The sequence below is a fragment of the Klebsiella sp. P1954 genome (assembly GCF_018199955.1).
GTDB lineage: Bacteria > Pseudomonadota > Gammaproteobacteria > Enterobacterales > Enterobacteriaceae > Klebsiella > Klebsiella pneumoniae.
Genome location: NZ_CP073373.1, coordinates 1,133,001 through 1,363,686 on the forward strand (window position 1 = coordinate 1,133,001; position 230,686 = coordinate 1,363,686).

A 230,686-nucleotide genomic window follows, 5' to 3' on the forward strand; every position below is an offset into this window, starting at 1 on the left:
CTTCGTCCAGACGTTCCTGGATCTCGTCCACGCGGTCGGCCAGCGTATCATCCGCCAGCAGGTTCAGGCGCGGCAGCAGGCGGTTGAGCGCCGACACGCCCTCTTTCGCCTGCTCGTACTGCACACGGTTCTGTTGGTTATCGCTTTCATGGGCGCTCAGCGCACGCTCCAGCTCGCCGCGGCGGCTGTTGAGTTTGCGGATCTCTTCTTCCGGATCGTCCTCGAAAGCCACCGCCAGATGGCTGCCGATAAAGCGGCTGAAGGCCTGGTGCAGGCGCTGGGTTTTCTGCACATCGAACGACAGGGTCGCAAAACGCTCTGACAGCGATTCACGCTCGGCATGCAGGGTTTCAATGCGGTTTTCACGTGCCGCGCGGCCAAACAGCGGCAGCGACGGGAAGCGCGAATAACGCCACTGGCGATCGGCAATCTTCACCACCACCGCTTTTTCCAGCTCGTCGACGCTGAATACGCTGTCATCGAAGGACTGCGGATCGCCTTCGATCAGATAGAGATCTTCCGGGCAATCTTCCAGCCCCTCAAGCTGCTCGGCTACCCGCGACAGATCCGGCACCACGATCGCATGGCGCGACGGACCGTACAGCGCGGAGAAGTACGGCGCATCGTCGAGGCTAACGTCGTCATAGATTTCCGACAACAGCACGCCGCCAAAGCGCTCCGCCAGCGCGTTCAGACGCGGGTCTTCAGAGCCGCCCGGCTGGCTGAGACGCTCAATTTCTTCGTCAATGGCGCGCTTGCGGGCGCCGACCTCGTCACGTTCAACGATAGCCTCTCGTTCACGCTCCAGCAGCTGCTGCAGGTATTCGGTGACCTCCTGGCCGGACGCAAACTGCTCGCCGCTTTGCTCGCACAGCTGGTTAAGGCTGTTCTGCGCCGCCAGCCAGACCGGCGCCCGACGCATCAGCGTCTGGGTACGCGACTGCAGTTGCTCCAGCTCCTGACGCAGCGCCATGCGTTGCTCCTGAGCATTGGAGACGCTGTCGGCCAGCGACGCGATGCGCGCTTCCAGCTCCTGATGCAGCGTTTCCAGATCGTCGATATCGTAACGTTTACCCTGGCGTTTGCAGAACTCGGCCAGCTGACGCTCAGCGTCCTGCTGCTCGCGCAGGCGCTGTTCAAGCTCGTTGAGGCGGCTGCGCAGCCCCTGCGCCTGCTCGGCCTGGTGGCGCTGGTTCACGCCGTCGCGCAGCAATTCGCGCGCCACGTCCCAGGCTTCATTGCGCGCCAGCGGGCCGTTAATCGCCGCCACCAACTGGTAAGCCTGTTCAAACTGGCTGTGCGCGGTTTGCGCCACGCTCATTTTCTGTTCCAGCGACAGCATTTTCTCCGTCGCTTCCTGCTCTTTCGCCTGGAAGGTTTCCAGCCACTCGTCGGCGCTCTCCGGGGTCAGATCCGGCAGATGGCACAGCGCCTTCGCGCGCTCCAGCGCCTGCAGCGCCTGGTTATACTGAATGGCGCGGGTCTGCTGCACATCGAGCGCCTGCTGATAGTCGGCGAGCTGGCTTTTCAGCTCATCCACTTCCAGCTCGGCGGCCTCAGCGCGGGCTTCGTTCTCTTCCTGACGATCGACGGCTTCCGCCACCACTTCATTCTGCTCTTCCAGACGGATCTGCAGCTCGTCGAGATCCGCTTCGTAGCGCTCGATTTTTTCCTGCTGACGCAGCGCAGTCTGCACCAGGTTCAGGTGATCGCTGGCGGCCTGGTAATCGGCTTCCAGATCGCCCTCCGCGCCGTTATGCTCCTGCAGTTCGCGCGCCATGTCGACGTGCTTATACTGCTCAGCCGCCAGCTGCGAACGCGAGGTGAAGAGATCGCGGCGATACTCCAGCGCCTTATCCAGGTGAATGCGCCTCTCGTTGGCGTGACGCATATAGTCCGCCGCCACGTAGTTGGTGGCTTCGCTGATCAGGTGTTTAAACAGATCGCGGTCGGACTGGGTAACGCGAATGGCTTCCAGCGTCATGCGGTTTTCCCGCAGCGCCGCTTCCATATCCTGGAACGCTTTACGCACGCCGCTGTTTTCCGGCAGCAGGTAGTCGCGCAGCGAGCGGGTAATGGTGCTGGAGATCCCGCCGTACAGCGAGGCCTCAATCAGGCGGTAGTACTTGCTACGATCGGAGGCGGAACGCAGGCGACGCGCCACCACGCCCAGATCGAACATTAGCGAGTGATATTCGGTGATCGAATTGAACTGTTTAAACTGGACCCCTTCCATCGCCTCGAGTTTATCTTTCAGCTCGTTGAGGCTCACGACGCGCGCCTGGCGATCGTTCAGCGTTTCGGTCAACAGCTGGGTCGGCAGGATAGAGGTCGGCAGTCCCTGAATGGCGAAAGGTTTAATATCGACTTTACGATCGCGCCCGGCGACCTGCTGCAGGCGCACGCCGACCACCACGCGCTGGTGGCGGGAGTTGATCACATCGAGTACCGAGTAACACACCCCGGCGCGCAGCTTACCGTGCAGGCCTTTATCGCGTGAGCCGCTGGTGGCCCCCGCTTCGGTGGTGTTACGGAAGTGCAGCAGGGTTAAATCCGGGATCAGCGCCGTGACGAAGGCCGCCATGGTCGTGGACTTACCCGCGCCGTTCCCCCCGGAGAGGGTGGTCACCAGTTCATCAAGATCAAAGGTCCGGGCAAAGAAGCCGTTCCAGTTAACCAGCGTTAGCGAGCGAAACTTACCGCGTTCAATCATTACTCTTCCTCCCCGCTATCCGGCTGGTTTTCTTCATTCTCATCATTGAGCTGCAGGTGATTTTCCAGGGCCATCGCTTCCCCGTCGCGGATCAGGCGGCGCTGCGCTTCGCGCGGGTCGTCGCCGGCGCGCACATCGGCGCCAAAGCGGAATACCGATTCGGTAATGCGAAACTTGCTGCTATCGTGGCCCATAAACCACACCATCCCCAGACGACGTAAGCGGTTAAGCGAGGCCCGCATTTTTTCCTGCAGCTTCTGGCGGTCCAGATCCGAACCGGTGGAACGGTTGTTCACCAGCTTCAGCAGCCTGGATTCATCGGCCAGGGTCAGCAGCTCGTCATAGAGCTCCTGCTGGGTAAAAATCCCTTCGTTCGCCAGGCGCTCCGGGCTGAGATAGAGATAGCAAAGAATTTTGCCCACCATCATATCCAGCTCGGACAGTACCGAGCGCGAAATCAGCGTGGTGGACCGCGGGCGCAGGTAGAAGAATCCCTCCGGCGCGCGGATCAGCTCGACGTTATAGCGAGCGTAAAACTCTTCCAGGTAATCCTGAAAATCCATCAAAAATGCGTGATTATCCAGCTCGTCGAGACCGATATGACGGCCCGCGCGCAGGGCGCTGTCCAGCGCCGGAAATAACGGATTGGCCAACGCCTGCGCCAGCTTAACCGGCATCACTTGTTCAATATTTGTCAATGACATGCGCCTGTACCTTGGCTCCGTAATCATTAATCGGCTGCCATTTTGCCGGCAGTCCGGTGAAATCTGCCTGGGCGACGCCCAGCTGTACCGCCTGATCCACGACGATCCGCGCCACGTCGAAGTGACGCCCGCGCGGATACTGCGCCAGGAACTCCCGCGCCACCAGGCCGAGATCCAGCGGTATTCCTTTCTCTTTATAGACCGCCAGCTGCGCTTCGATCAGCGCCGCCAGCTGCTCGCGAATTTCGTTAAACTCTTCAAATTCGAGGTCCGCCGGCAGCTCGCCGGTGACCTCTTCATCGCGCAGAGCCATCTCTTCATCGCGCATATCCAGCAGGCGGTCGGCGTTGGCGTAAGTTAGCGCCCACGGTTCATCAAAATAGGTCTGTACCGACTGGCGCAGACGCTGGGCGAAGACGCGGTTCTTATCCATATCGATAGCGGTACGGATAAACTTGTGCACATGGCGGTCGTAGCCGATCCACAGGTCAATCGCCTGCTGACCCCAGCTGACGATGCGGTCGAGCTTGCTTTGCAGATCGAACACCAGCCGATCGACAAAATGGAGATCGTCGCGCGCCATGGTCGAGTCCTGAATGCGCAGCAGGTTCGCCTGCAGCTTATCCCCTGCCGCATCCAGCGTATCCTGCAGTTCGCGCAGGGTGCCGGAGGTTTCCGACAGCAGCAGTTCACAGCTGGAAATCGCCGCGCGCCAATCTTTATTCAACAACTGCGCGATATCGTCTTTCACCAGCTGCTGCTGCTCATCCATAATGCGCTGCGTCAGGTCGATGCTGTCGAAAATTTCCGCTACGGAATACTTCAGCGGCGCAAAAACGTTGCGATGCCAGTGGAATTCATCACCGCCCTCTTCCGCGGCGTCCGCCGCGCGCTTCAGCTCGCCGGCGACGATCGACAGCTGCATCGAGAGACGCAGCGTCGAGAATTCGCGCTGACGGATATAATAATCGGTGATCCCAATCCCCAACGGCGTCAGGCGATAGATCGCATTGCCTTCGGTAATTTCGCTGGTAAAGCGGTTCAGCAGACGCTGGCGCACCAAATCGTTGATCGCGTTATTGGCGCGCTGGCTGATGGTTTCGCTGGTCTGCTCAAACGCATCACTGACGTGGCGGAACGCATCCACCAGTTCACCCTCGCTCATTTCCCCTTCCAGTCGTTCACCATTCAGAGTGGCGATCGCCAGCAGGAAAGAGAGTCTGTCGACCGGTAGCGAGATTGAAAAATCATTTTTTCTGGCCCAGGCAACCAGTTCGGGGACTGTCTGGGAAAATTCACTCATACTTTATCCTTGCATCTGCGGCTATGAGCCTGGCTCTTAAGCGCGGTGACATGAATATAACGGCCCAGGCTGAGATACGGCTCCTGACGACAGTAGCGCGTCTCCAGCGCCAGCAGCGCCGCATAGCTGTCATGCTGTTGGCGTTTTTCACGCAGATAATCATGAAACACCCGCACGCCGGTTTTGCTGACGATCTGCCAGCCAATCTCTTCCAGCCAGTGATAAACCTGCTGTGGTTCACGCGGATAATCCGGCGACAGCGTGCGTTTTTTCTTTTTTGGCATGCCCAGTTGAACGTAATCAAAATTACCGGCAACCATATTGTGCATCAACAGGCCGTTAGCATTGTAGAACATCAATGACAGTCCACCGCCAGCACGCAGCGTCGACCACAGGGTATGCAGTATTTCCTGGGGCTCCGCCACCCACTCCAGCACCGCATGAAACAGTACCAGATCGACCGGGCTTTCCAAATGCTGCGCAATATCCTGAGCCGCGCATTGTACAAAATGCATGTTGTCGATCACACCTTTATCGGCGGCCGCCTGGCGGGCGCGAGCCACCATCTCAGCGGAGAGATCGCACAGCGTCACGTGATGGCCCAGTTGCGCGACTTTGATGGCCGTTTGCCCTTCGCCGCCGCCGGCATCCAGCACCCTCAGCGGTCCCGGCCCCAGCTGCGCCAACAGCGATTCCAGATCCTGCCAGAGGATCGCCTGACGCAACTGGCCTTTTGTGGTGCCGTAAATATTGCGCGAAAACTTTTCAGCAATGTCATCGAAATTGCGATCCTGCACGAGTGACTCCACAAGCCAACACAAAACCGCTATTTTGTCATACCCGCGCCGAGAATGAAGCGATCTGTTATAAGATCCGAACATAACTTTGGTTATATGGTTAAAAAAGGAACCATCTGGCATGCTTTTCACGCTAAAAAAGATCGTCGGCGGCCTGCTGTTGCCGCTACCCGCCTTACTGTTGTTGATCGGTATCGGGATCGCGCTGTTATGGTTCAGCCGCTTTCAGCGTACCGGGAAGCTATGCGTGAGCCTCGGCTGGCTGCTGCTGACGCTGCTGAGCCTGCAGCCCGTGGCCGACAGCCTGCTGAAACCGATTGAAGATACCTACCCCACCTGGCGCGGCGAGCAGCCGGTGAACTACGTGGTGGTGCTGGGCGGCGGCTATACCTGGAATCCGGAGTGGGCGCCAAGCTCTAATCTTATCAATAACAGCCTGCCGCGCCTGACGGAGGGCATCCGCCTGTGGCAGGCGAATCCCGGTTCGAAAATGATCTTTACCGGCGCGGCGGCGAAAACGAATCCCGTCAGCACGGCGGAAGCCGGGGCGAGAGTGGCGGAGAGCCTTGGCGTACCTCGCAGCGATATCATTGTGCTCGATCGGCCGAAAGATACAGAAGAGGAAGCGCTGGCGGTGAAGCGCGCCATCGGCGACGCGCCCTTCCTGCTGGTCACCTCGGCGTCACACCTTCCGCGGGCGATGATATTCTTTCGCCATGCCGGCCTGGATCCGCTTCCCGCGCCGGCCAATCAGCTGGCGGTGACCTCGCCGCTCAATCCGTGGGAGCGGGCCATTCCTTCTCCAGTGTGGCTGATGCACAGCGACCGGGTCGGCTATGAAACCCTTGGTCGCGTCTGGCAATGGCTGAAAGGCAGCTCAGGCAAGCCAGGGCAGGAGTGATTTTGCAGCGAGGTCAAAACGGGCGCGATCAAAGCGCCCGGTGTTGACCAGACTATCCACCTCATCCCACAGCAGATAAAGCCAGCGCCGCCAGACAAAGGCCTCGGAAACTGGCGCCTGCTGCAGGTAGCGCCACAGCAGCTGTTCCGCCTGGCCGCCTTCAGCAAGGCGGAACAGTTCATACTCGCGTGGCGCCCACAGCATCATCCCCGGCCCCACCATCGCCAGCAGCTGATCGCTGCGCGGATCTTTTAGCATGCTGCGCAGAGTGAAGTTGCCATGCACCAGCACAGCATTATCATTGAAATCGCGGAACAGCTCCGGAAGGCACTCGCGGGAGCGGAACAAAAGGCGCTTATCCTGCATGGTGAGACCGGTGTCCTGATACAGGTTCAGGGTGCTCCACAATATCTCTACCCGCTGGCGGTACCAGTTCGGCCAAAGGTTTTCCTGGGTATTGTCGACCATTCCCACGCAGCCGCCACTGTCCTGCCGATGCCATGCCAGCAGCGCCTCGACGATTTGCTCCTGCAGTTGCTCCCAGCGCGCCGGGGTGCGCGTCGGCGCCTCCACCGGTACGCCGCGCAGGCGCTCAAGCAGCAGCACATCTGGTCCGGGATGTTCTTCGTGCGTCATGACGCCATAAACCACCGGCATACGCACCGTACCATTACGCGCCAGGGTCGAGATCTTCCATGCCAGCTGCCGCGCCACGCCGGGCGTGGTGAAACTTCGCGCCAGCAGCGGCATCGGGTTTCCCTGCGCATCGTACAGGAACCACAGCGCCGTAGCGGCTTGTTCACTGACACACTCCACCCGGCTTAGCTTTTCGCCAAGAAGATGACTGAGTTCGGTTCGCAACTGTTCCATTGTCGATTACCCCTATGAACACTACTGGTTTCATAATGAGCGCCCGCACCTGGCTTGTCATCGGATAAGATCAAAAAGGGGTAAAAAAAGCGAAAAACCGACGGGATATCCCCTCCAGCAAGGAGGGGACAGAGGACTAACGCAGCTCAGCGCGGACGCGCTCCAGATCTTCCGGGGTATCCACGCCGGTGCCGGGCACTTCCGCCGCCACGGCGACATGGATTTTCTCGCCATACCACAGCACTCGCAGCTGCTCGAGCATTTCAATCTGCTCCAGCGGGCTCGGCGCCCAGCTGACATAGCGGCGGATAAAGCCGGCGCGATAGCCATAGATGCCGATGTGACGCAGCAGGGAGTCACCGATGGTCTCGCGGGATTGGGCAAAGCGATCGCGATCCCAGGGAATAGTCGCGCGGGAGAAATAGAGCGCGTAACCCTTGGCATCCATCACCACTTTGACCGCATTCGGGTTAAACGCCTCTTCCGCATCATGGATCGGTACCGCCAGGGTCGCCATTCCGCTGCTGCTGGCAGCCAGATTCTCCGCCACCTGGCGGACAATCGCCGGGGGGATCATCGGCTCATCGCCCTGAATATTGACGATAATGGTGTCATCGCTGAACGCACACTTTTCCACCACTTCCGCCAGCCGTTCGGTGCCGGACTGATGGTCGGCGCGGGTCATACAGACCTCGCCGCCGGCGGCTTCAACCGCCCGGGCGACATCTTCGTGATCGGTGGCGACAATAATGCGATCCGCGCCGGATTCGCGAGCGCGCTCCAGCACATGGACAATCATCGGCTTACCATTAATGTCCTGCAGTGGTTTTCCCGGCAGGCGCGTGGAGGCGAAACGCGCAGGAATAATGACCACGAAACTCATGAGTGACTCTCTTCTAGCGCCAGCGGACGCGCCTCTGTCTCCAGCAGCACCGGGATACCGTCGCGCAGCGGAAACGCCAGGCTATCAAGTTTGCAAATAAGTTCTTGCTTATCCTGACTGTAATACAGCTTGCCGTTACAGACCGGGCAGGCGATGATTTCAAGTAAACGGTGATCCATGTTTCCTCCTGATGGACCGGATAGATTTCTCAGCAGCATATCACAGGAAGGCAGGCGCCGGGATCAATCGGCGTCGATTTCCCACCCCTGCTCCTGGCCGACAAACAGCCCTTCCGGCAGGCGTCGGCAAAGGATCCGCTCTGCCGATTGCCAGTGTGCGAAGTCGTTAATCGCCCGGCGCAGCCCCTGCTCCAGACCACGGGTGATCTTCGCCCCCTCCTCCAGCCACAGGGCGAAGATCTCCAGCTCCCGGCTTTTGCGATGTATTTTACTGTCCATCCGCCCGACCAGTTTTCCCTGGTGCAGCAGAGGCAGTACGAAGTAGCCATACTGACGCTTCGGCGCCGGGGTATAACACTCCAGGCGATAGCTGAAGTTGAACAGCTGCTCAGCGCGTTTCCGATCCCAGACCACCGGGTCGAAGGGCGAGAGCACGGCGCTATGGCTGGCGGTCAGCTTACCGCCGGGCGCGGTCTCCAGCTGCGCCAGCGCCTTGTGATGCAGCCACATCTCGCCGAGTGCTTCCACGTTAACCGGCACCACCAGCCCCTCTTCCTGCCAGGCCGCCAGCAGACCCGGTAGCGCCGGCTGGCGCAAGCGATAGTAATCGGCCAGCCACTGGGCGCGGAAGATGCCGAGGCTACGGGCGCTATTGCGCAACATAATGGCCTCTGCGTCTTCGCGGGAGAGCGCGTCGCGCTCGTCGTCCCAGTCCGGCATCACCCGCCGGGTTAGATCATACACGCGGTGAAAATTGCGCCGCTCCACCACCATCACTTCGCCGGCGGTAAACAGCCCTTCCAGGTGGCGCTTATGCGGTTTCCACTCCCACCAGCCGCTGGCGCCTTTGCGCGGGTGGGTAAAATCCGCCGAGCGAACCGGGCCGTTTTGTCCGATATGCGCCACCAGCTCGGCAATACTCCCGGCATGCTCCTCCATCCACGCGCGATGGTATTTCCAGCCCATATTGTCGGGATTCAACATGCGATGGCGCACCAGGGCGAAATCGCTGCGCGGCAGAAAGCAGGCTTCATGCGCCCAGTATTCCATTAGCTCGCCGTTGCGCAGCGACTCATCCAGCCAGTGCTGCGGATAGCTGCCAAGACGGCTGAACAGCACCAGGTAGGGGCTGCGGGCCACCACGTTGATGGTATCGATTTGCAGCAGCGACATCTGCTGGATGGTGGAAAGAATGTCTTTCGGGCGAGCGCGACGTCGGGGCTTCTTTAACAACCCCTGCGCCGCGAGATGGAGGTGGCGCGCCTCGTTAAGCGATAGTTGCAATACCGACATGCAGGTTCTCCGTCAGGAATTCCAGCACAGCGGCGAGCAAAGCCGGCGCGTCAGTTAACGTTGCGCCAACGTCGCTAAGTCCGCAAGCAACCGCTGTGCGCGTTCATCGGCCATTATGGCGTCGACCGGTAAATACCACCAGTTTGCAGCGGCGAAATCGCGACATTTCACGGCATCTTTCTCGGTCATCAGCAGCGTCTGATCGGCGGTCACCAGGGCGGCGACATCATCCTGGCTCAGCGCCTGATGGTCCGCCAGCGCCACGGTTTTGACCGGCTGGACGCCGCAGCTTTCGAGGGTGGCGAAGAAGCGCGGCGGATGGCCGATGCCGGCCATCGCCACCACGTTCGTAAAGGTGGAGACATCGCGACGTTCGCCGGTAAGCAGGTTAACCGCCATCCCTGGGCGCAGCCGCATCGGGATCTCACCCGGACGCGCCACGCCGCCGTTAACGATAACCGCATCAACGCTTTGCAAGCGCGACGCCCGCTCGCGCATCGGCCCGGCAGGCAGCCACCAGCCGTTGCCAAAGCGGCGCACGCCGTCAATAACGACAATTTCTCTGTCCCGCGCGAGCTTATAGTGCTGCAACCCGTCGTCGGTCACAATCATCTGCAGATCGTGCGCGCTGAGCAATGCTTTTACCGCGTCGCTGCGTAGCGGAGCGACAGCGACCGGGGCACCGGTACGCTGATGGATCAACACCGGTTCATCACCCGCCAGCGCCGTACTGGTTCTGTCGTCCAACACCAGCGGATAGCGTTCAGCTTTACCGCCGTAGCCGCGAGACACGACGCCAACGCGAATACCGCGCTGCTGCAGCTGCTCCACCAGCCAGATCACCACCGGCGTTTTGCCATTGCCGCCGGCGGTCAGGTTACCAACCACCACCACCGGCACCGGCGCGCGCCAGGCTTTTTGCCACCCCAGCTGATAGCTGAGGCGAATCACCCCGCTCACCAGGCCATACAGCCAGGAGAGCGGCAGCAGCAGGCGCCACAGCGGCGATTCCCCGGACCAGATGCGCGCGATCATTCGCCGAATTGCATCTTATGCAGCTGGGCGTACACGCCCTTATGCTCCAGCAGGTCATGGTGCGTTCCGCGCTCCACGATCCGCCCGTCTTCAACCACCACGATTTCATCAGCCTGCTCAATGGTCGACAGACGGTGAGCGATAACCAGCGAGGTACGGTTTTTCTGCAGCTCATCCAGCGCCGCCTGAATGGCACGCTCGGACTCGGTATCCAGCGCCGAGGTAGCTTCATCGAGGATCAGGATCGGGCTGTTACGCAGCAGCGCGCGGGCAATAGCAATACGCTGGCGCTGGCCGCCGGACAGCATCACGCCATTCTCGCCGATGACGGTATCCAGACCATTATCCATCTTGTTGATGAAATCCATGGCGTAGGCCATGCGCGCGGCCTCTTCAATCTGCTCGCGGCTGTACTCTTCGGTACGGGCATAGGCGATATTGTTGGCGACGGTATCGTTGAACAGATGCACGTTTTGTGAAACCAGCGCCACCTGGTCGCGCAGCGAGCTCAGCTTGTACTCGCGCAGGTCGTGGCCATCCAGCAGGATCTGGCCGTCGTCGACATCGTAGAAGCGGGTGATCAGGCTGGCAATGGTCGATTTACCCGACCCTGAGCGCCCCACCAGCGCCACGGTTTTCCCTTCCGGGATATCGAGATTGATATTGCGCAGCGCGGCCACTTCGCGACCCGGGTAGGTAAAGGTGACGTTCTCGAACTTGAGATTGCCTTTCGCCCGCTCAATGACCCGCGTACCTTCGTCTTTTTCCTGCTCGGAATCGAGGATCGCAAACAGCGTCTGGCACGCCGCCATCCCACGCTGGAACTGGGCATTGACGTTGGTCAGCGACTTCAGCGGACGCATCAGCGCAATCATCGAGGAGAAGACCACGGTAATGGTCCCGGCGGTCAGGGTGTCCATCACGCTCGGGAAGCTGGCGGCATACAGGACAAAGGCCAGCGCCAGGGAGGCGATAAGCTGAATGATCGGGTCGGAGATAGACGAGGCGGAAACCATCTTCATCCCCTGCAGACGCATTTTATTGCTGACTTTATCAAAACGTTTGGTTTCCACTTCCTGGCCGCCAAACATCAGCACCTCTTTGTGCCCTTTCAGCATCTGCTCGGCGCTGGTGGTGACCTGCCCCATCGTGTTCTGCATATTCTTACTGATATTGCGAAAACGCTTGGAGACCACGCGGATCGCCACCGACACAATCGGCGCCAGTACGATCAGGATCAGCGACAGCTGCCAGCTGTAATAGAACATCATCACGAACAGACCGATAATCGATGCCCCTTCGCGGACCACGGTGATCAGCGCGCTGGAAGAGGAGGAGGCGACCTGCTCAGAATCATAGGTGATGCGTGACAGCAGCGTTCCGGTAGACTGCTTGTCAAAGAAGGCCACCGGCATACCCATCATGTGGCCGAACAGGCGACGACGCATGGTCATCACCACTTTGCCGGAAACCCAGGAAATACAATAGCTCGAGATGTAGCTGGTGATCCCACGCAGCACCATCAGGCCGATAACCACCAGCGGCATCCATAGCAGCACTGAGCGATCCGTTTTACCAAAACCATCATCCAATAACGGTTTAAGAAGCGATAACATGAAGGTGTCACTGCCCGCGTTAAGCACCAACGCCACCGCCGCTACGATTAGCCCGGCTTTAAACGGCGCGATAATCGGCCAAAGTCGGCGGAAGGTCTGCCACGTGGAGAGATCTTTATCGTTCTGCATTCAATAAACCAGCTTGTGTTGAAATAGCCGCATATTCTACCCGTTATCGGCGGGCGCGCCAAACCACTGATGATACCAACGCGGTAAAACTTGATCCCGTAAGCTATGGATTTGCCACCCTTCTGCGGAAAAAACCACCGTTATCTGCCCCTGCTGCTGCGTGGCGAACCAGCGATAACCCCGCTGGCGGTAGCGCTGAACCACCTTGTACGAGGGCATCCGCCACGCATTGTAGCGCGAAGCGGAGGCCAGCGCGGCCGCGCCATCCACCCGGCGGATCAGCAGCGCGCTGGAGGAGGTATTGCTGCCGTGGTGGGGAACCTGAATAAGTGTAGACGTCAGATGCCGCCAGTAACGGCTGATCATCGCCTGCTCCGCCTGACGTTCTATATCGCCGGTGAGCAGGATGCTGGAGCGACCATCATCGATCCGCACCACACAGGAATGATTGTTACCCTTTGCCGTGCTGCCCGGTAGCGGCCACAGGGCCTGGAAGTTGAGTCCCTGCCATTGCCAGCGCTCACCGCGATGACATGGCAGATGATGCGCCCAGCCTAACGGGCTGCGCACCCAGGCCTGCGGCCATGCCTGCAGCACTGAATCAAGGCCGCCGCGATGATCCAGATGTTCATGGCTCAGCATAATCCCTTGCAGCTGCAGATGGTGCCAGCGCAGCCACGGGATAATCACCTGTTGACCGCTATCACCCTGCGGCCAAGCCGGCCCGGTATCGTAAAGCAATGCCTTACCGTGACGCTCGATCACCATCGCCAGCCCCTGTCCGACATCCAGCATCGTCACCCGCCATTCGTCCGCAGGCGGTTGTCGGCTGAATGGCCGCGTCAGTAAAAACAGCACGCTGAGACACAGCGCCGGTGAATGCCGCCAGCTCTGAAAACGCCAGCCCATCACCAACAGCCACGGCAGGCTACTGATCCACAGCCAGCGAGCATCCAGCGTCAACCAGCCGTCCGGTAAACGTCTTAATCCCCAGAACAATACGGCCAGCACGCGATCGGCCGCCAGCCAGAGTAGCGACTCCACTATCTCCGGCCCCGAGAGATGCACCAGCATCGCGGTCAGAATAAGCGGCACCGCCAACAGGGTGACTAACGGTACCGCCAGCAAATTAGCCGCCATCGACGTCAGGCTTATGCCATGGAATAGCAACAACTGCAGCGGCAGCAGCAGCAGCGTCACGCCAGCCTGCAAATGAACAAGAGCAATTATGGGCTTCCACGGCCAGCGCCAGCGGCCGGCAGGCAGCGGGAGCCACTGGAACCAGAAGATCAGCCCCGCCACGGCGAAGGCAGATAGCCACAGGCTTTGCGACAGGACCGCCAGCGGGTCGGCAACCAGTATCGCTCCCAGACAGCAGAGCCACACCTGCCACGCCGTCCAGCGTTGACCCGACAAACGTAAAGCACAACAGACCGCAAGCCCTAAGCAAGTGCGCAGGGCCGGCGGCTGCATACCGGTCAGCCAGGCATAGCCGACGGCGCCGGCCAGCCCGGCCAGCAGCGGCAACCGCCAGCCAATCCAGCGGCCCGGGAGAATATACTGCACGCCGCGCAGCAACAGCATGATAAGAGAAGCCGCGAGAGCGATATGCAGACCCGAGATAGCCATCAGATGGGAAGTGCCCGTGTTCTGCATCAGGACCTTTATCTCCGTCGGCAGAGACAGCCGCTCCCCCATTCCTAATCCCAACATCACCGCGCGCCAGGGATAAGTCTGCAGTCGCCGGGTCAGCGACGTCAGATAGCGGGCGCGCAGACTGCAGCGGGCATCCAGCGCGGAAGCGGCGACGATCCCTCCGCTCAGCGGTCGGTGCTGCGCCAGCGCATAGCGCTGGCTGTCGAAGCCCCCGTCATTGAGCTGCCCGTGCACCGGGCGCAGGCGCAGCGTCATCAGCCAGTGTTGACCCGCACAGGCTGGCGCAGGTGCAAGTTCCCCGTACAGCGTTACGCCTACCGGGGGAAACAGATAGCGGCCCCGCAGGCGCACCATTTGTCCACGGTGCAAGGTCTGGCCATCCGTCTCGCTAAGGATCACTTCCGCTTGCCGGATGGCGCCGGTAAGGTGCCGGGTCGGCCACAGCGCCTGATGCGCGCTCAATACTCCCCAGACCACCAGCAGAAGCGTCATCGCCACTCCGGCGACGGCCCTTCCATGCAGACGAATCAGCGCCAGCGCCAGTGCGCTCGCGCCCGCCAGACTGTACGGGCCCGGCAAGACGGGTAGCCAGAGAAGCGGCAGCATTGCAATGATGGCGCATCCGGCAAGCCATGGTAGACGCATAAACACCTCCCTGTGAGTGGACAGTGTTACGCAAAGCGGTGCTGGCGTCCTGGAGGCGAATTCAGGCTTGCGCGGCGCATTCCAGACAATCGCCTCGCTTGCAGCCGGGCACGCTTTTTTTGTGAGGATGGCCGTAAATGGCGGGCACAAAAAAAGCACCCGAAGGTGCTTTCTTTATCGTCAGGCAGGCTGCACGTCGTGCAACTCACCCTTCATAAATATTGGCGCGGTCACGTAATTCTTTCCCGGGCTTAAAGTGCGGAACGTACTTACCTTCCAGTTCGACTTTATCACCAGTTTTCGGGTTACGTCCGGTGCGAGGTGCTCGATAGTGCAGAGAAAAGCTGCCGAAACCGCGGATTTCAATGCGCTCACCTTGAGCAAGCGTTGAGGCCATATGTTCCAGCATTTCTTTAACAGCATCTTCCACCGCTTTCGCCGGAATGTGAGATTGCTGGCTGGCAAGTCTTTCAATCAATTCTGACTTGGTCATTATTCCTCCGGTTTCCTTCAAGGCAAAAATTAGCTAACAGCTTAAACAAGGGCGGCCGTAGCCGCCCTTTGTGCTTGATTACAGGACGAATCCTGCAATCTGTCAAGTAAACTCGTCGCTATTCAGGTTGTTATTACCTGAATGACAAAGATTACTCGCCTTTCGCTGCTTTGAACGCTTCAGCCATAGCGTTGTTGGAGAAGTTCGCGTCTTCCTGCTTGTTCACGGTAGCGATAGCGTCTTTTTCTTCCGCTTCGTCTTTCGCACGTACAGACAGGCTCACTACGCGGTTCTTACGATCCACGCCGGTGAATTTCGCTTCAACTTCGTCGCCAACGCTCAGAACCAGAGTTGCGTCTTCAACGCGGTCACGGGATGCTTCAGAAGCACGCAGGTAACCTTCTACGCCGTCAGCCAGTTCTACGGTTGCGCCTTTAGCGTCAACTGCAGTCACTTTACCAACAACGATAGCGCCTTTCTTGTTCAGAGCAACGTAGTTGTTGAACGGATCTTCCGCGAGCTGTTTAACGCCCAGGGAGATACGCTCACGCTCTGCGTCAACCTGCAGAACAACTGCTGCGATTTCGTCGCCTTTTTTGTATTCACGAACTGCTTCTTCGCCTGCAACGTTCCAGGAGATGTCAGACAGGTGAACCAGGCCGTCGATGCCGCCGTCCAGGCCGATGAAGATACCGAAGTCAGTGATAGACTTGATTTTACCTTCAACACGGTCGCCCTTGTTGTGGGTTTCCGCGAACTGCTGCCATGGGTTAGATTTGCACTGCTTCAGACCCAGGGAGATACGACGACGCTCTTCGTCGATATCCAGAACCATTACTTCCACAACGTCGCCAACGTTAACAACTTTGGACGGGTGGATGTTTTTGTTGGTCCAATCCATTTCGGAAACGTGAACCAGGCCTTCAACGCCCTCTTCGATTTCAACGAAGCAGCCGTAGTCGGTCAGGTTGGTCACGCGACCGGTCAGTTTGGTACCTTCCGGATAACGTTTAGCGATAGCTACCCACGGATCTTCGCCCAGCTGTTTCAGGCCCAGGGATACACGGGTACGCTCGCGGTCGAACTTCAGCACTTTAACAGTGATTTCGTCGCCAACGTTTACGATTTCGCTCGGATGCTTAACGCGTTTCCAGGCCATATCGGTGATGTGCAGCAGGCCGTCAACGCCGCCCAGATCAACGAATGCACCGTAGTCAGTGAGGTTCTTAACGATACCTTTGACTTCCATGCCTTCCTGCAGGTTTTCCAGCAGCTGATCGCGCTCTGCGCTGTTTTCGGATTCGATAACGGCACGACGAGAAACAACAACGTTGTTACGCTTCTGGTCCAGCTTGATGACTTTGAACTCAAGCTCTTTGCCTTCCAGGTGCAGCGTGTCGCGCACCGGACGAACGTCTACCAGGGAACCCGGCAGGAACGCACGAATACCGTTCAGCTCAACAGTGAAGCCACCTTTAACTTTGCCGTTGATAACACCGGTAACAGTTTCAGCGTCTTCGTAAGCTTTCTCCAGCGTGATCCAAGCTTCGTGACGTTTAGCTTTCTCACGGGACAGCAGAGTTTCACCGAAGCCGTCTTCTACTGCATCCAGAGCAACGTCAACTTCGTCACCAACCTGGATTTCCAGCTCGCCCTGGGCGTTTTTGAACTGCTCAGCCGGGATGGCGGACTCAGATTTCAGACCGGCGTCAACCAGTACTACGTCTTTGTCGATAGCAACAACAACACCACGAACGATGGAACCCGGGCGGGTTTCGATTTCTTTTAAGGATTCTTCAAACAGTTGAGCAAAAGATTCAGTCATGTTTAATCTTCAGGTTAATATTAACGTCCACCTGGCTCCGTGCCGGATGGGGTTGTTTCACATACCCGCTGACCATCCATTGCCGCGGGGTACTGCTATAATTCGGAGGCTTCGGCGCGTTACCGGTTAAGGCCTACGCAACGGCCAATTTTTCGCGCGCATATTGTAGCGCTTTTTCAATCACTTGCTCAATGTTTAGTTCGGTTGAATCGAGAACTAATGCATCGGCAGCCGGGACAAGCGGCGCCACGGCGCGATTTCGGTCGCGATCGTCACGCTCTTTTATCTCGGACAAAAGACGTTCAAAGTTAACATCAAAGCCCTTTTCCTGCAACTGCCGCATGCGGCGATGCGCCCGCTCGTCGGCCGAGGCATCGAGGAAAATTTTCACCGGCGCGTCCGGGAAAACTACCGTTCCCATATCGCGACCGTCGGCGATAAGCCCCGGCAGTTCGCGGAAGGCGCGCTGGCGGCGCAGCAGCGCTTCGCGAACGCGCGGAAAAGCCGCCACTTTCGAGGCCGCGTTCGCGACCTCCTGAGTGCGAATTTCGCTACTGACATCTTCCCCTTCCAGCACCACTTCCAGGTTGCCGTCAGTAGAAATAAAACGCACGTCAAGATGGGCAGCCAGGGGCACCAGCGCCTCTTCGGACTCCACGTCGACATGATGATGCAGCGCCGCCAGCGCCAGAACGCGGTAGATCGCGCCTGAATCTAACAGATGCCAGCCCAGCGCTTCCGCCATTGCCTTGCACAACGTACCTTTACCCGCACCGCCAGGCCCATCAATGGTGATTACCGGAATATTCGCCGTCATCTTTTTCTCCTTCAGCAAGGCGCATGGAATATAAACGCCGCGCATTATACGCATCAATACGCCGGAAAGTGAGCATTGCTTGTAAATTACGGACTACAGGAAATGAAAAGCAGAAGTTTTGCGCAATTATAGCGGGCTGACAGGACATCAGCCCGCGGGATGACAAAGTTTTACTCAGGCGAGGGTACTGATCCGCGCCAGCTGCTCAAAGTAGTCAGGGAACGTTTTGGCCGTACATTTGGGATCAAGGATGGTCACCGGCGTATCAGACAGCGCTACCAGCGAGAAGCACATCGCCATCCGGTGGTCGTTATAGGTGCCGATTTCTGCGTACTTCAACTTTGCCGGCGGGGTGATGCGGATATAATCTTCCCCCTCTTCCACCTCGGCGCCCACTTTACGCAGCTCGGTCGCCATGGCGAACAGACGGTCCGTCTCCTTGACCCGCCAGTTGTAGATATTGCGCAGGGTAGTGGTCCCTTGCGCGAACAGCGCGGCGGTGGCGATGGTCATCGCGGCGTCCGGGATATGGTTCATATCCATATCGACCGCCTTGAGTTCGCCGTGGGTGCAGGCGATGAAATCGTCGCCCCAGGTGACGGTGGCGCCCATTTTCTCCAGTACGTCGGCGAAACGAATGTCGCCCTGTACGCTGTTGCGGCCGATACCGGTGACTTTTACCGTGCCGCCCTTAATGGCGCCAGCGGCGAGGAAATACGAGGCCGAGGAAGCATCGCCTTCCACCAGGTAATCTCCCGGCGACTGATACTGCTGCTTGCCGCGCACCACAAATCGCTGATAAGACTGATTGTCCACCTCAACGCCGAAGGTTTTCATCAGGTGCAGCGTAATGTCGATATAGGGTTTCGACACCAGATCGCCCTTAATGACGATGACGGTATCCTGCGGCGCCAGCGGCGCGGTCATCAGCAGCGCGGTCAGGAACTGGCTGGAGACGCTGCCGTCAACCTCGACGTTGCCGCCCTGAAAACCGCCGCGCAGGCGCAGCGGTGGATAATTTTCCTGCTCCAGATAGTCGATCTGAGCGCCGCCCTGACGCAGGGCATCCACCAGATGGCCGATCGGACGCTCTTTCATCCGCGGTTCGCCGGTCAGCACGATATCGTTGCTGCCAAGGCACAGGGCCGCCGCCAGCGGACGCATCGCGGTACCGGCGTTGCCAAGGAACAGCTCCAGCGCCGCGGCAGAGCGCAACGGGCCGCCGTTGCCGGTCACTTCGCAGCGGGTGCGGTCGGCAGACAGGGTATATTGAACCCCCAGCGCACTCAGGGCATTCAGCATATGGCGCACATCGTCGCTGTCCAGCAGGTTGGTCAGCACCGTCGTGCCGCGGGCCAGGGCAGCCAGCAGCAGCGCGCGGTTGGAGACGCTTTTCGAACCTGGCAGGTTCACGGTGCCCTCTACGCGTGCGATGGGTTGTAACGTCAGGGATTCCATCAAACTTCACTCTCAAACAAACAGAATAAAAACCCCGCAGACAGGCCGCGGGGAGGAAGAAAGAAACAGGCGATTAACCGTGGCGGCGTTCGAAGTCCAGCATAAAGTCGGTTAACGCCTTCACGCCGTCCAGCGGCATGGCGTTGTAGATGGAAGCACGCATGCCGCCCACCACCCGGTGGCCCTTCAGCGCGTGCAGCCCGGCAGCAAACGACTCTTCGAGGAACAGTTTGTCCAGGGCGCTGTCCGCCAGCTGGAACGGTACGTTCATACGCGAACGGTTGGCCTGCGCCACATCGTTACGATAGAAGCCGCTGTTATCGATCACGCCGTAGAGCAGTTCGGCTTTCTGCTGGTTGATTTTATCCATCGCGGCAACCCCGCCCTGCTGTTTCAGCCACTTAAACACCAGTCCAGCCAGATACCATGCGAACGTCGGCGGTGTGTTAAACATCGAGTCATTCTCGCTTAACACGGTGTAGTCAAGAATTGATGGGCAGGCCACGCTGGCTTTGCCCAGCAGATCTTCACGCACGATGACCAGCGTCAGCCCAGCCGGACCGATATTCTTCTGCGCGCCGGCGTAGATTACGCCGAAGCGGTTGACGTCAATTTCGCGGGAAAGAATGGTGGAGGAGAAATCGGCGGTCACGATGACGTCTTCGCCGAAGTTCGGCGTCTCATCAATCGCGATACCATCAATGGTTTCGTTCGGGCAGTAGTGCAGATAGGCCGCCCCCGGGGTCAGCTGCCACTCGCTCATCGGCTTCACAGCGCGCTTGCCGTCGACGGTGATTTTCGCGTCGATAACGTTCGGCGTGCAGTATTTCTTCGCCTCTTTGACCGCGCTGGCCGCCCAGTAGCCGGCGTCCACATAGTCAGCGACCTTTTTATCGCCGAGGATGTTCAGCGGGATCCCGGCGAACTGGCCGCGGCCGCCGCCGTGGCAGAATAAAACTTTATAGTTGGAAGGGATGTTCAGCAGAGCGCGGAAGTCCTGTTCTGCCTCTTCTGCCACCTGGATAAACTCCTTACCACGGTGACTGATCTCCATGACCGACGTCCCCAGACCGTGCCAGTCGCACAGTTCCTGCTGCGCCAGTTTGAGTACTTCCGCCGGCAGCATTGCCGGGCCCGAACTGAAGTTATAGACCTGAGCCATTTCCCCTCACCACGTTGCTATGTTGTTTTGCCCGCGAACCGCCGCGGGCATAAGTTATTCCTGTGGCTATCGGTTTTATCATTCAGTGACACGGTCCGCAATGGCTAAAACTCGCCGACGGTAAAACGCGGCCGCCGTCACACAACAGAATCTATCGGCTTGACGTAATAAAACCGACATATTTGCTGTCAGGTAAGTCGTTTCGCCCGGCTGGCCTTCGACCATTCTGCATTTGCGCAGCGCGGACATATTCGTTTTTCTCCCGCCTGCATCGCCATTACGATGCTGCAGCGCACGCAGGCATAGATCCCCTCTTGCGGAATGGTGGTATAGCGTGTGGTACAATGCGCTGGAAGGATCGATAATCCGGCCCTCACCTCTTCATCGGGATAATAAAACACGCTGATCTGCCCGTTGGTTTCGAGGATTGCCAGCCGAACCTGGCCAAGCTGCTCGACGCTGTTGACCCGCAGCTCCATAAAAAATTCGAATTCGGTCATGTTTTCCGCATGCAGCTTCTCCCAGGCCAACTGCCCCTCTTCCACCACTACGATAGGTTTCCCCTCCAGTAGATCCTCCAGCTTTTCGCTATGCCCCATCAGCCACATAATGCCGCGATACAGTAGCGCCAGCGTAACGAAGACCACCAGCACCGGCAGCAGCGGCACATCGTCATAAAACGCCACGTCACCCGCCGCCGAGCCGAGGGTCAAAATAATCAGCACCTCGAACAGCGACATCTGCCGCACGCCGCGCCGTCCGGTAATCTTGAGGAAAATAAAGACCAGAACGAAGGTATAGAGGCTGCGCAACGCCACCTCCGCCAGGAATTCCACCGGTACTTTATCGAGCGCCATCCGCTGCCAGTCAAAGGCTTTCATTTTCCATCTCCCTGTGTATTAAAGATGCCTCTAAGCATAGCCAGATGATGGAGATAGCACCTGTCAGATAAAAGCCGTATCATTGCGCGCTTTCCGTACGACAAAAGTGATCGCCATGACCCAAACGTTTATTCCCGGCAAAGATGCCGCCCTGGAAGATTCCATCGCTCGCTTCCAGCAGAAATTGCTCGACCTCGGATTTGATATCGAAGAGGCCTCGTGGCTGAACCCGGTGCCGCACGTGTGGTCCGTTCACATTCGCGATAAAGCGTGCGCGCTGTGCTTTACCAATGGTAAAGGCGCCACCAAAAAGGCAGCCCTGGCCTCCGCGCTGGGCGAATATTTCGAACGTCTGTCCACTAACTATTTCTTCGCCGACTTCTGGTTAGGCGACACTATCGCTAACGGCCCGTTTGTTCACTACCCGAACGAAAAGTGGTTCCCGCTGACTGAGGATGATGAAGTCCCGGAAGGTCTGCTGGATGCCCGCCTGCGCGCGTTCTACGATCCTGACGATCAGTTAACGGCCAGTATGCTGGTGGATCTGCAGTCGGGTAACGATGAGCGCGGCGTGTGCGGTCTGCCTTTTACCCGCCAGTCCGACGGCGAAACCGTCTATATTCCGATGAATATTGTCGGTAACCTGTACGTCTCCAACGGCATGTCCGCCGGTAACACCCGCAACGAAGCGCGGGTACAGGGTCTGTCAGAGGTCTTTGAACGTCACATTAAAAACCGCATCATCGCTGAAAGCATCAGCCTGCCGGAGATCCCGGCGGAAGTCATGGCGCGCTATCCGGGCGTCGTGGAGTCGATCGCCAAACTGGAAGCTGAAGGTTTCCCGATCTTTGCCTATGATGGCTCGCTGGGCGGCAAATATCCGGTTATCTGCGTCGTGCTGTTTAACCCGGCTAACGGCACCTGCTTCGCCTCCTTCGGCGCCCACCCGGACTTTGGCGTGGCGCTGGAGCGAACCGTCACCGAACTGCTGCAGGGCCGCAGCCTGAAAGACCTCGACGTCTTCACGCCGCCAACCTTCGATGACGAAGAGGTCGCCGAGCACGCGAACCTCGAAACCCACTTTATCGACTCCAGCGGCCTGATCTCCTGGGATATGTTCAAGCAGGACGCCGACTATCCATTCGTTGACTGGAGCTTCTCTGGTACTACCGAAGAAGAGTTCGCCACCCTGATGGCCATCTTCAAGGCCGAAGATAAAGAAGTGTACATCGCCGACTACGAGCACCTGGGCGTTTACGCCTGCCGTATCATCGTCCCGGGGATGTCGGACATATACCCGGCGGAAGACCTGTGGCTGGCGAACAACAGCATGGGCGCTCATCTGCGGGACACCATTCTGTCCCTGCCGGGCAGCGAGTGGGATAAAGAAGATTACCTGGCGCTGATCGAGCAGATGGACGATGAAGGTCTGGATGATTTCACCCGCGTTCGCGAACTGCTGGGGCTCGCCACCGGAAAAGACAACGGCTGGTATACCCTGCGCGTCGGCGAGCTGAAAGCGATGCTGGCCCTGGCCGGCGGCGATCTGGAACAGGCGCTGATCTGGACCGAGTGGACCATGGAATTCAATGCTTCGGTCTTCAGCGCGGAGCGCGCGAACTACTATCGCTGTCTGCAAACCCTGCTGCTGCTGAGCCAGGAAGAAGAGCGTCAGCCGCTGCAGTACCTGAACGCCTTCATCCGTATGTACGGCGCCGACGCGGTCGAAGCCGCCAGCGCGGCGCTGAGCGGGGAAGCGCCGTTCTATGGTCTCCAGGCGGTCGATAGCGATCTGCAGGCCTTCCCGGCCCATCAGTCGCTGCTGAAAGCCTATGAAAAACTGCAGCGGGCGAAAGCGGCGTTTTGGGCAAAATAAGCCCAGCTTGCGCCATCGTTCATGCTTACAACGGAGCCCTCAGCGGCTCCGTTATTTAACCCTGAGAAAGCGCCTCCTATAATTTGTAGTTGTAAAGTTAATTAATGTTAAATAACGCCATTTCATCATTTATCAATTGTTAAATTTAATAAAAATACTCCATTTTAATTAACTCAAAAATGGGGGTAAAAAAGAAAAAATTCAACATTATTTATAAAATTTAAAAATTATTTTCTCTATACATTTCATGCAGTTATAGATAATCTCAATAAAAACCACACACTAAAAAGGCATATAGTTCCGGTGAGATATGATCTATATCAATTTCCCTTCTATAATGCTTTGTTAGTATCTCACCGCCAACTTATATAAAGAGAGAGTTAGTGTGAAAGCTGACAACCCTTTTGATCTTTTGCTCCCTGCCGCGATGGCGAAAGTCGCCGAAGAAGCAGGTGTCTATAAAGCAACGAAGCATCCGATGAAGACGTTTTATCTGGCGATCACCGCTGGCGTTTTCATCTCCATCGCTTTCGTATTCTATATCACCGCGACCACCGGCACTGCCGCGATGCCTTATGGGATTGCCAAACTTATCGGTGGGATCTGTTTTTCTCTGGGTCTGATTCTGTGCGTTATCTGCGGCGCTGACCTCTTTACCTCTACGGTACTGATCGTGGTGGCCAAAGCCAGCGGTCGAATTACCTGGGGGCAACTGGCAAAAAACTGGCTCAACGTCTATTTTGGTAACCTGGTGGGCGCGCTGCTGTTTGTGCTGCTGATGTGGTTATCAGGCGAATATATGACTGCCAACGGCGGCTGGGGGCTAAACGTTCTGCAGACCGCCGACCACAAAATGCACCATACTTTTGTGGAGGCCGTGAGCCTGGGTATCCTCGCTAACCTGATGGTTTGTCTCGCCGTATGGATGAGCTATTCCGGTCGTAGCCTGATGGATAAAGCGATGATCATGGTCCTGCCGGTAGCGATGTTCGTTGCCAGCGGCTTTGAGCACAGCATCGCCAACATGTTTATGATCCCGATGGGTATCGTAATCCGCAACTTTGCAAGCCCGGAATTCTGGACCGCCATCGGTTCGACTCCGGAAAGTTTCTCTCACTTGACCGTTATGAACTTCATCACTGATAACCTGATTCCGGTAACTATCGGGAACATTATCGGCGGAGGTCTGCTGGTCGGGTTGACATACTGGGTCATTTACCTGCGTGGCAACGACCATCACTAAGGGTTGTTTCAGGCAGTAAATAAAAAATCCACTTAAGAAGGTAGGTGTTACATGTCCGAGCTTAATGAAAAGTTAGCCACAGCCTGGGAAGGTTTTGCGAAAGGTGACTGGCAGAATGAAGTCAACGTCCGTGACTTTATTCAGAAAAACTACACCCCATATGAAGGCGACGAATCCTTCCTGGCTGGCGCGACTGAAGCGACCACCAAGCTGTGGGACACCGTAATGGAAGGTGTAAAACAGGAAAACCGCACTCACGCGCCTGTTGATTTTGACACTGCCCTGGCTTCCACCATCACCTCTCACGACGCGGGCTATATCGAGAAAGGTCTGGAAAAAATCGTTGGTCTGCAGACCGAAGCGCCGCTGAAACGTGCGATCATCCCGTTCGGTGGTATCAAAATGGTTGAAGGTTCCTGCAAAGCGTATAATCGCGAGCTGGACCCGATGCTGAAAAAAATCTTCACAGAGTACCGTAAAACTCACAACCAGGGCGTTTTCGACGTCTATACCCCGGACATCCTGCGCTGCCGTAAATCCGGCGTGCTGACGGGTCTGCCGGATGCTTACGGTCGTGGTCGTATCATCGGTGACTACCGTCGCGTTGCGCTGTACGGTATCGACTTCCTGATGAAAGACAAATTCGCCCAGTTCAACTCTCTGCAAGCGAAACTGGAAAGCGGCGAAGACCTGGAAGCGACCATCCGTCTGCGTGAAGAAATCGCTGAACAACACCGCGCACTGGGCCAGATCAAAGAGATGGCCGCTAAATATGGCTATGACATCTCTGGTCCGGCGACCACCGCTCAGGAAGCGATTCAGTGGACCTACTTCGGTTACCTGGCTGCCGTGAAATCTCAGAACGGCGCGGCAATGTCCTTCGGTCGTACCTCCAGCTTCCTGGATATCTACATCGAGCGTGACCTGCAGGCGGGTAAAATCACCGAGCAAGACGCGCAGGAAATGGTTGACCACCTGGTCATGAAACTGCGTATGGTTCGCTTCCTGCGTACCCCGGAATATGATGAACTGTTCTCCGGCGACCCGATTTGGGCAACGGAATCCATCGGCGGTATGGGCGTTGACGGCCGTACTCTGGTGACCAAAAACAGCTTCCGCTTCCTGAACACCCTGTACACCATGGGGCCGTCTCCGGAGCCGAACATTACTATCCTGTGGTCTGAAAAACTGCCGCTGAGCTTCAAGAAATTCGCCGCTAAAGTGTCCATCGATACCTCTTCTCTGCAGTATGAGAACGATGACCTGATGCGTCCGGACTTCAACAACGACGACTACGCTATCGCATGCTGCGTAAGCCCGATGGTTGTTGGTAAGCAAATGCAGTTCTTCGGCGCTCGCGCTAACCTCGCGAAAACCATGCTGTACGCTATCAACGGCGGCGTGGATGAAAAACTGAAAATGCAGGTTGGTCCGAAATCTGAACCGATCAAAGGCGACGTCCTGAACTTCGACGAAGTAATGGATCGCATGGATCACTTCATGGACTGGCTGGCTAAACAGTACGTCACCGCGCTGAACATCATCCACTACATGCACGACAAGTACAGCTACGAAGCCTCTCTGATGGCGCTGCACGACCGTGACGTTATCCGCACCATGGCGTGTGGTATCGCTGGTCTGTCCGTTGCTGCTGACTCCCTGTCTGCTATCAAATATGCGAAAGTTAAACCGATTCGTGACGAAGACGGTCTGGCTGTTGACTTCGAAATCGAAGGCGAATACCCGCAGTTTGGTAACAACGACCCTCGCGTCGATGACATGGCCGTTGACCTGGTTGAACGTTTCATGAAGAAAATTCAGAAACTGCACACCTACCGCAACGCTATCCCGACTCAGTCTGTTCTGACCATCACCTCTAACGTGGTGTACGGTAAGAAAACCGGTAACACCCCAGACGGTCGTCGCGCTGGCGCGCCGTTCGGTCCAGGTGCTAACCCGATGCACGGCCGTGACCAGAAAGGCGCAGTAGCCTCTCTGACCTCCGTCGCTAAACTGCCGTTTGCTTACGCGAAAGATGGTATCTCTTATACCTTCTCTATCGTGCCGAACGCGCTGGGTAAAGACGACGAAGTTCGTAAGACCAACCTGGCGGGTCTGATGGATGGTTACTTCCATCACGAAGCGTCCATCGAAGGTGGTCAGCACCTGAACGTGAACGTCATGAACCGCGAAATGCTGCTCGACGCGATGGAAAACCCGGAAAAATATCCGCAGCTGACCATCCGTGTCTCTGGCTACGCCGTACGTTTTAACTCCCTGACCAAAGAACAGCAGCAGGATGTTATTACCCGTACCTTCACTCAGACCATGTAATTCCCTGTCTGACTGAAAAGGCGTACAATAAAGGCCCCACATCAGTGGGGCCTTTTTAACAAGCATTCCCCGCCCCAGCCTGCTTTGCCAGTTATCTATACTTTGGGTACCTGTCAAAACAGACTCGACGCAGCCGCTGAGCTGCGCACCAACACGGCCCCGGATGGGCCACATCTGGAGAAAACACCGCAATGTCAGTTATTGGTCGCATTCACTCCTTTGAATCCTGTGGCACCGTTGATGGCCCGGGCATCCGCTTTATTACCTTTTTCCAGGGCTGCCTGATGCGCTGCCTGTACTGCCATAACCGTGACACCTGGGATACCCACGGCGGCAAAGAAATCACCGTTGAAGAATTAATGAAAGAGGTGGTGACCTATCGTCACTTTATGAATGCTTCCGGCGGCGGCGTCACCGCCTCGGGCGGTGAGGCGATCCTGCAGGCGGAGTTTGTTCGCGACTGGTTCCGCGCGTGTAAGAAAGAAGGCATCCACACCTGCCTGGATACCAACGGCTTCGTACGTCGCTACGATCCGGTTATCGACGAGCTGCTGGAGGTAACAGACCTGGTGATGCTGGATCTCAAGCAGATGAACGATGAGATTCACCAGAACCTGGTCGGCGTCTCTAACCATCGTACGCTGGAATTCGCCCAGTATCTGGCGAAGAAGAATATCAATGTCTGGATCCGCTACGTGGTGGTTCCCGGCTGGTCAGACGATGATGATTCCGCGCACCGCCTGGGCGAATTTACCCGCGATATGGGCAATGTCGAAAAAATCGAGCTGCTGCCCTACCATGAGCTGGGTAAACACAAATGGGTAGCGATGGGCGAAGAGTACAAGCTGGACGGCGTCCATCCGCCGAAGAAAGAGACCATGGAGCGGGTAAAAGGCATCCTTGAGCAGTATGGTCACAAAGTAATGTACTAATCCCGCCCGGGCCGGTGATGCGCTTATGCCGGCCTGCAACGGCGTGGGAAGCTGTGTCCGCCCCGCCGTTTCATTCTCATGAAAAACGACTTGTCCTCTCTGCGGCAGTAAGCCTATGCGATTGCAGCAGATGACGCGCAGCATGCGCTGCGCGTTGCAGGGTCAGGCGTGCGCCACCGGCGTCGGATGATGCCCGGCTTTGCGCAGCAGGGTCAGCAGATAGATAAACGACACGCTGGCGATCATGATAAACAGCAGGTTGTCTGAGAAGTTCTGCATCAGCATCGCCGTCAGGGTCGGGCCCAGCAGGCTGCCGATGGTATAGCTCATCAGCAGCGCCTGATTCATCGCCACCAGCTGATGGTGCTCCACTTTTTCACAGGCCCAGGCCATCGCCACCGGATACAGCGTGAAACCAGATGCCCCAAGCACAAACAGCGCCGGAGCCATTGCCGCCTGACTAAGCATCGCCAGACATCCCAGAATGACCACAAAGACCTGTACCCGCAGCACCAGCAGGCGACCGTAGCGGTCTGCCAGGCGCCCTACCGGCCACTGGCCGAGGATCCCCGCACTCACCATCACCGCCATCCAGAAGCCGATGCCGGAGTCGCTGACGCCCTGATGGTTCAGCCACAGCGGCATCAGGCCATACAGCGAGCCGAGGACAATCCCCGAAATAATACAGCCATTGACCCCGTGGCGCGCCTGGCGTAGCTTCAGCATCGGCCAGATACGTACCGTTTCATGCGGCTCTTCTGCCTGCCCCATAATGCGGGTAAACAGCAACGGCAGGATCGCCGCCAGCGCCAGGCCGGTCACCCACGGCAGGACGCTCATTAAATCGGTGGGTAATTTACTGACCATCAGCTGGCCCAGTACGGTACCGACGTAATAGACCATCATGTACGCCGCCAGCAGACGACCGCGACTGCGGGAAGTGCCGCTGCAAACCAGCGCGCTTTCCACCACCACCCAGATCATCGCGCAACCTACGCCGGCGATAAAACGCCAGCTCAGCCATGTCCAGAAGCCAACGGTGATCCCCAGCCCTACGCAGCCGACGGCGAAAATTAACGATGCGAGATAATAGCTACGGTTAAACCCCAGGCGCTTGATCACCCAGCCGGCCAGCAACGTACCGGCCAGGTTGCCGGTAAAATAGGATGACCCCACCATGCCGACCTGCCAGGTTGGCATGTTTTCATGGGCGAGCCAGAGCGGGACGAGCGTATTCAGCACCGCTATCGCCAGGGTCAATAAAAGCAGGCCACAGAGCAGCATTTGCACTGGCCGGGTGTAGATGGTCATGGGTAAAAACCGTGAGGAATGTTCAGATCGCGAGCGCATCATGCCACTGCTAAAAACATTGTCAATCCACCTGAAATCAGGCGTGACGCGGTTTTGTCGGCTACGATAGAAGTTTTTTATCCAGAGGATGGAAAAAGGTGAGACAACAGATAATACGCTATTGTTTTTGCTGGTTTATTAATAAATGCCGAAGTTAATTTCAGTTGAAAAATTTCATCTATCGACAGCACGTTTTCATCATGCCGGTGGTTAGGCACCGGCATGATGGAGGTAGTTAACTGGCGACAGCCATCCCAACGGTCATATGCAGGCCATAGAATACGCCGCGGCCGATCATCTCTCCCGCCAGTATCAGAACAAAGGCCAGGCCGAGCAGCGAGACCGCCGGTTTGCGGCCGCGAATCTGCGGCACGCACCAGCAGGCCAGGGCCAGGGCCAGCAGCACCACGCGCCAGGCCATAAGCAACCCGTAATCCGGCACCAGGGCGGAGGCCTGCTGAACTGAGCTGCGGATGGTGGCAAGTTCACTTCCCTGCATCACGACCACCATAATACTGACCAGCAGCGCCAGCAAACTAACCACCGGCAGCAGGCGCAGCGCCCAACCATCGACGCCTGCGACGCGCAGCAGCAGGTAGCCCAGCAGTGGACCGCCGATAAACAGCGTCAGGAAGAAGCTCAGCGGCGTCCAAACGGTGTACCAGGTCGGCACCGTGTCGATGGTGTTGTATACCCGCACCATCATCCACACGAAAATCACGCCCAGCACCATGGTCACCACCAGCCACAGGCTCCGCAGGCCGGCAGGCAGCTTTTTGCACACGGCCAGCAGCCAGCCAATTCCGCCGACGGCGAAGAAGATCGCCCCGCTGGCTATTTCATTACTCAGCGACGAGGCTCCCATGCGATTCAGCGAATTAAAGGCCCGCAGCGGCGAGCCAAGGTGCATCGTCGAGGCAATAAACCCGATCCCCATCAATACCCACAGTCCGAACATGCTGCCCACCACGCGCAGCTCCTGCTCACGGGAAAGCTTGCCTGTCATCAGCGCCAGCGCCAGAACAATAAAGCCGCCTACGACGCACTGGCCGAAGACCGTAAAGACCATCAGCGGCCATTCATGCCATCCGTTTCCCATCTCACACCTCCTTCGGGTTCGCCAGGTAACCGGTGGTATCGCCACACGGCCGGGCATTGGCGTTAGGTTTGATAACGATACTCGGCCGGGTAAAGTGCGCCGACGGCAGCGGCGCTACCGCGGCCAGCTGGCCGTGCTTAGCGCGCAGTTCGGCAATCGGCCCGAAATCCAACGCCCGCAGCGGGCAGGACTCGACGCAGATCGGCTTTTTCCCCTCGGCGACGCGCTCGTGACAGCCATCGCACTTGGTCATATGGCCTTTGTCGGCATTATACTGTGGGGCGCCGTACGGGCAGGCCATATGGCAGTAGCGGCAGCCAATGCATACCTCTTCGTTGACCACCACAAAACCGTCTTCGCGCTTATGCATCGCGCCGCTCGGACAGACCTTGGTGCAGGCCGGATCTTCACAGTGGTTACAGGCGATGGAGAGGTAATAGGCAAACACGTTCTGCTGCCAGACGCCGTTGTCCTCCTGCCAGTCGCCGCCGGCATATTCATAGATGCGGCGGAAGCTGACCTCCGGGGTCAGGTTCTTGTAGTCCTTACAGGCCAGTTCGCAGGTTTTGCAACCGGTGCAACGGGCGGAATCAATAAAAAATCCATACTGAGTTGTCATCGGTTACTCCTTACAGCTTCTCAACCTGAACGAGGTTGGTATGCGACGGGTTTCCCTTCGCCAGCGGCGACGGACGCTGGGTGGTCAGCACGTTGATGCTGCCCGCCTGATCCACACGCGAGGCGTCCGGGTTGTACCAGGCCCCTTCCCCCAGCGCGACGACGCCCGGCATCATGCGCGGCGTCACCTTCGCTTCGATATGCACTTCACCCCGATCGTTGAAGATGCGAATACGATCGCCGTTGGCAATGCCGCGCTTGCGGGCATCGATCGGGTTAATCCACATCTCCTGCCGACAGGCGGCCTTCAGCACATCGACGTTGCCGTAGGTCGAGTGGACGCGAGATTTATAGTGGAAGCCGGTGAGCTGTAGCGGGTATTTCGCTGTCAGCGGATCGTTGTAGTTTTCGAAACCCGGGGTGTAGATCGGCAGCGGATCGATAACATCCCCTTCCGGCAGCTCCCAGGTGGCCGCGATTTTCGCCAGATCCTGCGAGTAAATTTCGATCTTGCCCGAAGGCGTTGTCAGCGGATTAGCCTGCGGATCCTCACGGAAGGCTTTGTAGGCCACATGATGACCTTGCGGATCGCGCTGCTTATAGATGCCCTGCTGACGGAAGGTGTCGAAATCCGGCAGGTCGGGAATCGCTTTGCGCGACTGCTCATACAAATAGCGCATCCAGCCTTCCTGGGTACGGCCTTCGGTAAACTGCTCTTCGACGCCCAGACGCTTTGCCAGTTCGCTGGTCATCTCATAGATGGTTTTGCATTCAAAGCGCGGCTTGATGGCCTGATCGGCAAAGATAACGTAGGACATGTTGCCGCAGGAGGCATCCAGCGCGAAATCCATCTGCTCGGAGGCGGTACAGTCAGGCAGCAGAATATCGGCGTATTTCGCCGAGGAGGTCATATGGCAGTCAATGACCACAATCATCTCGCATTTCTTGTCGTCCTGCAGGATTTCGTGGGTCCGGTTGATCTCAGAATGCTGGTTAATCAGACAGTTGCCCGCATAGTTCCAGATCATTTTGATCGGCACGTCGAGCTTATCTTTACCGCGTACGCCGTCGCGCAGAGCGGTCATTTCCGGGCCGCGCTCAATCGCATCGGTCCACATAAACATCGAGATACTGGTCTCAACAGGATTCTCCAGCGTCGGCATACGCTCAAAAGGCAGACTATACGAGCCCTCGCGCGCCCCGCTATTGCCGCCGTTGATCCCGACGTTACCCGTCAGAATGGCGAGCATTGAGATGGCGCGGGTGGCGATCTCTCCGTTGGCGTGACGCTGCGGACCCCAGCCCTGGCTAATATAGGCCGGTTTGGCGGTGGCAATTTCGCGCGCCAGTTTAACAATGCGTTCGCGCGGAATACCGGTAATTGTCGAGGCCCACTCCGGCGTTTTGGCGATACCGTCAGTGCCCTGGCCAAGAATGTAAGCTTTGTAATGACCATTGGCTGGCGCACCGGCGGGCAGCGTTTTCTCGTCGTATCCCACGCAGTATTTATCGAGGAACGGCTGATCGACCAGATTCTCGGTGATCATCACCCACGCGAGGCCCGAAACCAGTGCCGCATCGGTCCCCGGACGAATCGGGATCCATTCATCTTCACGCCCGGCGCCGGTGTCGGTATAGCGCGGATCGATGATTATCATCCGGGCATTGGATTTCTGCCGCGCCTGTTCAAGGTAGTACGTTACCCCGCCGCCGCTCATCCGCGTTTCGCCGGGGTTATTGCCGAACAGCACCACCAGCTGACTGTTTTCAATATCCGATGGGCTGTTGCCGTCCGCCCAGCCGCCGTAGGTGTAATTCAGACCGGCAGCAATCTGCGCTGATGAATAGTCGCCATAATGATTGAGATAGCCACCGCAGCAGTTCATCAGACGGGCAATCAGCGTTTTCCCCGGCGGCCAGGAGCGGGTCAGCGTCCCGCCGAGCGTGCCGGTGCCGTAGTTCAGATAGATGGATTCATTGCCGTACTCTTTAATCAGCCGCTGCATATTGCTGGCGATGGTATCCAACGCCTCTTCCCAGCTGATTTGCTCGAACTTGCCCTCACCGCGTTTACCAACGCGCTTCATCGGGTACTTCAGACGGTCCGGATTATAGACTCGGCGGCGCATTGAACGCCCACGCAGGCAGGCGCGGACCTGGTGCAAACCGTCATAGTTATCGTCACCGGTATTATCGGTTTCGACGTATTTAATCGCGCCATCCACCACGTGCATGCGCAGCGGGCAACGGCTACCGCAGTTGACGGTGCAGGCGCTCCAGACCACCTTCTCACTGGCGGGCGCCGGCGTATCGGCAGCATGCGACAGTCGGGTAAAGGGTAACGTTAGTGCGTTGCTGGCCAGCGCCAGGCCGCCTATTGCCGTGGTTTTCATCAGACCACGGCGGCTTACCTCAGCAGCCAGTAAAGCATCAGGGGCTTTAATTTTCATGGATACTCGCTTTGGTTGCTCACAATAAACTGACAAGCGTTATATAGACATATATATAATGCTTTGCGATATTATTGGTTTTTTATGCTGGTTTAATCCAAAGGGAGTATCACTGCATTCGCGGCAAGGATTATTGCCCGGTATCAATAAGGGCGTAAAAAAAGCGCCCGCAGGCGCTTTTAAAAGAAGGAGTGAGAAGTTTAGCCGATATATTCGAGGCCGCGCATATACGGGCGCAGCACTTCCGGGATCTCGATACGGCCATCAGCCTGCTGATAGTTTTCCATCAGCGCCACCAGGGTACGACCTACTGCCAGGCCAGAACCATTCAGGGTATGAACGAGACGGGTCTTCTTATCGGACTTGCTGCGGCAGCGAGCCTGCATACGACGCGCCTGGAAATCCCAGACGTTGGAGCAGGAGGAGATCTCACGATAAGTGTTTTGCGCCGGAACCCATACTTCGAGGTCATAGGTTTTGCAGGCGCTGAAGCCCATATCGCCGGTGCACAGCGCGACCTTACGGTACGGCAGGCCCAGCAGCTGCAGCACTTTCTCGGCGTGACCGGTCATCTCTTCCAGCGCGGCCATAGAGTCTTCCGGGCGGACGATCTGCACCATTTCAACTTTATCGAACTGGTGCATACGGATCAGACCGCGGGTGTCGCGGCCATAGGAACCGGCTTCAGAGCGGAAGCACGGCGTATGGGCGGTCATTTTGATCGGCAGATCGTCTTCGTCGATGATTTCATCGCGCACCAGGTTGGTCAGCGGCACTTCCGCCGTCGGGATCAGCGCGTAGTTGCTGCTGTCAGCCTCTTCTTCCAGCGGACGGGTATGGAACAGGTCGCCGGCGAATTTCGGCAGCTGGCCAGTGCCATACAGGGTGTCCTGGTTTACCAGGTACGGGACATAGTTTTCGCTGTAGCCATGCTGTTCGGTGTGCAGATCCAGCATGAACTGCGCCAGGGCGCGGTGCAGACGGGCCAGCTGCCCTTTCATCACCACGAAGCGCGAGCCGGTGAGCTTAACGGCGGCGGCAAAATCCAGCCCCCCGTGCATTTCACCCAGCGTCACATGATCGCGCACCTCAAAATCGAACTGACGCGGCGTACCCCAGCGGCTAACTTCAACGTTGTCGTTTTCGTCGCGGCCAACCGGCACATCATCATGAGGAATATTCGGGATCGCCAGCGCGATATCGCGAATTTCCGCCAGCAGCGTTTCCAGCTCGGATTTTGCAGCATCCAGTTGTTCGCCAAGCTTGTTAACTTCCAGGCGTAATGGCTCGATGTCTTCCCCGCGCGCTTTCGCCTGGCCAATGGATTTCGATCGGGAGTTACGCTCCGCCTGCAGGTTTTCCGTTTGCACCTGCAGAACTTTACGACGCTCTTCAAGCGCGCGAAGTTTATCTACATCCAGCTTAAAGCCCCGGCGTGCCAGTTTTTCTGCGACTGCGTCTGGCTCGGTACGCAGCAGATTGGGATCGAGCATGCTTATCCTGTGCTTATCGAATTAAAAAAGAAAAGTGGCCGCAGACTACGACCACGGAAATAGTGTAATAACCTTACCGCAACGCCTCAATTAGCGGTAGCGTTTTATCGGGCTATTTTGATCCTGTTCAGCGAGCCAGGCGAGCTTTTCGCCAATTTTGCCCTCAAGCCCCCGGTTTGTCGGGTGATAATAGCGCGTTTGCGCCATTTCCTGCGGGAAGTACTGCTCGCCGGCGGCGTAGGCGTTGGGTTCGTCATGAGCGTAACGATACTCCTGGCCGTAGCCCATCTCTTTCATCAGCTTCGTCGGCGCATTGCGCAGATGCACCGGAACGTCGTAGTCAGGACGATCCCGCGCGTCGGCCAGCGCCGCTTTGAAGGCGGTGTACACCGCGTTGCTTTTCGGCGCGCAGGCCAGATAGACGATGGCCTGGGCAATCGCCCGTTCGCCTTCCGCCGGCCCGACGCGGGTAAAGCAGTCCCACGCCGAAATGGCGACCTGCATCGCCCGCGGGTCGGCGTTGCCGACATCTTCCGAGGCAATCGCCAGACAGCGGCGGGCAACGTACAGCGGATCGCCGCCGGCGGTGATGATCCGCGCGTACCAGTAAAGTGCCGCATCCGGCGCGCTACCGCGCACCGACTTATGCAGGGCGGAAATCAAATCGTAGAACCGGTCGCCTTTATTATCAAAGCGCGCGCTTCGCTCGCCGGCGATCTCGGTCAGCAGTTCCGCCTTCAGCACCCGCTTGCCCGAGTCATCGCTTTCGGCCATATCGGCCATCATTTCCAGGGTATTCAGCGCTCGCCGCGCGTCGCCGTTCACTAGCTCGGCAATGGCCCTGCGGGTCTCATCCGGCAAAACGATATCCTGGCCGCCGTAGCCGCGGGTTTTATCGTTCATCGCCTGGTCAAGCACCTGCTCGATATCGTCGGTGGTCAGCGATTTCAGTAAGTAGACGCGGGCGCGGGAGAGCAGCGCCGAGTTAAGCTCAAAGGAGGGGTTTTCGGTGGTCGCGCCAATAAAAGTAATGGTGCCGTCTTCAATATGCGGCAGAAAGGCATCCTGCTGGCTTTTATTAAAGCGATGCACTTCGTCAACAAACAGGATGGTTCGCCGGCCGGCGTTGCGATTTTGCCGCGCGCGCTCAATAGCCTCGCGAATCTCTTTCACCCCGGAGGTTACCGCTGAGATCCGTTCGACATCGGCGCTGGCGTAGCGGGCAATCACTTCCGCCAGAGTGGTCTTGCCGGTACCCGGCGGCCCCCAGAGGATCATCGAATGCAGGTGCCCGGCCTCAATGGCCCGCGGCAGGGGTTTACCCGGCGCCAGCAGGTGCTGCTGGCCAATATACTGCGCTAAATTTTCTGGCCGCATGCGAGCGGCCAGAGGTTGAAACGCGTTGTCGGAAAAATCGAGCGACAGATTGCTCACTTTCGCCTCTACTTACGTTGATCGTCCACCGTCACCCCTTTCGGCGGCGTAAAGGTGAACTTAGCTGCGTCGACGGCGCCGTTCTGCTGCGATTTCAGCTGATAGCTGCTGCGCTGATCATCCTGCTCGACGGCGCTGAACTGATGGATAGTGCCGTCCCGACCGACGTTGATCGTGAACTGCTTGAGGTTGCCGCTGCCGCTTTTTGGCGTCAGCACAAAATCATCGCCATTTTGCTTGATATTATATTGCTGCCAGTCGCTGGACTGGTTGCGGGCAATCAGCATAAACGGCGTGTTGCTGGTAGCGTCTTTCAGCCAGGTCGCCGTGGCCTGCTCGACGAACGGGTTATAGAACCACAGCGTTTTACCATCCGAAACGAGGACGCTCTCATCCGGCTGGGTCATATGCCAGTTAAACAGGTTCGGGCGTTTCACCCACAGGTCTCCCTGCCCGTCCTGCACGGCGTTACCGCTGCCGTCGGTGACTTTTTGCGTGAAGCTGGCATGGAAGCTGCTCACTTTATCAAGACGGCTTTTTAAGTCGCTGGCCGCATCTGCCCAGACCTGGCTGACGACCATACCAGACAGTAATGCACAGGTGATTGCGAGTTTTTTCATTGTTCTTCCTTAATGTGCGTCACTCCCGACGCGGGAGCCTCTTCTGCCCCTACTGTAGGACCGCCGGCGGCGGCGGGACAGAAGAATTGGCTGATTTTGCGCTTATTTACCCAACTTTGCACTCATTCAAAGGGCGGCGGCGCCAGCACTTCGCGGTTACCGTTATGGCCCTGCTCGCTGACGATACCCTGCGCTTCCATCTGTTCGATAATACGCGCGGCACGGTTATAGCCGATGCGGAACTGACGCTGAACCCCGGAAATCGACGCTTTGCGCTTCTCGGTCACAAAGTTGACTGCCTGATCGAACAACGGATCCAGCTCTTCCCCGCCATCGAAGCCGCCACCGCCGCCTTCGCTTTCGCTGTCGGAGGTAATGCCATCCACATATTGCGGGCGACCGCGGGCTTTCCAGTCCTGAACCACGGCGTGGACTTCCTGGTCGCGCACAAACGCCCCGTGGACACGCACCGGCGTGGTAGAGTTCGGCCCGGAGTAAAGCATATCCCCCATACCCAGCAGCGATTCCGCGCCGCCCTGATCGAGAATGGTACGTGAGTCAATTTTACTCGACACGGTAAAGGCGATGCGCGTCGGGATGTTGGCCTTAATCAGGCCGGTAATAACATCTACCGACGGACGCTGTGTCGCCAGCACCAGGTGGATCCCCGCCGCGCGCGCTTTCTGCGCCAGGCGAGCGATCAGCTCTTCCACCTTTTTGCCGACGGTCATCATCAGATCGGCGAATTCATCCACCAGCACCACGATGTACGGCAGTTTTTCCAGCACCGGATGTACGGCGTCCATGCTGTCGCCAGGCTTCCAGTACGGATCCGGGATCGGACGTCCCATGCGCGCGGCTTCGGCGATCTTCTCGTTGTAGCCCGCGAGGTTACGCACGCCCAGCGCCGACATCAGCTTGTAGCGGCGCTCCATCTCATTGACGCTCCAGCGCAGCGCATTGGCGGCGTCTTTCATGTCGGTGACCACTTCCGTCAGCAGGTGTGGAATTCCTTCGTAGACCGACAGCTCGAGCATTTTCGGGTCGATCATAATGAAACGCACATCTTCCGGCTGCGCCTTGTAGAGCATGCTGAGGATCATGGCGTTGACGCCAACAGACTTACCGGAACCGGTGGTACCGGCCACCAGCAGATGCGGCATTTTCGCCAGATCGGCTACTACCGGATCGCCAGCGATGTCTTTGCCCAGCACCACGGTGAGCGGAGATGGGTTATCACGGAACTTGGCGTTGTCGAGCACTTCACGCAGGTAGACGGTCTGGCGTTTTTTATTCGGCAGCTCAAGCCCGACATACGGTTTGCCCGGGATCACCTCCACCACGCGCACGGCGACCGTTGACAGCGATCGCGCCAGGTCCCGTGACAGGTTAGAGATCCGTGCGGCCTTAACGCCAGGCGCCAGATTCAGTTCGAAGCGGGTGATCACCGGCCCCGGTGAGTAGTTCACCACATCCGCTTTAATGCGGAAATCGGCGAGTCGCGCTTCCACCAGGCGTGCCATCTGCTCGAGAGCAAAGGTATCCACCGGCTCGACTTCACTCGGCGGCGGGGTAAGCAGATCCAGCGACGGCAGTGGCGTGGTCGGCTTTTGCAGCGGTCGACTATCGCCATTGCGCATCAGCAGCGGGTGGATCAGGCTCTCCTGCGGCGCAGGGGCGGCAGGCTGATGCCCCTGAGGGGCAACCGGTTGTTGCGGCTGTACGGGCTGCGACGCAGTCGGATAGGACTGCGGCTGCGGCGGCACAGGCTGATGGTGTATCGGCTGATGCTGCGCAGGTTGATAACCCTGCTGCGGAGCGGCCGCCGGTTGTTGATAGCGCTGGGCCGGCTGCTGCGGCTGGACTTCCGGCGTCGGCGTAAACAGCGGTTCGCTTGGGCCGTCATTGACCAACGTTTTCATCGGCGAGAATTCATAATCTGCCGGCGAGAACGGGTTGGCGCCCGGCGGCTGCTCGGTAGCGTACCGCTGCTGCTGGGTAGCGGCAAACTGACGCGCCAGCTCCGCTTCCGCCGCGGCGTCGGCCTCATCGTCATCAGTCGCGTTATCGTCTTCCCAGCGATGACCGTAGCGCTGCTGCTGGGTGGCGGCGAACTGGCGAGCCAGTTCATCCTGCTCCATAGCATCCGCTTCCTCATCCGAGAGCAGCTCATCATCATAATGCGGATCGCGCTCCGCCTGCCGCGCGCGCTGTTCCGCCTCCCGCTGTGACGGTAGCTTGATGCCGTAGGAGGCCAGTTCCCGACGCGTAGGAACACGCACACGATTGGGCCGCGGTAGTTTTGGACCGATGCCCTCTTTCACCTGAACCCGTGGGCCGCTGGACGCCGGGCTGAACAATGGCGTAGCCGCAGCGGATGCGGCAGTGGACGAGGTTGCTGCCGCCGCGCCGCCGCTGGCGGCGGTAGCCTGATGCACCCCAGCCGCTACCGCAGAGACTACGGTTGTCTCCACTGGCGGTTTGGACGCAGTGGTCGGCGGCGTCAGCGGTTTAGTGGCAATCGGACTTTCCGGCTCAGGAATTGGCTGATACCAGGAGGCCAACAGCTCGCGTTCGCGCGCCCGCTTCTCTTCCACTTCCTCGAAATAATAGAGCGGCGGACGTTTCACTTCCTCCTGCACGACCTCGGGCTCTGGCTCCGGTGGGGGAACTGGCGCGCTTTGCGGCTGATACGCCGCTGGCTCCGGCTGATACGGCTGCGGCGCGGGCTGGCCGGCATGCGGATCGTAAGCCGGCTGCTGGTAGGTCTGCGGCGCGGGCTGACCGGCATTCGGATCGTAAGCCGGCTGCTGATAGGTCTGAGGCGCAGGCTGACCGGCATAGGGATCGTAAGTCGGCTGCTGATACGGCGCTGGCTCAGGCTGATATGCCTGCGGCGCAGGTTGACCGGCATGCGGATCGTAAGCCGGCTGCTGATACGGCGCTGGCTCAGGCTGATAGGCCTGCGGCGCAGGTTGACCGGCATGCGGATCGTAAGCCGGCTGCTGATACGGCGCTGGCTCAGGCTGATAGGCCTGCGGCGCAGGTTGACCGGCATACGGATCGTAAGCCGGCTGCTGATACGGCGCTGGCTCAGGCTGATAGGCCTGCGGCGCAGGTTGACCGGCACGCGGATCGTAAACCGGCTGTTGATACGGCGCTGGCTCAGGCTGATACGCCTGCGGTGCGGTTTGCCCCGCTGGCGGCTGATAAGCAGCCTGCTGGAACGGAGCGGGTTCAGGCTGATAGGCCTGCTGCGGCGGATAGCTGGCTTCCGGCTGATAAGCTGGCGCAGCGCCGTGATGGACCACCGGTGATTCTGCCCACGCCTGCGGCGCGGCAGTAGCCGCCGCCGCTGCGCTTACCGGCTCAGCGATACTGTGGCCATTCAACAACGGATCGTAAGGGTCGAAATCGCCCGGGCGCACGGCGCTGGCGCCGGAGAACAGCACATCATCCTCTGCGGGACGCGCGGCGCTGGCGCCGGAAAACAGTACATCGTCGGCGGCAACAGGCGCCCCGCTGGCGCTGTATTGCACCACCTCTTCGCCGTCATCCATGCGTTTGCCGGAGAAAAGCGCAGCGTCGGTTTTACGCCCCATAGGGTTGGTAAACTTCTCGGCCAGACGCTTACGCCGCGCCAGCGCGCTGCGTAAGATACGGGCGCGACGCGATTCCTGCGGCCTGGCCGCCTCTTCGTCGTCGTACTCTTCCTCGTCGTCTTCGTATTCGCCTTCATCGACCCAGGTATCATCCCGACGGGTACGGTTGCTGGCAAAGGTGAGAACGGACAGGATGCCGCCGCCCAGCTTTTCCGCAATGCTGACCCACGACCAGCCGGTGAACAGCGTCAGCCCGGCCGCCCAGATACACAACAGGGCGATGGTGCCGCCGCTGCTGTGCAGCAGGGGTTGCAGCGTGGTGCTCAGCAGGCTGCCGATCACCCCGCCGGAAGCGAAGTACCAGATATCATCGGCGTTAATCGCCGCCAGACCACAGGAGGTCAGGATCAGGGCTAACGCACCGATGAGGCGAAGGGAAACGGCAAAATAATCAATGTATTCGTCGTTTTCCTGATGCCGCCAGGCAAACCAGCATCCGCCGATGATGATCACCGGGATGGTGTAGGCCATGACGCCAAAAATGAAAAAGAGGGTATCGGCAAGCCACGCGCCGGGGGCGCCGCCTAAATTATGAATAGGCTCATGCCATGCCGTTTGCGACCAGCTGGGGTCCGAGGGGTTAAAGCTCAGTAGTGCCGCCATCAGCCAGATGGCGAAGAGGGAGCAAAGGATGAGCATCGCCTCAAGGAGTCGGCGCCCGCTGCTGAGTTTGGTTAGTTTGACTTCTTTGTCTTCGGTGTATTCCTGGCTCAAGAAAGGCTCTCCAGGTATCAGGCTGTTTCCTGCCTGCTGCTAAAACGGACAACAGCGCCGGGTCTCCCCGGCACTGTTGCTGTATGGATTAACAGGAGTGTAATCAAACTACGTCGAGTTTGCACCTGTTCCGTGTTAGCGCGTCTTAATAACCAGACGATTACTTTGCTTGACTTCTTCCATTACCACGTAGGTACGGGTGTCGTTAACGCCCGGCAGGCGCAGCAAGGTCTCGCCCAGTAATTTACGATACGCTGACATATCCGGTACACGGGTTTTCAACAGATAGTCGAAATCACCGGAAACCAGATGACACTCTTGAATTTCTTCAAGTTTTTGTACTGCGGCGTTAAATTGCTCAAACACATCCGGTGCGCCACGATTCAGAGTAATCTCAACAAATACCAGAAGTGATGCATCCAGATAATGCGGGTTGAGCAGCGCCGTATAGCCCTGAATAAAACCCTGTCTTTCAAGACGACGCACACGCTCAAGGCAAGGCGTCGGAGAAAGTCCCACCCGTTTAGAAAGCTCGACGTTAGAAATTCGCCCATCTTTTTGCAATTCATTCAGGATGTTACGATCAATGCGGTCGAGATCTTTGCCAGGGCGCTTCTTGCTATCTACCATTATTATTGTCTCTCTGTATTCCTTCCCTACTCCTGTTCCGGCTCTGAGCCTTCACTGCCAGAGCCCATCCTGTTATCACCCGTACGACATTGGGTAACCCAGGGGTACGTGAGAAGCCCGTTGCCTGACGGCAGTCACCGACATCACGCATGGCGTCTGTCCACACCATGCGTAGATTTCGTTAACCCGGATAAAAATGGCATTTGCGTGCATGAAAATTCGCCGCACGCTAAATACTGCTTTTCTTCTTCCTTGAATGTTTTCGCAAAAGCACAGGTGATTGTCAAAGCAAAACATCGATTTTTAGTACAAGATGCCAGATATTCATCATCCGCCCTGGTTGATTCTCATTTTTTCGTCTTATAATTGTCCCGCCGACAGTAGAAATAGTTATATTCCTTGCCGGGAAAATCACCAATTCATTGGCAGCTTCTATTGCACACATCGTTAACAAAATCGCTGTGCTCTTTTTTTACGACAACAAATTCCCTACAATCCCAGCCCAATGTATGCCAATTATTATGGGGATCTCATGGGCACAGCCAAACACAGTAAACTGCTTATCCTTGGTTCTGGACCTGCGGGATACACCGCGGCGGTCTATGCCGCACGCGCCAACCTGCAGCCGGTGCTGATCACCGGGATGGAAAAAGGCGGTCAGCTGACCACCACGACGGAAGTGGAAAACTGGCCAGGCGATCCGAACGATCTCACCGGTCCGCTGCTGATGGAGCGCATGCACGAGCATGCCGCAAAATTTGAAACCGAGATCATTTTCGACCATATCAGCCGCGTCGATTTGCAAAACCGCCCGTTCCGTCTGACAGGCGACAGCGGCGAGTACACCTGTGACGCGCTGATCATCGCCACCGGCGCTTCCGCCCGTTACCTGGGCCTGCCTTCCGAAGAAGCCTTCAAAGGCCGCGGCGTTTCCGCGTGCGCTACCTGCGACGGATTCTTCTATCGCAACCAGAAAGTGGCGGTGATCGGCGGCGGCAACACCGCAGTGGAAGAGGCTCTGTATCTGTCGAATATCGCCTCTGAGGTACACCTGATCCACCGTCGCGATTCCTTCCGTGCGGAAAAAATCCTCATTAAACGCCTGATGGATAAAGTGGCAAGCGGCAACATCGTGCTGCATACCGATCGTACCCTCGAAGAGGTGACCGGCGACCAGATGGGCGTCAGCGGCCTGCGCCTGCGCGATACCAAAAACAGCGACAATGTCGAGTCCCTGGAAGTGGCTGGTTTATTTGTCGCCATCGGCCACAGCCCGAACACCGCCATCTTTGAGGGCCAGCTGGAGCTGGAGAACGGCTACATCAAAGTGCAGTCCGGTATCCACGGCAATGCGACCCAGACCAGCATCCCGGGCGTGTTCGCCGCCGGCGATGTCATGGACCATATCTATCGTCAGGCCATCACTTCTGCGGGCACCGGCTGCATGGCGGCGCTGGATGCGGAGCGTTACCTCGACGGTTTGGCTGACGCTTGCAAATAATCTTTACAAGTCAGTAACAAAGGTAAAGAAGGCGACGAAAAGTCGCCTTTATTTTTGCTGCGATGTAACATTGCCGTGCCCAATACTCCGATAACGACACCTGCAAAGCGCGCAATGAATAAAACCCGTCAACAAGAGTTAACCCGCTGGTTAAAACAGCAAAGCATTATCTCCCGTCGCTGGTTGATGATTTCCCGCCTGCTTGGCGTGGCGAGCGGTCTGCTGATCGTGGCGCAGGCCTGGTTCCTGGCGCGGATCCTGCATCGGATGGTAATGGAGAATATTCCAGCGACCGCCCTGCTGCTGCCGCTCACGCTGCTGGTGCTGATCTTTGTACTACGCGCCTGGGTGGTCTGGCTGCGTGAGCGGGTCGGCTTTCAGGCCGGGCAGCATATTCGCTATGAAATTCGCCGCCAGGTTCTTGACCGCCTCCAGCAGGCAGGCCCGGCGTGGATCCAGGGCAAACCGGCCGGCAGCTGGGCAACGCTTATTCTTGAGCAAATCGACGACATGCACGACTATTATGCCCGCTACCTGCCCCAGATGACGCTGGCGGCCTGCGTACCGCTGCTGATCGTTATTACTATTTTTCCGATTAACTGGGCCGCCGCGCTGATCCTTCTCGGCACCGCCCCGCTGATCCCGCTTTTCATGGCGCTGGTCGGGATGGGCGCCGCCGACGCCAACCGGCGTAACTTCCAGGCGCTGGCCCGCCTCAGCGGCCACTTCCTCGACCGCCTGCGCGGCATGGAAACCCTGCGTATTTTTCATCGCGGTCAGGCAGAAACCGATAATATTCGCTACGCCTCGCAGGATTTTCGCCAACGCACCATGGAAGTCCTGCGTCTGGCCTTCCTCTCCTCCGGGGTTCTGGAGTTTTTCACCTCCCTCTCCATTGCGCTGGTAGCGGTGTATTTTGGCTTTTCTTACCTTGGCGAGCTGAACTTCGGCCACTATGGCGCGGGCGTCACGCTGATGGCGGGATTCCTGACGCTGATCCTCGCCCCGGAATTTTTCCAGCCGTTACGTGACCTGGGTACCTTCTACCATGCCAAAGCTCAGGCCGTGGGCGCCGCAGACAGCCTGAAAACGTTTATGGAAACGCCGCTGACCCAGGTAGAGCGTGGCGAGAAAACGTTAAATGACAACGATCTGATTAGCGTGGAAGCGCGCGACCTGGTGATCAAATCTCCGGAAGGTAAAGTTCTGGCGGGACCGCTTAATTTTGCGCTGCCCGCCGGCGCTCGCGTGGTGCTGGTCGGCCAGAGCGGATCCGGGAAAAGCTCTTTGCTGAATACACTGCTCGGCTTTCTGCCCTATGAGGGGTCGCTGATGGTCAACGGCGTAGAGCTGCGCGAGCTGGACGCTGAGCGCTGGCGCCGCCTGCTGAGCTGGGTAGGACAGAATCCGCAGTTACCTGCCGCCACGCTGCGGGAAAACGTGCTGCTGGCGTGGCCCGAAGCTAGCGAAGCACAGCTTAGGCTGGCGCTGGACAAGGCCTGGGTCAGCGAGTTTATCGCCCTGCTGCCGCAGGGGATCCATACCGCCGTAGGCGATCAGGCGGGGCGTCTGTCGGTAGGCCAGGCGCAGCGTATCGCGGTCGCCCGCGCGCTGTTGGTGCCGTGCCGCCTGCTGCTGCTGGATGAACCTGCCGCCAGCCTTGACGCCCATAGCGAACAGCGAGTCATGCAGGCCCTGACCCACGCCTCCAGTGAGCAAACCACGCTGCTGGTCACCCACCAGCTCGAGGGGCTGGCCGACTGGGACGACGTCTGGGTGATGCAGGACGGACAGATTATCGAACAAGGCGACTACGCCACGCTGGCCCGTGCTGGTGGGGTCTTCTCGGCGCTGCTGGCCCATCGTCAGGAGGAGATTTAAATGCGTGCACTTTTACCCTATCTGGCGCTCTATAAACGCCATAAATGGATGCTGCTGCTTGGCGTCGTGCTGGCCATTGTGACCCTGCTGGCCAGCATCGGCCTGCTGACGCTCTCCGGCTGGTTCCTCTCCGCCTCAGCGGTGGTGGGCGTCGCCGGGATCTACAGTTTTAACTATATGCTGCCTGCCGCGGGCGTTCGCGGCGCGGCAATTATCCGTACCGCCGGGCGCTACTTTGAGCGCCTGGTCAGCCACGACGCTACCTTTCGCGTGCTGCAGCACCTGCGCGTTTTCACCTTCAGCAAACTGCTCCCCCTCTCTCCGGCGGGGCTGGCGCGCTTTCGCCAGGGTGAGCTGCTCAACCGGGTGGTAGCCGACGTTGACACCCTGGATCATCTCTACCTGCGGGTCATTTCGCCGCTGGTCGGCGCGCTGGTGGTGATTGTGGTCGTCACCTGCGGATTAAGTCTGCTCGACGTCACCCTCGCGCTGACGCTCGGCGGTATCATGCTGGCGACCCTGCTGGTTATGCCGCCGCTGTTCTATCGCGCAGGTAAGCCAGCCGGCGAAAGTATGACGCAGCTGCGCGGCCAGTATCGCCAACAGCTCACCGCCTGGCTGCAGGGTCAGGCGGAGCTGATGGTATTTAACGCCAGCGACCGCTACCGCGCACAAATGGAAAAGACCGAGCTGAGCTGGCAGGATGCACAGCGGCGCCAGGCCGAGCTGACCGCGCTTTCGCAGGCGGTAATGCTGTTAATCGGTGGCATCGCCGTGGTGGCCATGCTCTGGCTGGCCTCAGACGGCGTCGGCGGCAATAGTCAGCCCGGGGCGCTGATCGCGCTATTCGTATTCTGCGCGCTGGCGGCTTTTGAAGCCCTGGCGCCGGTTACTGGCGCTTTCCAGCATTTAGGCCAGGTGATCGCCTCCGCGCGGCGGATCTCGCAGATTACCGACCAGCAGCCGGAGGTCACCTTTGTCGAAGATGAAGCCAGTTCGCCAGCGCAGGTGGCCCTAACGCTTCAGGAGGTCACCTTCCGCTATCCTCAGCAGCCCTCCCCTGCCCTGGAGAATATTTCCCTGCAGATTGCCGCCGGAGAGCACATCGCCATTCTTGGCCGGACCGGCTGCGGAAAATCGACGCTGCTGCAGTTGCTTACCCGCGCCTGGGACCCGTCACAGGGAGAGATTCTGCTCAACAATCAGCCGCTCTCCGGCCTCAGCGAAGCCACTCTGCGGCAGGCAATGAGCGTAGTGCCGCAGCGCGTGCACCTGTTCTGCGCCACCCTGCGCGACAACCTGCTGCTGGCGGCGCCTGAAGCGGATGACGCTCATCTCAGCGCTACCCTTGAGAAGGTGGGCCTCGAAAAACTGCTGCAAGATGGTGGTCTTAACGGCTGGCTGGGCGAAGGCGGGCGTCAGCTCTCCGGCGGCGAACTGCGCCGACTGGCCATTGCCCGCGCGCTGCTCCACGATGCGCCGCTGATGCTGCTCGATGAACCGACAGAAGGTCTGGATGCGGCCACCGAAAGCCAGATCCTGCATCTGCTGGCAGATGTCATGCGCGACAAAACCGTGCTGATGGTGACCCATCGCCTGCGGGGCCTGGCGGGTTTTAATCAGATAATAGTCATGGACAACGGCCAGATAATTGAGCAAGGTAGTCACGCGGAGCTGCTCGCTAAACAGGGCCGGTACTTCCAGTTTAAACAGCGTCTGTAGGCTATTCTATTATCTAATTTTTGCTGATGCGTATTGAGGTTAAAATGCGTCTGGTTCAGCTCTCCCGGCACTCTATCGCCTTCCCCTCTCCGGAAGGCGCCTTGCGAGAACCTAATGGCCTGCTGGCGCTCGGCGGCGATCTGAGCCCCGCGCGGCTGCTGATGGCCTATCAGCGTGGTATTTTCCCTTGGTTTTCCCCTGGCGACCCGATCCTCTGGTGGTCGCCCGACCCCCGGGCGGTACTTTGGCCAGAGCAATTCCATCTCAGCCGCAGCATGAAGCGCTTTCATCAGCGTTCGCCCTACCGGGTCACGCTCAACCACGCCTTTGGCGAAGTGATTGAGGGCTGCGCCAGCGATCGTGACGAAGGCACCTGGATAACCAGCAGTATCGTTCGCGCCTATCACCAGCTGCATGAGCTGGGTCATGCCCACTCCATTGAAGTCTGGCAGGAGAATACCCTGGTGGGAGGAATGTACGGCGTAGCGCAGGGAGCGCTGTTTTGCGGCGAATCGATGTTTAGCCGGGCAGAAAATGCCTCCAAAACCGCGCTGCTGGTATTTTGCCAGGACTTTGCGCACAGCGGCGGTAAATTAATTGACTGCCAGGTACTGAACAACCATACCGCGTCATTAGGCGCAGTGGATATTCCCCGCCGCGATTATCTGGACTATCTGTCGGTATTACGCGGCTACCGACTGCCCGAGCGATTTTGGGTGCCGCGGGTGCTATTTCCTGGCGGATAATAAAATGTTTTCAGCACATTTTGCGTCAGGATGGTATAATTGCGCGGTAGAGTAGCTTCTGCCTGTTGCCCCGCCGCCGTTTGGGAATAATAAGAGTCAGATAACGCCCATCGTTCTGTCACTCCCCTTTACGTTTGCGCCTGTCACGCGGCATGGCCGTGTGTGTCCCGGGCAATGCGCCAAAACTACTTCGGCGATTCATACCCGTCATATTTCCGTAGCCGCTGTGCTGACTATGCGCCTTGCGGCAAGGTGAATGATTCAGGGTAGATACGTAAAACTTTACTTACATGATGAACTTCGGCATTATCTTGCCGGTTCAAAACTACGGTAGTGATACCCCAGAGGACTAGATGGCCAAAGAAGACAATATTGAAATGCAGGGCACCGTACTTGAAACGTTGCCTAACACTATGTTCCGCGTAGAACTGGAAAACGGTCACGTGGTAACCGCGCATATCTCCGGTAAAATGCGTAAAAACTACATCCGCATTCTGACGGGCGACAAAGTGACTGTTGAGCTGACCCCGTACGACCTGAGCAAAGGCCGCATTGTCTTCCGTAGTCGCTGATTGTTTTCGCCCCTAAGGCGTCAGATGCTGAAGGCCGGGATAATTCCCGGTCTTTTCATTTCTGCCGTCAGCAAAAAAAAACCGGCCCTTAGCCGGTTTTTTACATTGAAGATATCGCCTTAGTGGGCCGCTTCCGGTTTGTGCTTCGGAGCGCTCTGGAAGTCGTAAGTCAGCGTATTTTTGTCGCTGTCCAGAGAGACAGTGACCTGACCACCGTCGACCAGCGAGCCAAACAGCAGCTCGTTCGCCAGCGGTTTTTTCAGGTTGTCCTGAATGACGCGTCCCATTGGACGTGCCCCCATCGCCCGATCGTAGCCTTTCGTCGCCAGCCAGTCGCGCGCTTCCTGACTCACTTCCAGGGAGACGCCTTTCTGGTCCAGCTGGACCTGCAGCTCGACGATAAACTTGTCGACAACCTGATGGATCACCGTGGTAGACAAATGATCGAACCAGATGATGTTGTCGAGGCGGTTACGGAACTCCGGCGTAAAGATCTTTTTGATCTCATCCATCGCATCCGGACTGTTGTCCTGCTGAATAAGGCCAATCGATTTACGCTCGGTTTCCCGCACCCCGGCGTTGGTGGTCATCACCAGCACCACGTTGCGGAAGTCCGCTTTACGGCCGTTATTATCGGTCAGCGTCCCGTTATCCATCACCTGCAGCAGCAGGTTGAACACGTCCGGATGCGCTTTTTCGATCTCATCAAGCAGCAATACCGCGTGCGGATGTTTAATCACCGCATCGGTCAGCAGCCCGCCCTGATCGAAGCCGACGTAGCCCGGAGGCGCCCCGATCAAACGGCTGACGGTATGACGTTCCATATATTCGGACATGTCAAAGCGCAGCAGCTCAATCCCTAACGCCTTCGCCAGCTGGACGGTCACTTCGGTTTTCCCGACCCCGGTCGGCCCGGCGAACAGGAACGATCCCACCGGCTTGTGCTCATGGCCCAGCCCGGCGCGCGCCATTTTAATAGCCTCGGTCAGCGCCTCGATGGCTTTATCCTGTCCAAAGACCAGCATTTTCAGACGGTCGCCCAGGTTTTTCAGCGTGTCGCGATCGCTGCGGGAGACGCTCTTCTCAGGGATCCGCGCAATGCGCGCCACCACTGATTCGATATCCGCCACGTTAACCGTTTTCTTACGCTTGCTGACCGGCATTAAGCGCGCCCGCGCGCCCGCTTCGTCAATGACGTCAATCGCCTTATCCGGCAGATGACGATCGTTAATGTATTTCACCGCCAGTTCTACCGCCGCACGCACCGCTTTGGCGGTATAACGCACATCATGGTGCGCTTCGTACTTCGGCTTCAGGCCGTTGATAATCTGGACCGTCTCTTCCACCGACGGTTCGGTAATATCGATCTTCTGGAAACGGCGGGCCAGCGCACGATCTTTTTCAAAGATGTTGCTGAACTCCTGGTAAGTGGTGGAGCCGATCACCCGGATCTTGCCGCTGGAAAGCAGCGGTTTGATCAGGTTAGCCGCATCGACCTGGCCGCCAGACGCCGCCCCCGCACCGATAATGGTGTGGATTTCATCAATAAACAGGATGCTGTTGGTATCCTGCTCCAGCTGTTTGAGCAACGCTTTGAAGCGTTTTTCAAAATCGCCACGATATTTGGTCCCTGCCAGCAAAGAGCCAATGTCGAGCGAGTAGATAGTGCAGTCGGCCATCACTTCCGGCACATCGCCCTGCACAATACGCCAGGCAAGGCCTTCGGCGATCGCGGTTTTACCGACGCCGGATTCCCCCACCAGCAGCGGGTTATTTTTCCGCCGACGGCACAGGACCTGAATCGCGCGCTCCAGCTCTTTTTCACGGCCGATCAGGGGATCAATGCCGCCGACGCGAGCAAGCTGATTGAGGTTGGTGGTGAAGTTTTCCATACGTTCCTCCCCGCCGGCTTGCTCTTCATTGCCAGGCTGGCTTCCGCTGTTATCGGAAGACTGGCTCGGCTCGTCTTTGCGTGTACCATGAGAAATGAAGTTCACCACATCAAGACGGCTCACTTCATGTTTACGCAGCAGGTAGGCGGCCTGCGACTCCTGCTCGCTGAAAATCGCCACCAGCACGTTGGCGCCGGTCACTTCGCTGCGGCCAGAAGATTGTACGTGGAAGACGGCGCGCTGCAGCACACGCTGGAAGCTTAGCGTCGGCTGGGTGTCGCGCTCTTCTTCCGTGGCTGGCAGAACGGGTGTGGTTTGTTCGATGAAGGCTTCAAGTTCCTGACGCAATGCCACCAGGTCCACTGAACACGCTTCCAGGGCCTCACGGGCCGAGGGGTTGCTTAGCAGAGCCAGCAGCAAGTGCTCGACGGTCATAAACTCATGACGGTGCTCGCGCGCTCTGGCGAAAGCCATATTTAAACTGAGTTCCAGTTCTTGATTGAGCATAGGCACCTCCCCCAATTTTCATGCCTGTATTCAGGCTTTTTCCAGCGTACACAGCAATGGATGCTCGTTCTCCCTCGCGTACTGATTCACCATAGCGACTTTGGTCTCCGCCACTTCCGCGGTAAACACGCCACAAATCGCCTTACCTTCATAGTGAACCGTGAGCATCAGTTGCGTTGCACGTTCAACATCATAAGAAAAGAATTTTTGTAACACGTCAATAACAAACTCCATCGGAGTGTAGTCATCATTGACCAATATCACTTTATACATAGATGGCGGTTTAATCGCATCACGAACTTCGTCGTCAACCAGGTGCTCGAAGTCCAGCCAATCTCTCTTACTCATCGTCAGTGTTCATCATCGGTTGCTGTTGCCAACAGGCGGAGGCCTGTCGATGACCAGAGGTTATGCTCATCACAAATCTACAATAGATCATAGATAACTATCATCTATCGCTTCTATCCGCGACGGCTGTCACATTCCCCGGCAATAGCGTTAACTGCTTCAAATTTTGACGCATTTTTCGCCGTTCCCCCTCCTCAATCGCTTGACGCGTTTTCGTATTTCTCTAAATTGTAGTGGCGAGAGTTGGCGAGCAATTGAACAACTCGTCACTCCACCACCGGTTCATTCCATCTTACTAATAAAGATTTACGAAGGATGTCGAAGTATGGAAATGGGTACTGTTAAGTGGTTCAACAATGCCAAAGGGTTCGGTTTTATCTGCCCTGAGGGCGGCGGCGAAGACATTTTCGCCCATTACTCCACCATCCAGATGGATGGTTACAGAACGCTAAAAGCCGGACAAGCCGTTCGGTTTGATGTTCACCAGGGGCCAAAAGGCAATCACGCCAGCGTGATCGTCCCTGTGGAAGCGGAAACGGCTGCATAACTCTTTTGCTTCATTGTGTACATCCTGCTAATAAAATGCCAGTCCTTCTGACTGGCATTTTTATTTCTCGCCCCGCCTATTCTCGCGCCAGGGCATCCACCGGATCGAGCCGCGCCGCGTTGCGCGCAGGCAGCCAACCAAACAGCACCCCGGTCAGCGTCGAACAGAGAAACGCCGTCAGCAGCGCCAGCGGAGAAAAACCAATCTCCCAGCCGGGGAGAAACAGCTGTAAAATAAAGGCGATCATCAGCGACAATGCTACGCCCAGCGCGCCACCGACCAGGCAAACCAGCACCGCTTCAATGAGAAACTGCTGCAGCACATCGCTGGCCCGGGCGCCAACCGCCATGCGGATGCCGATCTCCCGGGTTCGTTCGGTCACCGACACCAGCATAATATTCATTACGCCAATCCCGCCGACCACCAGGGCAATCACCGCCACCAATGTCAGGAACAGCTGTAAGGTATGTGTGGTCCTTTCGGCGGTTTTCAAGACGCTGTCCATATTCCAGGTGAATACATCTTTTTTACCATGCCGCAGCTCCAGCAGACGCAGCAGCTGTTTCTCTGCGGTTTCACTGTCGTAGCCTTCATGAACGCGCACAGTGATGGAGTTCAGCCACGACTGGCCCATTACTCTTCCCGCCATGGTGGTGTAGGGCAACCAGACGCGGAGAATTTTGCTGCTGCCGAACATCGACTGTTTTTCATCCGCAACGCCAATCACCGTGGCCGGCATATTGCCCACCAGAATCACCTCTCCCACCACTTTCGCTTTATTGGGAAACAGCTGCCGACGGGTATTGCTGTCGAGCACTACCACCTGTGCCCGACTGTTGAGCTGCAGTTCATTGAAGGTATTGCCTTCGCTAAAGGTCATGCCGTAGACATTAAAATACTGTGGACCGACCCCCTCCGCGCTGGCGGCAACGTCAATATTGTTGGCGCGCAGGCGCAGGCTTTTTGAAACCGCCGGCGTGGCGGAGCGCACCCACGGCTGCTTCTGGATCGCCAGCAAATCGTCATACTTCAGCGCCTGCTGATAGCGCGGGTCGTCGTCGCCAAAATCCTTACCAGGATATACATCAATGGTATTGGTGCCGATGGCGCGAATATCTGCCAGCACCATCTGCTTGGCGGCATCCCCCACCACCACGATCGACACCACCGAGGCAATACCGATAATAATCCCAAGCATGGTAAGCAGGGTACGCATTTTATTCGCCGCCATCGCTCGCCAGGCCATCACCAGCGCTTCGCGAAAGCCGCTGGTAAACTGACGCCACGCCGAAGGCTCCGCCTGCGGACGGGCGCGGAGTCCGCCGCCCTGGCGGCTGGCGGGCGGGTTGCGGACGATCTCGCCATCGCGGATCTCGACGATCCGCTCCGCCTGAGCGGCGACCTGCGGATCGTGGGTCACAATGATGACCGTGTGCCCCTGCGCTTTTAGCTGGTGCAGGATCGCCATTACCTCTTCGCCGGAATGGCTGTCCAGCGCGCCGGTCGGTTCATCAGCGAGGATCACCTCCCCGCCATTCATCAGGGCGCGGGCGATACTGACCCGCTGCTGCTGACCGCCAGACAACTGTGACGGTTGATAGTCGGCGCGCTCGCCCAGCCCCAGCCGCACCAGCAGCTCATGAGCGCGCGCCAGGCGCGCGCGCCGTTCACTGCCGGCATACACCGCCGGCACTTCGACATTCTGCGCGGCGGTCAGATGGGACAGCAGATGGTAGCGTTGAAAGATAAAGCCAAAGTGTTCCCGCCGCAGACGGGCCAGCGCATCGCCATCCAGCTGCGCGATATCGGTTCCCGCTACCCGATAGGTGCCGCTGGTGGGTTTGTCGAGGCAGCCAAGGATATTCATCAGCGTCGATTTTCCCGAGCCGGAGGCCCCGACGATCGCCACCATCTCACCCGCATGGATGCTGAGGGTGATCCCCTTCAGGACCTCAACGCTGCCGTCGCCGGAAGGATAGCTGCGACGTATATCTCGCAGCTCAAGCAGCGCCGTCATTTTGCCGCCCCGCTCGCGCTCTCGCCGACGATCACTTCGTCGCCCTCTTCCAGACCTTGCACCACTGCGACGTCGGTATCATTGCGGGCGCCAATGATAACCTCACGCTCTTTGACCTCACCGGTGCGCAACAGTCGAACGTGGTAGCGGTTATCGCCTACCGCGTCGCCCAGGGCGCTCAGCGGGATAGTAATCACGTTCTTCACCTCAGCCAGCTGAATGTGCACTTGCGCGGTCATGTCGAGGCGCAGGATCCCCTGCGGGTTCGGTACCTCGAAGCGGGCATAATAGAAGATGGCGTCATTCACTTTTTCCGGCGTCGGCAGAATGTCTTTCAGTTTACCTTCATAACGGGTAAGCGGGTCGCCCAGCACGGTAAACCACGCTTTTTGCCCAGGTCTGAGGTGGATGACATCCGCCTCAGAGACCTGCGCTTTAACCAGCATGGTGCTGAGATCCGCCAGCGTCAGAATGTTAGGCGCCTGCTGGGCGGCGATCACTGTCTGTCCCTGCAGGGTGGTAATTTGCGTCACTTCGCCGGCCATCGGCGCCAGGATCCGCGTGTAATCGAGGTTGGTCTTCGCCGTATCGAGCGTTGCCTGGTTACGCTTTATTTGCGCTTCAATAGTGCCGATCTGCGCCTGTTTCACCGCCAAATCGGTGGCCGCGGTATCAAGGTCCTGCCGCGAGACCAGCTGGCGCTGCGCCAGCTGCTGCTGACGGGCCAGAGTCACTTGCGCCAGTTTGCTCTCCGCGCGCGCCTGATTGAGCTGGGCGCGCAGCTCCATGAGCGTCGCTTCCACCTCTTTAATCTGGTTTTGCGCCTGCTCCGGATCGATAACCCCCAGCAACTGATCCTTTTTAACCTTATCGCCAATATTGACGTGCAGCGTTTTCAGCTGTCCGCTGACCTGGGCGCCGACGTCAACTTTTCGCAGGGCATCCAGTTTGCCGGTGGCCAGCACGCTCTGCTGGAGATCCCCTTTGCGAACTACCAGCGTCTGGTAGTTCGGCAGCGGCGCATTGAGGATCCGCCATCCCCAGATAGCCAGCCCCAGCACAACGATCGCCAACAGCCACCAGACGGTCCTGCGTTTTCCCTTCACTTTCATATTCCGATTCCTGCTGTTTCCCTGCCGCTCCAGGCGGTGATTCTATCGAAACCCGTTGGCAACAGGACACCCATTTTTCGCGTCAATGAGGTTTTGTTTAGCTGCCGGAGAGCTTTGTGCCGCCGTAAATGACGACGGCGGTGAGATTAATCGGCACGACCGCGGGCTAGCCACAGCACCCGTGAGAACATTTTCTTCAGCAGCGTCGGCACAGCGTCCACGCCACGGCGGCCGGCCTCCATCGCCACCTCAATCGCCAGGTCCGGCTTGGATGAGCGATGGATGGCTTTGGTGATCACCCGCCGCATATTCATCGGGACATTATCCGGGATCTGCGCCACCCGATGATAAACGTCATCAAATCCCTGACGATACATAAAGTGTTCCATATCCAGCGCCGGCAGACTGGTCAGATGGTCGCGCTCCAGCTCGCGATCGTTATTAAGCAGACCTCGTACCGTCGCGGCATATTTTTTCCCCGCCTCATCGCCGTCCACCAGCACGTGCCACTGGATCCCCATCCGGCGGGCAAACTTGATCAATGGCTTCAGGCCGGACTGGGCGAATTCGATCACCTTAACCCCTTCAGCATCAAAATGATGACCGCACTGCCGGGCCAGTTCATTGATAACCCAGGTTTCCGTCTCTCCCTCCACCAGCAGCCAGCAGCGGGCGAAGAGCGATGAGGCGCGATTGAAGCGAATGTGAAAAGCAATGCGCCGGCTCTCTTCGGCATTCATTCCGCCCGGCCCCAACCGCCACGCCGATACCCGCGTCGACTCACGCACCAGCCGGCAGACCTGCTCTACCGGCGTCAGGGACAGCAGCTCTCCGGAGTTGGTGGTGGTCACACGCTGCAGCGGCAACAAATTCAGCAGGTGCCAGGCGACGGAAAGCATGATCGGATGCAGACGGGTCTCGGGATCTTCAATCAACAGCAGCGGTCGCGCGTCGCGATCGAGGCGCACCGTCCCTTTCGCCTGCAGGAGGGTGGCAAACAGCCCCAGCAGGATCACCCGATGGCTGCGCCCGCCGGGCTTGTCGATCATCCGGTTGATAATATCCAGATAACGCCAACTGCGCTGTTCATCATGGGAGCGCCGCCGCATCAGGCGATGCCGCGTCTGAGCGCTGCTTTGCTCGGCAAAGTAATGCTCAAGCAGTTGCACCATGGCCGATAGCCCCTGACGGATCTGACCGTCCGATAAATTTTGCGGATGGCTGACCAGTTCACGGGAGAGAAAATCCAGCTGACGGGCGGTGATCTCTATCTGCGGCGAGTGCGGTACCGTCCCGTTATGGATGCGGCGCATAAAGCGCGCATCGCGCAGGCGCAGCACCGGCATCAAACGCACCAGGTGTCGGGCCAGCTCATCAATCTCCTCCAGCACCAACGCTTCGCCTTCACCATCGATAAAGCTCCGCAGGGTCATCACGCTGTCATCTTCGGCGAGCTCGCCCTCCAGGCGATAGAACACCCGGTGATACCCGTCATCGCAAGGCACCCAGCAGCGCTGAAGCGGACGGAAACGCCGGACCCGATGGCGGCCTGGCTCCGTTTCGCGGAAGGTCAGGATAATATGCAAATGGTGTTCGCGCCCCTGGATGTCGCCCGGGGGAAACCAGAAATCATCGCGAACAAAGTGATAAAGATCGAACTCCGGCGACAAAAGCAGGGTCAGCGCATCAAGCAGACTGGACTTCCCCCACGCGTTCTCCCCGATCAGGACGTTATTTTGCTCCAGCATCAACGACAAACGATTGATACCGCGAAAACCGACGATTTCTACGCGCTCAAGAAGCATATCCCCTCCGCTACACCACCACTCTCCTTCAGTAATCAACAGTATAGCGAGGGCGGAGGCAAGATGACACTCTGCTTAATCGCATCCGTGGCTCATATTCAGCGGATTAAATATATTCATAAAATTACTCACTTATCGCCTATTACCGACTGTTGATTATTCATCAAGCAAAATAGTTTTATTTCAGGCGTTATGATCTACACTATTGATAATCTTCCATGGATAAAGGAAAGGCTAAACTGGCAAAAGGAATCCACTCACCTTGCCCTAAATCAAATAATATCAATATATTTAACTGGCTCCGGGATGGCGATTATCTCTAGAATAACGCCGCTTTATTTTTATCGTCATCCCTTATCACGATAAATAAAGACCGGCACGGTCCGCCCGTGCGCGTAAACAATTTAATTGAGGTGGTTATGTTCAGAAAATTAGCAGCCGAATGCTTCGGCACCTTCTGGCTTGTATTTGGCGGCTGCGGTAGCGCCGTGCTCGCCGCGGCTTTCCCCGAGCTGGGTATTGGTTTTGCCGGCGTCGCGCTGGCATTTGGCTTAACGGTATTAACCATGGCGTTTGCGGTCGGCCATATTTCCGGGGGGCATTTCAACCCGGCGGTCACCTTAGGCCTGTGGGCCGGCGGCCGTTTTCCGGCAAAAGAGGTCATTGGCTATATTATCGCTCAGGTGGTCGGCGGAATTATTGCCGCGGCGGTGCTGTACGTGGTTGCCAGCGGTAAAGCCGGCTTTGATGCCGCCGCCAGCGGCTTTGCCTCCAACGGCTATGGCGAACACTCCCCGGGCGGCTTCTCTATGCTGTCGGCTATCGTCATTGAAATTGTCCTGACCTGCGGCTTCCTGCTGGTTATTCATGGCGCGACCGATAAACATGCGCCGGCGGGCTTTGCCCCCATCGCCATCGGCCTGGCGCTGACCCTCATCCATTTGATCAGCATTCCAGTCACCAATACCTCGGTCAACCCGGCGCGCAGCACCGCGGTGGCAATTTTCCAGGGCGGCTGGGCGCTGCAGCAGCTGTGGCTGTTCTGGTCATGCCAATCGTCGGCGGGATCCTCGGCGGCGTGCTGTATCGCACCCTGCTGGAAAAACGCGATTAACGCTTTTCAAAGCCCGGGTCTCCGGGCTTTTTCTTTCTGGCGACAGCTTTACTCGGCCCGGTGATTTGGGTAGTGTCATGGGCGCTATTCTCATCATGCAAGGGCTGCATCGTTCATGTTTTCGGGACTCTTTATTATTCTGTTGCCGCTGGTCGTCGGCTATTTACTGCCTCTTCGTCACTCCTCCGCGCTAAAGCTGATAAACCGCATGCTCAGCTGGATTGTCTATGTAATCCTTTTTTTTATGGGTATCAGCCTGGCGTTCCTCGACAATCTGGCCAGCAACCTGCTGGCAATATTGCATTACGCCGCGGTGAGTGTGGTTATCATTTTACTGTGTAATATCGCCGCCCTGCTGTGGCTGGAAAGTAAAATGCCATGGCGCAGTCAGCATCGTCAGGAGAAATTACCCTCGCGCCTGGCCATGGCCCTGGAATCGCTGCAGCTGTGCGGTGTGGTCGTGCTCGGTTTTCTGCTCGGTCTGACCAGACTGCCTTTTTTACAGCACGCGACAGAAGCCAGCGAATATACGTTGATTTTTCTCCTGTTCCTCGTCGGTATCCAATTACGCAATAATGGAATGAGTCTGCGACAAATAGTCCTTAACCGCCGGGGAATGATCGTCGCCGTGGTGGTTACGGCCAGTTCATTACTCGGCGGGATACTTAACGCCTTTATTCTCGGTCTGCCGTTAAAGACCGGTCTGGCAATGGCGAGCGGTTTCGGCTGGTATTCGCTCTCCGGTATTTTACTCACCGAATCCTTTGGCCCGGTGATCGGTAGCGCGGCGTTCTTTAACGATCTCTGTCGCGAGCTGCTGGCCATCATGTTAATTCCGGGCCTTGTTCGCCGCAGCCGCTCCACGGCGCTGGGGCTGTGCGGCGCCACCTCGATGGACTTCACCTTACCGGTACTGCAGCGTTCCGGCGGCGTCGAAATCGTCCCTGCCGCCATCGTGCACGGTTTTCTGCTTAGTTTGCTGGTCCCGATCCTGATCGCCTTTTTTACCGCCTGAGCACCCGCTGGCGGCAGCCCTCCTGCCGCCAAATTTGCGCTAAATCAATCTCCCTTTAAGTTGTCTGAGAAATACCTTTTCACCCGTTGCCGCGCGGCATAACCTTAAACATGTATATCAAATATAACTTTAAAGGTGTGACCATGTTTTGTGTGCAATGTGAACAAACCATTCGTACCCCAGCCGGCAACGGCTGCTCTTACGCGCAGGGGATGTGCGGTAAAACAGCGGAAACCTCGGACCTGCAGGATCTGCTGATTGCGTCACTGCAAGGCCTGTCCGCCTGGGCGCTTAAAGCGCGCGAATATGGCATTATCGATCATCAGGTCGACAGCTTTGCCCCCCGCGCCTTCTTCTCCACCCTGACTAACGTTAACTTCGATTCCCCGCGCATCGTCGGCTACGCCCGCCAGGCAATTGCCTTGCGTGAGGCGCTGAAAGCGCAATGCCTGGCGATCGATGCCAGCGCCGCGGTCGACAGCCCGGTCGCCGACCTGCAGCTGGTCAGCGACGATCTGGGCGACCTGCAGCGTCAGGCGGCGGACTATACCCCGAATAAAGATAAAGCCGCCATCGGCGAAAATATTCTCGGTCTGCGCCTGCTGTGCCTGTACGGTCTGAAGGGTGCGGCGGCCTATATGGAGCACGCCCACGTGCTCGGCCAGTACGACAACGCTATCTATGCCCAGTACCATAAAATCATGGCATGGCTGGGCACCTGGCCTGCGGATATGAATGCGCTGCTCGAATGTTCGATGGAAATCGGCCAGATGAACTTCAAAGTGATGAGCATCCTCGACGCCGGTGAAACGACCAAATACGGCCATCCGACGCCGACTCAGGTCAACGTTAAAGCCACCGAAGGGAAGTGCATCCTGATCTCCGGCCACGATCTGAAGGATCTGTATAACCTGCTGGAGCAGACGGAAGGCACCGGCGTCAACGTCTATACTCATGGCGAAATGCTGCCGGCTCACGGCTATCCGGAGCTGCGTAAATTCAAACATCTGATTGGCAACTACGGCAGCGGCTGGCAAAACCAGCAGGTGGAGTTCGCCCGCTTCCCGGGCCCCATCGTGATGACCTCTAACTGCATCATCGACCCGACCGTCGGCGCCTACGACGATCGCATCTGGACTCGCAGCATCGTCGGCTGGCCGGGTGTGAACCATCTGGAAGGTGAAGACTTCTCCCCGGTCATTGCCCAGGCGCAGCAGATGGCGGGCTTCCCGTACAGCGAAATCCCGCATCTGATCACCGTCGGCTTTGGCCGTCAGACCCTGCTTGGCGCGGCGGATACGCTGATCGATCTGGTCAGTCGTGAAAAACTGCGCCATATCTTCCTCGTCGGCGGCTGCGACGGCGCCCGCGGGGAGCGTAACTACTTCACCGATTTCGCCACCAGCGTGCCGGATGACTGCCTGATCCTGACCCTGGCCTGTGGTAAATACCGCTTCAACAAACTGGACTTTGGCGATATCGAAGGGCTGCCGCGCCTGGTCGACGCCGGGCAGTGTAATGACGCTTACTCGGCGATTATTCTGGCGGTCACGCTGGCGGAGAAACTGGGCTGTGGCGTCAACGATCTGCCACTGTCGCTGGTGCTCTCCTGGTTCGAACAGAAAGCGATCGTCATCCTGCTGACGCTGCTGTCGCTGGGTGTGAAAAACATCGTCACCGGTCCGACGGCGCCTGGTTTCTTCACCCCGGATCTGCTGGCGGTCCTCAATGAGAAGTTTGGTCTGCGTTCCGTGACCACCGTGGAACAAGATATGCAGCAGCTGCTGAGCGCTTAAGGAGTCCCTGATGACTATGCCAACCTCCCAGTGCCCGTGGCGGATGCAGGTTCACCACATTCACCAGGAAACCCCGGACGTGTGGACCCTTTCGCTGCTGTGCCACGATTACTATCCGTACCGCGCTGGCCAGTACGCTCTGGTTAGCGTGCGTAACTCGGCGGAAACGCTGCGCGCCTATACCCTCTCCTCGACGCCGGGGGTCAGCGAATACATTACGCTGACCGTTCGCCGTATTGACGAGGGTACGGGTTCGCAGTGGTTGACCCGCGAGGTCAAACGCGGCGATTACCTTTGGCTGTCCGATGCGATGGGCGAGTTTACCTGCGACGATAAAGCGGAAGATAAATTCCTGCTGCTGGCCGCCGGTTGCGGCGTGACACCGATCATGGCGATGCGCCGCTGGCTGGCTAAGTATCGACCGCAGGCCGACGTACAGGTGATTTATAACGTGCGTTCGCCGGAAGATGTAATCTTTGCCGAAGAGTGGCGCAACTACCCGGTCACCCTGGTAGCGGAGCACAATGCGACGCACGGTTTTGTCGCCGGCCGTCTGACCCGGGAGCTGCTGCAGAGCGTGCCGGATTTAGCCAGCCGCACCGTGATGACCTGCGGCCCGGCGCCTTATATGGAGAAGGTCGAGCAGGATGTTGCCGCCCTGGGCGTCACCCGCTTCTTTAAGGAAAAATTCTTCACCCCGGTGGCTGAGGCCGCCACCAGCGGGCTGAAATTCACTAAACTGCAGCCGGCGCGCGAGTTTTACGCGCCGGTGGGCACCACGCTGCTCGACGCGCTGGAGAGCAATAAAGTGCCGGTGACCGTCGCCTGCCGCGCCGGCGTCTGCGGCTGCTGCAAAACCAAAGTGGTTTCCGGGAAGTACAGCGTCACCAGCACCATGACGCTGACCGACGCCGAAATCGCCGACGGCTATGTGCTGGCCTGCTCCTGTCATCCGCAGAGCGATCTGGTTCTCGCCTGAGGTCAAAATCCCCGGTGGCGCTACCGCTTACCGGGGCTACAGCGCTGTGCGATTTGGTAGCCCGGAGAAGGCGCAATGCGCCGCCTCCGGGAAAATCCCTGGCGACAATAAACGCTCAGGCGACATGAGATAAACGCTTTCCCGGACTGAAAAAATTGCAAATCGCCAACAGTATCGACTTTACGCCCCAGGACGAATGAGGCATTTTTACCGCCAGGCCGACTGACCGGCCAGCGAATAACGCCCCGCGCCGAGTAGCGCAATCGCCAGTGCGCCAACAAAGAAATAGACCAGATTCTCAATGGCCCACGCTCCCACCGTATCAAGCGCAAACGTCTTATCTAAGCCGACCATCAGCCACGCCACCACCATGGTGAACGCCAGCACCAACGCCGCCGGGCGGGTCAGGACGCCGAGAATTAACAAGCAGGGAGCGACCACTTCCCCCACCAGCACACCGTAGGCGATAAACCCGGGCAATCCCTGCGCCGCCAGCATCCCGCTAATGCCATCCACACCATCTATCAGCTTATGGATTCCATGGAAAAGCATTAAGCCGCCGACGGCAAGTCGTAACAAGAGTTTACCGGCGTCATCATGCGACAGCCTGCGATTTACTGTGTTTAACAATCCTTTAACCATTTGATGTGCATCCTTTTTTGCATCCTGTGTACTTCCAGAGTATGCGCAGCCGGAGAGGAATAAAACCAGCAAAAAATCAGGGGTAATCGGTTACATTGCGGTCAGTTTCATCTAAGCTTGAAGGCGTTATCAAAAAAAGGAGATGGAGATCATGAAACAGACCGTGGCGGCATACATTGCCAAAACGCTGGAACAGGCCGGCGTGAAACGTATCTGGGGCGTCACCGGAGATTCCCTCAATGGATTGAGCGATAGCCTTAACCGCATGGGCACCATCGACTGGATGCCCACCCGGCACGAAGAGGTCGCCGCTTTCGCCGCTGGCGCGGAAGCGCAGCTGACCGGCGAGCTGGCGGTCTGCGCCGGCTCCTGCGGACCGGGCAACCTGCACCTGATTAACGGTTTGTTTGACTGTCATCGCAACCATGTCCCGGTGCTGGCCATCGCCGCCCACATCCCATCCAGCGAAATCGGCAGCGGCTATTTTCAGGAAACCCATCCTCAGGAGCTGTTCCGCGAGTGCAGCCATTACTGCGAACTGGTCTCCACGCCGGAGCAGATCCCGCAGGTGCTGGCAGTGGCGATGCGTAAGGCAGTGATTAACCGCGGCGTCTCGGTGGTGGTGTTGCCCGGCGATGTGGCGCTGAAGGCCGCCCCGGAAAGCGCCAGCAGCCACTGGTATCATGCGCCGCTGCCGACGGTCACCCCGGCGGAAGAAGAGCTGCGCAAGCTGGCGCAGCTTATTCGCTACTCCAGCAATATCGCGCTCATGTGCGGCAGCGGTTGCGCCGGCGCCCACCAGGAACTGGTGGAGTTCGCAGCCAAAATTAAAGCCCCCATCGTCCACGCCCTGCGCGGCAAAGAGCACGTGGAGTACGACAACCCGTACGATGTGGGCATGACCGGGCTGATTGGCTTCTCTTCTGGCTTCCACACCATGATGAACGCCGATACCCTGATCCTGCTGGGCACCCAGTTCCCCTATCGCGCCTTCTACCCAACCGACGCGAAAATTATCCAGATCGACATCAACCCCGGCAGCATCGGCGCACACAGTAAGGTCGACATGGCGCTGGTGGGCGATATTAAATCGACGCTGAAGGCGCTGCTGCCGCTGCTGGAAGAGAAAACCGATCGCCACTTCCTCGATAAGGCGCTGGAGCACTATCGCGACGCGCGAAAAGGGCTCGACGATCTGGCTAAACCCAGCGATAAAGCCATTCACCCGCAATATCTGGCGCAGCAGATCAGTCATTTTGCCGATGAAGATGCCATTTTCACCTGTGATGTCGGCACCCCGACCGTCTGGGCGGCACGCTATCTCAAAATGAATGGTAAACGCCGCCTGCTGGGCTCGTTCAACCACGGCTCAATGGCCAACGCCATGCCGCAGGCCATCGGCGCCAAGGCCACTGCGCCGGAGCGGCAGGTAGTGGCCATGTGTGGCGACGGCGGGTTCAGCATGCTGATGGGCGATTTTCTGTCGCTGGCGCAGATGAAGCTGCCGGTGAAGATTGTCATCTTTAACAACAGCGTGCTGGGCTTCGTGGCGATGGAAATGAAGGCCGGGGGCTATCTCACCGACGGTACGGAGCTCCACGATACCAACTTCGCCCGCATCGCTGAGGCCTGCGGTATCAAAGGTATACGCGTTGAAAAAGCCTCCGAGGTGGATGAAGCGCTGCAGACCGCCTTCCGCACCGACGGTCCGGTGCTGGTCGACGTCGTCGTCGCCAAAGAGGAACTGGCGATCCCGCCGCAGATCAAGCTGGAGCAGGCCAAAGGCTTTAGCCTGTATATGCTGCGGGCGATCATCAGCGGGCGCGGCGATGAGGTCATCGAACTGGCGAAAACCAACTGGCTCAGGTAAAACAGAAGCAATACGTTGAACCAGACCAAGGAAAAGCCGTGATCGATTTACGCAGTGATACCGTTACCCGTCCCGGGCGCGCCATGCTGGAGGCCATGATGGCCGCCCCGGTCGGGGACGATGTGTATGGCGACGACCCTACCGTCAATGAACTGCAGCGCTATGCCGCCGACCTGGCCGGCAAAGAAGCGGCGCTATTTCTACCCACCGGCACCCAGGCCAACCTCGTTGGCCTGCTCAGCCATTGCCAGCGCGGCGAAGAGTATATCGTCGGCCAGGGGGCGCATAACTATCTGTACGAAGCCGGCGGCGCGGCGGTCCTCGGCAGTATTCAGCCGCAGCCGATCGACGCCGCGGCGGATGGTTCGCTGCCGCTGGATAAAGTGGCGGCGAAAATCAAACCCGACGATATCCATTTTGCCCCCACCCGCCTGCTGAGCCTGGAAAACACCCATAACGGTAAGGTGGTGCCGCGCGACTATCTGCAGGAAGCCTGGGCGTTTACCCGCCAGCGCAATCTGGCGCTGCACGTCGACGGCGCACGCATCTTTAACGCCGTGGTGGCCTACGGCTGCGAGTTACGCGATATCGCCCAATACTGCGACTCCTTCACCATCTGCCTGTCAAAGGGGCTTGGCGCTCCGGTAGGCTCGTTGCTGCTCGGCAGCGAGGCGTACATTCGCCGCGCCGTCCGCTGGCGGAAAATGGTCGGCGGCGGGATGCGCCAGGCGGGCATCCTGGCCGCCGCCGGGCTGTACGCGCTGAAAAATAACGTGCAGCGCCTGCAGGAGGATCATGACAACGCCGCGTGGATGGCGGAGCAGCTGCGCGCTATCGGCGCCGACGTCACCCGTCACGATACCAACATGCTGTTCGTTCGCGTCGGCGAAGAGCAGGCCCCGGCGCTCGGCAAGTTTATGCAGGCGCAGGGGGTATTGATCAACGCCTCGCCTGTTGTCCGTCTGGTCACTCACCTGGATGTCAACCGTCAGCAGCTGAGCGAGGTGGTCGCCCACTGGCAGGCTTTTTTACAACGCTAAGGAGTCAGGCGTGTCGCAATCAGTTCTGGTGCTCGGCGCCAGCGGCTATATTGGCCAGCATTTAGTGCGCGAGTTAAGCGCGCGGGGCTATCCGGTGCTGGCGGCGGCACGCCATATCGACCGATTGCAAAAACTCGCTTTGCCCGGCGTTACCTGCCGGTCAGTCGATCTCAATCAGCCGCAGGACCTGCCTGCGCTACTCACCGGTATCGATACCCTTTATTATCTGGTCCACGGCATGGGCGAAGGCGGTGATTTTATCGCCCATGAGCGGCGGGTGGCGACGTATGTGCGCGATGCCCTGCGTCAGTCATCAGTGCGCCAGGTGATATTTCTCAGTTCGCTGCAGGCCCCGGCGCAGGAGCAGTCCGACCATCTGCGCGCTCGTCAGATTACCGGCGATCTCCTGCGTGAGTCGGGCGTGCCGGTGACCGAGCTGCGGGCCGGGATTATCGTCGGCGCCGGCTCCGCCGCCTTCGAGGTGATGCGCGACATGGTTTATAACCTGCCGGTGCTAACCCCTCCGCGCTGGGTACGTTCGCGTACCACCCCTGTCGCGCTGGAAAACCTGCTCGTTGACCTGGTTGAGCTGCTGAATCATCCCTCCGACATGCACCGCGTCTTCGAAGCCGCCGGTCCGGAGGTGTTAAGCTATCAGCAGCAGTTCATTCGCTTTATGGCCGTCAGCGGTAAACATCGCCCGCTCATTCCCATTCCCCTGCCGACGCGCTGGATCTCGGTGTGGTTCCTCAATGTCATCACCTCGGTGCCGCCGACCATCGCCAAGGCGCTGATTCAGGGGCTGAAGCACGATCTAATCGCTGACGATCGGGCGCTGCGGGCGCTGATCCCGCAAACGCTGATCCCCTTCGATCAGGCGGTTCGCCGCACGCTGAAAGAAGAAGAGCAGTTAGCAAACTCCAGCGACTGGGGCTACGACGATCAGGCTTTCGCCCGCTGGCGACCGGAGTACGGCTACTATCCGAAGCAGGCAGGTTGCACCGTCGCCACTCAGGCAAGCCGCCAGGCCCTGTGGCAGGTCGTTAACCAAATCGGCGGTAAAGAGGGGTATTTTTTCGGCAATCTGCTGTGGAAAACCCGCGGCGCGATGGATCTGCTGGTCGGCCACCGGCTGGCCAAAGGGCGGCCGCAGCGCGCTTATCTGCAAACCGGCGATACGGTCGACAGCTGGAAGGTAATTATCGTGGAGGAAGAAAAACAGCTCACCCTGCTATTCGGTATGAAAGCGCCCGGGCTGGGCCGATTAAGCTTTACCATTAACGATAAAGGCGATCGTCGTGAACTGGACGTGCGCGCCTGGTGGCACCCGCACGGTATGCCTGGCCTGATCTACTGGCTGCTGATGATCCCGGCGCACCTGTTTATTTTCCGCGGTATGGCGCAACGCATCGCCCGGCTGGCCGAACAAATCTCAGGCAGAGTCGAAGGATAAGCGTTATTCTTTCATGATTCTCATTGCATAGTCGGGAGAATCACGGAAAAATGCGCACGAAATTCTTTTCTGGGACAGTAGAGTGATATGAAGGTACTGGTTACCGGTGCGACCAGCGGATTAGGCCGCAACGCAGTGGAATATCTGCGCAACAAGGGCATCAGCGTGCGAGCGACCGGGCGCAACGAAGCGATGGGCAAGCTTCTGAGCAAAATGGGGGCGGAATTCATCCCGGCAGATTTAACCGAGCTGGTCTCTTCGCAGGCTAAAGTGATGCTCGCCGGTATCGATACCCTATGGCACTGCTCCAGCTTTACCTCGCCATGGGGCACTCAGCAGGCTTTCGATCTCGCTAACGTCCGCGCCACCCGTCGTCTGGGCGAATGGTCAGTGGCATGGGGAGTGCGCAATTTCGTCCATATCTCTTCGCCATCGCTCTATTTTGATTATCACCATCATCGTGATATCCAGGAAGATTTCCGTCCACACCGCTTCGCCAACGAGTTTGCCCGCAGCAAGGCGGCCAGCGAGGAGGTGATCAACCTGCTGGCGCAGGCTAACCCGCATACCCGTTTTACCATTCTGCGGCCGCAGAGCCTGTTTGGGCCGCACGACAAAGTCTTTATCCCCCGGCTGGCGCAAATGATGCAGCATTATGGCAGCGTCCTGCTCCCGCGCGGCGGCAGCGCGCTGGTCGACATGACCTATTATGAAAACGCCGTACATGCGATGTGGCTGGCGAGCCAGCCGGCCTGCGATCATCTTCCCTCCGCCCGCGCGTGGAATATCAGCAACGGCGAACCGCGCACCTTGCGGAGCATCGTGCAGAAATTGATCGACGAGCTCGGTATCAAATGCCGGATCCGCTCTGTTCCCTATCCGATGCTGGATATTATCGCCCGCAGCATGGAGCGCTTTGGCGATAAAACCGCCAAAGAACCCGCGTTTACCCACTACGGCGTCTCCAAGCTTAACTTTGATTTTACGCTCGATATCACCCGCGCGCAGGACGAGCTGGGCTATCAGCCGGTGGTGACGCTTGACGACGGCATCGTGCGCACCGCCGCCTGGCTTCGCGACCACGGTAAACTACACCGCTAACCCTGGCCATATTTTTCTAACAGCGCCTCGGCTATCGCTTCGGTTTGCGCATCCGCTACCCCATCCCAGCGCTGCGGACGGAAGTGCATCTGGAAGGCGATAATCACCCGCTTCTTCTGCGCGGGGGTCATCTCCGGCGTCACCTGATAGCCATAGCGCGAGAGCAAATCCAGTACGATTTCGGGGTCCACTGGCTCGCTGGCCGGCCGCCCGTTGAGATAAAAGGCCACCCGCTGCTCGTCAGGCCAGGCGCCGATCCCCTGCTGCGCCAGCTGTTGCCAGGGGAATAACGGCCCCGGATCGTCTTTGCGCTGCGGGGCGATATCCGCATGGGCGACCACATTCTGCGGCGCGATGTGGTAGCGGGCGATGATATCGCGCGCCAGCGGGATCAGAGCCGCAATCTGTTCCGGATGAAAGGGGGTAAAACTTTTGACGCCCGCCGTCTTCTGCCAGCCGCGGTTCTCCAGCTCAATGCCAATGGAGGTATCGTTAATGCGCGTACTGCCGCGCCAGTAGCTTACCCCGGCGTGCCAGGCTAAATCCTCTTCCGGCACCAGCTGCCAGATCCGCGGTTTATGCTGATAACGCGGGGGCTGTTCAGGAATTAAATAGTGGGAGCTGACCTCTTTATCGGTCAACGTGGCCAGCGAGACATCAAAATTGTCAGCCGTATAGTGGATCACTAACACCTTTATTCGCGGATAGGCAGCCTGCGCCGGATGACGGGTGTCCAGCTGGTATCCGTCGCGATCGATAATGCCCTTTTCCCCAGCGCAGCCGGTCAGCAGCAGCGCCAGCAGCACGATCCGCATCATCCGTTTCATCCCTTCTCCCTTGCCCGGCAGCGTCTCCGGGTTAATAAGACCATTGATTACGTCCTTTATTTTTCGCCTGATACAGCGCACTGTCCGCCCGGGCGATCAGCGTCTCTATCGGGACCGTGCCATCGGAGGCGACGATCCCGATACTCACGGTGACCTCCGACGCCACCGCCGAAGCGGCGTGCGGTAGGCCTGCCTCGCGGATCTTCTGCTGAATGCGCTCGGCAATAGCGGTGGCATGCGCTAAGGACACCCCGGGCAACACGACGACAAACTCTTCGCCGCCGTAGCGAGCCACCAGATCGCCCTCCGCCCGGACCGCCATTTTAAGCACCTGCGCGACAGAAGATAAGCACTCATCACCAGCCTGATGGCCATAGCGATCGTTATAGCGCTTAAAATAATCGACATCGATCATCATCAGCGCCAGCGGCGTTTTTTGCTGCCAGATCGCCGCCAGGTAAGCATTGAGCGCCCGACGGTTAGCGGTTCCGGTTAAGGCATCCTGGTTGGCGATACTTTCCAGCCGCTGAATAAGCTGCATATTCTCCTGGTGGGTATCCCAGGCTTCGTCATACCAGCGCTGCAAAATACGTCGGCCATACAGCAAAATCGCGGTAAAAATGGCCCAGAGGATCAAAAAGCGGATCTCGGTGTGATAGTGGAGCTGTATTCCCGCCAGCAAGGCGGTCACCCATAGCGGCAGCATAAAAGCGGTAATGCCGGGCCAATGGTGATACAGCGCGGTGAGGCCGGTAGTCATTAATATCACCAGCAGCGGCCAGGCAAAGGGCAAGGTCCAGAAAAAAATAAAACAATAATTACTCAGGGACCAGCACAGACTGAGCGCCAGCAGCAGCCCGGTGATGATATTCAACGTATATCGTCCCTGCGCCAGTCGCGGCGTGAGGGCAATAATCACTAAAATGGCCGAAATGATAATAACCGCAATCAACGCCGCTTCGATATAAGGAATAACCGCCCGATGCGTCAGTAGCCTCTTATCAAAATAGGTAAAGATAAAATTGCGGAAGAAAATCATTAACGCAAAAGCGATATTGACAAAGGCGAGCCAGGGCATACTCATGGACAGCGCATGGCGCTGGACATTATCTCTGGTGGCCCACAACGCGGCTCGCTGCTGCCGGGCGCGCTCTCGCTTATTTGTTAACATCTTATCTCCCTGGTGACCTGCATGACCATGGGCGCAGCCCCTGCTTTTCTATATGATAAACCATGTTACCGGGAATGTCTGTCAGCGCCCTATCCCTTCAGCTCCGGCCTCTCAGGGTGATTTTCAGCTAACGACCGGAGAAAATAGCCTGGTCCGCTCCCGATGGGTAACCGGCTCAAAAAACAAGCATCAGCACTGCGAAATACGTCATCTTTTCGCTAAAAAGCGTTAACTAACCGTCATTAAATTGCAGCATTTTGCTTACAAAAAGCAGTGTGAGTTCAATCTGAATCATTCATTGGTGAATGCAAACAAGAGCATGATGATAGCGAGATAAACAATAGGGGCTAAGAATATTAAATATGCAGCTTTAGTGGCAGGTACAGCATTGTTTTAAGCGGCCAATGCCGTCTCCGCAGAAATTTTAACAAAACAGCTTTTGATAAAGTCCATACGCAATATACCAAAATCGGCGCCATTTCCTCTACTGGTCAAACCGCATCCAACGATGCCCGTGAAGAGCTGATTAAAAAAACAAATGAACAAGGGGGGCGTCATTGTCCCCTCCTCCGGTAATACGGATAAAAAAATGCACGTCGCCACTCGCATCTATAAGAAGAAATAATTACCCTTATCTTTCAAGAGCCATTTCCCTATTTTACGGGGCAATATTTCTTGTTCACGGGAAAATTAAGTTTATTTTTATACTGCCCTGCCTTTTAGCGCCTGACGGAATTCTGTCATCCCCGTGCCGATTTCCCGCCCTAAGGCTGTAGCCACATCAAGGTCTTAGCTCTTTGCGTCAAGTACAATCCGCACGCTATACGCTATGCTTTAACGGAAACTGAAAACGTAGTTCGCTTATAAGGAAATCATCATGCGCTACAAACTTTTTGCTGTACTTCTCCCTTGCGCGCTGGCGCTCAGCGCCTGTACGACCGTCACCCCGGCCTATAAAGATAATGGCACCCGCAGCGGCCCCTGCGTCGAAGGCGGCCCTGACGACGTAGCGCAAAAATTCTACGACACCCAGATCCAGAATCGTACTCAGGATCCGGCGGCGCTGCGCCCCTATCTGAGCGACGGCCTGGCGCAGTTACTCAATGACGCCCGCCAGGATCCCGCCAACAGCAAATTACTGCAGGCTAATCCGTTCTCCAGCAGCAGCACCCCGGCAGACAGCGCCGTGGTCGCCAGCGCCTCCACCATCCCGAACCGCGATGCGCGCAATATTCCGCTGCGCGTCGATCTGAAACAGGGCACCCAGAGCTGGAAAGATGAAGTGCTGATGATCCAGGAAGGCCAGTGTTGGGCCGTCGATGACGTTCGCTATCTCGGCAACAACAGCCATGCGCCAGCCGGGACGCTGCGACAGAGTCTGGAGAAACGCTAATTCCGGAGTTGAAGCGACGCCGCTGAAACGATAACCCCGGTAAAATGTCGGTATTCGCCCCAGGAATGCCGACATTTGCGCCCCCCTCACCCACCAGGCCATATTTTGTGCTAACTTTAAAGCTAAACGTGGTTTAGATTTAACTTTTAACGCATAAATATTGCATAACTATTCTGCCAAAGGTAGTATTTGCGGCCTCAATAGCTATTCGTATCAGACTGCCCAGATGAGTATTAAACTAAACGGCATTAATTGCTTCTACGGCGCACACCAGGCGCTGTTCGACATCACGCTGGATTGCCCGCAGGGGGAAACGCTGGTGCTGCTCGGCCCCAGCGGTGCCGGGAAGAGCTCGCTGCTGCGCGTACTCAACCTGCTGGAGATGCCGCGGTCCGGTTCGTTATCCATCGCCGGTAACCAATTCGACTTCACCAGAGCGCCGTCCGATAAAGCGATTCGCGAGCTGCGTCAGAACGTCGGCATGGTCTTTCAGCAATACAACCTGTGGCCGCACCTGACGGTACAGCAGAACCTGATCGAGGCCCCCTGCCGCGTACTGGGGTTAAGCAAGGATCAGGCGCTGGCTCGCGCAGAGAAGCTGCTGGAGCGCCTGCGTCTGAAGCCGTACAGCGATCGTTACCCGCTGCATTTATCCGGCGGCCAGCAGCAGCGGGTGGCCATCGCCCGCGCGCTGATGATGGAGCCGCAGGTTCTGCTGTTCGATGAGCCTACCGCGGCGCTCGACCCGGAAATCACTGCCCAGATCGTCAGCATCATCCGCGAGCTGGCTGAAACCGGCATTACCCAGGTTATCGTCACCCACGAAGTTGAAGTGGCGCGCAAGACGGCCAGCCGGGTGGTGTATATGGAAAATGGCCATATCGTCGAGCAAGGGGATGCCTCCTGCTTCACGCATCCGCAAACTGACGCGTTTAAAAACTATCTTTCACATTGATGTTTTTCGGGGAAATGACGATGAAAAAAGTACTGATTGCCGCCCTGCTCGCAGGCATGAGCCTCTCCGCTTCCGCCGCGCAGACCATTCGTTTCGCCACCGAGGCCTCTTACCCTCCGTTTGAGCTGGTGGACGCCAACAACCAGATCGTCGGTTTCGATGTCGATCTGGCGAACGCGTTGTGTAAAGAGATCGACGCCACCTGTACCTTCACCAACCAGGCCTTTGACAGCCTGATCCCGGGACTGAAATTCCGCCGTTTCGACGCGGTCATGGCCGGGATGGACATCACGCCGGAGCGTGAAAAGCAGGTGCTGTTCTCTACCCCGTATTATGACAACTCGGCGCTGTTCGTCGGCCAGCAGGGTAAGTTCACCAGCATTGACCAGCTGAAGGGCAAAAAAGTGGGCGTGCAGAACGGCACCACCCACCAGAAATTCATCACCGATAAACATCCGGAAATCACTACCGTGCCTTACGACAGCTACCAGAATGCGAAGCTGGACCTGCAGAACGGTCGTATCGACGCGGTCTTTGGTGACACCGCCGTGGTGACCGAATGGCTGAAGAGCAATCCGAAGCTGGCGGCCGTGGGCGATAAAGTGACCGACAAAGCCTATTTCGGCACCGGGCTGGGCATTGCCGTACGTCAGGGCAACACCGACCTGCAGCAGAAATTTAACGCTGCGCTGGAAAAAGTGAAGAAAGACGGCACTTACCAGACCATCTATAACAAATGGTTCCAGAAGTAAGACTGAATGAACGAAATTTTTCCATTAGCAAGCGCCGCCGGGATGACCGTCGGCCTTGCCGTTTGCGCGCTCGTCATCGGCCTGGTCCTGGCGATGCTCTTTGCGGTACTGGAGTCAGTGAAATGGCGCCCGGTAGCCTGGCTTGCAACCGGCATAGTGACCATCCTGCGCGGGCTACCGGAAATTCTGGTGGTGCTGTTTATCTATTTCGGCTCTTCCCAGCTGCTGCTGACGCTCTCTGACGGTTTCACCATCCCGCTCGGGTTCACGCAGATCCCGGTGCAGATGCAGATTGAGAACTTTGACGTCAGCCCGTTCCTCTGCGGGGCGATCGCCCTGTCGCTGCTGTATGCCGCTTACGCCTCGCAAACGCTGCGCGGCGCGCTGAAAGCGGTTCCGCAGGGCCAGTGGGAGTCCGGCCAGGCGCTGGGGCTGTCGAAAGCGGCCATATTCTTCCGTCTGGTGATGCCGCAGATGTGGCGCCATGCCCTGCCCGGCCTCGGTAACCAGTGGCTGGTGCTGCTGAAGGACACCGCGCTGGTGAGCCTGATCAGCGTCAACGATCTGATGCTGCAGACCAAAAGCATCGCCACCCGCACTCAGGAACCCTTTAACTGGTATATCATTGCGGCGGCAATCTATCTCGTCATCACCCTGTTGAGTCAATACATCCTTAAGCGGATTGACCAGCGTGCGACGCGCTTCGAACGGAGACCAGGCTGATGCTCGACTATTTACCCGAACTGCTGAAAGGACTGCATACCAGCCTGACGCTGACCGTGGCGTCGATTATCGTGGCGCTGATCCTGTCGCTGATCTTCACCATTATCCTGACCCTGAAGACGCCGGGGCTGGTATGGATAGTGCGCGGCTATATCACCTTGTTTACCGGTACGCCGCTGCTGGTGCAGATCTTCCTGATCTACTACGGCCCGGGACAGTTTCCTTCGCTGCAGGATTATCCGTGGCTGTGGCATCTTATCTCCGAGCCGTGGCTGTGCGCCCTGATCGCTCTGTCGCTCAACAGCGCCGCCTACACCACTCAGCTATTTTATGGCGCCATCCGGGCGATCCCCGACGGGCAATGGCAGTCCTGCAGCGCGCTGGGGATGAGTAAAAAGGATACTCTGGCGATCCTGCTGCCGTACGCCTTTAAGCGTGCGCTATCGTCCTATTCCAACGAAGTGGTGCTGGTTTTCAAGAGTACCTCTCTGGCCTACACCATCACGCTGATGGAAGTGATGGGCCACGGCCAGCTGCTGTATGGACGCACCTACGACGTGATGGTGTTCGGCGCCGCCGGGATTATCTATCTCATCGTTAATGGACTGCTGACGCTGCTGATGCGCCTGGTGGAACGCAAAGCGCTGGCCTTCGAGCGACGTAGCTAGCACCTGAGCATATTGCATAAAAAGCAAACAGCAAGGCGGACAAGTCAAACACCTGTCCGTCTTTTTTTATGACGATAGAAATACTTAATCATTTTTATTGCATATAAATTCATTTAATGGCATTGTCACTCTATGCCGCAGACACGGCGAATAATCATAAGATAGACAGAAGGGAGTTCCACGATGAAAAAGTTAGTTCTGGCTGCACTGCTCACCTCTTTCGCGTTCGGCGCCGCTGCCGCGGAAAAAATCAGCTTTGGCGTCTCCGCAACCTATCCGCCGTTTGAATCGATGGACGCTAATAACCAGATTGTCGGCTTTGATATCGATCTGGCCCACGCGCTGTGCAAACAAATGCAGGCAGAATGTACCTTTACCAACCACGCGTTTGACAGCCTGATCCCGGCGCTGAAGTTCAAGAAATATGATGCGGTGATTTCCGGAATGGATATTACGCCGGAGCGGAGCAAGCAGGTGGCCTTCACCGACCCGTACTACGCCAACTCGGCGCTGGTGATCGCCAAAAAAGATGCGTTCCATTCTTTCGATGACCTGAAAGGCAAACGGATCGGCATGGAAAACGGCACCACCCACCAGAAATATCTGCAGGATAAGCATCCTGAGGTGAAGACCGTCGCCTATGACAGCTACCAGAATGCGATTATCGATTTGAAAAATGGCCGTATCGACGGCGTGTTCGGCGACACCGCGGTGGTCAACGAATGGCTGAAAACTAACCCGCAGCTGGGGGCAGCCACGCCGAAAGTGACCGACCCGCAATACTTCGGCACCGGACTCGGCATTGCCGTGCGCCCGGATAACAAGGCGCTGCTGGAGAAACTGAACGCCGCGCTGAAAGCGATTAAGGCCGACGGTACCTACCAGAAAATTAGCAACCAGTGGTTCCCGGAGTAACTTTTTTCGCCGGGTGGCGCTGCGCTTACCCGGCCACCGCTCTTCCCCGTTGGCCGGGTAAGGCGTAGCCGCCACCCGGCGATTTCTCAAAGTGGCACGAAGAACCTGAACCGCGCCCCGCTTACCGACTCCACCAGTCTGATATCGCCCCCGTGCAGCTCCAGCATTCGTTTTACAATCAGCAACCCTAACCCACCGCGATCCTCCCGCGATGCCTGGGTAGACAACGCCGACGGCCGCTGGAACAGATCGTCGCGCAGCGCGGCATCGACGCCCGCTCCGTTGTCTGCCACTTCGACCTGAAGCTGTTGATTCTCCTGCCAGACCGCCAGACGGATCTCCCCGCCGACGGGAGTATGCCGCATCGCGTTATCGAGCAGGTTGGTCACCACCCTCTCAATCATCGACACATCGGCGTTAATCAGCGGCAGCGGTCCCGGTACATCAATATGCAGGTTCACCTCGCGCGTGCGGGCAGTTAATTCAAACTTCTGCGCCACGTCGGAAATCAGCTCCCCCATCGCGAAACGCTCGCGCTGCGGCTTAATGCCTCCATGCTCCAGTCGCGCCAGCTCAAACAGCTGCTGCGAGAGATGGCGCACTTTGTTCCCCTGGCGCAGGGCGATGGTGAGATACTGCCTGCGCTCCTCGGCGGTCAGCCATTCATCCTTCAGGGTCAGCGTTTCCAGATACCCCAGCAGCGAAGTCAGCGGCGTGCGCAAATCGTGAGAGATATTGGCCACAAATTCACGGCGCTGGCGATCGCTGTCGGCCAGCCGATCCCACTGATCGGCAATCTGCCGGGCAAGGTCAATAAAGCGGTTCTCGAGCACCGCCACCTCGTTACCAGGCCGGGGCTCCGGCCTGCGGGCCGCCAGGGTTTTGATGGCGCTGATGCTGTCCTGGCCGCTCGCCGCCACCTGGGCGGTGAGCAGGCGGACCGGCCGGGTGACCCAGAACCATGCCAGCCCCCCTGCCAGCAGGCCAAACAGGGCCACCAGCAGCAGCGTCCACAGAACAATGCTCCACAGCGTTTTTTGCCAGGCGTCGGCCGCCAGCTGATTAAACGTCTCCCCCTGCAAAATGATATACAGGTAGCCGCGCAGTTGGCCGTCGACGCGCAGCGGGGCGGCGCTGAAGACTTTTCGTCCGTCGGGACTGCGCGGATCGTCGCCATACACCGGCGACGCACTGCCGGTGAGAAAAGCCTGCACCGGCGCCATGTCGATACGCTGGCGCTGGATATGGCCCGGCGGCGCCGCATCGGCCAGCAGGTCGCCATCCGGCGACAGCAGATAGAGCTCCACGCTGGGATTAAAGGTCATCAGTCGGTCAAACAGCGACTTCAGGGTTTGCCGGTTGACCTCGCCGTGGGCGTCCAGCAACGGCTCGCGGGCGACAATCTGTTGAGCCAGCCCGGACGACAGACGCTGCACCATGGCGTTGCCATACTGCGCGCTGCTGTGTAACTGGACGGCGCATACCGCCACCGCGCATAGCATCAGCAGGGAAACCACCACCAGCGCCAGCCGCTGGCTGAGGCTCAGGCGGCGGATCACGGGGCGGCCTCTTGCGTCACCGGGGCGAACTTATAGCCTTTTCCCCAGACGGTAAGAATGATGTCCGGCTCGGCCGGGTCACGTTCGATTTTACTGCGCAGGCGGTTGATATGGGTATTGACGGTATGCTCATAGCCCTCGTGCTGATATCCCCAGACCTGCTCCAGCAGCGCCAGCCGGGAAAACACTTCCCCGGGGTGGCGGGCGAAGTAATACAGCAGGTCGAATTCACGCGGCGTGAGGTCCACCGTCTCGCCGCGCAGCTTCACTTCGCGCGACAGCGGGTCGATGCTCAGGCCATGGCAGGACAGGCGCCCGGCGTCCATCAGCAGATTCTGCCCCATCGCCTCCTGGCGACGAAACAGCGCTTTGACGCGGGCGATAAGCTCCAGCAATGAAAAGGGCTTCGCCAGATAGTCGTCGGCGCCCATCTCCAGGCCCAGCACGCGGTGCATTTCGCTGGTGCGAGCGCTGATGATAATCACCGGCAGGTAGCGGGTCATCTGGCGGATACGCCGGCAGATCTCCAGACCATCGACGCCGGGCAGCATCAAATCGAGGATCACCGCATCCCAGACCTGCGTCTCCAGCCGGGCGAGGGCCTGGCCGCCGTCGGCTTCATGGACGATCTGATAGCCCTCATCCTGAAGATTGAGCCGCAGCAGCGTGGCTATATCCTCGTCATCTTCCACCAGCAGAATGGTTTTGGCCATTAGATTCCCCCCACCAATAACAAAACATGCTGCGTCAAGCTTACCCGATTTCAGCGGCGCAAAGCCTTCACATTTTGTTTAAACTTCGCGGACCAGCAGGGTCAGCACTTCGTAGTGGGCGGTGTGAGGGAACATATCAAACAGCTGGACCCGCTCAACGCGATAGCCGCTAAGACGAGCGATATCGGTCGCCATGGTGCGGGCGTTACAGCTGGAATAGATAATATAGGGCGGCGCCATGCGGCTTAAATAGTCGCATAGTTCAGCGCCAATACCGCGGCGCGGCGGGTTAACCAGCACCAGCTGCGGGGCATCCGCTTCGTGAGTGGCGAACTGCGTGGAGTCCAGCGCCTGAAAATGCAGATTGCTGAGCCCCAGCTGCGCGGCTGACTGTCTGGCGCAGGCGATGGCTTCCGGGGCGATCTCGATACCGGTCAGGCGCATCGTCGGCGTCGCGCAGTGCAGGCCAAATCCCCCAACGCCGCAAAACAGATCCCACATATGCTGGACCGGCAGCGCGCGCACCCAGTCGCGGGCCGTGGCGTACAGCCGGCTGGCTACCGCCGGATTGGTCTGAAAGAAGCTTTGCGGGCGGATCCACAGCGGCACCCCATTAAAGACCTCCCCCAGCGCCTGCTGTTCGGTGAAGAAGATCTCCTGCTCACCTTCCATGATTGCCATATGCACCGGCTGGATATTCGCCGTGATCACGCTGAGCTGCGGCAGCTGTGCCTGTAGCCACGGCAGCGCGGCGCGCAGCTGAGCCACCTTGGCCTCTGAGCGCAGCACGAAGCGCAGCATCATCTCCCCCTGCTGGCTGGCGGTCAGCAGCAGGTATTTCAGCTCCCCGCGTTTGCGCGCGACGTTGTAAGGTGTTAACCCGGCGCGGGCGATAAAGGGCTTCAGGGCAGCAAAAACCGGGGCAAACTCGGCGGGATAGAGCGGGCAGTCGGTGAGGTCCACCGGAGTGCCATCGCGGTGCAGCATCCCCAGCAGCGGACGCTCAACGCTGCCGCTGACCACCATTTTAGCCTTGTTACGGAAAGCCGCCTCCGGCCCGCTGACCGGCTCGCCCCAGGCTGCGACCGGGATCGCCGCCAGCAGCGTGCGCAGATCGGCCATTTTATCGGCGAGCTGTTGCGGGACCGGCCGCTCCAGCCATTGACAGGAGCGGCAACGGCCGGCGTCGTAGAGTGCGCAATGCATAATTGACCTTCAAAAATCCAGGGGCGGGGATTGTATCACCGTTATTGCAGGCGGAAAAAGCGACGGCAGTTCGCCGGCACGAACAGCAGCGTCAGAACCAGCAGATCCGGCAGTTTTTGCATCACCAGCGAGTGGAAAATTTCTCGTTTTGATTCCCCGGGAATGCTGAACAGCTCCGGATACCCGTAGCCCAGCGATGCCGCCCACAGGTAGCCGGCAGCGATAATCTGCGTCAGCAGATAGATCCAGCGCGCCCAGTTGCGCCCTTTCACCAGCGAGAAGGCGCACCAGATTTCGATAAACACCAGCGCCAGGCTGCCGAGGAAGACCAGCGTCAGGTTCCAGGTCTGAACGCTGCGGTGTATGAATTCGTTCAGCCCCTGCAGGCCCAACAGATTAAGGATCATCAGCAGATCCAGGCCACGAATCAAAATAATAGCAAAGGCCGCCACCTGCACCAGCGCAGGGACGTTAAGGCGGGCATGCGATGAGCGAGTTTTCGTAAACAATCCCAACGTAATGTCTTCCATGAAAACGGCGCCACAGGGTGGCGCCGACCGGAGGCTGCTGTACCGATTTTAGGTGGTTCAGCCTTGTCTTGCACGCTGGATATCGCGCACTCGCTGCTTTTCTGCGCGGGCCATCAAATACCAGGCGATAAAACCAACAATACCGACCACGCCGAGGATGAGCGTCGCCAGGGCGTTGATCTCCGGGTTGACTCCCATGCGCACGCTGGAGAAGACCAGCATCGGCAAGGTCGTGGCCCCGGGACCGGAGACAAAGCTGGCGATCACCAGGTCATCCAGCGACAGCGTGAAGGCCAGCAGCCAGCCGGAGATCACCGCCGGCATAATCATCGGCAGCGTGATGACGAAGAAGACCTTCAGCGGCGCGGCGCCAAGATCCATCGCCGCCTCTTCAATAGAGTGGTCCAGCTCGCGCAGGCGCGAGGAGATCACCACCGCCACGTAGGCGGTACAGAAGGTGACATGCGCCAGCCAGATGGTCAACATGCCGCGGTCCGACGGCCAGCCGATGGCATGTCCCAGCGCCACGAACAGCAGCAGCAGCGAGAGACCGGTGATCACGTCCGGCATGACCAGCGGCGCGGTGATCATAAACGCGAAGCCGTTGGAGCCGCGAAAACGCCCAAAGCGCACCATCACCACCGCGGCGATGGTACCGAGGATCGCCGCCGCCGTCGCCGCGCAGGCGGCGATGGTCAGGCTCAATCCTACCGCGCTCATCATCGCATCATCGTGGAACAGTTCGCTATACCAGCGCGTCGACCATCCGGCCCAGACCGTTACCAGCTTCGAGCTGTTGAACGAGTAGATCACCAGCATCAGCATCGGGGCGTAGAGGAAGGTGAATCCGAGCACGAGGATCAGAATGCGCCACGGCGAGCGTACTACCGGCAAGTCGTTCATCCCTGCTCTCCCATCTGTTTTTGCTGGTGCTTGTGGAACCACATGATCGGCACGATCAGCAACAGCAGCATGACAATCGCCACCGCCGAGGCGACCGGCCAGTCGCGGTTGTTAAAGAACTCCTGCCACAGCACGCGGCCAATCATGATGCTGTCCGGCCCGCCCAGCAGTTCCGGGATCACGAACTCGCCGACCGCCGGGATAAACACCAGCATGGAGCCGGCGATAATGCCGCCTTTGGTGAGCGGGACGATCACCTGGAAGAAGGTCTTCAGCGGCCGGGCGCCGAGATCCAGCGAGGCCTCCACCAGCGAATAGTCGATGCGGGTCAGCGCGGTGTAGATAGGCAGCACCATAAACGGCAGATAGGCATACACGATACCGATGTACACCGCCAGGTTGGTGTGCAGGATCTCCAGCGGCTGATCGATAACCCCTAACCACAGCAGGAAGTTATTCAACACCCCGTTGCTCTTCAGCAGCCCCATCCAGGCATAGACGCGGATCAAAAACGAGGTCCACGACGGGAGGATCACCAACAGCAGCAGAATATTACGCGTCGACGGCTTGCTGTGCGCCACCGCCCAGGCCAGCGGATAGCCCAGCAGCAGGCAGCAGATCGTCGAGATACCCGCCACCTGCAGCGACTGGAGATAAGCTTCAAAATAGAGCGGATCGTCAGTCAACTGTAGGAAGTTGGCAAAGTTAAGCGTCAGCGTCAGCTGGCCGTCCGCCCACTCCATCAGCTCGGTGTAGGGAGGGATCGCCCGCGCCATCTCGGCAAGACTTATCTTGAACACGATCAGGAACGGTAGCATAAACAACAGGATCAGCCACAGATAGGGCAGCGCAATCACCAGCTTGCGGCCATGCGCCATCTGCAGGCGCGCCGCCCAGAGCGCGAAGCCGCCCGGTTTTTTCGCCCCTGACGGGGATTCAACGGTATTCATCGCCCTCTCCTCACACCGTCAGCACAACGCAGCTGTCAGCATCCCAGCATAAACGCACCTCATCGCCCCAGGTGGGCGTCCCTTTCCGATGGCGGTGTTCATTCTGCAGCTGGGCGCTGATCATCTGCCCGCTTTGCAGGCGCACATGATAGATAGAGAGATCCCCCAGATAGGCGATATGAATCACCTCGCCGACGGCAAAATTGTAGCCGTCCGCCGGCGGTTCATCGCACAGCATGATCTTCTCCGGACGCAGCGCCACCCAGACCGGCACGTTGTCCACCACCGAGGCGTCGGGGTCGACCTTCAGCGGATGCATCAGTCCCGGCGAGCTTAGCACCAGACCGTCTTCCAGCCGCTCCTTCACCAGCCCTTCAAAGACGTTCACCGAGCCGATAAACTCGGCGCTGTAGCGGGTGGTCGGGTGCTCGTAAATCTCTTCCGGTTCGCCAATCTGCACAAACTTGCCGCGATTCATGATGGCGATACGGCCCGCCATGGTCATCGCTTCTTCCTGATCGTGGGTCACCATCACGCAGGTCACGCCAACGCGCTCAAGAATATCCACCACCTCGAGCTGCATGCGATCGCGCAGCTTTTTATCCAGCGCCCCCATCGGTTCATCAAGCAGCAGCAGCTTGGGCCGTTTCGCCAGGCTGCGCGCCAACGCGACGCGCTGCCGCTGGCCGCCTGAGAGTTGGTGCGGCTTACGTTTGGCAAACTCCTGCATATGTACCAGGGCCAGCATCTCCTGCACCCGGGCGGTGATTTCCGCCTTAGGCAGGCGGTCCTGCTTCAGGCCGAAGGCAATATTCTGCTCAACGGTCATATGGGGAAACAGGGCATAGGACTGGAACATCATATTAATAGGCCGCTGATAGGGCGGCACGCGCGCCAGATCCACGCCGTCGAGCATAATCTGCCCGGCGGTCGGTTGTTCAAAGCCCGCCAGCATGCGTAGCAGCGTCGATTTCCCGCAGCCTGACGCGCCCAGCAGAGCAAAAATTTCGCCTTTGTAGATAGTGAGACTGACGTCGTCGACCGCATGCTGGCCATCAAACGACTTGGTTAAGTTACGGATTTCCAGTAGCGGGGTCAGCGCTTTGGGGGCTTTCGCCTGTGGGCGGGGCATTACGTCGTTCAATCGGGTGCTCTCCGGCAAAAAAACGATCACCATATGGTCCGGTGCCATACTTCGTGCTTAACAGTGCATTTGCACCATCCTGGTGCTTCTGCTCGCCGGGCGCGCTGCTATTTCCCGGCGAGTGCAGATCTGATTTGGCCCGTATTCGACGGGCCGTCAGGAATTATTTGCCGCTCTTCACTTTGGTCCACGCGCGGGTGCGCACGCGGTCAATCTTCGGATCCTGCACCTTCAGCGTGAACAGTTTGGCGAACACATCCGCTGGCGGATAAATCGCCGGGTTGTTACGGATAGTCTCGCTGACCAGCGGCGTGGAAGCCTTGTTGCCGTTGGCGTAGAACACCTGGTCGCTGATTTTGGCGATGACGTCCGGACGCATCAGATAGTTAAGGAACTGATAGGCTTCATCTTTATTCTTCGCGTCGGCCGGCATGGCAAAGACGTCAAAGAACGCCAGCGCGCCTTCCTTCGGAATAAAGTAGGAGACATTGACGCCGTTCTTCGCCTCTTTCGCGCGGTTGGCCGCCTGCCAGACGTCCCCTGCCCAGCCGATCGCCACGCAGATGTCGCCATTGGCAAGGTCGTTAATATATTGCGAAGAGTGGAAGTAGCGAATGTTCGGCCGCAGCTTCAGCAGCAGATCGGTCGCCGGGCCGGTGTAATCATCCGCTTTGCTGCTGTTCGGATCTTTGCCGAGGTAGTTCAGCACGGTGGCGAAAATCTCTTCCGGCGCGTCGAGGAAGGAGACGCCGCAGCTTTTCAGTTTTTCGAGGTTCTCCGGCTTCAGCACCAGATCCCAGCTGTCCACCGGCGCATCTTTGCCGAGAACGGCTTTCACCTTATCCACGTTGTAGCCAATGCCCGTCGTCGCCCACAGGTAAGGCATGGCGTATTTATTCTCCGGGTCATGCTTGGCGACCAGCTTCAGCACTTCGGGGTCAAGGTTCTTCCAGTTGGGCAGCTTACTTTTATCCAGCGGCTGGAACACGCCCGCCGCCAGCTGGCGTTCGAGGAAGCTTGCCGACGGCACCACCAGGTCGAAACCGGTGCTACCCGCCATTAATTTGCCTTCCAGCACTTCGTTGGAATCAAAAACGTCATACACCACTTTAATCCCGGTCTCTTTTTCGAAATTCGCTACCGTGTCCGGCGCGATATAATCAGACCAGTTATAAACATGCAGGGTTTTTTGTTCGGCGGCGAGCGAACCGGCAGAGACGGCCATCAGCGCACCCGTAACCAGACCTGTTAACCATTTTTTACCAAAGGCGGTCATATCTCTTTTCCTTCTCAACGCCCGTTAACTTACGGGCTCAAATATACGCATTTCTACGCATGCAAAAATCATGCATATTTTTTCATTGCCTGAGAAAAGGAGAGCGGATCTCTCCCGGAGTGGTTGCTCGCAACTGGAAGCATCGCCAGAATAACTGTAGCCAGAATAAGAGGCTATAGCCCAGGTAAAAAAACGCCTTTTATCAAATTTTTATGCAATAACGGTCTACGTGATAAGCCAAAACGGCCTGAATGGCGGTGAATAATGCTTTAAAGAAAGGTTAAATGCAGAATAAAAGCGGGTAATACGCAGCCGCTGCGGTAGTGGCTGCGCTAATTTTAGGCAGGTTTAGTGAAGAAAATGGTATTGTACGTTTTCCGCCGCAGGCTCTTCTTCTTCGCCTTTGTACAGCAGCTGATTTGCGCCGGCTTCGAGGATTACCATCGAGATCTGCTCTTCGCTTTGGCGGAAGAACCAGGCGAACTGCTCCATGGTCACCCCTGGGCCGATAGACAGCGACTGGCAAACCACCAGCTTGGGCAAATTATCGTCCTGAATGTCGATAAACGCCTTCACGGTTAACGAGCTGGCGTTGATGGCCGAGAGATCCGCCGACAGCGCCAGCAGGGCAGACGGCTTCACCTCCGCCAGGGCGGAAAAGAGCACCACGTTGTCCACCAGGTCAATTTTGGCATCAAAAATACCGTCGAAATTCTGCATATGCGGCAGGTGCAATGCCTGACAGGAATCGCACTCAAAAAAGCTGATGCCGATTTCGTCCAGCCAGCGACGTAGCGTATCCAGACCTGGAACGACCAGTGAATCCATAGTGCCTGTGACCTCTTACAGTGGAAAAACGACGCCATAGCTTACGCAAAAAAAGCGCCGCATACCATGGCCGTCTTGCATCCGGCGGTTAGCCGCCTATTTTCAAACAGAATTCCGGCGTCGCCTGGCGCTCGATCCAGGCGATCATCTTGCCGGCGACATCCACGCCGGTGGTGGTTTCCACCCCTTCCAGCCCCGGCGAGGCATTCACCTCCATCACCAGCGGCCCGCGGGCGGCGCGTAAAATATCGACACCGGCGGCGTCCAGCCCGAGAGTTTGCGTTGCCTTGATGGCAATGGCCCGCTCCTCGTCGCTAATCTGCGCCACCGTGGCCATGCCGCCGCGGTGCAGGTTAGAGCGGAAATCCCCCTCTTTCGCCCGCCGCTCGATCGCCGCCACCACCTCATTGCCGACCACCAGGCAGCGGATATCGCACCCTTTCGCTTCGGCAATGTATTCCTGCACCAGAATATGAGCGTTCAGTCCGCGAAAGGCGTCGATCACGCTCTCCGCCGCCTGGCGGGTCTCCGCCAGCACCACGCCGATCCCCTGGGTGCCTTCCACCAGCTTCACCACCAGCGGCGCGCCGCCCACCATGGCGATCAGATCGCTGGTGTCATCGGGGGAGTGAGCGATGCCGGTCAATGGCAGATCGATGCCCTGGCGCGCCAGCAGCTGCAGCGAGCGCAGCTTATCGCGAGCGCGGGTAATAGCGACCGATTCGTTCAGCGGATAGCTTCCCAGGAGCTCAAACTGGCGCAGGGCCGCGGTGCCATAGTAGGTGATCGCCGAGCCAATGCGCGGGATCACCGCATCAAAGTGCGGCAGCTGACGCCCTTTGTAGTGGATCGACGAGGCCACCGGGCTGACGTTCATATAACAGGAAAGCGGATCGAGGATCTCGATCTGATGACCGCGCTGTTGCGCTGCTTCGCGCAGGCGCCGACATGAATAAAGCGTTCCATCCCGGGATAATATGGCAATTTTCATCCTGCACCTCTGCGAAAAGACCCGCTCTGGCGGGCCTCAGCTATCGAACACACTTTCACCTTTCCTGCGGCCGGCGGCGGATATCACCTGGCCGGAGCAGCAGTGTACACGTAATCAGCGCGTTGCCCACCCCTGCTTATGCAGATAGTCAAGAATAAACGGACGACTCTCTTTCACGATAGTGCGCCGGATATGGTCGCTCCAGGTATCGCGGCGGGCGTTGCTGCCGCGCGACAGATAATAGTGCGCCAGCTGTTCGTCATACTCCGCCAGCAGCGCGTTATCCAGCGGCTGATAGCGGTTCTCATGCACCAGCATGGCCGCCGGCATCCGCGGCTTGATGTCCGGGTTATCCGCCGGCCAGCCAAGGCAAAGACCGAACAGCGGCAGGACGTGCTGCGGCAGCTCCAGCAGCTCTGTGACGGCCTCAATGCTGTTGCGCAACCCGCCGATATAGACGCCCCCTAGTCCGAGGGACTCGGCGGCGGTCAGCGCGTTTTGCGCCAGCAGCGCCGTATCGACAACGCCGATCAGCAGCTGTTCCGCCAGCCCCAGCTGCGCCTGCGGGCAGATCTGCAGGTGGCGATTAAAGTCGGCGCAGAAGACCCAAAACTCCGCCGCCTGGGCGACGTGCTGCTGGCCGCCGGTCAGCGGGACCAGACGTTCACGCAGCGCCGGGTCAGTAATACGGATGATGGAGGTGCATTGTAAAAAACTCGAGGTAGATGCCGCTTGCGCGCTGGCGATAATCTCTGCGCGCTGTTCGTCGCTCACGGGGGCATCGGTGAAGTGGCGGATGGAACGGTGGCTGCGCAGCAGCTCAATGGTCGGCGTCATTACGTTTTTCTCTGTCAGACAAGGATTCAGGCTTTGGAGAGTGCGTTAACTGCGGGGCCACGATCTGCGCCATCCGCCACATCACGACGATGGCGGCGGGGATCATCAGCACGATCCCGGCAAAGAGCATCACCAGCGCCGCGGTCGGGCTGGCAATGGGCGCAGGCAGCTGGACATACTGGTTAAGGGAGAGCCAGGCGAGGGTTAACAGCCCCATCCCGAGGATCTCAACCAGCAGAATGCTTTTCGGCAATGGGGCAAATTTTCGCATCACGCCTCTCCGGTTGATAAACGCGGCGCGCCAGCCAATTCCACCGCGCCGTCGGGCCAGTATACGGGTTTTGACAGTCCGACATTTATCAAACATAGCCGTAAACCATCGAAGTAAAAGGCAGAACCTTCTTTCCCTCCCCGCCCGTTGCAGGCATCATAAGCGCCATTCGCCATCCGGCTGAGGTTTAAGGAGAGAAGCAATGTTTACCGTTATTTTTGGTCGTCCAGGCTGCCCTTACTGCGTTCGCGCTAAAGAACTGGCAGAAAAACTGACCAACGAGCGTGATGATTTCAACTACCGCTACGTGGATATTCATGCCGAAGGCATCAGCAAAGCTGACCTGGAAAAAACCGTTGGCAAACCGGTTGAAACCGTGCCGCAGATTTTCGTCGACCAGAAACACATCGGCGGCTGCACCGATTTTGAAGCCTGGGCAAAAGAGAATCTCGGCCTGTTTGCCTGAGTCAATTTATTTGCTCGATGAATGACTGCGCCAGGTATCAAGCCAGGCGCAGATAAACAAAAAGCACAATGCCCCAAGCGCGCACCAGAACACGGCGCTCAACACCCACGCCATCTCCTGCCAGAACGTCCGGTGGGTCACGAAGAACAGCCGCATCGTCACCATGCAGACCGGCGCCGCCAGTATCGCGCCGAGCAAAGGACGCAGCACCCGCCGTCCGGGAGAGAGACAGCTCGCCGCCGCCCCTGGCAGCAAAAAGAAGAGCAGGCCCAGCTCCGGGTTGCCGCTGGCGCGAAATGCCCCTTTCATATGTAACAACAACGATAAGCACACCACAATGAACAGAACGAAGCCACAGATAATGCCGGCCCAACTACGCTCAGATTTCACCGTATCCTCCTGATGTTGCCTCTAACTCACGTCCACGTCGCCCAGTCAGATAAAGCATTTCGGCAATCCATGCCAATAACTCCCCTACCAGCCTAAAAACGATTGTCACTAGCCGCCGCATCCAGGAAGGATTAAACTAGCGGTATATTTTTGCTGGTTATAACAGGGTGCCAGAATAGGTTCGCGACAACGCGAACGCCTGAGCAACCTTAGACCAAATAACCATTTCCTTCAACAACTTACTAGTAAATGAGAAGTTGGCTTTCGTGAATATAAACGTCGCAGATTTGTTAAACGGGAATTACATCCTGTTATTATTCGTTGTACTTGCATTAGGACTATGCCTGGGAAAACTGCGTCTCGGCTCAGTACAACTTGGTAATTCCATTGGCGTTTTAGTCGTTTCTCTATTATTAGGCCAGCAGCATTTCGCGATTAACACCGATGCCCTTAATCTCGGCTTTATGCTGTTTATTTTTTGCGTTGGCGTAGAAGCCGGGCCCAACTTTTTTTCTATTTTTTTCCGCGACGGGAAAAACTACCTGATGCTGGCGCTGGTGATGGTCGGCAGCGCGATGCTGATCGCCATGATGCTGGGTAAAGTGTTCGGCTGGGATATCGGGCTCACCGCCGGTATGCTGGCAGGCGCCATGACCTCCACCCCGGTGCTGGTGGGCGCGGGCGACACCCTGCGCCATTTCGGCCTGCCCAGCGATCAGCTGGCGCAGTCGCTTGACCATCTGAGCCTCGGCTATGCCCTGACCTATCTGGTTGGTCTGGTGAGCCTGATCGTCGGCGCCCGCTATATGCCCAAGCTGCAGCATCAGGATCTGCAGACCAGCGCCCAGCAAATCGCCCGCGAGCGCGGCCTCGATACCGATTCCAAACGTAAAGTCTACCTGCCGGTGATCCGCGCCTACCGCGTCGGCCCGGAGCTGGTGGCCTGGGCGGATGGCAAAAATCTGCGCGAACTGGGTATTTACCGCCAGACCGGCTGCTATATTGAACGCATTCGTCGCAACGGTATTCTGGCCAACCCGGACGGCGACGCGGTGCTGCAGATGGGTGACGATATTGCGCTGGTGGGCTACCCGGACGCCCACGCCCGCCTCGACCCGAGCTTCCGCAACGGTAAAGAGGTGTTCGACCGCGATCTGCTCGACATGCGCATCGTCACTGAAGAGATAGTGGTCAAAAACCACAACGCCGTCGGCCGCCGCCTGGCGCAGCTCAAGCTTACCGACCACGGCTGCTTCTTAAACCGGGTTATTCGCAGCCAGATCGAGATGCCTATCGACGATAACGTCGTACTGAACAAAGGCGACGTGCTGCAGGTCAGCGGCGACGCCCGCCGCGTAAAAACCGTGGCCGACCGCATCGGCTTTATCTCCATTCACAGCCAGGTGACCGATCTGCTGGCCTTCTGCGCCTTCTTTATCGTTGGCCTGATGATCGGCATGATCACCTTCCAGTTCAGCTCCTTCAGCTTCGGCATCGGCAACGCCGCCGGCCTGCTGTTCGCCGGTATCATGCTTGGCTTCCTCCGCGCCAACCACCCAACCTTCGGCTATATCCCGCAGGGGGCGCTGAACATGGTGAAAGAGTTTGGTCTGATGGTGTTTATGGCCGGGGTCGGTCTCAGCGCCGGGGCCGGGATCAATAACGGGCTGGGCGCCGTCGGCGGCCAGATGCTGGCGGCAGGGCTTATCGTCAGCCTGGTGCCGGTGGTGATCTGCTTCCTGTTCGGCGCCTACGTGCTGCGCATGAACCGGGCGATGCTGTTCGGCGCCATGATGGGAGCCCGCACCTGCGCCCCGGCGATGGAGATCATCAGCGATACCGCGCGCAGCAATATTCCAGCGCTCGGCTACGCAGGCACCTACGCCATCGCCAACGTGCTGCTTACCCTTGCCGGGACGCTCATCGTGATCATCTGGCCAGGGCTACAATAATTTTTTGAGAAAAAAGCCGTCACAGGCAGAACTTTTTCTCAGGGCATCAGTCATAAGTAATGCCACTGCTTTTCTTTGATGTCCCCATTTTGTGGAGCCCATCAACCCCGCCACTTCGGTTCAAGGTTGATGGGTTTTTTGTTGCCTGCGTTTAGCCATTCCGGGTGAAACGCCGCTTCAGCGCCCCTCTTCCTGCGCCCTCTCCCCCGCCAGCTGCCCGACCATCATGCGGATTGCCGCCTTCGACAGCGGCGCGCGGTCGGTGACAAAGTGCAAGGTCATCCCTTCAATAAAGGCGTCGAGACCGCGGGCGGTATCGGGGGCGAACCATTGCTCCAGCGTCTGCTGGCTGCGCCGCATCCAGTTCTGCATCACCGCCTTCAGCGCCGGCTGACTGCTGCAGAACGCGTACAGCTGGTACATCAGCTCCATATTGCGAGCCGTGGTCACCTGGGCGCTGAAGATCAGATCCGCGATGGCATCGCAGGCTTGTTCCCGGTTCGTTACCCCGACGAAGCCTTGCTGATACTGCGCCGACATCTCGGCGGTAAACAGGCTGAACGCCTCCTCAATTAACGCCTCAATGCCGCTGAAATAGTAGGTCAGCGATCCCAGCGGCACATTCGCGCAGGTGGCGATTTTACGGTGCGTCACCGCATGGATGCCGTGCGCCGCGATGGTATCCAGCGTCGCCTGCAGGATGCGCTCGCGGCGCTGCGGATCGTTTGGTCTACGGGCCATGATTTTCCTCTTCCGGTTTATGTACAAATGTACACATACTTGCTACTGTTGTCTTCACTCTTCTCCTTTAAGGCGTTTACGGATGACGACGCAATCCTCGCGCAGAGCGCTGCAGCTTCGGCTATGGGCGCTGTTTATGTTCTTTTTCATCCCCGGCTTGTTAATGGCCTCCTGGGCCACCCGCACGCCGGCGATCCGCGATCTGTTGGCGCTATCCACCGCAGAGATGGGCGTGGTGCTGTTTGGTCTGTCGGTGGGGTCGATGAGCGGTATTCTCTGCTCGGCGTGGCTGGTGAAGCGCTTTGGTACCCGCAAGGTCATCCGCACCACCATGTCCTTCGCCGTGCTTGGCATGCTGGTGCTCAGCCTGGCGCTGTGGGTCACTTCCGCCCCGCTGTTCGCCTTCGGTCTGGCTATCTTCGGCGCCAGCTTCGGCTCCGCAGAGGTCGCTATTAACGTCGAAGGCGCGGCCATCGAGCGGGAGATGAATAAAACGGTGCTGCCGATGATGCATGGCTTCTACAGCTTTGGCACCCTGTTCGGCGCCGGGGTGGGCATGGCAGTGACCGGATTCGGTCTGCCGGCCGCCCCGCACATTCTGGCGGCTGCGCTGGTGGCTATCCTGCCCATCGCCATTGCTATCCGCGCCATTCCCGACGGCACCGGTAAAAATGCCGCCGAAGTCGCCCACGGTGAGGCGAAAGGTCTGCCGGTGTGGCGCGACGCGCAGCTGCTGCTGATCGGCGTCATTGTCCTGGCGATGGCCTTTGCCGAAGGCTCGGCCAACGACTGGCTGCCGCTGCTGATGGTGGATGGCCACGGCTTTAGCCCCACCTCCGGCTCCCTGATTTATGCCGGTTTCACCCTCGGCATGACGCTGGGCCGCTTTACCGGCGGCTGGTTTATCGATCGCTACAGCCGGGTGGCGGTGGTCCGCGGCAGCGCAGTGATGGGCGCCCTCGGCATAGGCCTGATCATCTTCGTCGATAACCCCTGGGTGGCGGGCATCTCGGTGCTGCTGTGGGGCATTGGCGCCTCGCTCGGCTTCCCGCTGACCATCTCCGCCGCCAGCGATACCGGGCCGGACGCGCCCAAGCGCGTCAGCGTGGTGGCGATCACCGGCTATCTCGCTTTCCTCGTCGGGCCGCCACTGCTGGGTTTCCTCGGCGAACACTTCGGCCTGCGCAGCGCCATGATGGTGGTGCTGGGTCTGGTGATGGTGGCGGCGCTGGTCGCCCGCGCGGTGGCTAAGCCACAATCTGAACCCGTTATGGAGAACAGCTAATGAGCATCAAACTGATTGCGGTGGATATGGACGGCACCTTTTTAAGCGATGCCAAAACTTACAATCGGCCGCGCTTCCTCGCCCAGTACCAGCGAATGCGCGAACAGAATATTCGCTTCGTGGTCGCCAGCGGCAACCAATATTATCAGCTGATCTCCTTTTTCCCGGAGATCGCCCATCAGATCGCCTTCGTGGCGGAAAACGGCGGCTGGGTGGTGAGCGGCAATGAAGACGTCTTCAACTGCCAACTGCCGGTTCACCACTTCAACGCCGTGGTCGACCATCTGCAGACGTTGCCGAATATCGAAATCATCGCCTGCGGGAAGCGCAGCGCCTACACCCTCAATCGCTACAACGACGCGCTGAAGACGGTGGCGGCGAAGTATTATCACCGCCTAGAACTGGTGGATGATTTTAACCATCTCGATGACACCATCCTCAAATTTGGTCTCAACGTGCCAGACAGCCTGATCCCGGAAATTCAGCCGAAGCTGCACGCGGCACTGGGGGACATGGTCACCGCGGTGGCCACCGGCTACGGCAGCATCGACTTAATTATCCCGGGTGTGCACAAAGCCAACGGGCTGCGCATTTTGCAGCAGCGCTGGGGCATTGAGGATCACGAGGTAGTGGCGTTCGGCGACAGCGGCAACGATATCGAAATGCTGCAGCACGCCGGGTTTGGCTTTGCCATGGCCAACGCCCGGGAAGACGTCAAAGCCGTCGCCCGCTATCAGGCGCCGCATAACAACGAAGAAGGTGTCCTGCAGATTATTGATAAGGTGTTGGATCGCGAAGTGCCGTTCGCCTGATAAGACCCGGATGCGAGCGCATCCGGGTTGAAAACAACTACCCCTGCTGCGAATTGCCGACGCTTTTATCTTTCAGAAAGTAAATCATCAGCCCCAGCCATAGTACCCCACCCAGCAGGTTAAACAGGCTGAACAGCCCGTTGCCGCCCAGCTCGTAAGCATGTTTGCTGAGCTCGATGCCGACGGTGAAGATCAGCATCTGCAGCATTCCCATCGCCGCCGAGACCGTGCCTTTACTCATCTCGCTGGCGAACAGGGTTAAACGCACCAGGCCGGCGTTCGCGAGGCCAATCCCGAAGGCGTAGAAGCTCAGACCGGCCGTCATCCACAGATAAGCGTGGGAAGAGACCACGGTCGCCGCCGCAGAGAGGATCAGGCCAAACATGATCGGCCAACCGCCCATGATAATCAGCGAGCGCACGGTCCGGCGCGCAGTCAGGCGCGCCAGCACCAGGTTGCCGGCAATCAGCGCCCCGAAAATCGGCACCTGCAGCATGCCGTACTCATAGCTGGTGGCCTGTTCGCCGCTGATAATAATCACCGGCGACTGGGCAATCCACGCCAGCAGCGGCAGGCTGACAAAGCCGGTGGCCAGCGCGCCGGCGACGAAGCGCAGGTTCTTCAGCACCAGCCGATAGTCGCGGCCCAGCTCTTTCACCGACAGCTTTTCGCCCAGCCGCGTCGCGGTCTCCGGCATCGCCCGCTGCAGGCCGAAGAACGAGATGGCCGCCAGCACGGCGAACAGGACAAACATCATCTCCCACGGCAGGATATGCACCCAGGCGGCGCCCACCAGCGGCCCCAGCAGCGGGGCTATCAGCGCCACGTTAGCCATCAGGGCGGTGATTTTGATACACACCGCCTCCTCAAAGGACTCCTGTATCGCCGCATAGCCCACCGCGCCGATAAAGCACAGGCTGATCCCCTGCAGGAAGCGCAGCAGGGTAAACTGCTCAATGGTCTGCGCCAGCAGCGTCGCCAGGCAGGTAACGATGAACCATACTACGCCGGTCAACATCACTGGACGGCGGCCAATACGATCCGACAGCGGCCCCAGCAGCCACTGTAAAAACATGCCGCCTGCCAGATAGGCAGTCATTGAGGTAGGTACCCATTCGTTACCCACCTGAAATTCCTGCACCACGGCTAACATGCCCGGCTGAATCATATCGTTGCCGATATAAGTGGAAAATTCGTACAGCACCAGACATAACGGGAACAACAGCGCCTGCCTTCCGAGGCGGCGGCCTGAAAGCGAATAATTTTGCATGAAATCTCTTATCTATCAAAAATCGCGCAAAGTGTAATGAAACTCCCGGCGCGGAGATAGTGAATTGTGGGTGACACCGCACAATATTACGAGCTGTGCGCCATCGTCCTGCCTCTCCCCTGTTATTCAGCCTGTGTATATATTCCGTTTATGTTTCAGCAATGTGACAAACGATATACTGACGTTTTTCAGGCTGTTAGCCGTAGACTTTATGGTAGTGGATTTCATAACAACCTGATCTTTAAGACAATGCCGCCTTTATCTCCGCACCGCTTTTATTTAGGGTAGGCGGCTTAATTGCTATCGGACCAACGAGCCTGGAAGTCTATGCTGGAAAATATTAACTATGCGCTGTTCGCCCTGCTCAACGCGACGCCTGCCTCGCCGCAGTGGGCCATTGAGATGGCGATCTTCATCGCTAAAGATCTGATTCTGATCGTACCTCTGCTGGTGGTGACATTGTGGCTGTGGGGGCCTGCCCAGCGGCAGATGGTGTTTAAGCTGATGCTGGCGCTGACGATCAGCCTGACCGTGTCGTGGGCGATCGGCCACCTCTATCCGCACGATCGGCCGTTTGTCGCCGGCGTAGGCTATAACTTCCTGCACCACGCGGCGGACGACTCCTTCCCCAGCGACCATGGCACCGTCAGCTTTACCTTTGCCCTGGCCTTCCTGTTCTGGCATCGCCCGTGGTCCGGCGCCCTGCTGATGGCCATTGCCGCCGCCATCGCCTGGTCCCGTGTCTATCTCGGCGTGCACTGGCCGCTGGATATGGTCGGCGGGCTGCTGGCCGGGATGTGCGGCTGCCTTGGCGCGGCGCTGATCTGGCATACGTTCGGCCCGGCGCTATACCATCAGCTGCAGCGGCTGTATCGTCTCTGCTTCTCCTTGCCAATCCGCAAAGGTTGGGTGCGCGGCTAAACGCCGCCGTCGCTGCGGCCACCGCGTGACTAACCCGCAAGCGACAGGTAAAATCCCGCTAACGCCCTGCCCCCGCAGGGCGATTTTAGCGCAGAGGGAATATGGAAACTCGCCGTGACGAACGTATCAGTCAGCTCATTCAGGCACTTAAACGCAGCGATAAGCTGCATCTGAAAGAAGCCGCTTCCCTGCTTGGGGTGTCGGAAATGACCATTCGTCGCGACCTCAATGGCCACAGCGGCCCGGTTGTGCTGCTCGGCGGATACATTGTGCTGGAGCCGCGCAGCGCCACCCATTATCTGCTCAGCGATCAAAAAACCCGGCTGGTCGAGGAAAAACGCCGTGCCGCTCGCCATGCGGCCGCGCTGCTGGAGGCCCATCAGATGGCCTTCTTCGACTGCGGGACCACCACGCCGTGGATTATTGACGCCATTGACGATGCCCTGCCCTTCACCGGCGTCTGCTACTCCCTGAACACCTTTCTGGCCCTGCAGGAAAAACCCCAGTGCCGCGCGGTCCTGTGCGGTGGGGAGTTTCATGCCAGCAACGCGATTTTTATGCCGCTGAGCCTTGAGGATACCCTCAGCCATCTGAGCCCTGATATCGCCTTTTACTCGGCGGCGGGGATCGACTGCGAGCAGGGGGCGACCTGCTATAACCTGGAAGAGCTGCCGGTTAAGCACTGGGCGATGCGTCACGCGCGCTATCACGTGCTGGTGGTCGACCACAGCAAGTTTGGCAAAGTGCGTCCGGCGCGCATGGGGGCGTTAGCGAAATTTGACGTGATCGCCAGCGATATCTGCCCGGATGATGAGCTGGTCGCGCTGGCGAAGGCGCAGCAGATTTCCCTACTGTATTGAAGCGTCGCTGCCCGCGCCCCGCAGGGCGCGGGCAGGCATCAGGAGAACCAGCTGCCGAACCAGCCGTGCAGTTTCATCAGCACGAAGTCGATCATCCGGCTGAAGAAGCCGCCCTCTTTTACCGACTCCATGACAATCAGCGGACGCTGTTCAATGGTTTTATCATTTAGCTTAAAGTCGATAGTCCCGACCACCTGCCCCTTCTCCAGCGGCGCGGTAAGCTGCGGCTGATTTAAGGTATAGCTGGCTTTCAGGTTTTTCAGCTGGCCCTTCGGCAAAGTGATAGAGCCCGCCTCGCCAGCCCCCAGTTTCGCTTCATTGCTATCGCCAAACCACACGCGCTGGGTAACGAAGGTGGCATCTGGTTTAATCGGCGTCACGGTTTCAAAGAAGCGGAAGCCCCAGGTCAGCAGTTTTTCTGACTCGTTAAAGCGAATGCGGTCGGTTTTGGTCCCCAGCACCACGGCGATCAAACGCATATCACCCTGAGTGGCCGAGGAGACGAGGTTATAGCCGGCCCCGGCGGTGGTCCCGGTTTTCACGCCATCGGCGTTGAGGTTGCTGCTCCACAGCAGGCGGTTGCGGTTCGGCTGGCGAATTTTATTGAAAGTGAACTCTTTCTCTTTATGTACCGCGTACTCTTCCGGTACGTCGTGGATCATCGCTTTGGTCAGCAGCGCCATATCGCGGGCGGTGCTGAACTGCCCCGGCGCGTCAAGGCCGTGGACGGTCATAAAGGTGGTGTTGGTCAGCCCCATCTTTTTGGCGTAGCCGTTCATCAGGCTAACGAAAGCGTCCTGGCTGCCCGCTACGTAGTCAGCAATCGCAATGCTGGCGTCGTTACCGGACTGAATGATGACCCCTTTGTTCAGATCTTCTACGGAAACCTGCATGCCAGGCTTGAGGAACATCACCGATGAGCCGCGCAGCGCCGGGTTGCCGGTCGCCCAGGCATCGCGCCCAACGGTCACCATATCGGTCAGTTTGATTTTTCCCGCTTTTATTGCCTGCCCTACCACGTAGCTGGTCATGATCTTCGTCAGACTGGCCGGGTCGAGTTTTTCATCGGCATTGCCTTCGCTGAGCACCTTCCCGCTGGCATAGTCCATCAGGATCCAGGCGCGAGCGTCAATTGAAGGGGCGTCGGGGAGTTGTTCCGCAGCCTGCACCGCAGGTGCGACAAGAAATAACAGCGCGCAACCTGCCGCGAGGCCGCGAAGGGAAAAAGCGTCATGCATCATAAGAGCCACCCAAGTATCCTTTCCAAACAAAATATGCCGCGCCACTCTGACCGCGCCGCAGCAACCGGTGAGTAAAGCGTACAAATGACCTTAAAGAAACAGCGAGTTGGTAAAGTTTTTAAAGTTTACGCAATAACATGCCGCTGTGCTTTAATCAGAACAATTTTTTTGATCGTAATCGCCTTAATGTTAACTTTATTATGGCAAGAAAAAAAACGCCTTTCAAAACCAATTAGTCACCGAAATTTCAATGACATAGCTAACTTGTCTTCGGGAAAAATGCTACTAAAGAGACGTCGCGAGCGTGTCTTTCATCGTGGTTTGCCTGGTCATAGATTCACATTATGGCGGGGCCGTGTGGGGTAAGCGAAAGCCTGGCCAGTGATATCCAGTCGCCTCGCCCCTCCCCCCTTCACCTGAGAACCGGGGATGGTTGTTACTGCTGATACCCTTCACAAAACTCAAAATGTCGGCCCGGTTGCATTCCATGAGGCCCAGTTCAACTTCCGAACTCACAATAACCACATCTGGCTTGCTGCTGTAGAAGTCTCAGACGCTTAAATATAAACCTGAAGGTTCTGTAGGCCGTATTTACGCCTGAAATGCAGTTGAGAACTCCCGGGCTATGCTTGAGACGGTCATTACGCCCGTCTCAGGAAATTAGCAACAACGCCCGCACTTTTCTCTCCATCGGGCCTGCCTGATCGCCATGTTCAGCAGGGCTTCGATTGCCATAGCATTCCGCCGATGGAGGCGCAATCTCCTTGATAAAGGATATCAATCAGCTATCCCCTCTATACGCCACCATCAGGAATTGAGGTCAGGAAGGGAGAGCCTCCCGCTAATGATATGAATTATTCGCCCACTGGATAAACAGGCAGACGGCTTCCCTGTTTTAGTCGGCATATCGGTAAAAGATAGTTTATCGGGCTATTTTCCCTTTTCGTATTACACAAGTAAGAAAAATAGCACATCGATAAGGATGGATTCCTGGTCATTAAATACAGTATAGTTTCCCCTGCAATCTTTATGGAAGCGGGTAGCTCACCCGCAGTTATTCCATAAATTAAGATTCGCATATTGTGTTGAAAATGGCATATCCCTTTATGCGTGTAATTACACCCCAGCCTGTCGCTGGGCTTTTTTTTTCAAGGCGACTCTGGATGGTGATAAATTTTACAAATACATTCATAACAGCGCATCCACAGCCGTAGCCTATACAGAAGTATTGCTCTCAAAACCCCGGGCCGCTCTGATTCTGTTGCCCGTTATTAATCACGCCGGTTTGATGAAAAGGTTAACATCTCTTCCCGGGTAATCTCCTACCCTTCTCGTCCGATGCCATATCGAGCTCTACGACTCGCTCTTCCAGACTGCAGTTCGCCAGTGCTTCTTTTATCCCTATTTCGTTTTGCAGGGATGTTTTGATAGCACCGCGATAGTATGCTGGCCATCCTTATCAGTCATTCATTTTAACCGCCTTTTTCAAATCCTTCCGGGGAAAGTAAAGTCCTCTACCAGGCTCTGCTCGTTTAACGCTATAGATTCAAATACTGATTATTGTATTATATACCACTTACCCCCCGCAGTGATTACCCAGGTAAGATAAATAGCACAAAAGTAAGGGTGGATTCCTGGTTATTTAATACAGTATATTTCCCATGTAGTCTGTATGGAAGTTGATGGTTACCTTTGGTTAACCCATACTTCGAGACTCGAATATTATCTTGAGAACAGCATGCAACCCTGAGTAAATTTACTCCCCAGTGCCAGTCACTGGGTTTTTTTTGCTATTTTTCAGAATATCTTCCAGCCAGTCGGCGCCTCTCATGGTCTATTTTTTCTGGGTGGGATGAAAAAGATGTATATCCGATCGATAAAAACAACAGTTCATCCCTGTAAAAAAATAATTCTTTCACCGACTTTCTATTTATTAATATTAACCTGTGTTCCTCAGATGATTGCGATGCAATAATCAGCATCAAATTATACCCTCAGGCGACATTGAGATTTTAACCGAGACGGAGAGGGAGCGTTTTTATAGATGCGCGCATGATTTAAAGCTTTAATTATCAATAAGATATACCATGATCACGCCCTTTCCTTCGTAGCGTAACACCCTATAGATATTACTCCTGTAAAATAGTAAAAACACTTTCCGGGCCCTGTGACCCAGGAGTGCCCCTGGCTGAAGGGAGTAAGCATAAAAACCTTTAATAACAGCCAAATAAAAAAGCTTGCCGGATTTTTAACTTTATCCCAACATGATCGCCGATCGCGCTGCAACGGCAGTGAAACAAACTCAGGAGCGAAAATGATTACACTGTGGGGACGTAATAACTCGACCAACGTGAAGAAAGTACGCTGGGTGCTGGAGGAGCTGGATCTGCCTTATCAGCAGATCCTCGCCGGGCTGGAGTTTGGTCTCAATCATGACCCGGAATATCTGGCGATGAACCCGAACGGGCTGGTGCCGTTGTTAAAGGACGATGCCACCGGGGTAGTATTGTGGGAATCAAATACGATTATTCGCTACCTTGCGGCCCAGTATGGCGTTGACCGTCTGTGGCTTGCCGCGCCGGCGCAGCGCGCGCAAGGGGAAAAGTGGATGGATTGGTCCAACGGCACCCTCTCACCCGCCCATCGCCCGGTATTAATGGGCCTGGTGAGAACGCCACCGGAGCAGCGCGACTCGGCGGCCATCGCCGCGGGGATCAGCGCCTGCGAAGCGCTGTTCGCCATGCTGGATGACGAACTGGCCAAAACGCCGTGGCTCTCCGGCGAGCAGTTCGGCCTTGGCGATATTGCCGTCGCTCCCTTCGTCTACAATCTGTTGTCGATCCTCGACAGCTGGCAACCGCGGCCCCATCTGCAGCGCTGGTATCAGCAGATTAGCCAACGTCCTGCCTGGCGCGAAGTAGTGCAGATCCCGGTGACCTGAGGCTAAGCCTCGGGACTCAACCGCAATAGCTCGCCGTTAGACTCGTCGGTTAAAACGTACAGATAGCCGTCGGGTCCCACGCGAACATCGCGGATGCGTTTTCCGCGCGCCTCCAGTAATCTCCCCTCCTCGCGGACCTGATTACCGTCCACCGCCAGGACAATCAGCGATGTCTCCTTCAGCGCGCCGATAAACAGCTTATGCTGCCACTGGGGAAAGGTCGGCGCCGAATAAAAGGCCATCCCGCTCACCCCGGGAGAGACCGGCCAGACATACAGGGGAGGTTCGGTCCCCGGAACCGTTTTGCCTTTTGCTTCCGGAATGGGCAGGCCGCTGTAGTTAATACCGTGCGTCGCCAGCGGCCAGCCGTAATTTTTCCCCGCCTGCGGAATATTAATTTCATCTCCGCCGCGCGGGCCATGCTCGTTCAGCCACAGCGCCTCGCTCCAGGGATTCATCGCCATGCCCTGCGGATTACGGATGCCGTAAGCCCAGATCTCCGGCCTGGCGTCAGCCCGGCCGACAAAAGGGTTATCCGGCGGTACACCTCCGGTCTCCGTCAGGCGGACCACTTTCCCCTGCAGCTTGCTGAGATCCTGGGCGGTGGCGCGCTGATTATTTTCGCCCAGCCCGATAAACAAATATCCTTTGCCGTCGAACACCAGCCTGCCGCCAAAATGATTGCCGACGGAGAGCTTCGGCTGCTGGCGAAAGACCACGGTAAAGTTCGTCAGCTGCGTGGCATCCTCGCTCAACCGCCCATAGCCCACCGCGGTGCCCGCCTTACCGCTGGCGTCGCTTTCCGCATAGCTCAGCCACACCCGCCGCGACTGGGCGAAATCCGGGGCCAGCGCCACGTCCAGTAGGCCACCCTGGCCGTTGGCCCATACCTGCGGCACGCCGGCTATCGGCGCCGACAGACCTTTGCCCGGCTGCCAGCGCTTGAGCTCGCCGCCGCGCAGGGTGATCAGTATGCCCTGATCGTCAGGCAGAAAGGCCATGCCCCACGGCTGGGCCAGCCGGTTTTGCAATACCTCCACCCGCACCGCGGCCTGGCTCAGGGCTGGTAGCGCTAAGGCGCTCAATATCAACAGCAGTGGGATCGGACGCATGGCATTCTCCTTTCGTCAGCTCTGGGCTAAAGGGTAGCCAGCGGGGAAATTTGCGCGGGGATTTTTACATAACCTTTAACAGGGGAAGCGTTCACTTCCCCTGGGTTTCAGCCGATCAGGCATGAGTGATTGGCGCCAATTTATTCAATTTATGAATATTTGAGGTCAATCCTGTCAGACAGCGTTCTAGCTTCTCTACGTTAACAGCGATGTATAGCGGACAATCATGATGCCCGCTCATCAGGCATAGTGCAGCGGCGGCGACCGATTCGCCGGCCAGGCGAAGGACATCCCTCTCCTCCGGTGAAATGGCATTCTGCAGGCGCGGCGCCTGCGCATGCATTTCACGGCAAAGCTCAAACAAGTTATCACGCAGATGGTCATTTTCGCTGACTGACATGTAGCCTTTGGCCTTTCGCAGTTGCAGATAGGCGTCAATATCGATATTGGCGTTAATAAGCTTCTGCAGAAGGTGGCGGTATAGTCTGTCAACGGTCATCACGGTTCCTCCTCTGTCGTCCTTTACCCTTTCCATAATACGGTTATTTTTTGTGCAAAATGATGCGCCAGGTCAATAATCCCCAGTTCTTTAACATCATTTACAATGTGGCAACTTTAACGCATTGTAGGGTGTATAACAAAAACAATGTTATACGATCACAATTAATTTCAATCTGAAATTAATAAACAGAAAATGGCAATAAGAGACAAAATTAGTGCAGCAATGATCACAATACCTCATATGACCTGTTGCACCATCGTCAATTAGGATGTCATAACAAATAATTAATGTAATACGTATAACATGTCAGGAAAACAGCGAACGCGGCCCGCGGATCGCTGAAATTCTCTCTGCCCATTTGCAAGGAACTGAAACATGACGTCCGGTAAAAGAAACTACCTTCTGTTGAGTCTTTTCGATTTCCTCTACCTGTTCGCCTGGTCGTCGACCATGGCTTTCTTCGTTATCTGGACCACCCAGCATCTTGGCATCAGCGCCACGAAGACCGGGCTGCTTTACTCGGTCAACGCCTTTATCGCCCTGCTGATGCAGCCTTTCTTCGGCTTTATCTCTGACAAGTTCGGCCTGAAAAAACGGCTTATCTGGCTGCTGGTCGCCCTGCTCCTGCCGGTGGGCCCCTTCTTTATCTACGTTTACGCGCCGCTGCTGGTGCACAACTTTTGGTTTGGCGCCTTGCTGGGAGGGATCTATCTGGGGATCATCTTTAACTCCGGCTGCGGAGTAATCGACTCTTATATCGATAAGATTTCCCGGCGCTATCAGTTCGAATATGGTCGTGTGCGGATGTGGGGCTCGTTAGGCTGGGCAGCGGCGGCCTGGATTGTGGGTAAATATATCGACAGCAATCCTAATCTGGCCTTCTGGCTCGCCAGCCTCGCCATTGTCATCGCCGCCATCTGCTTTATGCTAACCAAAATTGAATTAACCGACGCCGATGTGGCGCGAAGCGAATCGCTGAAGGTCTCTCATGCCCTTGAGCTGGCGAAGAATGGTCAGTTCTGGATGCTGCTGCTCTTTACCCTGTTCGTCACGCAGATTTACGACACCTACGATCAGCAGTTTGCCCAGTACTTCTCGCTACAGTTCCCGACGCCGGAGGAAGGCAACCGCTGGTACGGGATCCTCGCGTCTATTCAGGTCTGCGGTGAAACCCTGTTCCTCTGCCTGATGCCATGGTTTGTTAACCGGACCGGCGCCAAATGGGCGCTGATCATCGCCGGGCTGATCATGTCGGTACGTATTGTCGGCTCAGCCGTGCCCCTCGGCCCGGTGTGGATTGGTGCGGTGAAAATGATGCATGCTCTGGAGAAGCCGTTGATTCTGGTATCGGTCTTTAAATTCATCGCCGCCAACTTCGACCACAAGCTCTCTTCGACGGTCTATTTGCTGGTGCTGTTCGTCGCCTCGATCGCCACCGCTATTTACTCTCCGCTGGCAGGCTATCTGTACGATACCATTGGCTTCGCCAACACCTATCTGATTCTCGGCAGCGTCGCCGGGCTCTTTACCCTGATCTCTATTTTCACGCTGCAGGATAAGCGCGAGCCGAAAAAACCCGGCGCCACCCCCTCTGCAGCCATTAACCCGGCGCAATAAGTCTCTGCCCGGCAGCCACGCCGGGCTTGAGTCGCCTGTGCGCACGGCTTGTCAGAAGCGTGTCCCGCCCCTCTGCTCCGGGGCGTGTGGGATCCGCTTTGGCGGTGGGGGGCGTAAAAGACAGGTCGGGGGCGCTTTTTCACCATTAACCGCGACAGAGCTATACTCTTTTTCGCAAAGATCTGTAGAATTCCTGCCCTGACCATTCCAATAATTGAACACTTTTTAAGCTATGAGCAATGTCACGCATCAGCCGAAAATCGGCTTCGTCTCCCTGGGCTGCCCGAAAAACCTCGTGGACTCAGAGCGTATCCTGACCGAACTGCGCACCGAAGGTTATGACGTCGTACCGACCTACGACAACGCCGATATGGTGATCGTTAACACCTGCGGCTTTATTGATAGCGCTGTGCAGGAATCGCTGGAAGCGATCGGCGAAGCGTTGAAAGAGAACGGCAAGGTAATCGTCACCGGCTGTCTCGGCGCGAAAGAGGATCAGATCCGCGAAGTGCATCCGAAGGTGCTGGAGATCACCGGTCCGCACAGCTATGAGCAGGTGCTGGAGCATGTCCATCATTATACGCCGAAGCCGAAGCACAACCCGTTCCTGAGCCTGGTGCCGGAACAGGGGGTTAAGCTGACGCCGCGCCACTACGCCTACTTAAAAATTTCTGAAGGCTGCAACCATCGCTGCACCTTCTGCATCATCCCGTCCATGCGTGGCGATCTGGTGAGCCGTCCGATTGGCGAAGTGCTGGCCGAAGCCAAACGCCTCGCTGACGCCGGCGTGAAAGAGCTGCTGGTGATTTCGCAGGACACCTCCGCCTACGGCGTCGACGTCAAGCACCGCACCGGCTTCCACAACGGTATGCCGGTGAAGACCAGCATGGTCAGTTTGTGCGAAGAGCTGGCGAAGCTCGGCATCTGGGTACGCCTGCACTATGTCTACCCGTACCCGCACGTTGACGATGTGATCCCGCTGATGGCGGAAGGCAAGATTCTGCCGTACCTCGATATTCCGCTGCAGCACGCCAGCCCGCGTATTCTGAAGCTGATGAAGCGTCCTGGTTCTGCGGACCGTCAGCTGGCGCGCATTAAGCAGTGGCGTGAAATTTGCCCGGATCTGACCCTGCGCTCCACTTTTATTGTGGGCTTCCCGGGCGAAACGGAAGAAGATTTCCAGATGCTGCTCGACTTCCTGAAAGAGGCGCGTCTCGACCGCGTCGGCTGCTTCAAGTACAGCCCGGTTGAAGGCGCTACCGCCAACGAGCTGGCGGACCAGGTGCCGGAAGAGGTGAAAGAAGAGCGCTGGAACCGCTTTATGCAGCTGCAGCAGCAGATCTCTGCCGAGCGTCTGCAGGAAAAAGTGGGGCGCGAAATCCTGGTGCTGGTAGATGAAGTTGATGAAGAAGGCGCCATTGGCCGCAGCATGGCCGACGCTCCGGAAATCGACGGCGCGGTGTACCTGAACGGCGAAACCCGCGTTAAGCCGGGCGACGTGGTGCGGGTGAAAGTCGAGCACGCCGACGAATACGACCTCTGGGGTACCCGGGTCTAGTCCAGCTTCCCGGATAGCGGCTTAGCGCATTCCCCAGCCTACGGGGTCCTCCCGTAGGCTCCCCCCAGGTCCGCGCAAGCGCAGCGCCGCCGGGTAATTTATCAGTCATCATGCCTTCATATTGCCGGGTGGCGGCTAACGCCTTACCCGGCCTACAGTTCGTGCGGCCTGCCGTTAATTTATTCACCATTGTTGCTGAAACAGCCGATGCTGGCGGCCTCAACATCGCTGAGACATTCCCGAAAGGCCGGGGCAGGCCGCATGGATGCGGGCTGAGGGCCGTGTTTTGCACGGACGCTGCCTCGGCCCAACCCGAAGCCTGCAGGGAAAAGTCGAAGGCACCACGCAGTGGCGATGTTGCTGGCCGGAGCCCGGGGGTACAGGGGGCGGCGGCGACTGGCCGCCCCCTGTGCGCTCCCTGCGCCATAAGAGACATAACGCAGACGATTAACCGGGAGCGCAAACTACGCTGAAGCCACAGATAACATAAAGGACTTTCCAGCGATGCTTCGCCTCACCCTGGCCCTCTCCCGGGAGGAGAGGGAACCGTCCGGCGGTCGTTTCCGCCTCACACCGCTCCCTGCGCCATGAGAGACCTAACGCAGAAAATTATCCGGAAGCGCAATGTGCGCTGAAGCCGCAGATAACATAAAGGACTCCCGGCGGAGCTTTCCCTCATCCTACCCCTTTAACTTCGGATCCAGCGCATCGCGCAGGCCATCTCCCAGCAGATTAAACGCCAGCACGGTCACGAAAATCGCCACCGCCGGAAAGAGCGCCACGTGCGGAGACATCACCATATCCGCCCGCGCTTCGTTGAGCATCGCGCCCCACTCCGGGGTGGGCGGCTGCGCGCCGAGGCCGAGAAACGACAGACTGGCCGCCGAAATAATCGATACCCCAATGCGCATGGTGAAATAAACCACGATCGATGACACCGTCCCCGGCAGAATATGGTTGAACAGAATGGTGGCGTCGCTGGCGCCGATGCTGCGCGCCGATTCAATAAAGGTCTGCTGCTTCAGAACCAGCGTATTGCCGCGCACCAGACGAGCAAACGCCGGGATCGAGAAGATCGCCACGGCGATGATCACGTTGGCCATCCCGCTGCCCATGACGGCGACCACCGCGATCGCCAGCAGGATCCCCGGAAAGGCGAACAACACGTCGCAAAGTCGCATAATGAGCCGGTCCCACCAGCCCTCATAGTAGCCAGCCAGCAGCCCAAGCACCGTGCCGATGGCCGCGCCAATCAGCACCGCCAGTACCCCGGCGGCCAGCGAGATCTGCGCCCCGACCAGCACCCGGCTGAAAATATCCCGTCCCAGGGAGTCGACTCCGAACCAGTGCACCAGCGAAGGTCCCTCGTTCAGACGGTCGTAGTCGAAATAATTTTCCGCATCGTACGGCGCTATCCATGGGGCAACGATGGCTACCGCAATCAGCAACAGCACGAAAATACCAGCGCCCATCGCCACCGGCTGGCGACGAAAGCGCCGCCAGAACTCATGCCAGGGGGTATGGATCTCGCCGGGTCTGATGCCCGGCATGGCGTTCAGCGCCGCCTGCCTTCTCCAGTTAAGCAATCGCACCTTACTTATACCTGATAGCCGGGTTTATGGCCGCGTACAGCACATCCACCACTAAATTGATAAGAATAAACTCCAGCGAAAAGAGCAGCACTTCCGCCTGAATCACCGGGTAATCGCGCATCTCCACCGAATCGACCAGCAAGCGCCCAAGCCCCGGCCAGTTAAACACCTTCTCCACAACGATCGACCCGCCGAGCAGAAAGCCGAACTGCAGCCCCATCATGGTCACCACCGGGATCATCGCATTGCGCAGACCATGCTTGAGCACCACCCGCGTTTCGCTCACCCCCTTCGCCCGGGCGGTACGCATATAGTCTTCATGCAGCACATCGACGAATGACGCGCGGGTAAAGCGCGCCATGACCGCCGCCACCGCCGCGCCAAGGGTCAACGACGGCAAAATATAGTGCCGCCAGCTGTCGGCCCCCACCGTCGGCAGCCAGCCCAGCTCAACCGAAAACACCTGCATCAGCAGCATACCAAGGGCAAAAGCCGGAAACGAAATACCGCTCACCGCCAGCGCCATTCCCAGACGGTCGGGCCAGCGATTGCGCCACACCGCGGCCGCAATCCCCGCCGCCATCCCGAACAGTACCGCCCAGCTCATGCTGGCCAGCGTCAGCCACAGCGTGGGCATAAAGCGACTGGCAATCTCACTGGCAACGGGACGCCGCGAGGCCATGGAAATGCCAAAATCGCCGCGCAGCACGTTGGTGATGTAGTGCCAGAACTGGACATGCAGCGGCTGGTCAAGCCCCAGCTGCTGGCGCACCATCGCCACCACCTGGGCATCGGCCTCAGGTCCGGCAATCAGCCGCGCCGGGTCACCGGGCAGCATATGGACGAACAGAAACACCAGCACCGCGACGATAAGCAGAGTAGGGATCAGGCCCAGCAGGCGCTTAATCACATAATTCAGCATCGCTCCCTCCCATTCCGGGAGAGAGGACGCATGAAGATGAACATGATCACGGCGTCAGGTCCGCCTGTTCGAAGCTAAAGCCGGTATCCGGCTGGATATAGAAACCGGTGAGATTCTTGCTGTGGGCGGAGACCAGTTTCTCGACCACCAGCGGCACCCACGGCGACTCTTTCCAGATAATATCCTGCGCCTCTTTATAGAGTTTGGTTTTCTGTTGCGGATCGGTGGTTTTCAGCGCCTCGCTCAGCGCGTTATCCACCTGCGGGTTGCTGTAAAACGCGGTATTAAACAGCGTCGGCGGCCAGTTTTGCGAGGCGAACAGCGGCGACAGCGCCCAGTCGGCTTCACCGGTGGAGGCGGACCAGCCGGTATAGAACATCCGTACCCCGCTCTCTTTCTGCCCTTTACCTTCCACTTCCGCCGCCCGCTGACCAGCGTCCATCGCCGTCACCTGCGCCTTAATCCCCACCTGCGCCAGCTGCTGCTGGGTGAACTGCAGTACTTTCTGCGCGGTGCTGTGATTATGTGATGACCACAGCGTGGTGCTGAAACCGTTAGGGTAGCCCGCCTCTTTCAGCAGCTGGCGCGCTTTCGCCGGATCGTATGGCCAGGCGGTGTAGGTCTGGGCATAGGCGATCGACGGCGGCACCACTCCGGTCGCCGGGGTGGCGTAGCCGGCGAACGCTACCTTCACCAGCGCCTGACGGTTAATCGCATAGTTGATGGCTTCCCGTACCTTCGGATTATCGAACGGCTTCTGCGTCACGTTCATGCTGATGTAGCGCTGCATGATCGACGGGCTGGCCACCAGCTCCAGTTTGCTGTTTTTCGCCAGCAGCGGCGCCTGTTCGTAAGGGATCGGGAAGGCGAACTGCGCCTCGCCGGTCTGCAGCATCGCCGCCCGGGTATTGTTATCCACCACCGGACGCCAGGTGATAGAATCCAGCTTTGGCAGCCCCGGCTGCCAGTACCCATCGAACTTGCTGACCTTCACAAAATCCGTCTGGTTCCAGGTGTCGAGCTTATACGGCCCGGTGCCCACCGGGTGGAAGCCGATATCCTTACCATATTTTTTCAGCGCCGCCGGCGAAATCATCGCTGTCGCCGGATGGGCGAGAATGTTAATAAACGCCGAGAAGGGCTGCTTCAGGGTAATTTTGACCGTAGTCGGATCGACCGCCTCGGTACTGGCAATATTTTTATACAGGTTATAGCGCTTGAGATGGTTATCCGGGTTACTCGCGCGATCGAGGTTAGCCTTTACCGCCTCGGCGTTAAAGTCAGTGCCATCCTGGAATTTCACCCCGCTGTGCAGCTTAATGGTGTACACCAGGCCGTCCGGTGACACGGTATAGCTCTCAGCAAGAACGTTTTGCAGCTTCATCTCTTTATCAAGGCCGAACAGGCCTTGATAAAAGGACTTCGCCACCGCCTGCGACAGGGTATCGTTGGCATCATAGGGATCGAGGGTCGTGAAGTTAGACCCGACCGCCACCACCACATCTTTGGCGGCAAAGGCGGGAGCGCTCGCCAGGGCTGCCGCGATACTCAGCGCCAGCCACCATTTGCGTGAAACAGGTTGTGTCATCGTGTTCTCCTGAAAAGATGCGTTATGTGTTGTTATGTTCTGCCCAGCACATCGGCGGATTCGCGGGCGACGAAGTGGCCCGGCCCGACCTGCTGCAACGGCACGCTGGCGATCTCCTCGCCCCGCTTATAAATATTGCCCGGGACGTCATCAGACAGCAGAACCCGCTGCGGATGACGGTGGCCCGGGTCGGCCACCGGTACGGCGGCCATGAGCTTACGGGTATAGGGGTGCTGCGGGTTTTCAAACACCGCGCGGCGCGGGCCTATTTCGACAATGCGACCGCGATACATCACCGCCACGCGGTGGCTGATGCGCTCCACCACCGCCATATCATGGGAAATAAACAGAAACGCGATGCCCATCTCGCGCTGCAGGTCGAGCATCAGATTGATAATCTGCGCCCGAATGGAGACATCCAGGGCCGACACCGACTCGTCGGCTATCACCACCTTCGGATTCAGCGCCAGCGCGCGGGCAATGCAGATCCGCTGCCGCTGGCCGCCGGAAAAGGCATGGGGATAGCGCCAGGCATGCTCCGGCTGCAACCCCACGCGCTTCAGCAGCCAGGCGACCCGCTCACGCGCTGCTTCCCCACGCAGCAGGCCATGCACCCGCAGCGGCTCCATAATCGAATCGCCGACCGTCTGACGCGGATCAAGCGAGGCGTAAGGATCCTGAAAAATAAACTGAATATTGCGCCGCAGAGCCTGCAGCTTGCCGCCGGCGAGGGTATCGATCCGCTGACCGTCGAAGGTAATGGTGCCTCCCTGGGTCTCTACCAGCCTCAGCAGCGCCCGGCCGGTGGTCGACTTGCCGCAGCCGGACTCGCCCACCAGCGACAGGGTCTCTCCCGGCCAGAGATCAAAACTGACCTTCTCCACCGCATGCACTTCGCGCGTCACGCGATTGAGCAGCCCGCCGCGCACCGGAAAACGGGCCACCAGGTCCCGCACCTGCAGGATCGGCTCGCCGGCGACTACCGTATCGGGCGTTTCGCTCTCCGCCAGCGGCTGGCCCGGCAGCGGAAAACGGCGCGGCAGATCCTGGCCACGCATCTCCCCCAGCCGCGGGACCGCCGCCAGCAGCGACTGCGTATACGGGTGCTGCGGCGAACGAAAGATCTCCTCAACGCTGCCGGTCTCTACCGTCTCACCGCGATACATCACCAGCACCCGATCGGCGATATCGGCCACGACGCCCATATCGTGGGTGATAAAGATCACCCCCATCGCCATCTCCTTTTGCAGGACGGCAATGAGTTGCAGAATTTGCGCCTGGATGGTGACATCCAGCGCCGTGGTTGGCTCATCGGCTATCAACACCGCCGGCCGACAGGAGAGCGCCATGGCGATCATCACCCTCTGGCGCATGCCGCCGGAGAGCTGGTGCGGATAGCGCGAGAGCATCTCTTCCGCCTGGGGAATACGCACCTGATCGAGCATCTTTTTCGCCGCGCGCAGCGCCTCTTCGCGCCCCAGCCCCTGGTGCAGGCGCAGGGATTCGGCAATCTGCTCGCCGATGGTAAAAACCGGATTCAGCGAGGTCATCGGCTCCTGAAAAATCATGGCCAGATCCGCGCCGCGCACCCGGCGCATCTCAGCGTCCGTTTGCTCATTGAGCGCGATCACCTGCCGGTTACGCCGCCGCAACCACAGCCCCTCGCTGTTCACCTCGCTGCTGGCCGCGTCTAGCAGACGCATCAGCGCCAGCGCGGTCACCGATTTTCCCGAACCGGACTCACCCACTATCGCCAGCGTCTCGCCGCGGCGCAGGCTGAAGGAAAGCTGACGCACGGCCTGCACCTCCGGCGCATCCTGCTGGCGGAACGCCACGTTCAGGTTGCGCACCACCAGCACTTCGCAGGTATCGGTTTCGTGAGTTTGCGACACTCGCCCTCTCCCTTGTTCTATTCGCGATAAATGCCAATGGTCGGCGTATCGCCGGCATAGCACCAGGCGCGGTACATGCCTTCACTGTTAAACGGTAAAACGACGTTGCCTTCGCGATCGACGGCTATCAGCCCGCCGCTGCCGCCGAGAGCCGGCAGTTTCTCCATCACCACCCGCTCGCAGGCGGAATAGAGACTGAGCTGCCCATACTCCATCAGGGCGGCGATATCGTAGGCCGCCAGGGTGCGCATAAAGACTTCGCCGGTGCCGGTACAGGAGACCGCCACGCTGGCATTATTGGCATAACACCCCGCGCCCGGCAGCGGGCTGTCGCCGACGCGTCCGGGCAGTTTGTTGGTCATGCCGCCGGTGGAGGTCGCCGCCGCCAGATTGCCGGCCAGATCGAGCGCCACCGCGCCGACGGTACCCATTTTCTGGCGTTCGTCGAGGGGAGCGGCGTGGTGGTCGAGGATAATCTCCCCGCCCGCTTTCGCCTCCTGCAGCTGCAGCAGCCTTTCAGGAGTGGAAAAGAGATCGTTATCCACGCGCGCCATCCCGTGGGAGATGGCAAAATTTTCCGCCCCCTCGCCGATCAGTAATACGTGCGGACTCTTCTCCAGCACCAGACGCGCCGCCAGCACCGGATTACGCAAATGTTTGACCCCGGCTACCGCGCCCGCCTGCAGGCTGTAGCCGTCCATTACGCAGGCGTCCAGCTCGTGGGTTTGATCGCGGGTAAATACCGCGCCCATTCCGGCGTTGAACAACGGACACTCCTCCAGCAGCCGAACGGCCTCGGTCACGGCATCCAGCGCGCTGGCGCCCGCGGCCAACATTTTCTGCCCGCTTTCGACGATAGTCGACAGCGCCGCCACATACTCTCGCTCCCGCTCCGGCGTCATTTGCGCGCGAGAAATCGCCCCTGCGCCGCCGTGAATTGCTATAACCGCCTTGCCCATTTCGCCAGTCCTTAACGATGAAGTGGATCGCCCCTGCCCTGTCGTACCGCGGCGCGGCGCCGGTCACGTCATGAATAAGGGTATTGATATCATTATATTGCTGAATGTCTTATACAATTTTTGAATATAGAAAGAGCGGCGGGCGATGTAAAGCCTCGTACCCAGGTGGCATACAGCCCGCGCCGCTTTTCTGCCATAATAGGCGTTTTCGCTGTTTTGCCCGCAGGAGTGACCCATGGATTTTACCGCCGGACTGATGCCGCTCGACACAGCCCTCGCCCAGATGCTCGATCGTATTACGCCGCTGAACGCGACGGAAACTGTACCGCTGTTGCAGGCCTTCTCGCGTGTGACCGCCCATGACATCGTCTCCCCGCTGGATGTGCCCGGCTTTGATAACGCGGCGATGGATGGCTATGCCGTCCGGCTGAACGACCTTCGCGACGGCGCGGCGCTGCCGGTCGCCGGTAAGGCCTTCGCCGGCCAGCCGTTCAACGACGCCTGGCCGTCGGGCACCTGTATCCGCATCATGACCGGCGCGCCGGTGCCGGAAGGCTGCGATGCGGTGGTGATGCAGGAAGAGACTGAACAGACCGAGGCCGGCGTGCGCTTTATCGCGCCGGTAAAAGCCGGGCAGCATATTCGCCGCCGCGGAGAAGATATTGCCCACGGCGCGGTGGTCTTCCCGGCGGGGACACCCCTGACGGTGGCCGAGCTGCCGGTGCTGGCCTCGCTGGGCATTGCCGAGGTCGAGGTGGTGCGCAAGGTACGCGTCGCGGTCTTCTCAACCGGCGATGAGCTGCAGCTGCCGGGTCAACCGCTCGGCGACGGCCAGATTTACGATACCAACCGCCTGGCAGTGCACCTGATGCTGCAGCAGTTGGGCTACGAGGTCATTAACCTCGGCATTATTCCTGACGACCCGGCGAAGCTGCGCGACGCCTTTATCGCCGCCGACCAGCAGGCCGATGTGGTCATTAGCTCAGGCGGCGTCTCAGTGGGTGAAGCCGATTACACCAAAACTATCCTCGAAGAGCTGGGGGAGATCGGCTTCTGGAAGCTGGCGATTAAGCCGGGGAAACCTTTCGCCTTCGGCAAGCTCAGCAGCAGCTGGTTCTGCGGCCTGCCGGGTAACCCGGTGTCCGCCACCGTCACCTTCTGTCAGCTGGTGCAACCCCTGCTGGCGAAACTCTCGGGCAAGCACGGCCCGCTTCAGGCGCCCCGCCTGCGGGTCCGCGCCGCCACGCGCCTGAAAAAGTCGCCTGGCCGCCTCGATTTTCAGCGCGGTATTCTGCAGCGCAACCCGGACGGCGAACTGGTGGTGAACACCACCGGCCATCAGGGCTCGCACATTTTCAGCTCCTTCAGCCTCGGCAACTGCTTTATCGTGCTGGAGCGTGAGCGCGGCCATGTTGAAGCAGGCGAATGGGTCGAGGTCGAACCCTTCAGTCACCTGTTTGGGGGGCTGTAATGACCGTTGAGCTGAGCGATGAAGAGATGCTGCGCTATAACCGGCAGATCGTCTTGCGCGGTTTTGATTTTGACGGCCAGGAGCGGTTAAAAGCCGCTCGCGTGCTGGTGGTCGGCCTCGGCGGGCTCGGCTGCGCCGCCGCGCAGTATCTGGCCGCCGCCGGGGTCGGGCAGCTCACCCTGCTCGATTTCGACACTGTCTCGCTCTCCAACCTGCAGCGCCAGACGCTGCACAGCGACGCCACCCTCGGCCAGCCGAAGGTGGATTCCGCCCGCGAGGCGCTGGCGCGCATTAACCCGCACGTTCGTCTGGTCCCGCTCAATGCCTTGCTGGATGAGACCGCGCTGGCGGCGCAGATTGCCGATCACGATCTGGTGCTCGACTGCACCGACAACGTCGCCATTCGCAACCAGCTTAACGTCGGCTGCTTTCAGCACAAAACCCCACTGGTCTCCGGAGCGGCGATCCGTATGGAGGGGCAAATCAGCGTCTTTACCTATCAGGATGGCGAACCCTGCTACCGCTGCCTGAGCCGTCTGTTCGGCGAAAATGCCCTCACCTGCGTCGAAGCCGGGGTAATGGCCCCGCTGGTGGGCACCATCGGTTCGCTGCAGGCGATGGAGGCGATTAAGCTGCTGAGCGGCTACGGCACCCCTGCCAGCGGAAAAATCGTCATCTACGATGCCATGACCTGCCAGTTTCGCGAAATGAGGCTGATGCGTCACCCGCAGTGCGAGGTATGCGGCTCGCACTGACCCTCACACCGGCGACGAGAGTCGCCGGTGGTTTTGTGACCGCTCTCGTTATTTTCTCCTCTCTGACTTATCCCCATCCCGCTTGTTGATTTGCGTCAACATTACTTTCATTCGAAAGTGTTTTTATATTCATACGCAAACAAGAGAATAAGCCATGATCTTCAACATCCAGCGCTATTCCACCCATGACGGCCCAGGGATCCGCACCGTCGTCTTCCTGAAAGGCTGCTCGCTGGGCTGCCGCTGGTGCCAGAACCCGGAGAGCCGCGCCCGTAGCGAAGATCTGCTGTATGACTCGCGGCTGTGCCTGGCCGGCTGCGAGCTGTGCCAGCAGGCGGCGCCGGCGGTTATCACCCGCACCCTCGATGGCCTGATCATTCACCGGCAAAACGTTAACGACAGCCATATCGCCGCGCTGCGCGACTGCTGCCCCACCACCGCGCTCACGGTGTGCGGCGAGGAGAAGAGCGTCGAGGAGATCATGGCGACGGTGCTGCGTGATAAACCATTCTACGATCGCAGCGGCGGCGGCATCACTCTTTCCGGCGGCGAACCCTTTATGAACCCAACGCTGGCGCAAGCGCTGTTCGAAGCCAGTCATCAGGCAGGCATTCACACCGCCGTGGAAACCTGCCTGCACGTGCCGTGGAAATACATTGAACCGTCTTTACCCTTTGTCGACCTGTTTCTCGCCGATCTGAAGCACGTTGACGAGGCCGTTTTTCAGCAGTGGACCGACGGCAGCGCCCGCCGGGTGCTGGATAACCTGCAGCGTCTGGCGCAGGCGGGGAAAAAAATGATTATTCGCGTGCCGTTGATCCAGGGATTCAACGCCAGCGAAGCCGACATTGCCGCGATCACCGATTTTGCCGCCGATCGCCTGCAGGTCAGCGAGATCCATTACCTGCCGTACCACACGCTGGGAATGAACAAATACCAGTTACTCAGTCAGCCCTACACCGCACCGGACAAACCGCTGGACGCTCCTGAGCTGCTCGCCTTCGCGCAGGATTATGCGCAAAGCAAGGGGCTAACGGCGATATTACGAGGATAACCCTATGACTACCCTGAAGCTCAACACCCTCAGCGCCCGTATCCAGGCCCATAAAATGGCGCTGGTGCATATCGTCAAGCCGCCGGTCTGTACCGAGCGCGCCCGCCACTATACGGAGATGTATCAGCGGCATCTCGATAAACCGATCCCGGTGCGCCGCGCGCTGGCGCTGGCTCACCACCTGGCGGAGCGCACCATCTGGATCAAGCACGATGAGCTGATCGTCGGTAACCAGGCCAGCGAAGTGCGCGCCGCGCCTATTTTCCCGGAATACACCGTCAGCTGGATTGAGAAAGAGATCGACGATCTCGCCGACCGCCCCGGCGCCGGCTTCTCGGTCAGCGAGGAGAATAAACGCGTATTGCATGAAGTGTGCCCATGGTGGCGCGGCCAGACCGTACAAGACCGCTGCTACGGTATGTTCACCGATGAGCAAAAGGCGCTGCTCGCCACCGGCATTATTAAGGCGGAAGGCAATATGACCTCCGGGGATGCTCACCTCGCGGTCAACTACCCCTTGCTGCTGGAGAAAGGGCTCGACGGAATGCGTGCGAAAGTCGCCGAACGCCGCTCGCGTATCAATTTGACGGTACTGGAAGACCTGCATGGCGAGCAGTTCCTGAAAGCGATTGATATCGTGCTGGAAGCGGTCAGCGATCACAGCAAACGCTTCGCCGCGCTGGCGCGCGAGATGGCGACAGCAGAATCCCGCGAATCACGCCGCCACGAACTGCTGACGATTGCCGAAAACTGCGACGTCATCGCCCATGAGCCGCCGAAAACCTTCTGGCAGGCGCTGCAGCTATGCTACTTCATTCAACTTATCCTGCAGATTGAATCCAATGGCCATTCGGTATCCTTCGGCCGTATGGACCAGTACCTCTACCCGTACTACCGCCGCGACGTTGAGTTGCAACAGTCGCTGGATCGCGAACAGGCCATTGAGCTGCTGCACAGCTGCTGGCTGAAGCTGCTGGAGGTCAATAAGATCCGTTCCGGCTCGCACTCCAAAGCCTCTGCCGGCAGCCCGCTATACCAGAACGTCACCATCGGCGGCCAGAATCTGGTGGATGGTAAGCCGCAGGACGCGGTCAACCCGCTGTCGTATGCGATCCTCGAATCCTGTGGTCGCCTGCGTTCTACCCAGCCGAACCTCAGCGTGCGCTACCACGCCGGGATGAGCAACGACTTCCTCGACGCCTGCGTCCAGGTGATACGCTGCGGTTTCGGCATGCCGGCGTTTAACAACGATGAAATCGTCATCCCGGAATTCATTAAGCTGGGCATTGAGCCGCAGGACGCCTACGATTACGCGGCTATCGGCTGTATCGAAACCGCGGTCGGCGGTAAGTGGGGCTACCGCTGCACCGGCATGAGCTTTATTAACTTCGCGCGGGTGATGCTGGCGACGCTGGAAGGCGGCCGCGATGCCACCAGCGGTCAGGTGTTCCTGCCGCAGGAGCACGCCCTGTCGAAAGGCAACTTCGCTAACTTCGATCAGGTGCTGGCCGACTGGGACCGCCAGATTCGTTACTACACCCGTAAATCCATCGAGATTGAGTACGTGGTCGATACCATGCTGGAAGAGAACGTCCACGATATTCTCTGCTCGGCGCTGGTCGATGACTGCATCGAACGGGCGAAAAGCATTAAGCAAGGCGGCGCGAAGTATGACTGGGTTTCCGGCCTGCAGGTGGGTATCGCCAACCTCGGCAACAGCCTCGCGGCGGTGAAAAAACTGGTCTTCGATCAGGGCGCCATCGGCCAGCAGGAGCTGGCGAAGGCGCTGGCGGAAGATTTCGACGGTCTGACCCACGAGCAGCTGCGCCAGCGGTTGATCAACGGCGCGCCGAAGTATGGTAACGATGATGACAGCGTCGACGAGTTGCTGGCGCGGGCCTACCAGACCTATATCGACGAGCTGAAGCAGTATCACAACCCGCGCTATGGCCGCGGCCCGATTGGCGGCAATTATTACGCTGGCACCTCCTCTATTTCCGCTAACGTCCCGTTCGGCGCGCAGACCATGGCGACGCCGGATGGCCGTAAAGCGCATACCCCGCTGGCGGAGGGGGCCAGCCCGGCCTCCGGTACCGATCATCTGGGGCCGACGGCGGTTATCAGTTCGGTGGGCAAGCTGCCGACCGGGGCGATCCTCGGCGGCGTGCTGCTTAATCAGAAGCTGAATCCGTCAACGCTGGAGAACGAGTCCGATAAGCAGAAGCTGATGGTGCTGCTGCGCACTTTCTTCGAGGTGCACAAAGGCTGGCATATCCAGTACAACATCGTGTCGCGCGACACGCTGCTGGAAGCCAAGAAACATCCTGACCAGTACCGCGATTTAGTGGTCCGCGTCGCTGGATACTCGGCGTTCTTCACCGCCCTGTCGCCGGATACCCAGGACGATATTATCGCCCGTACCGAACATACGCTGTAATCCTTCGTGCCCGCTGGCGCTATGCTTAGCGGGCCAACCCTGTTCTGCAGGCCGGAAAAGACATGCCCTTCCGGCATTTTCTGAATGCGCGAACTTTCATTCGAAATAAATTTGTGCTCCTCATCACATTGTAATTAGAATGTTACTGGTCGAAGTTAAGCCAGGAGCACTCTCTTATGACCGTTAAAGTTATCGTCACCGATATGGACGGAACTTTTCTCAATGACGCCAAGCAGTACGACCGCCCGCGTTTCCTCGCCCAGTTTGCGCAGCTCAGGCAGCAAGGTATTGAATTCGTTGTCGCCAGCGGCAACCAGTACTATCAGTTGATTTCCTTCTTCCCGGAGATCCGCGAGCAGATTTCGTTCGTCGCAGAAAACGGCGCTCTGGTTTATGAACATGGCAAGCAGCTGTTCCACGGCGAACTGACCCGCCACGAATCACAAGTGGTGATTGGCGAATTGCTCAAAGATCCGCAGCTCAACTTTGTCGCCTGCGGCCTGCAGAGCGCCTACGTCAGCGATAAAGCTCCGGACGCCTTTGTTGAGCTAATGTCGAAGCACTACCATCGCCTACAGCGGGTGAGCGACTATCACGCCATCGACGATACGCTGTTTAAATTCTCTCTCAACCTGCCGGACAGCGAGATCCCACAGCTGATTGATAAACTGCACGTGTCGCTCGACGGCATCATGAAGCCGGTCACCAGCGGCTTTGGCTTTGTCGATTTGATTATCCCTGGCCTGCATAAAGCCAACGGCATCAGCCGTTTGCTCAAGCGCTGGGATCTTTCGCCGCAGCAATGCGTCGCCATCGGCGACAGCGGCAATGACGCCGAAATGCTGAAGCTGGTGAAATACGCTTTCGCCATGGGTAACGCTGCCGACAGCATCAAGGCCATCGCCGGCTACGCTACCGACGATAATAACCATGACGGCGCGCTGAACGTTATCCAGGCCGTCCTCGATAACACCCCGCCCTTCAACGCCTGACCCTTCGCCGGGGCATCGCGCCCCGGTTTTCCATTTTGTGCGCCGCAGCAAGATTTTAAACTTGCATTAACTCCATTTTAACTTAAATTAACGTGTGTAAGATTTGATACTTTCGAATGAAAGATACAGCGAGGTTATTATGGCTGCTCTCCCGACCCACGAAACACTTCCCGCCGATCACAAAGCGGCGATTCGCCAGATGAAACAGGCCCTGCGGGCGCAAATTGGCGACGTCCAGGCGGTGTTCGATAAGCTCTCGGCGCGCATCAGCGAGCGGCTGCAGGAGATTGAGACACTGAAAGCCGCAGGCCAGGAGGTTTGGCCAACCGTTCCGTTCCGCGATATCGCCGAAGGAACAGTGAGCGATGAGCAGCGCGCGGCCATTAAGCGCCGGGGCTGCGCGGTGATTAAAGGCCACTTCCCACGCGAACAGGCGCTGGCGTGGGATACCGCGATGCTGGAATATCTGGATCGCAATCATTTCGATGATGTTTACAAAGGGCCTGGCGACAGCTTCTTCGGTTCGCTGGAGGCTTCGCGCCCGGAGATCTACCCGATCTACTGGTCGCCCTCGCAAATGCAGGCGCGGCAGAGCGATGAAATGGCGGCAGTGCAATCTTTCCTCAACCGCCTGTGGCGTTTTGAACAGAATGGCAAACGCTGGTTCGATCCGGACGTCAGCGTGATCTATCCCGACCGCATCCGCCGCCGCCCGCCGGGAACCACTTCGAAGGGGCTGGGGGCGCATACCGATTCCGGCGCGCTGGAGCGCTGGCTGCTTCCCGCCTATCAGCAGGTTTTCGCCAACGTTTTTAATGGCAATATCGACGCCTACGACCCGTGGGACGCCGCGCACCGTACCGAAGTGGAAGAGTATACCGTCGACAACACCACCAAATGCTCGGTGTTCCGCACCTTCCAGGGCTGGACCGCGCTGTCGGACATGATCCCGGGTCAGGGGCTGCTGCACGTGGTGCCAATCCCGGAGGCGATGGCTTATGTGCTACTGCGCCCCCTGCTCGACGATGTGCCGGAAGATGAGCTGTGCGGCGTCGCGCCGGGCAGAGTGCTGCCGATCTCTGAGCAGTGGCACCCGCTCTTGATTAAAGCGTTAAGCTCGATTCCAGCGCTGAATGCCGGGGACTCCGTCTGGTGGCACTGCGACATCATTCACTCGGTGGCGCCGGTGGAAAATCAGCAGGGCTGGGGAAATGTGATGTACATTCCGGCCGCGCCGATGTGCGAGAAGAACCTCGCCTACGCGCAGAAAGTGAAAATCGCCCTGGAAAAAGGCGCCTCGCCGGGGGATTTCCCGCGCGAGGACTATGAAGCCAGCTGGCAGGGGCGCTTCACCCTGGAGGATCTGAATATCCACGGCAAACGGGCGCTGGGTATGCCGGTCTAATCGTCATACAGCCCCTGCGGCTCGACGGCGGTATGGCCTTTGCCCGGCCGGATCCGCCGTACCGAATCGCGTACCACCAGCGTGCCATGCAGCAGTAGCGAGCCGTGCGGCGCCTCCGGGCGCAGCAGGCGCTGCTGCAGGAGATGCACCGCCTCGCTGCCCAGCTCATCCCGCGGCACATGCACCGCGGTCAGCGGCACCTCCTGAATCGCCGCCAGATTAAATCCGTCAATGCTCATCACCGAGACATCCTGCGGCACCCGCAGGCCACGCTTTTGCAATGCGCTGACGGTGCCGGCGGCCATAAAATCGCCGCCCACCAGGAAGGCGGTGGGCAACGGCCTGCCCTGTAAGCCGTCAAGCCAGGCGCCCACCTGCTCTTCCGTCTCTCTGGCGCTAAAGTTGGCGACGCTGATAAGATCCCGGCTGGCGGTAAAGCGCAGATTACGCGCGCGCCACGCCTCCTGAATCCCCCCCAGCCGCAGCTCCATGGTATAGCGGCGCAGGCACATCACGTTCATCACCGCCCGATGCCCCATATCAAACAGATAGCGGGCCGCGCACTGGCCGATCAGCCGATGATCGGGAGCGATGGACGGCAGCCGCATCCCTTCATCCCGACAGTTGATCAATACGCAGGGTTTGCCCAGATCCGCCGCCAGGCCATGAATATGCGGATCGTCGATCCCCAGCAGCACCGCGGCCTGGGTCTCAGGTTCATTCATGCGGGCAAGAAACAGGTTGGCGTCGCTGTCGTTCTCATCCAGCGCGCAGTAGCGCAGGCGCACTTCATGCGCCGCCAGCGCGTTATTGATACTCTGGATCACCCGGTAGTAGAAGATATCCGATCGCTCATCGAATGCGCGCTGCGGGGCAAACACCAGCAGATGATTGAGCAGCAGACGCCCGGCGGCCAACCCCTGCATGACACCCAGCTCGCGGGCGCAGTCCAGCACCGCCCGGCGCGCCTTGTCGCTGGTATTCGCTTTCCCGGCCAGGACGCGTGAAACGGTGCTGGGCGATAGCCCGGTGCGGGCGGCAATTTCGGCGACGCGCAGCTTTTTATCCATTTTGTGATCCAGCTCCGATTGAAAAATGAAAGAATTTTCATAATCGCCAAAGCACACGTTACAAGCAAATTCCGCTGTCAAATATGCGATCTCGCTCATTTCATGAAAAAAGTTGCATAAATAGCGCTTTGCCAGACGATTTTTCTGCCCTAGCCTGAATTGGTCCAACATCTCCCATACTAGTTATACCAATGATGTTGAGATTAAAAATAGACTATTCAAATAGTTAAAAAAAACCATGTGACCACTCAGGGAAAGAGGTCGTCACTTTCCCCCTACAAACGTCTTGTGGAGTGTGCTATGAGTCAAGGCCTCAACAATGATATCGCCGTCAGCAAAACGCGCCGGGTAGTGAAAAACCTGCGCTGGTGGGTGCTGGTCCTGTTTTTACTTGGCGTTACCGTCAACTACATCACACGCAACTCGCTGGGAATTATCGCGCCGGAACTAAAAGCGACCCTCGGCATTACTACCGAACAATACTCGTGGATCGTCGGCGCGTTTCAGCTGGCTTACACGATTTTCCAGCCGCTGTGCGGCTGGCTTATCGACGTCATCGGCCTGAAGCTTGGCTTTATGATCTGCGCCACCCTGTGGGCGCTGGCCTGTATCGCCCACGCCGGGGCCGGTAGCTGGCTGCACCTGGCTATGTTGCGCTTCTTTATGGGTGGGGCCGAGGCGGCCGCTACTCCGGCCAACGCCAAAACCATCGGCGAATGGTTTCCGAAATCTGAACGCCCGATTGCCGCCGGCTGGGCTGGCGTTGGGTTCTCCATCGGCGCGATGCTGGCCCCGCCGATCATCTACTTCGCCCACGCCTCCTTCGGCTGGCAAGGGGCGTTTATGTTTACCGGCGCGCTGGCGCTACTGTGGGTAATACTATGGTGGGCCTTCTATCAGACCCCGGAAAAGCACCCCAATCTCAGCAAAAGCGAGCTGGAGTACATCAAACAGGATAACGAAGCCCCGCCGGTAAAACAGCCCTTCTTTACCGCGCTCAAAACCGTCTCGAAAAATAAATGTTTCTACGGGATCGCCATTCCCGCCTTTATGGCCGAGCCCGCCTGGGCGGTGCTGAGTTTCTGGGTGCCGCTGTACCTGGCGAAAGAGCACGGCATGGATTTGAAGCAGATCGCCATGTTCGCCTGGCTGCCGTTTCTCGCCGCCGATCTCGGCAGCGTGGTCAGCGGCTACCTCACCCGCCTGTATGTTCGCTGGTTCGGCTGTACGCGAGTGAACTCGGTGATCGCCAGCTCGGTAACCGGCGCGTTCCTGATGCTCTCCCTGGCCCTCGTCGCCATCACCCGCGATCCCTATATCACCATCATCCTGATCTCCATTGGCGGCTTCGGCCATCAGATCATCTCCTGCATGCTCAGCGCGCTGGTGGTGGAGTCTTTCGACAAGGGACAAATGGCGACGGTCAACGGTATGCGCGGCTCCGCAGCGTGGATCGCCAGCTTCTTGTTCTCGTTATTAATCGGGGTGACCGCCGACAAAATCGGCTTCAACCCGCTATTTATCGCCATGGGTTTCTTTGACCTGATTGGCGCCGTTTTCCTGGTGGCATTTATTGCTGAACGTCGCGCCAAGCGCGCCTGAGAGTGGATGTAAGATATGAAGACGCTGAAACACTGGAGTTTGCATCAACAGCTGGAGCATCACGTTGAACTGACGGTCGATGGCCAGCACACCCTGTGCCTGTACGTACTGGAAGAGAATTTGTTCCGCGTCCTGCTAAAACGCCAGGGCCAGCTGGCGCTGGATCGCACCTGGAGCATCGCTCCGCAGCAGGATGTGCCGTGGGAAGGCCGCGCCCGGGATGACCTCAGCGGTTTTAGTCTCCCGGCCTGGCAGCTGACCCGGGAGGGCGATACGCTGACTATCGCCACCCGCCAGCTGCGCGTCACCGTTCACCAGCCGCTGTGGCTGGAGTGGAGCTATCGCGACGAGGCCGGCGAATGGCAGCCGCTTGCCAATGACCGTCCGACCAGCGCCTATCTGGCGAATGCCCACGGAGACGGCGTCGCCCATTATCTGAGCCGCCGCAAAGATGAGCGTTTTTACGGCCTGGGCGAAAAGGCCGGCGACCTGCAGCGCACCGGTAAACGCTATGAGATGCGTAACCTCGATGCCATGGGCTACAACGCCGTCAGCACTGACCCGCTGTATAAACATATTCCGTTCACCATCACCCAGCGCAGCGATATCAGCTACGGCCTGTTCTATGACAACCTGAGCAGCTGCTGGCTGGATCTGGGGAACGAGATCGACAACTACCACACCGCCTATCGCCGCTGGCAGGCGGAAGCCGGCGACATCGATTATTACCTGTTTACCGGTAAGCAGGTGCTGGATGTGACCAAAGCCTTCGTTCGCCTGACCGGTAAAACGCTGTTTGGACCCAAATGGAGCCTCGGCTACAGCGGCTCCACCATGCACTATACCGACGCGCCGGATGCGCAAAATCAGCTGATGAACTTTATCCGCCTGTGCGAGCAGCACGCGATCCCCTGCGATTCGTTCCAGCTCTCTTCCGGCTATACCTCAATCAACGGCAAGCGCTACGTCTTTAACTGGAACTACGACAAGGTGCCGCAGCCCAAAGTGATGAGCCAGTCGTTTCACGATGCCGGGCTGAAGCTGGCCGCCAATATCAAACCGTGCCTGCTGCAGGATCACCCGCGCTACGGCGAGGTGGCGGAGCGCGGTCTCTTCATTCGCGATTCGCAAACTGACGCTCCGGAGCGTTCCAGCTTCTGGGATGATGAAGGGTCGCATCTCGATTTCACCAATCCGCAAACCGTGGCCTGGTGGCAGGAAGGCGTGACCACCCAGCTACTGGAGATGGGCATCGATTCGACCTGGAACGATAATAACGAATACGAAGTATGGGACGGCGAAGCCCGCTGCTACGGCTTTGGCCGCGAAATCGCCATCAAACATATTCGCCCGGTGATGCCGCTGTTGATGATGCGCGCCTCGCTGGAAGCCCAGCAGCGCTTTGCGCCGCAAAAGCGCCCATATCTGATCTCCCGCTCCGGCTGCGCCGGGATGCAGCGCTACGTCCAGACCTGGAGCGGCGACAACCGCACCAACTGGGATACGCTGCGCTATAACATCCGCATGGGCCTGGGGATGAGCCTTTCCGGGCTGTTTAACGTCGGCCACGACGTCGGCGGTTTCTCCGGCGATAAACCCGAGCCGGAACTGTTTGTGCGCTGGGTACAAAATGGCGTCATGCATCCGCGCTTTACTATTCACTCGTGGAATGACGACCAGACGGTAAACGAAGCATGGATGTATCCGGCCATCACTCCGGCGATCCGCTCAGCCATTGAGCTGCGCTACCGCCTGCTGCCCTATCTGTACACTCTGCTATGGCAGGCGCATGCTGATGATGAGCCGATGCTCCGCCCGACCTTCCTCGATCACCAGCACGATGCGCAGACCTTCGCCGAATGCGATGACTTCCTGCTGGGCCGCGACCTGCTGGTGGCCAGCGTGGTCGAGCCGGGCGCCCGCCAGCGTGAAGTATGGCTGCCGGATAATCAGGCCGGTTGGTACGATTTCTACAGCCATCAGTGGTTCGCCGGCGGCCAGTGGGTGATGCTGGACGCGCCGCTGGAAAAACTGCCGCTGTTGGTCCGCGCCGGCGCTGGTCTGCCGCTTAGTGAACGTATCAGCCATGTCGATGCGCAAAAAGACGATAGTCGCGAACTGCAGCTGTTCCCGCTGAAAGGTACCGGCTCAACCCGCGGTCTGCTGTTTGAAGACGACGGCGAAAGCTGGGGCTATAAACAGGGGGATGCGCTATGGCTGGAGTGGGAAATGACCTGCAGCGCCAGCAGCATAAACCTGGATATCAACGCCCGCGGCAACTATCGCCCGGCGTGGAAAGCGCTGAAGCTGTCATTACCGGTAGGAGAAAAGCGTAAGCTGCTGGTGAATGGCGTTGAAGGAACGGAGTGGAGGTTCTGACCATAGGCCGGTAGTTTCAGCCAGCATGGTAAATAAATTAAAAGCAGGCCGTACGGACCTTGGTTACTGTTCTCGGTTTGCAACGGTTTTGGTCCGGGAAAAACAGTTGTTTTTTATTATTTCAGAGCAGATTGCGCTCCCGATATTTCTTCTGCGTTATGTCTCTCATGGCGCCGGGAGCGCACAGGGGGCGGCCAGTCGCCGCCGCCCCCTGTACCCCCAGGCTCTGGCCGCCAAAATCGCCACTTCGTGGTACCTTCGACTTATCCCTGCAGGCTTCGGGTCGGGCCGAGGCAGCGTCCGTGCAAAACACGGCCCTCAGCCCGCATCCATGCGGGCTGCCCCGGCCTTCCGGGAACGTCTCAGCGATTTTGAGGCCACCAACACCGGCAGTTTCAGCCAGCGCGGTGAAGACATTAAAGGCAGGTCGCAAGAACCATAGGTCGGGTAAGGCGTTAGCCGCCACCCGACAAAAAAACGGCACCGCGTGTCGCCCGGGTAAGGCGTAGCCGCTACCCGGGTAACGGACAGGGATTACTCGATACCTTTGCTGCGCAGGTAGTCTTCGTAGTTGCCGCTGAAGTCGATCACGCGGTCCGGAGTGATCTCCAGGACGCGGGTCGCCAGCGAGCTGACAAACTCACGGTCGTGGGAGACAAAGATCAGGGTGCCCTGATACATCTCCAGCGCCATGTTCAGCGATTCAATCGACTCCATATCCAGGTGGTTGGTCGGTTCGTCCATCACCAGGATGTTTGGCTTCTGCATCATCAGCTTACCGAACAGCATGCGCCCTTTCTCGCCACCGGAAAGCACCTTCGCCGGCTTTTTGATATCGTCCTGGCTAAACAGCAGACGGCCGAGGATGCTGCGTACTGCCTGCTCGTCATCGCCTTCCTGCTTCCACTGGCTCATCCATTCGAAGACCGTTAGGTCGTTTTCGAACTCGTACTCATGGTCCTGCGCGTAGTAGCCGATTTGCGCGTTTTCAGACCATTTCACGCTGCCGTTGTCCGGCTGCAGTTCGCCTACCAGGGTTTTCAGCATGGTGGATTTACCCACGCCGTTGGCGCCCAGAATGGCGATCTTTTCGCCCACTTCCAGCAGCAGGTTGACGTTTTTGAACAGCGGACCTTCATCAAAGCCTTTGGTAAGGGCTTCCACTTCCAGCGCGTTACGGAACAGTTTCTTATCCTGCTCGAAGCGGATAAATGGGTTCTGACGGCTGGAGGCTTTAACCTCTTCCAGCTTGATTTTGTCAATCTGGCGCGCGCGCGAGGTGGCCTGACGCGATTTAGAGGCGTTGGCGCTGAAGCGGCTAACGAACGACTGCAGGTCCGCAATCTGCGCTTTTTTCTTGGCGTTGTCCGCCAGCAGACGCTCACGCGCCTGGGTGGCCGCGGTCATGTATTCGTCGTAGTTGCCCGGATACACGCGCAGCTCGCCGTAGTCGAGATCCGCCATGTGGGTGCAGACCATGTTCAGGAAGTGACGGTCGTGCGAAATGATAATCATGGTGCTGTCGCGATCGTTCAGCGTCTGCTCCAGCCAGCGAATGGTGTCGATGTCCAGGTTGTTGGTCGGTTCATCGAGCAGCAGGATATCCGGATTGGAAAACAGCGCCTGCGCCAGCAGGACGCGCAGCTTCCAGCCCGGCGCGACTTCGCTCATCGGGCCATAATGCTGTTCAACCGGAATGCCGACGCCGAGCAGCAGTTCGCCGGCGCGCGCTTCCGCCGAGTAGCCGTCCATTTCGCCATATTTGACTTCCAGGTCGGCCACTTTGTAGCCATCTTCTTCGCTCATCTCAGCGAGGGCGTAGATGCGATCGCGCTCCTGCTTCACTTCCCACAGCTCGCCGTGGCCCATGATGACCGTATCCAGCACGGTGAACGCTTCAAAGGCAAACTGATCCTGACGCAGCTTACCGATGCGCTCGTTCGGGTCGAGAGAAACGTTGCCCAGCGTCGGTTCGAGATCGCCGCCGAGGATCTTCATAAAGGTCGATTTACCGCTGCCGTTGGCGCCGATCAGACCATAACGGTTGCCGCCGCCAAATTTAACGGAGATATTTTCGAACAGCGGCTTACTGCCAAACTGCATGGTAACGTTGCTGGATACTAGCACGGGGATATCCTGAAAAAAGAGTATGAGGGGTGTGATACAGCAGACATTATGCCAGCAAATGACACACTTTTCACGGCCTGCGGTAAATTCCACCGCGGCGCTTGTGCTAAGGTCTTTGTCAGATGAGCCGGAAACCCGCGCTCAAACGGTTATTCTGTACGTATTTATAAGGAGTCCCATGACCAGCAGCCTATCGCGACACCCGGCTTTTTTATCCCTGCAGGGCGGCATCAATTTTCGCGACCTGGGCGGCCAGCTTGCCGCCGACGGACGCCGCGTCCGCAGCGGCAAGCTATTGCGATCCGGCGCGCTAAACCGGTTAACGGCGGAGGATCTCAACCACCTCGATACTTTGCCGCTCAGCCGGGTGCTCGACTATCGCGACCCCGGAGAGGTAGCCCGTACTCCGGACAAGCTTAGCCCGCTTACCCATTATCTTAACGCGCCGGCCAATCCGCCGGTGAGCGAGGTAAATGCGAAGGTCACCGAGCTGAATGCCGCCACCCTTAACGCGCTGAACGGCGAGCAGTTTATGCTGCAACTCTACCGCCAGCTGCCGTTTAACAACCCGGCCTATCGCCAGCTCGCCGCCTGGCTGACCACGCCTTTTGAAGGCGCTTTACTGCAACACTGCGCGGTCGGCAAAGATCGCACCGGCGTCGGCTGCGCGTTAACGCTGTTCGCCGTCGGCTGCGACAGCGAAACGGTGATGGAGGAGTATCTCCTTACCCACGGCATGCTGACGCAGGTGGAGGCCTGGATGTTGGAGCTGCTCGGCAACGACCTCACTGCCCAGGGGCGCCAAAGCCTGGCGGATATTCTGACGGTAAAAGAGTCCTATCTCGCCGCCGCGCTGTCGGCTATTCACCAGCGCTATGGCACCGTCGACGCCTGGCTGGCGGCAGAGTACCAGCTTACCGCGCCGGTTCGCGCCGCGCTGCAGGCCCGGCTGCTGGAAGAGTAACCGCCCGTTACCCGCGCGGCGAGCGATGCTTCGGCCGCCTGCCGGACCGCGGCAGCCGAGGCGACAGGGAAAAAAATGTGATTTCGTACACATCTGATTTACCTGTTCAGCGGAATGCACATATAATGCGCTCCCATCTACTGTCTCAATCATTAACAAAGGCCTGTGTGGCGTTGATTTCGCACACGACATTAAAGACTATGAAATTATCTACACTCTTAGCGGCAGCCTTCGCCATCGTAGGCTTTTGCAATACAGCGTCTGCTGTCACCTATCCTTTGCCAACCGATGGCAGCCGTTTGGTTGGTCAGAATCAGGTCATTACCATTCCGGATGATAACAAACAGCCGCTGGAATACTTCGCGGCGAAATATCAGATGGGGCTTTCCAACATGCTGGAAGCCAACCCGGGGGTGGATACTTACCTGCCGAAGGGCGGTAGCGTCCTGAACATCCCTCAGCAGCTGATTCTGCCGGATACCGTGCATGAAGGGATCATTATCAACAGCGCGGAAATGCGTCTGTATTACTACCCGAAAGGCACCAATACCGTGATCGTTCTGCCGATCGGCATCGGCCAGTTAGGTAAAGATACGCCGATCAACTGGACCACCAAAGTCGAACGCAAGAAGGCCGGCCCGACCTGGACACCGACCGCCAAAATGCATGCTGAATACGCCGCCGCCGGCAACCCGCTGCCCGCCGTCGTACCGGCCGGTCCGGATAACCCGATGGGGCTGTACGCGCTGTATATCGGCCGTCTGTACGCCATCCACGGCACCAACGCTAACTTCGGTATCGGCCTGCGCGTGAGCCACGGCTGCGTGCGTCTGCGTAACGATGACATCAAATTCCTGTTTGAGAACGTGCCGGTCGGCACCCGCGTACAGTTTATCGATGAGCCGGTAAAAGCGACCACCGAGCCGGACGGCAGCCGTTACATCGAGGTGCACAACCCGCTGTCGACCACCGAAGCGCAGTTCCAGGGCGGCGAGATCGTGCCGATCACCCTGACTCAGCCGGTACAGGCAGTTACCAGCCAGTCTGATGTCGATCAGAACGTGGTTGAGCAGGCTATCCAGAACCGCTCCGGTATGCCGGTGCGTCTGAACTAAGTTGTGCTGACAAGAAAAACGGCGGGCCTGATGCCCGCCGTTTTTTTATCGGCATTTTCCCTCGAGGCGGCTAACGCTCGCCCGGGCTACCAAACCCTACCACGCCGTAACCCCGCTATGCGCAGCCGCCAGCAGGAGCCCCGGCCTAGCCGTTATTCACCAGAATAATCCCGCCGTGATCGTAGCGATAATGGCAGTGGGCGTACTCCAGCGGCGTGCCATCCTCCAGATAGATAACCTGCTCCACCTCCAGCACCGGATCGGTCGGTTCGCAGTGAAGATGCTGTTTATCCAGTTCCCCGGGCTTCATCGCCCGCACCACGCGGTAAGATCCCATCAGCTTCAGCCCCAGCGTCTCCTGCACATAGCGAAACACGGAACCTTCCAGATGGCTTTTGGTTAACCCCGGCACCAGCCCCACCGGCATGACCGTCAGATCCAGCGATACCGGCTCGCCGTTGAGCAGCCGCAGGCGAACAAAGTCATACACCGGGGCATCGGCGTCGATAAGCAGCGAACTTTGCTCCTTGTCGCTGGGAAAGCGCACCGCAAAGCGCACCACTTCGCTTTGCACCTCGCCAAGATGCTCCCAGGTTTTGGTGGCGCCGAAATAGTCGCTGCCGGGCAGCTCCCACTGCGACAGCTGAAGGAAATTTTTCCGCACAAAGGTGCCCTGCCCTTTACGGGTATAGATCAGCCCTTCGACGATTAACTGGCGCATCGCCTGCTGGATGGTCATCCGGCTGGTGCTGAACTCCGCCGCCAGCGCAAACTGGTCGGGTAGCGGCGCGCTGGCAGGATACTGCTGGCTGATGATGCGTTTTTTTATTTCCCGCGCGATTTGCAGATACTTCGCCGTCATTTCCCGGTCCTTATCCATTCAGTGAGTGGCTGGCGGGCTGGATACACCATCTGACCGCCAGGGCAGCGTTACATCGCTTCGCCGTTGCTGCGGAACACCTGCTTCAACCATGCATAGCTCTTCTTCGGCACCCGCCGCAGGTCCTTGAGGTCATGGTTTTCGCGATTGACGTACACCACGCCGTAGCGCTTACGCATATCGCCCTGTGAGCTCAGGATATCGATTAATCCCCAGCCGAGATAGCCGATCACCTGCGCCCCATCCTCAAAGATGGCCGCTTTCATGGCGTTGATATGGTCGCGATGGTAAGCGATGCGGTAATCATCGGCAATGGGATGTTCGCCGTCCCAGGACTCAATCACCCCGATGCCGTTTTCAATCGGGAACACCGGCAGGCGCCAATCGTTATAGTAACGAGTGATGATCGTCCGGAAGCCCAGCGGATCAATCTGCCAGTTCCATTCCGTCGCTTTCAGGAACGGGTTATCCTGGTTGCCAAACAGCATATAGTTGTTGACCGCCGTTCCCGGCGGGATCGCGTCGCTGTTCAATGTGCGGCTGGCGTAATAGCTGAACGCCAGATAATCGACCTTCACCGTCGCCATCAGGGCGAGATCCTCCGGACGATAGATATCATCGAACCCTTCCGCGGCGACAAAATGCATCACCTCCGGGCTATAACCCTCACCCGCGTAGGCGCGCAGCAGGTTCTGGTTTAAGAACTCATCCAGCTGCTGGGCGCAGAGGATATCGCGTGGTTTGCAGGTAGCCGGATAGACCAGAGCGTGAGCCAGCATTCCGCCCATCTGACACTGCGGCTTCGTCTGGTGCAGATAGTGAGTCAGATGGACGTGCGCCATCATCACATGATGCTGGATCAGATACAGTTCGCGCAGGGTCTTCTCCCCCTGCAGATAGCCGGAAATCAGAAACGCTTCCGGCGAATGGTACAGATTCTGCTCATTAAAGGTGAGCCAGTATTTAACCTTGTCGCCATAGCAGGCGATCATCTTCTGGCCGTAGCGGATAAAAGCGTCCATCACCCGGCGGTCGGTAAAACCGTTGTAGCGCTCCGCCAGCGACAGCGGCATATCGAAGTGGTACAGGCAGATCATCGGCTCAATGCCGCGGGCGATCAGTTCATCTATAAATTGATGGTAGAAGGCGATCCCCTGTTCATTGAATTCGCCATCTCCGTCAGGGCACACCCGGCTCCAGGCGATCTGAAAACGGTAGCAGTTCATGCCCAGATCCTGCATCAAATCGAAATCTTCCCGATAACGATGATAAGAGTCGGTCGCCACCTTCCAGTCGGAGGCGAACTCCGCCGGTTGACGGATATCATACACCGACATCCCCTTGCCACCCTCGTTCCACGCCCCCTCCGTCTGCATGCTGGAGACGGAGTTTCCCCATAAAAAATCTGCCGGTAGTCTGTTCTTCATGCTGCGCCTCGATATATGACTAGTCATTTAAAGATAATGACTAGTCATATACCGGAAAGTGAAAAGGTAAGCAAAGGCCGGGATCGGTTTCTGTGAGCCGGACAAAAAAAGATCGCCCTGAAAGGCGATCCTGGCGATCGATGTGAATGATGGCGCGATTCTGTTGAGATCAGGCGCAGAGTTTGAAGAGCCAGTAGCCGCTGAGTGCCGCCCATAGCAGCATTGGAATGGAGTAGAGATGGAAGCGCCACCAGATGCGCCGATCGCTGGCCATACGCAGGGCGATAATATTGGCCAGCGAGCCCGGCAGCAGGCCAAAGCCGCCCACGTTAACCGCCCAGGCGAGCAGTATCGACGGCGGGACATAGTTGAGCAGCAGAATAGTCGAGGGCACATTACTGATCACCTGCGACAGGCCAATAGCGGTCAGCCACAGTCCACCGCCGGAGAGGGTCCCCACCCCGCTCAGCACCTGGTGCAGCGCCGGAAGCTGGGTCAGCAGATGGACGTCAATAAACATCACCATAAACACCAGCAACAGCGACCAGTCGACATGGACGATCACCGCCCGGGCCAGCACCAGGAAGCCCAGCAGCACCAGCGCCAGCCCCCACAGGGCCTGATTCATCTCCAGCGCCGTCAGAAACACCACATACAGTCCCAGACAGCTCCAGACGAGCTTAGGTTGCCATGACGGCGCCCTGTCGCTGCTCTGGTAACTGAGCCGCTTCGCCGGAAAACAGAACCAGCACAGCGCCAGCAGGGTCAGCATCATCGCCGCTGCCAGAGGCAGCATCTGACCGATAAACCCGAAGAAAGAGAGGCCGGATCGTCCCCACAGCAAAATATTCTGCGGGTTGCCGATCGGCGTCAGCAGCGAACCGGCGTTCACCGCCAACGCTTCGAAAATAATCAGCCGGTTCACCGGGATGGCGCACCATTTTTTTAGCGTCAGCGTCAACGGCACCACAATAAACAGCGCAACGTCGTTGGTAAGAAAGGTAGACAGCAGCGCCGCCGCCAGCACCATAAAGATGGCCAGCTGGCGCTCAGTCACAAAGCGGCGGGCCATTTTTCGGCCCAGCACGTCAAAATAGCCGCTCAGTTCGATCCCCTTAGTCAACAACATCAGGCCGCTAAGCGTGACGATGGTATGCCAGTCAATGGCCGCCGGCCAGCTTGCCGGGACAAACGGCACGATGGCGCTGAGCACGCAGGCGATAATCAGCAGCAAATGGAGAAAACGATCGCGCAGCAGCGACTGGACGAAGGGAAGAGTCATGCTTCCTGAGATCCCTGTGTTTGGGTAAATTTCAGGAACATCGCCAGCGTCTCTTCGCTCACGTGATGCTCCATCCCTTCCGCATCACGTCGGGCAATCTCCGGGCTGACGCCGATCGCCAGCAGGAAGTTCTCCACGATTTGATGGCGCTCGCGGCTCTCCTGGGCTAGCTTCTCACCTTCCGGGGTTAAGAAGATCCCGCGCCAGGGGATCTGTTCAATAAGACCGACGCTGGCCAGGCGTTTGAGCATTTTAGCGACCGTCGGTTGCGAAACGCCAAGACGCGCGGCCATATCCACCTGGCGCGCCTCGCCCACTTCGTTGATCAGATCGGAGATCAGCTCCACATAGTCATCGATCAGCTCGCGGCGATGCGCTTCCCGCACCTGGCGAAACCCTTCCACGTGCTCTTCAACATTCACTAACTGCGTCACTTTTTTTGTTATTGGCTTACCTGCGCGACGGTTCATTGTGCTTCCTCATTCGTGTGACGCGTCAAGCATCGTATAAAAAGATCCACATTGTAATGGATTGCGCCAAGAGCACAAAAAATTAACGTTTTAGCCATAGCTATAAAATATAGCCTGTGCTATATCTGTATATAATGCAAACATCCATCAGGGAATGACGGAGCGAACTGGCAGGAGGAGAGCAGATGAATGAATTCAAGAGGTGCATAAACGTGTTTAGCCATTCCCCCTTTAAAGTACGATTAATGCTGATCGGTATGCTGTGCGAGATGATCAACGGTAAACCGCAGCAGGGCAAACCCAATTCCTAAGGCGGCGTCGCGGTACGCCGCTTCATTTTTCTGTCATTTTCTGCCGGTAAAATGACCGGTTCCCCCCGTTTCCCTGACCTTTTTTCAAGTTTTGTAAGCGCCCTCGCAAAACAATCTGTTATGTCTGGTTGACCTTACCATTTACAAGCCCTATCTTTGCACAGCCCTGCCACATTCGCGGCTCGCAGAGACCCTCTTCACGCACTGTCCAGCAGGTTTTACCCCTTGACGCCAGGGGATGCGCATGGCCTCTTTTTGATTGTTTACTATGAATGTCACCACCCTGAAAGATACGCTGGTCGCCCGCCGACTGGCACTGAACCCATGGACGGGATTCTACTTTTTACAGTCGCTGTTAATTAACCTGGCGCTGGGCTATGAATTTAGCCTGCTTTATACCGTGGCATTTACCTGCGTGTTACATCTGCTGTGGCGCGCCTTTCCGCGCGTCCAGAAAGCGGTGGTCGGCGCCTATTCCCTGCTGGCGGCTCTGTACTATCCCTTTGGCCAGGCCTACGGTGCCCCCAACTTCAACACTCTGCTGGCGCTGCACGCCACCAACGTGGAAGAGTCTACGGAAATCCTGACCATCTTCCCGTGGTACAACTATCTGCTGGCGGTCTTCATCTTCGCTCTCGGGGTCATTGCGGTTCGTCGTAGGATCGTTGAGCCATCACGCTGGGGAAAAATGGATACGCTGGGCCTGTTGTTCAGCATCGGGATCTTCTTTCTCCAACCGGTGCAAAACCTTGCCTGGGGCGGTGTATTCAAGGTGATTGACACCGGTTATCCGGCCTTTCGTTTTGTCAAAGACGTGGTGGTGAATAACAACGAGGTGCTGGACGAACAGGCGCGGATGGCGCAGCTGGCTGGCATGAAAGACAGCTGGCACGTGCTGGCGGTAAAGCCAAAATACCATCTCTATGTGGTGGTGATCGGTGAAAGCGCGCGCCGCGATGCCCTCGGCGCTTTCGGTGGCCATTGGGACAACACGCCGTTTGCCAGCTCGGTAAACGGTTATCTGTTTAACAACTACATCGCCGCCAGCGGCTCAACGCAGAAATCGCTCGGCCTGACGCTTAACCGGGTGGTCGATGGCAAACCACAGTATCAGGATAACTTTGTCACCCTCGCCAACCGCGCCGGTTTCCAGACCTGGTGGTTCTCCAACCAGGGGCAAATTGGCGAGTACGACACCGCTATCGCCAGCATCGCCAAACGGGCGGATGAAGTACAGTTCCTGAAAAACGGCGATTTCGAAGCCAATAAAAACACCCAGGACGAGCAGTTGCTGAAGCTGACCGAGCAGGTGCTCTCAACCCAGCGTACCCAGCCGCAGCTGATTGTCCTGCACCTGATGGGCTCTCACCCACAGGCCTGCGATCGGACCAAGGGCAAATACACGGTTTTCGTTCAGTCGAAAGAGACCTCATGCTACCTCTACAGCATGACGCAGACCGATTCGCTGCTGGCTAAGCTTTATCATCAGTTGCAAAATTCCGGTGACACTTTTTCCCTGACCTATTTTTCCGATCATGGTCTGGCGTTCAAGGAACGGGGCAAAGAGGTGCAGTATCTGGCGCATGATGATAAGTTCCAGCAGAACTTCCAGGTGCCGTTTATGGTGCTATCCAGCGATGACAAAGCGCATAAAGTGATTAAGGCGCAGCGTTCGGCGAATGATTTCCTCAGTTTCTTCTCCCAGTGGACCGGGATCCAGGCGGCGGAAATTACCCCACGCTATCGGTTTATCTCTGAGCAAAAGGCCGGTCCGGTGTACATCACCAACTTCCAGCTGCAGAAGGTGGACTACGATCACCTCGGTACCGATGAGTTCACAGTCAATTAATCGCGCCGGCCCGGCCAGTCGCCCGGGCCGGCCGTCAGCAGGCAAAAAAAATCCGCCCCGAGAGGCGGATTTTTCATATCACCGGAGTGATTAGAAGCGGTAACCCACGCCAGCAATCCAGGTGCCGACGTCAACGTTACGAATACGAGACTGCTCGTAGGAGAAGTCCAGAGCAACGTTTTCGATCGGGTTGAACTGCAGACCAGCACCGTAGGAGAAACCGTAGTCGCTCATATCGGATTTATGAGGGTAGTTGTTGTTCTGGAATTTACCGTAACCAACACCCACTACGCCGTAGATGCTTGCCCAGTCGTTCAGACGGTAAGCCGGACCAGCGGTGATGCCGTAGTACTGACCTTTGTTGTAAGTACCGTTGCTGTTGTTATCCTTCTCGGTGTAGGTGAAGGAACCGATAACGCCCAGCGGGTTGTTATCTTGCTCGTAACGGTATTTCAGGTTGAAACCGCCAGCTTTGTTCGCTTTACCCTGCATGTCGCTCTGCGCGTAACCGCCGGTTACGGTAGAAGTTGCAGCAAATGCAGTGGTACCTACGGATGCAGCCAGAACAACGGCCAGTGCTGAAAGACGTGCAATTTTATTCATAACCACCTCAAATGTGTTTCTAATAAGTCCTAAGCCTTAAATATATCAAAAACTTTTGGGAAACTCTTTGGAGTTTACATTGTCTAACATACTTTTTCATGTAACCAAAAGTTTCCATATTTCTGTAACAATATGGAAAACAACAATTTTTGGCGTTAACTTACATCTTAACGCTCATTAAGAAATTCGCAAGCATCCAGATTAATCCTAACCGCCTGGTGAATTTCTCAGCAGTTTTCGCCATTGTACTGTTTTTGCCCCTGTTTTTTTCAACATTAGCTCAACCGCCGGCAGGTAATTCCAGTACACTGGAACTTTTACCCCTTTTGACAAAACCTGACAGGAGAAAGGATGCCCGGTCCATCCAGAAAAGCGGCGGCATGGTTGCCGATACTGGTGATTTTAGTCGCCATGACCTCGATTCAAAGCGGCGCATCGCTTGCTAAATCGCTGTTCCCGGTGGTCGGCGCCCCGGGCGTCACCGCCCTGCGTCTGGCGCTGGGAACGCTGATTCTGGTGGTGGTGTTCAAGCCATGGCGGCTACGTTTCTCCCCCGCGCAGCGCGTGCCGCTGCTACTGTACGGCCTGGCGCTCGGGGCGATGAACTATCTCTTTTATTTATCCCTGCAGCGTATTCCGCTCGGCGTGGCGGTGGCCCTGGAGTTTACCGGCCCGCTGGCGGTGGCGCTGTTTGGTTCGCGCCGCCCGCTGGATTTTGTCTGGGTGGCGCTGGCGATCCTCGGACTATGGTATCTTCTGCCGCTGGGGCAGAACGTGGCGCAGGTCGATTTAACCGGCGCGCTGTTCGCCCTCGGCGCCGGGGCATGCTGGGCGGTCTATATTCTGACCGGACAGCGTGCCGGTGAAGAGCATGGTCCAGCCACGGTAGCGATGGGGTCGCTCATCGCCTCGCTGGTGTTTGTGCCGTTAGGCATGGCGCAGGCCACCGATACGCTGTGGCAGTGGTCGCTGCTGCCGCTGGGTTTGGGGATCGCGATTCTCTCTACCGCGCTGCCCTACTCCCTCGAGATGATGGCCCTGACGCGCTTGCCGACGCGCACCTTCGGCACGCTGATGAGCCTTGAGCCAGCGTTAGCCGCCCTCTCCGGTATGATCTTCCTCGGTGAAACGCTGAAGCTCTCCCAGACCCTGGCGCTCGGCGCGATCATTATCGCCTCGATGGGCGCCACGCTGACGATGCAACGGCAGAGTAAAGTCGAGCAGGTCGATATCAATTAACATTCTGTTACGGCGCCGGCCCGAGAGAAATCCGAGCCGTTCAGCCAAATATAAATAGCTGATATTTAAATGTTTTTAAAATAACCAACCACTTTGCGCTATCGGAGTGATATAGCCTGCCGATGCCTCACTCTTGAAAACCCTTGCTATACTTATTTCCGAAGTCATTTGGGACAACGCTCCACATCATTCAGATCTGAAGTGTGATGAGCATCAATATCAAGAGGATATGAAACGATGAGTACCGCAAAACTGGTTAAATCAAAAGCGTCTAATCTGGTCTATACCCGCAACGATGTCGCTGACAGCGAAAAGAAAGCGACCATTGAGCTGTTGAATCGCCAGGTGATCCAGTTCATTGACCTGTCACTTATCACCAAGCAGGCACACTGGAATATGCGCGGTGCGAACTTTATCGCCGTGCACGAAATGCTGGATGGCTTCCGTACCGCGCTGACCGAACATCTGGACACCATGGCCGAGCGCGCGGTGCAGCTGGGCGGCGTCGCCCTGGGTACCACTCAGGTCATTAACAGCAAAACCCCGCTGCAGAGCTACCCGCTGGACATCCATCACGTTCAGGATCACCTGAAAGCCCTGGCTGACCGCTACGCGGTAGTGGCGAACGATGTGCGTAAGGCGATCGACGAAGCAAAAGACGAAGACACTGCAGATATCTTCACCGCGGCTTCCCGCGATCTGGATAAATTCCTGTGGTTCATTGAAGCCAACATCGAGTAAGGCTTTGCCGCCGGCCCAGCGCGGTCGGCGGCGCCTCAGCGTTTCTCCCTGCCCTATATTCCATCCTTTGCTTTTCATCCTCCACTGGCCTTGCACCGTTTCAGGGCACCAGATTGATGAAAATGCGCGCAAAAGTAAAAAGATTGTAATAATCACCTCACACAATCGTTACGTCGAGATTGTTTTCCCATCAGGGTTTGCGCTAAAAATGGGCTGGTAATTCAGCACCCTTATGACGCACCAAAATGACGCCCCATCATGGTGCAGTCACTGCCTGAAATGATCGTTCTTGTGCAACGACTTACGCTTCGTTTGTTGAAAAACAACAGCTTGTAAAAGTGGCACGATTTTTTCATTAGGCTAGTCGTTCTCGCAGGGGATCGTCCCGTGGATATAAAAGGAAATGCTATGAAGTCTGTATTTAAAGTTTCACTGGCTGCACTGACCCTGGCTTTTGCGGTTTCTTCCCATGCCGCCAATAAGACCCTGGTTGTCGCCACCGATACGGCGTTCGTCCCGTTCGAATTTAAGCAAGGCGATAAGTATGTGGGTTTTGACGTTGACCTGTGGGCGGCTATCGCCAAAGAGCTGAAGCTCGACTACACCCTGAAGCCAATGGACTTCAGCGGCATTATCCCGGCGCTGCAAACCAAAAATATCGATCTGGCGCTGGCGGGGATCACCATTACCGACGAGCGTAAAAAAGCGATCGACTTCTCCGACGGCTACTATAAAAGCGGCCTGCTGGTGATGGTCAACGCTAATAATAACGACATCAAAGATGTCAAAGATCTGAACGGTAAAGTGGTCGCGGTGAAGAGCGGCACCGGCTCCGTTGACTACGCGAAAGCCAATATCAAAACCAAAGATCTGCGTCAGTTCCCGAACATCGATAACGCCTATATGGAGCTGGGAACCGGTCGCGCGGATGCCGTGCTGCACGATACGCCGAATATTCTGTACTTCATCAAAACCGCGGGCAACGGTAAGTTCAAAGCGGTAGGCGAATCACTGGAAGCGCAAAACTACGGTATCGCCTTCCCGAAAGGCAGCGACGAGCTGCGTGAGAAAGTGAACGGTGCGCTGAAAACGCTGCGCGACAATGGTACCTATAACGAAATTTATAAAAAATGGTTCGGCACTGAACCCAAATAATAAAAACGTACTTCGCCGGACCGAGGTCCGGCGACCCCACAACGGTCTTCCGGCACAGGCTCGGCGGGAGACGGTATTTTGGCGGAGGCTTTCCTCTGCTCTCGACACGGTAACAGGAACGTATTATGCAGTTTGACTGGAGTGCCATCTGGCCTGCCATTCCGATTTTGCTGGAAGGCGCCAAAATGACGCTGTGGATTTCCGTCCTCGGCCTGGCCGGCGGTCTGATAATTGGTCTGGTGGCCGGTTTCGCCCGCTGCTTCGGCGGCTGGATCGCCAACCACATCGCGCTGGTCTTTATTGAAATCATTCGCGGCACCCCGATTGTGGTGCAGGTTATGTTCATCTACTTTGCGCTGCCGATGGCCTTTAGCGATCTGCGCATCGACCCCTTCTCCGCGGCGGTAGTGACCATCATGATAAACTCGGGCGCCTATATCGCGGAAATCACCCGCGGCGCGGTGCTCTCCATACATAAAGGCTTCCGCGAAGCGGGCCTGGCGCTTGGCCTGTCGCGTCGCGAAACCATTCGCCACGTGATCCTGCCGCTGGCGCTGCGCCGCATGCTGCCGCCGCTGGGCAACCAGTGGATCATCAGCATCAAGGATACCTCGCTGTTCATCGTCATCGGCGTCGCCGAACTGACCCGTCAGGGACAGGAGATCATCGCGGGCAACTTCCGCGCGCTGGAAATCTGGAGCGCCGTAGCCGTGATCTACCTGATTATCACCCTGGTCCTGAGCTTTATTCTGCGTCGTCTTGAAAGAAGGATGAAAATCCTGTGATTGAATTTAAAAACGTCTCCAAGCACTTTGGTCCGACCCAGGTGCTACACGATATCTCTCTGAAAATTAATCAGGGTGAAGTGGTGGTCATTATCGGCCCTTCCGGTTCCGGTAAATCAACGATGCTGCGCTGCATCAATAAGCTGGAAGAGATCACCAGCGGCGATCTGATTGTCGATGGTCTGAAGGTCAACGACCCGAAGGTGGACGAACGTCTGATTCGTCAGGAAGCCGGGATGGTTTTCCAGCAGTTTTATCTGTTCCCGCACCTCACGGCGCTGGAAAACGTGATGTTTGGCCCGCTGCGGGTACGCGGCGCCAGCAAGCAGGCGGCAGAGAAGCAGGCGAAAGAGCTGCTGGCGAAAGTCGGTCTGGCTGAGCGCGCGCATCACTATCCGTCCGAACTCTCCGGCGGCCAGCAACAGCGTGTGGCCATCGCCCGCGCGCTGGCGGTGAAGCCGAAGATGATGCTGTTTGATGAACCGACCTCCGCGCTCGACCCGGAGCTGCGCCATGAAGTGCTCAAGGTGATGCAGGACCTGGCGGAAGAGGGCATGACGATGGTGATTGTGACCCACGAAATCGGCTTTGCCGAAAAAGTGGCCTCGCGACTAATCTTTATCGACAAAGGACGAATTGCTGAAGACGGCAATCCCCAGGAGCTGGTGAAGAACCCGCCCAGCCCGCGCCTGCGTGAATTCCTGCAACACGTCGCCTGACCCGCAACGGCTCTCTCTCCCACGATGAGAGCCGCTTTTCCAGAATCCTCTTCCCTCCCCTTCCGCCAGCGGCTTCTATACTTACCCGTTTACGTTGCAACGGAGGTGCCCATGCCGTGGATCCTGCTTTTGCTCGCTGCACTGTTTACTGCCCCGCTTTCCGCCGCCACCCTGCCCGGCGTGCCGACGGCTAACACTGATAAAAACAGCGCCAGCGAACCCGATGTGGAACAGAAAAGAGCGGCTTATGCCGCACTGGCCGATGTGCTGGCCAACGACTCCGCCCGTCAGGAGCTCATTGACCAGCTGCGTAAAGCAGCCGCCACGCCGCCGCCCGACAGCACCCCGACGCTGACGCCACCGGCGGTGAAAGAAGAGACCACGGTACTGGAGAACGTCACCCAGATAAGCCGGGAATATGGCGAACAGCTCTCATCACGCTTTTCCCAGCTGTGGCGCAATATCACCGGCTCACCGCATAAGCCCTTTAATCCGCAAACCTTTACCAGCGCGGCCTGGCATTTTTTACTGCTGGCCGGGCTGGTGTTTGCCTTCTGGTGGCTGGTACGCCTCGCGGCGCTGCCGCTGTATCGCAAAATGGGCGAATGGGGACGGCATAAAAACCGCGATCGCGGTAACTGGCTCCAGCTGCCCCTGACCATCGCCGGGGCGTTTATCATCGACCTGCTGCTGCTGGCGCTAACCCTGTTTGTCGGTCAGCTGCTAAGCGATCGCCTGAATGGGAATAACCCTACCATCGCCTTCCAGCAGAGCCTTTTCCTCAACGCCTTCGCGCTGATCGAGTTTTTTAAAGCTATTCTGCGGCTCATTTTCTGCCCGCGCATTCCTGCCCTGCGGCCCTTTAACCTCAGCGACGAGGCCGCGTCATACTGGAGCCTGCGCCTGAGCGCGCTCAGCAGCCTGATTGGTTACGGTCTGATCGTCGCGGTGCCGATTATTTCCAATCAGGTGAATGTTCAGGTTGGCGCGCTGGCTAACGTCGTCATCATGCTGTGCATTACGCTGTGGGCGCTGTACCTGATTTTTCATAACAAAGCGGTGATTACTCAAGGGTTGATCCACCTGGCCGACCACTCACTCGCTTTCTTTAGCCTGTTTATCCGCGCCTTCGCGCTGGTCTGGCACTGGCTGGCCTGCGCCTACTTTGTGGTGCTTTTTTTCTTTTCCCTGTTCGACCCGGGCAACAGCCTGAAATTCATGATGGGCGCCACCCTGCAAAGCCTGGCGATTATCGGCGGCGCGGCGCTGGTGTCTGGCATCCTGTCGCGCTGGATAGCCAAAACCATCACCCTGTCGCCCGCCACTCAGCGCAACTATCCTGAACTGCAAAAGCGGCTGAATGGCTGGATCTCCGCCTCGCTGAAGGCGGCGCGCATTCTCACCGTCTGTGTCGCCATCATGCTGCTGTTGAGCGCCTGGGGCCTGTTTGACTTCCGGGAATGGCTGCACAACGATGCCGGGCAAAAAACGGTGGATGTGCTGATCCGCATCGCCCTGATCCTCTTCTTCTCCGCCATCGGCTGGACGGTTCTGGCCAGCCTGATTGAAAACCGGCTGGCATCGGATATTCATGGCCGTCCGCTGCCCAGCGCGCGGGCCCGGACGCTGCTGACGCTGTTTCGCAACGCGCTGGCGGTGGTGATCAGCACCATCACGGTGATGATCCTGCTCTCGGAAATTGGGGTAAACATTGCGCCGCTGCTGGCGGGCGCCGGGGCGTTAGGGCTGGCCATTTCGTTTGGTGCGCAAACCCTGGTCAAAGACATTATCACTGGCATATTTATCCAGTTTGAGAACGGGATGAACACCGGCGACCTGGTCACCATCGGTCCTTTGACCGGCACCGTGGAACGAATGTCGATTCGCTCCGTGGGGGTACGTCAGGATACCGGCGCCTATCACATTATTCCCTGGTCCTCGATCACCACCTTTGCCAACTTCGTGCGCGGCATTGGCTCGGTTGTGGCTAACTATGACGTTGACCGCCATGAGGATCTGGATAAAGCCAGCCAGGCGCTGAAGGCGGCGGTGGACGATCTGCTGGCCCAGGAGGAGATCCGCGGTCTGATCATTGGCGAACCGTCGTTCGCCGGGCTGGTGGGGCTGAGCAATACCGCCTTTACGCTACGCGTCAGCTTCACTACCCTGCCGCTGAAGCAGTGGACGGTGCGTTTTGCCCTCGACACCCAGGTGAAAAAGCACTTCGATCGCGCCGGGGTTCGCGCGCCGGTACAGACCTGGCAGCAGCTGCCGATGCCGGGCGCCGACAGCCCGGCCGCCGAGTAGCGTTAGAATGGACGACGGCGTTTGGCGTCGTCCATAAAGCTCCAGGCGATAAAGCGACTTTGCTTTTGCCCCTGGGCCATCTCCTTTTTCACCACTTTCACTGCGCCGACCTCGGTCAGCAGGCGGTAGAGCGGCGGCAGATTATCGCCGCGCGACACCAGCGAGGTAAACCATTTCACCTGGCGGGCGAAGGCCTGGCTTTCGCGGATCATCTGCGAGATAAAGGCTACTTCGCCCCCTTCGCACCACAGCTCCTGCTGCTGACCGCCAAAATTGAGGCCACTTTCGGCGCCGAGTCCGAGGTTGCGGCGCTTGCGCTCGCCCCCCGCCCGGGCGCTCTCTGCGGAGTCATGGAACGGCGGATTACACAGCGTGGCGTCGTAGGTCTCGTTTTTATGGATCACGCCGTGAAAGATAGCCTGGCTCTCTTTTTGCCGGCGCAGGCGGATCTGCCGAGTCAAGCCCGGGTTGCCATTGATAATCGCCTGCGCGCTGGCGAACGCCTGCGGGTTGATTTCACTGCCGGTAAAGCGCCAGCCATACTCGTGAGCGCCGATCAGGGGATAGATGAGGTTGGCGCCGGTGCCAATATCAAGGATCGTGGCATCCTTCGGCACCTCGCCGCTATCCCCGGCCAGCAGATCCGCCAGATGATGAATATAGTCGGCCCGCCCAGGCACCGGCGGACAGAGAAAGCCGTCAGGAATGTCCCAGTGTTTGACCGCGTAGAAATGCGCCAGCAGCGCTTTATTCAACGCTTTCACCGCCTGCGGATTGGCAAAATCAATGGTCTGCTCACCCAGCGGATTGAGCGTAATGTAGCCCTGCAGGTCAGGATGGGCCTGGCAGAGCGCGGGCAGGTCGTAGCGTTGATGGTGGCGGTTACGCGGGTGTAACCCCGGTTTCTGGGCTTTCATGACAATCTCCTTTGAACAGCCGCGTAAGATACCCGTTGACGGCGGCGCGGTAAATAAGGGAGTCTGGATATCTCCATTATCCGTGACAGGTGCAGCATGTACTTTTATCAACCTTCGCAGGGCCACGGCCTGCCGCATGACCCGCTGAACGCGATAATCGGGCCTCGCCCGATAGGCTGGATCGCCTCCCAGGACGCCGAGGGCCAGCGTAATCTGGCGCCATACAGCTTTTTTAACTGCTTTAACTATCGGCCGCCAATCATTGGTTTCGCCAGCAGCGGCTGGAAAGACAGCGTGCGAAATATCGTCGAAACAAAGGAGTTCGTCTGGAACCTGGCGACGCGACCGCTGGCCATGGCGATGAATGAAACGTCAGCCTCGATTCCGCACCATGAGGACGAATTCGTGCGCGCCGGCCTCACCGCCGCCGCCAGCCGCCTGGTCAGCGCTCCCCGGGTCGCGGAGAGTCCGGTGAACTTTGAGTGCCGTCTGTCGCAGTGTATTCAACTCACCACCGCCGACGGCAACCCTGTCGATACGTGGCTGGTGCTCGGTGAAGTGGTCGCCGTGCATATCGATGAATCACTGCTGGACAACGGTATCTATCAAACCGCCCGGGCCCAGCCGATCCTGCGCGCCGGTGGCCCGAGCGCCTATTACGGTATTGATGACAGCCTGCGCTTTGACATGATCCGCCCTGACGCCCGCTAAATAATCTACCGGCCAGAGTAGCGCTCCCCTGCGCCGGTAGCATGCAAAACGCACTGTTTTGCATTAAACATTCCCTGTCGCGCGGTCTGGAAAGACCTACACTTAAGCTATGTCCCATGCTGTTTATGAGGATATGCTGATGAAAATCACCTCGCTGCTGTTCGCCGCGGCGCTCACCGCTCATGCCACTGCGGCCTCTCCCCTGCCACCGCCACCCGTACTGCCCTATGCCGGGCCGCTCCGCCCTGTCGGCACCGTCTCCGCCTTCGGCGCCAGCACCCTGGACGACCTGGCGGCCGCCCTCGCGGATAAGGCCCACCGTCAGGGGGCGATAGCCTGGCGGATCAATGCCGCCAGCAGCGGTAACCGGCTGTACGGTTCAGCTATAATTTATCAATAACCTTTTACAGGAGGCAGACGATGGCATCAGGTTGGGCAGGCGACGGCGCCGTACAGGATCAGATCGACAGCACTATTGACGATGCGGTGGCTCGCGCCCGCCGCGAGCTTCCGCGCGGCGAAAGCAACAAATTTTGTGATGAATGCGGAGAGCCGATTCCGGAGGCCCGGCGACAGGCCATCCCAGGGGTCAGATACTGCGTGAAGTGCCAGCAGGAGAAAGATTTACATAACAATACATTTTCAGGATATAATCGTCGCTGTTCCAAGGATAGCCAGCTACGCTGACTTTCCTTTACCGTTTATGACAGCCTTTCGCATTATCTTTTCGCGCACATTTTTTGGCGGAAAAAGTCGCAATATGTGCCCTTAAACGCGTCGGTCTTCCTCGCTACGCTTCGTGACGAAAAGAATAAGAAATAATTTATTAATAATCAGTAAATTATTAATCATTCAAAAAATTCGATGAAGACTGTGAATTTCCTTCGATTTTATCTCCCGCAAAAAAGCGTGATACTTATCACATCGACGGAACATCGTCCCCTGAACAGAACAACCTGCGAGAGATTAACTATGAAAAACATCAAATATGCTGCCGCTGCCATCGCTCTGACCGCTCTTTCCTTCGGCGCCTTTGCCGCCGAACCGGTTACCCCCGCTCAGGCTGAAAGCATGAATAAGATCGGCGTGGTGTCTGCGCAAGGCGCAACCACTTTAGATGGTCTGGAAGCAAAACTGGCTGCTAAAGCCGAAGCCGCTGGCGCGACCGGCTACAGCATTACTTCCGCTAACACCAACAACAAACTGAGCGGTACTGCGGTTATCTATAAATAATCGCTGCACCCATCTGTAAGCCACTGAATTAACCCTGAAAAGACCTTTAATACCCTTGCCTTGCCCGTCCGAGCCACCGGACGGGCTTTTTTTTATCCTGCAGATCCGATCACCAGCAGTCGTTGACGCGGCTGAGGCCCTGCTCCAGCGAGGTCACTTCCCCGCAGGCCAGCAGACAGCAGGCAAGCTGGATCTTCAACGAGTTGGGCACCGGTTCGACGCCAGCGACGCAGCGTTCAATCCAGCGCGCGGTGACCTCAGGGTCTTTCGAGGTCGGCAGGACCACCGCCTCCGCTGCCATCTCAGTCTGGCGTTCGTACAGCACCCGCACGCCCTGCTCATCAATCAGGCTGATCTGCGGACAGCGCTGCGGGTTGGCGTACACTTCGCCCTCGGTACCATGCATCAGCAGCGCGCGGCCACCGGTCTCGCGAAAGAAGTTCGCCACCCGGGGAACATATTCCGGATGCGACACGCTGGAGAGACGCAATGCCTCCCCTTCGCCAAACGGCGTGGCCAGCTTGGCCAGGGTATGGGCGCTGTTGCGTACGCCCATCCGCCAGCGCATCGCCAGCTGTTTCTCCAGCGGCGGACAGAAGGCCCCCACCGGGATATACACCGGTTCATGGCCCTCCAGCTGCGCCTGAGCCTGTCCGGCGTGCAGGGTGGCCGGAATGTCCAGCAGGGAAAAAATGGTTTCGGTCAGCACCCGGGTGGGATCGTGACTGACGCCGTGAACCACCACCGGAAATCCCAGCTTGTGCAGGAGCATCGCCAGCAGCGGCGTGAGGTTCGCCTGCTTGCGCGCGCCGTTGTAGCTGGGGATAACGATCGGCATCGGCTTGCCGGCCGGCGGGGTCAGGCGCAGCGTATGCTGCTGCATCGCGGCGTAAAAACCTTTCATCTCCGCTTCGCCTTCGCCTTTAATGCGCAGGGCAATTAATATTCCCCCCAGCTCCAGCTCCGGCACCTCGCCGTTCAGCATCCGCGCGTAGAGCGCACGGGCGGTCTCTTCATCGAGATCGCGGGCATGATTCTTACCGCGACCCACCTCTTTTATAATTTTGCTGTACTCCATGGCTCCCCCTGGTGCATCACGCGCCGGCGTCAGCGACGTTTGCGGCCCGTCTGTTTTGCTGTCTGTTTTGCTTTCCGTTTTACTATAACCTCCGGAACGCCCGGCTGCTCTATGGGAAAAACAGGTAACGCGTTCAGTAGACGCGCGCCGTAGTTTTTGGTCAACAGACGCTTATCGTAAATCACCACCTCTCCCCAGCAGTTATGGCTACGGATCAAACGCCCCACCTGCTGAATAAGATTAAAGGAGGCGCTGGGCAAACTCTGTACCTCGAAGGGATAACGATTGAGGCTTTTCAGCCATTCGCCTTCGGTGATCACTACCGGGCTGTCGATGGGCGGAAAAGCGATTTTATGGATATGCACCTGGCTTAGCAGATCGCCTTTTAAATCGAGACCTTCGGCAAAGGACTGCAGACCCACCAGCACGCTGCGCTCGCCGCTTTCCACCCGTTTGCGATGCAGCTCCACCAGCCGGTAGCGCGGCTGGTCGCCCTGCACCAACAGCATCAGGCGCAGATCGGTCACATGCTCGAGGAAGCGGTTCATCGCCCGCCCGCTGGCAAACAGCACCAGCATCCCGAGATGTTTTTTGCTCTCCACCTGCTGGCGAAAATAGGCCGCCATCTCGGCAATGTGCTGCTCTTCGTTATCGATCAGCGGTTCATAACGCATTTGAGGAATAATAATTTTCCCCTGCTCCACGTGGTTGAACGGCGAATCCAGCGCCACGAAGCGGTCCCCCGCTTTCTCCTTCAGACCGCTCATCTCCTGCAGGCGCGAGAAGCTGTTTAGCGAGCGCAGCGTCGCTGACGTCACCACGATATGCGGCACGCTGCGCCACAGCAGCCGTTCAAGCTGATCGCTGACGCGGATCCCGACGCAGTGGAACCAGACGTGGATCTGGCCATCGCGCACCACCCGCGTCGCCCATTTGGTTACCGGCGCGCCTGAGGACTGCGCCAGCGACGCCAGGCGCCACAGCTTGCTTTGGCTTTCAAACATGCCAAGGGCGCGGTTCATCTGCAGCAGCACCCGATGCAGGCGCACCACGTCATGGCTGCCGGTCTTTTCGCTGAGATCGTTCAGGAACAGCTCCGCCAGGCCGCGCAGCAACTCGGTGAGCTTCGCCAGCCGCTGGCAGATCTCCATCACCTCCTGCGGCAGTTCGCCCATCGGGAAGCGATGCTCCGCTTCCTGACCGGCGGGCATATAGAGATTGAGAATATTATTCAACGAAGCAATCAGCTCGAAAAGCTCTTCGCAATGAGCGGTGAGCCGCTCCGGATTGGCCAGCGGCGGCGTGGTTTTTGGACGAAACTGCTCCATGCAGGTGGCCACCAGCTTGCAGAACAGATCCAGCTGCAGGCGAAACCAGGGGGCGGTGATCTCGGCGCTCATCTCCAGCGCGTCGCGGGCGACGTCCGGCAGATGATGGCCTTCATCGAGGACCAGCAGCAGGTTTTTCGGCTCCGGCAGCACCGCTTCGCTCTCCATCGCCGCCATCACCAGCGCATGGTTGGCCACCACCACTTCCGCCTCCTGAATTTCCCGCCGCGCCACAAAGAACGGGCACTCGCGATAGTAGTGGCAGTTGCGGTTCAGGCAGCTGGCCTTATCGGTGCTCAGCCGGCTCCATAGCCCATCGTCGATGGCTTTGTCGGTATGGTCGCGCAGGCCGTCCCAGCGGTAGCTGTCGAGATCCTGCTTCAGGGTCGCGCACAGCTTCTGCTCCGCCTGATTATTCGGGGTGAGATCGTCATCGAGAAAGGCCAGCAGATCCTGCTGCGACGGCTCGGTGCTGGCCAGCGCCGTCAGGTTGCGCGGACAGACGTAGCGTCCGCGGCCAAAGGCGGCGGTGAAGCGCAGGTCGGGAATGATTTTACGCAGCAGCGGCAGGTCCTTACTGTAGATTTGATCCTGCAGGGCGACGTTGGCGGTGCTGACCACCAGCGTTTTTTGTTCCTCGCGGGCGATGGCGATGCCCGGGATCAGATATGACAGCGTTTTGCCGACGCCGGTCGGCGCTTCGATAGCCAGATGCCTGCCCTCTTCCCCGGCAAGGGTTTTCGCCACATCGGCGATCATCTGCCGCTGCGGGGGACGCGGAATAAAGTCCGGGATCTGTTCCTGAAGCGCCTTATACCAGGCGGCGATTTGCGCTTTCAGCGCAGCGGTCAAAGCCATGAGAAAACCTGAATACTGTATAAACAGCCACTATTGTGCCATTTTTGCCCGCCCGGAGGTATTGCTTTCTGCGGAGTGTGGAAGCCTGCTCGACAAATAGTGTAATGGAAAGAAAAAGGCCCGCCGCCGCGTAGCGGACAGACGGGCCTGAGCCGGGGCGCGTTATCGCGGCCCGGACATCAGCGTGTTATTCGCCAGCCGGTTTACGCGGGCGACGGCGGCGCGGCGGTTTGCCGTCCTGAGTGCGCGCTTTCGGCGCCTCGCCGTCCTGACGGCGCGGGGCATTATTCTGGCTGCGCGGCTGTCCGCTGCGTCCCTGACCCTGGCCGCCGCGTCCCTGACCTTGCCCACGACCGCCGCCGCGCTGCTGGCGACCGTTCTGGATAGGTTCGGCTTTAATGGACGGATCCGGCTCATAGCCGGCAATCGCGATGCGCGGGATCTCTTTTTTCAGCAGGCGCTCGATATCGCGCAGCAGCTTATGCTCATCCACGCACACCAATGATAAGGCTTCGCCGGTGGCCGCCGCGCGACCGGTACGGCCGATACGGTGGACGTAATCTTCCGGTACGTTCGGCAGCTCGTAGTTCACCACGTGCGGCAGCTCTTCGATATCCAGACCGCGGGCGGCGATATCGGTCGCCACCAGCACGCGAATGCCGCCGGATTTAAAGTCGGCCAGCGCGCGGGTACGCGCTCCCTGGCTCTTGTTGCCATGGATCGCCGCGCTGCGGATGCCGTCTTTGTTGAGCTGTTCCGCGAGGTGGTTGGCGCCATGCTTGGTACGGGTAAACACCAGCACCTGCTGCCAGTTGCCTTCGCCGATAAGCTGCGACAGCAGTTCACGCTTGCGGTTCTTGTCAACGAAATGGACGTGCTGGGTGATCTGCTCGGACGCGGTGTTACGACGCGCCACTTCCACTTCCAGCGGGTTGTGCAGCAGTTTCTCGGCCAGGCCCTTGATCTCGTCGGAGAAGGTCGCCGAGAACAGCAGGTTCTGTCGACGCGCCGGCAGTTTGGCCAGTACGCGACGGATGTCATGGATAAAGCCCATATCCAGCATACGGTCCGCTTCGTCCAGCACGAGGATTTCAACTTTATCAAGACTGACGGCGTTCTGATGTTCGAGGTCCAGCAGACGGCCCGGGGTGGCGACGAGGATGTCGACGCCGCCGCGCAGCTTCATCATCTGCGGGTTGATACTCACGCCGCCGAAGACCACCAGCGAGCGAATATTCAGGTATTTACTGTAATCGCGGACGTTCTCGCCCACCTGCGCCGCCAGCTCACGGGTCGGGGTCAGGATCAGCGCGCGCACCGGACGACGGCCCTTTGCGTGCGGCTCATTCAGGATCAGGCGCTGCAGCAGCGGCAGGGTAAAGCCCGCCGTTTTACCGGTGCCGGTCTGGGCGCTAGCCATCAGGTCACGGCCCTGCAGTACCGCCGGGATCGCCTGCTGCTGGATAGGGGTCGGCTCAACGTAGCCCTGCTCAGCGACAGCGCGCAGGATATCGGGATTCAGGCCAAGGGAATCAAAAGACATAACAACTCCGAACCGCCCCGGCCCGGTGAAGGGCGTAGTTTTCAGGGAGATTATTGCGATAAGAGATGGCAAAAACCACAATGCCATGAAGGGGCGCAGTCTAGCAGATTTTGTGACAGGCCGCATAAAATCTGCAAAAGAATGCCGCGCCTGGCTGGCGGGCATGAGAAGGCCGCTGAGCGCGCTCAGCGGCCAGTGGGTCATAGCAGTGCGGTTAACGCAGACGATACTTAATTTTTTCGACAATCTTCGCGGTGGAGATGCCGTAGCGATCGTGGAGGGTCGGCAGGGCGCCGGCTAACAGGAACGCGTCGGGCAGCCCCACGCTATCCAGCTCACAGCGTACGCCCTTACGCATCAGCAGCGCGGCCACCGCTTCCCCCAGGCCGCCGACCGCGGTGTGGTTCTCCGCAGTTACCACCAGGAGGCCCGGCTTCGACGCCTGTTCAATAATCGCTTTCTCATCCAGCGGTTTGATGGTCGGCACGTGCAGAACCGCCACGCCGATATTATCGGCCCGCAGCTTTTCAGCCGCCTCCAGCGCGCGCATGGTCATCAGCCCGGAGGAGATAATCAGCACATCGTTGCCGTCCTCCAGCAGCTTCGCCTTACCCAGTTCGAACTGATAGTCATATTTATCCAGCACCAGCGGCACCTTACCGCGCAGCAGACGCATATACACCGGCCCCTGGTGATCGGCAATGGCCGGTACCGCCTGCTCTATCTCCAGCGCATCGCAAGGATCGACGATAACCATCCCGGGGATACCGCGCATGATCGCCAGATCTTCGGTGGCCTGATGGCTGGGGCCATAGCCGGTCGTCAGGCCCGGCAGCGCCGCGCAGATCTTCACGTTCAGATGCTCTTCGGCGATGACCTGGTGAATAAAATCATAGGCGCGACGGGTTGCAAAGGCGGCATAGGTGGTGGCGAAAGGAATAAATCCCTCCTTCGCCATCCCCCCTGCCGCCGCCATCAGCAGCTGTTCGGCCATGCCCATCTGGAAAAAGCGATCCGGGAAGGCCTGGGCGAAAATATGCAGGTCGGTATATTTTGACAGATCCGCAGTCATGCCGACGATTTCCGGGCGCTGCGCCGCCAGTTTTGACAGCGCGACGCCGAAGGGCGCAGGGACGGTCGCCTGGCCTTCATCAGCAATCGAGGCGATCATCGCCGACGTTTTTAAACGGGGTTGACTCTGGCTCATTACAGCACTCCTTCCGGTTTGTTAGCGTCCAGCACCGCGATCGCTTTTTGCCATTCGTCGGCATCGACGCGAATAAAATGGTTTTTATCGCGGGTTTCGAGGAACGGCACCCCTTTGCCCATCAGCGTGTCGCATAAAATGACCCGCGGCTGATTGCCGGAATAACTTTTCGCGTTGTCAAAGGCGGCCATCACCGCCGGCAGATCGTTACCGTCCACGCGCTGTACGTACCAGCCGAAGGCGGCCCATTTATCCTGCAGCGGCTCAAAGCCGAGGATTTTGCGTGAATCGCCGTCAGCCTGCTGTTTGTTGACATCGACAAGGTTAATCAGGTTGCTCAGGCCATAGTGAGCCGCCGACATCGCCGCCTCCCAGGTCGACCCTTCGTCCAGCTCCCCATCGGACATGGAGTTGTAGACCCAGGCCTTACTCTGTTTCTGCCGCAGCCCGAGCGCCATGCCGACGGCGATAGACAGCCCCTGCCCCAGCGAGCCGCCGGACATCTCCATCCCCGGGGTGTAGGTCGCCATGCCGGACATCGGCAGGCGGCTGTCGTCGGAGCCGTAGGTTTCCAGTTCGGCTTCCGGGATAATGCCCGCCTCCAGCAGCGCGGCATAATAAGCGATAGCGTAATGGCCATGAGAGAGCAGGAAGCGATCGCGCCCCTCCCACTCGGGATCTTCCGGGCGATAGGTCATGGCATGGCTGAAGGCGGTGGCGAGCACATCGGCATAGCCCAGCGCCTGGCCGATATAGCCCTGCCCCTGCACTTCCCCCATTTGCAGGGCGTAACGGCGAATACGCCACGCCGCCGCGGCGACTTTTTGTGATTCGGTCATCTTCATCTGTTTGCCTCGCTTAGTGAATTAACATGCCGCCGTTAACGTCCAGGGTGATGCCGGTGGAGTAGGAGGAAAGATCGCTGCCGAGGAACAGCGCGGCGCGCGCGATGTCTATCGCGTCGCCAAGGCGGTTCATCGGAATGCCGGCAAGAATGTTGGCCGTCATGTCATCAGTCAGCTTGCCGGCGGTAATGTCGGTCTGAATCAGCCCCGGGGTGATGCAGTTAACGCGGACGTTATCCGGGCCAAGCTCGCGCGCCATCGCCCGCGCCAGACCCAGCACCCCGGCTTTTGCCGCGCTGTAGTGCGGTCCGCCAAAGATACCGCCGCCGCGCTGGGCGGAGACGGACGAGATGCAGACGATGCTGCCGGATTTTTGCGCCCGCATGGTGGGGATAACCGCCTGCGACATCAGCAGCGTGCCGCGCAGGCTAACATCAAGCACCGCGTCATAGTTGGCGCGCTTGATATCCATCAGCTTCAACGGCTGGGTAATCCCGGCGTTATTGACCAGTACATCAACCCGACCGTATTTCGCCAGGATCTGTTCGATGGCCGCCTGCACCTGCACTTCATCAGCGACGTTGGCCGCCAGGCCGAGATGGCCTTCGCCTAATGCCGCCGCGGCGGTTTTACTGGCTTCGCCATTGAGGTCGATAATGACCACTTTCGCGCCGTTTTCGGCGAATAATTTCGCAGTCGCGAAGCCCAAACCGCGTGCGGAGGCCGCGCCAGTAATAATGGCGACTTTATCTTTTAATAACATAGTTTCACTCCATGACATTACGTCATATTAATTAACAGGATATATTTCCGTTATTGTGGTTCATCGAGGAAAAGAATCACCACCAAACCAATGGCGGCGCAGATACCAAAATAGGTAAATACAGAATTAAAACTCCCGGTTTTATCAAGCAAGAAACCAGCCGCCATCGGCGCGACAAATCCACCGAGGTTGCCGCCGCTATTAATTATGGAAGAGGCGATTGGATAGGTTTTGCTATCCGAAACGGCCATACCGTACGCGGTAAAGGCTGGCCAGCCGATATTTAAACAAAAGCCGACAAAGAATAATCCAATACAAACTGCCAGGGTGCTGGCCGGGATATTCAGCATAATTAGCATCATGACCACCGTTGACACCGCAGTGAACATCATGGTGGGTTTACGCCGGCGGCCTAATAGCTTATCCGAAACCCATCCGCCGCCGATCGCGCCAATAAAGCCGCCGATGCACGGCATACTGGCCACGAAGCCCATACTCATTACATCGAAACCGCGCTCTTTGACTAAATACAGGGGGATCCAGGTTAATAATCCGTACAGCACGCTAACCATCATAAAATACGCCAGGCAGTCACCGAGAATATTTTTTGAGGTGAATAAGCCTTTCGCCGTATCAATTGGCGCCATTTTCTTTACCCGAATGATTTTATCCAGCCAGGTGAATCTTTCGGCAATTAAGATATTTTCGCGTACGCTATTATTATGACTTTCACGCCCGGCATTAATCTCTGCCAGTTCGCTTTGGGAAACAAATCCGCTCTCAGCAGGCTTGGATTTGACCAGCAGATACCACGCGATGGCCGCCACAATTCCGGGTATAGCAAAAGAGAAAAAGACCCACCGCCACCCCCAGGTCACCGCAATCCACACCGCCAGCGGCGGCACAATAATCGGCGCAAACATGGTCGCCGCGATGTAAACGCCGGTTGCCGTGGCTTTCTCTTTTGGTGGAAACCAGTTATTTATGGTGGAAGCCAGCCCCACCGGGCAAGGCCCTTCGCTCAGCCCCAGTCCCAGCCGCACCAGCTTCAGGCCAAACACGGAGCTCACCGTGCCCATCAGCCAGGTAAAGGCGGAGAAGCCGAAAATGGAGAGCGATACCAGCCCCCGGGTACCGCGTTTGGCGATGAAAAAGCCGGCCGGGATCTGGCTTACCGCATAGCCGAGGAAAAACATACTGGCGATGGCCCCGGCTTCAAAATTATTGATATGAAACTCATCAATGATGAAAGGCAGTACCGCGCCAATATTCGTTCGGTCGGCGTAATTGATGGCATACACCAGAAAAATCATCGTCAAAACCACGAAACGATATTTCGTTTTCCTGGCGTCAGTACAGACCAGCGTATCTATACGTGACATAGGGTTTCCTCGTTTTATACCTCATCCACTTCGCTGTAAGCTGCCGCTTCGGATCACCGCGTTTTACTATCCATACAGGAGCAAGAGATAAATGCTTTTCGCCAGCGAAACAGGTGGTTAGGTGTTTTATAATTGCGATGCAAGCACATCGCAGTTTGTTATCAGGCCTGTGAGAGGAATATAACAACCCCAAAATGAAACGGTATTCAAAAAACCTCAATTATGATTGAGAAAAATTGAGTTAGTGACTTCCCGCAAATTTTTAGCGTTTACTGACCTGCGCGCTTTTAACAAGATAAATTGTTAAGCCCATCACAAATTAACGTTGTTTTTTCGCTTTTCCCTATGCTGTACATCCCGGCTGCGCCACGCTGTTCGCTATTTTCTTTTATTCGCGCCCCGCGCAGGATGCCGCCATGAGCCAACCGCTACCCAATAAAAATCTGCCGATGCCCTCTTTACGCAATATCCAGGCTTTTATTGAAGTCGCCGCTACCGGCAGCCTTAACCTGGCCGCAGAGAATCTCAATATTACCGCCTCGGCGGTCAGCCATCAGATAGCCAGCCTGGAGCACTTTCTGGGGAAAAAACTGTTCTCCCGCAGCAGCAAAGGCGTCACGTTAACGGCGGTGGGAGAAAAATATCTCAAAGAGGTCTCCGGGGCGCTGAATATGATTGGCCAGGCCACCAGCCAGGTGATCAACGATATCCATCAGGATTATTTACGCATTCATTCGGCGCCGAGCTTCGGCCTGCTATGGCTGATGCCCCGTCTGGATAAATTCCGCCAGGCGTGGCCGGCGTTAAAAATCAGCCTGACCTGTTCATACGAAAGCATCCAGTTCTCCCGGGATAATATTGATATCGATATTCGTCACGGGCTGTCACAGTGGCCGACGCTGCTGGTCAGAACCATTAAAAATGAGCGCGTCCTGCCCTACAGCGCAGCGTCTTATTTAGCCAGCCATCCTGTGCAGGCTGTGGAAGATCTGCTGGCCTGCGATCTGATCCACTCCGACAGCACCTTAATTAACTGGAGCAACTGGCTGTCGTGGCACAAGGTCCGCGGCTGGCATAAAAACTTCATTTTTAATTTCGACCGGTCATATATGAGCATCGAGGCGGCCAGAATGGGGATGGGCGTGATCCTCGAGAGCAATCTGCTGGCCGGCGGACACGTGCGCCAGGGGCAGCTGACGCCGGTATTTGCCGACGAGCGGAGCATGCCGGTCGGCGCGCACCACTTCGTCCTCCCCCACGCTAATGAACAGAAGGAGAAGGTCCAGCGCTTCTTCGCCTGGGTCGCCGGAGAGCTGAAAGAGGAAGGGTTCCATATTTGATCCCGGCTGGTGGACAAACCGCCAGTCGGCGCCTAAAGTTAATCAATCGATTGATTAATTTTTACCGAGCGCGATGACCAGTAAAGGCGAACAGGCAAAAAATCAGCTTATCGCGGCCGCTATCGCCCAGTTTGGCGAGTACGGCCAGCACGCCACCACCCGCGATATCGCCGCCCAGGCCGGGCAGAATATCGCCGCTATCACCTATTATTTTGGCTCGAAAGACGATCTGTATCTTGCCTGCGCCCAGTGGATCGCCGATTTTATCGGCGACAATTTTCGCCCGCAGGCCGAAGCGGCGGAGCACCTGCTTGCCGGGGAAGCGCCGGATCGCCAGGCGATCCGCGACCTCATCCTTAGCGCCTGCCACAACATGATCCTGCTGCTCACCCAGGACGATACGGTTAACTTAAGCAAATTCATTTCCCGTGAGCAGCTGGCGCCGACCGCCGCCTACCATCTGATCCACCAGCAGGTGATTGCCCCCCTGCACCATTATCTCACCCGGCTGATTGCCGCCTGGACCGGCTGCGAAGCCAGTGATACGCAAATGATCCTCCATACCCACGCCCTGCTGGGCGAGGTGCTCGCTTTCCGTCTCGGGCGTGAAACTATCCTGCTGCGCACCGGCTGGACGCAGTTTGACGCGCAAAAAACGGAACAGATTTTCGAAGTCATTACCTGTCATATCGATTTCATCCTGCATGGGTTATCGCAAAGGAGTTTGGGCTGATGAAAAAACCCGTCGTCGTCATTCTGCTGATCGTGATTCTTCTCGCCGCGCTGGGCGGCGGCTGGTGGTGGTACCAGAGCAGCCGGCAGCAGCCGCTGACCCTGTATGGCAATGTCGATATCCGCACCGTCAACATGAGCTTCCGCGTTGGCGGTAGGTTGGCCTCGCTGACCGTCGACGAAGGCGACAGCATCCGCGCCGGGCAAACTCTCGGCGAGCTTGACCGCGCGCCGTATGAAAATGCCCTGCTGCAGGCCCAGGCCAATGTCTCCACCGCCCAGGCGCAGTATGACCTGATGATGGCCGGCTACCGCGCGGAAGAGATTGCCCAGGCCGCGGCGGCGGTGAAACAGGCGCAGGCCGCTTACGACTATGCGCAAAACTTTTATCAGCGCCAGCTCGGGCTGCGCGCCAGCAGCGCCATTTCCGCCAACGATCTGGAGAATGCCCGCTCCTCGCGCGATCAGGCGCAGGCAACGCTCAAATCGGCGCAGGATAAGCTGCGTCAGTATCGCGCCGGTAACCGCCCGCAGGAGATTGCCCAGGCCAAAGCCAGTCTGGAACAGGCGCAGGCGGCGCTGGCCCAGGCCAAACTGGACCTGCACGATACCGTGCTCACCGCCCCTTCTGACGGTACGCTGATGACCCGCGCCGTCGAGCCCGGCACTATGCTCAACGCCGGCGGTACCGTACTGACGCTGTCGTTAACGCATCCGGTGTGGGTCCGCGCCTATGTTGACGAGAAAAACCTCGGCCAGGCGCAGCCGGGACAAGAAGTGCTGCTCTATACCGACAGCCGGCCGGATAAGCCCTATCACGGCAAAATCGGTTTTGTCTCGCCGAGCGCTGAATTCACGCCGAAGACCGTCGAGACCCCGGATCTGCGCACCGATCTGGTCTACCGTCTGCGCATTGTGGTGACTGATGCCGACGGCGCGCTGCGCCAGGGAATGCCGGTGACCATCTCCTTTAGCCACGGGAACGGACATGAGTGAGACCGTCATCGCCTTAAACGGCCTGAGCCGCCGTTTTCCCGGTATGGACAGGCCAGCGGTAGCGCCGCTCACCTGCACGATCCGCGCCGGCTACGTCACCGGGCTGGTGGGGCCCGACGGCGCGGGGAAAACCACCCTGATGCGAATGCTCGCCGGATTGCTCAAACCTGATGAGGGCCGCGCCAGCGTGATAGGCTTCGACCCGCTAAAAGACGACAGCGCCCTGCACGCGGTGCTCGGCTATATGCCGCAGAAGTTCGGCCTGTATGAAGATCTGACGGTGATGGAAAACCTGACCCTGTACGCCGACCTGCGCAGCGTCACCGGCGAGGCGCGGAAGAAAATTTTCGACCGCCTGCTGGAGTTCACCTCTCTTGGTCCATTCACCGAACGGCTGGCAGGCAAGCTTTCCGGCGGGATGAAGCAAAAGCTGGGCCTCGCCTGTACCCTGGTGGGCGATCCGAAAGTACTGCTGCTCGATGAGCCCGGCGTCGGCGTCGACCCTATCTCGCGCCGCGAGCTATGGCAGATGGTGCACGAGCTGGCCGGCGACGGCATGCTGATCCTGTGGAGCACCTCCTATCTCGATGAAGCGGAACAATGCCGCGACGTGCTGCTGATGAACGAAGGCAAACTGCTCTACCAGGGTGAGCCGACGGCGCTGACGCAAACCATGGCCGGGCGCAGCTTTCTGGTTTCCAGCCCGCAGGAGAACAACCGCCGCCTGCTGCAGCGGGCGCTGAAGCTGCCGCAGGTTAGCGACGGGGTGATCCAAGGCAAATCGGTGCGTCTGATCCTGAAAAAGGACGCGCGCATTGAGGAAGTCCAGCAGCATGGCGACATGCCGCCGCTGCAGGTGGCCGACACCGCGCCGCGCTTTGAAGATGCGTTTATCGACCTGCTCGGCGGCGCCGGGACCGCTGAATCGCCGTTGGGGGCGATTATCCATCGCGTTGACGGCAGCAAAGAGGAAACGGTCATTGAAGCCCAGTCGTTAACGAAAAAGTTTGGTGATTTCGCCGCTACCGACCATGTCGATTTCCAGGTTAAGCGCGGTGAAATTTTCGGCCTGCTCGGCCCCAACGGCGCCGGGAAATCCACCACCTTCAAAATGATGTGCGGCCTGCTGGTGCCCACCTCCGGCAAAGCGCTGGTGCTGGGAATGGATCTCAAGGTCAGCTCTGGCAAGGCGCGCCAGCATCTGGGCTATATGGCGCAAAAATTTTCGCTGTACGGCAACCTCAGCGTCGAGCAAAACCTGCGCTTTTTCTCCGGCGTCTATGGCCTGCGCGGCCGGGCGCAAAATGAAAAAATCGCCCGGATGAGCGATGCCTTTGGCCTGGAAAGTATCGCCCGCCACGCCGCCGACGAGCTGCCGCTCGGCTACAAGCAGCGGCTGGCGCTGGCCTGCTCCCTGATGCATGAACCCGATATTCTGTTTCTCGATGAACCCACCTCCGGCGTCGACCCCCTCACCCGCCGCGAGTTCTGGCTACATATCAATAGCATGGTTGATAAAGGCGTGACGGTAATGGTCACCACCCACTTTATGGATGAGGCGGAATACTGCGACCGCATCGGGCTGGTCTATCACGGCAAGCTTATCGCCAGCGGTACCCCGGACGCGCTGAAAGCCCAGGCGGCGGACGACAGCCAGACGGACCCAACCATGGAGCAGGCGTTTATTACCCTGATTAACCGCTGGGACAAGGAGAATAGCCATGGGCAATAGCATTCTCTCCTGGCGGCGAGTCCGCGCCCTGTGCGTCAAAGAGACCCGGCAGATTGTGCGCGATCCCAGCAGTTGGCTGATCGCGGTGGTGATCCCCCTGCTGCTGCTGTTTATCTTCGGCTACGGCATTAACCTCGACTCCAGCAGGCTGCGGGTCGGGGTATTGCTTGAGCAGCAGAGCGAAGAGGCGCTGGATTTCGTCCATACCATGACCGGCTCGCCCTATACCGACGCCACCGTCAGCGACAGCCGCAGGCAGCTGATTGAGATGATGCAGGCCGGGCGCATCCGCGCCATGGTGGTCATTCCGGTGGATTTCGACCGCCAGATGGCCCGCCCCGGCGCCGACGCACCGCTGCAGCTCATCACCGACGGCAGCGAGCCCAATACCGCCAACTTCGCTCAGGGCTATGTGGAAGGTATTTGGCAAATCTGGCAGCAGCAGCGGGCGGAAGACCGCGGCGAAACCTTTGAACCGCTGATCGACGTGCAGATGCGCTACTGGTTTAACCCGGCGGCTATTAGCCAGCACTTTATTATCCCCGGGGCGATCACCATCATCATGACCGTGGTCGGCGCCATACTGACCTCGCTGGTGGTGGCCCGCGAATGGGAGCGCGGCACCATGGAGGCGCTGCTGTCGACGGAGATCACCCGCGCCGAACTGCTGCTGTGCAAGCTCATTCCCTACTATTTCCTCGGCATGCTGGCGATGCTGTTGTGTATGCTGGTGTCGGTATTTATTCTCGGCGTGCCCTATCGCGGCTCGCTGCCGATCCTGTTTGTCATCACCAGTCTGTTTTTGCTCAGCACCCTGGGGATGGGGCTGCTGATCTCAACCATTACCCGCAACCAGTTTAACGCCGCGCAGGTGGCGCTGAACGCCGCCTTTTTACCGTCGATTATGCTGTCCGGGTTTATTTTCCAGATAGACAGTATGCCGGCGGTGATCCGCGCGGTGACCTATGTGATCCCGGCGCGCTATTTCGTTAGTACTCTGCAAAGCCTGTTTCTGGCGGGCAATATTCCGGTGGTGCTGCTGGTCAACGTGCTGTTTTTGATTGCGTCGGCGGTGATGTTTATCGGTCTGACGTGGCTGAAAACCAAACGGCGTCTGGATTAGGTTTTGTCCGGTGGCGCTGCGCCGACCGGGCCTACGGTTTAACCAACATCGATTATACGGTTCGCCGATCCCGTAGGCCGGGCAAACGCAGTGCCGCCCGGCGTGGTTGAATGGGCCAAAGGAGCTATTATGTTTCACCGTTTATGGACATTAATCCGCAAAGAGCTGCAGTCGCTGCTGCGCGAGCCGCAGACGCGGGCGATTTTAATCATGCCGGTGCTGATTCAGGTGCTGCTGTTTCCCTTTGCCGCGACGCTGGAGGTGACCAACGCCACCATCGCCATCTACAACGAGGACAGCGGTCGCCACGCGGTGGAACTCACTCAGCGCTTTGCCCGCGCCAAAGCCTTTACCCACGTCCTGCTGCTGCAAAGCCCGCAGGCGATCCAGCCGACCATCGATGAACAAAAAGCTCTGCTGGCGGTACGCTTCCCGGCCGATTTCTCGCGCAATCTGGATAACTATCAAACCGCCCCGCTGCAGCTTCTGCTCGACGGACGCAACTCCAACAGCGCGCAAATCGCCGCCAACTATCTGCAACAGATTGTGAAAAACTATCAGCAGGAGCTGCTGGAGGGTAAAGCGAAGCCGAACAACAGCGAGCTGGTGGTGCGCAACTGGTACAACCCGAATCTCGACTATAAATGGTTCGTGGTGCCGTCGCTTATCGCCATGATCACTACCATCGGGGTGATGATCGTCACCTCGCTGTCGGTGGCTCGCGAGCGCGAGCAGGGCACCCTTGACCAGCTGCTGGTCTCCCCCCTCGCCACCTGGCAAATTTTCGTCGGCAAGGCGGTGCCGGCGCTGATCGTCGCCACCCTGCAGGCAACTATCGTGCTGGCGATTGGTATCTGGGCCTATCAGATCCCGTTTGCCGGTTCGCTGCTGCTGTTCTATTTCACCATGGTGATTTACGGTCTATCGCTGGTGGGCTTTGGCTTATTGATTTCGTCGCTGTGCGCCACCCAGCAGCAGGCGTTTATCGGCGTGTTCGTCTTTATGATGCCGGCTATTCTCCTGTCGGGGTACGTCTCACCAGTGGAAAACATGCCGCAGTGGCTGCAGGATCTGACCTGGATAAATCCCATCCGCCACTTTACCGATATCACTAAGCAAATTTATCTGAAGGATGCGAGTCTGGAGATTGTGTGGGGAAGTTTGTGGCCGCTACTGGTCATAGCGGCCACCACCGGCTCAGCGGCGTATGCGATGTTCCGAAGGAAGATTGCGTAATACCCGTCATCGTTCAAACTACAACGGCGTTGGCTTTCCTTACTCACCCCAGTCGCATAGTTATCTATGCTTCTGGGGATTCGCTGCGTTGCCGCCTTGTTGTAGCCCGAACGCTTTAGGGTAACGGCTCTTATCTTTCGCCAGCAGCGAGACCACCGCCGGGCCTGCCAGTATCACCAGCCCGGCGAGGGCCAGCAGCAGGTTGTTGTGCAGCACGCGCGACAGCAGCCACAGCGCTATCATGGCCGCGCCGAAGTACCAGGTCGTGGTGAGCTCCTCAAGGAAGTCTCCCACATCGCGCCAGCGCGCCTCATGGTGACGCTGTAAAAACAGCATCGCCAGCAGCGTGACGCTGTAGAGGACGCACAGTCCCAATCCGACGCGCACCAGCGCGCCGCTCATCCAACCCATCACCAGTACTGCCACGACCAGTAGATGCAACATAATCTGCCAGCAACTAAGACCCGTTGCGACGCGTACACGTTGTTGCCACTTCATGGCTTCTCTCCTGAAGGATTTTTCTCTGCTACTCAGAGTACCGCACTTTACGGAAAATTCCGTAACACCGCATCTTTTTGTGACGTCTACTACACTATTTTATTCAGGAAAGTGACATTTACTGGAGAATTATGGCTGAGCCAACGGCGGGATTTTCGTTGAACGTGCTGACAATTAACACCCATAAAGGCTTTACGGCGTTTAATCGGCGTTTTATTTTGCCCGAACTGCGCGACGCCGTGCGCAGCGTTAGCGCGGATATTGTTTGCCTGCAGGAGGTGATGGGCGCTCATGAGGTACATCCGCTGCACATCGAAAACTGGCCGGATACGACCCATTATGAATTTCTCGCCGACACCATGTGGAGCGACTACGCCTACGGGCGCAATGCGGTTTATCCGGAAGGCCACCACGGCAACGCCGTGCTGTCGCGCTTTCCCATTGAATACTACGAAAATCGCGATATCTCGGTCGGCAACGGGGAGAAGCGCGGCCTGCTGTACTGCCGCATCGTGCCGCCGCGGAGCGGGATAACTATTCACGTGATTTGCGTCCATCTCGGTCTACGCGCCGACCAACGGCAGGCGCAGTTGACCATGCTGGCGGAGTGGGTCAATACCCTGCCCGCGGGCGAGCCGGTGGTGGTGGCTGGCGATTTTAACGACTGGCGTCAGCAGGCTAACCAGCCGTTAAAAGCCCAGGCCGGGCTGGAAGAGATCTTTACCCGCGCCCGCGGACGGCCGGCGCGCACCTTTCCGGTCAGTTTTCCGCTGCTGCGCCTCGACCGCATTTACGTCAAGAACGCCCACGCCAGTCGCCCGAAGGCGCTGGCCCTTAAACAATGGCGGCATCTGTCCGATCATGCACCCCTTAGCGTGGAGATACATTTGTGAAATGTCGTTGGCAGGAAGGCAACCGCATTACGCTACTGGAGAATGGCGACCAGTACTATCCGGCGCTGTTTGCGGCCATCGGTCGCGCCAGCCGGCGGGTGATCCTCGAATCCTTTATCTGGTTTGAAGATGAGGTAGGCCGGCGGCTGCACGCGGTCCTGCTCGAGGCTGCCCGCCGCGGCATCCAGGTGGAGGTGCTCCTCGACGGCTATGGTTCCCCGGATCTCAGCGATGAATTTGTCGGCGAGCTCACCGCCGCTGGCGTGATTTTCCGCTACTACGATCCGCGTCCTAAGCTGATGGGGATGCGCACCAATCTGTTCCGTCGCATGCACCGTAAAATCGTGGTAATCGACGACACCACCGCCTTTGTCGGCGGTATTAACTACTCCGCCGAACATATGAGCGACTACGGTCCGGAGGCGAAGCAGGATTATGCGGTGCAGGTCGAAGGGCCGGTGGTGCTCGACATCCTGCAGTTCGAGCTGGAAAACCTGCCCAACAGCGAAACCGCCCGCCGCTGGTGGCGACGTCGTCGCCACCAGCCGGAGGTTAACCAGACCCCCGGCGAGGCGCAGGCGCTGTTCGTCTGGCGCGACAACCAGGAACACCGCGACGATATTGAACGCCACTACCTGAAGATGCTGACCAGCGCCCGCCGGGAAGTGATTATCGCTAACGCCTATTTTTTCCCCGGCTACCGCCTGCTGCATGCGATGCGCAATGCCGCGCGGCGCGGAGTACGGGTTAAGCTGATCGTGCAGGGCGAACCGGATATTCCCATTGTGAAGTTTGGCGCCCACCTGCTCTATCACTATCTCGTTAAGGGCGGGGTGCAGATTTACGAATATCGCCGTCGCCCGCTGCATGGCAAGGTCGCTCTGGCAGACGACCACTGGGCCACCGTTGGGTCAAGCAACCTGGATCCGCTTAGCCTGTCGCTGAATCTGGAAGCCAATCTGATCATCCACGATCGGGTGTTTAACCAGACGCTGCGCGATAATCTCAACGGGCTTATCGCCCGGGATTGCCAGCGCATCGATAAAACGATGCTGCCGAAACGCAACTGGTGGCGGCTGGGCGTCAGCGTGATGGCTTTCCACTTTCTACGCCACTTCCCGGCATGGGTCGGCTGGTTACCGGCTCATACCCCGCGGCTGGCCAGAGTCAGCCCGCCGGTCCAGCCGGAAATTGAAACTCAGGACCGCGTCGAGTCTCCAGCCAGGGATAATCCACTATGAGCAAATCACATCCCCGCTGGCGGATGGCGAAAAGAGTGCTGACCGTGCTCTTTTTTATCGCCGTCATCGTCCTGCTGGTGATCTACGCGCAAAAAGTCGACTGGCAGGACGTGTGGAAGGTGATCCGCGGCTACGATCGGCTGGCCTTGTTTAGCGCCATTGCGCTGGTTATCGTCAGCTACCTCATTTACGGCTGCTACGATCTGCTCGGTCGGGCCTATTGCGGGCACAAGCTGGCGAAACGCCAGGTCATGCTGGTGTCGTTTATCTGCTACGCCTTTAACCTGACACTCAGCACCTGGGTCGGCGGGATCGGTATGCGCTACCGGCTGTACTCGCGGCTGGGGCTGAACGGCAGCACCATCACCCGTATTTTTTCCTTAAGCATTACCACCAACTGGTTGGGCTATATTCTGCTGGGCGGGGTGATATTCACGGCAGATCTGGTGAAGCTGCCGCCGCACTGGTACATCAGCCAGACCACTCTGCGCATTATCGGCGGGGTGATGCTGATCCTTACGCTTTGCTATCTGTTCGGCTGCGCGTTCGCTAAACGCCGTCACCTGACGATTAAAGGCCAGCGGCTGGTGCTGCCCTCCTGGCGCTTCGCGCTGCTGCAGATGGGGCTCTCGGCGGCGAACTGGATGGCGATGGGGGCGATAATCTGGCTGCTGTTGGGCAGCGAGATTAACTATTTTCTGGTATTAGGGGTGCTGCTGGTGAGCAGTATCGCCGGGGTGATTATCCATATTCCGGCTGGGATCGGCGTGCTGGAGGCGGTGTTTATCGCCATGCTCTCCGGGGAAGATATTTCGAAGGGCGCGATCATTGCCGCCCTGCTCGCCTGGCGCGCGCTCTATTATTTCCTGCCATTGCTGCTGGCGACGGTGGCCTATCTGCTGCTGGAGAGCCGGGCGAAAAAGCTACGGCAAAAGAACCAGCGCAAGCTGGCCCGCGAATGAAACGGCCTGGTCGCGCTGCGCTTGCACGGGCCTACGGAGTGTGAGCCTGTGAGAGGAGCCTGTAGGCCGGGTAAGGCGCAGCCGCCACCCGGCAGCACCACGGGTACCGTGTCTGATGCCATCGCCCGGCGGCGCTACGCTTGCGCGGGCCTACGGAGTGTGAGCCTGTGAGAGGATCCTGTAGGCCGGGGAAGGCGCAGCCGCCGCCCGGCAAAATCAAGGGTACCGAGCCTGAAATCTCGCCCGGCGGCGCTGCGCTTGCGCGGGCCTGCGGGGTGTGAGCCTGTGAAAGGATCCTGTAGGCCGGGTAAGGCGCCGCCGCCCGGCACCATCACGGGTATCGTGCCTGATATCTCGCCCGGCGGCGATGCGCTTGCGCGGGCCTACGGAGTGTGAGCCTGTGAGAGGATCCAGTAGGCCGGGTAAGGCGCCGCCGCCGCCCGGCAAAATCACGGCTATCGTGCCTGATGCCATCGCCCGGCGGCGCTACGCTTGCGCGGGCCTGCGGAGTGTGAGCCTGTGAGAGGATCCTGTAGGCCGGGTAAGGCGCAGCCGCCACCCGGCAGCACCACGGGTACCGTGCCTGATACCATCGCCCGGCGGCGCTGCGCTTGCGCGGGCCTACGGAGTGCGAGCCTGTGAGAGGATCCTGTAGGCCGGGTAAGGCGCAGCCGCCACCCGGCAGCACCACGGGTACCGTGTCTGATGCCATCGCCCGGCGGCGCTACGCTTGCGCGGGCCTGCGGGGTGTGAGCCTGTGAGAGGAGCCTGTAGGCCGGGTAAGGCGCAGCCGCCACCCGGCAAAATCAAGGGTACCGTGTCTGATATCTCGCCCGGCGGCGCTGCGCTTGCCGGGCGTTCGGAGATGCAACCCCTTGATATAAAGAGGTTAGCGGCGGTTGCCCATAATACGCAGCAGCATCAGGAACAGGTTGATGAAGTCCAGATACAGCGTTAAGGCGCCGAGGATCGAGTATTTACGCAGCGTGGCGCTGTCGCGGGTATCAATCTGCTCGCCGATGTTTTTCAGCTTCTGGGTGTCATACGCCGTCAGACCGACAAACAGCACCACCCCAATATAGGTCACGGCCCACATCAGCGCCTCGCTCTTCAGCCACAGGTTGACCAGCGACGCCAGCACGATGCCAATCAGCCCCATAAACAGCATGCTGCCGAAGCCGCTCAGATCGCGCTTCGTGGTGTAACCATACAGGCTCATCGCCCCAAACATCCCGCCGGTGACCACAAAGGTGCTGGCGATCGATGAATAGGTATAGGCGATAAAAATGCTCGATAGCGTCAGTCCGGTCAGCGCCGAATAGAGCATAAACAGCGTGGTGGCCATCCCGGCGCTCAGCCGCTGCACCATTCCCGACAGCACAAACACCAGCGCCAGCTGGGCAATAATCAGCCCGAAGAAAGTGATTTTGCTCGAAAAGACGAACATCATCACCGCCGGAGTATTCGCTGCAAACCACGCGATAAACGCCGTCAGCAGCAGGCCGACCGTCATCCAGCCGTACACCTGCGCCATGTAAGTCTGCAGGCCGGTACGGCCCTGCACTATTGAATCGGAACGCGGATATCTGTCCATGACTCTCTCCTGATTAACAAAGTATCACCCTGTAAGCGTATCACACTACCAGCGCTCTGCCGCCTGACGATCGCTGTCGCGGGCGTCGACCCAGCGTTCGCCATCCGGCGTCGCTTCACGCTTCCAGAACGGCGCGCGGGTTTTCAGGTAATCCATAATAAACTCGCCGGCTGCGAAGGCGCTGCCGCGGTGAGCGCTGGTGACGCCGACAAACACAATCTCTTCCCCCGGCCACATTTCGCCAATGCGATGGATAACCGTCACCCGGCCCAGCGGCCAGCGCTCGCGCGCCAGCTCGACAATTTCCGCCAGCGATTTTTCAGTCATCCCCGGATAGTGCTCGAGGGTCAGCGCCTTCACGCTGTCGCCGAGGTTGTGGTTACGCACTTTACCGGTGAAGGTGACCACCGCGCCGTCTTCATCGCGTTCCGCCAGCCAGGGATATTCCTCACTGACGCTAAAGCGCGCCGGGCTGACCACGATACGGGTTTGCGTCATGTCAGCCCCCCGTTACCGGTGGGAAGAACGCCACTTCGTCGCCGCTGGCCACTGGATGTTCGAAAGAGGTTAGCGTCTGGTTAACCGCCGCCAGCAGCTTGCCCTCCTCCAGGGCCAGCGCCCAGCGATCGCCGCGGGCGGCAAGCTGCTGACGAACCGCTTCGACAGTCGCCAGTTCGCTGGCATCAAGGGTCAGCGAATCGGTACCGACCAGCTCGCGCACCTGGGCAAAAAACAGAACCTTAATCATGGCATTCACCCACCTTAAAATCGCCGGACTTGCCGCCGCTTTTCGCCAGCAGGCGCACTGGGCCAATCACCATATCCTTCTGCACCGCTTTGCACATATCGTAAATGGTCAGCGCGGCAACCGAGGCGGCGGTCAATGCTTCCATCTCAACGCCGGTTTTACCGGTGAGTCGGCAGAGCGATTCAATGCGCACCCGGTTATGTTCCGGCTGCGCCTGCAGATTGACTTCCACTTTGCTGAGCATCAGCGGATGACACAGCGGGATCAGCTCCCAGGTGCGTTTGGCCGCCTGGATCCCGGCGATACGCGCGGTGGCAAACACGTCGCCTTTATGGTGGCTGCCGTCGATAATCATCGCCAGGGTCGTCGCCTGCATTTCAACGTAAGCCTCGGCGCGCGCTTCGCGCACCGTTTCCGCTTTGCCGGAGACATCGACCATATGGGCTTCACCCGCGGCGTTAATATGGGTCAGTTGTGACATAGATTATTTCTTCAGGTGTGGAATGAAGTTACAGGGACGGGTGCGGGCATCAAGCTGCGGGGCGATGATGTTGTCCCACGCCGTACGGCAGGCTTTGGTTGAGCCCGGCATGGCGAAAATCAGCGTGCGATTGGCGACGCCGGCCACGGCCCGGGACTGCAACGTCGAGGTGCCGATCTCTTCGAACGACAGCATGCGGAACACTTCGCCAAAGCCTTCGACCTCACGATCAAACAGCGGCAGCAGCGCTTCCGGCGCCTGATCGCCGTCGGTAAAACCGGTGCCGCCGGTGATCAGCACCACCTGCACGTTATCGCTGGCTATCCACGCCGATACCTGAGCGCGGATGGCGTAGCGATTCTCTTTGACGATCGCCTTCTCGACGACTTGGTGCCCCGCCTCCTGCGCCGCCTCGCGCAGCCAGTGACCGGAAGTGTCGTCCTCTTCGCCGCGACGGCTGGAAACGGTAAGAATAGCAATACGGGTCGGAATAAACTCAGCGCTAGCCTGGCTCATCTGAATGCTCCTTTCGAAAACGATTAACCGCCAATATAGGACAGGTTCTGCGTAATACCGGTGTTGCCCTGATGCAGGAAATGGGTCTGCTTTTTATGGGTTAAGGCTTCGGCGATCCGCGCCTCCAGCGCGGCCTGCTGCTGGTCTTCGGCCATCAGGTCGCGCAGGTCGACGCCGCCTTCGCCAAACAGGCACAGGTGCAGTTTGCCAACGGACGAGACGCGCAGCCGATTGCAGGTGGCGCAGAAGTCTTTTTCATACGGCATGATGAGACCGATCTCGCCGGCGTAGTCCGGGTGACAAAAGACCTGCGCCGGGCCATCGCTGCGCTGGCGGATCTGATGGATCCAGCCGCGGCGCAGCAGTTCATCGCGCAGCACCATGCCGGAGAGATGGTGACGGCGGAACAGGTCGCTGCCTTCACCGGTTTCCATCAGCTCAATAAAGCGCAGCTGGATACGACGGGGTTGGATCCAGGCGAGGAAGGTATCGAGCTGGTGATGGTTAACATCACGCATCAGCACGGTATTCACCTTCACCTTGTCAAAGCCGGCGGCGAAGGCGGCGTCAATGCCGTCCATCACCTGGTGGAACTTGTCCTGGCCGGTGATGGCATGGAACTGGCGGGCGTCGAGGCTATCAACGCTGACGTTAATCGCCGTCAGGCCGGCAGCGCGCCAGCGTTCGACATCGCGCGCCAGGCGGTAACCGTTGGTAGTGACCGCAATCTGACGGATCGCCGGGTTTTCACGCACGGCGGCAATGATCTCGGTGAAGTCGCGGCGCAGGGAGGGTTCCCCACCGGTGAGGCGAACTTTTTCGGTGCCCAGCGCAGAGAAAGCGCGCGTAACCCGGCGTACTTCGTCTACGCTGAGAAAGCCATTGTTATTGACGGCGCCGGGCTTATAACCGTTCGGCAGGCAGTAGGTGCAACGGAAGTTGCACACATCGGTAATCGACAGACGCAGGTAATAAAACTTACGCGCGAATGCATCGGTAAGCTGTGAGGCCATATACACCTTTCCAAATACGGGAGACGCGGTCATTTCTTTCCACGCCCTGGCGACAACCGGCGGCGTCGCGGCCAAATCGCCATATCTTTTGACACAGGCGAAGAGGCTAGAGTGTTAACAGGTTATGTCGATAGTAGCGCGTTACAGGCAGTTTCGCCATTGGCGATTTCGCTATATAATATTATACATATCGCTATCTTCGTGCATTTTCGCTACAGAATAGCCATAAATCATTTTTTTGCCTTGATGTCGGTCAGTTTGTCGGGCTCCTCCCATCGTCTTTTAGGGGTAGATCGGGTAGTGTGTGGCCGTTTATGTGAAATAAGGAATTTCTATGCGCAATCGTACATTCGCTGACCTCGATCGGGTGGTAGCGCTCGGCGGCGGGCATGGTTTGGGCCGGGTGATGTCCTCCCTCTCCTCGCTCGGTTCACGGCTGACCGGCATTGTCACCACCACCGATAACGGGGGTTCCACCGGGCGGATCCGTCGTTCGGAAGGTGGCATTGCCTGGGGCGATATGCGCAATTGCATCAATCAGTTAATTGCCGAGCCGAGCGTAGCATCGGCAATGTTTGAGTATCGTTTTGGCGGTAACGGCGAGCTTTCCGGGCATAACCTCGGAAATTTGATGTTAAAGGCGCTGGATCACCTGAGCGTGCGGCCGTTAGAGGCGATCAATTTGATCAGAAACCTGCTGAAAGTGGACGCTTTCCTGATCCCGATGTCAGAACAACCGGTGGATTTGATGGCGCTCGATCATGAAGGCCATGAAGTTTATGGCGAAGTGAATATTGATCAGCTTGATAATGTGCCGCAGGAGCTGATGCTCACCCCGCCGGTACCGGCCACCCGCGAGGCGGTGGAGGCTATTGCCGAAGCCGATTTGATCCTCATTGGGCCGGGCAGTTTTTACACCAGCCTGCTGCCGATCCTGTTGCTCGACGAGATGGCCCAGGCGTTGCGCCGCACCCCGGCGCCGATGGTTTTTATCGATAACCTCGGCAAAGAGCATAGCCCGGCCGCGAGGCTGTCGCTGGCGGAGCGCATCGCGATTATGGAGTGCTATGTAGGCAAACGGGTGGTGGATGCGGTGATCGCCGGTCCAAAAGCCGATATCAGCGGCATCGACGACCGGTTGGTGATCCAGACGCCGCTGGAGGCCAGCGACGTTCCCTATCGTCATGACCGGGCGCTGCTCCGCGGGGCGCTGGAGAAAGCGATCCAGCTGCCGGGCTGATCCTGCGCGCCGGAGGCGGCCCTCTTCGGCGCACCTTAAAATCTTAAGGTTGTCTTAAAATAGGGCTGGCACTATACCCTCATCTTTTTCTGTGGGTGTGCATTATGTCGTTATTGCCTCTGCGTCGGCCGGTGGTCAGCCGCACGACTTATCTGATTCTCTTTGCTTGCTATATCGGTATCTGTCTCAACCTGGCTTTTTATCGCCAGGTTTTCCCGTTACTGCCGGTAAATAGCCTGCATAACTGGCTGGTATTCCTCAGTATGCCGATCGTGGCCATTAGCGTGATGAATATCCTCACCACTCTCGCCTCGTTCCTGAAGCTGGACCGGCTGGTGATTAGCCTGTTCATTCTGCTCAGCGCCTCGGCGCAATACTTCATCTGGAACTTTGGCGTGGTGATCGACCGCAGCATGATCACCAATATCCTCGACACCACTCCGGCGGAAAGCTTTGCTCTACTCTCCGGCGAAATGATTGCCGTCCTCGGCCTTTCCGGGGTTTTGGCGGTATTCGTCGCCTGGTGGGTGAAAATCCGTAAGCCCGCCACCCGGTGGCGCGGCGCGGCGATGCGCCTGCTCAATATCGCCGTTTCGGCGCTGCTGATTATTCTGGTGGCCGCGCTGTTCTACAAAGATTACGCCTCGGTGTTCCGTAACAACAAAGAGCTGGTGAAATCCCTGAGCCCTTCCAACAGCATTGTGGCCGTGAACTCCTGGTATGCTCATCATCGGATGGACAACCTGCCGCTGGTGAAGATTGGCGAAGATGCCACGCAGAAAGCGGTGATGCATAACGCTCCCCGTAAGAACCTGACGATCGTCGTGCTCGGCGAGACTTCGCGAGCGGATAACTTCTCACTGGGCGGCTATTTGCGCGACACCAACCCGTTGATGCGGCAGGACGGCGTGATCTATTTTCCGCATACCACTTCCTGCGGCACGGCAACCGCAGTTTCCGTGCCGTGCATGTTCTCCAATATGCCGCGCGCGCATTATGACGAAGAGCTGGCGCACCATCAGGAAGGCGTCCTGGATATTCTACAGCGCGCAGGGATCCAGGTACTGTGGAACGATAACGACGGCGGCTGCAAAGGCGCCTGCGACCGGGTACCACACCAGAACGTCACCGACCTGAAGCTCACCGGACAGTGCATCGATGGCGAGTGCTACGATGACGTCCTGTTCCATAATCTCGACAGCTATATCGATAACCTGCAACAGGATGGCATTATTGTGCTGCATACCATCGGCAGCCACGGTCCGACGTACTACAATCGCTATCCAGCGGCGTTTCGCAAATTCACGCCGACCTGCGACACCAATGAGATCCAGGGCTGTACCCGGGAGCAGTTGACCAATACCTATGACAACACCATCCTTTATGTCGACTATGTCGTTGATAAAGCGATAAAACTACTGCAATCTAAACAGGATAAATTTACCACTAGTCTGGTTTATTTGTCCGACCACGGCGAATCGCTGGGAGAAGATGGCGTCTATTTGCATGGTCTGCCGTATTCCATCGCGCCGGATACGCAGAAACATGTGCCGATGGCGCTGTGGCTCTCCGCCGACTACCAGCAGCGCTACGGCATTTCCGCGCACTGTCTGCAGCAGCGGGCGCAAAAAGAGAATTACTCGCAGGATAATCTGTTCTCCACCCTGCTCGGCCTGCTCGGCGTCAGCACCCGCGAGTACCAGGCGGCAGATGATATCTTAACGCCATGTAGAGAGGCTGGTTGATGAAAATCTTAGTCATTGAAGACGATGCGCTGCTGTTGCAGGGGTTAATTCTGGCGATGCAAAGTGAAGGATACGTGTGCGACGGCGTCTCCACCGCGCACGAAGCCGCGCTATCGCTGGCCAGCAATCATTACAGCCTGATCGTGCTGGATCTCGGCCTGCCGGATGAAGACGGGCTGCATTTTCTCTCCCGCATGCGGCGGGAGAAAATGACCCAGCCGGTGCTGATCCTCACCGCCCGCGATACGCTTGAGGATCGCATTAGCGGTCTCGATACCGGGGCGGATGACTACCTGGTAAAACCCTTTGCCCTGGAGGAACTCAATGCGCGCATTCGCGCCCTGCTCCGCCGGCATAACAACCAGGGCGATAATGAAATCAGCGTCGGCAATCTGCGCCTTAACGTCACTCGCCGCCTGGTGTGGCTGGGTGAAACGGCGCTGGATCTTACGCCGAAAGAGTATGCCCTGCTGTCGCGGCTGATGATGAAAGCCGGTAGCCCGGTGCATCGCGAGATCCTCTACAACGACATTTACAGCTGGGACAACGAGCCGGCGACCAATACCCTGGAAGTGCATATTCACAACCTACGCGAAAAGATTGGCAAATCGCGGATCCGCACCGTCCGGGGCTTTGGCTATATGCTGGCTAACAACATCGACACGGAATAGACCATGGCTCTGTTTGCAACTGAAACCTGGACCATGCGCCACCGGCTGCTGCTGACCATCGGCGCCATCCTGGTGGTCTGCCAGCTGATAAGCGTCTTCTGGCTATGGCATGAGAGCAAAGAGCAGATCCAGCTGCTGGTGGCCAGCGCCATCGAAGGGCACAACAACCAGAAACATGTGGAGCATGAGGTACGGGAAGCGGTTGCCAGCCTGCTGGTGCCGAGCCTGCTGATCGTTGGCCTGGCGCTGTATATCAGCATGCTGGCGGTGCGCAAGATCACCCGCCCGCTTTCACGTCTGCAAAGCGAACTGGAGAACCGCACGCCGGACAACCTCACCCCTATCGTACTCAGCGAATCGGTGCCCGAAGTCACGGCGGTGACCACCGCCCTGAATCAGTTGGTTTCCCGCCTCAATCTGACCCTCGACCGCGAGCGGCTGTTTACCGCCGACGTGGCGCATGAGCTACGCACCCCGCTGGCCGGGCTGCGGCTGCACCTTGAGCTGCTGGCGAAAGTGCATGGCATGGGCGTCGACCCGCTGATCCAGCGTCTCGATCAGATGACCACCAGCATTTCCCAGCTGCTGCAGCTGGCGCGCGTCGGCCAGTCCTTCTCCGCCGGCAGCTACCAGCAGGTGCTGTTGCTGGATGACGTGGTAAAACCCCTGCAGGACGAACTGGAGGCTATGCTGGCGCAGCGTCAGCAGCGGCTGCTGCTGACGGATATCGAAAACGAGACCGTCGTCTCTGGCGATGCGACGTTAATCCGCGTGATCCTGCGCAATCTGGTGGAGAATGCTCACCGCTACAGCCCTGAAGGGTCGACGATCCGCGTGTCGGTGAAAGCAGGCCTGATGCCGGTGATGGCGGTGGAAGATGAAGGGCCGGGGATCGATGAGGCGAAAAGCGGCGAACTCAGTAAAGCCTTCGTGCGCATGGACAGTCGCTACGGCGGCATTGGCCTCGGACTGAGCATCGTCACGCGCATCGCTCAGCTGCATGACGCCCAGTTTTTTTTGCATAACCGACAGCCCGGGCCAGGGGTCCGCGCGTGGGTGCTATTCCCGCAGCGCGGGGGTCAGAACGTCAGCACCCATTGATGGAAGAAGGCAACAATAATGACCAGGGCGGTGGCGACCGCCAGATATTCACGGAAGTTAATTTTTTGCATGGGCGCTATCCTCATCAGGTTGAAGATAGTGTCGCCTGGCGAGATTAAGCAAACATTAAGAAGGCCGCAACGCGGCCTTTTTTCTTCTCAAATGTTTGTTATCTGGCAAGCAGGACGATAAGAGAAGCGCGCCTTCACTATACCCCGCACGTCCACTCCGCCGGTCTGCGCCCAGAATCAGGAGGCGGCGATAAACAGCTCGCGCAGCTGATGCAGCTGGTCGCGTATTTGCGCCGCCTCCTCAAACTCGAGGTTCTGCGCGTGCTGCATCATCTGCCCTTCCAGCTCGTGGATTTTCTGCTGCAGCGCTTTTGGCGTCATATCCACAGCGCTAAGCCCGGCAGGCTCAACGGCCTTCGCTTTACCGCGCCCTTTGGCTTTGGTTTTCGCCAGGCCCTGGCCCAGCTGCAGGATATCCACCACTTTCTTATTGAGCCCCTGCGGCACGATGCCGTGCTCTTCGTTGTAGCGCTGCTGTTTCTCCCGTCGACGCTCGGTCTCGCCAATGGCTTTGGCCATGGAGGGGGTGATCTTATCGCCGTAGAGGATGGCCTTGCCGTTGACGTTGCGCGCCGCGCGGCCGATGGTCTGGATCAGCGAGCGTTCAGAACGCAGGAAGCCCTCTTTATCCGCATCCAGGATCGCCACCAACGACACCTCAGGCATATCCAGCCCCTCACGCAGCAGGTTGATCCCCACCAGCACGTCAAACTCGCCAAGACGCAGGTCGCGGATGATCTCCATGCGCTCGACGGTGTCGATATCCGAGTGCAGATAGCGCACGCGCTCGCCGTGCTCCTCAAGGTACTCGGTTAAGTCCTCCGCCATCCGCTTGGTGAGAGTGGTGACCAGCACGCGCTCGTTGATGGCCGTGCGCAGGCGGATCTCTGACAGCAGATCGTCGACCTGAGTCGCCACCGGGCGCACTTCGATGATTGGGTCAAGCAGACCGGTCGGCCGCACCACCTGATCCACAACCTCGCCGCCGGATTTATCCAGCTCATAGGCGCCCGGGGTCGCCGACACATAGATGGTTTGCGGCGCCAGCGCTTCAAATTCTTCAAACTTCATCGGCCGGTTATCCAGCGCCGACGGCAGGCGGAAACCGTATTCCACCAGCGTCTCTTTGCGCGCCCGGTCGCCCCGGTACATACCGCCGATCTGCGGCACCGTGACGTGGGATTCGTCAATCACCAGCAGGCCATCCGCCGGCAGATAGTCGAACAGGGTCGGCGGCGGCTCGCCGGGCCCGCGCCCGGAGAGAAAGCGCGAGTAGTTTTCAATGCCCGAGCAGTAACCCAGCTCGTTCATCATTTCGAGGTCAAACTGGGTACGCTGGGTTAAGCGCTGCTCTTCCAGCAGCTTGTTGTTGGCCAGCAGCACCTTGCGCCGCTCCGCCAGCTCCAGCTTGATCTCTTCCATCGCCTGGACGATGCGCTCCCGCGGCGTCACGTAGTGGGTCTTGGGATAAATGGTATAGCGCGGCACCGTCCCTTCGACGTGGCCGGTGAGCGGGTCGAACAGCGACAGACGCTCGACCTCTTCGTCAAAAAGCTCAATGCGCAGGGCGATATCGTCGGATTCCGCCGGGAAGACGTCGATCACCTCGCCGCGCACGCGAAAAGTGCCGCGCTGGAAGGCCTGATCGTTGCGGGTATACTGCAGTTCGGCCAGACGACGCAGGATCGCTCGCTGGTCAATCAGCATACCGACCGTCAGATGCAACATCATTTTCAGATACAGGTCCGGGTCGCCGAGGCCGTAGATCGCCGAGACTGACGCCACCACCACTACGTCGCGCCGCTCGAGCAGCGCTTTGGTGGCCGACAGACGCATCTGCTCAATATGTTCGTTTACCGAGGCGTCCTTCTCAATGAAGGTATCTGAGCTGGGAACGTAGGCTTCCGGCTGATAGTAATCGTAGTAGGAGACGAAATACTCGACGGCATTCTCCGGAAAAAACTCTTTCATCTCGCCGTAGAGCTGAGCCGCCAGGGTTTTGTTTGGCGCCAGCACCATCGTCGGCCGCTGCAGGTCGGCAATCACGTTGGCGATGGTAAAGGTTTTACCGGAGCCGGTAACCCCCAGTAGCGTCTGATGCGCAAGCCCATCCTCCAGCCCCTCTTCCAGGCGGCGGATGGCTTCCGGTTGGTCTCCGGAGGGGCGAAAGGCGGAATGCAGTACAAACGATTTACTCATCAATCAGAACCTGAAAAAAGAATTAGCGGCCGGTGTTTAATTCTACCCCCCGGGCCGTTTTTTGCCAATAAATTATACTGGATATTTAAACAGTGCGTACTTATGATAACGCCACAAAAGGGTCTTATTGGCCGGCAAGCTGGGTGCAAAACGTGCGTCAGACGGAATAATCCTCCGGCCGCCAGGGTTATCCCCAGAAAATTTTACCTTTTAACATTTGTCAAGCGGACGGATGAAACTTTTATGGCAGCAGATGACGCTTTTCTTACACCCATTGATTTTATCTAACAAGCTGATATTTAAGATCTTTAAAGAAAAGACGCCTTTCGCGCCAATTCAGCCGCAAGCCGCGTACGCTCTAGCTTACCGCAGGTTTTCTAACTCTAATACACAAGGTTATCCACAGGAATAGTGGATAACTGTCCGCAGCCCAAGACCACCGCCGCCCGGCGCCTGTCGCCTTTTGCGGTCAACCGCGTGGCGAAAAATTTTTATCGAACTATTTTTGATAACTATCCGCTTAAAGCCGCTCGATTTTTGCTGCTTTTTGCACCACCCTTTAGCGTCGGGCACCGGAAAAGTGCAGCCCCGGCGCTGACGAGGCCCGATGGTATCGGCGTTTAGCGCTTTTTTCCGAGCGTTCTTTTTCCTGGCAAGAGTTTTGCAGCATCTTTCTGTCGCCCTGACGCCAGGATAAGGAGAAAACGTCCATGTTGAATTTACAGGCAGTAAATCACTTTTACGGCAACCAGCATTCGCTGTGGAATGTCGATCTTGTACTACGCCCGGGAGAGTGCATTGGCGTACTGGGACGCGAGGGCATGGGAAAAACCACCCTGGTTAACTGCATTGCTGGCCACCTGCCGGTGGCCAGCGGCCGGATGACCTGGCATGACATTGGCGCCCCGCCGCAGGATCTCACCCCCCTGTCCGCTCAATCGCGCAGCGCCATTGGTATCGGCTACGTGCCACAAGATAAACGCATTTTTTCCCAACTCAGCGTGGAAGAGAACCTGCACATCGCCCTGGCGGCCGGGAAACCCGGGGCTAACGCCAGCGGCGGCGAGATTTATGAGCATTTTCCCGAGCTCTATGCCCTACGGCAGCGCAAAGGCGCCTCGCTGAGCGACGACGATCAGTACCAGCTGGCGCTGGCCAGGGCGCTGATCGTCCAGCCGCGGCTGCTGATCCTTGATGAACCCTCGCGCGGCAGAGGGCCGCGCTGCCTGCAAAAGCTGGCGGATCTGCTGTTGCGGTTAAATCGCGATATCGGCCTGACGGTGCTGCTCGCCGAGCAGCACCTGCCCTTTATCCGCCGGGTGGCGGATCGCTTCTGTGTCTTGCACCGGGGCCGTAACGTCGCCGAAGGCGATATTATGGCGCTGGATGAGCCGCTGCTGGCGCAGTGGATAACGCCGGATCCAGCGCCCTGAGGTCCAGATACTGGCCGAGATCGTCGCGCTGCGCGATGTCGGCAAGCCACGGTATTTCGCCGAGGAACGGCGCGGCCAGTCGGTTTTTCAGCGTCGCCAGATATTCGGCGTGGCGCTTGCCCGGCGGCTGTACGTCATTGGCGATCCACCCCGCCAGCGGTAGTCCCGCCTGGCGTACCGCCTGAGCGGTAAGCATTGCGTGGTTGATACAGCCGAGCTTAACGCCCACCACCAGAATGACCGGCAGCTGTTCCGCCTGCGCCCAGTCGGCGAAGGTCAGGGAATCCGAGAGCGGCGTAAACCAGCCGCCGGCGCCTTCCACCAACACCCAGTCGGCGAGACCTTCCAGCTCACGCAGCCCGCTGGAGAGCCTGGCCGCGGCGATCGGCCGCCCTTCGTCGGCGCTGATGATGTGCGGGGAGGTCGGCTCGGCGAAGGTATAGGGGTTCACCTGGTCGTAACGCAACGCGACCCGACTATGATGCTGCAGCGCCAGCGCATCTTCATTACGCAGCCCATCGCCGGTAAGCTCGCTACCGGAGGCCACCGGCTTATAGCCGGCAGTGTGAAAACCCAGCAGATTAGCCGCCTGCAGCAGGGCGCTGCTGGCGATGGTTTTACCGACTTCAGTATCGGTCCCGGTGACAAAAAAACGTTTAGTCACGCTCAATGACTCCTGTAAAAAGAGAATACGTCAGCGGGCAGATGCCCTGCCGCTGCGGCCAGGCCAGCTGCAGCTCGCGCAGTTTGCCGCGGCCAAGCGGGGCGGCGGTCCGCCCCTGGTGCAAATGGGTGGCGCCGATGCCCTTCAGCGAGCGCATAGCGCTCAGCGCATCGGCGAACGGCAGGCTAATCTGATGAACCTCGCCGGTCGCGCGCAGGCCGCGAAGCGCCGCGCGCACCGCCGCTTCGCTAAGGAAACGGTTGGCATGCGGCCGGTCGTCGATGGCCTGCCACGCCTGATTGAGCTCCGGCAGCGAGTCGGCGAGCAGCGTGCTAAACGCCACTCTGCCGCCGGGACGCGCCACCCGGTACAGCTCGCCAATTGCCGCCCGTAGATCGTCGCACCACTGCACCGCCAGATTGCTCCACGCCAGATCGACGCAGGCGTCCGGCAGCGGCAGCGCCTCAATATCCCCCAACAGATAATGCTGCGCGGCGTCGTTACGCTGCGCCTGGGCGAGCATCCCGGCGGAGAGATCCAGCGCGGTCACCACGCTGCCCGCCTCACGCCAATAGCGACTCATACTGCCGGGGCCGCAGCCGGCATCCAGCACCTGCGCAAAATCGCGGCGCGCCAGCTGGCGCAGCAGTAGATCGGCGCAGCGCCGCTGCAGTTCATCATGTTGCGTATAGCCGCTGGCCGCCCGGCCAAACGCCGCGGCCACCGCCTGCTTATTCACTGTGGCCATGCAGCACCTCCAGTAAACGGTTAATGTCTTCAATATGATGGGCGGCTGTCAGGGTCAGGCGCAAACGCGCGCTGCCGACCGGCACCGTCGGTGGACGGATCGCCGTTGCCCAGCAGCCCGCGTCGCGTAGACGGCAGGCCAGGTTCAGCGCCCGGGCGTTGTCGCCGACGATCAGCGGCTGGATCGCGCTGACGGAGTCGGTCAACCCCAGCGACACCTCGCCCATCCCCTCACGGAACTGACGGATGCGGGCGGCCAGGATGTCGCGACGCTGCTGCCCTTCATCGCTGCGAATGATCCCCAGGGCAGCGCTCAGCGCCACCGCCTGGGCGGGCGGCATCGCGGTGCTGTAGATCAGATGACGGGCAAACTGCAGCAGATAATCGGCCATTGCTTCGTCGCACAGCACCGCCGCGCCGCTGACGCCGAAGGCCTTGCCGAAGGTAACCACCAGCAGCTCAGGGCGCACCGCCTGCGCGGCGCAGCTCCCGCGTCCTTCGTCGCCGACCACGCCAACACCGTGGGCGTCATCCACCAGCAACACTGCCCCTGCGGCCTGCGTCGCGGCGTGAATGGCCGCCAGCGGCGCGCTGTCGCCGTCCATGCTGAAAATGCCTTCAGTGACCGCCAACTGTTCGCCCGCCAGCGGCTTAGCCAGCAGTTGCGCGAGCTGCTGCGGATCGTTGTGGGTAAAGCGCCGCAGCTGCGCCGGGCTGAGGCTCGCCGCCTCCAGCAGAGAGGCGTGGCTCAGACGGTCGGCGACAATCCGATCGTCTTTCTCCACCAGGGCAGCGATCAGCGCCTGATTCGCGGCAAAGCCGGAGATAAACAGCAATGCGCGCGGATAGCCCAGCCAGTCGGCGAGCGCCTCTTCCAGCGCGCGGTGGGCTTCGCTATAGCCGCTCACGTGGCCCGAGCCGCCGGCACCGACGCCATAGCGCGTGGCCCCCTGTTGCCAGGCGGCGATAATCGCCGGATGCTGACTCAGGCCCAGATAGTCATTGCTGGAGAAGTTAAGCCAGCGCTCCCCTTCCCGCTCCAGCCAGCGCCCGGCGCCGTGCGTCACCGGCAGGCGGTGGCGAAAAGCTTCCGCCGCCCGCCGCTCGTCCAGCGCCCGATTGATTCGCTGCTGCCAGCTCATAGCGCCGCCGCGTTGTAATATTCCTCAGTGTCCGGGGTGAGTAAGGCCTGCTCCAGACGCTGCTGCTGCTCATTGTCGCCTTCCAGCACCGCCGTCTGCTGCGGGTTGATCCCCAGCTTGCGGAACAGCTGCAGGTCTTTGTCCTCTTCCGGGTTCGGCGTGGTCAGCAGCTTGCAGCCGTAGAAAATCGAGTTCGCCCCGGCCATAAAGCACATCGCCTGGGTCTGCTCGTTCATCTGCTCGCGGCCGGCGGAGAGACGCACGTAGGAGGTGGGCATCATGATGCGCGCGATGGCGATAGTGCGGATGAAATCGAAAGCGTCGACGTCGTCGTTATCCGCCAGCGGCGTGCCCTTGACCTTCACCAACATGTTGATCGGTACGCTCTCCGGCGGCGTCGGCAGATTAGCCAGTTGCAGCAGCAGTCCGGCGCGATCTTTTACGCTCTCTCCCAGCCCGACGATACCGCCGGAGCAGACTTTGATCCCAGCATCACGCACTTTATCCAGCGTATCCAGGCGCTCCTGGTAGGTGCGGGTGGTGATGATGTTGCCGTAAAATTCCGGCGAGGTATCAAGGTTGTGGTTGTAGTAATCGAGGCCCGCTTCGGCCAGGCGCTGCGCCTGACTGTCGGTCAGGGTGCCGAGCGTCATACAGGACTCCAGCCCCAGCGCCTTCACCCCTTTCACCATCTGCTCCAGGTAAGGCATATCGCGGTCATTGGGGTTTTTCCACGCCGCGCCCATGCAGAAGCGGGTGGAGCCGGCGTTTTTCGCCTGGCGCGCTGATTCCAGCACCTGCTCAACCTCCATCAGGCGCTCGGCTTCGAGGCCGGTTTTGTAGCGTGCGCTCTGCGGGCAATATTTACAATCTTCCGGGCAGGCGCCGGTTTTGATCGACAGCAGGGTGCTGACCTGCACCTGGCGCGGATCAAAGTGTTGACGATGGATTTGCTGTGCTTCGAATAGCAGATCGATCAGCGGTTTATTAAATAATTCCGTTACTTGCGACATTGTCCAGCGAGGTTGGTGAGCCATTTTCCTCTCCAAAAGGTCGTACACTTCCTATTTCACACAGCCTCTTTGTTGGCGGCACTCGCGCCTCCCAGTCACATAGTGAACTATGCTCCTGGGGATGTTCTCGCTTGCCGCCTCGATGCTGCGCGAAATATTTTGTGTACGTTTCATTGTAAGTAAGTTCAGTGTAGACTTGTAAACCTAAATGTTTTCAAAATGGTTTACAAGTCGCTTATGACACTGGACGATCTCGCTTTCGATCGGCGCCACATCTGGCACCCCTACACCTCTATGACTTCCCCCCTGCCGGTCTATCCGGTGGTGTCCGCCCACGGTTGCGAGCTGTCCCTCGCCGGCGGCGAACAGTTGGTTGACGGTATGTCTTCCTGGTGGGCGGCGATCCACGGCTACAATCACCCACGCCTCAATGCGGCGCTGAAGGGGCAAATTGACCAAATGTCGCACGTGATGTTCGGCGGGATCACCCATCCGCCGGCAGTTGCGCTATGCCGTCAGCTGGTGGCGATGACCCCGGCCTCGCTGGAGTGCGTTTTCCTCGCCGACTCCGGTTCGGTGGCGGTAGAGGTGGCGATGAAAATGGCGCTGCAGTACTGGCAGGCTAAAGGCGAACCACGTCGTCGTTTTCTGACCTTCCGCAACGGCTATCACGGGGATACCTTCGGAGCGATGTCGGTCTGCGATCCGCAGAACTCGATGCACAGCCTGTGGCAGGGCTACCTGCCGGATAACCTGTTCGCCCCCGCGCCGCAAAGCCGCTTTGACGGCGAGTGGGACGAGATGGATATGGTACCGTTTGCCCGCCTGATGGCCGCGCATCGTCACGAAATCGCCGCGGTGATCCTCGAACCTATCGTCCAGGGGGCAGGCGGCATGCGGATGTACCATCCAGAGTGGCTGAAGCGGGTGCGTAAAATGTGCGACCGGGAAGGGATACTGCTGATCGCCGATGAGATTGCCACCGGCTTTGGCCGCACCGGCAAGCTGTTCGCTTGTGAACACGCCGGGATTACCGCCGACATTCTGTGTCTGGGCAAAGCGCTGACCGGCGGCACCATGACCCTTTCCGCCGCCATCACTACCCGAACGGTTGCTGAAACCATTAGCAATGGCGAAGCCGGTTGCTTTATGCACGGCCCCACCTTTATGGGCAATCCGCTGGCCTGCGCGGTGGCCGGCGAAAGCCTGCGCCTGCTGGAGAGCGGCGAATGGCAGCTGCAGGTAGCGGCGATTGAAGCCCAGCTGCAGGCCGAGCTGGCCCCGGCGCGGGGATCTGCGCTGGTCGCGGACGTCCGCGTGCTGGGCGCTATTGGCGTGGTTGAAACCCGTCGCCCGGTCAACATGGCCGCCCTGCAGCGCTTTTTCGTCGAGCAGGGAGTCTGGATCCGTCCGTTTGGCCGGCTGATTTATCTGATGCCGCCGTACATCATCACGCCCGAGCAGCTGACCCGCCTGACCCGTGCGGTCAACCAGGCAGTGCAGGACGAAACATTTTTTAGCGAATAAATAGCGGAATTGCGTCGTCGGGAAGGCTACACTTCTTTGTTAATCAGCGCATTATCAATGAGGATGAAGCATGAAACTGATCAGTCACGATCTCCAGGACGGCGGTAAGCTGCCTAATCGTCACGTCTTCAACGGCATGGGCTACGATGGCGACAATATTTCGCCGCATCTGATGTGGGATGATGTGCCCGCGGGAACCAAAAGCTTTGTGGTGACCTGCTACGATCCGGATGCGCCGACCGGCTCCGGCTGGTGGCACTGGGTGGTCGCTAACCTGCCGGCCGATACCCGCGTCCTGCCGCAAGGGGCCGGTTCCGGTCAGGCGGAGCTGCCGGAAGAGGCCGTTCAGACCCGCACCGATTTTGGTAAGGCAGGCTACGGCGGCGCGGCGCCGCCGAAGGGCGAAACCCACCGCTATATCTTCACCGTCCACGCCCTGGACGTCGAGAAAATTGAGGTGGATGCTGAGGCCAGCGGCGCGATGGTCGGCTTTAACGTCCATTTCCATTCCCTCGCCAGCGCCTCCATCACCGCCCTGTTCAGTTAATCTTCCCCGGATAGCGGCTTGCGCCTTATCCGGGGTACCCGCGGCGCCATTTGTTTTTCGGGTGGCGCTGCGCTTACCCGACCTACACTACCCCCACGCCCATGCTAGCGCAGCGCCGCCGGGCGATTGCCGCGGGCACGGAGCCGCTTTTATGCCGGGCGGCGGCTGACGCCTTGCCCGGCCTACGGTGCGTGCGACCTGCCGTGAAGTTACCCACCAGTCCTGCTGAAACTGCCGGTGTTGCGGCCTCAACATCGCTGAGACGTTCCCGGAAGGCCGGGGCAGCCCGCATGGATGCGGGCTGAGGGCCGTGTTTTGCAAGGACGCTGCCTCGGCCCGACCCGAAGCCTGCAGGGATAAGTCGAAGGCACCACGCAGTGGCGATGTTGCTGGCCGAAGCCCGGGGGTACAGGGGGCGGCGGCGACTGGCCGCCCCCTGTGCGCTCCCTGCGCCATGAGTAACATAACGTAGAAGACATTTCGGGAGCGCAATGTGCTCGGAATTAATACAAAACAACTGTTTTTACCGGATTAAAACCGTTACAAGCCGATAGCAGTATCTACAATACCCCCAGGCCCGCGCAAGCGCAGCGCCGCCGGGCGATTGCCGCGGGCACGGAGCCGCTTTTATGCCGGGCGGCGGCTGACGCCTTGCCCGGCCTACGGTCCGTGCCATTTGTAGCCCCGGTAAGCGCAGCGCCACCGGGGAAATTGATCTTACTGTTCAGTGGCTACCTGCAGCGCCGTTTTACGCACCCGCGCATACCACACCACCGTCAGCAGCCCGAGCCAGACCAGGCCGGCGATCAGCGCCATCCGCGTTTCGGCAAACATCCCTAATACGGCGATGACCAGCCCCATAAACAGCAGCGTCAACAGCGGCGCCACCGGCCAGAACGGAATGGGAAAGGCGATCTGGCTGCGCTCTTCGGCAGACAAACCGCGGCGCATGGCAAAATGGGATAGCAGAATCATCAGCCACACCCATACCGTGGCGAATGCCGCCAGCGAAGCAATTAGCACAAATACCTGCTCGGGGATCAGATAGTTCAATACCACCGCCGCCAGAAGCGCGCCGCCCATGACCACCACCGTCATCCAGGGCACACCGTTGCTGGCGATGCGCTGGAAGCTTTTCGGCGCCAGCCCCTCTTTCGACATGCCGTACATCATGCGTCCGGCGCCAAAAATATCGCTGTTAATCGCCGAGATGCTGGCGCTGATCACGATGATGTTAAGGATGGTCGCCGCCGCCGGGATCCCCAGACCGTCGAAAATAAGCACAAACGGACTCCCCTGTTCGCCAAAGCTGTTCCACGGGAAGATCGCCATCAGTACCGCCAGGGTGCAGACGTAGAACAGGATAATGCGCAGCGGAATGGTATTGATGGCCTGCGGGATCACCTTCTTAGGATCCTTCGCTTCAGCGGCGGTGACGCCGATAATCTCCACCCCGCCGAAGGCGAACATCACGATGCCAAGCGAGGCGATAACGCCCTGCCAGCCGTTAGGGGCAAAGCCGCCGTGGCTCCAGAGGTTTTCCAGCCCGGTGGCCGGGAAGCTGTGGCCAAAGCCAAAGAAGATGATCCCCGCCCCCGCCAGCATCATGGCGATAATCGCCACCACCTTCACCAGAGACAGCCAGAACTCCATCTCGCCAAATACCCGCACGTTGCACAGGTTCATCGCGCCGATAAAGAAGATGATGCTGAGGATCCAGATCCAGCGCGGCACATCGGGGTACCACAATCCCATATAGATGCCGAAGGCGGTGACGTCGGCCAGGGCGACGATCACCATTTCAAAGGTGTAGGTCCAGCCGGTAATAAACCCGGCCAGCGGCCCGAGATACTGGCGGGCATAGCTGCCGAAGGAGCCGGAAACCGGGTTGCGCACCGCCATCTCGCCCAGCGCGCGCATGACGATAAACACCGCCGCGCCGCCAATCAGATAGGCCAGCAGCACCGCCGGGCCCGCCGCTTTGATGGCTGAGGCCGAGCCATAGAACAGCCCGGTGCCGATAGCGGAGCCGAGCGCAATAAACCGAATGTGTCGGGCATTGAGCCCGCGCAGCAGATGTGGCTTGTGTTGTTGTTGCATATACAGGTGTCCTGATTTTTTTATATGACGACAAATATGCGATGTAGGGCGGTCGGGGGAATGACTTCCCCCGACGCGGGTACAGAGAACAACGGTGATTAATGCAGTACGGCAGGCAGCAGACGCGTCAGGTGACGGGCCGCCAGAAGCGCAATGGCGTTATCGATATCCGGGGCGAAGTAGCGATCCTGCGTATAGTGCGGCACGCGTTCGCGCAGCAAGTGACGCGCCTCTTCCAGCAGCGGACTGGTGGTCAGTCCTTCGCGCATATCCAGCCCCTGCGCCGCCGCCAGCCACTCAACGGCCAGCACCCCGCGGGTGTTCTCGGCCATCGCCCACAGGCGGCGACCGGCCGCCGGCGCCATCGAGACGTGGTCTTCCTGGTTGGCAGAGGTGGGCAGGCTGTCAACGCTATGCGGGTGCGACAGCGCTTTGTTTTCACTGGCTAAGGCCGCCGCCGTGACCTGGGCAATCATAAACCCGGAGTTGACGCCGCCATTTTTGACGAGGAACGGCGGCAGCTGCGACATATGGCTGTCCATCATCAGCGCGATGCGGCGCTCGGAGAGCGAGCCGATTTCGGCGATCGCCAGCGCGATATTATCCGCGGCCATCGCCACCGGTTCGGCATGGAAGTTACCGCCGGAGATGACGTCATTTTCGGCGGCAAAGACCAGCGGGTTATCGGAGACCGCGTTGGCTTCAGCCAGCAGCACCTCAGCCGCCTGGCGGATCTGCGTCAGGCAGGCGCCCATCACCTGCGGCTGGCAGCGCAGGGAGTACGGGTCCTGCACCTTGCTGCAGTTATGGTGCGACTGCGAGATCGCGCTATCTTCGGTCAGCAGGTGGCGATACAGCGCCGCCGCATCAATCTGCCCGCGCTGGCCGCGCACTTCATGGATGCGCGCATCAAACGGACGACGTGAGCCCAGCGCCGCTTCGGTGGTTAACGCCCCGCAGACGACCGAGGAGGCGAACAGATCCTCGGCTTCGAACAGACCGCGCAGGGCAAAAGCGGTCGAGGCCTGGGTGCCGTTGAGTAGCGCCAGCCCCTCTTTCGCCGCCAGGGTAATCGGCTCCAGCCCCACCTGACGCAGCGCTTCGGTGGCCGGCAGCCAGTCGCCGCCGCGTACCCGCGCTTTACCTTCTCCGAGCAGGGTCAGCGACATATGCGCCAACGGCGCGAGGTCGCCGGAAGCGCCGACGGAGCCTTTGGCCGGGATCCACGGCGTCACGCCGGCATTCACCAGGCCAATCAGCGCCTGGATCACGCTCAGGCGGATCCCGGAGAAACCGCGGGACAGGCTGTTAATCTTCAGCACCATAATCAGCCGCGCCAGATCATCGTCCAGCGGCTCGCCAACGCCCGCCGCATGGGACAGCACCAGCGAACGCTGCAGGTTCTCCAGATCTTCCGTCGAGATACGGGTTTGCGCCAGCAGGCCAAAACCGGTGTTGATGCCGTAGGCGGTCCGCCCTTCGGCAAGGATGGCGTTGACGCAGGCCACGCTCTCGTCAATGGCGGCAAACGCGCCGCTGTCGAGGGTAATATTTACCGGGTGGCTGTAAACGTCGCGGAGCTGCGACAGGCTGAGTTGACCCGGGATCAAAGTTAAAGATTTCATTTAGCGTTCCCCTGCGTTGCCGCCACCATCGGAAGATTCAGACCCTGTTCTGCTGCGCATTCAATGGCAATCTCATACCCCGCGTCGGCATGACGCATTACGCCGGTCGCCGGGTCGTTATGCAGGACGCGGGCGATACGCGCCGCCGCTTCATCGGTACCATCGCAGACGATAACCATCCCGGAGTGTTGCGAGAAGCCCATGCCTACCCCGCCGCCGTGGTGCAGCGACACCCAGGTCGCGCCGCTGGCGGTATTGAGCAGGGCGTTGAGCAGCGGCCAGTCGGAGACCGCATCAGAACCATCGCGCATCGCTTCGGTTTCGCGGTTCGGGCTGGCGACGGAGCCGGAGTCAAGGTGATCCCGGCCAATGACGATCGGCGCGGAGACTTCGCCGCTGCGCACCATTTCGTTAAACGCCAGACCGAGCTTTTGCCGCCACTCCAGACCGACCCAGCAGATACGCGCCGGCAGTCCCTGGAAGCTGATGCGCTCGCGCGCCATATCCAGCCAGTGGTGCAGATGCTGATCATCTTTAATGATCTCTTTCACTTTCGCGTCGGTTTTGTAGATATCCTGCGGATCGCCGGACAGCGCTACCCAGCGGAACGGGCCGATACCGCGGCAGAACAGCGGGCGGATATAGGCCGGCACGAAGCCCGGGAAATCGAAGGCGTTGCTGACGCCCACTTCCTGCGCCATCTGGCGGATGTTGTTGCCGTAGTCGAAGGTTGGGACCCCCATCTCATGGAAGGCCAGCATCGCCTGCACGTGATCGGCCATCGAGCGTTTCGCCGCCAGAATAGTGCCCTGCGGGTCGGATTCGGCTTTCTGCTGATACTCTTCCCAGCTCCAGCCTTTCGGCAGATAGCCATGCAGCGGGTCGTGGGCGCTGGTCTGGTCGGTGACCATATCCGGGCGCACGCCGCGCTTCACCAGCTCCGGTACGATCTCCGCGGCGTTGCCGCACAGCGCGATAGAGATGGCCCGCCCTTCGGCGGTGTATTTTTTGATGCGCGCCAGGGCGTCATCCAGCGAGGTGGCTTGCTCATCCACGTAGCGGGTACGCAGACGGAAATCGATGCGGCTCTGCTGACATTCGATGTTCAGCGAGCAGGCGCCGGCCAGCGTCGCGGCCAGCGGCTGCGCGCCGCCCATGCCGCCCAGACCGGCGGTTAATACCCAGCGGCCTTTCAGGCTGCCCTGGTAGTGCTGGCGACCGGCTTCGACGAAGGTTTCGTAGGTACCCTGCACGATGCCCTGGCTGCCGATGTAGATCCAGCTGCCGGCGGTCATCTGGCCGTACATCGCCAGCCCTTTGGCATCCAGCTCGTTAAAGTGTTCCCAGGTGGCCCAGTGCGGGACCAGGTTGGAGTTGGCGATCAGCACGCGCGGTGAGTTTTCATGGGTTTTGAATACGCCCACCGGCTTCCCGGACTGCACCAGCAGGGTTTCATCGCTCTCCAGGTTCTTCAGCGCCTTCACGATAGCGTCATAGCATTCCCAGTTGCGCGCTGCGCGACCAATACCGCCATAGACCACCAGCTCGTGCGGGTTTTCGGCGACATCGGGATCAAGGTTATTCATTAACATACGCAGCGGGGCTTCGGTCAGCCAGCTCTTCGCGGTCAGCGTCGTGCCTCTTAGCGCACGGACGTCCAGCTGGCGATATTTGCTTTGCGACATCGGGGTTTCTCCTGACAATGAACGTTGTTTACGTAGATACATATACTTGTCTATACAAGCATGCGCAAGCCAGGATTTAACAGAAATGATACAATTTTGTTATATTGCGTCAGCAATCACGTTTTGCTGACGCCAGCGTGGATCAGGAGCCAAAGCGCCCCTGCAGACGATATCGGCTACCGGGGAACAGCAGGCGCGCGTGGGAGACGATGTGGGTTGTCGACCAGGTGCGGCGACGGATCAGCAGGCACGGATCGTGGGCGTGAATATGCAGCAGCGCGCACTCTTCCGCCGTGGCCTGCACCGCTTCAACAATGTGTTCACCTTCAGTTAACGGCGCGATCAGCGACAGGTAATCATGGGGCGTGGTGGCGGTGTAGTCCTGATGCAGATAGTCCGGGACCACTGCGGCATTGACGCAGCGATCTTCGATTTGCACCGGCACCTCGTTTTCGTAATGCACCATCAGCGAGTGAAAGATGCGGGTGCCTTCCGGGACGCTGAGCGCCGTCGCCTGAATATGATCCGCCCGGGTCTCCTCCAGCAGGAGTACCTCACAGCGGTGCTGATGGTGACGGGCGACAATTTCTGCGGCAATACTGCGCACCTCGAACAGCGCCGACTGCCCTTTCGGCTCGGCGACAAAGGTTCCCACCCCTTGCAACCTGACCAGCAGGCCTTCGTCCGTCAGCTCGCGCAGCGCGCGATTGATGGTCATCCGGCTGAAGCCGAACTGGGCCACCAGCTCAGCTTCCGACGGGATACGGTCATGCGGTCGCCAGACGCCGCTGTGGATCTTTTCGCTGATCGCCTGCTTCACCTTTTCATAGAAAGGCGCGGGCGCGGAACGAGGTTGTTGTGCAAACATGGCCTGGCTTTCCTTATGCGTAATAAGCGGAGCGGCGAAACGAAAATAATAGCGCGGATCGCTAGCGCCACCAATGGGCGATTTGCCATGCCACACGGGCCGCCGTGTGAGCGCCCTGACCGTCAATGTCAAACAGCGGGTTAAACTCCACCAGATCCACCGCCTGCAGCTTACCGCTGCGGCACAGCGGCTCAACGATGCGCAGCAGCGTGGCCAGCGGCACGCCCAGCGCCGCCGGGGCCGACACCGCCGGCATTTCTCGCGCCGGCAGCACGTCGAGATCGATAGTCAGATACAGACGGTCGAATTGCGCGATATTGCGCTCAAGCTCCGGCAACACGCGAGTTTCGAAGGCTGTCAGCACCTCCAGATCTTCAACGATAGCCACCTGGCGGCGCGCCGCTTCATCCCATAGCGCCTGGGTGTTCGCCGCCCGGCTAACCCCGATGCAGGAATAGTGAAAACCGCGCTGCTGCGCGTCACACTCCAGCGCCAACTGGCGGAACGGCGTCCCGGAGCTGGCGCATTCGGCAAAGCGCAGATCCAGATGCGCATCGAGATTAATAATGCCCACTTTTTCGCCCGGGAAGGCGTCCAGTACCCCAGCGCCGTGGCCGAAGGCCGTCTCGTGGCCGCCGCCCAGGACCAGCGTGCGTTTACCCGCCCGCTGACAGTCGGCCACCGCCTCGCGCAGCGCCTGATGCGCGGCTTCTAACTGCTCGCCGTCGACGCTGATGGTGCCCATATCCACGCAGCGGTCATGACCCTGATGGCTGGCCATATTGGCCAACGCCCGGCGCAGGGTCGCCGGGCCGTCCGCTGCCCCGGTACGCCCCTTGTTACGCCGGACCCCTTCGTCACAGGCGAAGCCGAGCAGCGCGATATCGCCGGGCATCTCCTGCGGCGCGAAGCGTTCCGCGCGGGCGATGGTCTGGAACAGGCGCAGCGCATTGGGCGCTTCCGCGCTGTCGTCGCGTCCCTGCCAGAGACTGGCTGGCGTAGCTTGCCACAGCATCATTGCAGTTCTCCTTGAACAACGCGATGCCAGAGCGGACTGCGCCCCGGCTCATACACCATCTCGACGGGATGCTCAGCATCCCAGATGGCGAAGTTAGCGACAAAGCCCGGCGCCAGCTGGCCGTGGCTGGCCTGGCGCCCCAGCGCCCGCGCGGCATGGCGCGTCACCCCGGCCCACGCCTCCTCCGGCGTCAGGCCAAACTTAACGCAGGCCATGTTCATCGCCAGATGCAGGCTGGCGAAGGGGCTGGTGCCGGGGTTGAAATCGGTCGCCACCGCCATCGGCACCTGGTACTTGCGCAGCAGCTCGACCGGCGGTTTACGAGTTTCATTAAGGAAGTAGAACGCGCCGGGGAGCAGGGCTGCCACGGTGCCGCTTTCACGCATCGCCGCCACGCCCTCTTCCGTCAGATACTCGATATGGTCGGCGGAAAGCCCATGATAGCGGCTCACCAGCTGCGCGCCGCCCAGCGACGAGAGCTGCTCAACGTGGCCTTTTACCGGAATGCCCAGCGCCTGCGCCGCCTGAAAGACGCGCTCAGTTTGCTGCGGGCTGAAGCCGACGTTTTCGCAGAAGACGTCAACGCTTTCAAACAGTCCCTCCTGCCACAGCGTCGGTAAAATGGTCTCGCAGACCAGCGTAATATAGCCGTCAGCATCGCCTTGATATTCCGGCGGCGTGGCATGGGCGGAGAGCAGCGTCGCCGACAGTTCCACGCCATTATGATCGGCCAGTTGTCGGGCGACCCGCAGCATTTTGCGTTCGTTTGGCAGGTCGAGGCCGTAACCGGATTTGATCTCCAGGGTGGTCACCCCTTCACGCAGCAGGCGTTCCAGACGCGGCTGGGCCAGCGCCAGTAGTTCAGCTTCGCTGCTGTCGCGCGTGGCGCGCACGGTGGAGTTAATGCCGCCGCCGCTGGCGCTGATGGTTTGATACGACACGCCGTTCAGCCGCTGCTCCCACTCCTGGGCCCGGCTGCCGCCGAAGACGAGATGGGTGTGGCAGTCGATTAATCCCGGCGTTACCAACCGGCCTTCAAGATCGATACTGCGCCCGCTGGGGACGTCATCTTCGGCGACAATCGCCGCGATGCGGCCGTCGCGCACCAGCAGCGCATGGCGCTCCAGCAGGCCGTAAGGTTGAGCGTGATCGGGGTTCAGGGTGGCGAGACGCCCGTTTCGCCAGATAACGAGTTCGGAAGTGGCTTCAGTCATAGCGCTTAACTTGTCATGGGTTGTATAGACATTTATTTTCATAACGCCGGTAAAGTCAACAATAGCGCAGGGAAATGTTATTTTTTTGTGACTAAAGACCATCCGGCAGGGCTGCGCGTTGCGTAAAGACGGTAAGTTTTTCCGTCCACGTCTTCCCGTTTCGTTCAAGTTAGTATAAAACAGCAGGTTTTAAAGGACTTATACCCTGGCGTCTCAGCCGGGGTATTTCACTACGCTTAATTTTGCCCGGAGCAACATGAACACATATTCCGTTTCCCGTCTGGCGCTGGCGCTGGCCTTCGGCGTGACGCTGTCCGCCTGTAGCTCGACGCCTGCCGATCAACAGCCCTCAACGCAGACTGCACCGGGCACTACCGCGCGTCCCATACTCAACGCCGAAGAAGCGAAAAACTTCACGCCGGCGGCCTATTTCCAGTCGCTGGCTCCCAACGCCGCCGCCTGGACGCCGTCTGCTATCAGCCTGCCGGCGCAGCCTGACTTTATCGTCGGCCCTGCGGGAACCCAGGGCGTAACCCATACCACCATTCAGGCGGCGGTGGATGCGGCAATTGCCCGTCACTCTAACCGTCGTCTGTATATCGCGATTATGCCGGGCGAGTACCCGGGAACCGTCTACGTTCCGGCGGCGCCGGGCGCCCTGACCCTGTATGGTACTGGCGATAAGCCAATCGACGTGAAAATCAGCGAAGCCATTGATTCCGAGATGGATCGCAACACCTGGCGTCGTCTGGTCAATCCAGGCGGTAAATATATGCCGGGTAAACCGGCGTGGTATATGTTCGACAGTTGCCAAAGCAAATCCGCGGCGACCGTCGGCGTAATGTGTTCCGCAGTCTTCTGGTCACAGAATAATGGTCTGCAGCTGCAGAACCTGACCATCGCCAACAACCTCGGCGACAGCGTTGACGCCGGTACCCACCAGGCGGTGGCATTGCGCAGCGATGGCGACCAGGTGCAGATCAATAAGGTCAATATTCTTGGCCGTCAGAACACCTTCTTCGTGACCAACAGCGGCGTGCAAAACCGTCTGCAGGACAACCGTCAGACCCGCACCCTGGTGACCAACAGCTACATTGAAGGCGATGTGGATATCGTTTCCGGCCGCGGCGCGGTGGTGTTTGATAACACCGATTTCCGCGTGGTGAATTCCCGTACCCAGAAAGAGGCCTACGTCTTCGCGCCGGCTACTCTGAAGAGCGTGACCTACGGCTTCCTGGCGACCAACAGCCGCTTCACCGCCTCCGGGGATAACGTCGCGCAGCTCGGCCGCGCGCTGGACGTCGATGGCAACAGCAACGGCCAGGTGGTGATCCGCGACAGCGCTATCAATGAAGGCTTTAATATTGCCCAGCCGTGGGCGGCGGCGGTAGGCTCCGGCCGCCCGTTCAGCGGCAACACCGGCAGCGCCGATGACAAAGGCAATCTGCAGCGCAACCTCAACGACAACGGCTTCAACCGCATGTGGGAGTACAATAACCGCGGCGTGGGAAGCACCGTGGTCGCCGAGCCGAAACAGTAAAGCGCAACAAGCGTGAACCATAATAAAAGAGAGGGCGATGCCCTCTCTCAAACTGCTGACAACGTGCAATCTTCAGGAATTGCCCGGCGGCGCTGCGCTTGCGCGGCCCTACAGATAACTGCATAACGGTTTGATATTGAAGTCTTTCGTAGGCCGGGTAAGGCGAAAGTCGCCACCCGGCAGAAATGCGAGCACAATGACGAAACAGGTTTGTCGTCAGCCAGAGAGGGGGCGATGCCCCCTCTTTTCTTTTTCGTTCAGCGCTTCACGCCGTCAGGCGGAACGCCATTTGCGGGTCAGCGGTTTTTCCAGTTCCACGATCAGGAACATGGCGAAGCCGATGATAAAGGTGATCACCCAGTAGCGGAACGGCAGCCCGGTGGTGCCGAACAGCATCTGCATAAAAGGCGCGTAGATAATCAGCAGCTGCAGCACCAGCAGTACGCCGCTGACGATCCAGATCCCTTTGTTGGCCAGCAGACCTTTGGTTAACGAGAATCCATCCGATACGCGGCAGTTCAGCATATAGAACCACTGGGCGGTGACCAGAGTCTGCAACAGCACGGTACGGATAAACTCCGGCGAATAGCCGCGCGGCTGCAGCCAGGCTTCGAGAATAAAGGCGCTGACCGCAATCATTGACCCCACAAACGCTACGCGCCAGATGGCAAAGCCGTCCATCACGTGAATTTTCGGATCGCGCGGCGGCCGCCGCATAATATTTTTCTCACCGGCTTCAAACGCCAGGCCAAACGACAGCGTGGCGGAGGTGGCCATGTTCATCCACAGGATCAACACCGGCGTGAGCGGCAGTACGTTGCCCGCCAGCAGCGCGATCACGATCAGTAACCCCTGGGCAAGGTTGGTCGGCATGACGAAGAGAATGGTTTTCTTCAGGTTGTCATACACCCGGCGCCCCTCGCGGACTGCGCTGGCGATGGTGGCGAAGTTATCATCGGTCAGCACCATATCGGCGGCCTCCTTGGTCACCTCGGTCCCCTTGATCCCCATCGCCACGCCGACGTCAGCCTGCTTCAACGCCGGGGCATCGTTCACCCCATCGCCGGTCATTCCGACAATTTCTTTCTTACTCTGCAGAGCCTGCACCAGGCGGAACTTATCTTCCGGGCTGGTGCGGGCGAAGATATCAAACTGCTGCGCGGCTACGCTCAGCTGCGCGTCGTCCATCACCTCCAGCTCGCGTCCGGTAATGGCATTTCCCGCATTGCCAATCCCCAGCATCTTGCCGATGCTCATCGCCGTTTGCGGGTGGTCGCCGGTGATCATCTTCACGCGGATCCCGGCCTGCAGGCAGTCGGCAATCGCCGTGATGGCCTCCGGACGCGGCGGATCCATCATCCCGGCGACCCCTAGCAAAATCACCCCTTGCTGCAGATCCTGATGGGTCAGTTCGGTCTGGCCTGCGGCAGCCGGCTTCCAGGCTGCGGCCACCATCCGTAGCCCTTCCCGGGCGTACTCTTCAATTTTGCCTTCCCAGTACGGGAGATCCAGCGGCTGCAATCCGCTGTCGCTCTGCTGATACTGGCACAGGCGGAACAGGACATCCGGCGCGCCAGTGACCAGCACTACCTCCTCTTCACCCAGCCGGTAGAGGGTCGACATGTATTTATATTGCGAATCAAAAGGAATTTTACTGCGCAGTTCGCTGGTCAGCGGCGGCAGAGTGACCTTCGCCGCCAGCACCTTCAGCGCCCCCTCGGTCGGGCCGCCGGTGATTTTCCACAGCCCGCTCTCCTCTTTGATAAGCTGGCTGTCGTTACACAGATCGATGGTGCGCAGATAGCGCTCGAACAGCGAGCCGGGCGCGATCGTGACCGGCGTCGGATCGTCAATGGCGTGGATCTTACCGACCGGCTCATAGCTATCCCCTTCCACCCGATAGACGCTGTCGGCAGTGATCACCGCCTTCACCGTCATTTCGTTCATGGTCAGGGTCCCGGTTTTATCCGAGCAGATAACCGTCATCGCGCCGAGGGTTTCCACCGTCGGCAGCTTGCGGATAATCGCTTTCTGACGGGCCATCGCCTGTACGCCGAGCGACAGAATAATCGAGATAATCGCCGGCAACCCTTCCGGGACCGATGCCACCGCGAGGCTAATCAACGACAGCATCAGTTCGGAGACCGGCATATCGCGGAACAGCAGGCTAAAGACGAACAGCGCCGCCATCATCACCAGAATAAGGATAAAGATGGCTTTGCCCAGCTTGTCCATTTGCACCAGCAGCGGCGTGCGGTGTTTCTCAATGCCCGCCATCATTTGGTTGATATGGCCCAGCTCGGTATCGCCGCCGGTGGCCACCACGATCCCTTTTCCCGCCCCTGAGCTAACGGTGGTCCCGGAAAACAACAGGTTGCTGCGATCGCCGAGCGGTAAATCGCCGCTTAGCGGCTCGGTGGTTTTTTCCACCACCGTCGACTCGCCGGTGAGGATCGCCTCTTCCACCCGCAGGTTGTGCGCCTCAATCACCCGTAGATCGGCGGGAATACGGTCGCCGGCGCGGATCACCACGATATCGCCAGGTACCAGCGAGGTGGTGGGGATGGTTTCATGGTTGCCCTGACGGATCGCCACCGCCTCGCTGGACAGCATATTGCGGATACTCTGCAGCGATTTTTCCGCATTACTCTCCTGAATGAAGCCAATCAGCGCATTGACCACCGCCACGGCGAGGATCACCGCCATGTCGATCCAATGGCCCATCACCGCCTTGAGCAGCGCTGCCGCCAGCAGGACGTAGATCAGCACATCGTTAAAATGCGCAATAAAACGCAGCCAGGCGGGTTTACCCGGCTTCTGCGGCAGGGCGTTTTCGCCATACTGCTGCAGGCGCGTAGCCGCCTCTGTTCCGCTAATCCCTTCCGGCGAACTCTGCACGCTGGCGAGAGTCTCCTCGACGGAGCGCTGATAATAGGGCGCCCCCGGTTTATCTGTATTCATACTCTTTCCCTCGATTTCTGAAGCGGAAGTCAGGGCGACATCCCGCCATCATCAGCGCACAACGAACACTGGTACATGGGCATAGCGCACGATATTGGCCGCTTCCGAGCCCAGCAGATGAGTCTGGATCCCCGGATTGCGCGAACCGACAATCACCACATCCGCTTTCAGCTCATCGGCCAGGGCAATCACTTGATCGCGAACATTGCCACTGCGCACATAAAGATGGCTGGCGTCTTCCGCAAGCCCATTTTTCTTCACCAGCTCGCTCAGCTTTTCCTTAGCGGTATTAAGCAAATGGTCTTCCATCTTTCGGGCATCAGAGATAAATCCGCGGGTTAATACAGGAGAAAAGGCCGGAATAACATGGATAAGATGAATTTGCCCAGCAGAATGTTGGGCGAGGAATTTCGCATGAGAGAGCGCTTTGTCGGCCAGGCCCGCATCAAACACGTCAACGGGAACAACGATATTTTTATACATGAGATAATCCTTTTATTACCAATACAATGCGTAGTGATGAATAGCCCCTTACTTGGGGAGGAACGAAATCTCAACAACAGAAGCGGCGAGCGGAATAGATATTATTAAACGTAGCACAGGAAAATTAACATTAGAAAATGGCGGATTAATAGACTGAAAAATATTATAAAAACCGCATATTCCCTGCGGATCTCCTGCGCTTTCCCCTCAATGCCGCCAACGCTCGCGGCATTCTCTTTTTTAACACTTCATATTTTCTCCGACTATGCTGATTACAAGCAGGCATGCCGCTCCGAATGTCCGGTGGTCACAGTGGGGGCCGAATTAAATGACATTCACGGTTCGGGTGGGAGTAAAGGGAGGAAATTATGTTGGGTTATAGCCTGTTACGCCTGGGTTTGTTTGTCGCGCTGGCCATTGTCGCCTGCACAGCGGTGGGGCTCTTCACTTATCTGGTCGTCGCCGCTCTCGCAGAATAAGCAGGCGCCATGTAATAAAAATGTAAAATAAATCCTGAATCTGAGGGGAATATTGTGAACCGTTATTTTTCTCTCATCCCGGTTGTTATTATATTTACAACCGCTTGCGATCAGAAAGCACCCACCGTCGAGTCCGCCCCGCGCATGGTTAAAGTGGCGCAGGTGACCGCCGTGGGCAATACCCAGCAGCGAACGTTTCCGGCACGCATTGAGTCTGGCGATTCCACCGAACTGTCGTTTAAGCGGGGTGGCCAGGTGGAGTCGCTAGATATTCGTCAGGGGGCAAGCGTCGCCCAGGGGCAAACGCTGGCGCGCCTGAATGCCCGCGAGGCCCAGCAACGGGTCAATGAGCGGCAAACGGCGGCCACTCTCGCCCAGCGTCAGTTCGACCGCTTCCAGACTCTGGCCGGGCGCCAGGCGATTTCCCAGGCGGAGATGGACGTGCAGCGCGCCAATCGCGATGCCGCCAATGCGGCCTTAAAAATCGCTCGCGAAGAGCTGGCGCAAATGAGCCTCATCGCGCCCTTTAGCGGGATTGCCGCCGGCGTGCATATCCGCAACCATCAGGTGGTCGCCGCCGGCCAACCGGTGATCACCCTGACGCGGACCGACCTGCTGGATGTGGTCTTCAGCATTCCCGAAAATCTGTTCACCTCCCTGGATATCCGCAATACCGCCTACCGTCCCGTCGTCAGGATCAATACCCTGCCGGGCCGCGAGTTTACCGCGGAATACAAAGAGCATACCGGCAGCAGCGACAATAGCACCCTCACCTGGCAGATCGTGTTAACCATGCCGCGGCCAGATGATTTTCCCGCCGTCGGCGGGGTCAGCGGCACCGTGACGGTCAATCTCGGCAATTTACCGGCCAGCGCCGGACGGGAAACCCTCATTGTGCCAGCGGAGGCGGTGTTTAACCCCGATAACCGGCCAAAGAACGAGCCGGTAGTCTGGGTGGTGAAAGGCGATAACGCGCATCGATATCTTGAGGAGCGTAAGGTCACCGTCGGCGAGGTGACTTCGCAGGGAGTGGCGATCACCGACGGTCTCCGCGCGGGTGAACAGGTGGTTGCGGCGGGCGTGAGCGAGCTGCATGCCGGGCAGCCGGTGCGGGTCTGGACGCGTGAACGAGGATTATAAATGGATATTTCCCGTCAGTTTATTAACAACCCGACCCGCGTCTGGTTAGCCATTTTGCTGTTAGGGGTGGGTGGCCTGTTCGCCCTGCTCAATATCGGCCGCCTGGAAGATCCCGCCTTCACCATCAAAACGGCGGTGATCGTCACCCACTACCCTGGCGCGTCCGCTCAGCAGGTGGAAGAGGAGGTTACCCTGCCGCTGGAAAACGCGATTCAGCAGCTTCCCTCGCTGGATAACGTCAGCTCCATCTCCTCGAATGGCTTATCGCAAATTACGGTGAATATTGCTTCGCAGTACCATTCCAGCGAGCTGCCGCAAATCTGGGATGAGCTACGTCGCCGGGTCGGTGACGCCAGCCGCCTTTTCCCCCCTGGCGTAGTCCCCCCTTTCGTCAACGATGACTTTGGCGATGTGTTTGGCTTTTTCTTCGCTATCTCGGGCGACAGTTTTACCAACCCGGAGCTGGTGCGCTATGCCGAACAGTTGCGCCGGGAGCTGGTGCTGGTGCCGGGGGTCGGTAAAGTCGCTATCGGCGGCGTCATTCCGCAGCAGATCAATGTGGATATCTCGCTGGCGAAGATGGCGGCGCGCGGGATCACCCTCAACCAGCTCGCCGCAATCCTGGCCCGACTCAACGTGGTGTCCAGCGCCGGGGAGATCCGCGTTGGCAGCGAATCGATCCGCCTCCACCCCACCGGTGAGTTTCAGAGCATCGATGAGCTGGGAGATCTGCTGGTCAGCCCTCACGGCGCCAGCGCCACCACCCGACTGCGGGATATTGCTACGCTGTCGCGCGGGCTAACCGACTCGCCGGCCAGTATCTATCATGCCAACGGGCGCCAGGCGGTGACCATGGGAGTTTCTTTTATCCCTGGCGTCAACGTTATTGACGTCGGCCACGCTCTCGAGGCCCGCCTCCAGCAGATGGCCGCCGACAAACCGGCGGGCATCGACATCGCTATTTTTTACGATCAGGCAGCTGAGGTCGCCCACTCGGTCAATGGCTTTATTACCAATTTTCTGATGGCCCTGGCGATTGTCGTCGGCGTGCTGCTGGTATTTATGGGGGTGCGCAGCGGGATTATTATTGCTCTGTCGCTGGCGCTCAACGTTCTCGGCACCCTGCTTATCATGTATATCTGGGGGATCGAACTACAACGGATCTCCCTCGGAGCGCTTATCATCGCCCTGAGTATGTTGGTGGACAATGCCATTGTGATTGTCGAAGGGGTGCTCATCGCCCGTCAGCAAGGCTCTCCGCTGCTGGGCGCGATTAACTATGTGATCCGTCGCTCTGCCCTGCCGCTGCTTGGCGCGACGATCATCGCCATCCTCGCCTTCGCGCCGATTGGCCTCTCCCAGGACTCTACCGGGGAGTATTGCAAATCGCTGTTCCAGGTGCTGCTGATCTCCCTGATGCTGAGCTGGTTTTCCGCTCTGACCATCACCCCGGTGCTTATTAAGTGGTGGCTGTTTAAAAACGCCCCGTCGGCCGCCGCCGCGGAGGAAAAGGCCGATCCTTACCGCGGCAGCTTTTACCGTGGCTATCAGCAGGCGCTGCGAATACTGCTGCAGCAAAAGACCCTGACCCTGGTGCTGATGGGCGCGCTGTTAGCCGGAGCGATCTGGGGCTTTACCTTTGTTCGGCAGAATTTTTTTCCGTCATCGAATACGCCTATATTCTTTGTCGACCTGTGGCTACCCTACGGTACCGATATAAACGCCACGGAGAAGATGACCCGGGATATCGAGCGGTCGATAGCCGGTCAGCCGGGGGTGGTCACCACCGTCTCCACCATCGGCCAGGGCAGTATGCGTTTCATTCTCACCTACAGCGGGCAGCGCCAGTACAGCAACTACGCGCAGATTATGGTGCGGATGGATGATCAACGTGGCATCGCCCCTGTCACCCGCCACGTGGAGGACTGGATTGCCAGAAACTACCCGCAGGTTAACGCCAGCACCAAACGCATTATGTTCGGCCCCTCCGGAGATAGCGCGATTGAGGTGCGCATTAAGGGCCCAGACCCGGATACGCTGCGCGCGCTGGCGAGTCAGGTAGGCGATATCCTCGCCGCAGACCCGGCGACCGACAGCGTGCGTAATGACTGGCAGAACCGCAGCAAAGTGATCCGCCCGCAGTATTCCCCGGCGCTGGGACGCGAGCTGGGGGTGGATAAACAGGATATTGATAACGCGCTGGAGATGAATTTCTCCGGGAGTCGCGCCGGGTTATATCGTGAAGGGGCCGATCTGCTGCCAGTGATCGTCCGGCCGCCGGAAGCAGAACGTCAGGATGCCAACCATCTGAATAATGTGCTGGTCTGGAGCCAGAGTCGCCAGCAATATATCCCGCTGAGTAACGTCATCAATGGTTTCGCCCTGGAGTGGGAAGATCCGTTGATCCTCCGCCGGGATCGTACCCGGGTGCTGACGGTCCAGACCGACCCCAGCCCGCTAAGCGGCCAAACCTCGGGTGATATTCTCGCGCGGGTGAAACCGCGCATTGACGCACTGCCGCTGCCCCACGGCTACCGTATCGAATGGGGCGGCGATGCCGAGAACTCCAGTGAGGCGCAGCAGGGACTGTTTACAACCCTGCCGCTTGGCTATCTGGTGATGTTTATCATAACGGTGCTGATGTTCAGTTCGCTGAAAAACGCCGTCGCCATCTGGCTGACCGTTCCGCTGGCGCTGATCGGGGTCACACCCGGCTTTCTGCTTACCGGCATCCCCTTCGGCTTTATGGCCTTAATCGGCTTGCTCAGCCTGAGCGGTATGCTGATCCGTAACGGCATTGTGCTGGTAGAAGAGATAGAGCAACAAAAACAGGAGAAAGATCAAAGACAAGCTATTATTGATGCGGCAACCTCTCGTCTGCGGCCGATCCTGCTGACCGCCTTCACCACCGTACTTGGCCTGGCCCCGCTGCTGCGCGATGTCTTTTTCCAGAGTATGGCGGTGGTGATCATGTTCGGCCTCGCCTTTGCCACCGTGCTGACGCTGCTGGTTCTGCCGGTGATTTACGCCTGCTTTCACCATAAGGATATGACGCCTCAACGATGAACAGTACCGGTCTGAGCATTATCAAGACATTAGGCTGTATGACAGCGGTGACCTTTTTCACCATCTATAACACCTGGGATCGCTTTGATTATGACTATCACTGGATCCTCGGGCTGCTGACCTTTATCTCGACCATCGCGACGCCGCTGTTTTTTGTCGTGGCCGGCTATCTTGATGCGCAGACGCGCCACGATGCCAACTGGCAAATTGGTAAAATTAAAAGCGTGGTCATCGTCTTTCTGTTTTGGGTGACGGTCTATTATGTCTGGGAGCCTTACCAGCGCGGCTACCTGATCCAGCCCTGGTTTATTTTCGCCCTGATTGTCATCTATACCTTTCATCCTTTGATCGCCTGGCTCAGCCAGCGGCGCGGGCTCTTTTTCGCCGTGCTCCTGACGCTGCTGTGCTGCTCCTACGGTTACGACCTGCTCTCGGTGATCTACCCGGACAGACATCTTTTCAGTTTGCCGCCGCAGTATCGCCTGTGGACATGGCTACTGTTTTATTTAACCGGGCAGTTGTTTAACGATCCAAAGGTCGCGGAGTGGATACGCAACCCACAGGTGATTAAAGGGTCGATTATCGCCCTGCCCTTTGTCTATTTATTTACCTGGTTTTATGAACGCCATTTCTTCTTCGCCCTGTTTAAAGCAGATCGTAATGCGTTCATTCTCACGGGATCGCAAATTTATATCCTGATCGTCCTGCTGGTGATCGCCGCTAACGCCGTGCAGTTTAAAAAGAACCGCGAGTGGAAAGAGGCCGTGCTGGCGACGGTCAGTAAAGCGATGACCGGAGTTTATATCCTCCACTATTCCGTGTTTCACCTGCTGGTGATGCTCATCCCTGTGCATTCGCTAGCCACCAAGTTGGGGGTAATAGCGCTGACCTTTGTCCTGTCGGTGCTCATTTCCCTTGCCGCGCTCTCCAGTACGCTGCTCAGGAAGGTGATTACCTTGTAACCGACAACGGGACGATTTAGCGGAAGCTCCACTGGATACTGATCACAAACACGCTGGGAATAATAATGCCGCTTTCAACGGCGAAATAATCGGTGAAGTTATACTGGATAGCGTGGTAGATATAGGGTGAAAAGCCGATCCCCGTGGCGTCCTTAAAGTCTTTATAGGAGCCATGATCGCCGCAATGCTCGAAGGCGTCGAAGAAGAATTCGCCGGTATAGCCGTAAACGCCTTTGAAGGTCCACCCGCTGCCGCTGTGGTACCAGTCTCTTCTCACCCCCAGCGCCAGGCAGCGATCGTTGAAGCTGTTATTCATAGTGCCAAGCAGAAGGCTGTATTTGGAGTCTGCAGAGAATTTCCGCTCCACTGAGAAAAAATGATTTTCGAAATTCTCTGTATATTGTCCGTGATTATTGGTCAGATGGTAAACATAGGAACCGGTATTCACCGAATAGAGGTTAAGTTCGTTCGCCTGCGCGAGAGAGGCTAACCCGGCCAGGAGCATCACGCTTTTGCCGCGCATTTTCCCTCCTCAGTCCTCAAGGCCTGTCCAGGGACAGAAAGCTTTTGCCGTATTTACCGGTCGTGACAGGGGTATAAGACTCGACAGGGAAATGGGAAAAATAACGATGCCAAACCGCCGCGTCGTTACCAAAAAGCGTAGCACAGCCCTTATTCGCCAACAAATCGAATGGGCCGTTTACGACATGGCAGACGTTACCCCTTTACCTTACTGTGCAAAAAGCAGACAAAGCCTCATCATATTTTCCGCTATGCTCAGACTCCGACGCGGAAGAAAGCCACCTGTCGACGACAGCGTTGCTGTTTACCCCTTCGCGCGTCGGCGCAATTTCATGCATTTCGCCAGCCATGACAGAATTTTCACAATTGGCTTTCTTCTACCATCATCAGCTTCTTCCCGCTGGTTTTACAGCGAAATCCTGCACAACCCGGCTTTTCTGTACAAGTTATCAATTAATAAAATCATTATATATCAACAAATTAAAACACACACAAAAAATAAGCCGTTACGTTGTACATATAGTAATGAAAAAAGTTGTACATAGTGAAATCAGCGTCTATAGTTTTGGAGTGTTAACTGCTTGTTGCGCAACAAAGCGGGGAAGCTTGACGATTGCGCAGCGAGTCGGACGGTGGTTCCTGGTTATACATTTCCTGTTCGTGACTTGGCGCGTATCAACGGTACGCTGCGACTTTTATTGTCTGTTTGCTTTATACGTGGGAGAGTTCGAGCTATGCATATTAAAAATACCATTCCAGCAGAGTTTGTCTTCAATTCGGCCCTGATGAAGAATATTGAGAATACGCTCATTAAGCAGCACAGAACGGTAAATAATGAGCGGATGATTACGGAAATCCAGCATCGTCTGCAAACGGAAAGTAACGAAATACTTTCCGATCTCTATCTGCAGGCGCTGGATATGCTGTACAGCAAACCTCATCATTAAATAAACCCACTGTGCTGGCAGCAGGCTTCGACCTGCTGTACCGGCGCGCCTGGGTCTCTATCGGCTAACTGAGGCAAAAAAATGTCACACCATAATACTTGCTATCGTTCTGAGCATTACGATCTGTGGTTTGATAATGGTTTTCTTCTCTATGGGATGTCGCTGATCCTGAATAGCCTGCCGGCATCTTACTTCCGCAAAAAACATGTTTTCTTCACCAGCGACAATTATTTCGCGGTACTGCAGCACAACTATAATCGGCGGGATACATTATTTATTCTGTTAACCGAAGGCAACGATCTTAATTTTCTTAGTGAACTGCCTATGCTGCGCTTACCGGCCAACTCGACGCCGGAAGAGTTAAAGATATTTCTGCATCAACCCACCCGCTATTACAAAACCCATCCGGCGCCAGGCGCCTCGGTGCAGTTTACCGAGCGGGAAAAGAAAGTTATTCAACTTATCAGCAATGGCGAAGCAGTCGCCAGCATTGGCCGGTCGCTAAACCTGCATATAAAAACCATTTATCAGATCCGGCTGAATCTGATTAAAAAGCTCGGCTGCAGCGGTAGAACCGATTTTTTTAATATCAGCCGCAGCGAAACGTTCAAATCCTGGAGCCAGATTCACCTGTAACCCAGCACTCAAGCCCTGATCCGCACCACGGATCGGGGCGCTTAATTTTGGCCGTGAAAATGGATGCTGAAGCCCTGCTCCTGCCAGTGGCTGAGCAGCTCCTCCTGCAGAGGCGTGACGGCACGTCCGGTCCAGACGAAAATATGCTGCCCGGGAAATAGCTCAGGCCGCGGCGACTCCAGCGGTTCGGCGAGAACGTTGACATGCCAGCCGCGTTGGGAAAGACGCCATGCCTCCAGCCACAGACGCGTCCTGTCCTCATTGCTCCAGCCCACCAGCAGCGTCTCTTTGCCATTTTTTTTACGCGCTTCGGCGAGAAACAACGCTACGCAGTCAATTAACAGGCCGTCCAGCATGCTGCTAATCACCAGCGAGGTATTCTGATCCAACTTGAGACGCTGTCGTACCGGCACTAACAGGCTATCGATGAGGGTGTCGACGGGGTGTTGATGACTGAGCGCCATTAATTTGGCGCGGATTCTGGCGGGCTGCATATAACGCAGAATGGACATCATCTCTTCCTGAAGATGCGCGGATTCGTCGCGCGCCGCCGGCAGGTTATCCTCCAGCAGCGCTTTGACTTTCCCTACTGATACACCGCGCTCTATCCAGCGCTTGATCTCTTCGATACGCAGGATATCTTCTTCATCAAATTGTCGATGCCCGCCTTCGCTACGCTGCGGTTTCAGTAGACCGTAACGACGCTGCCAGGCGCGCAGTGTGACCGGATTGATTCCGCAACGTTCGGCGACTTCACCGATACTGTAAAACGCCATAGCAGCCTCACATCAACCTGATACCTTAATACCTAAACTAACGAATTCAGGCATCCTGTACAACTCTATTTTCTTGTACAGATAAAGATATCAGGTTGCGGCTCACAGCGCCCGGGAAAAAAGATGAAAAAATGTTTAGCTGATTTCGCGGTGGTTCATTTTTTCTCCGGCCATGCGACGGCGGGTAGGCCCCCCAGGCGCGCGCTGGCGAACAAATTACCCTGGAACTGTGAAATACCGGCTGATTCCAGCCACATCCACTCTTCAGCACGCTCAACGCCGACGGCTGAGACCGCAATCTCCAGAGAAGTACAGCATTTGATAATCGCCTGTACAATCGACTGGCGCGGTCCGTCCTGGTGGATATTGCGGATCAGCTCATGGTCGATTTTAATTCTGTCGGGTTGGTATTGCGCCAGCAGCGATAGCCCGGCAAACCCGGCGCCGAAGTGATCGATGGCAAGATTAATTCCCGCGCCCTTCAGTTTGCGCACCGCATCGGTAAAATCGTCCATCCGCGAAATCACTTCCCGCTCAGTGAACTCGACAATAATCTGCTCCGGAATAAGGTCATTGCGACTAATTTCGTCGAGCAGGAAAGCCACCGCATTCGGCGCTTTGACCATGGTCATCGGCAGTAAATTAATGCTTAACGCCTTATTACGTAAACCTAATTTTCCCGCCAGCGACAACGCCACCCGTTTACTGTGCAGGTCAGCGAGATAAATATCGTCCCCGGTCAGCCCGGCAAAATAGGCGCCGGGGGATTGCCCGTCCGGTGTACGCAACAGCGCTTCCCACGAAATAATTTCGCAGGCGAAAGGGTCGACAATCGGCTGGAAGGCAAAGGAACAACCTTCCGTATTATCGATAATCGGGGTATCAGGATAGAACGTCTCCTTATCAGGAATAAAAACCCAACTATCTGCGGAAGGAATCTCAAAATAGTTCGCTTTTTCTGTGGCTTCGACAAAAGTACGGAAAAATTGCAGCGCCCGGTCATCATAGGTGAGCTGATATTTTGACGTCCCCCGGTCCATCACCGCCTGCAGAACTTCCTCGCGATCGTGTTCGCGTAAATCAAACAGTTCCATCCCGACCTTACCAAAACGACGGGACGGCGCATAATCGCAAAGCAACTCCACCAGATTATAGTGGCGAGGATCCTGGCAGATATGCTGATAAATATCCTGAACCTTTTCTTCAGGCCCCTCAATGAGTTGAAAAAAATGCGTCCCGTTAAAAAGTAAAATACCGGTGACGTCCGCCTGCCCATTTCTTTCGTTTGCCCTGGCGACCATGGCCTCGATCGATTTGAATGAGACATTGTCGCAGATATGGCTGCGATAAATGATGGTGGTTAGCATAGTGATTCCAGATGGGAGGGATAAGCATTCACAGTAGCAGTTATCAGGCTAAGGGTCTCGTAAAACTACGTTTTGTCTTAACAAAAAAGATACACTAAAAATCCCTTCTTTGTGCAAGGTTTTCCCTTTTTTTCTTTCCTTGTACAACATGCAACGCTAAACCCCACCTTTACAAGCCAGAACCGCGCCAGGCAAAAAAAAATTAAACAATTAAAAATCATATAGTTAAACTAACATGAATCATTATTGTGCAACTTTGTGTGTACAGGTTAATAATTATTGTATAAGTTTAATGGCAGTTAACAGATGAATGAAATGAAAGGAGCACATATGCAGCAGAATGGTTACATTCCAGATACAGCGAACGCAATTGCCCAGTATTTCAACAAAGCATCTTTGCCTTCCCAGCAGGAAACCCTGGGTCAGATCGTGATGGATATTCTTAACGAAGGGCGTCATCTCAACCGCAAAGCGCTATGCACCAAACTGTTGAGCCGCCTGGACCGTGCTCGCGCGCCGGAGGAAGAGAGCCACTATCAGACCTTAATTGGTCTGCTGTTTGCTGGCCAGGAATAACGTCATCGATCGTCGCCTGTTGCAGCGCCGCAGTAGCAGATGAGGGGCGATCGCTTCCACAAACCTGCTGCTGACCTGAATGCCCGTTCGCCTATTCAGGAAAAGGGTGGCATGCATAGAGACGGTTATGAATAACAGTGAAACTGAGGAAATAACCGATGAAATCATCGGCGAGGCGGTTCTAGCGCTTCTGAAAACGAATCGCCCGATTACCACCCCGACCCTGCTGGTTCGACTTCGGTTAATGCAGGCGACAGAACCAGATCGCCAGCGTAGAAAGATCATCGCTGCCGTGATCGAAGAAATTTGCGCGAAGCTTATCCGTCAGCGGAAGTACGCGCCTTTACAGGTAAAGAAAATCAATGGCCGTTGGGAAACCAGAGGTTCGCTGGCGCCAGACAGCATGCCGTCGGAAGCTAAAAAGATCCACTGATTATCCCAACCATGGTGAATTAAACAGAGTGAGAATGTGATGAGACAGACTATGCATCAGCAACCAGATATTTACGCAAGACTGCAGGACACCGCGCTCTCCGACTATTTCCGTAACGCCGGTGATAAACTGGTTGATGAGTCCGCCGTCATGTCGCTCGCCATCAACAGTATTCTCCAGTCCGAGGGTCACCTGAACAATAAGGCCATTATTTTATGGCTGATTCAGGCGCTGGAAACCACCGATGACGTGGTGACCGCGGACGTGATCCGAAAAACACTGGAGATTGTCGTTGGCTACACCATGGACGATATCTAACGTCGCCACGCTTCTGGCCCGCCAGGACAACGCCTTCTCCGCAGAGCCTGTCCGCTCTGAGCAAAAAAAACCTCGCTAAGGCGAGGTTTTTTCTTTTACCTGATGGCGGTTCAGTGGGCGTTGACCACCACCCACATCGGCCCCTGCCCAACCGCATAGCGGCCTTTCTCCTGCAGCAGTCCCTGCTCACCGACGATGTCGTACACCGCGATATGGTGCGACTTCTGCCCGGCGGCAATGAGATATTTACCGCTGTGATCGAGGTTAAAGCCGCGCGGCTGGGTCTCGGTAGGCTGATAGCCTTCCACCGCCAGCACGCTACCATCTTCCGAAACGCTGAACACCGTGATGATGCTGGCGGTACGATCGCAGGCGTAAAGATGACGGCCATCCGGGGTGATATGAATATCCGCCGCCCAGCGCACGCCGCTAAAATCAGGCGGCATCATATCCAGGGTCTGTACACATTCGATGTTGCCCTTAGGATCTTTCAGCTCCCAGACGTCAATCGAGCTGTTTAGCTCATTGACGCAGTAACCATACTGCTGGTTGGGATGGAATACCATGTGACGCGGACCGGCGCCCTCGACGGTCGTCACTTCCGCGGGCTCCTGTGCCGAGAGGAAACCATCGTCGCTGAGGGTAAACAGGCAAATGCGATCCTGCTTCAGCGCCGGCACCCACAGGGTGCGATTATCCGGGGAGATATTGGCCGAGTGGCAGCCTTCCAGCCCTTCCACCACGGTGATGGTTTCGCCCGGCAGGCCATCGTGCAGCGGGGTCACGCTGACACAGCCCTGATTGTAGGAGGCGCTGAAGACAAAGCGGCCATGGTGATCCGTAGAGATATGGGTCGGGCTGCCCGGCAGCGCAGCTTCGCCCGCAAAGGTTAACGCCCCGTTATCCGGCGTGATGCGATAGGCCAGCACGCGAAACTCCGGACGAACGCCAACGTACAGAAATTCCTTGTTGGGGCTGACCACCATCGGCTGGACCTGCCCTGGGGCATCAACCACCTGCACCAGCGTCAGTTTGCCGTCCGCTTCAAGACTCCAGACATGGATTTGTTGGCTTTCCGGGCTGGCGGTATAAACGGTTTGTTTCATGACTACTCCTTCCCTCACTGCACGTGGAATTTTCATTTTCAGGATAACAGCACCCTGAAAATTATAAGACATCCGCCCATGATACTCGCATCGTCCGCCGAATTTCCGCCGGCCGGCGGCACAAAGGGCATACAGACATTCACGGCAGATGTGGAAAAATTGGTCCTGACGCCACGGCGGTGTACCATCATGGCCAGGTCACTTTTCAACATCAACCGGAAATAACACATGACAACACGCGTGATTGCCCTGGATTTAGACGGCACCCTGCTTACCAGCAAAAAAACCATTCTGCCCGCTTCGCTGGAGGCACTGGCCCGCGCCAGAGAGGCAGGCTATCAGGTCATCGTCGTCACCGGACGTCATCACGTCGCTATCCATCCTTTTTATCAGGCACTGGCTCTCGATACACCTGCAATTTGTTGTAATGGCACCTATTTGTATGATTATCATGCAAAAAAGGTTTTGGCCGCCGATCCTATGCCGGTGGAGCAAGCGGTAAGCCTCACTGCCATGCTTGCCAAACAGCAGATCCACGGCCTGGCATATGTGGACGACGCGATGCTTTATGAACACCCCACCGGGCATGTGATCCGCACCCGCAACTGGGCGCAAGCGTTACCGGAAGATCAGCGTCCAGTTTTCGCTCAGGTCGATTCGCTGGCGCAGGCGGTTCGCGAAGTTAACGCGGTATGGAAATTCGCTCTCACCGATGACGACATTCCCCGCCTGCAGCGGTTTGCGCAGCAGGTTGGCGAGACGCTGGGCCTCGAGTGCGAATGGTCGTGGCACGATCAGGTAGATATCGCGCGCGCCGGCAACAGCAAAGGCAAACGCCTGGCGCAATGGGTGGCCGACCAGGGGCTGTCGATGCAGGATGTGGTGGCCTTCGGCGATAACTACAACGATCTTAGCATGCTGGAAGCGGCGGGCACCGGGGTGGCGATGGGCAACGCGGTGGACGAGGTGAAAGCCCGCGCCAACATAGTCATCGGCGACAATGAGTCCACGAGCATCGCCGAGTTTATCTACCGCCAACTGCTGTAATCAGGCGGCGATCGACACGCTTTTGATCTGGGCAAACACCTGCTGACCTGGCGCTATCGCCAGGTCGTCCCGCGCCCATGGGCTAATCCTGGCCCATAGCAGACGGTCACTCACTCTGAGCTGCACTTCAATCTGTCCGTTGACCTCCAGACACTGAGCCACCTCGGCGCGCAAGATATTGCGGATGCTGGTCCCGGACGGCTGGGCCAGTGTCAGCGAAACGTCCGACGCCTGAATGCGGATCCGTGCGGTGTCGCCTGCGGGACGTTCGAGCCGGTTGACCCACAGCAACTGGTCCCCCAGCGCCAGGGCCGTCATCGCATACTGCGGGTGCTGCGCGGCGACGGTGGCGCTAAGGATCGTACTCTGCTGCTCCGCCGGCAGCCAGGGGTGCATCACGCTGCTGCTCCAGACCTCCTCCAGCGGACCGAAAGCTTTCACCTTACCGGCCTCCAGCACCAGCACACGATCGGCCAGATGCTGGATCTCATCCAGCGAGTGGCTGACGTAGAGCATCGGAATATGAATCTCCTGCGCCAGCCGCTGCAGGTAGGGCAATAGCTCGCGTTTGCGCGGAATGTCCAGCGAGGCCAGCGGCTCATCCAGCAGCAGTAGCTCTGGCGCGGTCAGCAGGGCGCGGCCGATAGCCACTCGCTGCTTTTCGCCGCCGGATAACCGGCCCGGCAGACGATCCAGCAAGGGCGCAATCCCCAGCAGATCCACCAGCTTATCGAACTGGCTGACCATGGATTTCGCCATCCCATACTGCAGATTGCCGCGCACTTTATAATGGGGAAACAGGCGCGCATCCTGAAAGACATAGCCGATACGGCGCTGCTCCGGCGCCAGGCAGATACGCTGCGCGGTGTCGTTCAGCACCCTGCCGTTGAGCACGATCCGCCCCGCCTGGGGTCGGGTCAGGCCGCTGATGGCGTTAATCAACGAGGTTTTGCCCGCGCCGGAGACGCCAAAGACGGCGGTGATCCCGCTGGCGGGCAGAGTTTCACGGATCTGCAGGCAGTGGCTACCGAGGGTCTGGGTAAAGTCCAGCTCCAGCATCATTATCCTCCCATGCGCTGGCGGCTCACGCGGGCCAGCCATTCCGAAATCAGCAGCGAAACCAGCGCCAGACCGATGGCGATGAGGCAGAGGCGGGCCGCCGCCCCCTCCCCGCCCGGGGTTTGAATCAAGGTGTACATCGCCGAAGGGAGGGTGCGCGTTTCACCGGGAATATTGGAGACGAACGTGATGGTCGCGCCAAACTCCCCTAACGAGCGGGCGAAGGCCAGCACCGTGCCGACAATAATCCCCGGCAGAGTCAACGGCAACGTAATGGTCAAAAATACCCGCCAGCGGCTGGCCCCGAGGGTTCTCGCCGCTTGCTCCAGTTTGACGTCCACCCCTTCCAGCGCCAGGCGAATGGCGCGCACCATCAGCGGGAAAGACATCACCGCCGCCGCCAGCACCGCCCCGCGCCAGCTAAAAGCAAAGCTGATGCCGAACCAGTCATACAGCCAGCTGCCAATAAACCCGCGCCGCCCCATGGCCACCAGCAGCAGGTACCCCACCACCACCGGAGGCAGCACCAGCGGCAGATGGAGAATACTGTCGAGCAGGGCCTTGCCGGGAAAGGTGCGCCGGACCAGCAGCCAGGAAAAAAAGATGCCAAAGGGCAGGCTCAAGGCCACCGCCAGGGAGGAGACTTTCAGGCTCAGCAGCACCGCCTGCCATTCGGGTTCGCTCAGAAACATCAGCGGGTGGTAAATCCGTAACGTTTAAAGATAGCGGACGCTTCCGGCCCTTTCAGGTAGTCATAGAAGGCGCTCACAGCCGCATTGCGGTGCCCATCGACAATCGCCAGCGGGTACTCGACTTTCTGATGCGAGGCTTCCGGGAAGGTGCCGACCACTTTCACCCCCTTGCTGGCCACGGCATCGGAGCCATAGACAATCCCCAGCGGCGCTTCGTTGCGCTCCACCAGCGCCAGCGCACCGCGCACGTCTTCAGCCGGGGCGAGCTTCGGCGACAACGTCTCCCAGGCACCGAGTTTCTGCAGTGCCTCTTTGGCATAGATACCGGCCGGGACATGCTGTGGATCGCCCACCGCCAGACGGCCTCCTTTCAGCAGGCTGGTCCAGTCGGTTTTCTCATCAATGGTTATCGCCCCCTGCGCACTGGCTTTCGGCGCGACCACTACCAGGCTGTTGCCAAGCAGAGTGGCGCGGGTTGCCGGATCGATGGCCTTTTTATCTGCCGCGTAATCCATCCATTTCTGATCGGCGGAGATAAACAGGTCCGCTGGCGCACCCGCTTCTATCTGCCGCGCCAGCGTCGAAGACGAGGCAAACGACGACACGACCTCGACGTTTTTTTCTTTCTTGTACGCCTGGGCAATATCCTGCATCGCGTTGGTTAACGATGCGGCGGCGAAAACGGTCACTTTACCCTCTGCCGCCAGCGCCTGACCCGCGACGCACAGCGTGAGTGATACCCCGACAACCCCGCGTAACCAAGAACCTGCCATCTTACTCTCCTGTCAATGCGTTATGTAGTCGATAATATAACGATATGCGAAGCGTTTTTATAGTGATACAGGACAATAAAACGAAGGGAAATGATACAGGAGGGAAATAGCACAGCGCCCGGTTAAACCGGGCGCCGGGAAATCAGTGATTTTGCTGGCTGCGATCTTTGTGGCCTACGCCGGAGAAGAGGTTGAACACTTCGCCAAGACCGTAAATCAGTCCCAGGATGACCGCCATCACCACCGGTACCATGATGACCGCAAAAACCAGACTTTTCAAAAGCTCTAACATGGTTCACTCCAGATAGTATGATTTCCTGATTGTAACGATTTCAGCCGAAAAAACACGTCCCATTTGTGCGGTGGGTAATGACCAACCGCGCAGAGAGGTTTTGCAAGTGGGCGACTATCGGTCACAATACCCTTTTTTGTCAGGAAACGATTATGCAGGCCGAAATTCTTCTCACCCTTAAGCTACAGCAGCGCCTGTTTGCCGATCCGCGGCGGATCGCCCTGCTCAAACAGATTGACCAGACCGGTTCGATAAGCCAGGGGGCGAAGCATGCGGGTATCAGCTATAAGAGCGCTTGGGATGCCATCAATGAGATGAACCAGCTCAGCGAACAACCGCTGGTGGATCGCGCCACCGGCGGAAAGGGCGGCGGCGGCGCGGTGCTGACCCGCTACGGGCAGCGTCTGATCCAGCTGTACGATCTGCTGGCGCAGATCCAGCAGAAAGCGTTTGATGTACTCAGCGATGACGATGCCCTGCCGCTGGATAGCCTGCTGGCGGCCATCTCGCGCTTTTCCCTGCAGACCAGCGCCCGCAACCAGTGGTTCGGCACCATTACCGGCCGCGATCGCCAGCAGGTGCAGCAGCACGTGGAAGTACTGTTGGCTGACGGAAAAACCCGCCTGAACGTCGCCATCACCGCGCAAAGCGCTGAGAAGCTGGGACTCGATGAGGGCCAGGAGGTGCTGGTCCTGCTCAAAGCGCCATGGGTCGGCATCACCCTCGATCCCGCAGCAGCCCGCCAGGCCGATAACCAGCTGTCGGGACGTATCAGTCATATCGAATGCGGGTCCGGACAGTGCGAAGTACTGATGACCCTGGCGGACGGTCAAACCCTGTGCGCCACCCTGCCACAGGCGCAGGCCGCTGGCCTGTCGGAAGGAACGGAGGCGATCGCTTACTTCAATGCCGATCGCATCATCCTCGCGACGTTATGCTGACCCCATTGACATTACGCGTCTGAAGTCGTATCCCTGATGCACATCGCTGCAAAAAATGGGATACATCATGTCATCATTGCAAATTTCGCAAGGCACGTTTCGCCTGAGCGATACAACGACCTTAAAAATAGACCACCTGAGCGTGGCGGCGGGTGAAAGCTGGGCGTTCGTCGGCAGCAACGGCAGCGGCAAATCCGCCCTCGCGCGGGCCCTGGCCGGCGACCTGACCCTGCTCAGCGGCCAGCGCGAAAGCCACTTCTCCCGCGTAACCCGCCTCTCCTTCGAGCAGTTGCAGAAGCTGGTCAGCGACGAGTGGCAGCGCAATAACACCGACCTGCTCAGCCCTGGCGAAGAAGATACCGGCCGCACCACCGCGGAGATTATCCAGGATGAGGTGAAAGATCCTGCCCGCTGCGCGCGCCTGGCCGAACAGTTTGGCATCAGCGCCCTGCTGGACCGCCGGTTTAAATACCTGTCGACCGGGGAAACGCGTAAGACCCTGCTGTGTCAGGCCCTGATGACCGATCCGCAACTGCTGATCCTCGATGAACCTTTCGACGGTCTCGACGTCAACTCCCGCCAGCAGCTGGCTGCCCTGCTGGCCGACCTGCACAGCGCTGGCATCACCCTGGTGCTGGTGCTCAACCGCTTCGATGAGATCCCGGAGTTTGTGCAATTCGCCGGCGTGCTGGCTGACTGCACCCTTAGCGAGACCGGCGAGAAGTCTTCCCTGCTGCAGCAGGCGCTGGTCGCCCAGCTGGCGCACAGTGAAAAACTGGACGGCATCACCCTGCCGGAGCCGGATGTCCCACCGGCCCGTCATGCGCTGGCAGACTCGGCGCCGCGTATCGTGCTCAACGACGGCGTGGTCTCCTATAACGATCGCCCGGTCATCAATCACCTCTCATGGACCGTGAATCCGGGCGAACACTGGCAGATCGTCGGTCCCAACGGCGCCGGTAAATCTACGCTGCTGAGCCTGGTCACCGGGGATCATCCGCAGGGCTACAGCAACGATCTCACGCTCTTTGGCCGCCGGCGCGGCAGCGGTGAGACCATCTGGGATATTAAAAAGCATATCGGCTACGTCAGCAGCAGCCTGCATCTGGACTACCGGGTCAGCACCAACGTCCGCAACGTCATCCTGTCGGGATATTTTGACTCGATCGGCATTTATCAGGCGGTCTCCGACAAGCAGCATAAGCTGGTGCAGCAATGGCTGGATATTCTCGGCATCGATAAGCGCACCGCCGACGCGCCGTTTCACAGTCTGTCGTGGGGCCAGCAGCGGCTGGCGCTTATCGTCCGCGCGCTGGTGAAGCATCCAACCCTGCTGATCCTCGATGAACCGCTGCAGGGGCTGGACCCCCTCAACCGCCAGCTGGTGCGCCGCTTTGTCGACGTGTTGATTGGCGAAGGGGCCACACAGCTGCTGTTTGTCTCGCACCATGCGGAAGATGCCCCGGACTGTATTACCCATCGCCTGGCGTTCGTTCCCAGTGGAGACGGTTACACTTATCAGCTCGGCCCCGTGGCCTGACGCCCCCTGCCGGGGATCGAAAGATCCCTGGTATTTTTCAGAAAAATAGCGCCAAACAAACCTAAGCCATTGAATTAAATTTAAAAATATAAAATTTACGTTATTTACACCCCAAGTGTAAACGATTCCACTAACTTGCCCTATGTCACACTTTTCACTTCTTTGATATGCTATCTTCCTCACAAACGATAAGCCGAATGGAGCGAATCATGAAAGTTCTGGTTACAGGTGGTAGCGGTTACATTGGAAGTCATACCTGCGTTCAACTGCTGCAGCAGGGACACGAGGTGGTGATCCTCGACAATCTCTGCAACAGCAAGCGCAGCGTACTGCCGGTGATTGAACGTCTCGGCGGCAAAGAAGCCACCTTTATTGAAGGCGATATTCGTAACGAAGCGCTGATGACGGAGATCCTCCACGATCACGCCATTGAGGCAGTGATCCACTTCGCCGGGCTGAAAGCCGTCGGGGAGTCCGTCGCCAAGCCGCTGGAATATTACGACAATAACGTCACCGGCACACTGAAATTAGTCTCTGCCATGCGCGCCGCTGGCGTGAAGAACTTTATCTTTAGCTCCTCCGCTACCGTCTACGGCGATCAGCCGAAAATCCCGTATGTCGAAAGCTTCCCGACCGGCACCCCGCAAAGCCCTTACGGCAAAAGCAAGCTGATGGTAGAGCAGATCCTGACCGACCTGCAGAAAGCCCAGCCGGAGTGGAGCATTGCCCTGCTGCGCTACTTCAACCCGGTCGGCGCCCACCCGTCGGGCGACATGGGGGAAGACCCGCAGGGGATCCCGAACAACCTGATGCCCTACATCGCCCAGGTCGCCGTTGGCCGTCGCGAATCGCTGGCCATTTTTGGTAACGACTATCCGACCGAAGATGGTACCGGCGTGCGCGATTACATCCATGTGATGGACCTCGCCGATGGCCACGTCGCTGCCATGGAAAAACTGGCTGACAAAGCCGGGGTGCATATCTACAACCTTGGCGCCGGCGTCGGCAGCAGCGTGCTCGACGTAGTCAATGCTTTCAGCAAGGCCTGCGGCAAACCCATTAACTACCATTTCGCGCCGCGCCGCGATGGCGACCTCCCGGCCTACTGGGCGGATGCTGCCAAGGCCGACCGCGAGCTGAACTGGCGCGTAACGCGCAACCTGGACGAAATGGCGCAGGACACCTGGCACTGGCAGTCCCGTCATCCGCAGGGTTATCCAGACTAAGGAACCTTCATGAGCGTATTTAACCCCGTTGACCATCCACATCGTCGTTATAACCCGTTAACCGGACAGTGGATTCTGGTTTCTCCGCATCGCGCCAAGCGCCCCTGGCAGGGGGCGCAGGAAACGCCGGCAAAACAGACCTTGCCGGCCCACGATCCGGACTGTTTCCTGTGCCCGGGCAACACCCGGGTGACCGGCGACACCAACCCGAATTACACCGGTACCTACGTATTTACCAACGACTTTGCGGCCCTGATGACCGACACCCCGGACGCACCGGAGAGTGACGATCCGCTGATGCGCTGCCAGAGCGCCCGCGGCACCAGTCGGGTGATCTGCTTCTCGCCAGACCACAGCAAAACGCTGCCGGAACTGAGCCTTGAAGCGCTGGAAGACGTGGTTAAAACGTGGCAGGAACAGACCGCGGACCTCGGGAAAAGCTACCCGTGGGTGCAGGTTTTTGAAAACAAAGGGGCAGCGATGGGCTGCTCCAACCCTCACCCGCATGGTCAGGTGTGGGCCAACAGTTTCCTGCCCAATGAAGCGGAACGGGAAGACCGTCTGCAGAAAGAGTATTACGCCGCACAGGGCCAGCCGATGCTGCTGGACTATGTGCAGCGCGAACTGGCCGACGGCAGCCGCACGGTGGTGGACACCGAGCACTGGCTGGCGGTGGTGCCCTACTGGGCCGCCTGGCCGTTCGAAACGCTGCTGTTGCCGAAAGCGCACGTGCAGCGCATAACCGATCTCACCGACGCCCAGCGCAGCGATCTGGCGCTGGCGTTGAAAAAGCTGACCAGCCGTTACGACAACCTGTTCCAGTGCTCATTCCCCTACTCCATGGGCTGGCACGGCGCGCCGTTTAACGACGAAGACCATAACCACTGGCAGCTTCATGCCCACTTTTATCCGCCGCTGCTGCGCTCCGCGACGGTCCGCAAGTTTATGGTTGGTTATGAGATGCTGGCCGAAACTCAGCGCGATCTGACCGCCGAGCAAGCTGCCGAACGACTGCGCGCCGTCAGCGACGTCCATTTTCGTGAATCCGGAGTGTAATGATGAGTCTGAAAGAGAAAACCCAAACCCTGTTCGCTGACGCCTTCGGCTACCCGGCCAGCCATGTCATTCAAGCGCCAGGCCGCGTCAACCTGATCGGCGAGCATACCGATTACAACGACGGTTTTGTGCTCCCCTGCGCTATTGACTACCAGACGGTGATCAGCTGTGCGCCGCGCGACGATCGTACCGTGCGGGTGATTGCCGCCGATTACGACAATCAGACCGATGAGTTCTCTCTCGACGCGCCGATTATCAGCCACGACACCCAGCAGTGGTCGAACTATGTCCGCGGCGTGGTAAAGCATCTGCAGCAGCGGAACAGCCACTTTGGCGGCGCGGATCTGGTAATCAGCGGCAATGTACCGCAGGGTGCGGGGTTAAGCTCCTCAGCCTCGCTGGAAGTCGCCGTCGGCACCGTGTTCCAACAGCTGTATCATCTGCCACTGGATGGCGCGCAAATCGCCCTCAACGGCCAGGAGGCGGAAAACCAGTTCGTCGGCTGCAACTGCGGCATCATGGATCAGCTGATTTCAGCGCTGGGCAAAAAAGACCACGCGCTGCTGATCGACTGCCGTTCGCTGGGCACCAAAGCCGTCTCGATGCCGAAAGGCGTGGCGGTGGTGATCATCAACAGCAACTTTAAGCGCACCCTCGTCGGCAGCGAGTACAACACCCGTCGTGAACAGTGCGAAACCGGCGCGCGCTTCTTCCAGCAGCCCGCCCTGCGCGATGTCACCCTTGAGCAATTTAACGCCGTCGCCCATGAGCTGGATCCGGTGGTCGCGAAGCGCGTACGCCATGTGCTGACGGAGAATGCCCGCACTGTGGAAGCCGCCAGCGCCCTCGAAAAAGGCGACCTGAAGCGGATGGGTGAGCTGATGGCAGAGTCCCACGGCTCGATGCGTGATGATTTCGAGATCACCGTCCCGCAGATCGACACCCTGGTGGAGATCGTTAAGGCCGCGATCGGCGATAAGGGCGGCGTGCGCATGACCGGCGGCGGCTTTGGCGGCTGCGTGGTAGCGTTAATCCCGGAAGAACTGGTCGATACCGTTCAGCAGGCCGTTGCCAACGAGTATGAAGCGAAAACCGGTATTAAAGAGACATTCTATGTCTGCAAACCGTCACAGGGGGCCGGGCAATGCTAACGCAAACCACCGCGCTGGCCCCGGACGGCCAGCCATGGCAGCAGGTGACCCTGCGCAATAAGTCGGGGATGACCGTCACCGTGGCGGACTGGGGCGCGACGCTGCTCAGCGCCGAGGTGCCGTTGGCCGATGGCAGCCTGCGCCGACCGCTGCTGGGCTGCGCAAAGCTGGAAGACTATGCTCGCCAGGCCGCATTTCTTGGCGCCTCGGTAGGCCGCTACGCCAACCGTATCGGCCACAGCCGCTTCCCGCTTGACGGCCAGGTCGTCAACGTCACGCCGTCAAACGACGCGGGCCACCAGCTCCACGGCGGCCCGGAAGGGTTTGATAAGCGCCGCTGGCGCATTGTCCGCGCCGACGAGCAGGAAGTGCTGTTCGCCCTGACCTCGCCCGATGGCGATCAAGGCTTTCCGGGCACCCTGCAGGCCACCGCGCACTATCGTCTGAGCGACGATAACCGCATCGCGATTACCTATCGCGCCACCGTGGACCAACCCTGCCCGGTGAATATGACCAATCACGTCTATTTCAACCTCGACGGTGAGCAGGGCGATGTGCGCCAGCATCAGCTCCAGATCCTCGCCCAGAGGTATCTGCCGGTGGAAAGCGACGGTATCCCGGGTGGCGAACTGAAAGATGTTGCTAACACCAGCTTTGATTTCCGCCAGCCGAAAACCATCGCCGCCGACTTCCTCGCGGATGCCGATCAGCAAAAGGTGAAGGGATACGATCATGCCTTCCTGCTGGATGCCAAAGGCGACGCCAGCCAGCCCGCGGCACAGGTCTGGTCGCAGGATGGCAAGCTGCAGATGACGGTCTATACCTCCGCTCCGGCGCTGCAGTTTTACTCCGGCAACTATCTCGGCGGCACCCCGTCGCAGACGACGGAGCCCTACGCCGACTGGCAGGGACTGGCGCTGGAGAGCGAATTCCTGCCGGATTCGCCGAACCATCCGCAATGGCCGCAGCCGGACTGTGTATTACGTCCGGGCCAGGAGTACGTCAGCCTGACGGAATATCAGTTTATCGCCCGATAATCACCAGCGCCCTCCATCAGGGGGCGCTGCTTTTCGTCCCCGCCCTCCTCTCTGCCGCCTCTTTTTTCAGCAACCTGCTCTATTTTCCGTCACCAAAGGACAAAAAAATAACCTGTGTATTACAAGCACCTTACACTGCGCCACTATTTTCGCTATGGTTAGGGATAAGCATTGCCGTGCGCCAAATCACGGCAATATAATGAGAATAGTTATCAATCAATAACACATACACCAACATATTCAGCGCACCGTTCGCGGCGCGAGGGATGGCGTGTAGAGAGGAGTGAGAGAATGGCTGTAACTAAGCTGGTACTGGTTCGTCATGGCGAAAGCCAGTGGAACAACGAAAACCGCTTCACCGGTTGGTACGACGTGGATCTGTCCGAGAAAGGCGTTAGCGAAGCGAAAGCAGCGGGTAAACTGCTGAAGGCTGAAGGCTTCAGCTTTGATTTTGCTTATACCTCCGTGCTGAAACGTGCCATCCACACCCTGTGGAACGTGCTGGACGAACTGGATCAGGCCTGGCTGCCGGTTGAGAAATCCTGGAAGCTGAACGAACGTCATTACGGCGCGCTGCAGGGCCTGAACAAAGCGGAAACCGCTGAGAAATATGGTGACGAGCAGGTTAAACAGTGGCGTCGCGGCTTCGCTGTCACTCCGCCGGAGCTGACCAAAGACGACGAGCGCTACCCGGGCCACGATCCGCGCTATGCAAAACTGACCGACGCCGAACTGCCGACCACTGAAAGCCTGGCGCTGACTATCGACCGCGTCGTGCCTTACTGGAACGAAACCATTCTGCCGCGCCTGAAAAGCGGTGAGCGCGTGATCATCGCCGCTCACGGTAACTCCCTGCGCGCGCTGGTGAAATACCTCGACAACATGGGCGAAGACGAGATCCTCGAACTGAACATCCCGACCGGCGTACCGCTGGTATATGAGTTCGATGAAAACTTCAAGCCGATCAAACATTACTATCTGGGTAACGCGGAAGAGATCGCGGCGAAAGCTGCTGCCGTCGCCAACCAGGGTAAAGCGAAGTAATTTCTCCTGGTGAGAACAAAAAAGCGTGGAAATCTCCACGCTTTTTTTATGACCTGCGCTAGCGCGGAGTACCTTAGCCGCGGCGGGTTTTCACCGCTTCCGCCAGCTGACGCAGGATCGTTTCGGTATCCTCCCAGCCGATGCAGGCGTCGGTGACGCTCTTGCCGTAGGTCAGCGGTTCACCGCTCTCGAGGCTCTGGTTGCCTTCCACCAGATGGCTTTCAATCATCACGCCCATAATGGCGCGCTCGCCGCCGGCGATCTGCTGGCATACGTCGGCGCCCACTTCCATCTGCTTCTTGAACTGCTTGCTGGAGTTGGCATGGCTGAAGTCGATCATCACCAGGGCCGGAAGACCCGCTTTCGCCAGACCGATTTTCACCTCCGCCACGTGCTTCGCGCTGTAGTTAGGCTCTTTGCCGCCGCGCAAAATAATATGGCAGTCGCCGTTACCGCTGGTATTCACGATGGCGGAGTGGCCCCACTTGGTGACCGACAGGAAACAGTGCGGCGCGCCGGCGGCGTTAATCGCATCGATAGCCACCTTGATGGTGCCATCGGTACCGTTTTTAAAGCCCACCGGGCAGGAGAGTCCGGAGGCGAGCTCACGGTGCACCTGGGATTCGGTGGTTCGCGCGCCAATGGCGCCCCAGCTCATCAGATCGGCGACATACTGCGGGGTGATCATATCGAGGAATTCCCCCGCCGCCGGCAGGCCGCTGTCGTTAATGTCCAGCAGCAGTTTGCGCGCGATGCGCAACCCGTCGTTGATGCGGAAGCTGTTATCCATATGGGGATCGTTGATGAGCCCTTTCCAGCCGACGGTGGTGCGCGGTTTTTCAAAATAGACCCGCATGACGATCTCGAGCTCGCCCTTCAGCGCCTCGCGCAGGGTCAGCAGGCGGGCGGCATACTCTTTCGCCGCTGCCGGATCGTGAATAGAACAAGGCCCAATCACCACCAGCAGACGGTCATCGTCGCCTTTGAGGATCTGATGGATCGCTTTGCGAGCATGTGCAACGGTGTTTGCAGCATTTTCGGTAGCAGGGAATTTTTCCAGGAGCGCAACGGGAGGTAATAATTCGTTGATCTCTTTAATGCGTAAATCGTCGTTCTGATAATTCATCTTCTTTCCAGCGTTGCCATACTTATTCAATGAAATGCAATCCCTCCAATCTATCTCTTCGCTGAAATAGTGTAAACGTGATTTTACAGTAGTGATGGAATAATCCTGGAAATAGGCAAAAATACGCCATAAAGTAGCGAAACCAGGCTCATGAACTACAATATTTAACTGTTAAAGCTGATTAAGTCTTACGTTTCAGGATTATATAGTGACACTGCGATCGTCTGCGGAGTCTTAAACCATAGCGAGTCAGATCCCTGGCACACTCACCGCGGGAAGCGCATTTCCCCTTCCCGGCTTAACAGGAGTATCCGATGAATATGAAAAAACTGACGACCCTTTTGCTCACCGCCACCTTAGGTCTTGCCAGCGGCGCGGCCCTGGCGGCAGACACCGGCGCCCAGTCCAATAATGGCCAGGCCAACTCTTCCGCGGATGCCGGTCAGGTGGCGCCGGATGCCCGTGAGAACGTGGCGCCGAACAACGTGGACAATAGTCAGATCAACTCTGGCTCTGGGGGCACCACGGGCTCGACGATGACCCAGGATAATATGTCGAGCGATGAGGTACATAAAAACTCGATGTGTAAAGACGGCCGCTGTCCGGACACCGGTAAAAAACTGGACAACGGCGGCAATACGACCCAAGACAACAGCAAAACCGACGGCACCACCCAGTAACACATGAGGTAGGCAGATCGAAGAAAAGGCGAGCCGGTCTCGCCTTTTCTTCGTTTTTTATCGCTCTCTGTTTATGATGTCATAGCGTAATAATGATAACTATTAAGGGACGACACTATGGCGCACTCGCATTCGCACTCCTCTGTCCAGGCTCCGGATAACAGCAACGCCCGCCGGCTGCTATGGGCGTTTATCGTCACCGCCGGCTTTATGCTGATTGAAGCCGTCGGCGGCGCGATCTCCGGCTCGCTGGCCCTGCTGGCGGATGCCGGCCATATGCTCACCGACTCCGCCGCTCTGCTGTTTGCGCTGCTGGCGGTTCGCTTCGCCAGCCGCCCACCAAATGCCCGCCATACCTTTGGCTGGTTGCGTTTAACCACCCTGGCGGCGTTTCTCAATGCTATTGCTCTGGTGGTGATCACCATGCTGATTGTCTGGGAGGCGATTCAGCGCTTCCAGCATCCGCAGCCGGTAGCCGGCGTGACGATGATGGTCATTGCAGTCGCCGGTCTGCTGGCCAACGTGCTGGCTTTTTGGATCCTACATCGGGGTAGCGAGGAGCGGAATCTTAACGTACGCGCCGCAGCGCTACACGTGCTTGGCGACCTGCTGGGCTCGGTCGGCGCGATCGTGGCGGCCGTGGTGATCCTCACCACCGGCTGGACGCCTGTCGACCCGATTCTTTCCGTGCTGGTTTCCTGCCTGGTATTACGTAGTGCCTGGCGATTACTGAAAGAGAGTCTGAATGAATTGCTGGAAGGCGCGCCGCGTTCGCTGGATGTGGCGGCCCTGCAGCGGGATATCCGTCGCTCTATCCCGGAGGTACGCGATGTTCACCACGTCCACGTCTGGCTGGTGGGGGAAAAACCGGTGATGACGCTCCATGTACAGGTCGTTCCACCGCACGACCATGACGCGTTACTCAACCGCATCCTGCATTTCCTGGAACATAAATATGAAATTGCGCATGCCACGGTGCAGATGGAGTACCAGCCCTGCAGCGGCCCGGAGTGCCATCTCAACACGATGCACGCCGGGCACGATCATCACCACCACCATTAGCCAGAAAACGCGTGAGAACCTCGCTCACGCGCGCTGTTTATCCACATCCGGCTGCCGTTCAACGCAATGAACGTCAGCAAGAGGTATTCCAGCGACATGGCATAGACGCCCTGACGGGCAAAAATCACCACGCTTATCACGTTGACGATCACCCACAGCAGCCAGTTTTCAACATACTTGCGGGTCATTAAGATCATCGCCACCACCGACAGCACCGTCATGCAGGAGTCCCAGAACGGGAAAGCATCCGGCTGCAGTTCCGGCATAGTGACCTGCAAACCGAGCGCTTGCATCAGGCTGACCGCGATCCGCGTCAGGAAAGCAAAGAACGGGTTGATAGACAGGGTCAGCAAGCCGATCGCTACCACGCAGGCCGCCAGCCAGCCCAGCGCTTTGCTGCGCGGCAGCCAGCGGATCTGCAGCTCAGCCTCATGGTTGCTGCTTTGTCGCGACCATGCATACCAGCCGTAAACGTTAGCGGCAAAAAAGAACAGCTGCAGCAGCAGGCTGGCGTACAGCTGGATCTGAAAGAAGATGATGGCGAACAGCGTGACGTTGACCAGCCCGAAAGCATAGTTACTGATCTTCTCCAGGCTCGCCAGCCAGATACACAACAGCCCGGCAATCGTCCCCACGGCCTCTATCCAGGAGAGATCGTACCCCCCAGCGCCGATGGGTATATGTACTAAAATATTCTGCGTGCTAAAAAAATCCATTTCCTCCCCTCAGCGTCTGGCGACGCGACAATAGGTTATCCCCGTAGTGTAGCCGCAAAATCCAGCATCCGGTTAAGGGGAATTAATGCGCCGGTTCGCAGCGCTTCGTCGACATGGATTTCATGTTCAGCGCCGCCCTGCTCGAGACCCTCGGCAATGGCTTTCAGGCCATTCATCGCCATCCACGGACAATGCGCGCAGCTGCGGCAGGTCGCCCCTTCGCCGGCGGTGGGCGCTTCCAGCAGCGTTTTCTCCGGCACCGCCTGCTGCATTTTATAGAAAATACCGCGATCGGTGGCCACGATCAGCTGGCGCTGGGGCAGGCTTTTCGCCGCCGCAATCAGCTGGCTGGTGGAGCCTACGGCATCGGCCATCTCAACGATCGCCTGCGGCGACTCGGGATGGACCAGCACGGCGGCTTCGGGATGCAGAGCCTTCATCCGCATCAACGCCTGGGTTTTAAACTCGTCGTGCACGATGCACGCCCCCTGCCAGCACAGCACGTCTGCGCCGGTCTGACGCTGAACGTAGCGCCCAAGGTGGCGGTCCGGCGCCCAGAGGATCTTTTGACCAAGACTATCCAGATGGTCAATGAGTTCCACGGCGATGCTGGAGGTCACCACCCAGTCGGCGCGGGCCTTCACCGCGGCGGACGTATTGGCATAGACCACTACGGTGCGGTCAGGATGGGCGTCGCAAAAGGCGTTGAATTCCTCAATCGGACAGCCCAGATCCAATGAACACTCGGCGTTCAGGGTCGGCATCAAAATGGTCTTTTCCGGGCTGAGAATTTTGGCGGTTTCCCCCATAAAACGCACCCCGGCGACCAGCAGCGTGGAGGCCGAATGGCGGGCGCCAAAGCGCGCCATCTCCAGCGAGTCGGCGATACAGCCGCCGGTCTCTTCCGCCAGCTGTTGAATTTCAGGATCGGTGTAGTAATGCGCCACCATCACGGCATCGCGCTCGCGTAGCAGGCGCTTGATTTTTTCGCGGTAAAACTGCTTTTCGTCGACGGTCAGCGGCTGCGGTTTAGCAGGGAAAGGATAAATCGCCGTTTCAGGATCAAACATTACGCTCATCATGCAATCTCGTTTTACTGGCTTAACTCTACAACCGTCAGTATGGCCTTTCGGCGGCTTAACACGGTCATGGTGTTTTATATGCTAAACAAGATAGCCGATTATGAGCTAAAAGTCGTGATGAATTTTGTACATCAGACCCTTTTCCCGGGGACGGTGCTGCGCATCTGCCCGAACGACCGGTTCGTACCCTATGCAGGCACGGTAAGCGCAGCGTGACCGTGGGAAAATGATGAATTAAGAAAGTATTAAGATTGATGAGTGGCAGGGAAATGCAGATAGCAAAAAGGCGCCTTTAGGGCGCCTTTTTACATTGGTGGGTCGTGCAGGATTCGAACCTGCGACCAATTGATTAAAAGTCAACTGCTCTACCAACTGAGCTAACGACCCCTTGCGGGATTTTACTGCTGCCATCATTCAGGGTGGTGAGTCGTGCAGGATGACTCGACTTCGCCTCGCCCTTCGGGCCGTTGCTGTCGCAACGTTATCCTTCACGTTCAGCATCTGAGTTAAATGCTGAAATTGGTGGGTCGTGCAGGATTCGAACCTGCGACCAATTGATTAAAAGTCAACTGCTCTACCAACTGAGCTAACGACCCGCTCTGGTACTACCTGAATAACTTCACTCGACACCAATTCAGAAATTGGTAGGTCGTGCAGGATGACTCGGCTTTGCCTCGCCCCTCGGGCCGTTGCTGACGCAACGTTATCCTTCACGTTCAGCATCTGAGTTAAATGCTGAAATTGGTGGGTCGTGCAGGATTCGAACCTGCGACCAATTGATTAAAAGTCAACTGCTCTACCAACTGAGCTAACGACCCGAGTGGTGGGTGATGACGGGATCGAACCGCCGACCCCCTCCTTGTAAGGGAGGTGCTCTCCCAGCTGAGCTAATCACCCGAAACTGCGCTGGATACTACCGATACTGCGTCCACCTACCCCATCATAAAAATGATTGGAGTGCAGGATGACTCGCTTCGCTCGCCCTTCGGGCCGTAGCTGAAGCAACGTTATCCTTCACGTTTAACACCGACGTTCGATGTTAAAGATGGTGGGTCGTGCAGGATTCGAACCTGCGACCAATTGATTAAAAGTCAACTGCTCTACCAACTGAGCTAACGACCCGGTGGTGGGTGATGACGGGATCGAACCGCCGACCCCCTCCTTGTAAGGGAGGTGCTCTCCCAGCTGAGCTAATCACCCGATACTACGCTGGATACTACTAAGCGGTGGGTCGTGCAGGATGACTCGGCTTCGCCTCGCCCTACGGGCCGTTGCTGACGCAACGTTATCCTTCACGTTTTACTATCGCGTTCCACCAGAACGATTGGTGGGTCGTGCAGGATTCGAACCTGCGACCAATTGATTAAAAGTCAACTGCTCTACCAACTGAGCTAACGACCCACTCTGGCATTGCTTTGGGCTTGTTTGATATCCCTTGGCAACGGCGGCATATATTACTGATTTCAGGATTCAGCGCAACTAAAATTTCGATAAAGATCACTTAACTGCTGGCGATTCAGGCGACAAGACCAGAAATAACGCGATTTCTGGTCATGCCGTAATCAACCAAGAGCATTAAGTCGTTTTTGCGCTTGTTTCGCACCGTCGGTGCCGGGGAATTTATTGATCACCTGCTGGTAAACCGCTTTCGCTTTCGCGGTATCACCTTTGTCCTGCATGATCACGCCGACTTTAAACATCGCGTCAGGCGCTTTTGGCGATTTCGGGTAGTTCTTCACCACCGAAGCGAAGTAAAACGCCGCGTCGTCTTTTCTCCCCTTATTGTAGTTCAACTGCCCGAGCCAGTAGTTAGCGTTTGGCTGGTAGGTTGAATCCGGGTACTTTTTGACGAAGTTTTGAAACGCCACCATCGCGTCATCCTGGCGTGAGGCATCCTTCACCAGGGCAATAGCGGCATTATAATCGGTGTTCGCATCGCCGGTCATCGCCGGGGCGCCTGAGGTGGCCGCTGGCGCTGCGCTGGTGGCAGCCGCGCTCTGATCGCCAGAAGACGACGGAGCCTGCGCACCTGATGCTGCGCCGCCACCGCTGCTCAGACTATCTATCTGCAGCAGAATCTGTTTCTGGCGCTCAACGATCTGATTCAGCTGGTACTGGTTCTCCTGGATCTGCCCGCGGAGAGAATCAATGTCAGTCTGGTTATCAGAGAGTTGTTGCTGGAGTTGGGTTAAAAGCTGGCTGTGAGCATTGGAAATACGCTCGAGTTGAGTGACGCGGTCTTCGACCGAGCCTGAGCCGACACTACTGATTGGCGCCTGAGCAAAAGCGGCCCAGGGGGCCGCTATGCCAACCAGTAACGACAGACTCAATAAATGATGTCTGAAGTTACTGCTCATGCAATTCTCTTAGTAAACCAGTACGGCGCGACGGTTTTTGGCATATGCCGCTTCGTCATGACCCAGTACTGCTGGTTTTTCTTTACCGTAAGAAACGATGGAGATCTGATCGGCAGAAACACCTTTGCCCTGCAGATACATCTTAACGGCGTTAGCACGACGCTCACCCAGAGCGATGTTGTATTCCGGCGTACCGCGCTCATCCGCGTGACCTTCTACAGTCACTTTGTAGGACGGGTTGCTGCGCAGGAAGTTAGCGTGCGCGTCCAGCATAGCAGCGAAGTCAGAACGGATATCGTACTTGTCGAGATCGAAGTAAACGATGTTGTTCTGCTGCAGCTGCTGCATCTGCAGACGAGCTTGCTCTTCAGAAGACATGTTGCCGCCGTTACCGTTAGCGTCCATACCAGTGCCGGCACCCAGCATGCCTTCACCGCTCTGGTCGTTGCTGGCGTTCTTGTTAGAAGAACATGCCGCGATTGCCATAACCGGCAGAGCGATCATCAGCCCTTTCAGCACTTTGTTCAGTTGCATTTCTTTGATTCCTTTAATAATCAATTATTTATTATCACAGATACGGCGACCAGGCAGGCGATTTTACCTGTCCATCAGTTGCCGGAAGACGCGCTTTGAAACGCCCATCTGTAGAAACCAGATTCAGCACGGATCCCATCCCCTGAGAAGAGCTGTAGATTACCATAGTGCCGTTAGGTGCCAGACTTGGCGTTTCGTCTAAAAACGTTGATGACAGAACCTGTACACCACCCGTTTCCAGATCTTGTTTGGCAATGTGCTGCTGACCGCCGGCCGAGCTGACCATTACCATGGTTTTACCATCCGCGCTCACGTCGGCGTCCTGGTTCTGAGAACCTTCCCAGGTGATACGCTGCGGCGTGCCGCCATTAATGTTGACTTTATATACCTGCGGACGACCTGCCTGGTCAGAAGTGAAGGCCAGATTCTGGCTGTCCGGGAACCAGCTTGGTTCGGTGTTGTTGCTGCGACCGTTGGTCACCTGACGAATCTGACCCGATCCCAGATCCATTACGTACAGGTTCAGGCTACCGGTTTTCGACAGCGCGAACGCCAGTTTAGAACCATCCGGTGAGAACGCCGGGGCGCCGTTGTGCTGCGGGAAGGAGGCGATCTGACGCACAGAGGCGTTCGCCAGGGTCTGAACCACCAGCGCAGAACGACCGCTTTCAAAGGTAACGTAGGCCAGTTTAGAACCGTCCGGAGACCAGGCCGGGGACATCAGCGGCTGGGAGGAACGGTGAACCAGGAACTGGTTGTAACCATCGTAGTCGGACACGCGCAGTTCGTAAGGGTACTGGCCGCCGTTTTTCTGCACCACGTAGGCGATACGGGTACGGAAGGCGCCCTTGATGCCGGTCAGCTTCTCAAATACCGCGTCGCTGGCCGCGTGCGCCGCATAGCGCAGGTACTGCTTAGTGACTTTAAAAGAACCTTGCGCCAGCGTTGTGCCCGGCGCTCCGCCGGTGTCCACCAGTTGATACGCAACCTGATAAGAACCATCCGGATTTTGCGTGACCTGGCCGACGACTACGGCGTCAATACCCAGCGCAGACCAGGCAGCAGGCTGCACTTCCTGGGCACTGGTCGGCTGCTGCGGCAGACGAGAGCGATCCAGCGGATTGAATTTACCGCTGTTGCGCAGGTCAGCTGCCACGATACCACCGACATCTTCCGGCGCAGCGCCCTGGCCGGCCCACTGGAACGGTACCACGCCGATAGGGCGCGCCGAGTCCACCCCCTGGGTGATCTCGATACGTACTTCTGCGTGCAGCACCGCCGCCCACAGCATTAAAAAACCAAATGCTACTCGTAATGCCTGCTTCATCATATCTCCCTTATCCGGGCGGAAAGCCCACGATAATTTAGCAGAATGTTAACAAACTCAAATATACAAAACTACCAAAACCCTGTGACTACCATAGATTGTTTTTCCCCGTTTGCACGGGGAAAAATGTCACTGAGGTTTGAAGTCCAGTGGCGCATTTTTGAAGACTTCATATACTGCCTGGCTAGGTGGTTTCGGAAACTTAGCCTGTCGGGCTGCGGCAAGAGCGGCCTGGCACAGAGCAGGATCACCACCTTCGGACTGTATATTTAACAACAGGCCGTCAGGAGCAAGTTTGATACGCAAGGTACATGTTTTGCCCGCATAGGACGATGCGTCATAAAACTTACTTTCAATCGCCGATTTTATCTGTCCGGCATAGTTGTTGATATCAGCCCCTGAGGCACTGTTTTTAGTATTACCACTCCCGGCAGCGGAGGCATTGTTTCCTTTGGCCCCACCGCCTGTTTTAGGCGCATTCTTACCAGAACTCAGATCGCCGAGCAGGTTGTCAACGCCGTCCGCTTCTTTCGCAGCCGCCGCTTTCTTCGCCGCCGCGGCTTTTGCTGCTGCCGCTTTGGCCGCTTTATCAGCTGCAGCCTTCTCTGCTGCAGCTGCTTTCGCTGCCGCCGCTTTTTCAGCGGCTGCGGCTTTCTCGGCGGCGGCCTTCTCAGCGGCCGCTTTTTGCGCGGCGGCTTTCTCAGCGGCTTTTTCGGCAGCCGCTTTTTCAGCTGCCGCCTGCTTAGCCGCTTCCTGCTGGGCTTTTTTCTCCGCTTCCTGTTGCGCTTTCTTCGCAGCCGCCGCTTCCGCTTTCTTCTGCGCCTCGGCCGCAGCTTTCGCCGCTTCAGCTTCCGCCTGTTTCTTCGCCTCGGCAGCGGCTTTCGCTGCAGCGGCTTCGGCCTGCTTCTTCGCGTCAGCAGCCGCCTTGGCCGCCGCCTGTTCTGCCGCTTTCGCCTGGGCATCCGCCTTCGCTTTCGCCTCGGCGGCCGCTTTGGCAGCGGCTTCCTGCGCTTCTTTTGCCTGTGCGTCCGCTTTGGCTTTTGCCGCCGCGGCGGCCTTGGCAGCCGCTTCTTCAGCCTGCTTCTGCTGCTCCTTCGCTTCTTTCGCCGCTTCCTGCGCCTGCAGCCGCTCCTGTTCGAGCTGTTTCAGCCGTTCCTGTTCCGCCGCCTGTTTCTCACGTAACTCTTCCGCCTGCTGCTGCGCCT

The 230,686-nt window shown here is 58.1% G+C and carries 201 protein-coding genes, 7 tRNA genes, 2 pseudogenes and 1 riboswitch (2 of these 211 only partly in view); of the genes and pseudogenes, 93 read left to right on the plus strand and 117 right to left on the minus strand.

Going from position 1 to position 230,686, the window contains the following annotated elements:
* The 4 genes in view from mukB to cmoM are tightly spaced (each overlapping or abutting the next) and all read right to left on the minus strand, a layout consistent with a single transcriptional unit that may run on beyond the window.
* Positions 1–2,713, minus strand: the 5' portion of a protein-coding gene (gene mukB, locus KB890_RS05645; protein WP_004176682.1) for a chromosome partition protein MukB. It extends 1,736 nt beyond the left edge of the window; the window shows 2,713 of its 4,449 coding nt (coding positions 1–2,713); the start codon lies at positions 2,711–2,713; the stop codon falls past the left edge of the window.
* On the minus strand, positions 2,713–3,417 hold the full coding sequence (gene mukE, locus KB890_RS05650; protein ID WP_004150840.1) for a chromosome partition protein MukE: 705 nt from the start codon (positions 3,415–3,417) through the stop codon (positions 2,713–2,715). The genes mukB and mukE overlap by 1 nt, the downstream gene beginning before the upstream one ends.
* Positions 3,398–4,720, minus strand: coding sequence for a chromosome partition protein MukF (gene mukF, locus KB890_RS05655; RefSeq protein ID WP_002898189.1), 1,323 nt, complete (start codon positions 4,718–4,720; stop codon positions 3,398–3,400). The genes mukE and mukF overlap by 20 nt, the downstream gene beginning before the upstream one ends.
* Positions 4,717–5,517 carry a tRNA uridine 5-oxyacetic acid(34) methyltransferase CmoM gene (gene cmoM / locus KB890_RS05660; RefSeq protein WP_032408787.1) on the minus strand — a complete coding sequence of 267 codons (801 nt, stop codon included), beginning with the start codon at positions 5,515–5,517 and terminating at the stop codon, positions 4,717–4,719. The genes mukF and cmoM overlap by 4 nt, the downstream gene beginning before the upstream one ends.
* A gap of 121 nt (positions 5,518–5,638) precedes the next feature.
* Between cmoM and elyC the strand changes: the two genes are divergently transcribed.
* On the plus strand, positions 5,639–6,418 hold the full coding sequence (elyC, locus tag KB890_RS05665) for an envelope biogenesis factor ElyC (protein WP_004179179.1): 780 nt from the start codon (positions 5,639–5,641) through the stop codon (positions 6,416–6,418).
* Here the strand turns inward: elyC and KB890_RS05670 are convergent.
* From KB890_RS05670 to KB890_RS05730, 13 genes are all read right to left on the minus strand, one after another.
* Positions 6,395–7,288, minus strand: a complete 894-nt coding sequence (locus KB890_RS05670) for a YcbJ family phosphotransferase (protein ID WP_002898182.1) — start codon at positions 7,286–7,288, stop codon at positions 6,395–6,397. The two genes, elyC and KB890_RS05670, sit on opposite strands and share 24 nt — an antisense overlap.
* Before the next feature lie 136 nt (positions 7,289–7,424).
* Positions 7,425–8,171: a 3-deoxy-manno-octulosonate cytidylyltransferase gene (gene kdsB / locus KB890_RS05675; RefSeq protein WP_002898180.1), complete on the minus strand. Its 747-nt coding sequence runs from the start codon at positions 8,169–8,171 to the stop codon at positions 7,425–7,427.
* Entirely contained in the window at positions 8,168–8,350 is a 183-nt protein-coding gene (gene ycaR / locus KB890_RS05680) for a protein YcaR (protein WP_002898177.1), read from the minus strand. Before ycaR ends, kdsB begins: the two co-directional genes overlap by 4 nt.
* Before the next feature lie 63 nt (positions 8,351–8,413).
* A complete protein-coding gene (locus KB890_RS05685) occupies positions 8,414–9,643 on the minus strand; it encodes a winged helix-turn-helix domain-containing protein (RefSeq protein ID WP_020325312.1) in 1,230 nt (409 codons plus the stop codon).
* 54 nt (positions 9,644–9,697) lie between these two features.
* Entirely contained in the window at positions 9,698–10,678 is a 981-nt protein-coding gene (gene lpxK / locus KB890_RS05690; RefSeq protein ID WP_016946992.1) for a tetraacyldisaccharide 4'-kinase, read from the minus strand.
* Positions 10,675–12,423, minus strand: coding sequence for a lipid A ABC transporter ATP-binding protein/permease MsbA (gene msbA / locus KB890_RS05695; RefSeq protein ID WP_020325309.1), 1,749 nt, complete (start codon positions 12,421–12,423; stop codon positions 10,675–10,677). The genes lpxK and msbA overlap by 4 nt, the downstream gene beginning before the upstream one ends.
* A 36-nt stretch (positions 12,424–12,459) precedes the next feature.
* Positions 12,460–14,724 (minus strand): ComEC family protein, encoded by a 2,265-nt coding sequence (locus KB890_RS05700; RefSeq protein ID WP_020325315.1) that lies wholly within the window; start codon positions 14,722–14,724, stop codon positions 12,460–12,462.
* Between the two features lie 205 nt (positions 14,725–14,929).
* The gene (gene ihfB, locus KB890_RS05705; protein WP_002898165.1) at positions 14,930–15,217 is read right to left on the minus strand and encodes an integration host factor subunit beta; all 288 of its coding nucleotides are present in this window, start codon (positions 15,215–15,217) and stop codon (positions 14,930–14,932) included.
* A gap of 151 nt (positions 15,218–15,368) precedes the next feature.
* Complete coding sequence (rpsA, locus tag KB890_RS05710; RefSeq protein ID WP_002898162.1) at positions 15,369–17,042, minus strand: 30S ribosomal protein S1; 1,674 nt, start codon at positions 17,040–17,042, stop codon at positions 15,369–15,371.
* Between the two features lie 133 nt (positions 17,043–17,175).
* Positions 17,176–17,859 (minus strand): (d)CMP kinase, encoded by a 684-nt coding sequence (cmk, locus tag KB890_RS05715; RefSeq protein ID WP_002898160.1) that lies wholly within the window; start codon positions 17,857–17,859, stop codon positions 17,176–17,178.
* Positions 17,860–18,033: 174 nt separating this feature from the next.
* Positions 18,034–19,317, minus strand: coding sequence for a 3-phosphoshikimate 1-carboxyvinyltransferase (aroA, locus tag KB890_RS05720; protein ID WP_002898157.1), 1,284 nt, complete (start codon positions 19,315–19,317; stop codon positions 18,034–18,036).
* Positions 19,318–19,390: 73 nt separating this feature from the next.
* Entirely contained in the window at positions 19,391–20,479 is a 1,089-nt protein-coding gene (serC, locus tag KB890_RS05725; RefSeq protein WP_020325314.1) for a 3-phosphoserine/phosphohydroxythreonine transaminase, read from the minus strand.
* Between the two features lie 188 nt (positions 20,480–20,667).
* Complete coding sequence (locus tag KB890_RS05730) at positions 20,668–21,360, minus strand: DUF421 domain-containing protein (RefSeq protein WP_002898152.1); 693 nt, start codon at positions 21,358–21,360, stop codon at positions 20,668–20,670.
* A 115-nt stretch (positions 21,361–21,475) separates the two neighbouring features.
* Between KB890_RS05730 and ycaO the strand changes: the two genes are divergently transcribed.
* The 4 genes from ycaO (at position 21,476) to pflA (ending at position 27,745) form a co-directional block, all read left to right on the plus strand.
* Entirely contained in the window at positions 21,476–23,236 is a 1,761-nt protein-coding gene (gene ycaO, locus KB890_RS05735) for a 30S ribosomal protein S12 methylthiotransferase accessory factor YcaO (RefSeq protein WP_004150842.1), read from the plus strand.
* Between the two features lie 385 nt (positions 23,237–23,621).
* Positions 23,622–24,479 (plus strand): formate transporter FocA, encoded by an 858-nt coding sequence (gene focA, locus KB890_RS05740; RefSeq protein WP_002898150.1) that lies wholly within the window; start codon positions 23,622–23,624, stop codon positions 24,477–24,479.
* 51 nt (positions 24,480–24,530) lie between these two features.
* Entirely contained in the window at positions 24,531–26,813 is a 2,283-nt protein-coding gene (gene pflB / locus KB890_RS05745; protein WP_004191136.1) for a formate C-acetyltransferase, read from the plus strand.
* A gap of 191 nt (positions 26,814–27,004) precedes the next feature.
* Positions 27,005–27,745, plus strand: a complete 741-nt coding sequence (pflA, locus tag KB890_RS05750; protein ID WP_002898145.1) for a pyruvate formate lyase 1-activating protein — start codon at positions 27,005–27,007, stop codon at positions 27,743–27,745.
* Between the two features lie 162 nt (positions 27,746–27,907).
* Here the strand turns inward: pflA and KB890_RS05755 are convergent, their stop codons facing one another.
* The 9 genes from KB890_RS05755 to lrp all read right to left on the minus strand — a co-directional run bounded on the left by KB890_RS05755 (position 27,908) and on the right by lrp (position 41,815).
* Positions 27,908–29,056, minus strand: coding sequence for an MFS transporter (locus tag KB890_RS05755; RefSeq protein ID WP_004150843.1), 1,149 nt, complete (start codon positions 29,054–29,056; stop codon positions 27,908–27,910).
* 274 nt (positions 29,057–29,330) lie between these two features.
* Positions 29,331–30,194 (minus strand): dimethyl sulfoxide reductase anchor subunit family protein, encoded by an 864-nt coding sequence (locus KB890_RS05760; protein WP_022631249.1) that lies wholly within the window; start codon positions 30,192–30,194, stop codon positions 29,331–29,333.
* A gap of 1 nt (position 30,195) precedes the next feature.
* The gene (locus tag KB890_RS05765; RefSeq protein ID WP_004150845.1) at positions 30,196–30,813 is read right to left on the minus strand and encodes a DMSO/selenate family reductase complex B subunit; all 618 of its coding nucleotides are present in this window, start codon (positions 30,811–30,813) and stop codon (positions 30,196–30,198) included.
* A gap of 10 nt (positions 30,814–30,823) precedes the next feature.
* Positions 30,824–33,262 (minus strand): dimethylsulfoxide reductase subunit A, encoded by a 2,439-nt coding sequence (dmsA, locus tag KB890_RS05770; protein ID WP_004147794.1) that lies wholly within the window; start codon positions 33,260–33,262, stop codon positions 30,824–30,826.
* Positions 33,263–33,462: 200 nt separating this feature from the next.
* Positions 33,463–34,755, minus strand: coding sequence for a serine--tRNA ligase (gene serS / locus KB890_RS05775; protein ID WP_002898139.1), 1,293 nt, complete (start codon positions 34,753–34,755; stop codon positions 33,463–33,465).
* A gap of 90 nt (positions 34,756–34,845) precedes the next feature.
* Positions 34,846–36,189, minus strand: a complete 1,344-nt coding sequence (gene rarA, locus KB890_RS05780) for a replication-associated recombination protein RarA (RefSeq protein WP_004224013.1) — start codon at positions 36,187–36,189, stop codon at positions 34,846–34,848.
* An 8-nt stretch (positions 36,190–36,197) separates the two neighbouring features.
* Positions 36,198–36,809: an outer membrane lipoprotein periplasmic chaperone LolA gene (gene lolA / locus KB890_RS05785; RefSeq protein WP_002898132.1), complete on the minus strand. Its 612-nt coding sequence runs from the start codon at positions 36,807–36,809 to the stop codon at positions 36,198–36,200.
* Positions 36,810–36,931: 122 nt separating this feature from the next.
* Positions 36,932–41,185, minus strand: coding sequence for a DNA translocase FtsK (gene ftsK / locus KB890_RS05790; protein WP_022631247.1), 4,254 nt, complete (start codon positions 41,183–41,185; stop codon positions 36,932–36,934).
* 135 nt (positions 41,186–41,320) lie between these two features.
* Entirely contained in the window at positions 41,321–41,815 is a 495-nt protein-coding gene (gene lrp, locus KB890_RS05795; protein WP_000228469.1) for a leucine-responsive transcriptional regulator Lrp, read from the minus strand.
* Positions 41,816–42,347: 532 nt separating this feature from the next.
* Here lrp and trxB point away from each other — a divergent pair.
* From trxB to infA, 5 genes are all read left to right on the plus strand, one after another.
* Positions 42,348–43,316: a thioredoxin-disulfide reductase gene (gene trxB, locus KB890_RS05800; RefSeq protein ID WP_002898019.1), complete on the plus strand. Its 969-nt coding sequence runs from the start codon at positions 42,348–42,350 to the stop codon at positions 43,314–43,316.
* A 114-nt stretch (positions 43,317–43,430) separates the two neighbouring features.
* The gene (cydD, locus tag KB890_RS05805; protein ID WP_020323875.1) at positions 43,431–45,197 is read left to right on the plus strand and encodes a heme ABC transporter permease/ATP-binding protein CydD; all 1,767 of its coding nucleotides are present in this window, start codon (positions 43,431–43,433) and stop codon (positions 45,195–45,197) included.
* Positions 45,198–46,919, plus strand: coding sequence for a heme ABC transporter ATP-binding protein/permease CydC (gene cydC, locus KB890_RS05810; RefSeq protein WP_020323882.1), 1,722 nt, complete (start codon positions 45,198–45,200; stop codon positions 46,917–46,919). It abuts the gene before it with no gap.
* Between the two features lie 44 nt (positions 46,920–46,963).
* Positions 46,964–47,665, plus strand: a complete 702-nt coding sequence (aat, locus tag KB890_RS05815) for a leucyl/phenylalanyl-tRNA--protein transferase (protein ID WP_002898014.1) — start codon at positions 46,964–46,966, stop codon at positions 47,663–47,665.
* Between the two features lie 353 nt (positions 47,666–48,018).
* Positions 48,019–48,237: a translation initiation factor IF-1 gene (gene infA / locus KB890_RS05820; protein ID WP_001040187.1), complete on the plus strand. Its 219-nt coding sequence runs from the start codon at positions 48,019–48,021 to the stop codon at positions 48,235–48,237.
* Positions 48,238–48,356: 119 nt separating this feature from the next.
* Here the strand turns inward: infA and clpA are convergent, their stop codons facing one another.
* Together clpA and clpS are read right to left on the minus strand one after the other, a co-directional pair.
* Positions 48,357–50,636, minus strand: a complete 2,280-nt coding sequence (clpA, locus tag KB890_RS05825; protein WP_002896522.1) for an ATP-dependent Clp protease ATP-binding subunit ClpA — start codon at positions 50,634–50,636, stop codon at positions 48,357–48,359.
* A 30-nt stretch (positions 50,637–50,666) separates the two neighbouring features.
* Entirely contained in the window at positions 50,667–50,984 is a 318-nt protein-coding gene (clpS, locus tag KB890_RS05830) for an ATP-dependent Clp protease adapter ClpS (RefSeq protein ID WP_002896520.1), read from the minus strand.
* 325 nt (positions 50,985–51,309) lie between these two features.
* On the opposite strand from clpS, the gene cspD reads away from it, so the two are divergent.
* The gene (gene cspD, locus KB890_RS05835; RefSeq protein ID WP_002896516.1) at positions 51,310–51,531 is read left to right on the plus strand and encodes a cold shock-like protein CspD; all 222 of its coding nucleotides are present in this window, start codon (positions 51,310–51,312) and stop codon (positions 51,529–51,531) included.
* 76 nt (positions 51,532–51,607) lie between these two features.
* On the opposite strand, the gene macB is transcribed toward cspD, so the two are convergent.
* The 3 genes from macB to KB890_RS05850 all read right to left on the minus strand — a co-directional run bounded on the left by macB (position 51,608) and on the right by KB890_RS05850 (position 56,465).
* A complete protein-coding gene (macB, locus tag KB890_RS05840) occupies positions 51,608–53,548 on the minus strand; it encodes a macrolide ABC transporter ATP-binding protein/permease MacB (RefSeq protein WP_004150848.1) in 1,941 nt (646 codons plus the stop codon).
* On the minus strand, positions 53,545–54,660 hold the full coding sequence (macA, locus tag KB890_RS05845) for a macrolide transporter subunit MacA (RefSeq protein ID WP_002896440.1): 1,116 nt from the start codon (positions 54,658–54,660) through the stop codon (positions 53,545–53,547). Before macA ends, macB begins: the two co-directional genes overlap by 4 nt.
* 146 nt (positions 54,661–54,806) lie before the next feature.
* Positions 54,807–56,465, minus strand: coding sequence for an ATP-dependent endonuclease (locus KB890_RS05850; RefSeq protein WP_004176693.1), 1,659 nt, complete (start codon positions 56,463–56,465; stop codon positions 54,807–54,809).
* A 419-nt stretch (positions 56,466–56,884) separates the two neighbouring features.
* On the opposite strand from KB890_RS05850, the pseudogene aqpZ reads away from it, so the two are divergent.
* The 4 genes and pseudogenes from aqpZ to hcr all read left to right on the plus strand — a co-directional run bounded on the left by aqpZ (position 56,885) and on the right by hcr (position 61,369).
* Positions 56,885–57,579: pseudogene (gene aqpZ, locus KB890_RS05855) on the plus strand (aquaporin Z).
* Between the two features lie 115 nt (positions 57,580–57,694).
* Complete coding sequence (locus KB890_RS05860) at positions 57,695–58,594, plus strand: LysO family transporter (protein WP_004191154.1); 900 nt, start codon at positions 57,695–57,697, stop codon at positions 58,592–58,594.
* A gap of 143 nt (positions 58,595–58,737) precedes the next feature.
* Positions 58,738–60,390, plus strand: coding sequence for a hydroxylamine reductase (gene hcp / locus KB890_RS05865; protein ID WP_004176696.1), 1,653 nt, complete (start codon positions 58,738–58,740; stop codon positions 60,388–60,390).
* 10 nt (positions 60,391–60,400) lie between these two features.
* On the plus strand, positions 60,401–61,369 hold the full coding sequence (gene hcr / locus KB890_RS05870) for an NADH oxidoreductase (RefSeq protein ID WP_002896410.1): 969 nt from the start codon (positions 60,401–60,403) through the stop codon (positions 61,367–61,369).
* A gap of 207 nt (positions 61,370–61,576) precedes the next feature.
* Here the strand turns inward: hcr and KB890_RS05875 are convergent, their stop codons facing one another.
* Positions 61,577–62,011, minus strand: a complete 435-nt coding sequence (locus KB890_RS05875; protein ID WP_004179154.1) for a DoxX family protein — start codon at positions 62,009–62,011, stop codon at positions 61,577–61,579.
* A 151-nt stretch (positions 62,012–62,162) separates the two neighbouring features.
* On the opposite strand from KB890_RS05875, the gene poxB reads away from it, so the two are divergent.
* The 4 genes from poxB to KB890_RS05895 all read left to right on the plus strand — a co-directional run bounded on the left by poxB (position 62,163) and on the right by KB890_RS05895 (position 67,475).
* Positions 62,163–63,881: a ubiquinone-dependent pyruvate dehydrogenase gene (poxB, locus tag KB890_RS05880; RefSeq protein ID WP_004176700.1), complete on the plus strand. Its 1,719-nt coding sequence runs from the start codon at positions 62,163–62,165 to the stop codon at positions 63,879–63,881.
* Positions 63,882–63,919: 38 nt separating this feature from the next.
* Positions 63,920–64,921 (plus strand): low-specificity L-threonine aldolase, encoded by a 1,002-nt coding sequence (gene ltaE, locus KB890_RS05885; protein ID WP_017880060.1) that lies wholly within the window; start codon positions 63,920–63,922, stop codon positions 64,919–64,921.
* A gap of 10 nt (positions 64,922–64,931) precedes the next feature.
* Positions 64,932–66,374: an SDR family oxidoreductase gene (locus KB890_RS05890; protein WP_020323884.1), complete on the plus strand. Its 1,443-nt coding sequence runs from the start codon at positions 64,932–64,934 to the stop codon at positions 66,372–66,374.
* 87 nt (positions 66,375–66,461) lie between these two features.
* Positions 66,462–67,475 (plus strand): NAD-dependent epimerase/dehydratase family protein, encoded by a 1,014-nt coding sequence (locus KB890_RS05895; protein WP_002896399.1) that lies wholly within the window; start codon positions 66,462–66,464, stop codon positions 67,473–67,475.
* On the opposite strand, the gene KB890_RS05900 is transcribed toward KB890_RS05895, so the two are convergent.
* Both KB890_RS05900 and KB890_RS05905 read right to left on the minus strand, forming a co-directional pair.
* A complete protein-coding gene (locus tag KB890_RS05900) occupies positions 67,472–68,302 on the minus strand; it encodes an N-acetylmuramoyl-L-alanine amidase (protein WP_004209681.1) in 831 nt (276 codons plus the stop codon). The two genes, KB890_RS05895 and KB890_RS05900, sit on opposite strands and share 4 nt — an antisense overlap.
* Positions 68,303–68,333: 31 nt before the next feature.
* Positions 68,334–69,473 (minus strand): GGDEF domain-containing protein, encoded by a 1,140-nt coding sequence (locus tag KB890_RS05905; protein WP_004176708.1) that lies wholly within the window; start codon positions 69,471–69,473, stop codon positions 68,334–68,336.
* A gap of 877 nt (positions 69,474–70,350) precedes the next feature.
* Between KB890_RS05905 and KB890_RS05910 the strand changes: the two genes are divergently transcribed.
* The 6 genes from KB890_RS05910 to artJ all read left to right on the plus strand — a co-directional run bounded on the left by KB890_RS05910 (position 70,351) and on the right by artJ (position 74,879).
* Positions 70,351–70,866 (plus strand): lipoprotein, encoded by a 516-nt coding sequence (locus tag KB890_RS05910; protein ID WP_002896394.1) that lies wholly within the window; start codon positions 70,351–70,353, stop codon positions 70,864–70,866.
* A gap of 226 nt (positions 70,867–71,092) precedes the next feature.
* Positions 71,093–71,821, plus strand: a complete 729-nt coding sequence (gene artP, locus KB890_RS05915; protein ID WP_002896392.1) for an arginine ABC transporter ATP-binding protein ArtP — start codon at positions 71,093–71,095, stop codon at positions 71,819–71,821.
* Positions 71,822–71,841: 20 nt separating this feature from the next.
* Positions 71,842–72,573, plus strand: a complete 732-nt coding sequence (artI, locus tag KB890_RS05920; RefSeq protein WP_002896390.1) for an arginine ABC transporter substrate-binding protein ArtI — start codon at positions 71,842–71,844, stop codon at positions 72,571–72,573.
* A gap of 6 nt (positions 72,574–72,579) precedes the next feature.
* Complete coding sequence (gene artQ, locus KB890_RS05925; RefSeq protein ID WP_002896386.1) at positions 72,580–73,296, plus strand: arginine ABC transporter permease ArtQ; 717 nt, start codon at positions 72,580–72,582, stop codon at positions 73,294–73,296.
* Positions 73,296–73,964 carry an arginine ABC transporter permease ArtM gene (artM, locus tag KB890_RS05930; RefSeq protein WP_020323879.1) on the plus strand — a complete coding sequence of 223 codons (669 nt, stop codon included), beginning with the start codon at positions 73,296–73,298 and terminating at the stop codon, positions 73,962–73,964. Before artQ ends, artM begins: the two co-directional genes overlap by 1 nt.
* A 183-nt stretch (positions 73,965–74,147) precedes the next feature.
* Positions 74,148–74,879 carry an arginine ABC transporter substrate-binding protein ArtJ gene (gene artJ, locus KB890_RS05935; RefSeq protein WP_002896384.1) on the plus strand — a complete coding sequence of 244 codons (732 nt, stop codon included), beginning with the start codon at positions 74,148–74,150 and terminating at the stop codon, positions 74,877–74,879.
* 86 nt (positions 74,880–74,965) lie between these two features.
* On the opposite strand, the gene KB890_RS05940 is transcribed toward artJ, so the two are convergent.
* From KB890_RS05940 to KB890_RS05995, 12 genes are all read right to left on the minus strand, one after another.
* Positions 74,966–76,438, minus strand: coding sequence for a sensor histidine kinase (locus tag KB890_RS05940; protein ID WP_002896382.1), 1,473 nt, complete (start codon positions 76,436–76,438; stop codon positions 74,966–74,968).
* Positions 76,435–77,151, minus strand: coding sequence for a response regulator transcription factor (locus KB890_RS05945; protein ID WP_002896380.1), 717 nt, complete (start codon positions 77,149–77,151; stop codon positions 76,435–76,437). Before KB890_RS05945 ends, KB890_RS05940 begins: the two co-directional genes overlap by 4 nt.
* A 78-nt stretch (positions 77,152–77,229) precedes the next feature.
* Complete coding sequence (rlmC, locus tag KB890_RS05950; protein ID WP_002896378.1) at positions 77,230–78,357, minus strand: 23S rRNA (uracil(747)-C(5))-methyltransferase RlmC; 1,128 nt, start codon at positions 78,355–78,357, stop codon at positions 77,230–77,232.
* 41 nt (positions 78,358–78,398) lie between these two features.
* Complete coding sequence (locus KB890_RS05955; protein ID WP_002896376.1) at positions 78,399–78,887, minus strand: YbjO family protein; 489 nt, start codon at positions 78,885–78,887, stop codon at positions 78,399–78,401.
* Between the two features lie 57 nt (positions 78,888–78,944).
* Entirely contained in the window at positions 78,945–79,790 is an 846-nt protein-coding gene (potI, locus tag KB890_RS05960) for a putrescine ABC transporter permease PotI (RefSeq protein WP_002896372.1), read from the minus strand.
* Entirely contained in the window at positions 79,787–80,740 is a 954-nt protein-coding gene (gene potH / locus KB890_RS05965) for a putrescine ABC transporter permease PotH (RefSeq protein WP_002896371.1), read from the minus strand. The genes potI and potH overlap by 4 nt, the downstream gene beginning before the upstream one ends.
* Before the next feature lie 10 nt (positions 80,741–80,750).
* On the minus strand, positions 80,751–81,884 hold the full coding sequence (gene potG / locus KB890_RS05970) for a putrescine ABC transporter ATP-binding subunit PotG (RefSeq protein WP_002896370.1): 1,134 nt from the start codon (positions 81,882–81,884) through the stop codon (positions 80,751–80,753).
* Positions 81,885–82,047: 163 nt separating this feature from the next.
* On the minus strand, positions 82,048–83,160 hold the full coding sequence (gene potF / locus KB890_RS05975; protein WP_002896368.1) for a spermidine/putrescine ABC transporter substrate-binding protein PotF: 1,113 nt from the start codon (positions 83,158–83,160) through the stop codon (positions 82,048–82,050).
* A 348-nt stretch (positions 83,161–83,508) separates the two neighbouring features.
* Positions 83,509–83,988, minus strand: a complete 480-nt coding sequence (locus tag KB890_RS05980; protein ID WP_002896365.1) for a type III secretion system chaperone family protein — start codon at positions 83,986–83,988, stop codon at positions 83,509–83,511.
* Positions 83,989–84,076: 88 nt separating this feature from the next.
* Positions 84,077–84,979, minus strand: a complete 903-nt coding sequence (rimK, locus tag KB890_RS05985; RefSeq protein ID WP_002896363.1) for a 30S ribosomal protein S6--L-glutamate ligase — start codon at positions 84,977–84,979, stop codon at positions 84,077–84,079.
* Positions 84,980–85,093: 114 nt separating this feature from the next.
* Positions 85,094–85,816 (minus strand): nitroreductase NfsA, encoded by a 723-nt coding sequence (gene nfsA, locus KB890_RS05990; protein ID WP_004179133.1) that lies wholly within the window; start codon positions 85,814–85,816, stop codon positions 85,094–85,096.
* Positions 85,800–86,087 carry a YbjC family protein gene (locus KB890_RS05995; RefSeq protein ID WP_008805812.1) on the minus strand — a complete coding sequence of 96 codons (288 nt, stop codon included), beginning with the start codon at positions 86,085–86,087 and terminating at the stop codon, positions 85,800–85,802. Before KB890_RS05995 ends, nfsA begins: the two co-directional genes overlap by 17 nt.
* A gap of 202 nt (positions 86,088–86,289) precedes the next feature.
* Here KB890_RS05995 and KB890_RS06000 point away from each other — a divergent pair, with 202 nt between their 5' ends.
* Positions 86,290–86,553, plus strand: coding sequence for a GrxA family glutaredoxin (locus KB890_RS06000; RefSeq protein WP_002896352.1), 264 nt, complete (start codon positions 86,290–86,292; stop codon positions 86,551–86,553).
* A 6-nt stretch (positions 86,554–86,559) separates the two neighbouring features.
* On the opposite strand, the gene ybjM is transcribed toward KB890_RS06000, so the two are convergent.
* A complete protein-coding gene (gene ybjM / locus KB890_RS06005; RefSeq protein ID WP_002896351.1) occupies positions 86,560–86,943 on the minus strand; it encodes an inner membrane protein YbjM in 384 nt (127 codons plus the stop codon).
* A gap of 266 nt (positions 86,944–87,209) precedes the next feature.
* Here ybjM and KB890_RS06010 point away from each other — a divergent pair, with 266 nt between their 5' ends.
* Entirely contained in the window at positions 87,210–88,895 is a 1,686-nt protein-coding gene (locus KB890_RS06010; protein WP_004147745.1) for an aspartate:alanine antiporter, read from the plus strand.
* Between the two features lie 177 nt (positions 88,896–89,072).
* On the opposite strand, the gene KB890_RS06015 is transcribed toward KB890_RS06010, so the two are convergent.
* Positions 89,073–89,636, minus strand: coding sequence for a TetR/AcrR family transcriptional regulator (locus KB890_RS06015; RefSeq protein WP_004141969.1), 564 nt, complete (start codon positions 89,634–89,636; stop codon positions 89,073–89,075).
* 82 nt (positions 89,637–89,718) lie between these two features.
* Here KB890_RS06015 and KB890_RS06020 point away from each other — a divergent pair, with 82 nt between their 5' ends.
* Positions 89,719–90,921, plus strand: coding sequence for an MFS transporter (locus KB890_RS06020; RefSeq protein WP_004151719.1), 1,203 nt, complete (start codon positions 89,719–89,721; stop codon positions 90,919–90,921).
* Positions 90,921–91,733 (plus strand): Cof-type HAD-IIB family hydrolase, encoded by an 813-nt coding sequence (locus tag KB890_RS06025; RefSeq protein WP_009308237.1) that lies wholly within the window; start codon positions 90,921–90,923, stop codon positions 91,731–91,733. The genes KB890_RS06020 and KB890_RS06025 overlap by 1 nt, the downstream gene beginning before the upstream one ends.
* A 37-nt stretch (positions 91,734–91,770) precedes the next feature.
* Here KB890_RS06025 and kdeA read toward each other — a convergent pair whose 3' ends face one another.
* Positions 91,771–93,003, minus strand: a complete 1,233-nt coding sequence (kdeA, locus tag KB890_RS06030; RefSeq protein ID WP_004141972.1) for a multidrug efflux MFS transporter KdeA — start codon at positions 93,001–93,003, stop codon at positions 91,771–91,773.
* Positions 93,004–93,330: 327 nt separating this feature from the next.
* Between kdeA and ybjG the strand changes: the two genes are divergently transcribed.
* A complete protein-coding gene (ybjG, locus tag KB890_RS06035; RefSeq protein WP_020323877.1) occupies positions 93,331–93,924 on the plus strand; it encodes an undecaprenyl-diphosphate phosphatase in 594 nt (197 codons plus the stop codon).
* Between the two features lie 101 nt (positions 93,925–94,025).
* Positions 94,026–94,784: a DNA-binding transcriptional repressor DeoR gene (deoR, locus tag KB890_RS06040; RefSeq protein WP_004151717.1), complete on the plus strand. Its 759-nt coding sequence runs from the start codon at positions 94,026–94,028 to the stop codon at positions 94,782–94,784.
* 38 nt (positions 94,785–94,822) lie between these two features.
* Here the strand turns inward: deoR and dacC are convergent, their stop codons facing one another.
* Both dacC and KB890_RS06050 read right to left on the minus strand, forming a co-directional pair.
* Entirely contained in the window at positions 94,823–96,025 is a 1,203-nt protein-coding gene (dacC, locus tag KB890_RS06045; protein ID WP_004191175.1) for a serine-type D-Ala-D-Ala carboxypeptidase, read from the minus strand.
* A gap of 652 nt (positions 96,026–96,677) precedes the next feature.
* A complete protein-coding gene (locus KB890_RS06050) occupies positions 96,678–96,806 on the minus strand; it encodes a hypothetical protein (RefSeq protein ID WP_020806119.1) in 129 nt (42 codons plus the stop codon).
* Positions 96,807–98,339: 1,533 nt separating this feature from the next.
* Between KB890_RS06050 and KB890_RS06055 the strand changes: the two genes are divergently transcribed.
* Positions 98,340–98,966 carry a glutathione S-transferase family protein gene (locus tag KB890_RS06055; protein WP_020324515.1) on the plus strand — a complete coding sequence of 209 codons (627 nt, stop codon included), beginning with the start codon at positions 98,340–98,342 and terminating at the stop codon, positions 98,964–98,966.
* Positions 98,967–98,968: 2 nt separating this feature from the next.
* Here the strand turns inward: KB890_RS06055 and KB890_RS06060 are convergent, their stop codons facing one another.
* Entirely contained in the window at positions 98,969–100,078 is a 1,110-nt protein-coding gene (locus KB890_RS06060; RefSeq protein WP_004141981.1) for a PQQ-dependent sugar dehydrogenase, read from the minus strand.
* A gap of 115 nt (positions 100,079–100,193) precedes the next feature.
* A complete protein-coding gene (gene bssR / locus KB890_RS06065; RefSeq protein WP_004176728.1) occupies positions 100,194–100,577 on the minus strand; it encodes a biofilm formation regulator BssR in 384 nt (127 codons plus the stop codon).
* Positions 100,578–100,955: 378 nt separating this feature from the next.
* On the opposite strand from bssR, the gene KB890_RS06070 reads away from it, so the two are divergent.
* Together KB890_RS06070 and rimO are read left to right on the plus strand one after the other, a co-directional pair.
* Positions 100,956–102,197, plus strand: coding sequence for an oligosaccharide MFS transporter (locus KB890_RS06070; RefSeq protein WP_016947476.1), 1,242 nt, complete (start codon positions 100,956–100,958; stop codon positions 102,195–102,197).
* Positions 102,198–102,429: 232 nt separating this feature from the next.
* A complete protein-coding gene (rimO, locus tag KB890_RS06075) occupies positions 102,430–103,755 on the plus strand; it encodes a 30S ribosomal protein S12 methylthiotransferase RimO (RefSeq protein WP_004141985.1) in 1,326 nt (441 codons plus the stop codon).
* Positions 103,756–104,435: 680 nt separating this feature from the next.
* On the opposite strand, the gene gsiD is transcribed toward rimO, so the two are convergent.
* Genes gsiD through iaaA form a run of 5 tightly spaced genes read right to left on the minus strand, consistent with a single transcriptional unit; the run spans position 104,436 to position 110,708 of the window.
* Positions 104,436–105,347, minus strand: a complete 912-nt coding sequence (gsiD, locus tag KB890_RS06080) for a glutathione ABC transporter permease GsiD (protein ID WP_004147729.1) — start codon at positions 105,345–105,347, stop codon at positions 104,436–104,438.
* Between the two features lies 1 nt (position 105,348).
* The gene (gene gsiC, locus KB890_RS06085) at positions 105,349–106,269 is read right to left on the minus strand and encodes a glutathione ABC transporter permease GsiC (protein ID WP_002892997.1); all 921 of its coding nucleotides are present in this window, start codon (positions 106,267–106,269) and stop codon (positions 105,349–105,351) included.
* Between the two features lie 46 nt (positions 106,270–106,315).
* Positions 106,316–107,857 (minus strand): glutathione ABC transporter substrate-binding protein GsiB, encoded by a 1,542-nt coding sequence (gene gsiB / locus KB890_RS06090; RefSeq protein WP_002892991.1) that lies wholly within the window; start codon positions 107,855–107,857, stop codon positions 106,316–106,318.
* Between the two features lie 32 nt (positions 107,858–107,889).
* Complete coding sequence (gsiA, locus tag KB890_RS06095) at positions 107,890–109,749, minus strand: glutathione ABC transporter ATP-binding protein GsiA (RefSeq protein WP_022631245.1); 1,860 nt, start codon at positions 109,747–109,749, stop codon at positions 107,890–107,892.
* A 17-nt stretch (positions 109,750–109,766) separates the two neighbouring features.
* A complete protein-coding gene (gene iaaA / locus KB890_RS06100) occupies positions 109,767–110,708 on the minus strand; it encodes a beta-aspartyl-peptidase (RefSeq protein WP_004147725.1) in 942 nt (313 codons plus the stop codon).
* A 235-nt stretch (positions 110,709–110,943) separates the two neighbouring features.
* Here iaaA and moeA point away from each other — a divergent pair, with 235 nt between their 5' ends.
* From moeA to KB890_RS06130, 6 genes are all read left to right on the plus strand, one after another.
* Entirely contained in the window at positions 110,944–112,179 is a 1,236-nt protein-coding gene (moeA, locus tag KB890_RS06105; RefSeq protein WP_004176735.1) for a molybdopterin molybdotransferase MoeA, read from the plus strand.
* Positions 112,179–112,934, plus strand: coding sequence for a molybdopterin-synthase adenylyltransferase MoeB (moeB, locus tag KB890_RS06110; protein ID WP_004141998.1), 756 nt, complete (start codon positions 112,179–112,181; stop codon positions 112,932–112,934). Before moeA ends, moeB begins: the two co-directional genes overlap by 1 nt.
* 154 nt (positions 112,935–113,088) lie before the next feature.
* Positions 113,089–113,988, plus strand: coding sequence for a glycyl-radical enzyme activating protein (locus KB890_RS06115; protein WP_004183492.1), 900 nt, complete (start codon positions 113,089–113,091; stop codon positions 113,986–113,988).
* Between the two features lie 4 nt (positions 113,989–113,992).
* Entirely contained in the window at positions 113,993–116,425 is a 2,433-nt protein-coding gene (locus tag KB890_RS06120) for a formate C-acetyltransferase/glycerol dehydratase family glycyl radical enzyme (RefSeq protein ID WP_004893251.1), read from the plus strand.
* A 176-nt stretch (positions 116,426–116,601) separates the two neighbouring features.
* Positions 116,602–117,417, plus strand: coding sequence for a Cof-type HAD-IIB family hydrolase (locus tag KB890_RS06125; RefSeq protein ID WP_004212174.1), 816 nt, complete (start codon positions 116,602–116,604; stop codon positions 117,415–117,417).
* Positions 117,418–117,556: 139 nt separating this feature from the next.
* The gene (locus tag KB890_RS06130; protein WP_004176744.1) at positions 117,557–118,822 is read left to right on the plus strand and encodes a DUF1479 domain-containing protein; all 1,266 of its coding nucleotides are present in this window, start codon (positions 117,557–117,559) and stop codon (positions 118,820–118,822) included.
* Here the strand turns inward: KB890_RS06130 and KB890_RS06135 are convergent.
* The gene (locus KB890_RS06135) at positions 118,819–119,949 is read right to left on the minus strand and encodes a LacI family DNA-binding transcriptional regulator (protein WP_004219745.1); all 1,131 of its coding nucleotides are present in this window, start codon (positions 119,947–119,949) and stop codon (positions 118,819–118,821) included. The genes KB890_RS06130 and KB890_RS06135 overlap by 4 nt on opposite strands.
* 243 nt (positions 119,950–120,192) lie before the next feature.
* Here KB890_RS06135 and KB890_RS06140 point away from each other — a divergent pair, with 243 nt between their 5' ends.
* The gene (locus KB890_RS06140) at positions 120,193–121,494 is read left to right on the plus strand and encodes an MFS transporter (RefSeq protein ID WP_020325091.1); all 1,302 of its coding nucleotides are present in this window, start codon (positions 120,193–120,195) and stop codon (positions 121,492–121,494) included.
* A 15-nt stretch (positions 121,495–121,509) separates the two neighbouring features.
* Positions 121,510–123,873 carry a glycoside hydrolase family 31 protein gene (locus KB890_RS06145; protein ID WP_017880318.1) on the plus strand — a complete coding sequence of 788 codons (2,364 nt, stop codon included), beginning with the start codon at positions 121,510–121,512 and terminating at the stop codon, positions 123,871–123,873.
* Positions 123,874–124,407: 534 nt separating this feature from the next.
* On the opposite strand, the gene KB890_RS06150 is transcribed toward KB890_RS06145, so the two are convergent.
* Complete coding sequence (locus KB890_RS06150; RefSeq protein WP_002895876.1) at positions 124,408–126,000, minus strand: ABC-F family ATPase; 1,593 nt, start codon at positions 125,998–126,000, stop codon at positions 124,408–124,410.
* Positions 126,001–126,048: 48 nt separating this feature from the next.
* Between KB890_RS06150 and KB890_RS06155 the strand changes: the two are divergent.
* Together KB890_RS06155 and ldtB are read left to right on the plus strand one after the other, a co-directional pair.
* A pseudogene (locus KB890_RS06155) lies at positions 126,049–126,964 on the plus strand (tyrosine-protein phosphatase).
* Between the two features lie 200 nt (positions 126,965–127,164).
* Positions 127,165–128,079, plus strand: a complete 915-nt coding sequence (gene ldtB, locus KB890_RS06160) for a L,D-transpeptidase (protein WP_002895871.1) — start codon at positions 127,165–127,167, stop codon at positions 128,077–128,079.
* 145 nt (positions 128,080–128,224) lie between these two features.
* Here the strand turns inward: ldtB and KB890_RS06165 are convergent, their stop codons facing one another.
* The 4 genes from KB890_RS06165 to mntR form a co-directional block, all read right to left on the minus strand.
* Positions 128,225–128,941, minus strand: coding sequence for a GntR family transcriptional regulator (locus tag KB890_RS06165; RefSeq protein ID WP_004151705.1), 717 nt, complete (start codon positions 128,939–128,941; stop codon positions 128,225–128,227).
* A gap of 68 nt (positions 128,942–129,009) precedes the next feature.
* Positions 129,010–130,386, minus strand: coding sequence for a glycoside hydrolase family 1 protein (locus KB890_RS06170; protein ID WP_020324614.1), 1,377 nt, complete (start codon positions 130,384–130,386; stop codon positions 129,010–129,012).
* Positions 130,387–130,555: 169 nt separating this feature from the next.
* Entirely contained in the window at positions 130,556–131,668 is a 1,113-nt protein-coding gene (locus KB890_RS06175; RefSeq protein WP_004176763.1) for an anion transporter, read from the minus strand.
* Positions 131,665–132,138 (minus strand): manganese-binding transcriptional regulator MntR, encoded by a 474-nt coding sequence (gene mntR / locus KB890_RS06180; protein WP_004176765.1) that lies wholly within the window; start codon positions 132,136–132,138, stop codon positions 131,665–131,667. Before mntR ends, KB890_RS06175 begins: the two co-directional genes overlap by 4 nt.
* A gap of 185 nt (positions 132,139–132,323) precedes the next feature.
* Here mntR and mntS point away from each other — a divergent pair, with 185 nt between their 5' ends.
* Both mntS and KB890_RS06190 read left to right on the plus strand, forming a co-directional pair.
* Entirely contained in the window at positions 132,324–132,449 is a 126-nt protein-coding gene (mntS, locus tag KB890_RS06185) for a manganase accumulation protein MntS (protein ID WP_002895851.1), read from the plus strand.
* 268 nt (positions 132,450–132,717) lie between these two features.
* Positions 132,718–134,298 carry a phosphoethanolamine transferase gene (locus KB890_RS06190; protein WP_020324615.1) on the plus strand — a complete coding sequence of 527 codons (1,581 nt, stop codon included), beginning with the start codon at positions 132,718–132,720 and terminating at the stop codon, positions 134,296–134,298.
* 90 nt (positions 134,299–134,388) lie between these two features.
* Here KB890_RS06190 and ompX read toward each other — a convergent pair whose 3' ends face one another.
* Positions 134,389–134,901: an outer membrane protein OmpX gene (gene ompX / locus KB890_RS06195; protein ID WP_002895845.1), complete on the minus strand. Its 513-nt coding sequence runs from the start codon at positions 134,899–134,901 to the stop codon at positions 134,389–134,391.
* 351 nt (positions 134,902–135,252) lie between these two features.
* Here ompX and rhtA point away from each other — a divergent pair, with 351 nt between their 5' ends.
* From rhtA to ybiO, 6 genes are all read left to right on the plus strand, one after another.
* Positions 135,253–136,140: a threonine/homoserine exporter RhtA gene (gene rhtA, locus KB890_RS06200; protein ID WP_002895842.1), complete on the plus strand. Its 888-nt coding sequence runs from the start codon at positions 135,253–135,255 to the stop codon at positions 136,138–136,140.
* Positions 136,141–136,377: 237 nt separating this feature from the next.
* Complete coding sequence (gene dps / locus KB890_RS06205; protein ID WP_002895841.1) at positions 136,378–136,881, plus strand: DNA starvation/stationary phase protection protein Dps; 504 nt, start codon at positions 136,378–136,380, stop codon at positions 136,879–136,881.
* Between the two features lie 408 nt (positions 136,882–137,289).
* A complete protein-coding gene (gene glnH, locus KB890_RS06210) occupies positions 137,290–138,036 on the plus strand; it encodes a glutamine ABC transporter substrate-binding protein GlnH (RefSeq protein WP_002895839.1) in 747 nt (248 codons plus the stop codon).
* 125 nt (positions 138,037–138,161) lie between these two features.
* Positions 138,162–138,821 (plus strand): glutamine ABC transporter permease GlnP, encoded by a 660-nt coding sequence (glnP, locus tag KB890_RS06215; RefSeq protein ID WP_002895837.1) that lies wholly within the window; start codon positions 138,162–138,164, stop codon positions 138,819–138,821.
* Positions 138,818–139,540: a glutamine ABC transporter ATP-binding protein GlnQ gene (gene glnQ / locus KB890_RS06220; RefSeq protein WP_004142040.1), complete on the plus strand. Its 723-nt coding sequence runs from the start codon at positions 138,818–138,820 to the stop codon at positions 139,538–139,540. Before glnP ends, glnQ begins: the two co-directional genes overlap by 4 nt.
* Before the next feature lie 111 nt (positions 139,541–139,651).
* Entirely contained in the window at positions 139,652–141,847 is a 2,196-nt protein-coding gene (ybiO, locus tag KB890_RS06225) for a mechanosensitive channel protein (protein WP_004142041.1), read from the plus strand.
* Positions 141,848–141,849: 2 nt separating this feature from the next.
* On the opposite strand, the gene rlmF is transcribed toward ybiO, so the two are convergent.
* On the minus strand, positions 141,850–142,764 hold the full coding sequence (rlmF, locus tag KB890_RS06230) for a 23S rRNA (adenine(1618)-N(6))-methyltransferase RlmF (RefSeq protein WP_002895831.1): 915 nt from the start codon (positions 142,762–142,764) through the stop codon (positions 141,850–141,852).
* 96 nt (positions 142,765–142,860) lie between these two features.
* Between rlmF and KB890_RS06235 the strand changes: the two genes are divergently transcribed.
* From KB890_RS06235 to ybiJ, 4 genes are all read left to right on the plus strand, one after another.
* Positions 142,861–143,475 carry a flavin reductase family protein gene (locus KB890_RS06235; protein WP_002895828.1) on the plus strand — a complete coding sequence of 205 codons (615 nt, stop codon included), beginning with the start codon at positions 142,861–142,863 and terminating at the stop codon, positions 143,473–143,475.
* 139 nt (positions 143,476–143,614) lie between these two features.
* A complete protein-coding gene (locus KB890_RS06240; protein WP_020324613.1) occupies positions 143,615–143,875 on the plus strand; it encodes a YdgH/BhsA/McbA family protein in 261 nt (86 codons plus the stop codon).
* Between the two features lie 20 nt (positions 143,876–143,895).
* Positions 143,896–144,162 carry a DksA/TraR family C4-type zinc finger protein gene (locus KB890_RS06245; RefSeq protein WP_020324611.1) on the plus strand — a complete coding sequence of 89 codons (267 nt, stop codon included), beginning with the start codon at positions 143,896–143,898 and terminating at the stop codon, positions 144,160–144,162.
* Positions 144,163–144,447: 285 nt separating this feature from the next.
* Positions 144,448–144,708 (plus strand): DUF1471 family protein YbiJ, encoded by a 261-nt coding sequence (ybiJ, locus tag KB890_RS06250; protein ID WP_004176772.1) that lies wholly within the window; start codon positions 144,448–144,450, stop codon positions 144,706–144,708.
* Positions 144,709–144,817: 109 nt separating this feature from the next.
* Here ybiJ and ybiB read toward each other — a convergent pair whose 3' ends face one another.
* From ybiB to KB890_RS06290, 8 genes are all read right to left on the minus strand, one after another.
* On the minus strand, positions 144,818–145,786 hold the full coding sequence (ybiB, locus tag KB890_RS06255; RefSeq protein WP_020324612.1) for a DNA-binding protein YbiB: 969 nt from the start codon (positions 145,784–145,786) through the stop codon (positions 144,818–144,820).
* 29 nt (positions 145,787–145,815) lie between these two features.
* The gene (gene dinG / locus KB890_RS06260) at positions 145,816–147,972 is read right to left on the minus strand and encodes an ATP-dependent DNA helicase DinG (RefSeq protein WP_020324610.1); all 2,157 of its coding nucleotides are present in this window, start codon (positions 147,970–147,972) and stop codon (positions 145,816–145,818) included.
* A gap of 187 nt (positions 147,973–148,159) precedes the next feature.
* The gene (rhlE, locus tag KB890_RS06265; RefSeq protein WP_004179103.1) at positions 148,160–149,515 is read right to left on the minus strand and encodes an ATP-dependent RNA helicase RhlE; all 1,356 of its coding nucleotides are present in this window, start codon (positions 149,513–149,515) and stop codon (positions 148,160–148,162) included.
* Positions 149,516–149,729: 214 nt separating this feature from the next.
* Positions 149,730–150,722, minus strand: coding sequence for a transketolase family protein (locus KB890_RS06270; RefSeq protein WP_020324608.1), 993 nt, complete (start codon positions 150,720–150,722; stop codon positions 149,730–149,732).
* The gene (locus KB890_RS06275) at positions 150,722–151,567 is read right to left on the minus strand and encodes a transketolase (protein ID WP_002895753.1); all 846 of its coding nucleotides are present in this window, start codon (positions 151,565–151,567) and stop codon (positions 150,722–150,724) included. The genes KB890_RS06270 and KB890_RS06275 overlap by 1 nt, the downstream gene beginning before the upstream one ends.
* A gap of 13 nt (positions 151,568–151,580) precedes the next feature.
* Positions 151,581–152,330, minus strand: coding sequence for an SDR family NAD(P)-dependent oxidoreductase (locus tag KB890_RS06280; RefSeq protein ID WP_002895750.1), 750 nt, complete (start codon positions 152,328–152,330; stop codon positions 151,581–151,583).
* 50 nt (positions 152,331–152,380) lie between these two features.
* On the minus strand, positions 152,381–153,712 hold the full coding sequence (locus KB890_RS06285) for an MFS transporter (RefSeq protein ID WP_002895749.1): 1,332 nt from the start codon (positions 153,710–153,712) through the stop codon (positions 152,381–152,383).
* A 287-nt stretch (positions 153,713–153,999) separates the two neighbouring features.
* Entirely contained in the window at positions 154,000–154,137 is a 138-nt protein-coding gene (locus KB890_RS06290) for a hypothetical protein (RefSeq protein WP_004142057.1), read from the minus strand.
* Between KB890_RS06290 and KB890_RS06295 the strand changes: the two genes are divergently transcribed.
* The 6 genes from KB890_RS06295 (at position 154,129) to KB890_RS06320 (ending at position 160,871) form a co-directional block, all read left to right on the plus strand.
* Positions 154,129–155,052, plus strand: a complete 924-nt coding sequence (locus KB890_RS06295; protein WP_004179102.1) for a LysR substrate-binding domain-containing protein — start codon at positions 154,129–154,131, stop codon at positions 155,050–155,052. The two genes, KB890_RS06290 and KB890_RS06295, sit on opposite strands and share 9 nt — an antisense overlap.
* A 73-nt stretch (positions 155,053–155,125) precedes the next feature.
* Positions 155,126–155,785, plus strand: coding sequence for a transcriptional regulator CecR (cecR, locus tag KB890_RS06300; protein WP_002895746.1), 660 nt, complete (start codon positions 155,126–155,128; stop codon positions 155,783–155,785).
* A complete protein-coding gene (hlyD, locus tag KB890_RS06305) occupies positions 155,785–156,780 on the plus strand; it encodes a secretion protein HlyD (RefSeq protein ID WP_002895745.1) in 996 nt (331 codons plus the stop codon). The genes cecR and hlyD overlap by 1 nt, the downstream gene beginning before the upstream one ends.
* Complete coding sequence (locus KB890_RS06310; RefSeq protein ID WP_004179101.1) at positions 156,773–158,512, plus strand: ATP-binding cassette domain-containing protein; 1,740 nt, start codon at positions 156,773–156,775, stop codon at positions 158,510–158,512. The genes hlyD and KB890_RS06310 overlap by 8 nt, the downstream gene beginning before the upstream one ends.
* Positions 158,502–159,635, plus strand: coding sequence for an ABC transporter permease (locus tag KB890_RS06315; RefSeq protein ID WP_004179100.1), 1,134 nt, complete (start codon positions 158,502–158,504; stop codon positions 159,633–159,635). The genes KB890_RS06310 and KB890_RS06315 overlap by 11 nt, the downstream gene beginning before the upstream one ends.
* Before the next feature lie 129 nt (positions 159,636–159,764).
* Positions 159,765–160,871 (plus strand): ABC transporter permease, encoded by a 1,107-nt coding sequence (locus KB890_RS06320; protein ID WP_004179099.1) that lies wholly within the window; start codon positions 159,765–159,767, stop codon positions 160,869–160,871.
* 60 nt (positions 160,872–160,931) lie between these two features.
* On the opposite strand, the gene KB890_RS06325 is transcribed toward KB890_RS06320, so the two are convergent.
* On the minus strand, positions 160,932–161,369 hold the full coding sequence (locus tag KB890_RS06325) for a YbhQ family protein (protein WP_004176793.1): 438 nt from the start codon (positions 161,367–161,369) through the stop codon (positions 160,932–160,934).
* A 131-nt stretch (positions 161,370–161,500) separates the two neighbouring features.
* On the opposite strand from KB890_RS06325, the gene KB890_RS06330 reads away from it, so the two are divergent.
* The 3 genes from KB890_RS06330 to KB890_RS06340 are packed head-to-tail and all read left to right on the plus strand — an operon-like array spanning position 161,501 to position 164,465.
* Positions 161,501–162,262: an endonuclease/exonuclease/phosphatase family protein gene (locus KB890_RS06330; RefSeq protein ID WP_004179098.1), complete on the plus strand. Its 762-nt coding sequence runs from the start codon at positions 161,501–161,503 to the stop codon at positions 162,260–162,262.
* The gene (gene clsB / locus KB890_RS06335) at positions 162,259–163,503 is read left to right on the plus strand and encodes a cardiolipin synthase ClsB (protein WP_004179097.1); all 1,245 of its coding nucleotides are present in this window, start codon (positions 162,259–162,261) and stop codon (positions 163,501–163,503) included. The genes KB890_RS06330 and clsB overlap by 4 nt, the downstream gene beginning before the upstream one ends.
* Positions 163,500–164,465: a lysylphosphatidylglycerol synthase domain-containing protein gene (locus tag KB890_RS06340; RefSeq protein ID WP_002895728.1), complete on the plus strand. Its 966-nt coding sequence runs from the start codon at positions 163,500–163,502 to the stop codon at positions 164,463–164,465. Before clsB ends, KB890_RS06340 begins: the two co-directional genes overlap by 4 nt.
* An 889-nt stretch (positions 164,466–165,354) precedes the next feature.
* Here the strand turns inward: KB890_RS06340 and KB890_RS06345 are convergent.
* The 6 genes from KB890_RS06345 to moaA all read right to left on the minus strand — a co-directional run bounded on the left by KB890_RS06345 (position 165,355) and on the right by moaA (position 168,817).
* On the minus strand, positions 165,355–166,059 hold the full coding sequence (locus KB890_RS06345) for a Bax inhibitor-1/YccA family protein (protein WP_004142079.1): 705 nt from the start codon (positions 166,057–166,059) through the stop codon (positions 165,355–165,357).
* Positions 166,060–166,104: 45 nt separating this feature from the next.
* Positions 166,105–166,557 carry a molybdopterin synthase catalytic subunit MoaE gene (gene moaE / locus KB890_RS06350; RefSeq protein WP_002895674.1) on the minus strand — a complete coding sequence of 151 codons (453 nt, stop codon included), beginning with the start codon at positions 166,555–166,557 and terminating at the stop codon, positions 166,105–166,107.
* 1 nt (position 166,558) lies between these two features.
* Entirely contained in the window at positions 166,559–166,807 is a 249-nt protein-coding gene (moaD, locus tag KB890_RS06355; protein ID WP_002895672.1) for a molybdopterin synthase sulfur carrier subunit, read from the minus strand.
* The gene (gene moaC / locus KB890_RS06360; protein ID WP_002895670.1) at positions 166,800–167,288 is read right to left on the minus strand and encodes a cyclic pyranopterin monophosphate synthase MoaC; all 489 of its coding nucleotides are present in this window, start codon (positions 167,286–167,288) and stop codon (positions 166,800–166,802) included. Before moaC ends, moaD begins: the two co-directional genes overlap by 8 nt.
* A 3-nt stretch (positions 167,289–167,291) precedes the next feature.
* Positions 167,292–167,804, minus strand: coding sequence for a molybdenum cofactor biosynthesis protein B (gene moaB / locus KB890_RS06365; RefSeq protein ID WP_002895668.1), 513 nt, complete (start codon positions 167,802–167,804; stop codon positions 167,292–167,294).
* 23 nt (positions 167,805–167,827) lie between these two features.
* Positions 167,828–168,817 carry a GTP 3',8-cyclase MoaA gene (moaA, locus tag KB890_RS06370; protein ID WP_004195144.1) on the minus strand — a complete coding sequence of 330 codons (990 nt, stop codon included), beginning with the start codon at positions 168,815–168,817 and terminating at the stop codon, positions 167,828–167,830.
* Positions 168,805–168,943: riboswitch (molybdenum cofactor riboswitch) on the minus strand. It overlaps the preceding gene by 13 nt.
* 208 nt (positions 168,944–169,151) lie before the next feature.
* Here moaA and yvcK point away from each other — a divergent pair.
* The 4 genes from yvcK to pmrB all read left to right on the plus strand — a co-directional run bounded on the left by yvcK (position 169,152) and on the right by pmrB (position 173,574).
* Entirely contained in the window at positions 169,152–170,057 is a 906-nt protein-coding gene (gene yvcK, locus KB890_RS06375; RefSeq protein WP_004179095.1) for a uridine diphosphate-N-acetylglucosamine-binding protein YvcK, read from the plus strand.
* 104 nt (positions 170,058–170,161) lie between these two features.
* Complete coding sequence (eptA, locus tag KB890_RS06380; RefSeq protein WP_004179094.1) at positions 170,162–171,802, plus strand: phosphoethanolamine transferase EptA; 1,641 nt, start codon at positions 170,162–170,164, stop codon at positions 171,800–171,802.
* A complete protein-coding gene (gene pmrA, locus KB890_RS06385) occupies positions 171,802–172,473 on the plus strand; it encodes a two-component system response regulator PmrA (protein WP_002895659.1) in 672 nt (223 codons plus the stop codon). The genes eptA and pmrA overlap by 1 nt, the downstream gene beginning before the upstream one ends.
* Positions 172,474–172,476: 3 nt before the next feature.
* Complete coding sequence (gene pmrB / locus KB890_RS06390; protein ID WP_004179093.1) at positions 172,477–173,574, plus strand: two-component system sensor histidine kinase PmrB; 1,098 nt, start codon at positions 172,477–172,479, stop codon at positions 173,572–173,574.
* A gap of 248 nt (positions 173,575–173,822) precedes the next feature.
* On the opposite strand, the gene uvrB is transcribed toward pmrB, so the two are convergent.
* Positions 173,823–175,844 carry an excinuclease ABC subunit UvrB gene (uvrB, locus tag KB890_RS06395; RefSeq protein WP_002895655.1) on the minus strand — a complete coding sequence of 674 codons (2,022 nt, stop codon included), beginning with the start codon at positions 175,842–175,844 and terminating at the stop codon, positions 173,823–173,825.
* Between the two features lie 411 nt (positions 175,845–176,255).
* On the opposite strand from uvrB, the gene KB890_RS06400 reads away from it, so the two are divergent.
* The gene (locus tag KB890_RS06400) at positions 176,256–176,468 is read left to right on the plus strand and encodes a hypothetical protein (protein ID WP_002895652.1); all 213 of its coding nucleotides are present in this window, start codon (positions 176,256–176,258) and stop codon (positions 176,466–176,468) included.
* 86 nt (positions 176,469–176,554) lie between these two features.
* A complete protein-coding gene (locus KB890_RS06405) occupies positions 176,555–177,277 on the plus strand; it encodes an ABC transporter ATP-binding protein (protein WP_004152853.1) in 723 nt (240 codons plus the stop codon).
* On the opposite strand, the gene bioD is transcribed toward KB890_RS06405, so the two are convergent.
* From bioD to bioB, 4 genes are read right to left on the minus strand one after another with little or no spacing between them, the layout of a single operon-like run.
* Positions 177,219–177,941: a dethiobiotin synthase gene (gene bioD / locus KB890_RS06410; protein ID WP_004179092.1), complete on the minus strand. Its 723-nt coding sequence runs from the start codon at positions 177,939–177,941 to the stop codon at positions 177,219–177,221. The two genes, KB890_RS06405 and bioD, sit on opposite strands and share 59 nt — an antisense overlap.
* Complete coding sequence (gene bioC, locus KB890_RS06415; RefSeq protein ID WP_004179091.1) at positions 177,934–178,689, minus strand: malonyl-ACP O-methyltransferase BioC; 756 nt, start codon at positions 178,687–178,689, stop codon at positions 177,934–177,936. The genes bioD and bioC overlap by 8 nt, the downstream gene beginning before the upstream one ends.
* Complete coding sequence (bioF, locus tag KB890_RS06420) at positions 178,673–179,830, minus strand: 8-amino-7-oxononanoate synthase (protein ID WP_004179090.1); 1,158 nt, start codon at positions 179,828–179,830, stop codon at positions 178,673–178,675. The genes bioC and bioF overlap by 17 nt, the downstream gene beginning before the upstream one ends.
* Positions 179,827–180,867, minus strand: a complete 1,041-nt coding sequence (gene bioB / locus KB890_RS06425; RefSeq protein WP_002895580.1) for a biotin synthase BioB — start codon at positions 180,865–180,867, stop codon at positions 179,827–179,829. The genes bioF and bioB overlap by 4 nt, the downstream gene beginning before the upstream one ends.
* Positions 180,868–181,080: 213 nt before the next feature.
* Here bioB and bioA point away from each other — a divergent pair, with 213 nt between their 5' ends.
* Positions 181,081–182,370: an adenosylmethionine--8-amino-7-oxononanoate transaminase gene (bioA, locus tag KB890_RS06430; RefSeq protein WP_004195153.1), complete on the plus strand. Its 1,290-nt coding sequence runs from the start codon at positions 181,081–181,083 to the stop codon at positions 182,368–182,370.
* 70 nt (positions 182,371–182,440) lie between these two features.
* Entirely contained in the window at positions 182,441–182,917 is a 477-nt protein-coding gene (locus KB890_RS06435) for a kinase inhibitor (protein WP_002895575.1), read from the plus strand.
* Positions 182,918–183,634: 717 nt separating this feature from the next.
* Here KB890_RS06435 and KB890_RS06440 read toward each other — a convergent pair.
* The 6 genes from KB890_RS06440 to hutI all read right to left on the minus strand — a co-directional run bounded on the left by KB890_RS06440 (position 183,635) and on the right by hutI (position 191,529).
* The gene (locus KB890_RS06440) at positions 183,635–185,017 is read right to left on the minus strand and encodes an amino acid permease (protein WP_004147672.1); all 1,383 of its coding nucleotides are present in this window, start codon (positions 185,015–185,017) and stop codon (positions 183,635–183,637) included.
* Between the two features lie 98 nt (positions 185,018–185,115).
* A complete protein-coding gene (gene hutH / locus KB890_RS06445; RefSeq protein WP_020324026.1) occupies positions 185,116–186,642 on the minus strand; it encodes a histidine ammonia-lyase in 1,527 nt (508 codons plus the stop codon).
* The gene (hutU, locus tag KB890_RS27550; RefSeq protein ID WP_020324030.1) at positions 186,639–188,327 is read right to left on the minus strand and encodes a urocanate hydratase; all 1,689 of its coding nucleotides are present in this window, start codon (positions 188,325–188,327) and stop codon (positions 186,639–186,641) included. Before hutU ends, hutH begins: the two co-directional genes overlap by 4 nt.
* Positions 188,328–188,469: 142 nt before the next feature.
* Complete coding sequence (locus KB890_RS06460; protein WP_002895358.1) at positions 188,470–189,195, minus strand: histidine utilization repressor; 726 nt, start codon at positions 189,193–189,195, stop codon at positions 188,470–188,472.
* Between the two features lie 61 nt (positions 189,196–189,256).
* A complete protein-coding gene (hutG, locus tag KB890_RS06465) occupies positions 189,257–190,213 on the minus strand; it encodes a formimidoylglutamase (protein WP_020324032.1) in 957 nt (318 codons plus the stop codon).
* Positions 190,210–191,529: an imidazolonepropionase gene (gene hutI, locus KB890_RS06470; protein WP_004153329.1), complete on the minus strand. Its 1,320-nt coding sequence runs from the start codon at positions 191,527–191,529 to the stop codon at positions 190,210–190,212. The genes hutG and hutI overlap by 4 nt, the downstream gene beginning before the upstream one ends.
* 154 nt (positions 191,530–191,683) lie before the next feature.
* Here hutI and KB890_RS06475 point away from each other — a divergent pair, with 154 nt between their 5' ends.
* Positions 191,684–192,967: a putative acyl-CoA thioester hydrolase gene (locus KB890_RS06475; RefSeq protein ID WP_004142122.1), complete on the plus strand. Its 1,284-nt coding sequence runs from the start codon at positions 191,684–191,686 to the stop codon at positions 192,965–192,967.
* Positions 192,968–193,240: 273 nt separating this feature from the next.
* On the opposite strand, the gene KB890_RS06480 is transcribed toward KB890_RS06475, so the two are convergent.
* Both KB890_RS06480 and KB890_RS06485 read right to left on the minus strand, forming a co-directional pair.
* The gene (locus tag KB890_RS06480; protein ID WP_019705953.1) at positions 193,241–195,928 is read right to left on the minus strand and encodes a cation-transporting P-type ATPase; all 2,688 of its coding nucleotides are present in this window, start codon (positions 195,926–195,928) and stop codon (positions 193,241–193,243) included.
* A gap of 51 nt (positions 195,929–195,979) precedes the next feature.
* Entirely contained in the window at positions 195,980–196,411 is a 432-nt protein-coding gene (locus KB890_RS06485) for a universal stress protein (protein WP_004183465.1), read from the minus strand.
* A 533-nt stretch (positions 196,412–196,944) separates the two neighbouring features.
* Between KB890_RS06485 and KB890_RS06490 the strand changes: the two genes are divergently transcribed.
* From KB890_RS06490 to KB890_RS06500, 3 genes are read left to right on the plus strand one after another with little or no spacing between them, the layout of a single operon-like run.
* A complete protein-coding gene (locus tag KB890_RS06490; RefSeq protein ID WP_004147662.1) occupies positions 196,945–198,030 on the plus strand; it encodes an efflux RND transporter periplasmic adaptor subunit in 1,086 nt (361 codons plus the stop codon).
* Complete coding sequence (locus KB890_RS06495; RefSeq protein ID WP_019705951.1) at positions 198,031–201,096, plus strand: efflux RND transporter permease subunit; 3,066 nt, start codon at positions 198,031–198,033, stop codon at positions 201,094–201,096.
* A 38-nt stretch (positions 201,097–201,134) separates the two neighbouring features.
* On the plus strand, positions 201,135–202,058 hold the full coding sequence (locus tag KB890_RS06500) for an acyltransferase (protein WP_002895284.1): 924 nt from the start codon (positions 201,135–201,137) through the stop codon (positions 202,056–202,058).
* Between the two features lie 16 nt (positions 202,059–202,074).
* Here KB890_RS06500 and KB890_RS06505 read toward each other — a convergent pair whose 3' ends face one another.
* Entirely contained in the window at positions 202,075–202,581 is a 507-nt protein-coding gene (locus KB890_RS06505) for a hypothetical protein (protein WP_002895283.1), read from the minus strand.
* Positions 202,582–202,783: 202 nt separating this feature from the next.
* A complete protein-coding gene (locus KB890_RS06510; RefSeq protein ID WP_009483834.1) occupies positions 202,784–202,930 on the minus strand; it encodes a hypothetical protein in 147 nt (48 codons plus the stop codon).
* Between the two features lie 384 nt (positions 202,931–203,314).
* On the opposite strand from KB890_RS06510, the gene KB890_RS06515 reads away from it, so the two are divergent.
* Positions 203,315–203,527 carry a biofilm development regulator YmgB/AriR family protein gene (locus KB890_RS06515; RefSeq protein ID WP_002895280.1) on the plus strand — a complete coding sequence of 71 codons (213 nt, stop codon included), beginning with the start codon at positions 203,315–203,317 and terminating at the stop codon, positions 203,525–203,527.
* Between the two features lie 81 nt (positions 203,528–203,608).
* Positions 203,609–204,163: a helix-turn-helix transcriptional regulator gene (locus KB890_RS06520; protein WP_004151695.1), complete on the plus strand. Its 555-nt coding sequence runs from the start codon at positions 203,609–203,611 to the stop codon at positions 204,161–204,163.
* 41 nt (positions 204,164–204,204) lie between these two features.
* Here the strand turns inward: KB890_RS06520 and KB890_RS06525 are convergent, their stop codons facing one another.
* Both KB890_RS06525 and KB890_RS06530 read right to left on the minus strand, forming a co-directional pair.
* Positions 204,205–204,939: a MerR family transcriptional regulator gene (locus KB890_RS06525; RefSeq protein WP_020324027.1), complete on the minus strand. Its 735-nt coding sequence runs from the start codon at positions 204,937–204,939 to the stop codon at positions 204,205–204,207.
* 155 nt (positions 204,940–205,094) lie between these two features.
* Positions 205,095–206,306 (minus strand): diguanylate phosphodiesterase, encoded by a 1,212-nt coding sequence (locus tag KB890_RS06530; protein WP_004176831.1) that lies wholly within the window; start codon positions 206,304–206,306, stop codon positions 205,095–205,097.
* A gap of 330 nt (positions 206,307–206,636) precedes the next feature.
* Between KB890_RS06530 and ycgZ the strand changes: the two genes are divergently transcribed.
* From ycgZ to KB890_RS06545, 3 genes are all read left to right on the plus strand, one after another.
* The gene (gene ycgZ / locus KB890_RS06535; RefSeq protein WP_004151693.1) at positions 206,637–206,882 is read left to right on the plus strand and encodes a regulatory protein YcgZ; all 246 of its coding nucleotides are present in this window, start codon (positions 206,637–206,639) and stop codon (positions 206,880–206,882) included.
* 127 nt (positions 206,883–207,009) lie between these two features.
* On the plus strand, positions 207,010–207,315 hold the full coding sequence (locus tag KB890_RS06540; RefSeq protein WP_004147654.1) for a hypothetical protein: 306 nt from the start codon (positions 207,010–207,012) through the stop codon (positions 207,313–207,315).
* 51 nt (positions 207,316–207,366) lie between these two features.
* Complete coding sequence (locus tag KB890_RS06545) at positions 207,367–207,633, plus strand: biofilm development regulator YmgB/AriR family protein (RefSeq protein WP_002895168.1); 267 nt, start codon at positions 207,367–207,369, stop codon at positions 207,631–207,633.
* 110 nt (positions 207,634–207,743) lie between these two features.
* On the opposite strand, the gene pgl is transcribed toward KB890_RS06545, so the two are convergent.
* Entirely contained in the window at positions 207,744–208,739 is a 996-nt protein-coding gene (gene pgl, locus KB890_RS06550; RefSeq protein WP_004183458.1) for a 6-phosphogluconolactonase, read from the minus strand.
* Between the two features lie 228 nt (positions 208,740–208,967).
* On the opposite strand from pgl, the gene KB890_RS06555 reads away from it, so the two are divergent.
* Positions 208,968–209,786 carry a pyridoxal phosphatase gene (locus KB890_RS06555; RefSeq protein ID WP_002895164.1) on the plus strand — a complete coding sequence of 273 codons (819 nt, stop codon included), beginning with the start codon at positions 208,968–208,970 and terminating at the stop codon, positions 209,784–209,786.
* On the opposite strand, the gene modC is transcribed toward KB890_RS06555, so the two are convergent.
* The 4 genes from modC to KB890_RS06575 form a co-directional block, all read right to left on the minus strand.
* Entirely contained in the window at positions 209,787–210,845 is a 1,059-nt protein-coding gene (modC, locus tag KB890_RS06560) for a molybdenum ABC transporter ATP-binding protein ModC (RefSeq protein WP_004179075.1), read from the minus strand.
* A 2-nt stretch (positions 210,846–210,847) separates the two neighbouring features.
* Positions 210,848–211,537 carry a molybdate ABC transporter permease subunit gene (gene modB, locus KB890_RS06565; RefSeq protein ID WP_002895159.1) on the minus strand — a complete coding sequence of 230 codons (690 nt, stop codon included), beginning with the start codon at positions 211,535–211,537 and terminating at the stop codon, positions 210,848–210,850.
* Positions 211,537–212,310: a molybdate ABC transporter substrate-binding protein gene (modA, locus tag KB890_RS06570; protein WP_004176834.1), complete on the minus strand. Its 774-nt coding sequence runs from the start codon at positions 212,308–212,310 to the stop codon at positions 211,537–211,539. The genes modB and modA overlap by 1 nt, the downstream gene beginning before the upstream one ends.
* A gap of 142 nt (positions 212,311–212,452) precedes the next feature.
* Positions 212,453–212,602 (minus strand): AcrZ family multidrug efflux pump-associated protein, encoded by a 150-nt coding sequence (locus KB890_RS06575; RefSeq protein WP_002895156.1) that lies wholly within the window; start codon positions 212,600–212,602, stop codon positions 212,453–212,455.
* 152 nt (positions 212,603–212,754) lie between these two features.
* On the opposite strand from KB890_RS06575, the gene modE reads away from it, so the two are divergent.
* The 7 genes from modE to gpmA all read left to right on the plus strand — a co-directional run bounded on the left by modE (position 212,755) and on the right by gpmA (position 220,597).
* Positions 212,755–213,543, plus strand: coding sequence for a molybdenum-dependent transcriptional regulator (modE, locus tag KB890_RS06580; RefSeq protein WP_020324037.1), 789 nt, complete (start codon positions 212,755–212,757; stop codon positions 213,541–213,543).
* 67 nt (positions 213,544–213,610) lie between these two features.
* Positions 213,611–215,083 carry a molybdate ABC transporter ATP-binding protein ModF gene (gene modF / locus KB890_RS06585; protein WP_020324028.1) on the plus strand — a complete coding sequence of 491 codons (1,473 nt, stop codon included), beginning with the start codon at positions 213,611–213,613 and terminating at the stop codon, positions 215,081–215,083.
* A 209-nt stretch (positions 215,084–215,292) separates the two neighbouring features.
* Positions 215,293–216,309, plus strand: coding sequence for a UDP-glucose 4-epimerase GalE (gene galE, locus KB890_RS06590; protein WP_002895150.1), 1,017 nt, complete (start codon positions 215,293–215,295; stop codon positions 216,307–216,309).
* Positions 216,310–216,318: 9 nt separating this feature from the next.
* Positions 216,319–217,365: a galactose-1-phosphate uridylyltransferase gene (galT, locus tag KB890_RS06595; protein WP_002895147.1), complete on the plus strand. Its 1,047-nt coding sequence runs from the start codon at positions 216,319–216,321 to the stop codon at positions 217,363–217,365.
* Between the two features lie 2 nt (positions 217,366–217,367).
* Positions 217,368–218,516: a galactokinase gene (galK, locus tag KB890_RS06600; protein WP_031280663.1), complete on the plus strand. Its 1,149-nt coding sequence runs from the start codon at positions 217,368–217,370 to the stop codon at positions 218,514–218,516.
* Positions 218,510–219,553 (plus strand): galactose-1-epimerase, encoded by a 1,044-nt coding sequence (gene galM / locus KB890_RS06605; RefSeq protein ID WP_004223707.1) that lies wholly within the window; start codon positions 218,510–218,512, stop codon positions 219,551–219,553. The genes galK and galM overlap by 7 nt, the downstream gene beginning before the upstream one ends.
* A gap of 291 nt (positions 219,554–219,844) precedes the next feature.
* A complete protein-coding gene (gpmA, locus tag KB890_RS06610) occupies positions 219,845–220,597 on the plus strand; it encodes a 2,3-diphosphoglycerate-dependent phosphoglycerate mutase (RefSeq protein WP_002895089.1) in 753 nt (250 codons plus the stop codon).
* 73 nt (positions 220,598–220,670) lie between these two features.
* On the opposite strand, the gene aroG is transcribed toward gpmA, so the two are convergent.
* Positions 220,671–221,723, minus strand: a complete 1,053-nt coding sequence (gene aroG, locus KB890_RS06615) for a 3-deoxy-7-phosphoheptulonate synthase AroG (protein WP_004214507.1) — start codon at positions 221,721–221,723, stop codon at positions 220,671–220,673.
* Positions 221,724–222,037: 314 nt separating this feature from the next.
* Between aroG and KB890_RS06620 the strand changes: the two genes are divergently transcribed.
* Complete coding sequence (locus tag KB890_RS06620; protein WP_002895084.1) at positions 222,038–222,403, plus strand: YbgS-like family protein; 366 nt, start codon at positions 222,038–222,040, stop codon at positions 222,401–222,403.
* A 117-nt stretch (positions 222,404–222,520) separates the two neighbouring features.
* Positions 222,521–223,465 carry a CDF family zinc transporter ZitB gene (zitB, locus tag KB890_RS06625; protein WP_004147641.1) on the plus strand — a complete coding sequence of 315 codons (945 nt, stop codon included), beginning with the start codon at positions 222,521–222,523 and terminating at the stop codon, positions 223,463–223,465.
* Here zitB and pnuC read toward each other — a convergent pair.
* Both pnuC and nadA read right to left on the minus strand, forming a co-directional pair.
* Positions 223,462–224,181, minus strand: a complete 720-nt coding sequence (pnuC, locus tag KB890_RS06630) for a nicotinamide riboside transporter PnuC (RefSeq protein WP_004179069.1) — start codon at positions 224,179–224,181, stop codon at positions 223,462–223,464. The two genes, zitB and pnuC, sit on opposite strands and share 4 nt — an antisense overlap.
* 35 nt (positions 224,182–224,216) lie before the next feature.
* Positions 224,217–225,260, minus strand: a complete 1,044-nt coding sequence (gene nadA, locus KB890_RS06635) for a quinolinate synthase NadA (RefSeq protein WP_002895074.1) — start codon at positions 225,258–225,260, stop codon at positions 224,217–224,219.
* Positions 225,261–225,329: 69 nt separating this feature from the next.
* Here nadA and KB890_RS06640 point away from each other — a divergent pair, with 69 nt between their 5' ends.
* Entirely contained in the window at positions 225,330–225,479 is a 150-nt protein-coding gene (locus KB890_RS06640) for a hypothetical protein (protein ID WP_020324031.1), read from the plus strand.
* Between the two features lie 95 nt (positions 225,480–225,574).
* Here the strand turns inward: KB890_RS06640 and KB890_RS06645 are convergent.
* The 11 genes from KB890_RS06645 to tolA form a co-directional block, all read right to left on the minus strand.
* Positions 225,575–225,650 (minus strand) — tRNA-Lys (locus KB890_RS06645).
* A gap of 133 nt (positions 225,651–225,783) precedes the next feature.
* A tRNA-Lys gene (locus KB890_RS06650) sits at positions 225,784–225,859 on the minus strand.
* Positions 225,860–226,005: 146 nt separating this feature from the next.
* Positions 226,006–226,081, minus strand: a tRNA-Lys gene (locus KB890_RS06655).
* A 3-nt stretch (positions 226,082–226,084) separates the two neighbouring features.
* A tRNA-Val gene (locus KB890_RS06660) sits at positions 226,085–226,160 on the minus strand.
* A gap of 149 nt (positions 226,161–226,309) precedes the next feature.
* Positions 226,310–226,385 (minus strand) — tRNA-Lys (locus tag KB890_RS06665).
* A 2-nt stretch (positions 226,386–226,387) separates the two neighbouring features.
* A tRNA-Val gene (locus KB890_RS06670) sits at positions 226,388–226,463 on the minus strand.
* 125 nt (positions 226,464–226,588) lie between these two features.
* Positions 226,589–226,664 (minus strand) — tRNA-Lys (locus KB890_RS06675).
* A gap of 161 nt (positions 226,665–226,825) precedes the next feature.
* On the minus strand, positions 226,826–227,620 hold the full coding sequence (cpoB, locus tag KB890_RS06680) for a cell division protein CpoB (RefSeq protein WP_002895071.1): 795 nt from the start codon (positions 227,618–227,620) through the stop codon (positions 226,826–226,828).
* A gap of 9 nt (positions 227,621–227,629) precedes the next feature.
* A complete protein-coding gene (pal, locus tag KB890_RS06685; protein ID WP_002895068.1) occupies positions 227,630–228,154 on the minus strand; it encodes a peptidoglycan-associated lipoprotein Pal in 525 nt (174 codons plus the stop codon).
* A gap of 34 nt (positions 228,155–228,188) precedes the next feature.
* On the minus strand, positions 228,189–229,481 hold the full coding sequence (tolB, locus tag KB890_RS06690; protein WP_002895066.1) for a Tol-Pal system beta propeller repeat protein TolB: 1,293 nt from the start codon (positions 229,479–229,481) through the stop codon (positions 228,189–228,191).
* Positions 229,482–229,610: 129 nt separating this feature from the next.
* Positions 229,611–230,686 carry the 3' portion of a cell envelope integrity protein TolA gene (gene tolA, locus KB890_RS06695; RefSeq protein ID WP_004179068.1) on the minus strand. It continues 250 nt past the right edge of the window, so only the last 1,076 of its 1,326 coding nucleotides appear in the window; its start codon lies off the right edge, out of view; its stop codon occupies positions 229,611–229,613.

What these genes read in the sequence shown, in the direction of transcription:
- mukE (WP_004150840.1), bottom strand. Translation starts at nt 3,417, where the DNA reads ATGTCATTGACAAATATTGAACAAGTGATGCCGGTTAAGCTGGCGCAG.
- mukF (WP_002898189.1), bottom strand. Translation starts at nt 4,720, where the DNA reads ATGAGTGAATTTTCCCAGACAGTCCCCGAACTGGTTGCCTGGGCCAGA.
- elyC (WP_004179179.1), top strand. Translation starts at nt 5,639, where the DNA reads ATGCTTTTCACGCTAAAAAAGATCGTCGGCGGCCTGCTGTTGCCGCTA.
- KB890_RS05670 (WP_002898182.1), bottom strand. Translation starts at nt 7,288, where the DNA reads ATGGAACAGTTGCGAACCGAACTCAGTCATCTTCTTGGCGAAAAGCTA.
- kdsB (WP_002898180.1), bottom strand. Translation starts at nt 8,171, where the DNA reads ATGAGTTTCGTGGTCATTATTCCTGCGCGTTTCGCCTCCACGCGCCTG.
- ycaR (WP_002898177.1), bottom strand. Translation starts at nt 8,350, where the DNA reads ATGGATCACCGTTTACTTGAAATCATCGCCTGCCCGGTCTGTAACGGC.
- KB890_RS05685 (WP_020325312.1), bottom strand. Translation starts at nt 9,643, where the DNA reads ATGTCGGTATTGCAACTATCGCTTAACGAGGCGCGCCACCTCCATCTC.
- lpxK (WP_016946992.1), bottom strand. Translation starts at nt 10,678, where the DNA reads ATGATCGCGCGCATCTGGTCCGGGGAATCGCCGCTGTGGCGCCTGCTG.
- msbA (WP_020325309.1), bottom strand. Translation starts at nt 12,423, where the DNA reads ATGCAGAACGATAAAGATCTCTCCACGTGGCAGACCTTCCGCCGACTT.
- KB890_RS05700 (WP_020325315.1), bottom strand. Translation starts at nt 14,724, where the DNA reads ATGCGTCTACCATGGCTTGCCGGATGCGCCATCATTGCAATGCTGCCG.
- ihfB (WP_002898165.1), bottom strand. Translation starts at nt 15,217, where the DNA reads ATGACCAAGTCAGAATTGATTGAAAGACTTGCCAGCCAGCAATCTCAC.
- rpsA (WP_002898162.1), bottom strand. Translation starts at nt 17,042, where the DNA reads ATGACTGAATCTTTTGCTCAACTGTTTGAAGAATCCTTAAAAGAAATC.
- cmk (WP_002898160.1), bottom strand. Translation starts at nt 17,859, where the DNA reads ATGACGGCGAATATTCCGGTAATCACCATTGATGGGCCTGGCGGTGCG.
- aroA (WP_002898157.1), bottom strand. Translation starts at nt 19,317, where the DNA reads ATGGAATCCCTGACGTTACAACCCATCGCACGCGTAGAGGGCACCGTG.
- serC (WP_020325314.1), bottom strand. Translation starts at nt 20,479, where the DNA reads ATGGCTCAGGTCTATAACTTCAGTTCGGGCCCGGCAATGCTGCCGGCG.
- KB890_RS05730 (WP_002898152.1), bottom strand. Translation starts at nt 21,360, where the DNA reads ATGAAAGCCTTTGACTGGCAGCGGATGGCGCTCGATAAAGTACCGGTG.
- ycaO (WP_004150842.1), top strand. Translation starts at nt 21,476, where the DNA reads ATGACCCAAACGTTTATTCCCGGCAAAGATGCCGCCCTGGAAGATTCC.
- pflB (WP_004191136.1), top strand. Translation starts at nt 24,531, where the DNA reads ATGTCCGAGCTTAATGAAAAGTTAGCCACAGCCTGGGAAGGTTTTGCG.
- pflA (WP_002898145.1), top strand. Translation starts at nt 27,005, where the DNA reads ATGTCAGTTATTGGTCGCATTCACTCCTTTGAATCCTGTGGCACCGTT.
- KB890_RS05755 (WP_004150843.1), bottom strand. Translation starts at nt 29,056, where the DNA reads ATGACCATCTACACCCGGCCAGTGCAAATGCTGCTCTGTGGCCTGCTT.
- KB890_RS05760 (WP_022631249.1), bottom strand. Translation starts at nt 30,194, where the DNA reads ATGGGAAACGGATGGCATGAATGGCCGCTGATGGTCTTTACGGTCTTC.
- KB890_RS05765 (WP_004150845.1), bottom strand. Translation starts at nt 30,813, where the DNA reads ATGACAACTCAGTATGGATTTTTTATTGATTCCGCCCGTTGCACCGGT.
- dmsA (WP_004147794.1), bottom strand. Translation starts at nt 33,262, where the DNA reads ATGAAAATTAAAGCCCCTGATGCTTTACTGGCTGCTGAGGTAAGCCGC.
- serS (WP_002898139.1), bottom strand. Translation starts at nt 34,755, where the DNA reads ATGCTCGATCCCAATCTGCTGCGTACCGAGCCAGACGCAGTCGCAGAA.
- lolA (WP_002898132.1), bottom strand. Translation starts at nt 36,809, where the DNA reads ATGAAAAAACTCGCAATCACCTGTGCATTACTGTCTGGTATGGTCGTC.
- lrp (WP_000228469.1), bottom strand. Translation starts at nt 41,815, where the DNA reads ATGGTAGATAGCAAGAAGCGCCCTGGCAAAGATCTCGACCGCATTGAT.
- trxB (WP_002898019.1), top strand. Translation starts at nt 42,348, where the DNA reads ATGGGCACAGCCAAACACAGTAAACTGCTTATCCTTGGTTCTGGACCT.
- cydD (WP_020323875.1), top strand. Translation starts at nt 43,431, where the DNA reads ATGAATAAAACCCGTCAACAAGAGTTAACCCGCTGGTTAAAACAGCAA.
- cydC (WP_020323882.1), top strand. Translation starts at nt 45,198, where the DNA reads ATGCGTGCACTTTTACCCTATCTGGCGCTCTATAAACGCCATAAATGG.
- aat (WP_002898014.1), top strand. Translation starts at nt 46,964, where the DNA reads ATGCGTCTGGTTCAGCTCTCCCGGCACTCTATCGCCTTCCCCTCTCCG.
- infA (WP_001040187.1), top strand. Translation starts at nt 48,019, where the DNA reads ATGGCCAAAGAAGACAATATTGAAATGCAGGGCACCGTACTTGAAACG.
- clpA (WP_002896522.1), bottom strand. Translation starts at nt 50,636, where the DNA reads ATGCTCAATCAAGAACTGGAACTCAGTTTAAATATGGCTTTCGCCAGA.
- clpS (WP_002896520.1), bottom strand. Translation starts at nt 50,984, where the DNA reads ATGAGTAAGAGAGATTGGCTGGACTTCGAGCACCTGGTTGACGACGAA.
- cspD (WP_002896516.1), top strand. Translation starts at nt 51,310, where the DNA reads ATGGAAATGGGTACTGTTAAGTGGTTCAACAATGCCAAAGGGTTCGGT.
- macB (WP_004150848.1), bottom strand. Translation starts at nt 53,548, where the DNA reads ATGACGGCGCTGCTTGAGCTGCGAGATATACGTCGCAGCTATCCTTCC.
- macA (WP_002896440.1), bottom strand. Translation starts at nt 54,660, where the DNA reads ATGAAAGTGAAGGGAAAACGCAGGACCGTCTGGTGGCTGTTGGCGATC.
- KB890_RS05850 (WP_004176693.1), bottom strand. Translation starts at nt 56,465, where the DNA reads ATGCTTCTTGAGCGCGTAGAAATCGTCGGTTTTCGCGGTATCAATCGT.
- KB890_RS05860 (WP_004191154.1), top strand. Translation starts at nt 57,695, where the DNA reads ATGTTTTCGGGACTCTTTATTATTCTGTTGCCGCTGGTCGTCGGCTAT.
- hcp (WP_004176696.1), top strand. Translation starts at nt 58,738, where the DNA reads ATGTTTTGTGTGCAATGTGAACAAACCATTCGTACCCCAGCCGGCAAC.
- hcr (WP_002896410.1), top strand. Translation starts at nt 60,401, where the DNA reads ATGACTATGCCAACCTCCCAGTGCCCGTGGCGGATGCAGGTTCACCAC.
- KB890_RS05875 (WP_004179154.1), bottom strand. Translation starts at nt 62,011, where the DNA reads ATGGTTAAAGGATTGTTAAACACAGTAAATCGCAGGCTGTCGCATGAT.
- poxB (WP_004176700.1), top strand. Translation starts at nt 62,163, where the DNA reads ATGAAACAGACCGTGGCGGCATACATTGCCAAAACGCTGGAACAGGCC.
- KB890_RS05895 (WP_002896399.1), top strand. Translation starts at nt 66,462, where the DNA reads ATGAAGGTACTGGTTACCGGTGCGACCAGCGGATTAGGCCGCAACGCA.
- KB890_RS05900 (WP_004209681.1), bottom strand. Translation starts at nt 68,302, where the DNA reads ATGAAACGGATGATGCGGATCGTGCTGCTGGCGCTGCTGCTGACCGGC.
- KB890_RS05905 (WP_004176708.1), bottom strand. Translation starts at nt 69,473, where the DNA reads ATGTTAACAAATAAGCGAGAGCGCGCCCGGCAGCAGCGAGCCGCGTTG.
- KB890_RS05910 (WP_002896394.1), top strand. Translation starts at nt 70,351, where the DNA reads ATGCGCTACAAACTTTTTGCTGTACTTCTCCCTTGCGCGCTGGCGCTC.
- artP (WP_002896392.1), top strand. Translation starts at nt 71,093, where the DNA reads ATGAGTATTAAACTAAACGGCATTAATTGCTTCTACGGCGCACACCAG.
- artI (WP_002896390.1), top strand. Translation starts at nt 71,842, where the DNA reads ATGAAAAAAGTACTGATTGCCGCCCTGCTCGCAGGCATGAGCCTCTCC.
- artQ (WP_002896386.1), top strand. Translation starts at nt 72,580, where the DNA reads ATGAACGAAATTTTTCCATTAGCAAGCGCCGCCGGGATGACCGTCGGC.
- artM (WP_020323879.1), top strand. Translation starts at nt 73,296, where the DNA reads ATGCTCGACTATTTACCCGAACTGCTGAAAGGACTGCATACCAGCCTG.
- artJ (WP_002896384.1), top strand. Translation starts at nt 74,148, where the DNA reads ATGAAAAAGTTAGTTCTGGCTGCACTGCTCACCTCTTTCGCGTTCGGC.
- KB890_RS05945 (WP_002896380.1), bottom strand. Translation starts at nt 77,151, where the DNA reads ATGGCCAAAACCATTCTGCTGGTGGAAGATGACGAGGATATAGCCACG.
- rlmC (WP_002896378.1), bottom strand. Translation starts at nt 78,357, where the DNA reads ATGCATTGCGCACTCTACGACGCCGGCCGTTGCCGCTCCTGTCAATGG.
- KB890_RS05955 (WP_002896376.1), bottom strand. Translation starts at nt 78,887, where the DNA reads ATGGAAGACATTACGTTGGGATTGTTTACGAAAACTCGCTCATCGCAT.
- potI (WP_002896372.1), bottom strand. Translation starts at nt 79,790, where the DNA reads ATGAACGACTTGCCGGTAGTACGCTCGCCGTGGCGCATTCTGATCCTC.
- potH (WP_002896371.1), bottom strand. Translation starts at nt 80,740, where the DNA reads ATGAATACCGTTGAATCCCCGTCAGGGGCGAAAAAACCGGGCGGCTTC.
- potF (WP_002896368.1), bottom strand. Translation starts at nt 83,160, where the DNA reads ATGACCGCCTTTGGTAAAAAATGGTTAACAGGTCTGGTTACGGGTGCG.
- KB890_RS05980 (WP_002896365.1), bottom strand. Translation starts at nt 83,988, where the DNA reads ATGGATTCACTGGTCGTTCCAGGTCTGGATACGCTACGTCGCTGGCTG.
- rimK (WP_002896363.1), bottom strand. Translation starts at nt 84,979, where the DNA reads ATGAAAATTGCCATATTATCCCGGGATGGAACGCTTTATTCATGTCGG.
- nfsA (WP_004179133.1), bottom strand. Translation starts at nt 85,816, where the DNA reads ATGACGCCGACCATTGAGCTGCTGCGCAGCCACCGTTCCATCCGCCAC.
- KB890_RS05995 (WP_008805812.1), bottom strand. Translation starts at nt 86,087, where the DNA reads ATGCGAAAATTTGCCCCATTGCCGAAAAGCATTCTGCTGGTTGAGATC.
- KB890_RS06000 (WP_002896352.1), top strand. Translation starts at nt 86,290, where the DNA reads ATGTTTACCGTTATTTTTGGTCGTCCAGGCTGCCCTTACTGCGTTCGC.
- KB890_RS06015 (WP_004141969.1), bottom strand. Translation starts at nt 89,636, where the DNA reads ATGGCCCGTAGACCAAACGATCCGCAGCGCCGCGAGCGCATCCTGCAG.
- KB890_RS06020 (WP_004151719.1), top strand. Translation starts at nt 89,719, where the DNA reads ATGACGACGCAATCCTCGCGCAGAGCGCTGCAGCTTCGGCTATGGGCG.
- KB890_RS06025 (WP_009308237.1), top strand. Translation starts at nt 90,921, where the DNA reads ATGAGCATCAAACTGATTGCGGTGGATATGGACGGCACCTTTTTAAGC.
- kdeA (WP_004141972.1), bottom strand. Translation starts at nt 93,003, where the DNA reads ATGCAAAATTATTCGCTTTCAGGCCGCCGCCTCGGAAGGCAGGCGCTG.
- ybjG (WP_020323877.1), top strand. Translation starts at nt 93,331, where the DNA reads ATGCTGGAAAATATTAACTATGCGCTGTTCGCCCTGCTCAACGCGACG.
- deoR (WP_004151717.1), top strand. Translation starts at nt 94,026, where the DNA reads ATGGAAACTCGCCGTGACGAACGTATCAGTCAGCTCATTCAGGCACTT.
- dacC (WP_004191175.1), bottom strand. Translation starts at nt 96,025, where the DNA reads ATGATGCATGACGCTTTTTCCCTTCGCGGCCTCGCGGCAGGTTGCGCG.
- KB890_RS06055 (WP_020324515.1), top strand. Translation starts at nt 98,340, where the DNA reads ATGATTACACTGTGGGGACGTAATAACTCGACCAACGTGAAGAAAGTA.
- KB890_RS06060 (WP_004141981.1), bottom strand. Translation starts at nt 100,078, where the DNA reads ATGCGTCCGATCCCACTGCTGTTGATATTGAGCGCCTTAGCGCTACCA.
- bssR (WP_004176728.1), bottom strand. Translation starts at nt 100,577, where the DNA reads ATGACCGTTGACAGACTATACCGCCACCTTCTGCAGAAGCTTATTAAC.
- KB890_RS06070 (WP_016947476.1), top strand. Translation starts at nt 100,956, where the DNA reads ATGACGTCCGGTAAAAGAAACTACCTTCTGTTGAGTCTTTTCGATTTC.
- rimO (WP_004141985.1), top strand. Translation starts at nt 102,430, where the DNA reads ATGAGCAATGTCACGCATCAGCCGAAAATCGGCTTCGTCTCCCTGGGC.
- gsiC (WP_002892997.1), bottom strand. Translation starts at nt 106,269, where the DNA reads ATGCTGAATTATGTGATTAAGCGCCTGCTGGGCCTGATCCCTACTCTG.
- gsiB (WP_002892991.1), bottom strand. Translation starts at nt 107,857, where the DNA reads ATGACACAACCTGTTTCACGCAAATGGTGGCTGGCGCTGAGTATCGCG.
- iaaA (WP_004147725.1), bottom strand. Translation starts at nt 110,708, where the DNA reads ATGGGCAAGGCGGTTATAGCAATTCACGGCGGCGCAGGGGCGATTTCT.
- moeA (WP_004176735.1), top strand. Translation starts at nt 110,944, where the DNA reads ATGGATTTTACCGCCGGACTGATGCCGCTCGACACAGCCCTCGCCCAG.
- moeB (WP_004141998.1), top strand. Translation starts at nt 112,179, where the DNA reads ATGACCGTTGAGCTGAGCGATGAAGAGATGCTGCGCTATAACCGGCAG.
- KB890_RS06115 (WP_004183492.1), top strand. Translation starts at nt 113,089, where the DNA reads ATGATCTTCAACATCCAGCGCTATTCCACCCATGACGGCCCAGGGATC.
- KB890_RS06120 (WP_004893251.1), top strand. Translation starts at nt 113,993, where the DNA reads ATGACTACCCTGAAGCTCAACACCCTCAGCGCCCGTATCCAGGCCCAT.
- KB890_RS06125 (WP_004212174.1), top strand. Translation starts at nt 116,602, where the DNA reads ATGACCGTTAAAGTTATCGTCACCGATATGGACGGAACTTTTCTCAAT.
- KB890_RS06130 (WP_004176744.1), top strand. Translation starts at nt 117,557, where the DNA reads ATGGCTGCTCTCCCGACCCACGAAACACTTCCCGCCGATCACAAAGCG.
- KB890_RS06140 (WP_020325091.1), top strand. Translation starts at nt 120,193, where the DNA reads ATGAGTCAAGGCCTCAACAATGATATCGCCGTCAGCAAAACGCGCCGG.
- KB890_RS06145 (WP_017880318.1), top strand. Translation starts at nt 121,510, where the DNA reads ATGAAGACGCTGAAACACTGGAGTTTGCATCAACAGCTGGAGCATCAC.
- ldtB (WP_002895871.1), top strand. Translation starts at nt 127,165, where the DNA reads ATGAAATTATCTACACTCTTAGCGGCAGCCTTCGCCATCGTAGGCTTT.
- KB890_RS06165 (WP_004151705.1), bottom strand. Translation starts at nt 128,941, where the DNA reads ATGACGGCGAAGTATCTGCAAATCGCGCGGGAAATAAAAAAACGCATC.
- KB890_RS06170 (WP_020324614.1), bottom strand. Translation starts at nt 130,386, where the DNA reads ATGAAGAACAGACTACCGGCAGATTTTTTATGGGGAAACTCCGTCTCC.
- KB890_RS06175 (WP_004176763.1), bottom strand. Translation starts at nt 131,668, where the DNA reads ATGACTCTTCCCTTCGTCCAGTCGCTGCTGCGCGATCGTTTTCTCCAT.
- mntR (WP_004176765.1), bottom strand. Translation starts at nt 132,138, where the DNA reads ATGAACCGTCGCGCAGGTAAGCCAATAACAAAAAAAGTGACGCAGTTA.
- mntS (WP_002895851.1), top strand. Translation starts at nt 132,324, where the DNA reads ATGAATGAATTCAAGAGGTGCATAAACGTGTTTAGCCATTCCCCCTTT.
- KB890_RS06190 (WP_020324615.1), top strand. Translation starts at nt 132,718, where the DNA reads ATGAATGTCACCACCCTGAAAGATACGCTGGTCGCCCGCCGACTGGCA.
- ompX (WP_002895845.1), bottom strand. Translation starts at nt 134,901, where the DNA reads ATGAATAAAATTGCACGTCTTTCAGCACTGGCCGTTGTTCTGGCTGCA.
- rhtA (WP_002895842.1), top strand. Translation starts at nt 135,253, where the DNA reads ATGCCCGGTCCATCCAGAAAAGCGGCGGCATGGTTGCCGATACTGGTG.
- dps (WP_002895841.1), top strand. Translation starts at nt 136,378, where the DNA reads ATGAGTACCGCAAAACTGGTTAAATCAAAAGCGTCTAATCTGGTCTAT.
- glnH (WP_002895839.1), top strand. Translation starts at nt 137,290, where the DNA reads ATGAAGTCTGTATTTAAAGTTTCACTGGCTGCACTGACCCTGGCTTTT.
- glnP (WP_002895837.1), top strand. Translation starts at nt 138,162, where the DNA reads ATGCAGTTTGACTGGAGTGCCATCTGGCCTGCCATTCCGATTTTGCTG.
- ybiO (WP_004142041.1), top strand. Translation starts at nt 139,652, where the DNA reads ATGCCGTGGATCCTGCTTTTGCTCGCTGCACTGTTTACTGCCCCGCTT.
- rlmF (WP_002895831.1), bottom strand. Translation starts at nt 142,764, where the DNA reads ATGAAAGCCCAGAAACCGGGGTTACACCCGCGTAACCGCCACCATCAA.
- KB890_RS06235 (WP_002895828.1), top strand. Translation starts at nt 142,861, where the DNA reads ATGTACTTTTATCAACCTTCGCAGGGCCACGGCCTGCCGCATGACCCG.
- KB890_RS06240 (WP_020324613.1), top strand. Translation starts at nt 143,615, where the DNA reads ATGAAAATCACCTCGCTGCTGTTCGCCGCGGCGCTCACCGCTCATGCC.
- KB890_RS06245 (WP_020324611.1), top strand. Translation starts at nt 143,896, where the DNA reads ATGGCATCAGGTTGGGCAGGCGACGGCGCCGTACAGGATCAGATCGAC.
- ybiJ (WP_004176772.1), top strand. Translation starts at nt 144,448, where the DNA reads ATGAAAAACATCAAATATGCTGCCGCTGCCATCGCTCTGACCGCTCTT.
- ybiB (WP_020324612.1), bottom strand. Translation starts at nt 145,786, where the DNA reads ATGGAGTACAGCAAAATTATAAAAGAGGTGGGTCGCGGTAAGAATCAT.
- dinG (WP_020324610.1), bottom strand. Translation starts at nt 147,972, where the DNA reads ATGGCTTTGACCGCTGCGCTGAAAGCGCAAATCGCCGCCTGGTATAAG.
- rhlE (WP_004179103.1), bottom strand. Translation starts at nt 149,515, where the DNA reads ATGTCTTTTGATTCCCTTGGCCTGAATCCCGATATCCTGCGCGCTGTC.
- KB890_RS06270 (WP_020324608.1), bottom strand. Translation starts at nt 150,722, where the DNA reads ATGAGCCAGAGTCAACCCCGTTTAAAAACGTCGGCGATGATCGCCTCG.
- KB890_RS06275 (WP_002895753.1), bottom strand. Translation starts at nt 151,567, where the DNA reads ATGAAGATGACCGAATCACAAAAAGTCGCCGCGGCGGCGTGGCGTATT.
- KB890_RS06280 (WP_002895750.1), bottom strand. Translation starts at nt 152,330, where the DNA reads ATGTTATTAAAAGATAAAGTCGCCATTATTACTGGCGCGGCCTCCGCA.
- KB890_RS06285 (WP_002895749.1), bottom strand. Translation starts at nt 153,712, where the DNA reads ATGTCACGTATAGATACGCTGGTCTGTACTGACGCCAGGAAAACGAAA.
- KB890_RS06295 (WP_004179102.1), top strand. Translation starts at nt 154,129, where the DNA reads ATGAGCCAACCGCTACCCAATAAAAATCTGCCGATGCCCTCTTTACGC.
- cecR (WP_002895746.1), top strand. Translation starts at nt 155,126, where the DNA reads ATGACCAGTAAAGGCGAACAGGCAAAAAATCAGCTTATCGCGGCCGCT.
- hlyD (WP_002895745.1), top strand. Translation starts at nt 155,785, where the DNA reads ATGAAAAAACCCGTCGTCGTCATTCTGCTGATCGTGATTCTTCTCGCC.
- KB890_RS06310 (WP_004179101.1), top strand. Translation starts at nt 156,773, where the DNA reads ATGAGTGAGACCGTCATCGCCTTAAACGGCCTGAGCCGCCGTTTTCCC.
- KB890_RS06315 (WP_004179100.1), top strand. Translation starts at nt 158,502, where the DNA reads ATGGGCAATAGCATTCTCTCCTGGCGGCGAGTCCGCGCCCTGTGCGTC.
- KB890_RS06320 (WP_004179099.1), top strand. Translation starts at nt 159,765, where the DNA reads ATGTTTCACCGTTTATGGACATTAATCCGCAAAGAGCTGCAGTCGCTG.
- KB890_RS06325 (WP_004176793.1), bottom strand. Translation starts at nt 161,369, where the DNA reads ATGAAGTGGCAACAACGTGTACGCGTCGCAACGGGTCTTAGTTGCTGG.
- KB890_RS06330 (WP_004179098.1), top strand. Translation starts at nt 161,501, where the DNA reads ATGGCTGAGCCAACGGCGGGATTTTCGTTGAACGTGCTGACAATTAAC.
- KB890_RS06340 (WP_002895728.1), top strand. Translation starts at nt 163,500, where the DNA reads ATGAGCAAATCACATCCCCGCTGGCGGATGGCGAAAAGAGTGCTGACC.
- KB890_RS06345 (WP_004142079.1), bottom strand. Translation starts at nt 166,059, where the DNA reads ATGGACAGATATCCGCGTTCCGATTCAATAGTGCAGGGCCGTACCGGC.
- moaE (WP_002895674.1), bottom strand. Translation starts at nt 166,557, where the DNA reads ATGACGCAAACCCGTATCGTGGTCAGCCCGGCGCGCTTTAGCGTCAGT.
- moaD (WP_002895672.1), bottom strand. Translation starts at nt 166,807, where the DNA reads ATGATTAAGGTTCTGTTTTTTGCCCAGGTGCGCGAGCTGGTCGGTACC.
- moaC (WP_002895670.1), bottom strand. Translation starts at nt 167,288, where the DNA reads ATGTCACAACTGACCCATATTAACGCCGCGGGTGAAGCCCATATGGTC.
- moaB (WP_002895668.1), bottom strand. Translation starts at nt 167,804, where the DNA reads ATGAGCCAGGCTAGCGCTGAGTTTATTCCGACCCGTATTGCTATTCTT.
- moaA (WP_004195144.1), bottom strand. Translation starts at nt 168,817, where the DNA reads ATGGCCTCACAGCTTACCGATGCATTCGCGCGTAAGTTTTATTACCTG.
- yvcK (WP_004179095.1), top strand. Translation starts at nt 169,152, where the DNA reads ATGCGCAATCGTACATTCGCTGACCTCGATCGGGTGGTAGCGCTCGGC.
- eptA (WP_004179094.1), top strand. Translation starts at nt 170,162, where the DNA reads ATGTCGTTATTGCCTCTGCGTCGGCCGGTGGTCAGCCGCACGACTTAT.
- pmrA (WP_002895659.1), top strand. Translation starts at nt 171,802, where the DNA reads ATGAAAATCTTAGTCATTGAAGACGATGCGCTGCTGTTGCAGGGGTTA.
- pmrB (WP_004179093.1), top strand. Translation starts at nt 172,477, where the DNA reads ATGGCTCTGTTTGCAACTGAAACCTGGACCATGCGCCACCGGCTGCTG.
- uvrB (WP_002895655.1), bottom strand. Translation starts at nt 175,844, where the DNA reads ATGAGTAAATCGTTTGTACTGCATTCCGCCTTTCGCCCCTCCGGAGAC.
- KB890_RS06405 (WP_004152853.1), top strand. Translation starts at nt 176,555, where the DNA reads ATGTTGAATTTACAGGCAGTAAATCACTTTTACGGCAACCAGCATTCG.
- bioC (WP_004179091.1), bottom strand. Translation starts at nt 178,689, where the DNA reads ATGGCCACAGTGAATAAGCAGGCGGTGGCCGCGGCGTTTGGCCGGGCG.
- bioF (WP_004179090.1), bottom strand. Translation starts at nt 179,830, where the DNA reads ATGAGCTGGCAGCAGCGAATCAATCGGGCGCTGGACGAGCGGCGGGCG.
- bioB (WP_002895580.1), bottom strand. Translation starts at nt 180,867, where the DNA reads ATGGCTCACCAACCTCGCTGGACAATGTCGCAAGTAACGGAATTATTT.
- bioA (WP_004195153.1), top strand. Translation starts at nt 181,081, where the DNA reads ATGACACTGGACGATCTCGCTTTCGATCGGCGCCACATCTGGCACCCC.
- KB890_RS06435 (WP_002895575.1), top strand. Translation starts at nt 182,441, where the DNA reads ATGAAACTGATCAGTCACGATCTCCAGGACGGCGGTAAGCTGCCTAAT.
- KB890_RS06440 (WP_004147672.1), bottom strand. Translation starts at nt 185,017, where the DNA reads ATGCAACAACAACACAAGCCACATCTGCTGCGCGGGCTCAATGCCCGA.
- hutH (WP_020324026.1), bottom strand. Translation starts at nt 186,642, where the DNA reads ATGAAATCTTTAACTTTGATCCCGGGTCAACTCAGCCTGTCGCAGCTC.
- hutU (WP_020324030.1), bottom strand. Translation starts at nt 188,327, where the DNA reads ATGTCGCAAAGCAAATATCGCCAGCTGGACGTCCGTGCGCTAAGAGGC.
- KB890_RS06460 (WP_002895358.1), bottom strand. Translation starts at nt 189,195, where the DNA reads ATGTTTGCACAACAACCTCGTTCCGCGCCCGCGCCTTTCTATGAAAAG.
- hutG (WP_020324032.1), bottom strand. Translation starts at nt 190,213, where the DNA reads ATGATGCTGTGGCAAGCTACGCCAGCCAGTCTCTGGCAGGGACGCGAC.
- hutI (WP_004153329.1), bottom strand. Translation starts at nt 191,529, where the DNA reads ATGGTCTTTAGTCACAAAAAAATAACATTTCCCTGCGCTATTGTTGAC.
- KB890_RS06475 (WP_004142122.1), top strand. Translation starts at nt 191,684, where the DNA reads ATGAACACATATTCCGTTTCCCGTCTGGCGCTGGCGCTGGCCTTCGGC.
- KB890_RS06480 (WP_019705953.1), bottom strand. Translation starts at nt 195,928, where the DNA reads ATGAATACAGATAAACCGGGGGCGCCCTATTATCAGCGCTCCGTCGAG.
- KB890_RS06485 (WP_004183465.1), bottom strand. Translation starts at nt 196,411, where the DNA reads ATGTATAAAAATATCGTTGTTCCCGTTGACGTGTTTGATGCGGGCCTG.
- KB890_RS06495 (WP_019705951.1), top strand. Translation starts at nt 198,031, where the DNA reads ATGGATATTTCCCGTCAGTTTATTAACAACCCGACCCGCGTCTGGTTA.
- KB890_RS06500 (WP_002895284.1), top strand. Translation starts at nt 201,135, where the DNA reads ATGACAGCGGTGACCTTTTTCACCATCTATAACACCTGGGATCGCTTT.
- KB890_RS06505 (WP_002895283.1), bottom strand. Translation starts at nt 202,581, where the DNA reads ATGCGCGGCAAAAGCGTGATGCTCCTGGCCGGGTTAGCCTCTCTCGCG.
- KB890_RS06510 (WP_009483834.1), bottom strand. Translation starts at nt 202,930, where the DNA reads ATGGCTGGCGAAATGCATGAAATTGCGCCGACGCGCGAAGGGGTAAAC.
- KB890_RS06515 (WP_002895280.1), top strand. Translation starts at nt 203,315, where the DNA reads ATGCATATTAAAAATACCATTCCAGCAGAGTTTGTCTTCAATTCGGCC.
- KB890_RS06520 (WP_004151695.1), top strand. Translation starts at nt 203,609, where the DNA reads ATGTCACACCATAATACTTGCTATCGTTCTGAGCATTACGATCTGTGG.
- KB890_RS06525 (WP_020324027.1), bottom strand. Translation starts at nt 204,939, where the DNA reads ATGGCGTTTTACAGTATCGGTGAAGTCGCCGAACGTTGCGGAATCAAT.
- KB890_RS06530 (WP_004176831.1), bottom strand. Translation starts at nt 206,306, where the DNA reads ATGCTAACCACCATCATTTATCGCAGCCATATCTGCGACAATGTCTCA.
- ycgZ (WP_004151693.1), top strand. Translation starts at nt 206,637, where the DNA reads ATGCAGCAGAATGGTTACATTCCAGATACAGCGAACGCAATTGCCCAG.
- KB890_RS06540 (WP_004147654.1), top strand. Translation starts at nt 207,010, where the DNA reads ATGAATAACAGTGAAACTGAGGAAATAACCGATGAAATCATCGGCGAG.
- KB890_RS06545 (WP_002895168.1), top strand. Translation starts at nt 207,367, where the DNA reads ATGCATCAGCAACCAGATATTTACGCAAGACTGCAGGACACCGCGCTC.
- pgl (WP_004183458.1), bottom strand. Translation starts at nt 208,739, where the DNA reads ATGAAACAAACCGTTTATACCGCCAGCCCGGAAAGCCAACAAATCCAT.
- KB890_RS06555 (WP_002895164.1), top strand. Translation starts at nt 208,968, where the DNA reads ATGACAACACGCGTGATTGCCCTGGATTTAGACGGCACCCTGCTTACC.
- modC (WP_004179075.1), bottom strand. Translation starts at nt 210,845, where the DNA reads ATGCTGGAGCTGGACTTTACCCAGACCCTCGGTAGCCACTGCCTGCAG.
- modB (WP_002895159.1), bottom strand. Translation starts at nt 211,537, where the DNA reads ATGTTTCTGAGCGAACCCGAATGGCAGGCGGTGCTGCTGAGCCTGAAA.
- modA (WP_004176834.1), bottom strand. Translation starts at nt 212,310, where the DNA reads ATGGCAGGTTCTTGGTTACGCGGGGTTGTCGGGGTATCACTCACGCTG.
- KB890_RS06575 (WP_002895156.1), bottom strand. Translation starts at nt 212,602, where the DNA reads ATGTTAGAGCTTTTGAAAAGTCTGGTTTTTGCGGTCATCATGGTACCG.
- modE (WP_020324037.1), top strand. Translation starts at nt 212,755, where the DNA reads ATGCAGGCCGAAATTCTTCTCACCCTTAAGCTACAGCAGCGCCTGTTT.
- modF (WP_020324028.1), top strand. Translation starts at nt 213,611, where the DNA reads ATGTCATCATTGCAAATTTCGCAAGGCACGTTTCGCCTGAGCGATACA.
- galE (WP_002895150.1), top strand. Translation starts at nt 215,293, where the DNA reads ATGAAAGTTCTGGTTACAGGTGGTAGCGGTTACATTGGAAGTCATACC.
- galT (WP_002895147.1), top strand. Translation starts at nt 216,319, where the DNA reads ATGAGCGTATTTAACCCCGTTGACCATCCACATCGTCGTTATAACCCG.
- galK (WP_031280663.1), top strand. Translation starts at nt 217,368, where the DNA reads ATGAGTCTGAAAGAGAAAACCCAAACCCTGTTCGCTGACGCCTTCGGC.
- galM (WP_004223707.1), top strand. Translation starts at nt 218,510, where the DNA reads ATGCTAACGCAAACCACCGCGCTGGCCCCGGACGGCCAGCCATGGCAG.
- gpmA (WP_002895089.1), top strand. Translation starts at nt 219,845, where the DNA reads ATGGCTGTAACTAAGCTGGTACTGGTTCGTCATGGCGAAAGCCAGTGG.
- aroG (WP_004214507.1), bottom strand. Translation starts at nt 221,723, where the DNA reads ATGAATTATCAGAACGACGATTTACGCATTAAAGAGATCAACGAATTA.
- KB890_RS06620 (WP_002895084.1), top strand. Translation starts at nt 222,038, where the DNA reads ATGAATATGAAAAAACTGACGACCCTTTTGCTCACCGCCACCTTAGGT.
- zitB (WP_004147641.1), top strand. Translation starts at nt 222,521, where the DNA reads ATGGCGCACTCGCATTCGCACTCCTCTGTCCAGGCTCCGGATAACAGC.
- pnuC (WP_004179069.1), bottom strand. Translation starts at nt 224,181, where the DNA reads ATGGATTTTTTTAGCACGCAGAATATTTTAGTACATATACCCATCGGC.
- nadA (WP_002895074.1), bottom strand. Translation starts at nt 225,260, where the DNA reads ATGAGCGTAATGTTTGATCCTGAAACGGCGATTTATCCTTTCCCTGCT.
- KB890_RS06640 (WP_020324031.1), top strand. Translation starts at nt 225,330, where the DNA reads ATGGTGTTTTATATGCTAAACAAGATAGCCGATTATGAGCTAAAAGTC.
- cpoB (WP_002895071.1), bottom strand. Translation starts at nt 227,620, where the DNA reads ATGAGCAGTAACTTCAGACATCATTTATTGAGTCTGTCGTTACTGGTT.
- pal (WP_002895068.1), bottom strand. Translation starts at nt 228,154, where the DNA reads ATGCAACTGAACAAAGTGCTGAAAGGGCTGATGATCGCTCTGCCGGTT.
- tolB (WP_002895066.1), bottom strand. Translation starts at nt 229,481, where the DNA reads ATGAAGCAGGCATTACGAGTAGCATTTGGTTTTTTAATGCTGTGGGCG.